This window comes from Allobosea psychrotolerans (assembly GCF_002917105.1).
Lineage (GTDB): Bacteria > Pseudomonadota > Alphaproteobacteria > Rhizobiales > Beijerinckiaceae > Allobosea > Allobosea psychrotolerans.
The window spans coordinates 1-174,749 of sequence record NZ_PQFZ01000013.1 but is presented as its reverse complement, the minus strand read 5'-3'; the positions used below and the strand labels follow the sequence as shown (position 1 = coordinate 174,749).

Annotated in this window: 151 protein-coding genes and 1 pseudogene; 73 read left to right on the top strand and 79 right to left on the bottom strand. The window is 66.7% G+C overall.

All coding sequences use genetic code 11. The features are described 5' to 3' along the window. Nucleotides 1–130: 130 nt before the first annotated feature. From ureC to CYD53_RS20535, 10 genes are all read right to left on the bottom strand, one after another. A complete protein-coding gene (gene ureC, locus CYD53_RS20580; RefSeq protein ID WP_103719948.1) occupies nt 131–1,867 on the bottom strand; it encodes an urease subunit alpha in 1,737 nt (578 codons plus the stop codon). 11 nt (nt 1,868–1,878) lie between these two features. Beyond that, complete coding sequence (locus CYD53_RS20575; protein ID WP_103719947.1) at nt 1,879–2,274, bottom strand: PIN domain-containing protein; 396 nt, start codon at nt 2,272–2,274, stop codon at nt 1,879–1,881. Beyond that, nucleotides 2,271–2,558: an AbrB/MazE/SpoVT family DNA-binding domain-containing protein gene (locus CYD53_RS20570; RefSeq protein WP_103719946.1), complete on the bottom strand. Its 288-nt coding sequence runs from the start codon at nt 2,556–2,558 to the stop codon at nt 2,271–2,273. Before CYD53_RS20570 ends, CYD53_RS20575 begins: the two co-directional genes overlap by 4 nt. 62 nt (nt 2,559–2,620) lie before the next feature. Next, nucleotides 2,621–3,481: a DUF1003 domain-containing protein gene (locus CYD53_RS20565; protein ID WP_425428327.1), complete on the bottom strand. Its 861-nt coding sequence runs from the start codon at nt 3,479–3,481 to the stop codon at nt 2,621–2,623. Nucleotides 3,482–3,490: 9 nt separating this feature from the next. Continuing rightward, entirely contained in the window at nt 3,491–4,111 is a 621-nt protein-coding gene (locus CYD53_RS20560; RefSeq protein ID WP_083269318.1) for an urease subunit gamma, read from the bottom strand. After that, nucleotides 4,108–4,443, bottom strand: coding sequence for a hypothetical protein (locus tag CYD53_RS20555; protein ID WP_103719944.1), 336 nt, complete (start codon nt 4,441–4,443; stop codon nt 4,108–4,110). The genes CYD53_RS20560 and CYD53_RS20555 overlap by 4 nt, the downstream gene beginning before the upstream one ends. Before the next feature lie 10 nt (nt 4,444–4,453). Then, nucleotides 4,454–5,305 (bottom strand): urease accessory protein UreD, encoded by an 852-nt coding sequence (locus CYD53_RS20550; RefSeq protein ID WP_103719943.1) that lies wholly within the window; start codon nt 5,303–5,305, stop codon nt 4,454–4,456. A 119-nt stretch (nt 5,306–5,424) separates the two neighbouring features. Next, on the bottom strand, nt 5,425–6,096 hold the full coding sequence (locus tag CYD53_RS20545) for a dienelactone hydrolase family protein (protein ID WP_210202390.1): 672 nt from the start codon (nt 6,094–6,096) through the stop codon (nt 5,425–5,427). Between the two features lie 310 nt (nt 6,097–6,406). Beyond that, nucleotides 6,407–7,300: a PfkB family carbohydrate kinase gene (locus tag CYD53_RS20540; protein ID WP_103719941.1), complete on the bottom strand. Its 894-nt coding sequence runs from the start codon at nt 7,298–7,300 to the stop codon at nt 6,407–6,409. A 13-nt stretch (nt 7,301–7,313) separates the two neighbouring features. Beyond that, on the bottom strand, nt 7,314–7,763 hold the full coding sequence (locus tag CYD53_RS20535; protein ID WP_103719940.1) for a VOC family protein: 450 nt from the start codon (nt 7,761–7,763) through the stop codon (nt 7,314–7,316). 220 nt (nt 7,764–7,983) lie between these two features. On the opposite strand from CYD53_RS20535, the gene CYD53_RS20530 reads away from it, so the two are divergent. The 7 genes from CYD53_RS20530 (at nt 7,984) to CYD53_RS20500 (ending at nt 19,477) form a co-directional block, all read left to right on the top strand. Continuing rightward, on the top strand, nt 7,984–9,441 hold the full coding sequence (locus CYD53_RS20530; RefSeq protein WP_103719939.1) for a cation-efflux pump: 1,458 nt from the start codon (nt 7,984–7,986) through the stop codon (nt 9,439–9,441). Nucleotides 9,442–9,545: 104 nt separating this feature from the next. Further along, complete coding sequence (locus CYD53_RS20525) at nt 9,546–9,830, top strand: hypothetical protein (protein WP_103719938.1); 285 nt, start codon at nt 9,546–9,548, stop codon at nt 9,828–9,830. 424 nt (nt 9,831–10,254) lie between these two features. Continuing rightward, nucleotides 10,255–11,037, top strand: a complete 783-nt coding sequence (gene mddA, locus CYD53_RS20520) for a methanethiol S-methyltransferase (RefSeq protein WP_103719937.1) — start codon at nt 10,255–10,257, stop codon at nt 11,035–11,037. Between the two features lie 62 nt (nt 11,038–11,099). Continuing rightward, nucleotides 11,100–11,714 (top strand): TetR/AcrR family transcriptional regulator, encoded by a 615-nt coding sequence (locus tag CYD53_RS20515; protein WP_210202389.1) that lies wholly within the window; start codon nt 11,100–11,102, stop codon nt 11,712–11,714. A gap of 4 nt (nt 11,715–11,718) precedes the next feature. Continuing rightward, nucleotides 11,719–13,824: an alpha/beta hydrolase gene (locus tag CYD53_RS20510; RefSeq protein ID WP_103719936.1), complete on the top strand. Its 2,106-nt coding sequence runs from the start codon at nt 11,719–11,721 to the stop codon at nt 13,822–13,824. Nucleotides 13,825–14,018: 194 nt separating this feature from the next. Beyond that, nucleotides 14,019–16,664 carry an aminopeptidase N gene (pepN, locus tag CYD53_RS20505; RefSeq protein ID WP_103719935.1) on the top strand — a complete coding sequence of 882 codons (2,646 nt, stop codon included), beginning with the start codon at nt 14,019–14,021 and terminating at the stop codon, nt 16,662–16,664. Between the two features lie 659 nt (nt 16,665–17,323). After that, nucleotides 17,324–19,477, top strand: coding sequence for a PAS domain-containing sensor histidine kinase (locus tag CYD53_RS20500; protein WP_245928356.1), 2,154 nt, complete (start codon nt 17,324–17,326; stop codon nt 19,475–19,477). Nucleotides 19,478–19,641: 164 nt separating this feature from the next. Here CYD53_RS20500 and CYD53_RS20495 read toward each other — a convergent pair whose 3' ends face one another. From CYD53_RS20495 to CYD53_RS20480, 4 genes are all read right to left on the bottom strand, one after another. After that, nucleotides 19,642–22,596 (bottom strand): bifunctional [glutamine synthetase] adenylyltransferase/[glutamine synthetase]-adenylyl-L-tyrosine phosphorylase, encoded by a 2,955-nt coding sequence (locus CYD53_RS20495; RefSeq protein ID WP_103719933.1) that lies wholly within the window; start codon nt 22,594–22,596, stop codon nt 19,642–19,644. A 181-nt stretch (nt 22,597–22,777) separates the two neighbouring features. Next, nucleotides 22,778–24,259, bottom strand: a complete 1,482-nt coding sequence (locus CYD53_RS20490; RefSeq protein WP_103719961.1) for a sensor histidine kinase — start codon at nt 24,257–24,259, stop codon at nt 22,778–22,780. Between the two features lie 46 nt (nt 24,260–24,305). Continuing rightward, entirely contained in the window at nt 24,306–24,989 is a 684-nt protein-coding gene (locus CYD53_RS20485; RefSeq protein WP_069690458.1) for a response regulator transcription factor, read from the bottom strand. 125 nt (nt 24,990–25,114) lie between these two features. After that, nucleotides 25,115–26,296, bottom strand: a complete 1,182-nt coding sequence (locus CYD53_RS20480; protein ID WP_103719932.1) for a trypsin-like peptidase domain-containing protein — start codon at nt 26,294–26,296, stop codon at nt 25,115–25,117. A 195-nt stretch (nt 26,297–26,491) separates the two neighbouring features. On the opposite strand from CYD53_RS20480, the gene CYD53_RS20475 reads away from it, so the two are divergent. Continuing rightward, nucleotides 26,492–27,013, top strand: a complete 522-nt coding sequence (locus CYD53_RS20475) for a hypothetical protein (protein ID WP_103719931.1) — start codon at nt 26,492–26,494, stop codon at nt 27,011–27,013. A 153-nt stretch (nt 27,014–27,166) separates the two neighbouring features. On the opposite strand, the gene CYD53_RS20470 is transcribed toward CYD53_RS20475, so the two are convergent. From CYD53_RS20470 to CYD53_RS20440, 7 genes are all read right to left on the bottom strand, one after another. Continuing rightward, on the bottom strand, nt 27,167–27,634 hold the full coding sequence (locus CYD53_RS20470; RefSeq protein ID WP_103719930.1) for a cytochrome c-type biogenesis protein: 468 nt from the start codon (nt 27,632–27,634) through the stop codon (nt 27,167–27,169). 5 nt (nt 27,635–27,639) lie between these two features. Beyond that, a complete protein-coding gene (locus tag CYD53_RS20465) occupies nt 27,640–29,637 on the bottom strand; it encodes a heme lyase CcmF/NrfE family subunit (RefSeq protein ID WP_103719929.1) in 1,998 nt (665 codons plus the stop codon). Nucleotides 29,638–29,644: 7 nt separating this feature from the next. Further along, nucleotides 29,645–30,172 (bottom strand): cytochrome c maturation protein CcmE, encoded by a 528-nt coding sequence (gene ccmE, locus CYD53_RS20460; protein WP_103719928.1) that lies wholly within the window; start codon nt 30,170–30,172, stop codon nt 29,645–29,647. Continuing rightward, nucleotides 30,169–31,272: a c-type cytochrome biogenesis protein CcmI gene (gene ccmI / locus CYD53_RS20455; RefSeq protein ID WP_103719927.1), complete on the bottom strand. Its 1,104-nt coding sequence runs from the start codon at nt 31,270–31,272 to the stop codon at nt 30,169–30,171. The genes ccmE and ccmI overlap by 4 nt, the downstream gene beginning before the upstream one ends. Nucleotides 31,273–31,364: 92 nt before the next feature. After that, nucleotides 31,365–32,741, bottom strand: coding sequence for a sensor histidine kinase (locus tag CYD53_RS20450; protein WP_103719926.1), 1,377 nt, complete (start codon nt 32,739–32,741; stop codon nt 31,365–31,367). 9 nt (nt 32,742–32,750) lie between these two features. Beyond that, on the bottom strand, nt 32,751–33,419 hold the full coding sequence (locus tag CYD53_RS20445; RefSeq protein ID WP_103719925.1) for a response regulator transcription factor: 669 nt from the start codon (nt 33,417–33,419) through the stop codon (nt 32,751–32,753). A gap of 86 nt (nt 33,420–33,505) precedes the next feature. After that, complete coding sequence (locus CYD53_RS20440) at nt 33,506–33,826, bottom strand: PepSY domain-containing protein (protein ID WP_103719924.1); 321 nt, start codon at nt 33,824–33,826, stop codon at nt 33,506–33,508. 240 nt (nt 33,827–34,066) lie between these two features. On the opposite strand from CYD53_RS20440, the gene CYD53_RS20435 reads away from it, so the two are divergent. After that, nucleotides 34,067–34,849, top strand: coding sequence for a S1 family peptidase (locus CYD53_RS20435; protein WP_103719923.1), 783 nt, complete (start codon nt 34,067–34,069; stop codon nt 34,847–34,849). Nucleotides 34,850–35,085: 236 nt separating this feature from the next. After that, nucleotides 35,086–35,922 carry a S1 family peptidase gene (locus CYD53_RS20430; RefSeq protein WP_245928352.1) on the top strand — a complete coding sequence of 279 codons (837 nt, stop codon included), beginning with the start codon at nt 35,086–35,088 and terminating at the stop codon, nt 35,920–35,922. Between the two features lie 474 nt (nt 35,923–36,396). Here the strand turns inward: CYD53_RS20430 and CYD53_RS20425 are convergent, their stop codons facing one another. The 3 genes from CYD53_RS20425 to CYD53_RS20415 form a co-directional block, all read right to left on the bottom strand. Continuing rightward, nucleotides 36,397–36,978 carry an LOG family protein gene (locus tag CYD53_RS20425; protein WP_103719922.1) on the bottom strand — a complete coding sequence of 194 codons (582 nt, stop codon included), beginning with the start codon at nt 36,976–36,978 and terminating at the stop codon, nt 36,397–36,399. Further along, nucleotides 36,975–38,357, bottom strand: coding sequence for a dipeptidase (locus tag CYD53_RS20420; protein ID WP_103719921.1), 1,383 nt, complete (start codon nt 38,355–38,357; stop codon nt 36,975–36,977). Before CYD53_RS20420 ends, CYD53_RS20425 begins: the two co-directional genes overlap by 4 nt. A 382-nt stretch (nt 38,358–38,739) precedes the next feature. After that, on the bottom strand, nt 38,740–40,299 hold the full coding sequence (locus CYD53_RS20415) for a helicase HerA-like domain-containing protein (protein WP_103719920.1): 1,560 nt from the start codon (nt 40,297–40,299) through the stop codon (nt 38,740–38,742). A 348-nt stretch (nt 40,300–40,647) separates the two neighbouring features. On the opposite strand from CYD53_RS20415, the gene CYD53_RS20410 reads away from it, so the two are divergent. After that, a complete protein-coding gene (locus CYD53_RS20410) occupies nt 40,648–41,034 on the top strand; it encodes a hypothetical protein (RefSeq protein WP_103719919.1) in 387 nt (128 codons plus the stop codon). A 180-nt stretch (nt 41,035–41,214) separates the two neighbouring features. Here the strand turns inward: CYD53_RS20410 and CYD53_RS29985 are convergent, their stop codons facing one another. The 4 genes from CYD53_RS29985 to CYD53_RS20395 form a co-directional block, all read right to left on the bottom strand. Further along, nucleotides 41,215–41,922 carry a hypothetical protein gene (locus tag CYD53_RS29985; protein ID WP_146055958.1) on the bottom strand — a complete coding sequence of 236 codons (708 nt, stop codon included), beginning with the start codon at nt 41,920–41,922 and terminating at the stop codon, nt 41,215–41,217. A 688-nt stretch (nt 41,923–42,610) separates the two neighbouring features. Then, nucleotides 42,611–43,822 (bottom strand): beta-ketoacyl-[acyl-carrier-protein] synthase family protein, encoded by a 1,212-nt coding sequence (locus CYD53_RS20405; protein WP_103719959.1) that lies wholly within the window; start codon nt 43,820–43,822, stop codon nt 42,611–42,613. Between the two features lie 14 nt (nt 43,823–43,836). Continuing rightward, the gene (locus CYD53_RS20400; RefSeq protein ID WP_181011954.1) at nt 43,837–44,136 is read right to left on the bottom strand and encodes an acyl carrier protein; all 300 of its coding nucleotides are present in this window, start codon (nt 44,134–44,136) and stop codon (nt 43,837–43,839) included. A gap of 404 nt (nt 44,137–44,540) precedes the next feature. After that, entirely contained in the window at nt 44,541–45,389 is an 849-nt protein-coding gene (locus CYD53_RS20395; protein WP_103719917.1) for a lysophospholipid acyltransferase family protein, read from the bottom strand. Between the two features lie 392 nt (nt 45,390–45,781). Between CYD53_RS20395 and CYD53_RS20390 the strand changes: the two genes are divergently transcribed. After that, nucleotides 45,782–47,941: a COG3904 family protein gene (locus CYD53_RS20390; protein ID WP_103719916.1), complete on the top strand. Its 2,160-nt coding sequence runs from the start codon at nt 45,782–45,784 to the stop codon at nt 47,939–47,941. A 308-nt stretch (nt 47,942–48,249) separates the two neighbouring features. On the opposite strand, the gene CYD53_RS20385 is transcribed toward CYD53_RS20390, so the two are convergent. Together CYD53_RS20385 and CYD53_RS20380 are read right to left on the bottom strand one after the other, a co-directional pair. Next, the gene (locus tag CYD53_RS20385) at nt 48,250–49,344 is read right to left on the bottom strand and encodes a formylglycine-generating enzyme family protein (RefSeq protein ID WP_103719915.1); all 1,095 of its coding nucleotides are present in this window, start codon (nt 49,342–49,344) and stop codon (nt 48,250–48,252) included. 127 nt (nt 49,345–49,471) lie between these two features. After that, complete coding sequence (locus CYD53_RS20380; protein ID WP_245928351.1) at nt 49,472–50,563, bottom strand: DUF4399 domain-containing protein; 1,092 nt, start codon at nt 50,561–50,563, stop codon at nt 49,472–49,474. A gap of 121 nt (nt 50,564–50,684) precedes the next feature. On the opposite strand from CYD53_RS20380, the gene CYD53_RS20375 reads away from it, so the two are divergent. From CYD53_RS20375 to scpA, 4 genes are all read left to right on the top strand, one after another. Continuing rightward, a complete protein-coding gene (locus CYD53_RS20375; RefSeq protein ID WP_245928350.1) occupies nt 50,685–52,670 on the top strand; it encodes a methylmalonyl-CoA mutase subunit beta in 1,986 nt (661 codons plus the stop codon). Nucleotides 52,671–53,024: 354 nt separating this feature from the next. After that, entirely contained in the window at nt 53,025–53,321 is a 297-nt protein-coding gene (locus CYD53_RS20370; RefSeq protein ID WP_103719913.1) for a helix-turn-helix domain-containing protein, read from the top strand. Then, complete coding sequence (gene thiD, locus CYD53_RS20365) at nt 53,318–54,151, top strand: bifunctional hydroxymethylpyrimidine kinase/phosphomethylpyrimidine kinase (RefSeq protein ID WP_103719912.1); 834 nt, start codon at nt 53,318–53,320, stop codon at nt 54,149–54,151. The genes CYD53_RS20370 and thiD overlap by 4 nt, the downstream gene beginning before the upstream one ends. Further along, on the top strand, nt 54,148–56,313 hold the full coding sequence (gene scpA / locus CYD53_RS20360) for a methylmalonyl-CoA mutase (RefSeq protein ID WP_103719911.1): 2,166 nt from the start codon (nt 54,148–54,150) through the stop codon (nt 56,311–56,313). Before thiD ends, scpA begins: the two co-directional genes overlap by 4 nt. A 40-nt stretch (nt 56,314–56,353) precedes the next feature. Here the strand turns inward: scpA and CYD53_RS20355 are convergent, their stop codons facing one another. From CYD53_RS20355 to CYD53_RS20330, 6 genes are all read right to left on the bottom strand, one after another. After that, nucleotides 56,354–56,728 (bottom strand): hypothetical protein, encoded by a 375-nt coding sequence (locus CYD53_RS20355; RefSeq protein WP_103719910.1) that lies wholly within the window; start codon nt 56,726–56,728, stop codon nt 56,354–56,356. A gap of 102 nt (nt 56,729–56,830) precedes the next feature. Continuing rightward, a complete protein-coding gene (locus tag CYD53_RS20350) occupies nt 56,831–57,085 on the bottom strand; it encodes a hypothetical protein (protein WP_103719909.1) in 255 nt (84 codons plus the stop codon). Nucleotides 57,086–57,181: 96 nt separating this feature from the next. Beyond that, entirely contained in the window at nt 57,182–57,976 is a 795-nt protein-coding gene (locus CYD53_RS20345; protein ID WP_103719908.1) for an ABC transporter permease, read from the bottom strand. Continuing rightward, nucleotides 57,973–58,872, bottom strand: a complete 900-nt coding sequence (locus CYD53_RS20340; RefSeq protein WP_103719907.1) for an ABC transporter permease — start codon at nt 58,870–58,872, stop codon at nt 57,973–57,975. The genes CYD53_RS20345 and CYD53_RS20340 overlap by 4 nt, the downstream gene beginning before the upstream one ends. Nucleotides 58,873–59,115: 243 nt before the next feature. Continuing rightward, nucleotides 59,116–60,291, bottom strand: a complete 1,176-nt coding sequence (locus CYD53_RS20335) for an ABC transporter ATP-binding protein (RefSeq protein ID WP_103719906.1) — start codon at nt 60,289–60,291, stop codon at nt 59,116–59,118. A 52-nt stretch (nt 60,292–60,343) separates the two neighbouring features. Further along, nucleotides 60,344–61,411 carry a polyamine ABC transporter substrate-binding protein gene (locus CYD53_RS20330; RefSeq protein ID WP_245928349.1) on the bottom strand — a complete coding sequence of 356 codons (1,068 nt, stop codon included), beginning with the start codon at nt 61,409–61,411 and terminating at the stop codon, nt 60,344–60,346. 283 nt (nt 61,412–61,694) lie between these two features. Here CYD53_RS20330 and CYD53_RS20325 point away from each other — a divergent pair, with 283 nt between their 5' ends. The 3 genes from CYD53_RS20325 to CYD53_RS20315 all read left to right on the top strand — a co-directional run bounded on the left by CYD53_RS20325 (nt 61,695) and on the right by CYD53_RS20315 (nt 64,674). Next, on the top strand, nt 61,695–62,462 hold the full coding sequence (locus CYD53_RS20325) for a DUF3750 domain-containing protein (protein WP_425428326.1): 768 nt from the start codon (nt 61,695–61,697) through the stop codon (nt 62,460–62,462). A 270-nt stretch (nt 62,463–62,732) separates the two neighbouring features. Further along, nucleotides 62,733–63,815 (top strand): hypothetical protein, encoded by a 1,083-nt coding sequence (locus tag CYD53_RS20320; protein WP_103719903.1) that lies wholly within the window; start codon nt 62,733–62,735, stop codon nt 63,813–63,815. 145 nt (nt 63,816–63,960) lie between these two features. Further along, a complete protein-coding gene (locus CYD53_RS20315; RefSeq protein ID WP_103719902.1) occupies nt 63,961–64,674 on the top strand; it encodes an SH3 domain-containing protein in 714 nt (237 codons plus the stop codon). A 225-nt stretch (nt 64,675–64,899) separates the two neighbouring features. Here CYD53_RS20315 and CYD53_RS20310 read toward each other — a convergent pair whose 3' ends face one another. Continuing rightward, a complete protein-coding gene (locus tag CYD53_RS20310; RefSeq protein ID WP_103719901.1) occupies nt 64,900–66,183 on the bottom strand; it encodes a cystathionine gamma-synthase family protein in 1,284 nt (427 codons plus the stop codon). A gap of 149 nt (nt 66,184–66,332) precedes the next feature. Here CYD53_RS20310 and CYD53_RS20305 point away from each other — a divergent pair, with 149 nt between their 5' ends. Then, a complete protein-coding gene (locus CYD53_RS20305) occupies nt 66,333–66,791 on the top strand; it encodes an Lrp/AsnC family transcriptional regulator (RefSeq protein WP_103719900.1) in 459 nt (152 codons plus the stop codon). A 149-nt stretch (nt 66,792–66,940) separates the two neighbouring features. Here CYD53_RS20305 and CYD53_RS20300 read toward each other — a convergent pair whose 3' ends face one another. The 3 genes from CYD53_RS20300 to CYD53_RS20290 form a co-directional block, all read right to left on the bottom strand. Then, entirely contained in the window at nt 66,941–67,870 is a 930-nt protein-coding gene (locus CYD53_RS20300) for an alpha/beta hydrolase family protein (protein WP_103719899.1), read from the bottom strand. A 296-nt stretch (nt 67,871–68,166) separates the two neighbouring features. Further along, nucleotides 68,167–69,165: an alpha/beta hydrolase gene (locus CYD53_RS20295; protein WP_425428328.1), complete on the bottom strand. Its 999-nt coding sequence runs from the start codon at nt 69,163–69,165 to the stop codon at nt 68,167–68,169. Between the two features lie 174 nt (nt 69,166–69,339). Further along, nucleotides 69,340–70,491: an alpha/beta hydrolase gene (locus tag CYD53_RS20290; protein ID WP_181011953.1), complete on the bottom strand. Its 1,152-nt coding sequence runs from the start codon at nt 70,489–70,491 to the stop codon at nt 69,340–69,342. Nucleotides 70,492–70,627: 136 nt separating this feature from the next. Between CYD53_RS20290 and meaB the strand changes: the two genes are divergently transcribed. Both meaB and CYD53_RS20280 read left to right on the top strand, forming a co-directional pair. Next, nucleotides 70,628–71,635 (top strand): methylmalonyl Co-A mutase-associated GTPase MeaB, encoded by a 1,008-nt coding sequence (gene meaB / locus CYD53_RS20285; protein ID WP_103719896.1) that lies wholly within the window; start codon nt 70,628–70,630, stop codon nt 71,633–71,635. A 284-nt stretch (nt 71,636–71,919) separates the two neighbouring features. Further along, a complete protein-coding gene (locus CYD53_RS20280) occupies nt 71,920–73,299 on the top strand; it encodes a TIGR03808 family TAT-translocated repetitive protein (RefSeq protein WP_181011952.1) in 1,380 nt (459 codons plus the stop codon). A gap of 196 nt (nt 73,300–73,495) precedes the next feature. Here the strand turns inward: CYD53_RS20280 and CYD53_RS20275 are convergent, their stop codons facing one another. Continuing rightward, nucleotides 73,496–75,196, bottom strand: coding sequence for a SulP family inorganic anion transporter (locus CYD53_RS20275; protein WP_103719957.1), 1,701 nt, complete (start codon nt 75,194–75,196; stop codon nt 73,496–73,498). A 67-nt stretch (nt 75,197–75,263) separates the two neighbouring features. Beyond that, on the bottom strand, nt 75,264–76,262 hold the full coding sequence (locus tag CYD53_RS20270; RefSeq protein ID WP_103719894.1) for an asparaginase: 999 nt from the start codon (nt 76,260–76,262) through the stop codon (nt 75,264–75,266). A 185-nt stretch (nt 76,263–76,447) separates the two neighbouring features. Here CYD53_RS20270 and CYD53_RS20265 point away from each other — a divergent pair, with 185 nt between their 5' ends. Together CYD53_RS20265 and CYD53_RS20260 are read left to right on the top strand one after the other, a co-directional pair. Then, entirely contained in the window at nt 76,448–77,287 is an 840-nt protein-coding gene (locus CYD53_RS20265; RefSeq protein WP_103719956.1) for an alpha/beta hydrolase, read from the top strand. 221 nt (nt 77,288–77,508) lie between these two features. Further along, on the top strand, nt 77,509–77,745 hold the full coding sequence (locus CYD53_RS20260; protein WP_069690405.1) for an Lrp/AsnC ligand binding domain-containing protein: 237 nt from the start codon (nt 77,509–77,511) through the stop codon (nt 77,743–77,745). Between the two features lie 300 nt (nt 77,746–78,045). Here CYD53_RS20260 and CYD53_RS20255 read toward each other — a convergent pair whose 3' ends face one another. Genes CYD53_RS20255 through CYD53_RS20245 form a run of 3 tightly spaced genes read right to left on the bottom strand, consistent with a single transcriptional unit; the run spans nt 78,046 to nt 80,736 of the window. Next, nucleotides 78,046–78,432, bottom strand: a complete 387-nt coding sequence (locus CYD53_RS20255) for an LCCL domain-containing protein (RefSeq protein ID WP_181011951.1) — start codon at nt 78,430–78,432, stop codon at nt 78,046–78,048. Between the two features lie 13 nt (nt 78,433–78,445). Further along, entirely contained in the window at nt 78,446–79,705 is a 1,260-nt protein-coding gene (locus CYD53_RS20250) for a vWA domain-containing protein (protein WP_181011950.1), read from the bottom strand. Beyond that, nucleotides 79,702–80,736, bottom strand: a complete 1,035-nt coding sequence (locus CYD53_RS20245; protein ID WP_210202388.1) for an AAA family ATPase — start codon at nt 80,734–80,736, stop codon at nt 79,702–79,704. Before CYD53_RS20245 ends, CYD53_RS20250 begins: the two co-directional genes overlap by 4 nt. 309 nt (nt 80,737–81,045) lie before the next feature. Here CYD53_RS20245 and CYD53_RS20240 point away from each other — a divergent pair, with 309 nt between their 5' ends. From CYD53_RS20240 to CYD53_RS20220, 5 genes are all read left to right on the top strand, one after another. Then, nucleotides 81,046–83,349, top strand: coding sequence for an NADP-dependent malic enzyme (locus CYD53_RS20240; protein ID WP_103719890.1), 2,304 nt, complete (start codon nt 81,046–81,048; stop codon nt 83,347–83,349). Nucleotides 83,350–83,671: 322 nt separating this feature from the next. Further along, entirely contained in the window at nt 83,672–85,273 is a 1,602-nt protein-coding gene (locus CYD53_RS20235; RefSeq protein ID WP_103719889.1) for a peptide ABC transporter substrate-binding protein, read from the top strand. Nucleotides 85,274–85,427: 154 nt separating this feature from the next. Then, nucleotides 85,428–86,348: an ABC transporter permease subunit gene (locus tag CYD53_RS20230; protein WP_103719888.1), complete on the top strand. Its 921-nt coding sequence runs from the start codon at nt 85,428–85,430 to the stop codon at nt 86,346–86,348. A 10-nt stretch (nt 86,349–86,358) separates the two neighbouring features. Next, on the top strand, nt 86,359–87,480 hold the full coding sequence (locus tag CYD53_RS20225) for an ABC transporter permease subunit (protein ID WP_103719887.1): 1,122 nt from the start codon (nt 86,359–86,361) through the stop codon (nt 87,478–87,480). A 1-nt stretch (nt 87,481) separates the two neighbouring features. Further along, a complete protein-coding gene (locus CYD53_RS20220) occupies nt 87,482–89,080 on the top strand; it encodes an ABC transporter ATP-binding protein (RefSeq protein WP_103719886.1) in 1,599 nt (532 codons plus the stop codon). Between the two features lie 197 nt (nt 89,081–89,277). On the opposite strand, the gene CYD53_RS20215 is transcribed toward CYD53_RS20220, so the two are convergent. After that, nucleotides 89,278–90,264 (bottom strand): D-2-hydroxyacid dehydrogenase family protein, encoded by a 987-nt coding sequence (locus CYD53_RS20215; RefSeq protein ID WP_103719885.1) that lies wholly within the window; start codon nt 90,262–90,264, stop codon nt 89,278–89,280. A gap of 178 nt (nt 90,265–90,442) precedes the next feature. On the opposite strand from CYD53_RS20215, the gene CYD53_RS20210 reads away from it, so the two are divergent. Continuing rightward, nucleotides 90,443–91,300 carry a D-amino-acid transaminase gene (locus tag CYD53_RS20210; protein WP_103719884.1) on the top strand — a complete coding sequence of 286 codons (858 nt, stop codon included), beginning with the start codon at nt 90,443–90,445 and terminating at the stop codon, nt 91,298–91,300. Nucleotides 91,301–91,685: 385 nt separating this feature from the next. Here CYD53_RS20210 and guaD read toward each other — a convergent pair whose 3' ends face one another. Next, complete coding sequence (guaD, locus tag CYD53_RS20205; protein WP_281261267.1) at nt 91,686–92,993, bottom strand: guanine deaminase; 1,308 nt, start codon at nt 92,991–92,993, stop codon at nt 91,686–91,688. A 118-nt stretch (nt 92,994–93,111) separates the two neighbouring features. Between guaD and CYD53_RS20200 the strand changes: the two genes are divergently transcribed. The 15 genes from CYD53_RS20200 (at nt 93,112) to CYD53_RS20130 (ending at nt 110,014) form a co-directional block, all read left to right on the top strand. Continuing rightward, on the top strand, nt 93,112–94,689 hold the full coding sequence (locus CYD53_RS20200) for a xanthine dehydrogenase small subunit (RefSeq protein ID WP_103719882.1): 1,578 nt from the start codon (nt 93,112–93,114) through the stop codon (nt 94,687–94,689). Next, nucleotides 94,682–97,042, top strand: a complete 2,361-nt coding sequence (gene xdhB / locus CYD53_RS20195) for a xanthine dehydrogenase molybdopterin binding subunit (protein WP_103719881.1) — start codon at nt 94,682–94,684, stop codon at nt 97,040–97,042. Before CYD53_RS20200 ends, xdhB begins: the two co-directional genes overlap by 8 nt. Before the next feature lie 295 nt (nt 97,043–97,337). Further along, the gene (gene xdhC, locus CYD53_RS20190; protein ID WP_103719880.1) at nt 97,338–98,180 is read left to right on the top strand and encodes a xanthine dehydrogenase accessory protein XdhC; all 843 of its coding nucleotides are present in this window, start codon (nt 97,338–97,340) and stop codon (nt 98,178–98,180) included. Continuing rightward, on the top strand, nt 98,164–99,720 hold the full coding sequence (locus CYD53_RS20185) for an ABC transporter ATP-binding protein (protein ID WP_103719879.1): 1,557 nt from the start codon (nt 98,164–98,166) through the stop codon (nt 99,718–99,720). Before xdhC ends, CYD53_RS20185 begins: the two co-directional genes overlap by 17 nt. Continuing rightward, on the top strand, nt 99,713–100,777 hold the full coding sequence (locus CYD53_RS20180) for an ABC transporter permease (protein WP_103719878.1): 1,065 nt from the start codon (nt 99,713–99,715) through the stop codon (nt 100,775–100,777). The genes CYD53_RS20185 and CYD53_RS20180 overlap by 8 nt, the downstream gene beginning before the upstream one ends. Before the next feature lie 276 nt (nt 100,778–101,053). Continuing rightward, nucleotides 101,054–101,977 carry an ABC transporter permease gene (locus CYD53_RS20175; protein ID WP_103719877.1) on the top strand — a complete coding sequence of 308 codons (924 nt, stop codon included), beginning with the start codon at nt 101,054–101,056 and terminating at the stop codon, nt 101,975–101,977. Nucleotides 101,978–102,008: 31 nt separating this feature from the next. Next, the gene (locus CYD53_RS20170; RefSeq protein WP_103719876.1) at nt 102,009–103,091 is read left to right on the top strand and encodes a BMP family ABC transporter substrate-binding protein; all 1,083 of its coding nucleotides are present in this window, start codon (nt 102,009–102,011) and stop codon (nt 103,089–103,091) included. Between the two features lie 281 nt (nt 103,092–103,372). After that, entirely contained in the window at nt 103,373–104,542 is a 1,170-nt protein-coding gene (locus tag CYD53_RS20165) for an ABC transporter substrate-binding protein (protein WP_425428325.1), read from the top strand. Nucleotides 104,543–104,797: 255 nt separating this feature from the next. Continuing rightward, nucleotides 104,798–105,724 (top strand): branched-chain amino acid ABC transporter permease, encoded by a 927-nt coding sequence (locus tag CYD53_RS20160; RefSeq protein ID WP_103719874.1) that lies wholly within the window; start codon nt 104,798–104,800, stop codon nt 105,722–105,724. Next, complete coding sequence (locus CYD53_RS20155) at nt 105,721–106,740, top strand: branched-chain amino acid ABC transporter permease (RefSeq protein ID WP_103719873.1); 1,020 nt, start codon at nt 105,721–105,723, stop codon at nt 106,738–106,740. Before CYD53_RS20160 ends, CYD53_RS20155 begins: the two co-directional genes overlap by 4 nt. Then, a complete protein-coding gene (locus CYD53_RS20150) occupies nt 106,733–107,482 on the top strand; it encodes an ABC transporter ATP-binding protein (protein WP_103719872.1) in 750 nt (249 codons plus the stop codon). Before CYD53_RS20155 ends, CYD53_RS20150 begins: the two co-directional genes overlap by 8 nt. Before the next feature lie 166 nt (nt 107,483–107,648). Next, complete coding sequence (locus CYD53_RS20145; RefSeq protein WP_103719871.1) at nt 107,649–108,347, top strand: ABC transporter ATP-binding protein; 699 nt, start codon at nt 107,649–107,651, stop codon at nt 108,345–108,347. 18 nt (nt 108,348–108,365) lie between these two features. Continuing rightward, nucleotides 108,366–108,824, top strand: a complete 459-nt coding sequence (locus tag CYD53_RS20140) for a cupin domain-containing protein (RefSeq protein WP_103719870.1) — start codon at nt 108,366–108,368, stop codon at nt 108,822–108,824. Nucleotides 108,825–109,036: 212 nt separating this feature from the next. Next, on the top strand, nt 109,037–109,402 hold the full coding sequence (locus tag CYD53_RS20135; protein WP_181011949.1) for a PilZ domain-containing protein: 366 nt from the start codon (nt 109,037–109,039) through the stop codon (nt 109,400–109,402). A gap of 294 nt (nt 109,403–109,696) precedes the next feature. Further along, the gene (locus tag CYD53_RS20130) at nt 109,697–110,014 is read left to right on the top strand and encodes a PilZ domain-containing protein (protein WP_181011948.1); all 318 of its coding nucleotides are present in this window, start codon (nt 109,697–109,699) and stop codon (nt 110,012–110,014) included. Here CYD53_RS20130 and CYD53_RS20125 read toward each other — a convergent pair whose 3' ends face one another. Continuing rightward, the gene (locus tag CYD53_RS20125; protein ID WP_103719867.1) at nt 110,015–111,259 is read right to left on the bottom strand and encodes a flavin-dependent oxidoreductase; all 1,245 of its coding nucleotides are present in this window, start codon (nt 111,257–111,259) and stop codon (nt 110,015–110,017) included. 169 nt (nt 111,260–111,428) lie between these two features. On the opposite strand from CYD53_RS20125, the gene CYD53_RS20120 reads away from it, so the two are divergent. The 4 genes from CYD53_RS20120 (at nt 111,429) to CYD53_RS20105 (ending at nt 113,890) form a co-directional block, all read left to right on the top strand. Beyond that, a complete protein-coding gene (locus tag CYD53_RS20120) occupies nt 111,429–111,821 on the top strand; it encodes an HU family DNA-binding protein (RefSeq protein WP_342751723.1) in 393 nt (130 codons plus the stop codon). Between the two features lie 264 nt (nt 111,822–112,085). Further along, complete coding sequence (locus CYD53_RS20115) at nt 112,086–113,261, top strand: vWA domain-containing protein (RefSeq protein ID WP_103719865.1); 1,176 nt, start codon at nt 112,086–112,088, stop codon at nt 113,259–113,261. 70 nt (nt 113,262–113,331) lie between these two features. After that, on the top strand, nt 113,332–113,634 hold the full coding sequence (locus tag CYD53_RS20110) for a BrnT family toxin (protein ID WP_103719864.1): 303 nt from the start codon (nt 113,332–113,334) through the stop codon (nt 113,632–113,634). Beyond that, nucleotides 113,618–113,890, top strand: a complete 273-nt coding sequence (locus CYD53_RS20105) for a BrnA antitoxin family protein (protein ID WP_103719863.1) — start codon at nt 113,618–113,620, stop codon at nt 113,888–113,890. The genes CYD53_RS20110 and CYD53_RS20105 overlap by 17 nt, the downstream gene beginning before the upstream one ends. 75 nt (nt 113,891–113,965) lie before the next feature. Here CYD53_RS20105 and CYD53_RS20100 read toward each other — a convergent pair whose 3' ends face one another. Then, a complete protein-coding gene (locus CYD53_RS20100; protein ID WP_103719955.1) occupies nt 113,966–114,361 on the bottom strand; it encodes a nuclear transport factor 2 family protein in 396 nt (131 codons plus the stop codon). Nucleotides 114,362–114,454: 93 nt separating this feature from the next. Between CYD53_RS20100 and CYD53_RS20095 the strand changes: the two genes are divergently transcribed. Next, the gene (locus CYD53_RS20095) at nt 114,455–115,057 is read left to right on the top strand and encodes a hypothetical protein (protein ID WP_103719862.1); all 603 of its coding nucleotides are present in this window, start codon (nt 114,455–114,457) and stop codon (nt 115,055–115,057) included. 3 nt (nt 115,058–115,060) lie between these two features. Here the strand turns inward: CYD53_RS20095 and CYD53_RS20090 are convergent, their stop codons facing one another. Beyond that, nucleotides 115,061–115,483, bottom strand: coding sequence for a universal stress protein (locus tag CYD53_RS20090; protein WP_103719861.1), 423 nt, complete (start codon nt 115,481–115,483; stop codon nt 115,061–115,063). Nucleotides 115,484–115,709: 226 nt separating this feature from the next. Between CYD53_RS20090 and CYD53_RS20085 the strand changes: the two genes are divergently transcribed. Then, complete coding sequence (locus CYD53_RS20085) at nt 115,710–116,948, top strand: MFS transporter (RefSeq protein ID WP_210202387.1); 1,239 nt, start codon at nt 115,710–115,712, stop codon at nt 116,946–116,948. A gap of 12 nt (nt 116,949–116,960) precedes the next feature. Here CYD53_RS20085 and CYD53_RS20080 read toward each other — a convergent pair whose 3' ends face one another. Both CYD53_RS20080 and CYD53_RS20075 read right to left on the bottom strand, forming a co-directional pair. Beyond that, entirely contained in the window at nt 116,961–117,281 is a 321-nt protein-coding gene (locus tag CYD53_RS20080; protein ID WP_103719953.1) for a 2Fe-2S iron-sulfur cluster-binding protein, read from the bottom strand. Nucleotides 117,282–117,480: 199 nt separating this feature from the next. Then, complete coding sequence (locus CYD53_RS20075; RefSeq protein WP_103719860.1) at nt 117,481–117,819, bottom strand: Hpt domain-containing protein; 339 nt, start codon at nt 117,817–117,819, stop codon at nt 117,481–117,483. A gap of 267 nt (nt 117,820–118,086) precedes the next feature. Here CYD53_RS20075 and CYD53_RS20070 point away from each other — a divergent pair, with 267 nt between their 5' ends. Both CYD53_RS20070 and CYD53_RS20065 read left to right on the top strand, forming a co-directional pair. Further along, nucleotides 118,087–123,957, top strand: coding sequence for an apolipoprotein A-IV repeat region-like domain-containing protein (locus CYD53_RS20070; RefSeq protein ID WP_103719859.1), 5,871 nt, complete (start codon nt 118,087–118,089; stop codon nt 123,955–123,957). 103 nt (nt 123,958–124,060) lie between these two features. Beyond that, nucleotides 124,061–125,158: a serine hydrolase domain-containing protein gene (locus tag CYD53_RS20065; protein ID WP_210202386.1), complete on the top strand. Its 1,098-nt coding sequence runs from the start codon at nt 124,061–124,063 to the stop codon at nt 125,156–125,158. A gap of 18 nt (nt 125,159–125,176) precedes the next feature. Here CYD53_RS20065 and CYD53_RS20060 read toward each other — a convergent pair whose 3' ends face one another. The 5 genes from CYD53_RS20060 to CYD53_RS20040 form a co-directional block, all read right to left on the bottom strand. Further along, entirely contained in the window at nt 125,177–125,767 is a 591-nt protein-coding gene (locus CYD53_RS20060) for an ABC-type transport auxiliary lipoprotein family protein (protein WP_103719857.1), read from the bottom strand. A 4-nt stretch (nt 125,768–125,771) separates the two neighbouring features. Further along, a complete protein-coding gene (locus CYD53_RS20055; protein WP_103719856.1) occupies nt 125,772–126,914 on the bottom strand; it encodes an MlaD family protein in 1,143 nt (380 codons plus the stop codon). A gap of 11 nt (nt 126,915–126,925) precedes the next feature. Next, nucleotides 126,926–127,639 carry an ABC transporter ATP-binding protein gene (locus tag CYD53_RS20050; protein ID WP_245928354.1) on the bottom strand — a complete coding sequence of 238 codons (714 nt, stop codon included), beginning with the start codon at nt 127,637–127,639 and terminating at the stop codon, nt 126,926–126,928. Nucleotides 127,640–127,790: 151 nt separating this feature from the next. After that, nucleotides 127,791–128,936: an ABC transporter permease gene (locus tag CYD53_RS20045; RefSeq protein ID WP_103719854.1), complete on the bottom strand. Its 1,146-nt coding sequence runs from the start codon at nt 128,934–128,936 to the stop codon at nt 127,791–127,793. 4 nt (nt 128,937–128,940) lie between these two features. Next, nucleotides 128,941–130,179 (bottom strand): MFS transporter, encoded by a 1,239-nt coding sequence (locus CYD53_RS20040; protein WP_181011947.1) that lies wholly within the window; start codon nt 130,177–130,179, stop codon nt 128,941–128,943. A gap of 121 nt (nt 130,180–130,300) precedes the next feature. Here CYD53_RS20040 and CYD53_RS20035 point away from each other — a divergent pair, with 121 nt between their 5' ends. Beyond that, nucleotides 130,301–131,173, top strand: a complete 873-nt coding sequence (locus tag CYD53_RS20035) for a hypothetical protein (protein ID WP_103719852.1) — start codon at nt 130,301–130,303, stop codon at nt 131,171–131,173. A 129-nt stretch (nt 131,174–131,302) separates the two neighbouring features. Here the strand turns inward: CYD53_RS20035 and CYD53_RS20030 are convergent, their stop codons facing one another. The 4 genes from CYD53_RS20030 to CYD53_RS20015 form a co-directional block, all read right to left on the bottom strand. Continuing rightward, on the bottom strand, nt 131,303–132,679 hold the full coding sequence (locus CYD53_RS20030) for an FAD-binding oxidoreductase (protein ID WP_245928348.1): 1,377 nt from the start codon (nt 132,677–132,679) through the stop codon (nt 131,303–131,305). A gap of 115 nt (nt 132,680–132,794) precedes the next feature. Continuing rightward, on the bottom strand, nt 132,795–133,673 hold the full coding sequence (locus tag CYD53_RS20025; RefSeq protein WP_103719850.1) for an ABC transporter permease: 879 nt from the start codon (nt 133,671–133,673) through the stop codon (nt 132,795–132,797). A gap of 157 nt (nt 133,674–133,830) precedes the next feature. Further along, entirely contained in the window at nt 133,831–134,646 is an 816-nt protein-coding gene (locus CYD53_RS20020; protein ID WP_245928347.1) for an ABC transporter ATP-binding protein, read from the bottom strand. Between the two features lie 169 nt (nt 134,647–134,815). After that, complete coding sequence (locus CYD53_RS20015) at nt 134,816–135,844, bottom strand: ABC transporter substrate-binding protein (protein WP_103719849.1); 1,029 nt, start codon at nt 135,842–135,844, stop codon at nt 134,816–134,818. 316 nt (nt 135,845–136,160) lie between these two features. On the opposite strand from CYD53_RS20015, the gene CYD53_RS20010 reads away from it, so the two are divergent. The 5 genes from CYD53_RS20010 to CYD53_RS19990 all read left to right on the top strand — a co-directional run bounded on the left by CYD53_RS20010 (nt 136,161) and on the right by CYD53_RS19990 (nt 141,148). After that, a complete protein-coding gene (locus tag CYD53_RS20010; RefSeq protein ID WP_103719848.1) occupies nt 136,161–136,955 on the top strand; it encodes a GNAT family N-acetyltransferase in 795 nt (264 codons plus the stop codon). Then, on the top strand, nt 136,952–138,373 hold the full coding sequence (locus CYD53_RS20005; RefSeq protein WP_245928346.1) for an FAD-binding oxidoreductase: 1,422 nt from the start codon (nt 136,952–136,954) through the stop codon (nt 138,371–138,373). Before CYD53_RS20010 ends, CYD53_RS20005 begins: the two co-directional genes overlap by 4 nt. Nucleotides 138,374–138,375: 2 nt before the next feature. Continuing rightward, nucleotides 138,376–139,329, top strand: a complete 954-nt coding sequence (locus CYD53_RS20000; protein ID WP_245928345.1) for an oxidoreductase — start codon at nt 138,376–138,378, stop codon at nt 139,327–139,329. A gap of 65 nt (nt 139,330–139,394) precedes the next feature. Then, on the top strand, nt 139,395–140,054 hold the full coding sequence (locus tag CYD53_RS19995) for an NAD-dependent epimerase/dehydratase family protein (protein WP_103719846.1): 660 nt from the start codon (nt 139,395–139,397) through the stop codon (nt 140,052–140,054). Nucleotides 140,055–140,347: 293 nt separating this feature from the next. Then, nucleotides 140,348–141,148, top strand: coding sequence for a creatininase family protein (locus CYD53_RS19990; RefSeq protein ID WP_103719845.1), 801 nt, complete (start codon nt 140,348–140,350; stop codon nt 141,146–141,148). Nucleotides 141,149–141,240: 92 nt separating this feature from the next. Here CYD53_RS19990 and soxR read toward each other — a convergent pair whose 3' ends face one another. Beyond that, a complete protein-coding gene (gene soxR / locus CYD53_RS19985) occupies nt 141,241–141,699 on the bottom strand; it encodes a redox-sensitive transcriptional activator SoxR (protein WP_103719844.1) in 459 nt (152 codons plus the stop codon). Nucleotides 141,700–141,773: 74 nt separating this feature from the next. On the opposite strand from soxR, the gene CYD53_RS19980 reads away from it, so the two are divergent. Both CYD53_RS19980 and CYD53_RS19975 read left to right on the top strand, forming a co-directional pair. Further along, nucleotides 141,774–142,364, top strand: a complete 591-nt coding sequence (locus CYD53_RS19980; RefSeq protein ID WP_103719843.1) for an NADPH-dependent FMN reductase — start codon at nt 141,774–141,776, stop codon at nt 142,362–142,364. 213 nt (nt 142,365–142,577) lie between these two features. Next, a complete protein-coding gene (locus tag CYD53_RS19975) occupies nt 142,578–143,342 on the top strand; it encodes an MBL fold metallo-hydrolase (RefSeq protein ID WP_103719842.1) in 765 nt (254 codons plus the stop codon). A 223-nt stretch (nt 143,343–143,565) separates the two neighbouring features. Here CYD53_RS19975 and CYD53_RS19970 read toward each other — a convergent pair whose 3' ends face one another. The 3 genes from CYD53_RS19970 to otnK all read right to left on the bottom strand — a co-directional run bounded on the left by CYD53_RS19970 (nt 143,566) and on the right by otnK (nt 147,993). Then, entirely contained in the window at nt 143,566–145,113 is a 1,548-nt protein-coding gene (locus CYD53_RS19970; RefSeq protein ID WP_103719841.1) for a malonate--CoA ligase, read from the bottom strand. A gap of 185 nt (nt 145,114–145,298) precedes the next feature. After that, the gene (locus CYD53_RS19965) at nt 145,299–146,630 is read right to left on the bottom strand and encodes a malonyl-CoA decarboxylase (RefSeq protein WP_103719840.1); all 1,332 of its coding nucleotides are present in this window, start codon (nt 146,628–146,630) and stop codon (nt 145,299–145,301) included. A 97-nt stretch (nt 146,631–146,727) separates the two neighbouring features. After that, the gene (gene otnK / locus CYD53_RS19960) at nt 146,728–147,993 is read right to left on the bottom strand and encodes a 3-oxo-tetronate kinase (RefSeq protein ID WP_103719839.1); all 1,266 of its coding nucleotides are present in this window, start codon (nt 147,991–147,993) and stop codon (nt 146,728–146,730) included. 382 nt (nt 147,994–148,375) lie between these two features. On the opposite strand from otnK, the gene CYD53_RS19955 reads away from it, so the two are divergent. The 6 genes from CYD53_RS19955 to CYD53_RS19930 all read left to right on the top strand — a co-directional run bounded on the left by CYD53_RS19955 (nt 148,376) and on the right by CYD53_RS19930 (nt 155,196). Continuing rightward, the gene (locus CYD53_RS19955) at nt 148,376–149,881 is read left to right on the top strand and encodes an ABC transporter substrate-binding protein (protein WP_103719838.1); all 1,506 of its coding nucleotides are present in this window, start codon (nt 148,376–148,378) and stop codon (nt 149,879–149,881) included. A 181-nt stretch (nt 149,882–150,062) separates the two neighbouring features. Next, entirely contained in the window at nt 150,063–151,007 is a 945-nt protein-coding gene (locus CYD53_RS19950; protein ID WP_103719837.1) for an ABC transporter permease, read from the top strand. Beyond that, on the top strand, nt 151,007–151,897 hold the full coding sequence (locus CYD53_RS19945) for an ABC transporter permease (protein WP_103719836.1): 891 nt from the start codon (nt 151,007–151,009) through the stop codon (nt 151,895–151,897). The genes CYD53_RS19950 and CYD53_RS19945 overlap by 1 nt, the downstream gene beginning before the upstream one ends. A gap of 140 nt (nt 151,898–152,037) precedes the next feature. Further along, complete coding sequence (locus tag CYD53_RS19940) at nt 152,038–152,337, top strand: GIY-YIG nuclease family protein (protein ID WP_103719835.1); 300 nt, start codon at nt 152,038–152,040, stop codon at nt 152,335–152,337. Between the two features lie 317 nt (nt 152,338–152,654). Next, on the top strand, nt 152,655–154,454 hold the full coding sequence (locus tag CYD53_RS19935) for a gamma-glutamyltransferase family protein (RefSeq protein WP_103719834.1): 1,800 nt from the start codon (nt 152,655–152,657) through the stop codon (nt 154,452–154,454). 13 nt (nt 154,455–154,467) lie between these two features. Further along, a complete protein-coding gene (locus CYD53_RS19930; protein ID WP_103719833.1) occupies nt 154,468–155,196 on the top strand; it encodes a DUF1028 domain-containing protein in 729 nt (242 codons plus the stop codon). Between the two features lie 179 nt (nt 155,197–155,375). Here the strand turns inward: CYD53_RS19930 and CYD53_RS19925 are convergent, their stop codons facing one another. Next, nucleotides 155,376–156,308: a LysR family transcriptional regulator gene (locus tag CYD53_RS19925; protein ID WP_103719832.1), complete on the bottom strand. Its 933-nt coding sequence runs from the start codon at nt 156,306–156,308 to the stop codon at nt 155,376–155,378. Nucleotides 156,309–156,551: 243 nt separating this feature from the next. Between CYD53_RS19925 and CYD53_RS19920 the strand changes: the two genes are divergently transcribed. The 3 genes from CYD53_RS19920 (at nt 156,552) to CYD53_RS19910 (ending at nt 158,330) form a co-directional block, all read left to right on the top strand. Beyond that, on the top strand, nt 156,552–157,139 hold the full coding sequence (locus CYD53_RS19920) for a chromate transporter (protein WP_103719950.1): 588 nt from the start codon (nt 156,552–156,554) through the stop codon (nt 157,137–157,139). Beyond that, nucleotides 157,136–157,666, top strand: coding sequence for a chromate transporter (locus tag CYD53_RS19915; protein ID WP_103719831.1), 531 nt, complete (start codon nt 157,136–157,138; stop codon nt 157,664–157,666). Before CYD53_RS19920 ends, CYD53_RS19915 begins: the two co-directional genes overlap by 4 nt. Nucleotides 157,667–157,814: 148 nt before the next feature. After that, a complete protein-coding gene (locus CYD53_RS19910; protein WP_103719830.1) occupies nt 157,815–158,330 on the top strand; it encodes a DUF2345 domain-containing protein in 516 nt (171 codons plus the stop codon). Between the two features lie 33 nt (nt 158,331–158,363). Here CYD53_RS19910 and CYD53_RS19905 read toward each other — a convergent pair whose 3' ends face one another. From CYD53_RS19905 to CYD53_RS19880, 6 genes are all read right to left on the bottom strand, one after another. Further along, complete coding sequence (locus CYD53_RS19905) at nt 158,364–159,440, bottom strand: D-TA family PLP-dependent enzyme (protein ID WP_103719829.1); 1,077 nt, start codon at nt 159,438–159,440, stop codon at nt 158,364–158,366. Then, nucleotides 159,437–159,895 carry a RidA family protein gene (locus CYD53_RS19900; protein WP_103719949.1) on the bottom strand — a complete coding sequence of 153 codons (459 nt, stop codon included), beginning with the start codon at nt 159,893–159,895 and terminating at the stop codon, nt 159,437–159,439. The genes CYD53_RS19905 and CYD53_RS19900 overlap by 4 nt, the downstream gene beginning before the upstream one ends. Nucleotides 159,896–159,938: 43 nt before the next feature. Then, the gene (locus tag CYD53_RS19895; RefSeq protein WP_342751722.1) at nt 159,939–160,433 is read right to left on the bottom strand and encodes a GNAT family N-acetyltransferase; all 495 of its coding nucleotides are present in this window, start codon (nt 160,431–160,433) and stop codon (nt 159,939–159,941) included. Between the two features lie 171 nt (nt 160,434–160,604). Further along, a complete protein-coding gene (locus CYD53_RS19890) occupies nt 160,605–161,768 on the bottom strand; it encodes an amidohydrolase/deacetylase family metallohydrolase (protein ID WP_103719827.1) in 1,164 nt (387 codons plus the stop codon). Beyond that, complete coding sequence (locus CYD53_RS19885; RefSeq protein ID WP_103719826.1) at nt 161,758–162,189, bottom strand: WapI family immunity protein; 432 nt, start codon at nt 162,187–162,189, stop codon at nt 161,758–161,760. Before CYD53_RS19885 ends, CYD53_RS19890 begins: the two co-directional genes overlap by 11 nt. Before the next feature lie 4 nt (nt 162,190–162,193). Then, nucleotides 162,194–163,129: an N-carbamoyl-D-amino-acid hydrolase gene (locus CYD53_RS19880; RefSeq protein WP_103719825.1), complete on the bottom strand. Its 936-nt coding sequence runs from the start codon at nt 163,127–163,129 to the stop codon at nt 162,194–162,196. Nucleotides 163,130–163,293: 164 nt separating this feature from the next. On the opposite strand from CYD53_RS19880, the gene CYD53_RS19875 reads away from it, so the two are divergent. After that, nucleotides 163,294–163,593: an antibiotic biosynthesis monooxygenase gene (locus CYD53_RS19875; RefSeq protein ID WP_103719824.1), complete on the top strand. Its 300-nt coding sequence runs from the start codon at nt 163,294–163,296 to the stop codon at nt 163,591–163,593. Nucleotides 163,594–163,758: 165 nt separating this feature from the next. Here the strand turns inward: CYD53_RS19875 and CYD53_RS19870 are convergent, their stop codons facing one another. From CYD53_RS19870 to CYD53_RS19845, 6 genes are all read right to left on the bottom strand, one after another. Further along, the gene (locus CYD53_RS19870; RefSeq protein ID WP_245928353.1) at nt 163,759–164,613 is read right to left on the bottom strand and encodes an ABC transporter permease; all 855 of its coding nucleotides are present in this window, start codon (nt 164,611–164,613) and stop codon (nt 163,759–163,761) included. A gap of 77 nt (nt 164,614–164,690) precedes the next feature. Further along, nucleotides 164,691–165,632 (bottom strand): ABC transporter permease, encoded by a 942-nt coding sequence (locus CYD53_RS19865; protein ID WP_103719822.1) that lies wholly within the window; start codon nt 165,630–165,632, stop codon nt 164,691–164,693. A gap of 191 nt (nt 165,633–165,823) precedes the next feature. After that, a complete protein-coding gene (locus tag CYD53_RS19860) occupies nt 165,824–167,422 on the bottom strand; it encodes an ABC transporter substrate-binding protein (RefSeq protein WP_103719821.1) in 1,599 nt (532 codons plus the stop codon). Nucleotides 167,423–167,642: 220 nt separating this feature from the next. Further along, nucleotides 167,643–169,055 carry an amidase gene (locus CYD53_RS19855; RefSeq protein WP_245928344.1) on the bottom strand — a complete coding sequence of 471 codons (1,413 nt, stop codon included), beginning with the start codon at nt 169,053–169,055 and terminating at the stop codon, nt 167,643–167,645. A 143-nt stretch (nt 169,056–169,198) separates the two neighbouring features. Continuing rightward, nucleotides 169,199–170,428: a Zn-dependent hydrolase gene (locus CYD53_RS19850; protein WP_103719819.1), complete on the bottom strand. Its 1,230-nt coding sequence runs from the start codon at nt 170,426–170,428 to the stop codon at nt 169,199–169,201. A 63-nt stretch (nt 170,429–170,491) separates the two neighbouring features. Then, the gene (locus CYD53_RS19845; protein ID WP_103719818.1) at nt 170,492–171,955 is read right to left on the bottom strand and encodes an amidase; all 1,464 of its coding nucleotides are present in this window, start codon (nt 171,953–171,955) and stop codon (nt 170,492–170,494) included. A 408-nt stretch (nt 171,956–172,363) separates the two neighbouring features. Here CYD53_RS19845 and CYD53_RS19840 point away from each other — a divergent pair, with 408 nt between their 5' ends. Next, nucleotides 172,364–173,758, top strand: a complete 1,395-nt coding sequence (locus CYD53_RS19840) for an MATE family efflux transporter (RefSeq protein WP_245928343.1) — start codon at nt 172,364–172,366, stop codon at nt 173,756–173,758. Nucleotides 173,759–173,824: 66 nt separating this feature from the next. Beyond that, entirely contained in the window at nt 173,825–174,238 is a 414-nt protein-coding gene (locus tag CYD53_RS19835) for a globin domain-containing protein (protein WP_103719816.1), read from the top strand. A 40-nt stretch (nt 174,239–174,278) separates the two neighbouring features. Here CYD53_RS19835 and CYD53_RS19830 read toward each other — a convergent pair. Continuing rightward, nucleotides 174,279–174,749: pseudogene (locus tag CYD53_RS19830) on the bottom strand (hypothetical protein); the annotation flags it as partial.

The following is a 174,749-nucleotide window of genomic DNA, read 5'->3' as shown; positions in this document are numbered from 1 at the left end:
CGCACCAACAGGCCGGACACATGACCGCAAGCGACCAGATCAACCAGACGCTTCCATCTTGCAAACAACGGGCCGTCCACACATGGATTGCTTCGTCGCTTCGCTCCTCGCAATGACCGAGCGGCGGCTCTCAGAACAGAAAGTACCGCTGCGCCAGCGGCAGTTCCTTGGCGGGCTCGCAGACCAGTAATTCGCCATCGGCCACCACGGCATAGGTCTCCGGATCGATCTGGATGTCGGGCGTGGCGTCGTTGTGGATCATGCTCTTCTTCGAGATGCCGCCGCGCGTGTTCTCGACCGCGACCATTTCCTTGTCGGTGCCCAGCCGCTGCTTCAGGCCGTTGGCGACCGCAGCCTGCGAGACGAAGACCAGCGAGGTCGAGGTCACGGCCTTGCCGAAGGCGCCGAACATCGGGCGGTAATGCACCGGCTGCGGCGTCGGGATCGAGGCGTTGGGGTCGCCCATCGGGGCTGCCGCGATCATGCCGCCCTTGATGATCAGGTCCGGCTTGGCGCCGAAGAAGGCGGGCGACCAGATCACGAGATCGGCGAGCTTGCCCACGGCGATGGAGCCGATATGGCGCGAGATGCCATGCGAGATCGCCGGGTTGATGGTGTATTTCGCGATATAGCGCTTGGCGCGGAAATTATCCGCCCCCGTGCCGGCATCCTCCGGCAGCGGCCCGCGCTGCAGCTTCATCTTATGAGCAGTCTGCCAGGTCCGGGTGATGACCTCGCCGACGCGGCCCATGGCCTGGCTGTCGGACGACATCATCGAGAGCGCACCGAGATCATGCAGGATGTCCTCGGCCGCGATCGTCTCCTTGCGGATGCGACTCTCGGCGAAGGCGAGATCCTCCGGGATCGAGGGCGAGAGGTGGTGGCAGACCATGAGCATGTCGAGATGCTCATCCAGCGTATTGACCGTGAAGGGCCGCGTCGGATTGGTCGAGGAGGGCAGCACATTGGCCAGCCCCGCCACCTTCATGATGTCGGGCGCATGACCGCCGCCCGCCCCTTCCGTATGGAAGGCGTGGATGGTGCGGCCCCTGAAGGCCTTGATCGTGTCCTCGACGAAGCCCGACTCGTTCAGCGTGTCGGTGTGGATCATCACCTGGACATCATAATCATCCGCGACCGAAAGGCAGTTGTCGATCGCGGCCGGCGTCGTGCCCCAATCCTCATGGAGCTTGAGCGCACAGGCGCCGGCCTCGACCATCTCGATCAACGCGCCGGGCAGCGCCGCATTGCCCTTGCCGGCGAAGGCGAGATTCATCGGGAAGGCGTCGGCCGCCTTGATCATCTGGCCGAGATGCCAGGGGCCGGGCGTGCAGGTGGTCGCGAGCGTGCCATGCGCCGGGCCGGTGCCGCCGCCCAGCATGGTAGTGAGGCCGCTCATCAGCGCGTCCTCGATCTGCTGCGGGCAGATATAGTGGATATGGCTGTCGAAGCCGCCGGCCGTGATGATCTTGCCCTCGCCGGCGATCACCTCGGTGCCGGGCCCGACAATGATGGTCTCGGACGGGTTGAAATTGCCGAAGCCGCTCTGGATGTCGGGATTGCCGGCCTTGCCGATGGCGCAGATGCGGCCCGCCCTGATGCCGATATCGGCTTTCACGATGCCCCAGTGGTCGAGGATCAGCGCGTTGGTGATGACGGTGTCGACCGCACCGTCGGCATTGCGGACCTGGCTCTGGCCCATGCCGTCGCGGATGACCTTGCCGCCGCCGAACTTCACCTCCTCGCCATAGGTGGTGAAATCGCTCTCGACCTTGATGACGAGATCGGTGTCGCCCAGGCGCACCGTATCGCCGGTGGTGGGGCCGAACATCGCGGCATAGGCGTTGCGCGGGAAGGGAAAGGGCATGGCTGCTCCGGCTAGGTCAAAGTCGTAAAACCGGCCTCCGATGGAGCGCCGCGATCGAATGTCATCGTCTCCATGCATCCGGCGTGCCGGTTGATGAGCCCGATCATGGCGTCGCTGAAACCGGATCGGCCCGACCGGGCGATCTCGACCGCCTCCGCCACGCTTTCATGCGCTTCGATGACCAGAACAGCGTTGTCCAGCAAGGCCTCTACGGCCAACAGAAGATCAGCGGGCTTGGCCTTGAACCTGCTCTTCAAGATCCAGGTCAGCTCCGCCAGGACGACGACATTCACAAAACCTGGGCGAGCCGGCGCGAGCTGGCTCAGATAGGCGCGCGCGGCAGGCGACTGGACGGGATCATCGTCCATGAGCGCCCGCAACAGAATATTCGTATCGATGCCAATCAAGCTGCACGGGAGCGCTTGCGCACCGTCATGGTGGCCTTGTCGTCCATGACGACTTGAGCCGCGATCGCCTCATCGTCGCTTGCATAAGCGGGGTCGGCCTTGAGATGGGACAAAAGGCCGAAGAGTGCCGCAACCGGCAGATTGCGAGGGCGCACCATCACGCGCCCATCCGCCAAGCGCGTGAATTCGACCAAGTCGCCTTCCTGCAGGTTCCAGTCACGCCGCAACTCGGCTGGAATCGTCAGCTGCCCCTTCGAACTGACCCGCGCCTCGAAACTCGCCATGGCACCATTCCAAAAATCGCCTACGCCTTACTTATCACGAAAAGTAAGGAACAACTAGAGATTCAGGAATTCTCCGGCCTGGTCGGCCCGGTGTCCGGCGCGTCGGCAAGAGCCGGCTTCGGCTTCGGTTTCTTCTTCGCCTTCCTGACCACCACCTTCGGCCGTTTCGGCTTCATCGCCTGCTGATCCTGCAGCAATTCGAGCTGAACCTGCTGGATTTCGGCGAGGCGCTGCCATTGCCGGGTGATGAGGTGGTCCATCTTCTCGTGGAGATGGCGGATTTCGAGCTCGGCCTTGAGATTGACCTGATAGTCGTTCGAGGAACGCAGCCGGTCTTTCTCCTCCTGCCGCTTCTGGCTCATCATGATGATCGGCGCCTGGATCGCGGCAATGCAGGACAGCACGAGATTGAGCAGGATGAAGGGATAGGGATCGAAGGCCTTGCCCTCGCCGATGATCGCATTGATCGCCATCCAGACGACCAGGACGAGGCCGAAGCTGATCAGGAAGGACCAGGAGCCGCCGAACTTGGCGAGACCATCGGAGAGGCGCTCGCCAAGCGTGCGATGCTCCTCGAAATCATCCTCGATGTTCTCGGCGATCGTCTCCTGCCGCGCGATGCTCTCGGCGACCTCGCGGTCGAGATCGGAATATTCGCCGTGCTCCTCGCGCAGGATCTCCTCGACATATCGTGTGCGATAACGCGCCAGCTCCTTGACGCTGATCAGGCTGTGGTCTTCGAGCTCGGGAAAATCGCGCCTGATATGCTCGACCAGCGTCGGCCGCAGGCTGTCGAGGACGACGAGGTTCTTGCGCGCCATCTCGACGCCGGTGAGCGCGCAGACGCCCTTTTTCTTGCTGAGCTGCGCCACCGCCGCGGCGGGCGGCAGCTCGGCTTCGTTCAGGGTATCACTCATTACCAATCGGTCCGTTCACAGCTTGCCCATCACATCCTGGCGGAAGCCATAGACCTCGCGCTTGCCGGCAAGCGCCACCAATCTCACCTCGCGGGTCTGGCCGGGCTCGAAGCGAACCGCCGTGCCGGCCGGGATGTCGAGCCGGAAGCCGCGCGCCTTGTCGCGCTCGAAGCGCAGCGCCGGGTTGGCCTCGTAGAAATGATAATGCGAGCCGATCTGGATCGGACGATCGCCTGAATTGGCGACGGTGAGCGTCAGGCTCTCGCGGCCCTCATTCATGATCAGGTCGCCCGGCAGCGTCGTGACCTCGCCGGGCTTGAGCCTGCCGGCCGAGCCGCGGATCGGCTCATGCACGGTGACGAGCTTGGTGCCGTCGGGAAAGGTCGCCTCGACCTGGACGTCGTGGATCAGCTCGGCGATGCCGTCCATGACCTGGTCGGCGGTGATGACATGGGCGCCGGCCTCCATCAGATCGGCGACCGATCTGCCGTCGCGCGCACCTTCGACGACGTAGTCGGTGATGAGCGCGACGGCTTCGGGATAGTTCAGCTTGACGCCGCGCTCGAGCCTTCGCCGCGCCACCATGGCAGCCATGGCGACGAGCAGCTTGTCCTTTTCGCGCGGCGTCAGATTCATGCCTTCACCTTTTCGTCTTCATCCTCGGAGGTCTCGCCCTCGGCGACCTCCTCCTCGTCGTCTTCGTCGCCGTCTTCCTCGGACTCGTCGTCCTCGTCCTCATCGCCGTCAAGCTCGGCGTACTCATAGGCGAAGATGATCTCGCCGGTGGCGGGGTCGAAGGTGCTGGAGGTCGATTCATCGAAGGCTTCGATCAGCATCTCCGCATCATCGGGGCCGTCGACATCGAAACGGCGCACCGCCTCCTCGCCCTCGCCGCTCAGAGCGAGCTCGACCGCCCACCCGCGCGCGCCGGTGTCATAGATGCATTTCAGACCGTGGATCGCCAGCATGGTGCTCTCCTCAAATTGACCAGGTGCGCGGCAGCGCACGACCGGTCACATGCCCGAGCAGCGTGACGAGGGCGCGACGGAGCGCCTGCGCATCGCGCGAGAGCAGACGGACCACCAGCAGATCGGAGACGATGCCGGCGCCCGCCTCGACATCAGGAAGGGCGTCAGCGAGCAGCCCGCGCAGATCGTCGAGCTTCGCCAGATGCTCAGGCCCCGCGGCGACCAGCGTGGCTGAGGCGCGCGCACCGGCCGCGATCGCAGGGCGCGCAAGACTCGCCGCCACAGCCCCTTCGAGCCGCAGATCATCGGCGAAGACCAGCCTGCCCTCGCGCCGGATGCGCCAGCGATCGCGCAGCGAGCCGCGCAGCATCGCCTCGCCCATGGCGCTGCGGCCGAAGAACACCGACTCGCAGGCGACCAGCCTGGCATCCGCGGCGAGATCGATCGTCAGGTTGCGCGCGAGCCTGGCGCCCGAGAACAGGATGCTTTCCTGCGGCAGCCAGGCCAGGCTCGCACCCGCCTTGAGCGTGAGGGTTGTCTCGATACGGGTCTCAGTGCCCTGGCTGCGATAGATCTTCTCCGCCGCCTGGCTGGTGATGACGGCGTCGCTTTCGGCCTCCAATACGGCTGCGACCCGCATCGTGTCGCCGCCGGCCATGCCGCCGCCGGTGTTGATCAGCACGGCCTCGCAGCTTGCATCGAAGGTCGTGGGAAAACGGGCGCGGTAGCCGCCCGATTCCGCCAGCTCGAGACGATGCGTCCGCGCCCCGACCCGGCCGAAGCGCAATCGCACGCCACCATCGGCCCGCACATAGGCCGGCAGGAGCGGGTCACTGGCTGCCGGCACGGGCGGCGCGAACATGGCAAACCTTGAAACGAGCGAACGCCGCCAATCTTCCGCGCGGCTCCCGTCCGGGCAAGGGCTTGCGCGAGCCCATCTGCCTAAATTTCAGGCAGAACATTGCCATCAACCGCCGCCAGTCAGGGGCGTTGCACCAGCTGTCGCTGCAGGAAATCCGCCGCGCTGCGATGCGCGGCCCTGGCCTGGCTGGTTCCCGGACGGAGAAAGAAATCATGCCCGGCGCCTTCATAGACATCGAGGCCTGCCGTTGCGCCCAGACCCCGCGCCATCCGCTCCAGATCATGCCCCAGTGACAGCGGGAAAACCCGGTCGCCGCTGCCCCAGATCAGCTGCAAGGGCGGAAGCGCGCGAACCTGCCCGGAGTGGCCCTCGGGAAATCCGCCATCGACCAGGACCAGGGCTGCGATATCGCCATTGTCGGCGGCGCCTGCGGCCGCCACATTCGCGCCCAGCGATATGCCGAGCAGCCCAACTTTCCCGGCATGGCGGGGCCGGGCTTTCAGGAAGGCGGCAGCGGCGCGCGCGGAGCCGATCCAATCGGGAAGACGCTGCGCGTAGTATCGCTTCCGCGCCGCAGCGCCACCGGCCCCGGCAATGACCCGCACATCCTCCCGCGACAGGACATGCAGAAGGAAAACGTCGAGGCCGGCCGCATTGAACGCCTGCGCCATCTCGCCATAAGCGGGCGAGCCGAAGCCCTTGCTGCCGCTCAGGACGACGATGGCGGGGCGCGGCCCCTGGCCTTGGCGTTCATAGGCTTCCATCGCCACGGGCCCGGACGGGGTGGGCACATTGATCTCTCGGCGGGAGATCTCCGTCGCCGGGGCCGCGGCGATCCCGAGCCAGAGCCATGCAAAGGCAGTCAACGCTTTCAGAGACTGTTTGGAAACTCCAGCCCTCATCCTGAGGAGCCGCGCAGCGGCGTCTCGAAGGATGCTCCAGATAGTTCCGGAGCCTCTGCGAGCATCCTTCGAGACGCCATTCCCAAGGGAATGGCTCCTCAGGATGAGGGCTCGCGGAGTTGCCAAACAGTCTTTTCGGACAATCGACAATCAAGGGCTCCGTGCCGGCGAAATGCGAACTGAAAACTAAAGCTCTTCGTCAGCCTGCCTGCACCAGAAAGCGCTCGACCTCCTCGCGCCGCGGCGCGCCGGCACGGCCGCCGAAGCGCGTGCATTTGATCGCGGCGGTCGCCGAGGCGAAACGGACCGCCCTGCGCTCGTCCTGCCCCTCCGCCAGCGCCAGCGCGAAGGCGCCGTGCCAGACATCGCCTGCGCCCAGCGTATCGACCGCCGCGACGGGGAAGGCGGGGATATGCGCGATCGCACCATTCTCGACGAAGAGCACGCCCTCCTTGCCGAGCGTCACGGCAAGCCAGGTCTCGGCACCGCGGGCGATCCTGGCAAGGCCGAGGCGCGGATCCTCCTCCTCCGACAGCTCCCGCAGCGCCTGCGCGCTGAAGGCGACATGGCTCGCGGTCGCGACGAGATCGGGTTGAGGCGGCTTGCGGTCGGCGTCGAGCACGCCCGGCAGGCCGGCCTTGCGCGCCAGCGCCAGGGCGGCGAGCGCGCCCTCGCCCCAGCGCGTATCGGCCAGCACCGCGCCCGCCCCCTCCGGCAGGCTCCCGGGCAGCCAATCCGTCGTCACCGGCATGGCGGGATCGGAATAGGATATCACCATGCGCTCGCCTTCGGCATCGACCAGGATGGCGGAGACCGGCGAGCGCAGGCCGGGCGCGCGGAGGGAGAAGCCGGTGTCGACGCCCTCGCCTTTGAGTTCCGCGACGATCTGGTCCCCGGTCAGGTCGTCGGCGAGCCGCGTCGCCAGCCATGAGCGGCCACCGAGCCGCGCGATCGCGACCGAGGCATTGCCGGCGCAGCCGCCTCCGACCACGGCGAGATCGCGCGAGCGATATTTTTCGCCGCGCGTCGGCATGGTCTCGACGCTGTAGACATAATCGAGCGTGGCGATGCCGAGGCAGAAAACGCCGCTCATGCCGCCGCTGCGCCTACCAAACGCCAGTGTTCGGCATGCTCAGCCAGGGCTCGGCCGGCGGCTTGGGATCGCCCTTCTGCAGGATCTCGATCGAGATGTTGTCGGGCGAGCGGACGAAGGCCATGTTGCCGTCGCGCGGCGGGCGGTTGATCGTGACGCCGGCCTTCATCAGCTTGTCGCAGGTGGCGTAGATATCGTCGACCTCATAGGCGAGGTGACCGAAATTGCGGCCGCCGGTATAGACCTCCGGATCCCAGTTATAGGTCAGTTCCAGCGTCGGGCGACCGCGGCTGCCCTGCTCCCTGACGGTCTCGACCTCGTCGGGCGCGGCCAGGAAGACCAGCGTGAAGCGGCCTTTTTCGTTCTCGATGCGGCGGGTCTCGACCAGCCCGAACTTGGTCACGTAGAAATCGAGCGCTGCGTCGAGATCGGTGACGCGGACCATGGTGTGGAGATAGCGCATCGTGGACTGCCTCTTGTTTCGATCATGGGCGGGTTGATCTCGATCCCGGATCGGGCCAAACCCTGCGCCTTCCTAGCGCATTGCGCGAAAAAGCGGGTACCGGTTTTTCGCTTGAGCAATGCTCCAGGCCTTTATGAAGCATGACTCCGACGAGTGGGAACTGGTTTTCGAACCACCTCCTGCTCTGCCCCATTGATGACAGCCCGATACGGGATTTGCCATGACGAGAACGGATGACGCAGACGAGCGGCCGGCGCCGACCGCGCTGCAGATCAGCGCGATCAAGCGCCGCGCGGCGATGCTGTCCGTGATGGCCACCATCCTGCTCACGGCCGCGAAGGTCGTGGCGGCGATAATCTCGGGCTCGCTGGCCCTGCTGACCGACGCCCTCCAGGGCCTGGTCGATATCGGCTCGACCCTGTTCACCTGGTTTGCCGTCCATGCCGCCGACAAGCCGGCGGATGAGGAGCACCATTACGGCCATGGCAAGCTCGAGGCGCTGGCCGCTTTGGTCGAAACCGCGATCCTGTTCACGCTCGCCGGCGCGATCCTCTGGGAGGCGGGCTCGCGGCTGTGGCAGGGCATTGCCGAATATGTCGCCGTCACGCCCGTGGTCATCGGCGTGATGCTGCTCTCGATGACGGTCGATGCGCTGCGCTGGCGCTCGCTGAGCCGCGTCGCCAAGGAGACCGGCAGCGAGGCGCTGGCCGGAGAAGCGACGCATTTCTCGGCAGATTTCGTCGGCTCCGCGCTGGTGCTGGCTGGCCTCATCGGCGTCTGGGCCGGGGCGCCACGCGCCGACACGATCGCCGCCTTCGCGATCGCGGCCTTCACCGCCTTTTCCGCCTTCAGGCTGGCCCGGCGAACCATCAACACCTTAATGGATGCCGCACCGGAGGGCGTCGGCGAACGCTTGAACAAGATCGCGGCCGCCGTGCCGGGCATCGTGGCGGTCGACTGGATCAGGGTCCGCCCGGCGGGCGGGCGAACCTATGGCGAGATCGGCATCCGCGTCTCGCGCACCTTGCCGCTCGACCGGGTCGTGGCGATCAAGCAGTCGCTGCTCGACGCCGTCGAGCAGGAGGAGCCCGGCGCCGAGATCACCATCACCGCCAACCCGATCCAGGTCGATGACGAGACGGCGCTGGAGAAGGTGCTGCTGATCGCGCTCAAGCTCAAGATCCCGGTGCATCACGTCACCGTCCACACCATTGGCGGGCGGCTCTCGGTGAGCCTCGACATGGAGGTCGACGCCAAACTGCCGCTGGGCGAAGCGCATGACATCGCCACCCGGCTGGAAGCGGCGATCCGGGATGAATTCGGCGGCGAGACGGAGGTCGAAACCCATATCGAACCGATGGAAACCGGCGCACCGGCGGGTCACAACGCCGCCTGGGAGACGGTCGAGGACATCGGCAAGGCCCTGGCGGGCGAAGCCTCAAAACTCGGCGGGCCGATCCACGACATTCACAGCGTCCGCGTGCGCCAGACCGAGAACGGGCTGGTGGTGAACTATCATTGCCGCGTCGACCCCGCGCTCGATGTCGCGGCCGTCCATGCCGCCGTCGATGCGATCGAGCGCGCAGTCCGGATCGCGCGGCCGCGCGTCTGCCGGCTCGTCAGCCATGCAGAGCCGGCGCGCATGGCGACAACGCCCGATCCGCTGCCCGGGTTGTGACCGCCGTTCACAGCCGATGCATTCCAGGTCCACGTCCCGGTGAGAGGTTGCGGCCGCCAAACGCTGTCGCTTCCGAACAGCCGGCATGACGAGGAACATCTCTGATGAAGACTGCCAATTTCGCGACCGCCGCCGTCGCATTCGCCCTGCTCGCCGGCCAGACCCTGTTTACCGGCCAAGCCGCCCTGGCGCAGAGCGCCGATGACGCCAAATGGGTCGGCCAATGCCTGATCGACAATGCCGGCGGCGCGGCCGAGCCGATCGTGCGCAAATACTGCGTCTGCATGAACAACAAGATGAGCGACAACGAGACCCGCTCGATCACGCAATGGGAAAAGAGCAACCCGGCGGCACGCGCCGCCTGCGACAAGGAAGCCGGCTGGCGCTGAGCGCTGGCGTTTTCTCTGCCGTCATTCCGGGCTCGAGCCTTCGGATCGCCCCGGAATGACGGCGGAGCTTCAGCCATGAGCCGGGTCGTAGGCCGATGCTCTTTGATCCTGCATCGACTGACCCGAAAACCGGTTCCCACTTTTCGGGCCGATGCTCTTTGATCCTGCATCGGCTCGCCCGAAAACCGGTCCTCACTTTTCGGGCCGATGCTCTTTGAACCTGCCTCGGCTGATCCGAGAACCGGTTCCCACTTTTCGGGCCGATGCTCCTGGAGCCGTTTGGAGTGATCCGTGGAAGGGCAGGACCGATCCGGCGATTGACTCGGTCGGTCGACCGATATTACATTCAGTTATATCGGTCGTTCGACCGAACGAAGGCGCGGCGCCGCGCTTTTCGGCAGCTCCACGTCAAGGAGGCATCGCCATGGGTGGCATCGCTTCAGTTCTGTACGGTGTGCTGGCCTATCTGCTGTTCCTCGGCACATTCCTTTACGCCGTCGCCTTCGTCGGCAACCTGCCGGTGCCCAAGACGATCGACAGCGGCGCAGCCGGGCCGCTTGCTCCGGCGTTGCTGATCAACATGGTGTTGCTGGGGCTCTTCGCCATTCAGCACAGCGTCATGGCTCGGCCCGGGTTCAAGCGCTGGTGGACGCGGTTCGTGCCGCAGTCGGTCGAGCGGACGACCTATGTGCTGCTCGCGAGCCTAGCGCTGGTGCTGCTCTACTGGCAGTGGCGGCCGATGCCCGAACTGGTCTGGTCGGTGACCGATCCTGCCGGCGCCAGGGCCTTGCAGGCCATTTTCTGGGTCGGCTGGGCCGTCGTGCTGATCAGCACGTTCCTGATCAATCATTTCGAGCTGTTCGGCCTGCGCCAGGTCTATGCCCGGCTACGTGGCCGAACATTGCCTGAGCCGGTGTTCAAGACGCCATTCTTCTACAGGAAGGTCCGGCATCCGATCTATCTCGGCTTCCTGCTGGCCTTCTGGGCAACGCCCGCCATGACGGCCGGGCATCTGCTGTTTGCGATCGCGACCACCGCCTACATCCTGATCGGGATCCATCTCGAGGAACGCGATCTGATCGGGTTGTTTGGCGATCAATATCGCCGCTATCGCGAGCAGGTATCGATGCTCATTCCGCTTCCCAGGCGGAAGGTTGTCGCAGATGGCTCCGCTGAAACGCCGTCGGCGAGGCCGAAGCGGCCATAACCGACGCGGGATGATCCTTGGCGCTTCTCGAATGAAGTGCCGCGGGAGGTGAAAGGATTGGCATGGCGGGCGCGTTGTCGAAGAAACCGGAGACCAGCGTCACGCTGCTCGAGGCGGCCAAGCAGGTGCTGCGCCAGAACGGCTATGCCGGATTGTCGACCCGTGAGGTGGCCGCGGCCGCAGGCGTGCCGCTGAGCCAGATTCACTATCACTTCGGCTCCAAGCAGGGGCTCGTGCTCGCGCTCTTCGAATATCTGAACGCACAGTTGCTCAGTCGCCAGAACGCCATGTTCGGCGACACGACGCTCAAGCTATCGGAGCGATGGGACCGCGCCTGCCAATATCTCGACGACGATATCGGCTCGGGCTATGTGCGCGTTCTACAGGAGCTCATCGCCGCCAGCTGGCATGACCAAGCTGTCGCCGAGGTCATTCGCACCGGGATCATGGGCTGGGTGGATCTCATCGTGGACGCCGTGCGCAGGAGCGAGCCTGAAATAGGCGGCCTGGGCCCGCTCTCGCCCGAGGAGGTCGCGGCCCTCGTCGCCAACGCTTTCATCGGGGCGGAAAGCCTTTATCTCCTCGGCCTGGAAAGGCAGGGCTCGCCCGTGCGCCAATCCTTGCGGCGCGTGGGCGATCTCATTCGCATGGCGGAAGGAGCTTCGTCGAAGAGGTGAGATCATGCGCGCAAAGCTGCCCGGCGAGGAGGGCTTCGTCGATCGCGACGGCGTGAAGCTGCACTACGAGATCTATGGCGACGGCCCGGAGACGATTGTTTTCCTGCCGCCTTGGAGCATCGTGCACTCCCGCGTCTACAAGGCGCAGTTGCCCTATTTCAGCGAGCGCTTCCGCTGCATTGCCTATGACGGCCGCGGCAACGGCAAGTCCGACAGGCCCGCCGCTGTGGCTGCGTACGCGCTGGACAACTACCTCGCCGACGCGCTTGCCGTCATGGACGCAGCCGAGGCCGGCGAGGCCATCCTCGTGGGTCTTTCCTTTGGCGGCATGCTGGCTTGCGCGCTCGCCGCGCATCACCCCGAACGGGCAAAAGCGGCAATTCTGGGCGGGACATCGGCAAGCATAGGCCCCGGACACCCTTATGCGACACCGCAGCATTTTCTCGCCAAGCATGAACGGTTCGAGGGATGGAACAAGTACAACCGCGAATACTGGCTTAGGAACTATCCCGATTTCGCGGATTATTTCGTCCGCAACATCTTCTCGGATCCTCACTCGACCAAGCAGATCGAGGATGCAATCGGCTGGGCCAGCGAGACCACGGGTTCCGTTCTGATCAAGACCGTGGAAGCGCGCTCACTTCCGCCAGCCTTCGATGTCAGCGAGGCGATGTATCGCAACATTCGCTGCCCAATGCTGATGATCCACGGCGAGAGCGATCAGATTCAGCCCCTTGCGCGCGCGCAAGCGGTGGCGGAGGTGACCGGCGCCGAACTCGTTGCGATTCCAGGTGGCGGCCACAATCCGTTCGGGCGCTATCCCGCGAAGTGCAACACGTTGATCGCCGATTTTCTCGACCGAAAGCTCGGCATTCCCGCCCGGAAGGGCGCTGTGCGGCGGAACACGAAGACAAGGAAAGCGCTCTACCTGTCCTCGCCCATCGGTCTTGGACATGGTCGCCGCGACATCGCCATTGCCCGCGAGCTGCGTAAACTGCACCCGGAGCTGCGGATCGACTGGCTGGCGCAGGATCCGGTGACGCGCCTGCTGGAAGCGCATCGCGAGCCCATCCATCCGCTGAGTTCTCGGCTTGCCAGCGAGACGCAGCACATCGAACTGGAGTCGGGCGAGCACGAGCTCAATGCCTTCCAGGCCATCCGCCGGATGGATGAGGTGCTGATCGCCAATTTCATGATCTTCCAGGATGCCGTCGATGAGGGCGGCTACGATCTCGTGATCGCCGATGAGGCCTGGGACATCGACCATTATTGGCACGAGCATCCGGAGCTGAAGAGGGCTAAGCTCGCCTGGCTCACCGATTTCGTCGGCTATGTGCCCATGCCATCGGGAGGAGATCACGAAGCCTTTCTGACCACCGACTACAATGCCGAGATGATCGGGCACATTGAACGCCACCCGGGTGTCCGGGATCGTGCCATCTTCGTCGGCGATCCCGAGGACATTGCTCCGTTGTCGTTCGGCCGGGACCTGCCGGCGATGCGCGACTGGGTGCCCAGGCACTTCGATTTCGCCGGCTACGTTATCGGCGCGCACCCTCAGAGCTTCGGCAGCCGGGCCGAGTTGCGCGAGAGGCTCGGCTACAATCGCGGCGAGCGCGTGTGCGTCGTGACGGTCGGCGGCTCGGGGATCGGCGGGCATATGATCAGGCGCATCCTGCAAAGCCATGCGATGGCCAGCGCACGGCTCCCGGGGCTGCGCATGATCGTCGTCGCCGGTCCGCGCATCGATCCTGCCTCGCTCATGGCGCCAGCCGGCGTCGAAGTGCATGCCTTCGTGCCGAACCTCGACCGTCATCTTGCGGCGTGCGATCTCGCGCTGGTGCAGGGCGGGCTGACCACCTGCATGGAGCTGACGGCGGCGGGCACGCCGTTTCTCTATTTCCCGCTCCGCAACCACTTCGAACAGAATTTCCACGTCGCCCATCGCCTCGACCGGTATAGTGCGGGGCAGCGTATGGACTACGCCACTGCGACGCCGGACATGATCGCCGAGGCCATGGTCGCGGCGCTGCACGCACCACCGCGATTCAGGCCAGTCGAGGCTGAGGGCGCCCAACGGGCAGCGCGGATGCTTGCCGATCTCCTCTGACCTGAAGCCGGGCCATGGCGAAGCCTATGGGAGAGACCCATGGGCCGGGAACCCAGAACCGCTAAAGCGCTTTCGCGCACAGCGGACACCGGTTCGCTCGCAAACGCTCCAGCCCTGCGGCGCGCGCGGACTTTCGAGCGGAGGAGGCTCGGGCTACACACGAGGCTCCAGAGTCGCTTCTGTCAGGTCAGTCCATGCGCGCCGAAGACACCCCCTTGATCCGCCTCGAGGACTATCGCCCGTCCGACTGGCTGATCGACACGGTCGATCTCGATATCAGCCTCGCCCCGCAGCAGACCCGCGTGCGCGCCTTGCTCGGCCTGCGGCCCAACCCGGCCGGACGGCCGGGCGCGCCCTTGATCCTCGACGGCGACGAGCTGGCGCTGAGCGCAATCAAGCTGGACGGCGCCGCGCTCGATGCGAGCGCCTTCACCGCCGGCCCGCAATCGCTGACTGTTCATGCGCCGCCCCAGCGCGGCTTCACCCTGACGATCGAGACCGTGCTCGACCCGTCAGCCAACACCAAGCTGATGGGCCTCTACCGCTCGTCCCGGGTCTATTGCACGCAATGCGAGGCGGACGGCTTCCGCCGCATCACCTATTTCCTCGACCGGCCCGACGTGATGTCGGTCTATACGGTCAGGCTGGAGGCGGCGAAGGCCGAGGCGCCGGTGCTGCTCTCCAACGGCAACCGCGTCGCGACGGGCGAAGTGCCCGGCAGTGACCGGCATTTCGCCGTCTGGCACGACCCCCACCCCAAGCCCGCCTATCTCTTCGCCCTGGTCGGCGGTGCGCTCGACCATGTCCGCGCGGACTATGTCACCGCCGACGGCCAGCAGGTCGAGCTTGCGGTCTATGTCGAGCCCGGCAAGGCCGGCCGCGCCGGCTGGGCGCTGGATTCGCTGGTGCGCTGCATGCGCTGGGACGAGCGCGTCTTCGGCCGCAATTACGATCTCGACGTGTTCAACGTCGTCGCCGTCTCGGACTTCAACATGGGCGCGATGGAGAACAAGGGTCTCAACATCTTCAACGACAAATATGTCCTGGCCGATCCGCAGACCGCCACCGATGGCGACTATGCCTCGATCGAGGCGATCATCGCGCATGAGTATTTCCACAACTGGACCGGCAACCGCATCACCTGCCGCGACTGGTTCCAGCTCTGCCTGAAGGAGGGCCTCACCGTCTTCCGCGACCAGGAGTTCTCCGCCGACGAGCGCTCGCGCCCGGTCAAGCGCATCAGTGATGTGCGCACGCTGCGCGCGACGCAGTTCTCCGAGGATGCGGGCCCCCTCGCCCATCCGGTCAGGCCGCGCGCCTACAAGGAAATCAACAACTTCTACACGCCGACGGTCTATGAGAAGGGCGCGGAGGTGATCCGCATGCTCAAGGTCCTGATCGGCGCGGACGCCTTCAAGCGCGGCATGGACCTCTATTTCGAGCGCTGCGACGGCACTGCGGCGACGATCGAGGAGTTCCTGGCCTGCTTCGCCGAGACCTCGGGCAAGGACCTTTCCGATTTCGCGCGCTGGTACGAGCAGGCGGGCACGCCCACCATCGTCGCCTCGGGCCGCTATGACGCGCGGGCGAAGCGCTACACGCTCGACCTTGCCCAGACGACGCCGCCGACGCCGGGCCAGACCACCAAGCAGCCGGTGGTGCTGCCGGTCGCGCTCGGGCTCGTCGGCAAGGGCGGCGACCTGCCCCTGACGACCGGATCGGCCGCCTATGCCGGCGACGGGCTGATCGTGCTCGACCAGCCCTCGCTTTCGGTGGTCTTCAGCAATGTCGCGGAAGCGCCGATCCCCTCGCTGCTGCGCGGGTTCTCGGCGCCGGTGCGGCTCGAACTCGATCTCTCCGATGCGGATCTGCTGCGCCTGTTCTCGGCCGACAGCGATTCCTTCAATCGCTGGCAGGCGCTGCAGAGCGTGGCGACGCGGGCGCTGGTCGCGGCCGGGCGCCCCGGCACCGACCCCGCCACCCTGCTGGCGAAGGCCAACGAGATCGCAGGCGCGCTCGACCGCTTCCTGCGCGAACAGGGGCTTGCCGACCCGGCCTTCGCCGCCCAGGTGCTGCGCCTGCCGGCCCCGGCCGACATCGCCCGCGAGATCGGCGGCGATGTCGATCCCGACGCGATCTATGGTGCTCATCGCAGCCTGTCGGGCGCGATCGGGCAGGTGCTCGAGGCGACGCTGGTCGGTCTGCGCGACACGCTCGCCACCAAGGCCGCCTACGCGCCCGATGCGGCCTCCGCCGGCCGCCGCGCCTTGCGCAACGAGGCGCTCGGGCTGATCGCCATCGCCACTCCCGAGATGGGGGCCCGGCTGGTGGAGCAGCAGTTTTCGAGCGCCGACAACCTGACCGACCGGCTGGCCGCACTCGCGGCCATGACGCTGATCCCCGGCGAGGCGCGCGAGCGCTTGATCGAGCGCTTCGCCGCGCTCTATGCCGACGAGCCGCTGGTGCTCGACAAATGGCTGATGGCGCAGGCTCTGATCGCCGAAACGGATACGCTCGACCGCGTCAAGCGGCTGATGCAGCACAAGGCCTTCTCGCTCGGCAACCCCAACCGCGTGCGCGCGCTGATCGGCGGCTTCGCGGCGAACCTGACCCAGTTCAACCGGGCCGACGGCGCGGGCTACGAATTCGTCGCCGACATGGTCATCGCGCTCGACCGGACCAACCCCCAGGTCGCCTCGCGCCTGCTCGGCTCGTTCAAGAGCTGGAAGATGCTGGAACCCGCCCGCAAGGACCTCGCCCGGGCCTCTCTGGCGCTGGTCGCGCGGACGCCTGGATTGTCGCGGGACGTCGCCGATATCGCCGAGCGCGCCCTCGCCTAAAGCGTTTTCGAGCGAAGTGGACGCCGGTTCGCGTGAAGAAAATGCGTCAAACCAAAAACCGAGAGCAGGACGCAAAAAGCGGGAACCGGCTTTTTGCATCCTGCTCCGAGCGGCACTGAGACGTCGCTTGAAAACCCCGCGAGCCCTCATCCTGAGGAGCACTCCGCAGGAGCGCGTCTCGAAGGATGCTCCAGGAGGCTCCCGAACCATCTGGAGCATCCTTCGAGACGCCGCTGCGCGGCTCCTCAGGATGAGGGCTCACATGTCCAAACGGGCACCGAGAGGCTGTCCAGACGGGCACCGAGGGGCTGCCTGCCCGAAACGTTAACGTTTCATTACCCGCACAGGATTCATTGATTCGGTCGGCACAACCTTAAGGCGAATTCTGACGCTCCGATTCAACTCAAGGCTAGACAAACCAGCCCGCGCGGATTCAACTCAAAGTGATTCGAGGGGATGCGGCACGTCTCCCGATCTTACTGACGGTACCGATTATCCGAAGGGGGACGGGCATGACGCGTGCCAACGCGAGCTGCGCATCTATGCGCGCAGGCACGATTCTGGGGGTTGCCAGATCGTTGACGCATCCGCTCTATCAACGCTTCGAGAGCCTCGAACCGATCTTTCGCAAAGTCTTGCCGGCGCTTGTCGCCGTGTTCATGCTCATCCTGGGCGCCGGGGCGCTGGTTCAAACCACGGCCATGCGAGATGACGCCCTGCTCGATGCTGCCGGCGACATTGATCTCGTCTCGGCGCTGATCGTGAGAGAACTTGAAGTCGCCGTCCAGACCGGCGCCTCCCCCGCCTCTCTTCTTGCAACGCTGGCCTCCAAGCACCTCGCCCCCCATGGCCGCATCGTCCATGTCAGCACGGCCGACGGACAGGTCATCGCCAGCGAACCCGTCATCGGCCAGACCCAGCGCACGCTGGTCGACCTCCTCGGCCAGACCCAGCCGCTGACCGTGTTCGGTGACCGCGCCGGCGTGATGCGCATCACCCTGCCCGGCGCGACCGAGGTGTTCGCGACCGTCCGCAATCTTCCCGCCCCGCTCGGCCAGGTCGCGGTGATGCAGCCCGTGTCCCGCGCACTTGCGACCTGGCAGCAGCGCCGCAGTGCGCTCCTGGCGCTGATCGGCTCGGCCGCGCTCGTGCTCATCGCCATCACCCTCGCCTTCATCCTGCAATCGCGGCGGGCCTCGGCCGCCGACGAGGACTGCGACCGCGTGCGCCAGCGCATCGACTCCGCCTTGAACCGCGGCCATTGCGGCCTGTGGGACTGGGATCTGGCGCGCGGTCGGATCTTTTGGTCGGATTCGATGTACGCCATGCTCGGCTATGACCGCTCCGGCGACTACATGTCCTTCGGCGAGGTCAGCGCCTTCATCCATCCCGACGATGTCGATCTCTATGCGCTCGCCGATGCGATCAGCCGCGGCGAGGCCGGATATCTCGACCAGGAGTTCCGCGTGCGCAGCGCCACCGGCGAATGGGTCTGGCTCAAGGCCCGCGCCGAGCTGGTGATCGACCGCCGGACCCATTCGCAGCATCTCGTCGGCATCGCCGTCGACATCTCCGAGCAGCGCAACATGGCCGAGCGCACGGCGACCGCCGATGCCCGCCTGCGCGACGCCGTCGAGGCGATCTCCGAGGCCTTCGTGCTCTGGGACGCCGATAACCGCCTCGTCCTGTGCAACGCCAAATACCAGCAGTTGCACCAGCTCCCCTCGGAACTGCTCCAGGTCGGCATCGGCCATGATCAATTGATGGCGCTGAGCGCCCAGCCCAATATCGACCGCGAGCCGGTGCGCACCATGCGCGGCACGGTCGGCGCCTCATCCTATGAGGCGCGCCTGTCTGACGGCCGCTGGCTGCAGATCAACGGCCGCCGCACCAAGGATGGCGGCTCGGTCTCGGTCGGCACCGACATCACCAAGCTGAAGCAGCAGGAGGAGCGCCTGACCCAGTCGGAGCACCAGCTCCTGATGCATGTCACCGACCTCAAGGCCTCGCGCCAGAAGCTGGAGGCGCAGGCACAGCAGCTCGCCGACATGGCCGAGCGCTATCTGGAGCAGAAGGCCGCGGCCGAGAGCGCCAACCGGGCCAAGTCGGAATTCCTGGCCAATATGAGCCATGAACTGCGCACGCCGCTCAACGCCATCATCGGCTTCTCCGAGATCATGGAGAACGGCCTGTTCGGCAGCCTCGGCTGCGACCGCTATCTCGACTATGTCCGCGATATCCGCTCCAGCGGCGGCTATCTGCTCGGCGTCATCAACGACATCCTCGACATGGCCCGCATCGAGGCCGGCCGGATGCGGCTCGAGAAATCCGACGTGGCGGTGGGCCTGGTCATCGACGAAGCCGTCCTCAAGGCGCGCGGCGAAATCGACCGCAAGCACCTTGCGCTGCGCATCGAGGGCCCGCGCGACCTGCGCCTGGAGGCCGATCCGCACGCGCTCTACCAGATCCTCGGCAATCTGCTCGACAACGCGGTCAAGTTCACGCCCGAAGGCGGGCAGGTCGCGGTGCGGCTGCGCCAGGTGCCGGGCGCGCTCAACATCTATATCGAGGACACCGGCATCGGCATTCCCAAGGAGAAGATCGACCGTATCGGGCGGCCTTTCGAGCAGGTCGAGGGCGACCTCACCCGCAGCTATCAGGGCTCGGGGCTCGGCCTCGCCATCGCCCGCTCGCTGACCGAACTGCATGGCGGCTCGCTGCGCCTGCGCTCATCGATCGGCGCCGGCACCATCGTGATGGTGCATCTGCCGCTGGATGGCGGCACCGGGCGCATCACCGCCCAGGCTGCCTGAAAAACCGTTTACGATATCCCCACAGCCCTCATCCTGAGGAGCGGGCGCAGCCCGCCTCTCGAAGGATGCTCCAGGAGGCTCCGGAACCATCTGGAGCATCCTTCGAGACTCCGCTTCGCGGCTCCTCAGGATGAGGGCTCAAGTCTCAAACACTCTCTGAGCTTTCACCCGGCGCGGGCGGCGCCGAGCAGCTTCTGGAACAGGGCGCGGACACCGGCGCGCATCTCGTCCAGCTCCGCCCGCAGCACCTTGGCGTCCGGCCGGCCCACAGCCGTCGCGATCCGCTTGAGCACACGCGGCGGCACGGCGGCGGGATTGAACGCCTCCTCGACGGTGAAGCGCTGCCAGAGCTGAACATCGCCGATCAGCCTGTGCGCCTCGATCAGGAAGGCAGCGTCAGCGGGCGACAGCAATCCAGCCTCCCGCGCCGCGGCAAAAACCGAAGCGGTATCGGGCGCGACCAGAGCAGGGTGGCGCGCGGCATGGGCCAGCACCAGGAACTGCGCCAGGAAATCCAGATCGGTCAGGCCCCCAGCCACGAGCTTCAGGTCCCAGGGATCGCTCTCGCCCTTCTCCTTGGCGATCAGGGTGCGCATTTCCAGCACCGCAGTTGCGACCTTCGCCGGTTTGCGTTCGCGCCGCAGGATCTGACTAATCGCTCCTTGCGCCCGGCGCGCCAGCCCGGCATCGCCGGCGACGACGCGGGCGCGCGTCAGCGCCATCTCCTCCCAGATCTCGGCCTCGCCGGTGTGATAGGCCTCGAAGCCGGAGAACTGGGTCGCCGCCGGGCTTTTGTTGCCGGTGGGCCGCAGGCGCATATCGACCTGGTAGAGCCCGCCGCGCCGCGTCGGCACCGTCAGCGCCGCCACGAGCCGCTGGGTGAAGCGGACATGCCAGGTGACGGGGTCGAGGCTCTTGGCGCCATCGCTCGGGCCGGCGTCCTCCGGCCGGTCATAGAGCAGGATCAGGTCGAGATCGGAGGATGGCGTGAGTTCGCCCGCGCCGAGCCGGCCCAGCCCCAGCACCACCGTCTCCGCGCCCGCAATGACGCCATGATCGGCGCCGAAGGCGGCCCGCGTATCGTCGAAGGCGACGCGCAGGCAGCCTTCGGCCACGGCGCAATAGGCCTGGCCGGCCTGCTGGGCGCGGTAGACGCCCGAAATCAGGCGCGCACCGACGAGGAAATTCTCCTGCCGCGCCGCATCGCGCAAGCGATCGAGCCCGTCCTCGACGCTGGGCGGCGGATTGCCGACGACGGCCCTGATGCGCCCGGTCAAGGCGTCGGTGTCGAGATTGGCCGAGGTGAAGGCCGGATCGATGATGCCGTCGAGGACATGGGGATAGAGCGCCGCGACCTTGGCGAGCCTGGGCGCGCTGCCGAGGATGTCGGCGAAGATCGTCAGCAGCGAAGCATGCGAGCGCAGCAGCGTCAGCAATTCGACCGCAGCCGGCATGCGCACGAAGGCGTTGTCGAGATGGGCGAGTGCGCCGTCAGGGTCGACGGTGCGGCCGAGTGCCACCAACAGCGCCGGCGTGAGCTCCGTCAGGACCTCGCGGGCGCGGGCGCTGGTGACGGCGGCGCGGCGGCCGAAATGCCAGCCGCGCACCGTCTCGGCGGCGGTGCCGGGGTCGCGGAAGCCGAGCTTGCGCAAGGTCGCCAATGTGTCCGGGTCGAGCCCGGTGCCGGTGAAGCTCAGCGTGCCCGCTTCGCTGGCCAGGCTCGGCCCCTCCTCGAAGAGCAGGGCGTAATGCCCCTCGACGCGCCTGGCATGAGCCGTCAGCGCCTTGCCGAAGGCCGCAGTCGAGGGATAGCCGCAGAAGCGTGCGAAGGCCTCCAGATCGCCCTTCGCCTTGGGCAGGGTCTGCGTCTGCTCGTCATGGCGCATCTGCAGGCGATGTTCGATCACGCGCAGATAGCGATAGGATTCGGCCAGCTCGTCGCGCGCCTTGGGCGTGATCCAGCCTTCATGCGTCAATTCGCCGAGCATCTCCAGCGTGCGCGGCCCGCGCAGGGCCGGGCGCCGGCCGCCGAAGACGAGCTGCTGCGTCTGCACGAAGAACTCGATCTCGCGGATGCCGCCCCGTCCGAGCTTCACATTATGGCCCTCGACGGCGATCGTCTCATGGCCCTTCACCGTCTGGATCTGGCGCTTCATCGCATGGATGTCGGCGATCGCGGCGAAGTCGAAATATTTGCGCCAGATGAAGGGGGCGAGATCGGCGAGGAAGCGCTTGCCCAGCGCGAGATCGCCCGCGACCGGCCGCGCCTTGATCATGGCGGCGCGTTCCCAGTTCTGGCCGACGGTCTCGTAATAGGAATAGGCACTGGGCAGCGCGACCGCGACATGGGTCGAGGCCGGATCCGGCCGCAGGCGCAGATCGACGCGGAAGACATAGCCGTCGGGCGTGCGCTCCTGGATGATGCGCGCGATGGCCTGCGTCAGCTTGACGAAGAAGCTCGACGGCTCGGCGACGCCTGCAGCCTCGGCCGCCTCGGGATCGAAGAAGACGACGATGTCGATGTCGGAGGAGTAGTTCAGCTCGCCCGCGCCATGCTTGCCGAGCGCGAGCACGACGAGGCCGCAGCCCGCGCCGGGATCGGCGGGGTCGCCCAAGCGGATGCGGCCGAGATCGGCCGCCTGCCGCAGGACATGCTCGGTCGCAAGCCGCACGGCGGCATCGGCCATCGCCGTCAGCGCCGCCGTCACCGTCTCGACATCCCAGACGCCGCCGATATCGGCGAGCGCGATCAGGAGCGCCATCGCCTGCCGGAAACGGCGCAGGGCACGCATGAGTTCGGCCGTCTCGACGCCCGACGCGGCGATGGCCGCGATCTCGGCCAGCAAGGCATCGCGCCGCGCCTCCGGCGCTGTCGTCAAGGCCAGGACAAGCCCAGCCGGATCGAGCCGCATGACCTGCGTCAGGAAGGGCGAATGCGCCAGGATGCCGGCGACGAGATCGGCTGATGCCGGATTGGCGGCGAAATGCTGCGTCAGGGCCTCAGCGGCGCCATCGTCGCGCAAGCGCTCGATCAGCTCGCGCGCCAGCAGCGCCTCGCGGCGGGCTTTGGCCGGCAGCACAGGCGCGGCCTTCAGTCGATCGCAAAGCCGCCCGTCCATCGTCTCAGTCCCGCTGTTCCCGGAGCCTCCTGGTCATTCCCTGAGCCCTCATCCTGAGGAGCCATTCCCTTGGGAATGGCGTCTCGAAGGATGCTCCAGGAGGCTCCGGAACCATCTGGAGCATCCTTCGAGACGCCGCTGCGCGGCTCCTCAGGATGAGGGCTGGAGGTTCCAAACGGACTCAAGCCGATTGCAAGCCAGCAGGGTTCGGCTGCGCTGTCGAGGCCGGGAGCGCGCCGCCCTCATGCATGTCCACAGGCTTCGGCTGCACTTGAGGCAGGGAGATCACCACGCGCAGGCCCGGCGCGTTGTCCTCCAGCCGGAGCTGGCCGCCATGCAGCCGGACGACGCCAGCCGCCAGCGCAAGGCCGAGCCCGAAGCCGGGCTTGCTGCGGCTCTGGTCGAGCCTGACGAAGCGCTCCAGCACGCGGCCGCGATCGGCCTCCGGGACGCCCGGCCCGTGATCGGCGACGACGAGCTCGATCTCGGAGCCGACAGGCGCCGCCGAGACCACCACGGTCGCCGCACCCGCCTCTACCGGCTGGCCGTATTTCAGGGCATTGTCGATCAGATTGGCGAGCGCCTGGCCGAGCAGTTCGCGATTGCCCGAGACATGCAATTCCGGCGCGACTTCGGTGACCAGCGAGAGGCCAGCCTCCTCGGCCAGCGGCTCATAGAGTTCCGCCATGCCGGAGACGATCTCGGAAAGGTCGAGCGTGTCCATGCTGTCCTGGATGCGGCCGGTCTCGAGCCGCGCGATCATCAGGAGCGCGTTGAAGACGCGGATCAGGTTGTCGGCCTCGTCGATCGAGCCGTCGAGCGCGGCGCGCAGTTCGTCGGGAGATTTCGCCGTGCGCAGCGCCTCCTCGGCGCGGTTGCGCAGCCGGGTCAGCGGCGTCTTCAGGTCATGGGCGATGTTGTCGGAGACCTGCTGCATGCCGGCCATCAGTTCACCGATACGGTCGAGCATGGCGTTGAGGTTCAGCGCCAGGCGGTCGAGCTCGTCGCCCGTGCCCGAGATCGACAGCCGGCCCTTCAGGTCTCCGGCCATGATCGACTGGGCCGTGTCGGTCATGCCGTCGACGCGCTTCAGCACACGGCGCGCCACGAACCAGCTCGCAAAGCAGCCGAGCACGAAGACCAGCAGCAGCGACCAGCCGGCCGCGCGCCTGATCACCACGCCGAGACGCTCGCGCTCCTCGACATCGCGCCCGACCAGCAGCCTGAACCCCGCCGGCAGCACGAAGACGCGCACGATCGCGCGGCTCGGCGTATCCACCGCATCGGCGGAGCGCGCATATTCGATCTCGCTTTCGCCCGGCCGATCGAGCGCACCCGGCGGCACGGCCTCGACATTGCCGGCGAGCCGATCGCCCACCGGCGTGGTGACGAGGTAGAGCGAGGCGCCGGGCCCGCGCGAGCGCCGCTCGATGATGTTGACGAGCCGCCTGATGCCACCCTGGCGCTGCTGCTCGGCGAGGCCCTGGATCTCGGCGTCGATGGTCGAGCGGATCTGGTCGTCGAGCAGGCGCTTGGCGTTCCAGGCGACATAGCCCAGCACGAAGCCGGCGAAGAGCGCGAAGATGACGAGATAGACCGCCGTCAGCTTGAAGGCGGTGGTGCGGAACAGGTTCGGCAGGAGATGCGTGGCCGCGGATTGCATCGTCTTGCGCGGAACGCTCTGCGCAGCCGCGCCCTGCTCGGCCGGATCAGCGCGCCGTGTCACGGACCATGTATCCCGCGCCGCGAATGGTGTGGATCATCGGGTGTTCGAAGCCCTTGTCGACCTTGGCGCGCAGGCGGCTGACATGCACGTCGATGACATTGGTCTGGGGGTCGAAATGATAGTCCCAGACATTCTCCAGCAGCATGGTGCGCGTCACCACCTGCCCGGCATGTTTCATCAGATATTCGAGCAGGCGGAACTCGCGCGGCTGCAGCGGAATCTCCTCCTCGCCACGCGCGACGCGATGGGCGAGCCGGTCGAGCGCGAGGTCCCCGACGCGATAGGTCGTGGGTTCCGAGGCCGGCGCGGCGCGGCGGCGCGACAGCACCTCGACCCGCGCGAGCAGTTCGGAAAAGGCATAGGGTTTCGGCAGATAGTCGTCGCCGCCGGCGCGCAGGCCCTTCACCCGGTCATCGACCTGCGCCAGCGCCGAGAGGATCAGCGCCGGGGTCACGTCGTTCTGCTCGCGCAGCGAGCGGATCAATGACAGCCCGTCGAGACGCGGCAGCATGCGGTCGACCACCAGCACGTCATAGCCGCCGCCCTCTGCCATGGCGTAGCCCTCGAGCCCGTCGGCGGCATGGTCGGCGACATGGCCGGCCTCGCGGAAAGCCTTGGTCAGATAGGCCGCTGCCTCGGCATCATCTTCAACGATCAAGAGTCGCATGCGATAAGCCTATCCTACAAAACGCAAAAACGGCAGGCCGGACGATACGCATCCGGCCTGCCGCAGGTGAAGGCTGGTCTCCCGGTGGGGGCGACAGGAACCGTGAGACTCGAGCCTGCCCCTGTTCAGGCCGCCGGCTGGCGGCCAACCTCGAAGCTGAGCTGGCGCTCATGCCCGTCGCGCCAGACCGTGAGATTGGTCTTGGTGCCCGGCGCGAATTTGGCGATCTTGCGCGAGAGGTCGCGCGCATCCTTCACCTGCTCGCCATTGACGGCGACGATGGTGTCTCCGCGCTTGACGCCGGCCTTGGCGGCCGGGCCGTCCTTTTCCGCGCTCGCGACCAGGGCGCCATGCGCGTCCTTGAGGCCGATCGCGTCGGCGACTTCGCTCGTCACCGGCTGGATCTGCACGCCGATGAAGCCGCGTGCGACCGAGCCGTCCTTCTTCAGCGCATCGACGACCTGCTCGACGGTCGAAGAGGGAATGGCGAAGGCGATGCCGACGCTGCCGCCAGAGGGCGAGAAGATCGCGGTATTGACCCCGACGACCTGGCCCTGCTGGTTGAAGGTCGGGCCACCGGAATTGCCCTTGTTCACCGGCGCATCGATCTGCAGGTAATCGTCATAGGGGCCCGAGCCGATATCGCGTCCCTGCGCCGAGACGATGCCGGCCGTCACCGTGCCGCCGAGCCCGAAGGGGTTGCCGACAGCCAGCACCCAGTCGCCGATGCGCGGCTTGGCCGAGGCGAGCTGGACGTACTGGAAATTGCCGCCATCCTTGACCTTCAGCAGCGCGAGATCGGTGCGCGGATCGGTGCCCACGACCTTGGCCGCCAGCGTCTTGCCGTCATCGGTGACGAGCTGGACGTCGACCGCGTTCTCGACGACATGGTTGTTGGTCACGACATAGCCGTCCTGGCTGACGAAGAAGCCGGAGCCCTGCGCCATGCCCTGGCGCGGCTGCGGCCGGCCCTGGCGGCCGCCCCGCTGCTCGTCGAAGTCCCGGAAGAAGCGGCGCAGCTGCGGCGGCAGGTCGTCCAGGCTGCCCTGGCCGTCCTCGTCGGCGGCGGCGACGGTCTGGGTCTTGACGCGGACGGAGACGACGGCGGGCTTCACCTTCTCGACGATGTCGGCGAAGGAGGGCAATTGCGTCTGGACGCCCGAGAGCTGAATCGGCTGGGCGAAGGCCCTGTGGTCGAGCTTCAGCGCGCCATCGGCGATGCCGGCGGCAAGGCCGATGCCGAGCGTGGCGGCACCGGCGATCAGGACGCCGCGCTTCAGAATGGATTTTGATGTGGTGGTCGTCATGGCGAAACCCTCGGTCAGATCGGCAGGGCCTTCCCTGTCTGTGCTAGGGACCATGACGGGCGCAGCCTTACCCGGATTTGGCGCGAAGATGACGATTTCGTAAGGTTGAGGCCGTCGCCACCCCCGCACGCTTGACGCGCATTGGCGCGGCGGAAACACTCCGTCCGCGAACCGATATTCGCGGGGGGATTGACGATGAGCGTTCTCAGACATGCGGTCGCCGCCATGCTGCTGCTGCTCGGCAGCAATGCGGCGCTGGCGCAGCGCGTGACGGCCTATCAATCCGGGCTGCGAATAGCCCAGGGCCGAGGTTACGCCAAAGCCGAATGCTATGCGCAGGTCTTTGCCAGGCACGCCGTCGTCGTGGAGAAGGCCGATGGGCGGCGCAACTGGCACGCGGCCTCGACCCCGGCCTACAACGCCGAGCAACGCAGCCGCTGCGGGATCGACCGGCTGGCTGACCGGGCCGCGCGCCGGCAGACGCAAGAGGCCGGCGCATATCTGGTGCCCAAATCCAGAGGCGCATACTCAGCCGGGCTGAGGGTCGCGGCCCAGCGTGGGCATAGCGGGGAAAAGGCGGCCTGCTTCGCGCGAACCTATGCGACCTTCGCATCCACCCGGCCCTCCGAGAACGGCAGGGTCGCGCGCGCCATCTCCGGCCGGCATGAATCGGCCTATGCGGCGGAGCTCTTCAGCCAATGCGGCATCAGCCGCTAAACTCTGATGATTTCGGCTGGGACCACGCCGTCATTGCGAGCGCAGCGAAGCAATCCAGAGGGTTGCGCGAGCCCTCCTGGATTGCTTCGTCGCTCACGCTCCTCGCAATGACGGTTCAAGCCAGATGGAACGGCCGTCGTTATGAGATGCGGCCTACTCGCCGTCCCGCTTCATCAGCGCCGCGATGCGCGCCTGTTCGTCCGGCGACAATGGCGCAACTGCCTCGCCCACCGGCTTCATCCGCCGTCCGCTGCGCCAGATGAAGGCGAGGCCCAATAGCAGGATCAGGAACGGTCCGGCCCAGAGCGCCACGGTCCGGATCGTGAAGGGCGGACGCAGCAGCACGAAATCGCCATAGCGCGCGACGACGAACTCCTGCACCGCCGCGTCGCTGTCGCCCGCGACCAGCCGCTCGCGCACCAGGATGCGCAGATCGCGCGCCAGGGGCGCATCGGAATCGTCGATCGACTGGTTCTGGCAGACGAGACAGCGCAAACCGCCGGAAATCGCCCGGGCGCGGTGTTCGAGCGCGGCGTTCGGCAAAACCTCGTCAGGCTGGACGGCGCGGCCGGGACCGGCCCAGCCCAGGCAGAGCGCAACGATGACAAGGGCGCGCAGCATCGGCCTCACTCCGCCGGTTGAGGCGCAGCGGGGACAGGCTTGGCGCGGGCAGCCTTGGCACGCTGCGGCGCCGCCAGCCGGAAGCGCCGGTCGGTCAGCGACAGCGCCCCACCGAAGGCCATCACGAGCGCGCCGATCCAGATCAACAGGATCAATGGCTTGTCATAGAGCCTGACGGCGATACCGCCATTGCCCTCCATCTCGCCGACATTGACATAGGCCTGGCTCAGGCCGTCAGTGCGGATGCCGGCCTCGCTCGTCGGCATGGCGCGAGCGGTGTAGACGCGCTTCATCGCCTCGACAGGCTTGAGCGGCCTCTCGCCCGACAGGATGCGGAACCGCACCACATCCTCGCGGAAATTCGGGCCGGGGCGCGGGGTGATGCTTTCCAGCACCACGGTGTAGCGGCCGCTGGTCAGGCTTTCGCCCGGCTTCAGGATGCCGATCGCCTCCGTGCTCCAGGCGGCGGCGGCGACGCCGATCACGCTCAGGCCGACGCCGGCATGGGCGAAGGCCGTGCCCCAGGCGGAGCGCGGCAAGCCCTTGGCTCGCGAGAGAACAGCCCGCAGGCCGCTGGCGCGCGCGACGATGCGCTCGCCGAGGTCGAAGATCGCGCCGGTGACCAGGAAAACGCCGAGCCCGATGCCGAGCGGCGCCAGCACCGGCCCGCCGCGCATATAGGCGAGCACGCCCACCGCGACGAGAATGCCGAGCCCGAAGGCGGCGGCGCTGCGCTGCGCCGCGCCGAGCAGATTGCCGCGCTTCCAGGCCAGCGACTGGCCGAGCGGCAGGATCAGCAGCAGCGGCACCAGCAGCGGCACGAAGGTCGCGTTGAAGAAGGGCGGGCCGACCGAGATCTTGTCCCCGGTCAGCATCTCCAGCACCAGCGGATAGAGCGTGCCGATGAAGACCGTGGCGCAGGAGGTCGCGATGAAGACGTTGTTGACGACCAGCGCCCCCTCGCGGGAGACCGGCGCGAACAGGCCGCCCTGCCTGAGCAAGGGCGCGCGCCAGGCGAAGAGCGCCAGCGAGCCGCCGACGAAGAAGATCAGGATCGCGAGAATAAAGAGCCCGCGCGCCGGGTCGCTGGCGAAGGAATGCACCGAGGTCAGCACGCCGGAGCGGACGATGAAGGTGCCGAGCAGCGAGAGCGAGAAGGTCAGGATCGCGAGCAGGATCGTCCAGACCTTGAGCGCGTCGCGCTTCTCCATCACCACGGTGGAATGGATCAGAGCCGTGCCGGCGAGCCAGGGCATCAGCGAGGCGTTCTCGACCGGATCCCAGAACCACCAGCCGCCCCAGCCGAGCTCGTAATAGGCCCAGTAGGAGCCCATCGCGATGCCCAGCGTCAGGAACACCCAGGCGAGCAGCGTCCAGGGCCGGACCGCGCGCGCCCAGACCGCGTCGATGCGCCCGTCGATCAGGGCCGCGACTGCGAAGGCATAGGTGATGGAGAAGCCGACATAGCCGACATAGAGCAGCGGCGGATGGATCGCGAGACCGAGGTCCTGGAGGATCGGGTTGAGATCCTGGCCCTCGCCCGGCGCCGGATCGAGCCGCCGGAAGGGGTTCGAGGTCAAGAGCGTGAAGGCGAGGAAGGCGACCGTGATCGTGCCTTGGGCGGCGAGCGTGCCAGCCCGCAGCCGCGCCGGCAGCGAATGGCGCGACAGCGCCACCAACGCCCCGAACAGCGTCAGGATCAAGACCCAGAGCAGCATCGAGCCTTCGTGATTGCCCCAGGCCGAGGTCAGTTTGTAGATCAGCGGCTGGGCTGAATGCGAGTTCGAAGCGACGTTCTCGACCGAGAAGTCGGACCGGACGTAAGACGCGACCAGGGCCGCGAAAGACAACGCGACCAGCAGGAAGCAGGTGATCGCCGCAGCGGTGCCGACCGAGGCCAGCGCCCGGTCATGGCGCGCCACGCCCCAGAGCGGCACCAGGGCCTGCACGACGGCGACGCCAAGCGCCAAGGCAAGCGCGAAATGGCCGATCTCGACGATCATGCGCGCCTCATTTGGTCACCGGGGACGGCGTGACGGGGGATGGGTTCGGGCTGGTCGCTCCGGGCTGCCAATGGCCCTGCTTCTTCAGCGTGTCGGCGACCTCGCGCGGCATATAGGTCTCGTCATGCTTGGCGAGGACCGAGTCGGCGCGGAAGCGGCCCGCGCCCTCGAAGACGCCTTCGGTGACGACGCCCTGCCCTTCGCGGAAGAGATCGGGCAGGAGCCCCTGATAGGTCACGTTGAGCGTGGTCTTGCTGTCGGTGATCGCAAAGACGACGCGCTGGCCTGGGCCACGCACGACCGAACCGGTCTCGACCAGCCCGCCGAGCCGCATGCGCGTGCCGGGCGCGAGCCCCTTCTCGACGATCTCGGTCGGTCCGTAGAAGAAGACGATGGTGTCGCGCATGGCGACGAGCACCAGCCCGGCAGCCAGGCAGAGCACGAAGCCGGCCGCGGCGATCAGGGCCAAACGGCGCTGCTTGCGGGTCCAGCGGCGCTTGGCGGCGATCGGAGGTAACGGCTCGGCAGCTGTCATGGCGCCTGCTCCTTCAGCCCGAGTTCGCCCGCCAGCCGGTCGAGCTGCACGAGTGCGGCGCTATCCTGCGACAGGCGCGAACGCGCCGTCGCGATTGCCTCGCGCGCGGCGGCCTTCTCGCCGAGCACGTTCTGCGAGCGGATCAATCTTTCCCATTCGGCCAGCGTGCCGCCGCCAGCCTTCAGGCGCTCGGCCAGCCCTTCGACCATGCCACGGATCGCGGCCTGCTGATCGGCCGCCGGCAGCCTGGCGATCGCGGCCCGCGCCGTGTCGCCATCGATCGCCTGCAGCCTCTGGCGGACGGCCGAGACCCAGGCCGCGCCGGGCGGCGCATCCTTGAGCAGGCTTTCGAACGCGGCAACCGCGCCCTGGCTGTCGCCGTCCTGCTCCCTGGCGATGGCGAGAAAGAAGCGCGCGCGCGGATTGCCGGGCTCGCGCTTGAGTGCCTCGGCGAGGGTTTCGCGTGCCTCGGCGGTTACCACGCCGCCGGCCGCAAGGATCTGAGCCTCACCGAGACCGGCGCGCATCTCCGCCCCGTCCTCGCCATTGCGGATCGCGGCGGCAAAGGCGCGCACCGCGTCTTCGGGCCGGCCCTGCCGCAGATAGACCGGCGCGAGCACCGCCCAGCCGCGGCCATCCGCCGGATTGGCCGCCAGATGCGCCTCGATGCGGGCCAGCGACACCGCGAAATCCTGCTGCGACGGATCGCTTCGCAACCGCGCCGAGAGCGGCTGGTCGGGGCGCGTGGGCGAGCCATAGGCGCCATAGACCAGCAATGCGAGCAGCGGCACGCAGGACAAGGCCAGCGCCGAGCTGGCACGGCGGCGGCGCAGCGACGATTCCGTCTCGCCGGCCGGATCGCCCTCCTTGTCGGCCGCGCGCAGGAGACGCCGCGCGGCCTCGACACGGGCGGCTTCAGCCTCGGCCGGGCCGATCAGCGTGCGACCGAGGTCACGGTCGATCTCATCGAGCTGGGCGCGATAAAGGCTCGCGGCATCCGAGCCGTCGGCGAAAGCCGCGCCCTGGCCACGGCCGAGCGGCCAGAGCAGCGCGAAAACCGCCGCCCCCGTCATGACCGCGAAGATGATCCAGATCAGCATCAGGAACTCTTAGACAATCGCGGGCCGCGCTTCACGCGCGAAGGTGGCGACAAAGGGTCACGCAGGCACCTCATCTCAGAGAGCCGCTCGTCTCAAACCGAAGGCAGGACGAGGCGGGCCCGCAAGCCGCCCAGCGGTGATTTCTGCAGCGAGAGGCCGCCGCCATAGAGCTTGGCCAGATCGGCGACGATCGACAGGCCCAGCCCCGAGCCCGGAATCGTCTCGTCGAGCCGCCGACCGCGCTTCAGCACATCCGCCATGGCCTCGTTGGGCAAGCCCGGCCCGTCATCGTCGATCAGGAGCGCGATGCGCTCAGGCCCGACATCGGATGGCGGCGCGAGGCTGACCTCGACGGTCGCGTCCGCCCATTTGAAGGCATTGTCGAGCAGATTGCCCAGCATCTCCTCGAAATCCTGCTTCTCGCCGCGAAACCGGATTCCGGCCGGCACGCTATGCGAGCCCGTGATGCCGCGCCCCTGCGAGATCTTCGAGAAGGTGCGGATCAGCGCATCGAGCGAGGGCGCGGTCTCCGTCACCCCGCCGAGCGCGCCCGACAGCGCAGCGGCCCGGGCGCGGTCGAGATAATACTGAACCTGGTCGCGCATGATCGCGGCCTGCGTCTTCACCATGTCGGGCAGCGCGCCCTGCCCGGCCTCCGCCTCGTTCAGCATGACGCTGAGCGGGGTCTTCAGCGCATGCGCCAGATTGCCGACCTGGGTGCGCGCCCGCTCCAGGATCTCGCGATTGGCGTCGATGAGCTGGTTCAGTTCCCCCGCCAGCGGAGCGAGATCGGGCGGATACTGCCCGGCAATGCGCGGCGCCTCGCCGGTCCGGACGGCCCCAACAGCGGCTCCCAGCCGCACCAGCGGCCGCAGGCCGAAGCGCACCTGGATGATCGTCGAGGCGACGAGCGCAAGCCCGAGCAGGACGAAGGTCAGCGTCAGGGCGAAGCGGAAATCGCGGATATCGCCGTCGATCTCGTCGGCGGGAGCCGCGACCGCCACGGTGAAGCGACCATCTTCACCGACATCGATCTCGCGTTCGAGGACGCGCAGGGAGCGGTCGTCCGGCCCTGAAATATAGGTTTCGCGCAGGCCTCGCGCATTGGGCGTCAATTGCTGGTCGAGCAATTTCGGCAACTGGCTGCCAACGAGCGAGCGCGAGGCGCGAATTGTCGGCTTCTCCCCGTCGAGCCGGATGATCTGCCAATACCACCCCGACAAGGGCAGATCGAAACGCGGCTCGCCGAGATCGCCGATCGCCTGCCGCTCCGCTTCGGGCGGCGCGGCGAGGTCGGCCACAAGCTCCTTGATGTAGACGCTGAGGCGCTCGTCGAAGCCGCGCTCGGCGGAGCGCCGGTAGAAGGTCGTGAGGCCGATGCCCGCCAGCATCAGCACCAGCGCGCAGCAGATCGCCGCCGAAAGGAAGAGCCGCGCGCCCAGCGAATAGCGGTGCGACTTCAACGGCATCGCGCGGGATCAGACCTTCTCGGGCGCAGCGGCGATGTAGCCGAGGCCCCGCACGGTCTCGATGACCTCGACGCCGAGCTTCTTGCGCAAGCGGCCGACGAAGACCTCGATCGTGTTCGAATCGCGGTCGAAATCCTGGTCGTAGAGATGTTCGACCAGTTCCGTACGCGAGACGACGCGGCCCTGATGATGCATCAGATAGGCGAGAAGGCGGTACTCATGCGAGGTCAGCTTGACCGGGTTGCCGTCGACGACGACGCGGCTGGCGCGCGTGTCGAGCCTCACCGGCCCGCAGATGAGTTCGGAGGTCGCATGTCCGGCGGCGCGGCGCAGCAAGGCGCGCACGCGCGCCAGGAGCTCCTCGACATGGAAGGGCTTGACCACATAATCGTCGGCGCCGGCATCGAAGCCCGCGACCTTGTCGCTCCAGCGGTCGCGCGCCGTCAGGATCAGCACCGGCATCGCCTTGCCGGCGCGGCGCCAGCCCTGCAGCACGGCGACGCCATCGACCTTCGGCAGGCCGAGATCGAGAATGACGGCGTCATAGGGCTCGGTCTCGCCGAGATAGAGCCCTTCCTCACCGTCGAAAGCCTTGTCGACCGCATAGCCGGCATTCTCCAGCGCGGTGACGATCTGGCGGTTGAGGTCCTTGTCGTCCTCGACGACGAGCAGTCTCACGGTCGCGTACTCCTGCTTAGTAAAGCTATCTGCCAGATTGGCGATGATATCTGGCCCGGCCGGGCCCGAATCGCGAGGCCTCGCACTCAGCGTATGGTCGCGACCTTGCCAGATTGGCCCTCGAGCGTCACGCGGGCGACGCGGCCGTCTCGCTTCAGCGTCGTGATCACATAGACATATTCATCGCCCTGGCGGCAGAGCCGGATGCGCAAGACCTCGCCCGGCGCCGCATTGCGGGCATGGCGCGAGGCCTGCGCAGGCTGGATGACGCGCCCATCCGCGATCGCCTCGCGCATCTCCTGCGCGGAGAGGCATGAGATCGGCGTCGGGTCGTCGATCTGGACGATCGGCAGCGGGGCCGCGAGCAGAGCGAGAGCGAAGATGGGTTCAACGGGCATCATCGACATGCGCTAATCCCGGCCGACTGAACACTCCATGAATACCATGGCGTGCATCGGCGCAAAGTATGTCACCGAATCATCCCCCGTCCACGTCCTTCATGGCCGCGCCCGATCACGGCGCCGACCCGGGCGATCACGAGCGCGACATCTGCCTGCGGCGAGACCTTCCATGGTCGCTTCCGATTGCGGGTTCAAATTGGCTGGCCGCCGCGCTATCCAGCCCTCCCGACGAGTAAGGAGCGCGCCATGGGCCTCGGACGAATGATCGCAGCCTTCGGGCTGACGCTGTCTGCGATGGCGGTGCCGCAGATGGCGGGAGCTGTGGTCGGCGGCCGCGATGGCGGCCCGGCCGCGGCATCGACCCTGATGGTGCTGAATGCGCGCGGCGGCGTCTGCTCGGGCATCGTCCTGTCGTCGCGTACCATCCTGACGGCGGCGCATTGCGCCGATGGCGGCACGGATCTGCGCATCCACTGGAAGGAGGGCGGCAGCGACGAGCCCGTGCTGATCGCCCCCGCCAGCGTCGCCATCCACCCCGAATTCAACGGCGGGGCCGTCGCCAATCGCCGGCGCTCGATCGATCTCGTGCTGCTGCGCGTCCAGGTCGCGCTGCCGGCCCGCTTCGTCCCGGCGACGCTGGTCGATGGCGACCTGCCGCGCGCCGGCTCCGCGGTGACGCTCGCCGGCTATGGCGTGACCCGCGAAGGCGAGGCCCGCACCACCGGAACCTATCGCTCGGCCGGGCTCGTTACTGTGGAGCCTTATGGTCCCGGCCGTATCCTGATCTGGGCGGCCGATGCGGCCGGGCTCGGCAAGAAGGCGGGCGCCGGCGCCTGCCTGGGCGATTCCGGCGGGCCAATAACCTCAGCCGATGGCGGCGTCATCGCCGTCGCCAGCTGGTCGACCGGCCCCTCGGGCAAGAGTTGCGGCCTGTTGAGCCAGGGCGTTCTCGTCGCCCCCCAGCGCGGCTGGATCGACAAGACATTGTCGAACTGGGGCGAGAGCGCCAGCTGGACAACACGCCGCTGACGGGAGGGCCAGAGGTTCTGTCAGGGCTGATGTGGCGAGGTCAAAACGCCGGAGATGGCAGGAGCATCGCGCAGGCGATGCGACGTTGCAGCTCCGTCGCGTTCACCTCACCCGCAGGGCGCGCCGGCATTCGCGCAAGATCGCCAGCGTCAAATCGTCTCCATAGTCCCTAACCGCCTCTAGACTGGCAAGCAGCAACCCATACATTGAAGCCAGTTCGAAGCTTGGTCGCCATCATGACATTGCGCGCAATTGCACTCGCCACTGCACTCGTGGCCGCCGCCTCCCCTGCGCTCGCCGTCGTGGGCGGCACGACATCGCGGGACGCCGGCGGCATGCGGGCCTCGACCTTGCGGGTCGAGACCAGCCGCGGCGAACTCTGCTCCGGCGCGGCGATCGCGCCCGAGCTGGTCCTGACCGCCGCTCACTGCCTGATGGGCGGCGGCTCGATCCGCGTCGTCAGCCTCGATCCGCGGTTTCGCGCGCGCCGCCACGCCGTGATCGCCGTACTGCCGCATCCGAGCTTTGTCCCGGGAACGACGCCGCGCACGCAGCCCGGCACCGATCTCGCCCTCCTGCGGCTCGCATCGCCGCTGCCGCCCGATATCGAGCCGCTTTCGCTCGGCGGCGGCCTCTGGCAGGGCGAGGCCGTGACCATGGCGGGCTACGGGCTCGCGCTCGAGGACAACAAGAGCACGGCGCGGCGCCTGCGCGAGACACCCCTGGTCAATGCCGGCAACTACACCACGGCCAACACCGTGAAGGTCGCGGTCGACACGCAGACCAAGGGCGAGAGCCCCGGCGCCGGGGCCTGCCGCGGCGATTCCGGCGGCCCCGTGCTGCGCGGTTCGCCTGCCTCGCGCGATCTCGTCGGCATCGTCAGCTGGTCGAGCGGCCCGCTCAACTCGCGGACCAGGCGCATCTGCGGCGGCTTCACCGCGATCACGCCGATCAACGAGCATCGCCCCTGGATCACGGAAGCCAGCGCGCGCCTGCTCGCGCTCGGCACTGGCGGCCGGCAGGAGGAAGCGCCCCAGCCGCCCGCCAGCTATAGCTGGTGGTTCTCGCGCTGATCCCGCTCGGGCCGAGAACGTCAGCCGCTTGATCGCGGCTAAATCCTGGAGGCCGGGACCCATCGGAGAGCGTCATGGTCGGGCTTGACCCGACCATCTCTGGGAAGCCGGCCTCTTGCCGGTGCTTTTTCCGGCATGAGATTCTCGGGTCTCCTTCGCTACGCCCGAGAATGACGCCGCTACCCTTCTCCCCTCGCGGGAGAAGGGTTCCCCGAGCCCAGGCGTCAATGCGGAACGCCTAATTCGGATTCCGCAGATAGCTCAGGCTCTCCTCGGGCAGGGCGTAGTCGATCTCGCGGCGAAGGCTCCAGAACTCCGAGCGCGGCCGGTCCGCTATTTGAACAGGCAGGCTTGCGCGCATCGTCCGGTGCGGCAGGAAGGCCACTCAGAGACTATTCGTCCTTTAACCCCTCTTCCCTCGAGACGCCGCTGCGCGGCACCTCGGGGTGAGGGCTGGCGTTTCCAAACGGCCGCTCAAGCCTGCTCCTTCTCCACCCATTTGATCGTCGCGGCCGGGACATATTGCTCCATCCGGTCGAGCAGGGTCGCGGGCTCCGTATCCGTGATCGCCATGGCGCGATGGGTCGGCTTCAGGAAGCCGGCATCGACGGTGTTGTCGAGGAAGGCCGCGAGCGGGTCGTAGAAGCCCGCGACATTGAGGAAGGCGAGCGGCTTGGAGTGGATGCCGAGCTGGCCCCAGGTCCAGATCTCGAACAGCTCCTCAAACGTGCCGATGCCGCCGGGCATGGCGATGAAGCCGTCCGAAAGCTCGGCCATCCGCGCCTTGCGGATATGCATGGTCTCGACGATTTCGAGCCGCGTCAGGCCGTGATGGCCGACCTCCTTCTCGCGCAAGGCGCGCGGAATGACGCCATGGACCTCCCCGCCGGCCTCGAGCGCGGCATTGGCGACGATGCCCATCAATCCGACCGCGCCGCCGCCATAGACCAGGACGAGGCCGCGCCGGGCGATCTCGGCGCCCATGGCGCGGGCGCCCGCCGCATAGACGGGCTCATTGCCGGGATTGGACCCGCAGAAGACGCAAACCGATTTCATGAACCCAATGCCTGCAAGATGCGCGCCCAGGAGCGCTGTCCCTTATGGAAGGAGGAGAGGTCGTATTTCTCGTTGGGCGAATGCACCCGGTCGTCGTCGAGGCCGAAGCCTACGAGCAGCGTGTCCATGCCGAGCAGGCGCTTGAAATCGCCGACCACCGGCACCGAGCCGCCCGAGCCGATCGTCACCGCCTTGCGGCCCCATTCCTCGGTCAGGGCCGCCCGCGCCTTGGTCAGCGCCGGTGAATCGGCGGGCACCGCGATTGCCGGCGAGGCGCTGTAGACGATGAACTCGGCGGAGATGTCGTCGGGCAATTGCGCGCGGACATAGGCCTGGAAGGCGGCGGCGATCTTGTCGGGGTCCTGCTTGCCGACGAGGCGGAAGGAGACCTTGGCCGAGGCCTTGGCGGCGATTACCGTCTTGGTGCCCTCACCCGTATAGCCGCCCCAGATGCCGTTGACGTCGCAGGTCGGGCGCGACTGGATCTGCTCGATCAGCATGCGCCCCTTCTCGCCGATCGAATGCTTCAGGCCGATCTGGCCGAGGAATTCCTCTTCCGTCAGCCCCAGATCGGCCCAATCGGCCTTCTGCGAATTCGACGGTTCCTCGACGCCTTCATAGAAGCCGGGAACCGTGATGCGGCCGGTCTCGTCATGCAGGCTCGCGATGATGCGCGAGAGCACATGCACCGGATTGGCGGCCGCGCCACCGAACAGGCCCGAATGCAGGTCGCGATCGGCGCATTTGATCGTGACCTCCTGATAGACCATGCCGCGCAGCGAGGCGGTGATTGCCGGCGTGTCGCGGTCCCACATGCCGGTGTCGCAGACCAGCGCGATATCGGCCTTCAACGCCTCGGCATTTTCGCGGACGAAGGCCGGCAGGTTGACCGAGCCGGATTCCTCCTCGCCCTCGACCAGGATGGTGACGCCAACAGGCAGATCGCCCGTCTCGGCAATGGTGGCGCGCATCGCCTCGACGAAGGTCATGACCTGGCCCTTGTCGTCGCAGGCGCCGCGCGCGACGATGACCTTGCGGCCGGGCGCGATCTCCTTGACCACCGGCTTGAACGGCTCGGTGTCCCAGAGATTCAGCGGGTCGACCGGCTGCACGTCGTAATGGCCGTAGAACAGCACATGCGGCGCGCCGGGCTTGGGCCGGTGCGCCAGCACGACGGGCTGGCCGGGCGTCTCGCCGAGCGAGGCCTTGAAGCCGAGCGATTCCAGATCCGCCCGCAGCCACTCCGCGGCGCGGCGGCTATCGGGCCAATAGGCGGAATCCGTCGAGATCGAGGGGATTTCGAGCCAGGACGACAGCCGCGCGAGCGAGGCGTCGAGATCGGCATCGAGACGGGAGAGAACGGCAGGAAGCTTGGACATGGCGCTCAACGGGTCAGGGGCCCTCGTCATCCGAGAGCCGATTCAGGTTGCGCCATCATGACAAGGCTTGAGGGCTGCGTCAGCCCGCCTTGCCGCATGGCGCGGTTGCTTGGTCGCGCGCGCTTTCCCTTCTCCCCTCGCGGGAGAAGGTGGATCGGCGAAGCCGAGACGGATGAGGGGGCGCCGTGAGCTCACAGTATGACCTGAACACGACGCCAGCCGGACAGGGCACGGCGCCCCCTCATCCGGCGCTGCGCGCCACCTTCTCCCGCCAGGGGAGAAGGGAAGTGGGCGCGTCATTCTCGGCCGGAGCGAAGCGGAGAGCCGAGAAGCTCTGGCAAGAGATGCTCGGGTCTTCGCCCGAGCATGACGCACCCTCCCCTTACCGCTTCCCGCCCAGCATGCTGCCGAGCACCCCGCGCAAAATCGCGGTGCCGACCTGGCGGCCGATCGAGGTCGCGGCCGAGCGTGCGGCCGAGGTGATGATCTTCTCGGTCATGCTCTGCGGCAGGGCCCCGCCGCGGCTGCCGGGGCCGGTCTTGGGGCGTGGCGCGTTCGAACCGCCGCCGAGCCAGCCGCCGATCGTGTCCATGATGCCGCCGCCGCCCGTGGTCGAGGCTTCGATCGGCGATCCGTCGGGCTTCAGGTTCTTGCGCCGCATCAGCTCCTCGTAAGCCGAGTCGGCGTCGATCATGGTGTCGTATTTGCCCTTGAAGCCGGAGGCGTTCATCGCCTGCTGGCGCTCCTGCACGCTGCAGGGGCCGACCTGCGCCATGGGCGGCGCGATCAGCGTGCGCTCGACCATGGTCGGCGTGCCCTTGCCCTCCAGCGTCGAGGTCAGCGCCTCGCCGACGGCAAGCTGGGTGATCGCCTCCTCGGTCTTGAATTTCGGGTTCTGGCGGAAGGTTTCGGCCGCTGCCCGCACCGCCTTCTGGTCGCGCGGCGTGAAGGCGCGCAAGGCGTGCTGGACGCGGTTGCCGAGCTGGGCCAGCACCGTATCGGGGATATCGAGCGGGTTCTGCGTGACGAAATAGACGCCGACGCCCTTCGAACGGATCAGCCTGACCACCTGCTCGACCGCCGTCAGCAGGGCTTTCGGCGCGCCGTTGAACAGGAGATGCGCCTCGTCGAAGAAGAAGACGAGTTTTGGCTTGTCGAGATCGCCGACCTCGGGAAGCTGCTCGAACAATTCCGAGAGCAGCCAGAGCAGGAAGGTGGCGTAGAGCCTGGGATTGGCCATCAGCTTGTCGGCCGCCATGATGTTGACGATGCCTCGGCCGTCGCGGTCGGTCTTCATCAGGTCGTTGATGTCGAGCGCCGGCTCGCCGAAGAACAGATCGCCCTTCTGGTTTTCGAGCACCAGCAATTGCCGCTGGATCGTGCCGACCGACTGGGCGGTGACATTGCCGTATTTCGTCGTCAGATCCGAGGCGTTCTCGGCGATGAAGGAGAGGATCGCGCGCAGATCCTTCAGATCGAGCAATAAGAGCTTCTGCTCGTCGGCGATGCGGAAGGCGATGTTGAGCACGCCCTCCTGGGTGTCGTTGAGGTCGAGCAGCCGGGCGAGCAAGAGCGGGCCCATCTCGGAAATGGTGGCGCGGACGGGGTGGCCCTGCTCGCCGAAGACGTCCCAGAACACGGTGGTGAACTGGTCGGGCTCGTATGTCACGCCGATGTCCGCGGCGCGCTTGACGAAGGCCGGCTTCGAATCGCCGGGCGCGGCTATCCCCGACAGATCGCCCTTGATGTCGGCGGCGAAGACCGGCACGCCGTTGCGGGCAAAGCCTTCCGCCATCACCTGCAAGGTCACGGTCTTGCCCGTGCCGGTCGCGCCCGTCACCAGCCCGTGGCGATTGGCGAGCTTGAGCAGGAGGTTCTCAGCCTTCCAGCTCTTGCCGATCAGGATCGCGCCATCCTCCACCACGAGATCTGCTTTCGCCATGCCGTCCGCCTGTTGTGTTATCGAAAAGTCAGGGCAAGGGTGTAGCGAAAGGCGCCAGCCGGCGGAAGCCTCAGGGGAATCGCATTTGGATTTTTGAGCCCTCATCCTGAGGAGCCGCGGCACGCGGCGTCTCGAAGGATGCTCCAGTTTGCTCCAGAAACGCCTTCTGGAGCATCCTTCGAGACGCACTTCCTGCGGAAGCGCTCCTCAGGATGAGGGCTGTGGGGTCACACGCGATCGCTCTGACGGATGCCCCTGGCCGCTTGATTAGATCGTTAATATGTGAACTATCGCGCGACCGCACCGTGCCGCCAGAATTTCGTACCGCCAAGGACAGGGACAAGACCCATGGACGAACTGATCTCCCGCATCATCGCGGCCTCCGGCCTCGATGAGAGCCTCGCCCGCAAGGCGATCGGCATCATTCTCGCCTTCCTGCAGAAGGAAGGCCCGCCGGCCGAGATCGGCCAGCTGATGACCTCCCTGCCCGGCGCGCAGGAGCTTGCCGATGCCGAGAGCGGCGCCAAGGGCGGGCTGATGGGCATGGTCGGCGGCCTGATGGGCGGTGGCGGCGGCGTCATGGCGCTCGGCGGCCAGTTGATGGGCGCCGGCCTCTCGATGGGCCAGATCCAGTCGGTCTCGAAGGAGATGTTCGCGGTCGGCCGCGAGAAGGCGGGCGAGGACACGATGGGCGCAATCGTCGGCGCCATTCCGGGGCTCGGTCAGTTCGTCTAAGCGAGACCTGAGAGACCAGCAAGCGAAGCCGCCCGGAATGGGCGGCTTTTTTGTTGAGTGGTGGGAGTTAGGGGTGGCTGGCGCGGCGAGTGTCGCGCCTGGGTGGGAAGCGATCGCGGCTGATAAGTAGCCGGTCAGAAGCTGTGCCATCTATTCTGGATCGGATCGTGCGCGCACATCTTAGCAATCTGTACCCTTGGGACTGTTGACAGAGCCCGGTCGTCGGAGACGACACATCGCTTCCTGGAGCGCTGGAAAGTTCTCGCTCGTTCCGAGCGCATGTTGAACCAAAGCGACAATGGCCCGCCCCTCTCGATGAGCCATTGCTTCCGCGCTTTCGCCATTCTGACCATAGCCCCATACCATCCAGACAGCCCCTAGATGCTCGCCAACCCGCACCACCGCTTGATGAAAATCGTTGCCTGGCATCGGGTGAACGACGGCTCGGCAGACGATGGTGACCTCGCCCAGTGTTTTGGGTAACAAACGGAGCGGCTCGCTTTCCTTGGTACAATTGAATGGTCCATCGGTGCCCACGTCCTGAAGTCGGCGGAGATCCACAAACTTGAAGCGATTGATAGGAAGGGCTTGCTGTGTTGCAGCCCATGGATTGTCGCATACCGATCGCGCCCACTCTCTGGTGAGTTGAGGACATACGAAGCGCTGGCGCATGTCGGCGTCGTTCCATCCGTATGTTCTAACCGCCACGGAAAGCTCGTTCATTTCCGAGGGGTGTCGTGGGTCAGCGGTATCTCGCAGGAGCTTACTCACCGCCTCATTTACACGTTTGCCATCACCTGCCCGATCAAGAGCAAAGGATGCCCCCCTATAGGCATAGTTCTCCAAGGCGACGAAGGGCAGGACGAGTGCGTGCTCTCCGATCGCCACGTGAATATCTGTAGCTAGACGCTTCAGAGATGCCTCTAGCGCATCGTCTGCGCCACAAGACGCTGCAACGAGACACAAGCCCGCCGTAAGCAACGAGCGCAGCATCAGCGAGTGTATGGAGAGCGGCCTTCTCATATCCCAAGATAGCATAGACGGGTAAATGGCCGATTGAGGTCTTGCTGGAAAGTGAACGAACTTGTGCAGCACGTCGTGAGCTGACCGTTCCAGGTCTCTGGATTCTTTCGAGCCTCCGTTGGAGATCTGTCGATACCGCCTATGGCGTTTCGCATTGAGGTTGAAACGGCCTGGTCATCCCGGGCGACCGGAGGGAGAACCGGGATCCAATCCTGAGCCTTGCCGATAACTGCTCCGGCATGGATCCCGGATCGGCGCCGCTGACGCGGCTTGTCCGAGATGACATGCCCTCTGATGCGATCCGATCGCAGCCTGACCTAATACGGACGGCCTTCAGCGCCGAGCAATGACGTTATTCTCCGCCGTCATTCCGGGACATGGCGCAGCCATGGGCCCGGAACCCAGAACCGATGCCTGCCCTCGTGACGCGAGCCGGCCCCCCCCTGCCCTTCTCAAGCAGCGGCATCGGTTCTGGGTTCCGGGCTCGATCCTTCGGATCGCCCCGGAATGACGGCGGAGCCTTGGCCATAAACCGGCTCAAAGGCCGTCGGCATCACGCCCCAAGCGCCCTGAAAATCAGCGCGGCGTTGATCCCGCCGAAGGCGAAGGAGTTCGACATCGCGACCGGAACCGGCATCGCCCGGCCCTGATTGGGCAGGCAGTCGAAGTCGCATTCGGGGTCGGGAGCGTCGAAATTGGCGGTCGGCGGGGCCATGCCATTCTCGATCGCCATGATCGTCGCGATCGCCTCGAAAGCGCCGGCAGCGCCCAGCGCGTGGCCGGTCACGCCCTTGGTCGAGGAGACCGGCGGCAGCGGCTGATCGCCGAAGAGGCGCTTCAAGGCCAGCGTCTCCGTGCGGTCATTGGCGCGGGTGCCGGTGCCATGGGCGTTGATATAAGCGAGATCGCCAGCGCCCAGCCCGGCGTCAGCCAGGGCCAGGCTCATGGCGCGCACCATGCCCTCGGCATTGGGGGCGACGATGTCACCCGCATCGGCGCTGAAGCCGAAGCCTGCCGCCTCGATCGCGGGCTCGAGGCCGCGGCTGCGCGCATGCGCCTCGGTCTCCAGCACGACGACGCCCGCGCCCTCCGACAGCATGAGGCCGTCGCGCCCCGCGGCAAAAGGCCGGCAGAGGCTGCGCGACATGATCTTCATGGCGTCCCAGGCGATCAGGGTTCCAGCCGAGAGCGGGGCCTCCGTACCCCCGGCGATGACGATGTCGGCGAGGCCTGAGCGCAGGAACTGCATGGCGATGCCGATGGCGTGGCTCGCGGAAGCGCAGGCGCTCGAGGTCACGAAGCAGGGGCCGGTCGCGCCCGAGGTGATCGAAACCCAGCTTGCCGAGGAGCTGACCATGACCTTGGGCACGGTCATCGGATGCGGGCGCTTGTTCAGCTGGTAGAGCCTCGAATACTGGTCGTCGACGCTGCATTGCCCACCGGCGGAGTTGCCGAGGATGACGCCGACGCGCTCGGGGCGCGGCAGGCCGCTTCCCAGCCCGGCAGCGACCAGCGCCTGGCGCGCCGCCGCGACGGCAAACAGGGCGTTGCGGTCGCAGGCCGAGCGGGGGAGCTCCAGCCCCGCCATGAAGCCTTCGCCCTGGACTTCCGCGACGCGGATGCCCTTGCCCGGCAAGGCGGAGGCTTCGCCCACGCTCCCGCGCCCCGCCAGCAGAGCCTGCCAGTAGCTGTCCGTGTCGCAACCGACGGGGGAGACGATGCCGAGGCCGGAGACGACGATCCGCGTCGTCCCGCCTGCTTTCATGCCGCCGCCTGCCTTCATGCTGCCCGCTTTTTGGCCACGAGCTTGCCGACTTCGTCGCAGAGCTCGCCGATCGTCTTCACATCGTTGATGTTGTTGTTGGCGTTGTAGTCGATCTCGATGTTGAAATGGTCTTCGAGCTTGAAGATGATCTCGACGAAATCATAGGAGTTGAAGCCGGTATCCTCGAGCAGGGTCTCAGGTCCCCAGGCAACGGGCGCAAGCTTTCCCCGGCCGCGCGATGCGTTTTCCGCAATGACCTGCTTGAGCATCTCGATGAGGACATCGATCGTGACCACTGGCGCCTCACTCGTCATGGTCTTGGTGCTTTCCTCATTCGACTTCGCCCACCCGCACATTGGCTTGAGTCCGCCAGGGCCGTAAACCGCTTATCGGTTCAGCGCGCAACCGGTGCGGAGCATGCAAGCGGGACGCCGGGACACTCCGGCCCTCATCCTGAGAGGCTGACCCGCAATGAAGCCAATGATGTCAATGGCTCTGTCCTGACTATCTACCCGCCGTCATTCCGGGGCGATCCGAAGGATCGAGCCCGGAACCCAGAACCGATACCGCTGCTTGAGACGGCGCGGGGCAGCCGGCTCGCTTCACGAGGACACGCATCGGTTCTGGGTTCCGGGCTCAGGCCTGCGGCCTGCCCCGGAATGACGGCAGAGAACAACGCCATCGCCCAGCGCTGAAGGCCGTCAGGATCAAACAGTCGCTACGCGATGGGCCCGATCGAATCGTCCAAATAATACCATTGCGCGAGGTGGCGCAGGATGATCGGCTCGATCCGGCTGTTGATGAGGGCGACGTCGGCGAGCGCGTCGTCACTGTCGGGATCCATGAAGAACGGCTCCTCGAAATGCAGCTTGAAGCGGACGCCTTCGAGACGCTCGCAATAGACCACGACCAGCTGCGCGCCGGTGCGCCGGGCGAGCTTGGCCACCAGGGCAAGATTGCCCTTGATGTGAGGCGGGCGCCCGAACAGCGGCGCCATCATCGTGCCGCCGCGCTTTTCGTCGGGGAAGACGGCAAGGACGCCGTTACCCTTCAGGATGGACAGCGCCTGCAGCGCGCCGATCCGGTCGGGGGAGAGCACCTTGACGTCGAGGCCGCTGCGCGTCGCATCGGCGATGTCGCGATGGGCCGCATTCTCCGGAACCTCGGAGATCGAGGCGATCGAAACGCCGATCTTCTGCATCGCTGCAGCCACCACCTCCCAATTGCCGAGATGCAGGCACAGCGCGATGGTCGGGAGCTTGCCGAGATTGGCGCGGGGGGCCTCGATGCCGACGAGTTCCATCCGCCTGGCGGAGGTCAGGCGATGGACGATGGAGAACTCAGCCATCAAGCGCCCGACATTGTCGACGAAGCGCCAGACCAGCGCCTCGACCTGCGCCTCGGGCATGGCCGGGAAATGCCGACGGATATTGGCGCGGGCCTTGCGGGCGACATCCGGGTCGATGAAGCGGATCTTGAGCCAGGCCAGGCGGGCGCCGAGATTCGAGACGAACCCGATCGGCATGTGCCGCATGGCGTGATGCAGCACGCGCTCCAGGGTCTGCATGGGTCACGATCCATACCAGAGGGTCTGTCGGGCAGAACGCTCGACGATGCGGGCGGGCAAGCCACCCTGCGGACGCAGTGTCGGGCGGCAGGCCGGCTCGAGCCTATAGCCTCATCGGGGCGACGCTTCAAAGCGGCGCTTTGTTCAGGCAGGGACCCATGGCTTGAGTGTCGCGCGCGAGATCGCCAGGGCCAGCCGCCGGGAAGCCGATATTGATGGTCATCACCTTGTGCGGGGCCAATTCATATGGCGGACTTCCAGCTGTCGAGCCGCCCTTTCCACCCTTCTGCCAGCGATGACGATTTTTGCGTGGAAGACCACTTGAAGCTTGCGATAGCTCACCCTGCTCAGGCTATGGTGCTTGCACAACCAACGCTTGCAATGGCGGAGTAATGATAGCCCCTGACCAACGGCATCTCGCTCCGCTGTCGCATGCCCAGAGCTGGTTGCAGCACCTGCCGCTGAGATGGGGCCGCAATGTCGGCATCATCGGCCTGGCAATCTCCACGGCATCCTTGCTTCTCACGCTGCTGTCTTCAGGTACGGTGTCGCCGAGCCTCGTCACGTCTCATCTCGCGACTTCGGCTGCATTCGCCTTCCTCTCAGGTCTCGTCGGGCTTCTGGCCTGTTTCGGCCTGCGCAAGCCCTTCCGGCGCAGCCCGACGGAAGCGGTCGGACGGATCACGCCCAGATTCGTCACGGGCGCAGCGGTTCTCACCGGCGCGCTGCTGCTCATAGAGTTCCTGTTCCAGTGGCGGGAAGGCCATCGTCTCGCCCTGTCCGGCAACGCGGCCGAGGACGCCGGATATTGCGTTGGCTTTGTGGGATCAGCGGCCCTCCTCGGGTTCCTCGTCTCGCTCGTATCGAAATGGGGGTTGAGACGGGCGATCAAGCGCGACGGGACATCTCCTGGGCTGGAACACAGGGAGTCTCTGATCTCGCCGGTCGCCGGCGAGCTTGCGACCACCCCTGGCCCCGGCCCGATCAGTGTCCTCCCCGCGCGCCGATCCATAAACTTCATCGCCCAGCACTGGCGCGGCGAAAACTCGCTGGCATGGTCGTATTGGGGCGTTGCCGTCGTCGGCTACGCGCTCGCACTGGGCGCGATCACCGGCGTCGGGCTGCTCTTCTCCACGGATAAAGGTTTCGATCCAGGACCGATCTTCTGGCTTCGGCTCGCCACCTGGTCGATCGTTTTCGTCGTTCTGTTCTGGCAGGTCGTCGGCACCTGGCGGTCCGCTACCCATCATGCTGCGTGCAGGACCGCTGCCAATCTCGGCACGGGCTGGGCGACGGCTGCGAAGATCATGCTGGTGCTCGGCGTGGTCCGCACCCTTGCGGATTTCGCGCAGGGCGGCGCGCTGCAACTGGCCGAGACCTACGATATGGCTTTCCGGGGCGATCCGCGGATGCCGGCCTACTCGCTTCGCGTCATGAGGAACGGCACCGAGATAGAGGTCTCCGGCGGCTTCAAATTCGGCTTGACCGCCGATTTCGAGCGCGTCGTCAGCGCCTCCCCGCAGATCAGGGTGGTGCATCTCACCAGCGGGGGCGGCCGCCTCGGCGAAGCTGCTAAGCTGGGCAAGGCGATAAGCCGCAGAGGCCTGCTCACCTATGTGCCGACGCATTGCGAATCCGCCTGCACACTGGCCTTCGCCGCGGGCCGAGAGCGATGGCTCCACAGGAGCGGCAAGCTCGGCTTCCACGGGCCGGCATTCCCGGGCACGACGACCGCCGATCTGGAGGCCGCCGCGAGCGCATGGAAGACGCAGTACAGAACTGCGGGCTTTGCCCAGAGCTTCGTCGATCGGGCCCTCGCCGTGCCCAGCGCCGAGATCTGGTACCCCACAATGCCGGAATTGACCGCCGCCCGGGCCGTCACGAGCATTGCCGACGGCTCCGAATTTGCGGCGTCCGGCTATGAGACGCGCGCGGCTGTAGAGCTGTTCGCCAAGAACCTGGCGAAAAATATTCCGGCATTCGGCGCCATGCAGGCCCGTCTTCCCCAGGATTTCCAGCGGATCGCCGGGACTTATTACGATGGCTATATGAACGGCCTGTCGGAAACCGAACTCATAGCCGCGCTCCGCGAGCAGCTGATACAGGTCATCCAAGTCAACAAGGCCAGGGCGGACGACGCCGTGCTCATCGGGTTCGCCAAGGTGGCCCTGGACCGTTATGTCGCGCTGGGGCAGCGAAACCCGAGCCTTTGCTATCGCTATGTCACGGGTGTCGGCGGCCCGGTGAACATCTCGAACGAGGTGCCGCAGGCTTCGATCCAGCGTGAACTGGCGCTCGGCGAGCAAGCGATCGCCACCTCCGCGCCACGTCCGCCGATCGACCCGCAGATCCTGGAAACGTTGATGAACCGGGTGCAGGCGATACTCGCCAAACGCTTTACCGCGGAGAAGCTGGGCATCTTCCAGCTGCCTTCCGTTCCGCCAGTGCTGCATGCGGATTACTGCAACATCACGGCGGCGATGTATCAGGAGATCCTGGCGCTGCCCCCGGCCGAAGCCGCGCTCATCCTGCGCAGCTTCGAGACACAGTAATGGGCGAAGCTTGAAAGCGATGACCGCCGGCATGGCCAAGGACATGCTATCGGTATTGCCGCTGGCCTTGCGGGCAACGGCTGGGTCGGCCTCATCGCCTTGTCGGGGGCTGGACGCATATCGGCGGGCACAATGGCGCTTTGTTCAGCCTGGAACTCAGGGCTGAGCGTCCCATCGCTGCGGCCAAGGCCGATCGGCCCCCACGGCGCAGCGCGAATCCAGTTTGCTGCGGGTATAGCGTGGCCAAATTTTCTGAAGACCGGCTTCCTCGTCATCTGAGTAAAGCCAGCCACAACCTTCCAAACAGCCTACCGCTCCCGCGCAACGCGAAAGCCGTTGGTCTGGAAGCGCACATCAAAATCATATTTGAAGCGCGAGGCCGAACGGACATATTGCGGCTCGCTGCTGAACGACCCGCCGCGCAATACGCGTTCCTTGCAGCCCGGCTTCACCCAGGCCGAGCCATTGGCGGGGGCGGATCTGTAGCTGTCGTTCCAGCAGTCCTCCACCCATTCCGCCACGTTTCCCGACATGTCATGGAGGCCGAAACCATTGGGCGGATAGCTTGCGACGGCAACCGCGCCGGTCGAGCGCGCGCCATCGCAGCCCGAACAGTTGGCGCGCCCCTTTTCCATCGTCTTGCCCCAGAAATAGCTGGTGGCCCGGCCTGCGCGCGCGGCGTATTCCCACTCGGCCTCGGTCGGCAGCCGATAGCTCTGGCCGGTCTTTTTCGACAGCCAGGCGACGTATTGCTGCGTGTCCTCCCAGCTCAGATTGCCGACCGGCCGCTTGCCTCGGCCGGCGCCGCGATCGTCCGGCGAGAACGCGCAGCCCTTGGCCGCGACGCAGGCATCCCATTCATCGTAGGTCACTTCGGTGCGGCCGATATAAAACGGCTTCCGGATGGTGACGGTGTGGACCGGCGCCTCGAAGCGGAACTGTTCGGTCGATCCCATGGCGAAAGCGCCCGCTGCGATGGGAATCATCGGCGGGCACTCGGCGCAATCCTGCAAGGGAGCATTGGCAGGCGCGACCGGCGCAGCGGGAGCGGGCGCAGAGGGGGGCGGCGCCTTGCCGCTCAAGCGCTCGATCCGGGCGCGCGCCTCGGCTGCATAGAGCCCGTTTGGCCAGGCATCGAGATAAATCCGAAAATCGCCGAGATCCGTCTTGTCCTTGATCGAATTCCAGTAGCGGGTTTCGAGGCTGCCTGCATCAGCGGCCGGCGCGGCCGGGGCCGCTTGAGCCAGAACAATAGCGCCGGGAGGGCGCGGCGTCGATGACCCGGCGCAAGCCGGATGCGGCAACAGCCAGACGATGAGGCCCAATGCGACAGCCACGAGCCTGGATGCAGGCGTCAGATAGGGAAAGCCGGAGCCCAGGATCACATTCAATTCAGCTGCCATGGACTACCATCGTCTGCGAAATACCGGGAGCGGGGCAAGATTCTAAAGATCTTACAATCATCGGATCAGAGTTACTCGCGCCGCGCCGACGTTTTTCGACATCCACTCCTGTCTCTCCCGCACCTGTCTACCAGCGCCGCTGCCTGTGCGGCCTCACCACCCTCACTTCGATCCGCCGTGACATGACCGGCGGATCATGCGGGATATGGTCTTGATCGCCCAGCACGAGCTGCAGCGTGTGCCGGCCGGGTGTCAGCGTGATCTTCTTCTCAGTCTCACCGCGGCCAAAATGGAGATGGTTCGGATCGCTGGCGATGGGCTCACCCAAAGCGGGTGTAGGCCGGTCGATGATGAGATGGTGATGCCCGGTGCCGGCCTTGACGACACCTGCCGGGGCGACCCCCATATTGCGCAGTCCAAACCGGACCGTCAGGTTTTGCGGGACGACCGAGCCGTTGGAAAGGCCGATGAAATAGACCTCCGAATCCGGCAGCGACGCCGTGCGCCCGGGCGCGGTGGCCTTGTCGGACACCGTCACGTGGATCACCGCGGACATGATCGGAGGATTATGCGGCACATGGTCATGGTCGCCGAGCAGCAATTGCAGCGTATGCGGACCCGGAGCGAGAACAAGCTCGGCTTCCGTCTGGCCGCGCCCGAAATGCAGATGGCCGGGATCGCTCGGAATCGGCTCGCCCAGCGGCGGCACCGGGCTGTCGATCAGAAGATGGTGATGGCCGGAATTGGCTTTCGCGACCGCCGCCGGAACAACTTCGAAATTGGATGCGCTGAACCTGAGGGTGAGCTTCGGCGGAATGACGGCGCCATCCTTGAGATCCGTGAAAGAAACCACGGCATCGGGCCGGATCGGCGTGCGCGCTGTCTGCGCCGGGGCGAGCGCGGGCGTCAGGAGCAGGATCGAACACACCGCCAAGGCCCGCAAGGCATAACGATCCAGCATGATCCAGCTCCTTCGCAACCAGCTCGTCACAGGAGTAGCGCAACAGGAGTAGCAAACCGGCCCTGGAAAGGCAAAAAACTGCGCTCCGGCGATGATCGCCGGCATGGCCGGGGACTTGGGGCTGCGCGTTCCCCTTCTCCCGCGAGGGGAGAAGGGACGAGCGCTCGTCATTTTCGGGGCTGCGCTGCCACTGTCGACAATGCCTTGAGACCCGCCAGCACCATCAACTTCACCGTCTGGCCTGCTAACTTCCTTCACCCCACCACACCACATTCACGCACGCCCCTTACGACGAACTAGGCATGGCGGTGCGCCCGCACCCATGGCAATCAGCGCTTCGCGATTGCACAATGGCAGGGCAGAGGGAGCACAAGCGCAGATGAACGCGGCCGCATTGTCAGACCTGCCTTTCATGAACGCCTTTCCCTCGCCCTCCCTGGAGCAATGGCGGGGCGCGGTCGACAAGGTCCTGAAGGGCGCCGATTTCGAGAAGCGGCTGGTCGGCCGCAGCGCCGACGGCATCCGCATCGAGCCGCTTTATGCCGCCGCCAGCCCGACGCAGAGGCCGCTGCGCGCCGAGGCCGGCCGCTGGCATGTCGCGGCACGCGTCGACCATCCCGAACCGGCGCAAGCCCAGGAACTCGCCTTGGCCGATCTCGAAGGCGGGGCGGATTCGCTGGCGCTGTCCTTCGTGGGGGCGCGTGCGGCGCGCGGCCACGGGCTCGTCGCGGGCGATGTCGCCGCGCTCGATGCAGCGCTTGACGGCGTCATGCTGGAGCTGATCCGGCTGCGGCTCGACCCAGCCCCGCAGGGCCGCGTCAATGCGCTCCTGCTGGCGGCCCTGTTCGAGAAGCGCGGCATCGCGCCCGATCGCGGCGCGGTCGATTTCGGACTCGACCCGATCGGGCTGCTGGCGAGCGAAGGCGTCTTCGCCGCATCCTGGCCCGAGATCGGCCGCCGGCTGGCGGAGACGGTCCGGGCGCTGAGGGAGCGCGGCTTCAAGGGCCCCTTCCTCAGCGCCGACGCCCGGCTTTATCACGAGGCCGGGGCGAGCGAGGCGCAGGAACTCGGCGCTGCGCTTGCCACGGCGGTCGCCTATCTGCGCGCGCTCGAAGCGCAAGGCATGGCGCTGGATGAGGCGCGCGACGCGATCTCCTTCGTCCTCGTCGCCGACACCGACGAGTTCATGACCATCGCCAAGTTCCGCGCCGCCCGGCTGCTTTGGGAGCGCGTGCAGACGGCCTGCGGGCTCGCGCCGAAGCCGATGCCCCTGCATGCCGAGACCGCCTGGCGCTCGCTGACCAGGCGCGACCCTTGGGTCAATATGCTGCGCGGCACGATCGCGACCTTCTCGGCCGGGATCGGTGGCGCTGACAGCCTCACCGTCCTGCCCTTCACGGCGGCGCTCGGCCTGCCCGACGCTTTCGCCCGCCGCATCGCGCGCAACACCCAGCTCGTGCTGCTCGAAGAGGCCAATCTCTGGCGCGTCGCCGACCCCGCCGCCGGGGCCGGCAGCTTCGAGAGCCTGACCCAAGCGCTCTGCGAGCAGGGCTGGAGCAAGTTCCAGGACCTCGAGCGCGAGGCCCAGGGCGGCCTGCCGGGCATCGTCTCGGCCTTGACGAACGGCCATGTCCAGGCAGGCCTCGCCCGCCAGAGGGAGGCGCGCGCCAAGGCGATCGCCACGCGCCGCGAGCCGATCACCGGGACGAGCGAATTCGCCAATCTGAAAGAGGCCCCCGTCAGCGTGCTCGATGTCGCGCCCGCCGCGCGCCGGGCAGCCCGCCCCTCCGCGACCAAGGCGAGCACCCAGGACCAGGGCGACCTCATCGCCCGGCTGGCTCAGGGCGCGACGCGCGAGCAGGCGTTGAGCGCGCCGGAAGAGGCGCTGCGAGCCGAGCCCCTGCCCTCGCATCGTCTGGCCGAGGCGTTCGAGGCCCTGCGCGACAAGGCCGACGCCTTCCCCGAGCGCCCGACCGTCTTCCTGGCGACGCTGGGGCCGATCGCCGATTTCACCGCGCGCGCCGGCTTCGCCCGCAACCTGTTCGAGACCGGGGGGCTGGCGGCGCGCAGCGATGACGGCTTCGCCAAGGACGGTGCGACCGATCTTGCGGCCCTCGTCGCAGCCTACAAGGCATCGGGCGCGCGCCTCGCCTGCCTCTGCGGCTCGGATGAGCGCTATGCGGCGGAGGCGGCCGCAGCCGCCACGGTGCTCCAGCAAGCCGGCGCGACGATCTGGCTTGCAGGGCGGCCAGGCGAGAGCGAGGCCGCGCTCAGGGCGGCCGGTGTCAGCGACTTCATCCATGCCGGCTGCGATGTCGTGGCCCTGCTCGAAAGCGCGCTTGCCATCTCGGCATTGCCCGATTAGCGCAAATTTGCTATGAACACGATATCAGGATGGTCGTTTTCATTTTTGAACGAACTCGTGCGCGAGGAAGCCGACGCGCTCCCCGCCGATATGAGTTCGAAGCTATTCCGTTACGGAGCCTTGGTCGTCAGAGAAGGTCTGAGCGTCCATGTGGAAACTCCGCGAGCCCTCATCCTGAGGAGCGCTCCGCAGGAGCGCGTCTCGAAGGATGCTCCAGGAGGCTCCAGTGCAAGCTGGAGCATCCTTCGAGACGCCGCTTCGCGGCTCCTCAGGATGAGGGCTCACATGTCCAGACGAAGGAACTTCGCCTCGCGCGGGAGCGTGCCAGAAGCGTGACATGACAAAGAGCGTGACATGACAAAGGACCAGACACTCAGCGTTCGGGAATGGGGTCTCGCACAGATGAGCGACCCCGAGTTCAAGCGCGAATATGACGCGCTCGAAGAGGAATTCGCCCTGCTGACCTCGTTGATCCGCGCCCGCACCAGGGCCGGCCTGACGCAGGAAGAGCTTGCCCAGCGCATGGGCACGACGCAGTCCGTGATCGCGCGGCTCGAAAGCGGCCGTGGCAAGCCCTCGACCCGCACGCTGGAGCGCTACGCCCAGGCCACGGGCACCAAACTCAGGATCACATTGGAAGCCGCCGAGTGAGCACGACGCCCCCCATCGCCCTGACCATCGCCGGCTCCGATTCCAGCGGCGGCGCCGGTATCCAGGCCGATCTCAAGACCTTTGCGGCGCATCAGGTCTATGGCGCCAGCGTCATCGTCGCGCTGACCGCGCAGAACACGACCGGCGTGCGCGCGATCCATGCCGTGCCGGCAGATTTCGTCGCCCAGCAGCTCGACGCGGTGTTCGAGGATCTCGATGTCGCTGCCGTCAAGATCGGCATGCTGGCGACGGCAGAGCTGATCGAGACCGTCGCTGCCGGGCTGATCCGCCACAAGGCCCGCAACATCGTGCTCGACCCGGTGATGGTCGCGGCGTCGGGCGCGAAATTGCTGCAGGACGACGCCGTCGACGCGATCCGCCGCCAGCTCTTCCCGCTGGCGACGCTGATCACGCCGAACCTGCCGGAGGCCGCTACGCTGCTGCACACCGGCATCGCCGAGACCGATGCGGCAATCGACGAGCAGGCCGGCAAGCTTGCCGCGCTTGGAGCCCACAACGTCCTGATCAAGGGCGGGCATGGTGCGGGCGAGGTCAGCAGCGACCTCCTGCTGCTCTCCGGCGGCGCGCGCCAGCGCTTCAACGCGCCGCGCCTGGCGACGCGCAACACCCATGGCACGGGCTGCACCTTGTCGTCGGCGATCGCGGCGGGCCTCGCCAAGGGGCTCGCTTTGCCCGAGGCCGTCGCCCGGGCGAAGAGCTATATTTCGGCGGCCATCGCCGCCGCAGACCAGGTTCAGGTTGGCCATGGCCACGGACCGGTGCATCATTTCCACCATTGGTGGGATCAATCCGACGGGAGAAAGCCATGACCGCGATCCCGGATTTCACGACGCTGGCCTTTGCCGACGGCGCTCCCTTTGCGACGACCGCGCCCGCAACCGGTGCGGACTGGCTGACGCCGGAGGGCATTCCGGTGAAGCCGGTCTACGGGCCGCAGGACCGCGACGGCCTGCCCTTCGTCGACGCGTTGCCGGGCATCGCGCCCTATCTGCGCGGGCCTTACCCGACGATGTATGTCAACCAGCCCTGGACGATCCGGCAATATGCCGGCTTCTCCACGGCCGAGGATTCCAACGCCTTCTACCGGCGCAATCTCGCCGCCGGGCAGAAGGGCCTCTCGGTCGCCTTCGATCTCGCCACCCATCGCGGCTATGATTCGGACCATCCCCGCGTCGGCGGCGATGTCGGCATGGCCGGCGTCGCGATCGACTCGATCTACGACATGCGCACGCTGTTCTCCGGCATCCCGCTCGACCAGATGAGCGTCTCGATGACGATGAACGGCGCGGTCCTGCCGGTGCTGGCGCTCTATATCGTCGCGGCCGAAGAACAGGGCGTGCCGGCGGCCAAGCTCTCAGGGACCATCCAGAACGACATCCTCAAGGAGTTCATGGTCCGCAACACCTATATCTATCCGCCGACGCCTTCGATGCGGATCATCGGCGACATCTTCTCCTACACTTCGCAGAACATGCCGAAGTTCAATTCGATCTCGATCTCCGGCTATCACATGCAGGAGGCGGGAGCGACGCAGGACCTGGAGCTCGCCTATACGCTGGCCGACGGCGTCGAATATATCCGCGCCGGCCAGCGTGCGGGGTTGAGCGTCGATGTCTTCGCGCCGCGCCTGTCCTTCTTCTGGGCCATCGGCATGAACTTCTTCATGGAGGTGGCGAAGCTGCGCGCCGGCCGCCTGATCTGGGCCAAGCTCGTCAAGGATTTCGGCGCGCAGAGCGAAAAATCCCTGCCGCTGCGCACGCATTGCCAAACCTCGGGCTGGTCGCTGACGGCGCAGGACGTCTTCAACAATGTGCCGCGCACCATGATCGAGGCGATGGCGGCGACCCAGGGCCACACCCAGTCGCTGCACACCAATGCGCTCGACGAGGCGCTGGCGCTGCCGACCGACTTCTCCGCCCGCATCGCCCGCAACACCCAGATCCTGCTGCAGCAGGAGAGCGGCACGAGCCGCATCATCGATCCCTGGGGCGGCTCCTATTATGTCGAGCGCCTCACCGCCGAGCTTGCGGCGAAAGCCTGGGCGCATATCCAGGAGGTCGAGGCGCTCGGCGGCATGGCCAAGGCGATCGAGGCCGGCATCCCGAAGCTGCGCATCGAGGAGGCCGCCGCCAAGACCCAGGCCCGCATCGATGGCGGCCAGCAGGCGATCATCGGCGTCAACATGTTCAAGCCTGAGAACGAGGCCATGATCGACGTGCTCAAGGTCGACAACGCCTCGGTGCGCAAGCAGCAGCTCGAGAAGCTCCGCCGGCTCAAGGCCGAGCGCGTCGAGGCCGACGTTCAGGCTGCGCTCGCCGCGCTGACCCATGGCGCGAAGGGCGACGCCAACCTGCTCGACCTCGCGGTCAAGGCGGCGCGCGCGAAAGCCACCGTCGGCGAGATCTCGATGGCGATGGAGCAGGTCTTCGGCCGCCACCGGGCCGAGATCAAGTCGATCTCGGGCGTCTACAAGCGGGAGGTCGGCACCATGAACCCAGCCGTGACACGCGTGCAGATGATGACTCAGGCCTTCGAGGAGGCCGATGGCCGCCGGCCGCGCATCCTCGTCGCCAAGATGGGACAGGACGGGCATGACCGCGGCCAGAAGGTCATCGCCTCCGCCTTCGCCGATCTCGGCTTCGACGTCGATATCGGGCCGCTCTTCGCCACCCCCGACGAGGCGGCGCGCCAGGCGGTCGAGAACGACGTCCATATCGTCGGCGTCTCCTCGCTCGCGGCGGGGCATCTCACTTTGGTGCCGGAGCTGAAAAGCGCGCTCGCCAAGGCCGGCCGGCCCGACATCATGATCGTCGTCGGCGGCGTGATCCCGTCGCAGGATTTCGAGGCGCTCTACGAGGCCGGCGCCAGCGCGATCTTCCCGCCCGGCACGGTCATCGCCGATGCGGCCGAGAAGCTGCTGGAGGAGCTGAACCAGCGGCTCGGCTACACGCAAAAATCAGCCGCCGAGTAATCCCGGCGGCTGGATATCGTTCGCGCAATCGGGCGAGCGATCAGTTATACCCGCCCGTTCCCTGCCCCCTGGGAGAGGTCTCGTAGGTCTGCCCGCCCGGCAATTCGCGGCCCGGCGGCGTGTAGAAGCGCCGCCCGTCCGGCAGAACCCCGGCGCGGCCGAGGCCGCCCGGGCCGGCAGGCACGTTATAGCTTCGCCCATAAGTTCGCCCATAAGCAGGCCGCTGCGGGCGATAGGCGCGCTCGCGGTAATGCCGGCGCTGGCCGTAATAGGGGCGATCATAGTCGCGCCACTGAGCCTGAGCCGAACTCGGCGCGGCCACGCCGCCCAGGCCGACGAAGCCTGCGCCGAGAACCAGCGTCGTCGCGGCAGCGATGAGGGTCTTGCGGATCATGATCGTGGTCCTCGTTTCCATCACAGAAACCTCCCGCTCAGCTGTTTTGTTCCATTTGGCGAAACATGCCGCAACGCCCGAGAAGCGGCAGGCGCAAGCGCGCCCGCCGCCTGATGCCTTAACTCAGCGCCAGCCATAGCCATAGGGCGGCGGCGGTGCGCGGAAGCCGCGGCCCTCATATTGATGGTGCCAATAGCGCCGGCCCCAATAGCCGTGGACGACGGGCGGCGCCGGGCGCCAACCATAGTCCGCACGCTCATAGCCGCGCCCATAGCGGCCGTCGAAGGCGCTCGCGGATGTGATCGGCGCGAAGCTCGCGACAGCCAGCGCCGCAGCGCCGATGGCGAGGGTGGAGAGGCCGGCGAATGTGCGGAACATGGTCCCTATCCTGTCTGACGGCGAAGGACACCCCCTCGCCTGACCTGGACATTCGCATGCCGGGGCTGAACGGGGCTTGAGGCCGCCATTCACCTGCTATTTATCCGCGCCGGCCATCCGCTCGCGCTTGAGCAGGAGCGAGGCTGCGATCACGGCGACAGCGACCGCGCCGATCATCAAGGTGCAGGCGGCGTTGATCTCGGGGGAGACGCCGAGCCGTACGGCTGAATAAAGCCGCATCGGCAGGGTCGTCGCGCCCGGCCCGGTGGTGAAGCTCGCGATTACGAGGTCGTCGAGCGAGAGCGTGAGGGCGAGCATCCAGGCCGCCGCGACCGCCGGCCAGATCAATGGCAAGGTCACGGTCCAGAAGGTCATAAGCGGTGTCGCGCCCAGATCCTGCGCCGCCTCCTCGAGCGAGCGGTCGAAACCGACGAGCCGCGCCTGGATGACGATGCAGGCGAAACCCAGGCTGAAGGTCGCGTGGGCGATCGTCACGGTCCAGAAGCCGCGCTCGATTTCAGCCGCGACGAAGAGCAGGAGCAGCGACAGGCCGGTGATGACCTCCGGCATGACGAGCGGCGCCAGCACCATGCCGGAGAACAGGGTCCGGCCGCGAAACCGGCCATGGCGCGCCAGCGCCAGGGCCGCAAGCGTGCCCAGCACCGTGGCCAGCGTCGCCGAGACGCAGGCCAGTCGCAGGCTCAGCCAGGCGGCGTCGAGCAGCGGCTCGTTGCGCATGAGCGCGCCATACCAATGCGTCGAGAACCCGCCCCAGACGGTGACGAGGCGCGAGGCGTTGAAGGAATAGGCGATGAGCGCCAGGATCGGCAAATAGAGGAAGGCGAAACCGGCGACGAGCGCCAGGATGAGGCCAGGTCCGAGCCGTTTCATGCCGCCCCTCCCCGCGCGAGGCGCGCGCGCTGGAGCAGCACCAGCGGCAGGACCAGCAGGACGAGGAGCACGACCGCCACCGCCGAGGCGAGCGGCCAGTCGCGGTTCGAGAAGAACTCCGTCCACAGCGCCTTGCCGATCATGATGGTGTCGGGGCCGCCGAGCAGATCGGGAATGACGAACTCGCCGACCGCCGGAATGAAGACGAGCGCGCAGCCGGCGAGCACGCCGGGGATGGAGAGCGGCAAGGTCACGGTCAGGAAGGCGGTCCACGGCCTGGCGCCGAGATCGGCGGCGGCCTCGAGCAGGGAGCGATCGAGCTTCTCGAGCTCAGCAAAGAGCGGCAGCACCATGAAGGGCAGATAGGAATAGACCATGCCGATCAGCACGGCGGCCTCGGTGTTCATCAGCCTGAGCGGCTCCCGCGTCAGGCCAAGGCCCATCAGCGCCGCGTCCAGCAAACCATCGGGCCGCAGGATGCCGATCCAGGCGTAGACGCGGATCAGGAAGGAGGTCCAGAACGGCAGGATGACGAGCACGAGCAAGGCGCCTCGCCAGCTTTTGGGAGCGGACGCCATCGCATAGGCAAGCGGATAGCCGATCGCGAGCGCAAGCAAGGTCGTCAGGCCGGCGATGCGCAAGGAATAGAGATAGCTCTGCCAGTAGAGCGCGTCGTCGGCGAGCAGGCGGAGATTATCGAGATCGAGCGCGGCCAGGAACTCTCCGATCGCAGCGAAACCTGCGAAATGCGGCGCATAGGGCGGCAGTGCCGTGTCGGCATGCGAGAACGCCATGCGCAGCACGATCGCGAAGGGCACGAGGAAAAAGGCGAGCAGCCAGAGATAGGGGATCAGTGGCACGAGCCAGCCGAGCCGCTGGCGGGAGGTGGCGCTCATGACACCAGCCCCTCTCTAAAGCTCCCATGCGCCGCTTGCCGCAGAACGCGCGGGGAATCCCTCTCCTGCAAGGAGAGGGGCAGGGGTGAGGTGTAGGCCCATTGACCAGTCAAGCGCGACCCTCACAGCGAAGCAGCGGTAAGGTCACGGCTAAAGCATCAAACGGCCTACCCCTCACCCTGCCCTCTCCCTTCGGGAGAGGGTTCTCCGCGCCCATTCCGGTCGAAGGGAGCGTGAAATTCTTCATGGCGCCAGAGCCAGCCCGGCTTCGACGTCCCAGGACAGCCAGACCGCATCGTCCCAGGCGAAGGGCCGCTCGATCCGCCTTGTGCGGTTGGCCAGCGCAACCTTCAAAAGCGTGCCGCCTTCGCCGCCGACCATGACCTGGATCATGGTGACGTCGCCGAGATAGCCGATGTCCCAGATCTCGCCCCTGACCTTGTTGAGGCCTTGCGCCGGCTCGTCATGGCTGAGCGCGATCTTCTCCGGCCGCAAGCCGACAAGCAGTGTGTCGCCCAGCGCGAAGCCGGGCGCATCCTCATCCAGCTCGAGCGGACCTGCGACAGCGCTCTCGACCCTGACGAGATCGCCCTCGACGGCCGAGACGCGCCCCTCCAGGACATTGATGTCGCCGACGAACTCGGCGACATAGCGACTGACCGGAGCCTCATAGATCACATCCGGCGGCCCGATCTGGACCAGCCGGCCATGGTCCATCACCGCCATGCGGTCGGCCATCGTCATCGCCTCGTCCTGATCATGGGTGACGACCATGAAAGCGGTGCCGAGCGTGCTCTGCAGATCCATCAGTTCGAACTGCGTCGCCTCGCGCAATTTGCGGTCGAGCGCTGCCATGGGCTCGTCGAGCAGCAGGAGCTTTGGCCGCTTGGCGAGCGAACGGGCAAGCGCGACGCGCTGGCGCTGCCCGCCGGAGAGCTGGTCGGGCCGGCGCGCGCCGAGCCCCTCGAGCTTCACCAGCGCCAGCATCTCCGCGACGCGGCGAGCGATCTCGGGCCTGGCTAAGCCCTCGCGCCTCAGCCCGTAGCCGATATTGTCGGCAACGCTGAGATGCGGAAACAGCGCATAGGACTGGAACATCATGTTGACCGGGCGCAGATGCGGCGGCACGGCAGTGATGTCGACGCCGTCGAGCAGGATCGCGCCGGAATCGGGCCGCTCGAACCCCGCCAGCATCCGCATCAGCGTGGTCTTGCCGCAGCCGGAAGGGCCGAGCAGGGCGAAGAATTCGCGCGGATAGAGCGAAAGCGACAGCCCATCGACCGCCGTCACGGGCCCGAAGCGCTTGGTGACATTGCGGAACTCCACCAGCGGGCGCGCCTGCGGGTCGTTCCAGGGCTGGAAGGCGCGGCGCACGCTGCCCGGCGAGGCCTTGCGCTTGGCGAACGTCCCCTGCCCCATTGCCGTGCTCACCTGGCCCCGTTCACGTGCCGCTCGCTCACTTGCCGCCCGGTCACTTGCCCGTCTTGACGCGGGTCCAGAGCCGGTTGACCAGCCTTTGCGACTTCTGGTCGTAGGGCGTGATCGTATAGAGCCGCGCCATTACGGCTTCCGGCGGGTAGATGCCGGGATTGCCGCGCACCGAGGCCGAGAGCAAGGGCTGCGAGGCGAGGTTGCCATTGGCATATTGGATGAAGTCGGAGTTCTTCGCCGCCATGGCCGGGCGGTTGACGAAATCGATGAAGGCCAGCGCCGCCTCGGGGTTGCCCGCATCCTTCGGGATGACGAAGGAATCGAACCACATCAAGGCGCCCTCCTTCGGGATGGCATAGGCGATCTCGACCTTGTTCTTGGCCTCCTCGGCCCGCTTCCTGGCCTGCAGCACATCACCGGAATAGCCGACGGCGAGGCAGATATCGCCGTTTGCCAGCGCGTTGATGTATTCCGAGGAATGGAATTTCTGGATGTGCGGCCGGATCTTGCGCAGCAATTCGCCGGCCTTGTTGAGGTCCGCCTCGGCCTTGGAATCCGGGTTCAGTCCGAGATAGCGCAGAGCGGCCGGGAACATCTCCTCGACGGCATCCAGCACATGCACCCCGCAATTTGAGAGCTTCTTGAGCTGCTCGGGCTCGAAGATGATCTTCCAGCTGTCGATCACGGCGTCTGGCCCGAGCCGCTCCTTGATCTTGGCGACGTTGTAGCCGATGCCGGTGGTGCCCCACATATAGTTGACGGCGTATTTGTTGCCGGGATCATATTTGGCGAGCCGCCCTTGAATCTCCGGCCAGGCGTTTTTCAGATTCGGAACCTTGCTGGCGTCGATCGGCGCATAGAGCCCGAGCGGGATATGGCGCGGCAGGAAGGAGGCCGTGACCACGATCAGGTCATAGCCGGTCTTGCCGGCGAGCAGCTTGGTCTCGACCGTCTCCATCTGGTCGAAGGTGTCGTAGACGACTGTGATCCCGGTCTCCTTCTTGAAGGCATCAAGCACTTCGGGATCGACATAATCGGACCAGTTATAGATCCGCAGCTCCTTGGTCTGCGCGTTTGCAGCGCCCCCAGCGAGAAGCGCGAACCCCATCGCCGCGCCCGCAAGAACTCCCTTCGCCCAACCACACTCAGTCATCGAAAGCCTGCTCCCCCTTGTCGCAATCGCCGCGCAAGCTAGAGCAGGATACGAAAAAGTGGAAACCGGTTTTTCGCATCAATCCTGCTCTAACTCTTTGATGAGAGACGGATTCAGATGTCAGATGGGATCACTTTGTGAGCCCATCTGACATCATCCGGCTCTTGCAGCTTGCTCGCGCGCCTCAAGTCATTGTGATCGCGGCACGACGCGCAGTCGTCGCGGCCGCGACCTTGCGATGCAACATGGCGGCCACATATCCTGGTGGATGCATCACCTGCGCCGCTTCCTCACGTTTTTTGCCATCCTGTTCCTGCTGCCGGTGGCGACCCACGCCGCCTGGTGGTCGTTGCAGGCCAATGCCAGCGACTGGCGCGGGGCCGACTGGTCAAGCGCCAGGCTCCTGCCGACAGCCGCGAGCGAACCGGAGGCGGTGGTACATGTCTTCGCCGCCCGCGTCGGGCGCTGGCGCGGCATCTTCGCGCATCATTCCTGGATCGTGGTGAAGGAGAAGGGCGCCGGCACCTACACCCGCTTCGACGTCGTCGGCTGGGGCACGCCGGTGCGCGTCAACCTGCGCGAGGCCGATGGCCGCTGGTTCGGCAACGCACCTGAACCCGTCGCCGAAATCCGGGGCGAGCAAGCCGAACGCATGATCCCGCGCATCCGCGCCGCCGTTACCGATTACGCCTATCCCGCGCCGGGCAGCTATCTCGCCTGGCCCGGCCCGAACTCGAACAGCTTCGTCCAGCATGTGCTGGCCGAGGTTCCCGAACTCTCCCAGGCCCTGCCGTCGACGGCGATCGGCAAGGATTGGCGCGATGAGGGGCTCTTCGCCGGGTTCACCCCGAGCCGCACCGGCGTGCAGGCCTCGCTCTTCGGCCTTGCCGGCGTGACGCTGGGCTGGGTCGAAGGCGTGGAGCTCAACCTTCTCGGCCTCGTCGCCGGCCTCGACCTGCGCCACCCCGCCCTCAAGCTGCCGGGCTGGGGGCGCGTGGGTTTCTAGAGCCCTTGCTCGGAAATACCGCGTCATCCCAGGCGAAGCGGAGCGCCGGGATCCCAAGCGCGTCACGGTCGGGCTTGACCCGGCCATCTCGTAAACCAGAGCGCTCTGGCCAGGAGATTCTCTGGTCATGAGATTCTCGGGGCGCAAGCCTGACAATGACGCTCTCCAGCTGCCGACACGCTTGCGCAGCCCTATGACGAATGGTTAGTTTCAGCCCGCTGCCAACCGAAGCTGCCTGGCTCCAAGGGCCTGCCATGACGGAGCGATTGCATGCCGTGGCCTGATCTGACGATCGGCGGGCGCGATCAGCCCTCCTGGATCATCAAGCCGCGCGCCGACGCGCGCGCAAATCTGGCAGTCGTCTCGGAGCAGCCCGCAGCCAAAGGCCAGCCCGTCGCCCAGGACCATCGCCCGCCTGCCTGGCTGAGGGAAAGACCGCTCGATTTCGCGGCCTTCGGCCGGCAATTGAACAAGGCCTTGTCCAGCCATGCGCGCCTCGATGTCGAGGCCTGGCTGGCGCTGGTCGAGACCGTGCCCTGGTCGCTGCAGGACTATGTCTGGCGCGCCGCCGAGATCCGCCTGGGCAAGGTGGCCAAGGCTGCGCTGCGCAGGCGCGACAACCGGGCGCTGTGGGAGCAGATCGAGGCGGTGCGGCTGTGCAGGCCCGATGGCGGCAAGCTCTACTTTCAGACGCCGAAGCAGCAATTCGATGCCTACGCCGCCGTGTTCCGGCGTTTTGCGAGCCCGATGGCGCGAGCCTATTTCAGGGGCGGCATGGTCTCGCTTTTGTCCCTGCGCAATGAAACGAGTACGCTCGCGCATCACGGCGAGGGCTCCTATGACGACAGGCTCGTCGTCCTGCGCAGGATCGGATCGACAGGGATGTCGACGATCTTTCCGATTTGCACCGAGCCCGGCGCCCAGTATTCGCAACGTGCCTCCAGCCGGCAGGACCGGCGCTATGGCGGCGTGCATTTCAACAAGATCGACGGCGAAGACATCAACAGCGACAAGATCAGGGATCTCGGCCGGCTGATCGAGGGCACCTATCACTATTACGAGAAACCAGGGGGGCATGTCGGCGCCCGCGCCTTCCAGACCAAGATCACACAGGTCGTCGAGCGCGACACCGACGGCGACGGGCGCTTCACCACGGCCGACCCCAGCCGGATCGACCCCAGGAAGGCCGGCACCTCGATGTTTATCCACCAGGGCGGCAAGGACAGCGTGCTCGAGCCCGACACCTGGTCCGCCGGCTGCCAGACCATCCCCTCGAACCGCTTCAAGGCGTTCCTGGCGACGGTCGGAAAGCCGTCTTCGCTGTTCTACGTGCTCGTCAACGCGGCGCGCTGACGCCATGCCCACGCCGCCGATCGGAAAGAGCCTGTTGGGAAACTCCAGCCCTCATCCTGAGGAGCCGCGAAGCGGCGTCTCGAAGGATGCTCCAGATAGTTCCGGAGCCTCCTGGAGCATCCTTCGAGACGCCATTCCCAAGGGAATGGCTCCTCAGGATGAGGGCTCGGGGGGCCAAACAGCCTCTAAAAGCCTTCCTGCGCTAGCCGCGGCCATCATCGCCTCGGCCTGGTCGGTCGCGACGGCCTGCGCCCAGGAGCGCCCGATCGAGGCCCCGCCCGGCGAAACCGCCTGCGCGATCGGCGCCTTCGTCACCGAGACCGATCCCGCCGGCCTCAATGTCCGCTCGGGGCCAGGGACGGGCTTCGGCATCGTCGGGCGGCTGCCGCCCGTGACGCTCAGCAAGGAGATCGAAGGGCTCTCCGTGATGGTCGAGGTCGAGATCACGGCCGGCGCCAAGGGCTGGTTCCGCATCCGCAACGCCCGCGACAACGCGCAGCTGACCGGCGCGCGCGAGCGGGCGATGTATGGCGGGCGAGGCTGGGTCAGCGGCCAGAAGCTGACCGTCAAGACGCAAAGCCAGGCCGGCCGGGCCCAGCCGAGCGAGAAGGCGGCCATCGTGCTCGGCACTGAGGCCGGGCTGACGCTCGACAATGACGGCTTGCGGGCTGTAGGACGGCTGATCGGCTGCCAGGGCAAATGGGCCCTGGTCGAGTTCGGGCCCCTGCCCGCCGGCGACGCCCTGGGGCAGCGGCTCGATATCGCGCCCACCGCGCAGAGCGGGCTGCCGCCGGGCCGCTTCCGGGCCTGGCTCAACCAGATCTGCGCGATTCAGGAAACCAGCTGCAGCGGGTTCTAGAGCGTCGTGAATTGCCCCGCCACCGTCATTCCGGGGCAGGCCGCAGGCCTGAGCCCGGAACCCAGAACCGACGGAACTGGGATTCAGGCCTCATCATCGGCAGCGCTTATCTCGTCACCACCTGTGGTTCTGGGTTCCGGGCTCGACCCTACGGGTCGCCCCGGAATGACGGCGTGGTTCAGACTGAAATCATCAGCCTCCAACGCCGCCGCCTAGCATCCCGCCTCAGACCGCCTCCAGCGCCTGCGCCAGATCCGAGATCAGGTCCTCGATATTCTCGATTCCCACCGAGATGCGGATCAGCGCATCGGTCAGGCCGATCTCCTCGCGCAGTTCCCTCGCCACGCCCGAATGCGTCATCGCGGCGGGGTGCGAGACCAGCGTCTCCGTGCCGCCGAGCGAGACCGCGAGCTTCATGATCTGCAGGTTGTCGAGCAGCGCGAAAGCCTCCTTCTCGCCGCCCTTGACGTCGAAGGCGAAGGTCGAGCCGGCGGCCGTGCATTGCCGGTCGAACACCGCCTTGCGCGGGTCGCCATCCCGGAGATCGCCGAGATAATGCACCTTGGCCACCTTGGGATGGCTGGAGAGATACTCCGCCACCAGCTTGGCGTTCTCATTGGCGCGGCTCATGCGGATATCGAGCGTCTCCAGCGAGCGCATCAGCATCCAGCAGGAGTTCGGATCGAGCTGCGTGCCGAGCGAGCCGCGCCAGCTCTTGACCTGCCGCACCAGCGCGTCCGAGCCGCTGATCGAGCCGCCGACGAGGTCGCTATGGCCGCCGACATATTTGGTCAGCGAGAGCAGCGAGAGATCGGCGCCCTGCTTCAGCGGCTTCTGGTATTTCGGGCCGAGCATGGTGTTGTCGACCACGACGGGCGGGCGGTGGCCCTGGGACTTCTCCAGCTCATCGGCGATCATGGCGCAGGCGGCGAGATCGACCAGCCCGTTGGTCGGGTTCGCCGGCGTCTCGACCAGAATCATGCCGACGCGCCCCTTGGCGGCCGCGGCCTTGGCGGTGTCGCGCATCTGCGCGATGTCGAGGCCGTCGGTGAAGCCGAAGGGCGTGACGCCGAAGGCGCCCATCTGGTTCTTCAGCAGCGTCTCGGTGCCGCCATAGAGCGGGCGCGAATGGATGACGGTGTCGCCCGGGCGCAGGAAGGCGAAGCAGGTTGTGGCGATCGCGGCCATGCCGCTGGCGAAGACCGCGCATTTCTCGGCCTCGTCCCAGATCGCCAGGCGATCCTCGAGGATCTCCATATTGGGGTGGTTGAAGCGCGAATAGACCAGGCCCGGCTTTTCGCCGGGCTTGGGCCGGCGCCGGCCGGAGGTGAAGTCGAAGAAATCCTTGCCCTGCTGGGCGTTCTGGAAGACGAAGGTCGAGGTCAGGAAGATCGGCGGCTTGAGCGAGCCTTCCGACATCGCCGGCGAATAGCCGAAGCCCATCATCAGCGTTTCCGGATGGAGCTTGCGGTTGGCGATCCGGTCCTTGTGGTAGCTGTCTTCGCTCATCGATTATGTCCTCCGCGGCGGCACGGTTCGCCCATGGCTCGTGAGCGTCAGGTTACGCCTTTCGCCACGGCATTGCATGACCGATCATCATTGCCGTAAAGGCGCTTGATGCAGCTTTCTGCCAATGATGAGCCGAACAGGAGCAGACCATGCTCGATTCCATCGATCGCCGTATCCTCGCCGTGCTGCAGGAGGATGGCCGCATCACCAATCAGGAGCTGTCCGAGAAGGTCGGGCTTTCGCCGACACCCTGCCTGCGCCGGCTGAAGCGGCTGGAGGAGACCGGCGTCATCAAGGGCTATGCCGCGATCGTCGATGCAAAAGCCTATGGCCTGCCCTTCAGCGTCTTCGTCTCGGTGCGCCTGTCGCAGCAGACGCAGGAGAACATCACCGAGTTCGAGAAGGCCGTCGAAAGCTGGAGCGAGGTCACCGAATGCTATCTGATGACCGGCAGCCAGGATTATCACCTGCGCGTCCTGACCGACGGCATCGAGGGCTATGAGCGCTTCCTGAAGCAGAAGGTGACGCGCCTGAAATGCATCCAGTCGGTCGAATCCAATTTCGCGCTGGCCGTGATCAAGAAGCGCAACGGCCTGCCGCCGCTTTAGACATCGGCGCCACCCACGCCGTCATTGCGAGGAGCGAAGCGACGAAGCAATCCAGAGCGGCAGAGCTCGACGTCCCCGTGGATTGCTTCGCTGCGCTCGCAATGACGGCGTGGGTGGTCTCGCGATGGCAGCGCGGATGGCCTTGCTCCCTATTGCCCGCCGAACAGCGCCGCCGCTGCCGCACTCGCCATCTTCTTCTGCTCATGGGCGACGCCGGGCACGGTGATCTCGCGCCAGCGGCTTTCGACGCCGAGCCGCTTCGCCTCGACTGCTGCGACCGCGACGAAGTTCTGGCCGCGCGCGAAGCGGTTGGGGCCCTGCGCCTCCGCGCCCTTGCTCGTGTTCAACTGGGGATGGTTGGGGTCGACATCCTGATCGCCCAGCATGATCAGCAGAGGCTTGGCGAAAGCGGCCTTGAGGCTGGCATCCGTCGCCGGCGTGCCGTCGAGCGAATAGGGAAAGCTGAACCCACCCGCCGCATCCTTGCCGACGGGCAAGGTGTAATAGCCGGCATTGGCCGAGATCGCGGTCGAGAAGCGCGCCTGCGGCATCAGCATCACCATGCGGTGGACGAACTGCGCCCCGGCGGAATGGCCGAAGAGCACATAGCTCGAGCCCGAGACGCGGCCGCTCTTCAGGCCTGCATCGAAGAAGCGCTCGATCACCGCATAGAGCCATTTCGCATGGTCGGGCTCGCCCTGGACGCCACCCTGCTGGAACAGACGGGTCGGGAAGCGGTCCTTGTCGAAATGCGGTGCCGCAATCAGCAGCCCGTGGCGATCGGCCGATCCGATCCAGTAGTCGCGTGTATTGGCGGCGTTGCGCCCCAGGCCGTGCACCGCGATGACGAGCGGGCACGGCTTGCTGGCGCAGGCCTGCGGGACATAGGTCTCGATATTGATCGTTTCGCTCCCCGCCGGCGAAACGTCTTCATGCAGCACATGGCCGCGCCCGACCTCCTGGAAAGGCGTCAGGTCATGCGCCGCGAGGGGCGTCGCAAAGGGTATGGCAAGAGGCGTGGCAACGGATACGGAGATACAGGCGGCCAGCATCGCCGCCATCGTCGAGAGCTTGATCATCGTCAGTACCTTGCATCATCGCCCAGCGCGATCCTGCGTCGCGAGGCGATGACGGGCAAGCGCGATGGCTCATCTTGACGGCCTTCAGCGCTGAGCGATGGCGTTGTTCTCGCCCGTCATTCCGGGGCAGGCCGCAGGCCTGAGCCCGGAACCCAGAACCGATGCGTGTTGTCATGAAGCGAACCCGCGCCCCATGCCTTCTCAAGCGGCGGCATCGGTTCTGGGTTCCGGGCTCGATCCTTCGGATCGCCCCGGAATGACGGGGGAGCCTCGGTCGCAGGCCGGTCTCAAAACCCTCAGGCGCCCACGCGCTCCATCGCCCGGCGCACCACCAGCGTGACCTCGTTGTCGGAGAGGAAGAGGTCGTGGCGCAGCATGCTCCAGCCCCGCCCCGAGGTATCGGCGACGCGCACGCCCAGCGCCTCCAGCCGCGCGCGCTCCGCCGCGCCGGCGCGGGCAACGCCGCCGGCAATGCGGGCGGATACGGCGAGAGCCCGGTCGCCCGGATCGATGATCAGCGTCATGCGCTGCGCCAGCGGGCCGAGCTTCGAGACCGTCTGCTCGAAGGCGTCGATATCGACATCGGGCGAGGCGAAGACGATCGCGCCGATGCGCGAGGAGACGTCGGTCTCCGCACGCAATTCGCGCAGCGCCTCCAGCGTCAGGAAGGTGCCCATCGAATGCGCGACGATATGGATGCGCCCGACGGTGGGGTTGTTGACCAGGGCCCGCAGCGCCTGGACGAAACCGTCGCGCGACCAGAGCGCGCTTTCGCGGTCATAGCCATAGTCGAGCAGCGCCCCGCCGGACGGCCAGCTGAACAGGGCCGTGCGGCCCTGGAATTCGAGCGCATGCGAAAGCTGGGCCGCGCTGCGTGCCGCGGATTCGAAGGTCTCGTTGTAGCCATGCACGTAAAGCAGCACGTCGCGGCCGTTGACGGCCTCGGCGAAGCTGCGGGCCGCCCCCGTCGAGGTCCGGCGATCGAGCCCGAGAACGGCCCAATCGCCATTGACGACGGAGGAGACCCGGCCGGCGATGCCGCGCCCGGGAGGAGAGAGCTGCGCCTCGGCGAAGGTCAGGGTCCCGCGCTCCGGACCGAAGAAGGGCTGGCCGCCGCCGGTCGGCTTGCGCGTGGTCACCACCAGGAGCGTCGGCTCCTTGCCCAGGGCGGATGCGTCCGCGCGCGTCGGCTCGGAAAAGGGCGAGACGGCGGCTTCGGTCTGCGCGCAGGCTGCCAGGGTCGTGGACAGCAGCGCGAGCAGCAGGGAGCGTCGGCAAAGGGATGCGTGCCGCAAATCTGGCATGGGTGGAGACTATCCAAAGCGTCAGGAGGTGGCCGAGTTGGCCAGCACGGCCTTAACGCCACGCTAACGCGGCCAGATTGCGGCGTGTTCGAGGCTGATCAGGATTGGAGCCTGATTGGGATGGGAGGCTGATTGAATTTTCGAGCCCTCATCCCAATGGCTCTCTCAGCGGCCGACGATCGCAGCCGGCGCCGTGACTACGAGATTGACCGTCGATCCGACCGTGCCGACGACGCCGCTGGCAACGTCGCCGAGCTTGTCGCCCAGGCCCGGTCCCGCCGTCGCGATGCCCTTGTCGGCCTCGAGGCGGCGGCCGATCAGTTGCACGACCTTGGGCGAGGCGGCGAATTTCGCGTGGTTCAGGCTGTCGCTTGTCGAGATGTCCGAGATGTCAATGATGCGCGCGCCGAGCTTTTCCAGCTCCGCCACGATCTCGGTGTCCTTGGACGAGATCGCGCCCAGGCGCGTCTTGTCGCCGGCGAAGCGCCTGGAGAAGGCGAGCGCCCGGTCATCGGCCGAGACGAAGACCGTCACCGGCCGCTTGATCTGGCGCATCTGCGTCTTGAACACGTCGAGATCGACATCGGGCGCGGCGAGGATGATGTCGCGCAGCTTGCCGCCGAAGCCGCCGTCGCCGCGAATCGCGGCCTGCCGCACCGCCTCCAGCGTCAGGAGGGTGCCCATCGAATGGGCCAGGATGTCGATGCGCGTCGTACCGATCTCACGCGAGATGGCGCGGAGGTTCGCCTCCAGGAAATCGCGCGAATAGAAGGCGCTCTCGCGATCATAGGGGTATTGCAGGAGCTGGCCCCGCGAGGGCCAGGTGAACAGCACCGGCACGCCCTTGAAGCCGGAATCATGGACGATCTGCGCGAAGCGATAGGCCGCATCGGCGAAATTCGTGTTGTAGCCGTGTACGAAGACCAGCACGTCGCGCTCGGAGGCCGGGCGACGCATGATCTCGCGCCTGACCTCGGCGACGACCGGCGACAGGTCGAGGCGGTCGACCTCGACGACAGCGAAATGCTTCGCCGGATCAGCTGCAGCGCCGGCATCGGGCAGTTCGAGCTCGCCGGACTTGTGGCTGCGCGGAACGGTGATGTTGAGCTTGGCGAAGCCGAGCGCCAGCCCGCGCTCGCCATTGAAATATTCCGGCAGGTCGGAGGATGCCCGCGTGGTCGCGACGAACATGCGGACCTTGCCGACGATGTCGCCCTGTTTCTCCGAGGCGGTCAGCAACAGGGTTCGCGACTGCCCGCCACAGGCGGAGAGCGCCAACGCAGCCAGCAGGAGCACCGGGGCCAAACGAAACTGCAACAGCACACGCCTCATCCCGCATAGCTCTCACCCAGGCCGCGCATGATCAAGATGTATCCATGACACAGTGACGACGGATCGACGCCTTGTCGGCCAAGCCTTGTCGCCCATGCCCAAGCCTTGTTAGCTCAGCGCCATGAGCGATGCTTCCTCCCCCGCTTCCGTCTCCTCCGCGTCCGTCCCGGCGCTTGGCGAGGCGATCCTCGCCGGCGAACGGGCGGCGCTGGCGCGCGCCATCACCTTGGTGGAATCGCGCCGGGCCGATCACCGGCGGCAGGCGCAGGCCTTGATCCAGCAGCTCCTGCCCAAAGCGGGCAAAGCGATCCGCGTCGGCATCACCGGCGTGCCGGGCGTCGGCAAATCGACCACGATCGACGCGCTCGGCAGCTATCTCACCGCCAAGGGCCACAAGGTCGCGGTGCTGGCGGTCGATCCGTCCTCGACCCGCAGCGGCGGCTCGATCCTCGGCGACAAGACCCGGATGGCGCGTCTCGCGGTCGACCCATGCGCCTATATCCGCCCCTCCCCGTCTTCCGGCACGCTCGGGGGCGTCGCGGCCAAGACGCGCGAGACCATGCTGCTCTGCGAGGCGGCCGGCTTCGACGTCATCCTGGTCGAGACCGTCGGCGTCGGGCAGTCGGAGACGGCGGTCGCCGATCTCACCGATTTCTTCCTGGTGCTGATGCTGCCCAATGCCGGCGACGAATTGCAGGGCATCAAGAAGGGCATCATCGAGCTCGCCGACATGATCGCGGTCAACAAGGCCGATGGCGCGGGCGCCGCCGCAGCGCGGGCGGCGGCCGCGCAATACCAGGCGGCGCTGCATATCCTCGCCCCCGCCTCGCCGCTCTGGTCGCCGCCCGTCATCACCATCTCCGGCCTGACCGGCGAGGGGCTCGAGGCGCTCTGGAGCAAGGTCGAGGCCCATCGCGCCCGGCACGAGGCGAAAGGGCTGATCGCGGAGAAGCGCCGCCGGCAGGATGTGAAGTGGATGTGGGCGATGGTGCAGGACCGGCTGCAGGCAAGACTGCGCCACGACCCGGCCCTGAAGGCGCGCACGCCAGAGCTGGAGGCGGCGGTGGCAGCGGGCAGGCTCGCGCCGACGCTCGCCGCCGAAGAGATCGCCCAGGCGCTCGGGCTGTGAGAGCCTGCCGGAAGCTTGATGATTTTCACCGGAACCACGCGTCATTCCGGGGCTTCGCGCAGCGAAGAGCCTGGAACCCAGAACCGCTGTCACTGCCGAACGAAGCGACCCGGTCGCGTACTCTTTCTTTTCCACCTGCGGTTCTGGGTTCCGGGCTCAGGCCTACGGCCTGCCCCGGAATGACGGTAGTGGTTCCAACGTGCTCTCAGGCCCGGACACCATCCCAAGGCGGGACAGCAGCCACGGCACGCCGCTTGAAGCACCCGGCGCTCACGGAGGCTTCGATGGCTCTATCCCGGCGTTCCCTGCTGGCTGCGGCGCTTTTTGGCACAGGCATGGCCCATGCACCCGGCGTATCGGCGCAAGCGCCCAAGCGCGCGGCGGGCTCCGCCGCGCTCGGGCAGTTCGGCCTGGAGGCGGCGCAGTTCGGCCTGCGCGCGGGCTCGCCGGACGACCAGTCGCGCATGCTGCAGAACGCCCTGATCGAGGCGGCCAGGCGCGATGCGCCCCTGATCGTCGCGCCCGGCCGATACCGCATCGCCAATGTGACCCTGCCCGAGGGCGCCCGGCTGATAGGCGTCCCTGGCGCAACGCAGTTCACGGCTGCGCAGGCCGGCCCCATCCTGCTGGCGCGCGGGATCAAGCGCGCCGCGCTCGTCGGCATCGGGCTCGATGGGTTGGATATCCGCATCGCCCAACGAAGCGGCCTGCTGAGCGCCGACGAGGTGCTGGATCTCAGCCTGCAGGATTGCGAGTTCACCAATGCCGGCTCGATCGGCCTGAGACTGGACCGCACGGGCGGCCGCATCCTGGGAAACCGCTTCCGCAGCATGCGCGAATCCGCCCTGTTCTCGCTGGATTCGCGCGGGCTCTCGATCGAGCAGAACCAAATCGAGGATTGCGGCAATAACGGCATCCAGCTCTGGCGCAGCCAGCCCGGCGACGAGCAGTCGATCATTCGTGGCAACCGCCTCAACCGCATCCGCTCGGATGCCGGCGGCGACGGCCCCAACGGCAACGGCATCAGCCTGTTCAAGGCCGGCGGCGTCATCATCGAGGGCAACAGCCTGCGCGATTGCGCGCTGACCTTCATCCGCAACAATTCCGGCTCCAGCGTGCAGATCATCGGCAATCAGGGCCGCCGCTGCGGCGAGACCGGGCTCTATGCCGAATTCGCCTTCGAGGGCGCGCTCATCACCGGCAACCTCGTCGAGGATTGCGCGCAAGGGATCAACGTCACCAATCTCGACCATGGCGGCAGGCTCAGCGTCGTCGCCAGCAACATCATCCGCAACGCCCGGAAGGGTTTTGCGCCGAAGGGCAAGGAGCTCATCGGCGGCGCCGGCGTACATGTCGAGGCGGAAGCGGCGGTGACCGGCAACGTCATCGAAGACGCCAGCGATATCGGCATCTCGCTCGGCTGGTCCTGGGGCATGCGCAACCTCGTCGCGACCGGCAATATGGTGCGCAAGACCGGCATCGGCATCTCGGTCTCGCTGGTGCCGAAGGAGCGCAACGCGCTGATCGCCAACAACACCATCGCGGAGGCGAGGAGCGGCGCGGTGGTGGGAACCGAATACGGCCGGGCCGTGACCGGCGATCTGACGAAGACGGCCGATGCCAGGGCCGCCGGCGTCAAGGTGGAGAACAACGCGGTCGGCTGAGGCGAAACCAGGGCGCAATGAAACACCGCCGTCATTCCGGGGCAGGCCGCAGGCCTGAGCCCGGAACCCAGAACCGATGCGCGCGACGTTTGAGGCTCGCCATGCGAGCGCGTTATGGAGAACCCGCATCGGCTCTGGGTTCCAGGCTCGATCCTTCGGATCGCCCCGGAATGACGGCAGTGTTTCCCGCAAATCGTTAGACGCTGGCGCCGGGTCGCAGCGCCCCGACGGCCTCGTCGACGCTGTGGAAGAGATGGTCCTGGCCGATCGCGGCGACGACGCCGAATTGCTGCAGGGCCTGGCGCGCCCGCACCGATTCGACGCGGGCGATCGCAAAGGCGATGCCCCGGTCGCGGCAGACACCGGCCAGGGCCAGGAGCGATTGGGCGGCGGTGTAGTCGATCGCGGCGATGCCACCCGCCTCGAGGACGAGGAGCGCCGGGCGCTGACGTTCGAGCAGGTCCAGCATGCCGTGCTGGAAGCTCTGCGCATTGGCGAAGAGCAGCGGCGCCTGGAAGGCGACGACGAGGACATCGGGCACCGGTTCGGTCTCGCCGCCCTCGCCCGGCGGCCACCAGATCGTCGTCCCCGCGATCTTGCTGAACTCGATCGGCTGGCTGCGCGTCGTCATCCAGACGCCGTGGATCAGCGACAGGCCGACGCCAATGGCGACGCCGGTCTCGATCGGCAGCAGGATGATTGCGAATGCGGTGCACAGGATCAGGGCGAATTCGGCCGGCGCCTGCCGCGCTATGGTCAGGATCGTGCTGAGCCGGAAGATCCGCTGCGCGACGCAGAGCAGGACGCCTGCCAGCGCGGCCTCCGGCACATGGGCGAGCAGCGCGCCGCCCGCCAGCGCCAAAGCGAGCACCAGGGCTGCCGCCGTCAGCGCGCCAAGCTGGCTGCCACCGCCGCTTTCGACCACCACCGCGGTGCGCGGCGGGCTCGCATTGACGGGAAAGGCGCCCGCCAGCCCGGCGAGCAGATTGGCGGCGCCCAGGCCGAGGAAGTCGCGGTCGACATTGGCCTCCCGCCCGTCGGGATCGCGGAAGGAGCGGCTGACGGTCGCCGTCTGCATCATGACGACCAGGCTGATGATCAGCGCCAGCGGCAGGAGCTGCCGGAAATCCTCCCAGCCCAGATCCGGGCTGAAGCGCGGCGGCAAGCCCTCGGGCAGGACGCCGAGGACCGCGACGCCGCGCGCCTCGAGCCGAAACAGCATCACCGCCATCGTCGCCAGCCCGAGCGCGATCAGCGCGCCCGGCAAGCGCGCGGTGATGCGCTCGCAGACCAGCATGATCGCCAGCACGGACAGGCCGATCGCCGTCGACACAGGGTTGATCGCGCCTCTTTGCGCATAGATCTCCTGAACCTGCGAGACGAGCTTGTGGCTGCCGCCGGGAAGGCCGAACAGGCCAGGCAATTGCGACACCAGGATATGGATCGACACGCCGGCCAGGAAGCCGGTGATGACGGGCGTCGACAGCAGAGCCGCGATCCAGCCGAGCCTCAGCACGCCGCTGAGCAGCAGCAGCACGCCGACCAGGAGCGCCAGCGTCGGCGCTGTGTGGCCCAGATTGCCGCCGCTGCCGGCAAGTGCGGCGAGCGCTCCGGCGAAGATCGGCGTGATCGTCGAATCGGCACCTACGGTGAGGAGGCGGCTGGCGCCGAAGACGGCGAAGCCCAAAGTGGCCGCAACGAAAGCGAAGAAGCCGATCTGCGGCTCGAAGCCGCCGAGACGCGCGGTCGCCATCTGCTCGGGAATGGTGATCGCCGCGAGCGTCAGCCCGGCGACGATGTCGCGGCCGAGCCCAGGGAAGCGCGATGCCCCTACCCCGGGCGCCGGCTCAGCCGCGATGCTTCGTTCAGAACCCGGCGAGATCGGGAGTTGCGGCATGGCCATGCACCGTCATCGGGCTGCGAGGATCGTCCCGATCAGGCGGGATGGCAATCCGTCGCGTCGCTCAGAAGCCGGCCGCCCTCACCCGCCCGACCTCGATGCCGTTCCAGTTCTTCAGCACGCTTTCGCGCAGCGGCGCGAAGGCTGTCGCCTCAGCCTCGTCCAAGGGCAGGAAGCGCGCGATCAGCGCCGCCATGACGACCTCGGCCGCCCGTCCTGCGCCATCGTCGCATTTCAGCGCGATGCCGTAGCCGAGCTCCGGCAGCGAACCGCAATAGACGCCCTCGGCGCCCGTCTTGATGAAGGCGCGCTCGCGCAGCTGCTCCATCGCGCGGGTGTCGAAGCGCCCGGTTCCGGCCACCATGAAGGGATGGGCCGCCACCGCCTTGCGGATGCGGGCCGCAGCCTTGGCGCGCTCCGGGCCGAGGCCATGGCCGGTGCCGAGGCGGGCGAAACCGAGCGCCAGCGCCTTCAGCGGCACGGCATAGGAGGGGATCGAGCAGCCATCCGTGCCCATCCGTTCACTTGTATGCGCTGCACCGGTGACGCCTTCCAGCGCCCCGCGCACCGCCTGCTGCACGGCATGGCCAGCCCCGACATAGCCGGCAGGATCCTCGTCCAGCCCGCAGGCGAGGCAGACGAAGCCGGCATGCTTGCCCGAGCAGTTGTTGTTCAAGGCGCTCGGCTCGGCGCCTGCCCTGGCGATGGCGCGGGCGGCGGCCTCGTTCATCGGCCAATGCGCGCCGCATTCCAGGCAGCCGGCATCGCGCCCGGCCTTCCTGAGCATGGCGAGCGAGGTCTCGGCATGGAGCGGCTCGCCGGAATGGGAGGCGACGGCGAGCGCGATTTCCGGCTCGCTCAGGCCGTAGCGATCGGCCGCGCCGCTCTCGAACAGGGGCAGCGCCTGGATCGCCTTGACGGCCGAGCGCGGGAACACCGGCCGCTCGACATCGCCGGCCGAGAAGACCACGCCGCCATCGGCATCGACGACGATCAGCGCGCCGCGATGGCGCGACTCGACGGTGTTTCCGCGGGTGACCTCGGCGAGAACGGGATTTTCCATGGCAGGCTCCGATATCCGGCGGGCCAATCTTCGACAGGGTCATGCGGCCGGCGCGTGGCCTTGTGGCGTTTGGCGCTCGACCTGTCAAAAGCGATGGCGCAAACTGGCGCGGCCTGCGATGGAAGCGGCGCGCGCCCGCGCCGATCCGGGCTGCAAACAGGAACCGGGAAGCCTTCGAGCCGCTGATGCCAGAGACTGCAACCTCGCCGGACTACGAGACCGAATACAACAACCGCGCCCGCGTGCCCGAGCATCCCGGCATCATCGCCGGCTGGGCCAGCGACGCGGCCGCCTATCGCGAGGGCGCCGTCTGCGAACTCGGCGTGTCCTATGGCGACAGCGCGCGCCAGTATTACGACCTGTTCAAGCCCCAGGCCGTCCGCGGCAACGCCATCGTCATGTTCATCCATGGCGGCTACTGGCAGGCGCTCGATCCGGGCTTCTTCTCGCATATGGCGCGCGGGCTGAACCAGCTCGGCGTGCCCGTCGCGGTCGCGGGCTATGATCTCTGCCCGCAGGTCGATCTCGGCCACATCGTCTGGGAGATGCAGCAGGCTGCCGCCGCGCTGTGGCGGCGTTTCAACCTGCCGGTCGTTGCGGCCGGCCATTCCGCCGGCGGACATCTCTCGGCCTGCCTGCTCGCGACCGACTGGAAGAACGTCGCTTCCGACCTGCCGGAAAAGCTCGTGCCGGCGGCTTATGGCATCTCCGGCCTCTACAATCTGAAGCCGCTGACCGAGACCAGCATCAACGGCGCCCTGAACCTCGACATGGAAGCCGCCGAGCGCGAAAGCCCGCTGTTCTGGCCGGCGCCTTCCGGCCTCGTCATGGATGCGGTCGTCGGCGGGGCCGAGAGCGAGGAGTATCTCAAGCAGAGCCGCCGCATCGTCGATGTCTGGGGCCTCGAAGGCGTGCGCACACGCTATGGCGAGATCGCCGGGGCCAACCATTTCACGGTGCTCGCCGACCTCACTGACCCCGCAAGCGCCATGAGCCGCAGGCTCGCCGAACTCGCCGGCGCTTGATCTGACCATGCCGGAGGCTCTATCCAGAAGTTGAGCGTCCGTTTCGACGCCTCCAGCCCTCATCCTGAGGAGCCGCGCAGCGGCCTCTCGAAGGATGCTCCAGATGGTTCGGGAGCCTCCTGGAACATCTTTCGAGACGCCATTCCAAAAGGAATGGCTCCTCAGGATGAGGGCTGAGGGTTGTTTCCACAAAAGCCTCTGATGAGTTGCGGAGCCCCACGATGCAGACCTTCTTCGTCGAGATCAAATGCAAGCTCGGCAAGACCTATGCGGTCGCCAGCGAACTCGCCGACCGCGAGATCGCCTCGGAAATCTACTCGACCGCCGGCAATTACGACATCCTGGCGAAGTTCCATGTCGCGGCCGATGTCGATATTGGCCATTTCATCGCCCAGAAGGTGCAGTCGATCCCGGAAATCTCCGACACGCACACGATCATTACGTTCAAGGCGTTCTGAGCGGAGACGTAGGCTCTCCGCCACGGCTTAATCTCACGACGCTCGGCGACCACGTTATTCTCTGCCGTCATTCCGGGACATGGCGCAGCCATGGGCCCGGAACCCAGAACCGATGCGTGTCGTCGTGAAGCGAGCCGGCCCCCCCTTGCCTTCTCAAGCAGCGGCATCGGTTCTGGGTTCCGGGCTCGATCCTTCGGATCGCCCCGGAATGACGGCAGAGAATAGCGCCATCGCTCAGCGCTCAAGGCCGTCAGAGCAAGCCACAACGAGCAATTCAGGGCATCGTCGCCAGCCCCGCGTTCAAATCGCCGAGAGCTGCCAGGCATATTGGTAGCTGCCATATTCGGTGCTGGTCACGCCGTTGCGTTCGGTGCCGGGGAATTTTTCCGGCGGCGTCACCACCGTGACCCGGAAAACGCCGGTCTTGCCGGGCTTCAGCAGCCCCATATGCACGGCGGCAGCCCCAAGCGCCGAATCGCCGCTATAGATATCCGTGCCCCAGAGCTGGCCTTCGACCACGCCCGTAATGCGGAAATAATAGACCGCACCAACTTTTTCGCAGAGTCCGTGCATGTTCGGCGGCGCCTCGGAGGCGACGGAGTTCTGATCGAGCAGCTTCTTGAGCTGCCGGCGCGACAGCTGTCCGCGCCGGTCGAAATAGGCGATCAGGTCCTGGACGACTTTCATGGCAAGCCTCCTTTCACGGCATGTCTCCCGGCTCCAGGGTGATGACCCGCCCATAGGGCGGCTGGAAGGTCGAGGAGGGTTTCGGCAGCACCCAGAGCACCGCATAGGGAACGGGCTCGGCCGGGTAGGTGATGTCGCCATCGGTGATGACGACCGCGGCGGTCACACGCCCATCCTCGGCCAGAGCGGCGAGCGCCGGCGTCAGGTCGCTGCCGCCATAGCCTGAGATCTCGTAAGTCGCGAGCCCGCCCGGCGAGAGGATTTCGTCGGAGGTCACGACGGTATCGCACTGCACGACGCGGATCTCGTCGACCCCGGCCACATCGCAGAAATCGGCGATGGCGCCGAGCACGAGCGGGATCTCGTCCCCCATCGAGGCGCTGGTGTCGAGGATGACGTTGAGCATCCAGGAATGGCGCTTGCGGCCCGGCATCACGAGATCGGTGCGGTCGTTGCCGCGCCGCGAGGCGCGGGTGAAGCTCCGCTCGCCCGGTGCTGCGCCTTCGAGCCAGATCTGGAGCGCGACATGCCAGGGCGTGCGGTAGAGGCCGCGCTGTGCCTGGACATGCTGCTGCGAACCACCCGGCCCGTCACCGCGTCCGCGCATCGCGCCCATCGCCTTGGCCAGCACCATGCCGCGCCCGGCCAGATCGCGGATCGCCCGGCTGCGCTCAGCCTGGTCGGCCGTGTCCTGCGGGAAAAGCTCGCGCTCGCGCCTGGCGTCGAGCGCGTCGCCCATCGTGCCGTCGGGCGCCTGCCGGGCAGCGCCGAGCACCTGCTCGACGGTCGCGACCTGTCCCTCCCAGACCTGCGTGCGGGAGGACATGAAGTGGCTGCTGCGGCGCATGTCGAGGACGATCTCCTCGGCCGATTTCTCGCGCGCGCCGGGCATGTCGAGCCCGCCCGCCGGGATCGTCACCGTGCCCAACGCCTGCCGCAGGATGTCGTTGAGGATGTAGTCATGGGCGTAGTTGAACTCGAGCGCGGCGCTGCCGCGCGCCCGGTCATGGGTGCGCAGCGCCAGATGCAGGAGCTCGTGGGCGAGCACGAAGACGAGATCGTCGGCCGAGAGCCGCGCTGTGAAGGACGGGTTCACCAGCATCCGGCCGGAGGCGAAGACGCCCATCGTCGGCACGCGCGCATCGATCTCGACGCGCACCGCCGCCGCCAGGCCCGAGAGATGCGGAAACGGGACTGTCACCAGCCGCAAGCCCTTCGCGATCCGCGCGCGGGTGGCGCGTTCATCGGCAGGCCTCTCCGGAGCGCCGTTCATGCCGCCGCGACCTTGCGCAGGAGCGCGTGCATGGCGCGGTCGGCCCCGAGCGCGCCCCATGTCTCGACCATGTCGTTGAGCAGGAGGAGCTGATGCTCGCTGGAGAGGGCGCGCAGGAAGCGGTTGACGACATGCGGCCTGATGCCGTCAGCCCGGCCGTCGCGGACGAATTGGCGGATGCAGTCGAGGATGAACCAGCGCGCCGAATCGCCCTTGGGCAGGAGCTCCGGCTTGCGCAGATATTCCTCCAGCGGCCGCACGGCGCCGATCGAATCCTCCGCCAGCGCGCAGAACACCACCGCATCCTCCGGCGAGAGCCGCCCGAAAGCCAGCGCCCGGCGCGTCTCGTTGCCGAGCAGCCCGGCCTTCTGGGCCATGTCGAGCGCGCGCGACAGCAGCGCCCAGGCGCGCGGCGTCGAGAACGGCGTCGGCTCGGCCGGCACCGGGCGCATCAGGGCGTCGGGAATCGTCGCGATGAAGCTGCGGATCTCGGCCCGGACGCCGGCGCGCTGCGCCCAGGCGAGCCATTCCGCGACATCCACCCGCAATTGCAGGATGGTGACGCGGTTGACGAGGGCCGAGCTCATCGCCCGCACCAGGGCGCGGTCCTGCAGGCGGTTGCCCGCTGCGACCACCCAGGTGCCCTTGGGCAGGGCATGCTCGCCGAGCCGGCGCTCGAGCAGGAGCGAGTAGAACGCCTTCTGGACGTCGGGCGAGCAGGCCGGCAATTCATCGAGGAACAGGCAGAAGGGTTCAGGCTTCTCCGGCAGCAGGACGCGCGGCGGGCAGAAGACCGAGCGCTCGCCGATGATGCGCGGAATACCGCTCACATCCTCAGGAGCGATCTGCGTGCCGAGCAGCGAGCGGCAGGGCAGGCCGGCCTCGCGCGCCGCCTCATAAACCAGCTCGGACTTGCCCAATCCCGGGGCCGAAAGCAGCAGAAAGCTCTGCTCATGAGCCATGCACTGGATCAGTTGCTTGGCCTGACGCAGCGTGACGACTTCGTCGAAGGCTGAGCGCATTGCGTCCATCATCCCCTCCCAGGAAGAACCGCCAGGAACAGCCGGCCAATGACCGAGCGGCGGGCATGTGGGAACGATAATTCAGCGCAACCATGGCGCTCCAAGCGCATTATTTTTTCGCGATGCCGGCCTTGTTAAGCCGCCATTCATGCTGGGCTGGCGGCGGGCTTCCACGCTGCCTTCGGCAGCTGGGCTCGGTGCGGGTTCGAAGAATTTGCCTCGGCGCGAGCCCTTCATCTCCCGCCCGCGCTTGACGCCGCCGCTTTTCCGCGCGACCCCGTTTGCTCGGATTGACGGCGATGCGAAGGAAGCGTGGGGATGGCCAAGAGTACCTTGTCGGCGGATATGCGCTCGGGCGCGCTCGTCTACCATCGCAGCCCACGCCCCGGTAAGATCGAAATCCAGGCGACCAAGCCGCTCGGCAACCAGCGCGATCTGGCGCTGGCCTATTCGCCCGGCGTGGCTGCCGCCTGCGAGGCGATCGTCGACGATCCCAGCCAGGCCGCCGAACTGACCTCGCGCCAGAACCTCGTCGCCGTCATCACCAACGGTACCGCCGTGCTCGGCCTCGGCGACATCGGACCGCTCGCCTCCAAGCCGGTGATGGAGGGCAAGGCGGTCCTGTTCAAGAAATTCGCCGGCATCGACTGCTTCGACATCGAGGTCGAGCAGAAGAACATCGAGAAATTCGTCGAGGTCGTCGCGGCGCTGGAGCCGACCTTCGGCGGCATCAATCTCGAGGACATCAAGGGTCCCGAATGCTTCGAGATCGAGGAGCAGCTCAAGGCCCGGATGCAGATCCCGGTCTTCCATGACGACCAGCACGGCACGGCGATCATCGTCAGCGCGGCGGTGCTGAACGGGCTCGATCTCTCCGGCAAGCATATCGGCGAAGTCAAGATCGTCGTCTCCGGCGCAGGCGCCGCCGCGCTCGCCTGCCTCAACCTGCTGGTCTCGCTCGGGGCCCAGCGCCGGAATATCTGGGTCACCGACCTCGAAGGCGTGGTCCATAAGGGCCGCAACACGCTGATGGACCGCTGGAAGGAGGTCTATGCGCAGGAGACCGACGCCCGCACGCTGGCCGAGGTCATCGGCGGCGCCGACATCTTCCTCGGCCTCTCCGCGGCGGGCGTGCTCAAGCCCGAGATGGCCAAGCAGATGGCAGCCAAGCCCTTGATCCTGGCGCTCGCCAACCCCAACCCCGAGATCACGCCGGAGGACGCGCTCGCCGTGCGCCCGGACGCGATGATCTGCACCGGGCGCTCGGACTATCCGAACCAGGTCAACAACGTCCTGTGCTTTCCCTATATCTTCCGCGGCGCGCTCGACGTGCAGGCGACGACGATCAACGAGGCGATGAAGCTCGCGGCCGTGCGCGCCATCGCGGCGCTTGCCCGTGAGGCGACCTCGGACATCGCGGCGCGCGCCTATGGCGGCGAGGCCTCGACTTTTGGTGCGACCTCGCTGATCCCCAACCCCTTCGACCCGCGCCTGATCCTGCGCATCGCACCCGCCGTCGCCGAGGCCGCGATGGCGACCGGCGTGGCGCGCAAACCGCTCGAGGATGTCGAGGCCTATCGCGAGGACCTGTCGCGCTTCGTCTTCCGCTCCGGCTTCATCATGAAGCCGCTCTTCGCCCAGGCGAAGGCCGACCCCAAGCGCGTGATCTATGCCGAGGGCGAGGATGAGCGCGTGCTGCGCGCCGCCCAGGTCGCGCTCGAGGAAGGGCTCGCGGTCCCGATCCTGATCGGCCGCCCGAGCGTGATCGAGACGCGCATCGAGCGCTTCGGCCTGTCGATCAAGCCCGGCCGGGATTTCGAACTGATCAATCCGGAGGACGATCCGCGCTATCGCGACTACGTCCAGACCTATCTCGACATCGCCGGCCGGCGCGGCATCACGCCCGACGCCGCCCGCTCGCTGGTGCGCACCAACAACACGGTCATCGCGGCGCTGGCCGTGGCGCGCGGCGAGGCCGACGCCATGATCGCCGGGCTGGAGGGGCGCTATCTCTCGCGGCTGCGGCACATCAAGGACATCATCGGCCTGCAGCCCGGCGTCTGCGACATCTCGGCGATGACCCTGATCATCACCAACAAGGGCGCCTTCTTCCTGGCCGACACCCATGTGAAGGCCGACCCGACCGCCGAGGAGATCGCCGACATGACGGTGCTCGCGGCGAGCCATGTCGCGCGCTTCGGCATCGAACCCAAGATCGCCTTGCTCTCGCATTCGGATTTCGGCGCCGCCGACACGCCCTCCTCGCTCAAGATGCGCAAGGCTCTCGGCCTGATCCGCGAGCGTGCGCCGGAGCTGGAATGCGACGGCGAGATGGAGGCCGATACCGCGCTCGTCGCCATGGTGCGCGAGCGCGTGCTGCCCTCGTCGCGCCTGAAGGGCGTCGCCAACGTCCTGATTTTCCCCAATCTCGACGCCGCCAACATCGCCTATCAATTCGCCAAGGTGCTGGCGGACGCGCTGCCCGTCGGGCCGATCCTGATCGGCGCGGCCAAGCCCGCCCATATCCTCACCGGCTCGGTGACGGCGCGCGGCGTCGTCAACATGACGGCGCTGGCGGTGGTCGAGGCGCAGGAGCGGGCGGCAATCGCAGTGGCTGGCTAGACGCGTCATTGCGAGCACCCGGGTCTTGCCTCGGCAAGCCCGAGTCCAGGCTCCGCGAAGCAATCCAGGGGCCGTCGAGCGAAACCTCCTGGATTGCTTCGTCGCTCACGCTCCTCGCAATGACGGATCTTCGCGGAGTTTATCCTTGGGCCGACCAAAGGTCGGACCCGGGGGCGCAGCCCCGGAATGACGCCGTGGTTCCAATTCAAACCACCGGTCTCCAAGACCTGTTTTTCCGCCTTGGCAGGCGCTGAAAGCCGGGCTCTACTTCCCTGACGATGCCTGTGCGCCGCAGAGTCGGCCACCGCCAGGGGAGGCTTCCATGTTCGACGTCACGCGCCGCGCCGTGCCCTTCCTGCTTGCCGCAGGCTTTGCCATCTCCGGCGTGGCGACGGCCGCCGCTCAGGTGGTCTTCCACCGCGGCAATGACGGCGACCCCGAGACGCTCGACGCCCACAAGACCTCGACGGTCACCGAAGCGCATCTGCTGCGGGACCTCTCCGAGGGGCTGGTCATCCACAGCATGAAGGGCGAGGTCGTGCCCGGCGTCGCCGAGAGCTGGACGATGTCGCCGGACGGCAAGACCTACCTCTTCAAGCTGCGCAGCACCGCGAAATGGTCGAATGGCGACCCGGTCACTGCGTCTGATTTCGTGTTCTCGCTGCGGCGGATGGTGAACCCTGAGACCGGGGCGAAATACGCCAATATCCTCTATCCCATCCTCAATGCCGAGAAGATCAACAAGGCCGCTGCCGACACCAGGCTCGACGATCTCGGCGTGAAGGCGCTCGACGAGCACACCCTCGAGCTCAAGCTGGAGCGGCCGACGCCCTATCTGCTTGAACTGCTGACGCATCAGAGCGGGCTGCCGGTCCACCCGGCCTCGGTCGCCAAGTTCGGCAAGGATTTCGTCAAGCCGGAGAACTGGGTCTCGAACGGCGCCTATGTGCTGAAGGAGTTCGTGCCCAACTCCCATATCCGGCTCGACAAGAACAAGGCCTTCCACGACGCCGCCAACGTCAAGATCGACACGGTGATCTATTACCCCTCCTCGGATCTGGCTGCCGCGGCGCGCCGCTTCCAGGCCGGCGAATTGCACCTGACGACCGACATCCCGGCCGACCAGATCAAGCAGTTGCGCGAGAAGCTCGGCGACCAGGTCAAGGTCGCGCCCTATCTGGGCACCTATTTCCTGATCATCAACAGCGCCAAGAAGCCCTTCGACGATGTCCGCGTGCGCCGGGCGCTGTCATTGGTGATCGACCGCGAATTCATCGCCGACGAGATCTGGGGCGGCACGATGCTGCCGGCCTATGGCGTGATCCCGCCCAATATCGGCAATTACGGCGAGCGCGCCGAGGCCGACTTCAAGAACGCCTCGCCGCTCGACCGCGAGGACGAGGCGAAGCGGCTGCTCGCCGCCGCGGGCTTCGGCCCCGGAGTGCCGCTGAAAGTCCAGCTGCGCTACAACACCACCGACAACAACCGCCGCACCATGATCGCCATCGCCGAGCAGTGGAAGGCGATCGGCGTCGAAACCTCCTTCATCAACACCGACGGCAAGACGCATTTCGCCTTCCTGCGCGACGGCGGCGATTTCGACGTCGCCCGCTATGGCTGGATCGGCGATTATTCCGACCCGCAGAACTTCCTCTTCCTGTTCCAGAGCGACAATACCGGCTTCAACTCGGGCAAATACGACAACCCGACCTTCGACAAGCTGATGAAGACCGCCGCCGACGAGGTCGACCTCGCCAAGCGCGCCGCGATCCTGCGCGAGGCCGACGCGATCCTGGCAGCCGACGTGCCCTGGATCCCGATCCTGTATTATTCCACCAAGAACCTGGTCTCGCCCAAGCTGGTCGGCTTCGAGCAGAACCTGCGCGGGGCGATCCCGACGCGGTTCCTGAGCTTGAAGCCTTGAATCTTGCTGTCATTCCGGGGCGCGCCAAAGGCGCGAACCCGGAACCCACGACTGGACGGGCGTTTGCGACTGGTTTCGGCGCAAGTCTCACCCGGTCGTGGGTTCCCGGCTCGGCCCTTGCGGGCCGCCCCGGAATGACGCGGCGCGTCCGCTGATGCTCCCCTTCATCCTGCGCCGCCTCGCAACCGCGATCCCGACGCTCTTCGTCGTGGTGACGCTGTCGTTCTTCCTGATGCGCGTCGCGCCCGGCGGGCCGTTCGATCTCGAACGGCCGCTGGAGGCCAAGGTGATGGAGAACCTGCGGCGCATCTACCAGCTCGACCAACCGCTCTATCAGCAATACCTGACCTATCTCGGCGCGCTGCTGCGCGGCGATTTCGGCCCGTCCTTCTATTTCCGCGATTTCTCGATCGCCGAACTGTTCGCGCAGGGCCTGCCGGTCTCGATGCGGCTCGGCGCCTGCGCGCTGGCGCTCGCCCTCCTGATCGGCGGGCCGCTGGGAGCGCTTGCCGCCTTCCGCCAGAACGGCAACGCCGACCACGCGGTGATGGGCTTCGCCGCGGCCGGCATCACCATCCCCAATTTCGTCGTCGCGCCGGTGCTGCAGATCGTCTTCGGGCTGACGCTCGCCTGGCTGCCGGTCGGCGGCTGGAATGGCGGGGCCTTGCGCAACGTCATCCTGCCGGTCGTCACGCTGGCGCTGCCGCAGATCGCGGTGATCGCGCGGATGACGCGGGCGGCCATGATCGAGACCCTGCGCGCCAACCATATCCGCACCTTGCGTGCCCAGGGGCTCGACGGTTCAACGGTCGCACTGCATGCGCTGCGAGCCTCGGCCCTGCCGGTGGTCTCCTATCTCGGCCCGGCGGCGGCAGCCCTTCTCACCGGTTCGGTCGTGGTCGAGACGATCTTCGGCATTCCCGGCATCGGCCGCTATTTCGTCGAGGGCGCGCTCAACCGCGACTACACGCTGGTGATGGGCACGGTCGTCGTCATCGCCGTCTTCGTGCTGGTCTTCAACCTCGCGGTCGACCTGCTCTACGCCCTGCTCGACCCCCGCGTCAGGTTGGATTGAGCATGGCGCGATGAGCGATTCGCCTCTCACGCCCCTGCCCATGATCGGCCGCTCGCTCTGGCAGGATGCGCGCAACCGCCTGATGCGCAACCGCGCGGCGGTCGCGAGCCTGATCGTGCTGGGGCTGATGGCGCTCTCCTGCATCGCCGGCCCTTGGCTCACCGGCCACCCTTACGACCGGGTCTATCCCGACTATGTCCGCGTGCCCGCCAGCCTGGAGAGCTATCCGAAAGCCGATGCGATCCCCGCCGCCGTCCAGCGCATCGCCGCCCGCATCCGCGCGACGCCGGGCGATGTCGCGGTCGTGGGCGAAAGCCTGCGCCTGACGCTGACCTCGCCACGCCCGATCGACCAGCGCCTGCTGGTCTATTTCGACCGCTCCGACCAGTTCGGCACACCCCGGATCACAGCGAATGAAGAGGAGGGCCGCAGGCTTGCCCTCGAGGTCCCGCTCAAGCGTCAGCGCTTCCTGTTCGGCACCGATGCGAATGGCCGCGACCTCCTGACCCGCACCCTGATCGCGGGGCGCGTCTCGCTGGCCATAGGCCTGCTCGCGACCGGCGTCGCGCTGATCATCGGCGTGCTCTATGGCGCGGCCGCCGGCTATCTCGGCGGGCGCATCGACATGCTGATGATGCGCGTGGTCGATGTGCTCTACGCCCTGCCCTTCATCTTCTTCGTCATCCTGCTGGTGGTATTCTTCGGCCGAAACTTCATCCTGATGTTCCTGGCAGTGGGCGCGATCGAATGGCTCGACATGGCCCGGATCGTCCGGGGCCAGACGCTCTCGCTCAAGCGGCAGGAATATGTGCTGGCGGCCGAGGCACTGGGCGTCACCACGGGCGGCATCATCTGGCGCCACATCATCCCCAACACACTCGGCCCCGTGATCGTCTATGTCACGCTGCTGGTGCCCAAGGTCATCTTGCTGGAGAGCTTCCTGTCCTTCCTCGGGCTCGGCGTGCAGGAGCCGATGACGAGCTGGGGCGCGCTGATCTCGGACGGCGCGCGCGCCATCCAGGGCGCCTGGTGGATGCTGGCCTTCCCCGCAGCCTCCCTTGTGACGACGCTGTTTGCGCTCAACTTCCTCGGCGACGGCCTGCGCGACGCGCTCGACCCCAGGGATCGCTAGGATGACGACGGGCGATCCCATCCTCTCGATCCGCAATCTCCATGTCCGCTTCCGCAGCAATGACGGCATGGTCGAGGCGGTGCGCGGCGTCGATCTCGATGTCGGGGCCGGCGAATTCGTCGCGATCGTCGGCGAATCCGGCTCCGGCAAGAGCCAGAGCGTCATGGCCGCCATGGGCCTGCTCGCCAGCAACGGCGAGGCGACGGGCTCGATCCGCTATCGCGGCGCGGAACTGCTCGGCCTCAAGGCCGCCGCGCTCAACGCCTATCGCGGCCGCAAGCTCGCGATGATCTTCCAGGAGCCGATGACCTCGCTCGATCCGCTGTTCAAGATCGGCGCGCAGATCGCCGCACCCTTGCGCAAGCATCAGGGCCTGTCGCGCAAGGCGGCGCGCGCCAGGGCGCTCGAACTGCTCGAACTGGTCAGGATGCCGCGGCCCGAAGCCAGGCTCTCATCCTACCCGCACGAGCTCTCCGGCGGCCAGCGCCAGCGCGTGATGATCGCGATGGCGCTCGCCAACGACCCCGACATCCTGATTGCCGACGAGCCGACCACGGCGCTCGACGTCACCATCGAGGCGGAGATCCTGGCGCTGATCGCGGAACTGCGCCAGCGTCTCGGCATGGCGGTGATCCTGATCACCCATGATCTCGGCCTCGTGCGCCAGCATGCCGAGCGCGTCTATGTGATGAGGCAAGGCGAGGTCGTCGAGAGCGGGACGAAGCGGCAGATCATCAGCGCGCCCGCGCATCCCTATACCCGGATGCTGCTCGCAGCCGAGCCGGAAGGCCGCAAGGCGCCGCCGCCCGACGACGCGCCCATCCTGCTTTCGGCGCGGGATCTGCGCGTCAGCTATGATCTGTCGCGCGGTTTCCTGCGCCGCGAGACCGCCCTGCTCCACGCCGTGGACGGCGTCGACCTGACGCTGCGGCGCGGCCAGACCATCGGCATCGTCGGCGAATCCGGCTCAGGCAAGTCGACGCTCGGCAAGGCGGTGCTGAAGCTCGTGCCGTCGGCTGGCACGATCCGCTTCGAGGACCGCGCCCTCGCGCCGCTCGACCGCGCCGCGATGCGGCCCTTGCGCAGCAGCCTTCAGGTCGTCTTCCAGGACCCGTTCGGCTCGCTCTCGCCACGCCTGACGGTCGGCGAGATCGTCAGCGAAGGCCTGCTCGTGCATGCGCCCCATCTCACGCGCGCCGAGCGCGACCTGCGCGCCGCGCAGGCCCTGGCCGAGGTCTCGCTCGAGCCTGCCTTGCGCAACCGCTACCCGCATGAATTCTCGGGCGGCCAGCGCCAGCGCATTGCGATCGCCCGCGCCATGATCCTGCACCCCAAGCTCGTCGTGCTGGACGAGCCGACCTCGGCGCTCGACCGCACCGTGCAGAAGAGCATCGTCGCGCTGCTCAAGGACATGCAGGCCCGGCATGCCCTCTCCTATCTCTTCATCAGCCACGACCTTGGCGTGGTCCGCGCCATGGCGGACTGGGTCATGGTGATGAAGGATGGCTGCGTCGTCGAAAGCGGGCCGACGGAGGCGATCTTCGAGGCGCCGCAAGCGGATTACACGCGCCGGCTGATCGCGGCTTCGATCAAGGCTTGAGCGGAGATGTCGACCGCAACAACCGCTCCGTCATTCCGGGGCGATCCGAAGGATCGAGCCCGGAACCCAGAACCGATGCGGCTGCCTGAGAAGGCACGGGTCGCCGGGTCGCTTCACGAGGACGCTTAGCGGTTCTGGGTTCCAGGCCCATGGCTTCGCCATGTCCCGGAATGACGGTGCGGTGCCGTCGAAAACGCTCAGGAACGCCCGAGCACCTCCGGATTCATCACCCGGGTCGGCTTGCCGTCGAGGAAGGCGAGCGCGTTCTCGATGCTCTCGCCATAGTACTCGGCCAGGACCGGCGCGGCGGAATAGCCCTGATGCGGCGTCAGCACGACATTGGGCAAGCTCCGCAGCGGGTGATCGCGCGGCAGCGGCTCCTGATCGTAGACGTCGAGCGCGGCACGGATCGCGCCCTTGCGCAGATGCTCCAGCAGGGCGCCCTCGTCGATGAGCGGGCCACGCGCCGTGTTCACCAGGCAGGCGCCGCGTTTCATCGCGGCAAGCTCGGCCGCGCCGACGATGCCGCGCGTGCGCTCGGACAGGACGAGATGCAGCGAGACCACGTCCGAGGTCGCGAACAGTTCATCCTTCCCGACATAGGCTACGCCTGCGGCTGCGGCGGCCTCGGCGGTCAGGTTCTGGCTCCAGGCGACGACCTCCATGTCGAAGGCCTTGGCGTAGCGCGCCACGCGCTGGCCGAGCTTGCCGAGGCCGACGATGCCGAGCCGCTTGCCGGCAACGACATCTCCCAGCGGCAGGCCCTCATGCCAGCCGCCGGCCCGCATCAGCGCATCGGCCTGCGGCAGGCTGCGAGCATTGGCGAGAATCAGCGCGAAGGCGAGCTCGGCTGTTGCCGCACCGACATGTTTTCCGCCGGTGTTGCTGACGATCACGCCGGCCGCCGTGCAGGCGGCGAGATCGAGCGTCTGGGCGCGTCCGCCGGTCAGCGCCAGGAGCCTGAGCTTCGGCAAGCGGCCGATCAGCGACGCGCCGAAGGCCGTGCGCTCGCGCGTCGGGATGATGATCTCGGCGTCGGCCAGCGCGGCCGCGACCGCCTCCTCGCTGGCGAACGCCTGGCTCAGGAAACGAACGTCCGCCCGGGCCTCCAGCCCGGACCAGTCGGCGGATTGCCGGGCGACATGCTGGCTGTCGTCGAGGACGATGACGAGAGGACGGTTCATGCAGACTTCCTTCACTTCAGCTCGGCCGCCTCAGCTGCAACGCATCCTACTCTCGCGGCGCGGGCACAGTGTTGCGCGCCGCGCTGATCCGCAAGCCGGCTTTGAGGCTCGCCTCGCCGGAAAGGCTCGGCTAGGAAAGAGGGCTATCCCCAAGCCCTCCGATCCAAGAGTCTGCCCCATGAGCCGCATCGTCTACGTCAATGGCGAATACCTCCCCGAGGAAGAGGCGAAGATCTCGGTCTTCGATCGTGGCTTCATCTTCGCCGACGGCATCTACGAGGTCTCGGCCGTGCTCGGCGGCAAGCTCGTCGATTGCGAGGCGCATCTGGCACGGCTCGAGCGCTCCTGCGGCGAGATCAACCTGCCACTGCCCTGGTCGCGCACTGAGCTGGTCGCGATCCATGAGGAGATGATCAAGCGCAACGCCCTCGACGAGGGCGGCGTCTATCTGCAGGTCACGCGCGGTGCGGCCGACCGCGACTTCGCCTTCCCCAAAGACATCAAGCCGACGCTGGTGCTGTTCACCCAGGCGCGCAACTATGTGAATGCGCCGACCGTGAAGACCGGGATCAAGGTCGTGACCTTCCCTGATCTGCGCTGGGAACGGCGCGACATCAAGAGCGTCGGCCTGCTCGGCCAGGTGCTCGCCAAGCAATATGCCGCCGAGCAGGGCGCCAATGACGCCTGGCTGGTCGAGGACGGCGTCGTCACCGAGGGCGCCTCGGCAACCGCCTGGATCGTCAAGGGCAAGACGCTGATCTCGCGCCCGCTCTCCAACAAGGTGCTGCCCGGCATCACGCGCAAGGCCGTGCTCGCCTTCCTGGCCGAGACCGACTTCACCTTCGAGGAGCGGACCTTCACCCTCGAGGAGGCGCTCGACGCCGAGGAGGCCTTCATCACCTCCGCCACGGCCTTCGTCATGCCGGTGACCTCGCTCGACGGCCACACCATCCATAACGGCGCGCCGGGACCGACGACGCTGCGCCTGCGCGAGATCTATGTCGATTTCGCTCGGAAGGGCGGCGTTCTGGGGTGAGAACGGCCCCGGCGCATCCCGTGTTCAACAGTCTCCGAGTTTGTTGAACACGGGCAGGGCTCTTGACCAGTGCGCGACAACTTGCCGTCTCCCTCCGGAAGAGGGTTCCCCCACGCCTGTCGGCGCGCGCTTTCCCTTCTCCCCTCGCGGGAGAAGGTGGCTCGGCGAAGCCGAGACGGATGAGGGGGCGCTCGACGATTACCGGTTTGCCTTGCGACGCTAATCGGAAAGGGCACGGCGCCCCCTCATCCGGCGCTCCGCGCCACCTTCTCCCGCGAGGGGAGAAGGGAAGAAGCGCTCTTCCTCGCCTGGTCGCGGCCTTGCCTGGGATTGGCATGGATCGTGATCCAAAGTCGGAAACATCCGATTTGGATTGGAGAGGGAGTCACGTCGGCGCCACCCGCTCCCCCATCACATAGGTCGCGGCGACATTGCGCTCGTCGCCGAGGGTGACGAGCACGAAGAGCTCCTCGGCCAGATCGCGCACCGTCTCCAGCCGGTGCGCCATCGCCCGCGTCGCAGCGGGGTCGAGCACGACGACATCCGCCTCATGGCCGGGTTCGAGCGAGCCGATGAGATGGTCGAGCTTGAGCGCGACCGCATTGCCGCGCGTGATCGCATGCAGCGCCGCGAAGGCCTGGAGCGACTGCCCCTGCAATTGCAGCACCTTGTAGGCCTCCGACATCGTCTTCAGCATCGAATAGGAGGTGCCGCCGCCGATATCGGTCGCGACCGCGACGGGGACGCCCTCGCGCCTGGCGCGCGCCCAGTCGAACAGCCCCGAGCCCAGGAAGAGGTTCGAGGTCGGGCAGAACACCGCGACCGCCCGGGCTTGCGCAAAGGCGCGCCATTCGCGCTTGGTCATGTGGATGCAGTGGCCCATCAGGCTCCTGGGGCCGAGCAGGCCGTATTGCTCGTAGACGCCGGCATAATCGGGCGCATCCGGGAACAATTCGCGGGTGAAGGCGATCTCGCCCTGGTTCTCGTTGATATGGGTCTGGACATGGCAGTCGGGATGCTCCGCCGCCAATCGCCCCGCCGCCGCCAATTGCTCGGGCGTCGAGGTGATCGCGAAGCGCGGCGTGATGGCGTAAAGTTGCCGGCCCCTGCCATGCCAGCGCGCGATCAGCGCCTTGGAATCGGCATAGCTGCTCCCGGCGGTATCGGTCAGGGCGTCGGGCGCATTGCGGTCCATCATCACCTTGCCGGCGACCATGCGGGTGTTGCGGCGCTCGGATTCCAGGAACAGCGCTTCAACCGATTGCGGGTGGACCGAGCAATAAACCACTGCCGTCGTCGTGCCGTTCGCCAGCAATTCATCGAGGAAGAAGCGGGCGAGCTTTTCGGGATGGCCCTGCTGCCCGCATTTCTGCTCCTCGACGAAGGTGTATGTGTTGAGCCACTCCATCAATTGCGCGCCATAGGAGGCGATCACCTGCGTCTGCGGCATGTGCAGATGGGCGTCGATGAAGCCAGGCATGATCAAATGCGGGCGATGATCGACAATCTCGGCCCCGGCCGGCAGCGTCGGCAACAGCGCGGCGGCCTCGCCCACGGCCGCGATCATGCCGTCGGCAATGACCAGCAACCCATCCTCGACGTAAGCGTGCGCGGCCTCGCCCATGGTCTCGGGATCGCCGACGAACCAGAGCAGGCGGCCGCGCAGCGCCCGGGTGGCTTTCGTTTCGGTCACGGGCTTGGGGCTCCGGCTTAAATTCAGGTCATATCTGCACCAAATCAAAGCTTTCGGCCAAGCATCGATCATGCCTAATCTGAGGGCATGATTTGGGTTTGCGAGGGATGCGGGCAGAATGCGTGAGACGCTGCGCTTCCTCCTCGGCGACAGGCTGGTCGAGATCGCATCCTGCGATCCGACGCTGACCGTGCTCGACTGGCTGCGCCTCGACCAGCGCCTGACCGGCAGCAAGGAAGGCTGCGCCGAGGGCGATTGCGGCGCCTGCACCGTCGTGGTCGGGCGGCTCGACCGCGGTGCACTGCGCTATGAGGCGATCAACGCCTGCATCCGCTTCCTGCCGACGCTGGACGGCTGCCAGTTGCTCACCGTGGAGCATCTGAAGGGCGCCGACGGCGCGCTGCACCCGGTCCAGCAGGCACTGGTCGACTGCCATGGCTCGCAATGCGGCTTCTGCACGCCGGGCTTCGTGATGTCGCTGTTTGCGCTCTGGCTGAACGAGGATGCGCCGGGCGTGACGCGCATCGAGGACGCGCTGGCAGGGAACCTGTGCCGCTGCACCGGCTATGAACCGATCATCGCCGCGGCGCAGCGCATGTACGGGCTCGGCCAGCGCTCGCAGGAGCGTTTCGCGACGGACCGGCCGCGGATCGCAAGCCGGCTTGCTGCGCTCCAGGACGATGCGACGCTGGCGCTGGGCAGCAGGGGCAGCCGCTTCTACGCGCCGGCATGCCTCGCAGCTCTCGCCGAACTCATGCTCGCCCACCCCGATGCGACGCTGGTCGCGGGCGCGACCGATGTCGGGCTCTGGGTGACCAAGGGCATGCGGCGGCTTTCTCCCGTGATCGCGCTCGGGCGGATCGAAGCGCTGCGCGACCTCGCCGACGAAGGTGACCATCTGCGCATCGGCGCGATGGTCAATCATGTCGATCTCCGCAAGGCGCTGGCGGGTTTGTCGCCGCAGCTCGACGAATTGATGCGGCGCTTCGGCGGCGAGCAGGTCCGCAATGCCGGCACGATCGGCGGCAACATCGCCAATGGCTCGCCGATCGGCGACCTGCCGCCGGCGCTGATCGCGCTCGGCGCGCGGCTGGTGCTGGCACGCCGTCATTGCGAGGAGCGCAGCGACGAAGCAATCCAGGGTGACGTCGAGCGAGCCCCCCTGGATCGCTTCGCTACGCTCGCGATGACGGGGGAGACAGACGCACTCCAGCGCCGCACCATCCCGCTCGAAGACTTCTTCCTCGACTACCGCAAGCAGGATCGCCAACCCGGCGAGTTCGTCGAAGCGGTCCTGGTGCCGAAGCTGCCGACAGACGCATTCTTCCACGTCTCCAAGATCTCGAAACGCTTCGACGAGGACATCTCGGCGGTCTGCGGCGCCTTCTTCCTGCAGCGCGACGCCGCAGGCCGGATCAGCGAAGCGCGGCTTGCCTATGGCGGCATGGCCGGCATCCCGAAGCGGGCGAAGGCCGCGGAGGCGGCGCTGACCGGGCGCATATGGGACGAGATGGCTGTCTCTGACGCCATCTCCGCCTTGGCGAGCGATTTCCAGCCGCTCACCGACATGCGCGCTTCGGCACATTATCGCCTGACGGTCGCGGGCAATCTGCTGCGGCGCTTCCTGATCGAGACCACGCAAACCGGGACGGCCACACGCGTCGCCGGGCTCCTGGCGGAGGCCGACCATGGCTGACGCGCGCAAGCGGCTCGATCCCGAGAGCACGATAGGACCTGCCGGCGCGGCACGCCCGCATGATTCCGCCAGCAAGCATGTCGCCGGCGAGGCTGTTTATATCGACGACATCCCCGAGCCCGCCGGCCTCGCCCATGCCTGCCTCGGCCTGAGCGGTATCGCCCATGGCCGCCTGATCGCGCTCGATCTGGAACCCGTTCGCGCCGCGCCGGGTGTGCTCTGCCTGCTGACGGCCAAGGATATTCCGGGCCAGAACGACATCTCCTCGACGCATCGCCATGACGAGCCGGTCTTCGCGACGGAGACGGTGCTGCATCACGGCCAGCCGCTTTTCGCAGTCGTCGCCGAGACACGAGACCAGGCGCGGCGCGCGGCCCTGCTCGCCCGAGCTGAGTATCAGGAGGCCGCGCCGCTCCTCGACGTTGCCGCCGCCCGCGCCGCAGGCGGGGAGCTCGTCACCGACCCGCTCAAGCTCGAACGCGGCGATGTCGCAGCCGCGCTTGCCGCGAGCCCGCGCCGCCTGAAGGGCTCGATGGCGATCGGCGGGCAGGATCATTTCTACCTGGAAAGCCAGATCGCGCTCGCCATTCCCGGCGAGGACGAGGACATGTTCGTCGCCTCCTCGACGCAGCACCCCTCGGAAGTCCAGCACATGGTCGCCCAGGTGCTCGGCGTCGGCTCACATGCGGTCACCGTCGAGATCCGGCGCATGGGCGGCGGCTTTGGCGGCAAGGAAACGCAGGCCAATCTCTTCGCCTGCGTCGCGGCGCTCGCCGCCCGCAAACTCCGCCGGCCGGTGAAGCTCCGGCCCGACCGCGACGACGACATGGTCATCACCGGCAAGCGCCATGACTTCGTCTGCGATTACGAGATCGGTTTCGACGATGACGGCCATATCCTGGCGGTCGACACGGTCTATGCCGCGCGCTGCGGCTGGAACGCCGATCTGTCGGGCCCCGTGACCGACCGGGCGCTGTTCCACATGGACAACTGCTATTTCTACCCGGCGGTGCGCGCCCGCTCCGAGCCCTTGCGCACCAACACCGTCTCGAACACCGCCTTTCGCGGCTTCGGCGGGCCACAAGGCATGGTCGGGGCCGAGCGCTTCATCGAGGAGATCGCCTTCGCGACCGGGCTCGACCCGCTGGAGGTGCGCCGACGCAACCTCTATGGCGGCAGTTCCTCCAGTGACGGACCTGGCCGCAACGTCACGCCCTATCACCAGACCGTCGAGGACATGATCGGCGGCGAGGTCATCGCGGAGCTCGAACGGCGCTGCGACTACAAGGCAAGGCAGGAGGCGGTCCGCGCCTTCAATGCGGCAAGCCCAATCATCAAGCGCGGCCTGGCGCTGACGCCGGTCAAATTCGGCATCTCCTTCACCGCGACCTGGTACAATCAGGCCGGCGCGCTGGTGCATGTCTATACCGACGGCACGGTGATGCTGAACCATGGCGGCACCGAAATGGGCCAGGGGCTGCATGTGAAGGTCGCCCAGGTCGTGGGCCAGGCCTTCGGCATCGGGCTGGACCAGATCAAGATCACCGCGACCACGACCGGGAAAGTGCCCAACACCTCCGCCACCGCCGCCTCCTCGGGCTCGGATCTCAACGGCATGGCGGCGCTCGACGCCTGCGAGACGATCAAGGCGCGGCTGACCGCCTTCGCCGCCAGGCACTGGCAGGAGGAGCCCGCGGCGATCGCCTTCCTGCCCGGCCGCGTGCAGATCGGTGCGCGCGAAATCACCTTCGCCGAACTCGTCCAGGCCGCCTATATGGCCCGCATCCAGCTCTCCGCCACCGGCTTCTATGCGACGCCGAAGATCCACTGGGACCGCAAGGCCGGACGCGGCCACCCATTCTATTACTTCGCCTATGGCGCGGCGGCCGCCGAGGTCGCGATCGACACGCTGACCGGCGAATACAAGGTCGAGCGCGTCGACATCCTGCATGATTGCGGGACATCGCTGAACCCGGCGATCGACAAGGGCCAGATCGAGGGCGGCTTCATCCAGGGCATGGGCTGGCTCACCACGGAGGAGCTGGTCTGGGACGAGAAGGGCCAGCTCAGGACCCATGCGCCCTCGACCTACAAGATCCCCGTGGCGTCGGACCGGCCACGCATCTTCAATGTCGACTTGCTGGAGAACGCACCCAATCGCGAGCCGACGATCCATCGCTCCAAGGCCGTGGGCGAGCCGCCGCTGATGCTGGCGATCTCGGTGCTGCACGCGCTCTCCGATGCGGTGGCGAGCGTCGGCGGGCACAGGGTCTGCCCGAGGCTCGACGCGCCTGCGACGCCGGAGCGGGTGCTGACGGCGGTGGAGCGGGTCAGGGCGGAGGTGGGGAGATGAGGCTGACCACTTGCCGATCCAAGCGCGGGGAACCCTCTCCCGTAGGGAGAGGGCAGGGTGAGGGGTCGGCCGTTGGACGCTTTGGCAGTGGCCTGACCGCCGCTCCATCGTCGTTGCGAGTACAGCGAAGCAATCCTGGAGGGCTCGCTCTACGTCCCCTGGATTGCTTCGCTGCGCTCGCAATGACGGCAAAATGTTACGCAACTGGTCCAGGGGCCGACACCTCACCCCTGCCCCTCTCCTTACTGGAGAGGGGTTCCCCGCGCCTCGGCGTCGATATGGCGGAGGGTGGGATATGAACCTCTCCGCCTTCATCACCCGCCACTTCCGAGACGGAACCATCCTCGTCACCATCACCCATGCCGAGGGCTCAACCCCACGCGAGGCCGGCGCCACCATGGCCGTCAGCGCGGCTGCGACCGCCAGTACCATCGGCGGCGGGCAGCTCGAATTCCACTGCATCGACATCGCCCGCGAAATGCTGACCCAGCGCGCAGCGCAGCGCGCACTCGACATCCCGCTCGGCCCGCAAATGGGCCAATGCTGCGGCGGACGGGTCCAGGTCGCGCTCAAACGCGCGACGGCGGCCGACATCGCCAGACACGCCGCGAGCGAGAAGGCCGACGCGGTTCTGCGGCCCTGCGTCCTCCTGTTCGGCGCCGGCCATACCGGCCGGGCGCTTGCCCTTGCGCTCGCTCCCCTGCCCTTCGCGACAACGCTGATCGACGACCGCGACGGCGTCATGGACGGCCTGCCCTCAGCGATCACCTGCATCAGAATGGCCGATCCCGTCACGGCGATCGAGGCGGCGAAGCCCGGCAGCGCCTTCGTGATCCTGACCCATAGCCACGCGCTGGATTATCGCCTGACGGAAGCGGCGCTGGCACGCAGCGACGGGTCCTATGTCGGCATGATCGGCTCGGCGACGAAGCGGGCGCGTTTCGAGTCCAGCTTCCTGCGGGCCGGCGGGAGAAACGAAGCGCTCTCCCGCCTCACCTGCCCGATCGGCGGCTGCGATGTGGACGACAAGCGCCCGGAGGTGATCGCGGCCTTGACGGCGGCCGAGCTGGTGCGTTGCTTGCTTGGCCACCGGCAGCCGGCGAATGGGAGACGGGCCAGACATGAACCAGCCGCGTGAGCAGGAGGTGCCGCCGCGGCTGGCGCTCGCCCATATCTCCAAGAGCTTTCCGGGCGTGAAGGCGAATGAGGATATCAGCCTGAGCGTCCGCCCCGGCGAGATCCACGCGCTGCTCGGCGAGAACGGGGCCGGCAAATCGACGCTGGTCAAGATCATCTACGGCGTCCAGCACGCCGATGAGGGCACGATCGCCTGGAATGGCGAGACCGTCTCGATCCCCTCCCCCAAGGCGGCGCGCCGGCTCGGCATCGGCATGGTGTTCCAGCATTTCTCGCTGTTCGACGCGATGACGGTGATCGAGAACATCGCGCTCGGCTTGGACGAGGCGGTCGATCGCGAGGCGCTGAAGGCCCGCGTCGCCGCGATCCTCGACAGCTATTCGCTGCCGCTCGACCCCGAGCGGGAGGTGCATACGCTCTCGGTCGGCGAGCGCCAGCGCATCGAGATCGTGCGCTGCCTGCTGCAGAAGCCGAAGCTGCTGATCATGGACGAGCCGACCTCGGTGCTGACGCCGCAGGAGGTCGAGCGCTTGTTCGAGACCTTGCGCCAGATCGCCTCCGAGGGCTGCGCGATCCTCTACATCTCGCACAAGCTGCATGAGATCAAAGCGCTCTGCGAGGCCGCCACGATCCTGCGGGGCGGCCGGGTCGTGGCGACCTGCGACCCCAGGGTCGAGAGCACCAAGCGCATGGCCGAGCTGATGATCGGCGCGGAGCTGCGCCAGATCGAGCACAAACCCGGCGCTGGCGCGGGCGCCGTCCGGCTCAGCGTCCAGGACCTGTCGCTGGCGGGCGAGCCGCCCTTCGGCACCGATCTCGAGGCGGTCTCGTTCGAGGCGCGCGCCGGCGAGATCCTCGGCATCGCCGGCGTCGCGGGGAACGGCCAGTCGGAGCTGCTGACAGCGCTTTCGGGCGAGCGATTGGCTGCCGCCCCGGACGCCGTTCGGCTCGATGGCAGGCCGATCGGCCTGGAGGGAGCAGGTGCGCGCCGGGCGGCCGGCCTCGCCTGCGTGCCCGAGGAACGCAACGGCCATGCCGCCGTGCCGGATTTTTCGCTTGCCGACAACAGCATCCTGACCGCGCGCCACCGCCTGCCGCTCGCCCCGCTCGGTTTCGTCGCGCGTGGCGATGTGCTGCGCTTCGCCCAGAGCGTGATCCAGCGCTTCGACGTGCGCACCACCGGCCCCGGCGCGCTGGCGCGCTCGCTTTCGGGCGGGAACCTGCAGAAATTCATCATGGGCCGCGAGATCGGCCAGCAGCCGGCCGTGCTCGTGGTCTCGCAGCCGACCTGGGGCGTCGATGCAGGTGCTGCCGCCGCGATCCGGCAGGAGCTGGTCGACCTCGCCGCCAAGGGCTCGGCCGTGGTGGTGATCTCGCAGGATCTCGACGAACTGCTCGAACTCGCCGACCGGCTCTGCGTCCTCAATGAGGGCAGGCTGTCCGCCCCGCGCGCGATTGCGAGCCTGCGCATCGACGAGATCGGCCTGATGATGGGCGGCGTGCATGGCGCCGGCGAAAGCACGGGAGCGACCCATGCTTGAATGGCGCCGCCGCCGCGAGCCAAGCTCGCTCATGCTCTATGCGAGCCCGCTGATCGCGGTCCTGCTCACCATGCTGATCGGCATGATCGTCTTCTCCGCCATGGGCTATGACGGCTTTCACGCCGTGCGCGACATCTTCCTGACGCCGTTCCTGGAGCCGCAGCGCTGGCCCGATCTCGGCGTCAAGGCGGCGCCGCTCGTCATGATCGCGCTCGGGCTTGCCATCGGCTTCCGCGCCAATGTCTGGAATATCGGGGCGGAGGGGCAATACATCATGGGCGCGATCGCCGGCACCGGCGTGGCGCTCGCGACCTACGACATGACGGGATGGTGGATCCTGCCCGCCATGGCGCTCGCCGGCATCCTTGGCGGCATGGCCTGGGCGGCGATCCCCGCCTTCCTGCGCGTGAAACTCGGGGTCAGCGAGATCCTGACCAGCCTGATGCTGACCTATGTCGCGGTGCAGGGCCTGTATTACCTCGTGCGCGGCCCCTGGAAGGACCCCGACGGCTTCAACTTCCCGCAGACTCGGATGTTCACGCCCGACCAGACACTGCCCGTGCTGGCGGAAGGCTCGCTCATCCATCTCGGCATCCCGCTCGCGCTCGTCATCGCCGTCATCGCCTGGCTGGTCATGGAAAAGACGACAGCGGGCTATGCGGTGAAGGTCGTAGGGCTGGCGCCAGCGGCGGCGCGCCATGGCGGCTTCAGCTCGGACAGGGTGACCTGGGCGACGCTGCTGGCGGGCGGCGGGCTTGCGGGCCTTGCCGGCCTGTTCGAGGCGGCCGGCCCCTTCGGCCAGCTCACCCCGCAATTCCCGACCGGCTACGGTTTCACCGCGATCATCGTCGCGTTTCTGGGCCGGCTGAACCCGCTCGGCATCGTCTTTGGCGGCATCGTGCTGGCGGCGACCTATGTCGGCGGCGAGATCGCGCAGACGACGGTCAAGCTGCCTCAGGCCGCGACCGGCATGTTCCAGGCGCTGCTGCTGTTCATGCTGCTGGCGACCGACGTGCTGGTGCGCTACCGGATCGGCTGGAAGGCACGGGCGGCATGACGAAGCGTGCTCCCGCCAACCTCTGTCATTCCGGGGCTTCGCGCAGCGAAGAACCCGGAACCCACGACTGGGCGAGACGGATGGGCGCGGGATCCCCTCTCCCGGATGGGAGAGGGGTAGGGGTGAGGGCCCGCCCTCATCGAATGAGGCCGGCGATATCCGCAGCACCGGCTGCGATCGTTGCGCTCAGGTGTTTTCGCGCACACCCTCACCCCTGCCCCTCTCCCATCCGGGAGAGGGTTCCCCGCGCCCATTCGTTAAGACCTGTAGTTCGCCATGACCTCCGCCATCCTCGTCTCAATCCTGATGACGCTCGTCGCCGCCTCGACGCCGATCCTGCTGGCGGCGCTGGGCGAGCTCGTCGTCGAGAAATCTGGCGTGCTCAATCTCGGCGTCGAGGGCATGATGCTCGCCGGCGCGGTGGCTGGCTTCGCCGTCGCCTATAGCAGCGGCAGCACGACGCTGGGTCTCGTCGCGGCACTCGCTGCCGGCGTCGCCACCGCGATGATCTTCGCCGTTCTGACGCTCTCCCTTACCGCCAACCAGGTCGCCACGGGCCTGGCGCTGACGATCTTCGGTATCGGCGCCTCCTCGCTGATCGGGGCGGGCTTCGTCGGGCGCACCATCACGCGGCTGGGGCCGGTCTTTCCCGAGGCGCTCGCGGGCCATCCGATCCTGCGCGCCGTCTTCGGCCACGACATCGTCGTCTATCTCTCGCTTACGCTGGTGCTGGCGGTCAGCCTGTTCCTGCGCAAGACGCGGCCCGGCCTGATCCTGCGCGCCGTCGGCGAGAACGACGCCTCGGCCCATGCCATCGGCTACCCCGTCATCGCCATCCGCTATGGCGCGATCGCCTTCGGCGGGGCGCTGGCCGGCCTGGGCGGGGCCTATTTCTCGCTGGCATTGACGCCGATGTGGGCCGACCGCCTGACCGCGGGCCGTGGCTGGATCGCGCTCGCGCTCGTCGTCTTCGCCGCCTGGCGGCCCGGGCGATTGCTGCTGGGGGCCTATCTGTTCGGAGCGGTGATGACGCTCGAATTGCAGGCCAAGGCGGCCGGCGTCACCTGGCTCGCGCCGGAGCTTCTGGCGATGGCCCCCTACCTTGCGACAATTGCCGTTCTGACCATGATGTCGCTAGGACGAAAGACCGGCCGGCTCGATGCGCCGGCCTGCCTCGGCAAGCCATTCTCGGCGTCGTGACGCTGCAAACCACAAACGGGGAGACCACATCATGACCTCCATCATCACGCGCCGCCGGTTCAATTTCGGCGCGGGCGCCGCTGCCGCGACCCTGCCGCTGATCGGCGGCCAAGCTTCGGCGCAGGCCCCGCTCGGCGTCGGCTTCATCTATGTCGGCCCCGTCGGCGACCATGGCTGGACCTGGACGCATGACCAGGGCCGCAAGGCGCTGGAGAAGGAGTTTGGCGACAAGATCAAGACCAGCTTCATCGAGAACGTTGCCGAGGGGCCCGATGCCGCACGCGCCATCCGCCAGCTCGCCCAGGCCGGCAACCGGATCATCTTCACCACCTCCTTCGGCTTCATGAATCCGACGATCCAGGTGGCCAAGCAGTTCCCGAAGATCCATTTCGAGCACGCGACCGGCTATCAGCGCGCCGAGAACGTCGCGACCTACAACGCCCGCTTCTATGAGGGCCGGGCCGTGATCGGCACCATCGCCGGGCATATGTCGAAGACCGGCCAGGCCGGCTACATCGCCTCCTTCCCGATTCCGGAGGTGGTGATGGGCATCAACGCCTTCACGCTCGCCGCCCGCAAGGTGAACCCGAACTTCAAGACAAAGGTGATCTGGGCCTCGACCTGGTACGACCCCGCCAAGGAGGCCGACGCCGCCAAGGCGCTGATCGACCAGGGCGCCGACATGATCACCCAGCACACCGACTCGGCAGCCGCCCTGCAGGCGGCCGAGCAGCGCGGCGTCTTCGCCTTCGGCCAGGCCTCGGACATGAAGGCTTTCGCGCCCAAGGCGCATCTCTCGGCGATCGTCGACGACTGGTCGGGCTACTACATCAAGCGCGTCAAGGAGGTCATGGACGGCAGCTGGAAGTCCGGCGACGTCTGGGGCGGCATCAAGGACGGCTTCGTCAAGCTCGCGCCCTATAACGACGCGGTGACGCCCGCCGCCCGCGCGGCGGCCGACGAGGTCCAGAAGGGCATCGTCGCGGGCACGCTGCACCCCTTCACCGGCGAATTGAAGGATCTCAAGGGCGAGGTCCGGGTCAAGGCCGGCGAGAAGGCCTCCGACGAGATGCTTTCCAAGATGGACTGGTATGTCGACGGCGTGCAGGCGTAACGCTTGTCTTTCCGGGGCTTCGCGTGAGCGAAGAACCCGGAACCCACGACCGGGTGCTCCTTCACGACCGGGTTGGCAAAGGGCGCGCCCAGTCGTGGGTTCCGGGTTCGGCCCTGCGGGCCGCCCCGGAATGACACTGAGGCGGGACCCCGACAAATCTTCGCCCTGAGCCCCTTGCAGATATTTTAAGCTTGAAACAATATGCCTTCGTCGCGTGGTGGAGAGGGTGAGGGTCCCCTGCCGCGCCGTCGCTTTCTCGTTCGTCCCGGGAGGACATGGACATGACACTCAAATTCGCGTTCTCGCTCAGCGTCGGCCTGCTCGCGCTCAGTGCGGCCGGCGCCCAGGCGCAGGAGCCGATCAAGATCGGCGTGGTCAGCGTGCTGACCGGCCCGGCGGCCGCACTCGGCCAGCAGGTCCGCGACGGCTTCCAGCTCGCGGTCGACCAGAAGGGCGGCAAGCTCGGCGGCGTGCCGGTGCAGATCACCGTCATCGACGACGAATTGAAGCCCGATGTCGCGGTCGGCAAGGTCAAGGCCTTCGTCGACAGCGGCAAGGTCGATTTCGTCGTCGGCCCGGTGTTCTCGAACATCCTCGGCGCCATCGCCAAGCCCGTGCTCGATTCCGGCGCCTTCCTGATCAGCCCCAATGCCGGCCCCTCGACCATGGCCGGCAAGGCCTGCAACCAGAACTTCTTCGTGACCTCCTACCAGAACGACCAGGTCCACGAGGTGCTCGGCAAATACGCGCAGGACCAAGGCTACAAGCGCGCCTATATCATCGCGCCGAACTACCAGGCCGGGAAGGACTCGCTCGCCGGCTTCAAGAACTACTTCAAGGGCGAGATCGTCGACGAGGTCTATGCGCCGCTGACCTCGATGGACTTCGCCTCCGACCTCGCCAAGATCGCCTCGACCAAGCCCGATGTCGTCTTCGCCTTCCTGCCGGGCGGCCTCGGCGTCAACTTCGTCAAGCAGTGGTCGCAGGCCGGCCTGCAGGGCAAGATCCCGTTCCTCTCGGCCTTCACCGTCGATGAATCGACGCTGCCGGCACAGCAGGACGCGGCGGTCGGCCTCTTCGGCGGCATGACCTGGGCGCCGAACATGGACAATCCGCAGACCAAGGCCTTCGTCAGCGCCTATGAGGCGGCCTACAAGATCGTGCCGGGCTCCTATGCCCAGCAGGCCTATGACGCCGCGCTGCTGATCGACTCCGCCGTCAAGGCGACCGGCGGCACCGCCGACAAGGACAAGCTGCGCGCCGCGATCAAGAAGGCCGACTTCACCTCGCTGCGCGGCAAGTTCAAGTTCAACACCAATGGCTACCCGATCCAGGACTTCTACCTGGTCAAGGTCGCCAAGCGCCCGGACGGCAAGTTCCAGACCGAGATCGCCCAGAAGGTGTTCACGGACTATGCCGACCCGCATGCCAAGGATTGCGCGCTCAAATAAGGCGACTGAACCGCGGGGAACCCCTCTCCTGCATCGAAGTCGGGTCTACCCGACTTCGACACTCTGAGTGCCAATCTCGGGCAAGCCCGAGATTGGTGAGAGGGACAGGGGTGAGGTGCTGGCCCGAACTCGTCAGCCTGAACCAAGGTGCGCGGTCAGCGCCAGCCCGACTGGTCAAGTGGCCTACCCCTCACCCTGCCCTCTCCCTCCGGGAGAGGGTTCCCCGCGCCCTTCCGGCATCGTCGCGGCTTACCCATGACCACCAGCCTCCTCATCGTCCAGATCCTCAACGGGCTCCAGTTCGGCATCCTGCTGTTCCTGGTCGCGGCGGGGCTGACGCTCGTCTTCGGGGTGATGGACTTCATCAACCTGGCGCATGGCGTGCAGTACATGCTCGGCGCCTATCTTGCCGTGACCTTCGTCGGGCTCACCGGCAATTTCCTGCTCGGGCTGGCGCTGGCGCTGGCGGCCGCGCTGCTGATCGGGCTCGCGCTCGAATTTCTGGTCTTCCGCCATCTCTATGAGCGCGACCATCTCGACCAGGTGCTCGCCACCTTCGGACTGATCCTGCTGCTCAACCAGGGCGTCAAGATCATCTGGGGCGCGGCCCCGCTTTCGGTTCCCGTTCCTGAATTCCTGACCGGCTCGGTCCGGCTGATGGATGGCATCCTCTATCCCGTCTATCGCTTCGCGCTGATCGGCTCGGGGCTCGCGGTCGGCGGGCTGCTCTGGTTCATCGTCGAGAAGACGCGCACCGGCATGCTGCTGCGCGCCGGCGCCTCCAACGCTTCGATGGTCTCGGCGCTCGGCGTCGACATTCGCAAGCTGTTCATGGTGGTCTTCGCCTTCGGCACCATGCTCGCGGGCTTTGCCGGCGCGATGGCGGCGCCCATCCTCTCGGTCGAGCCCGGCATGGGCGACACCGTGCTGATCCTCGCCTTCGTCGTCATCGTGGTCGGCGGCATCGGCTCGATCCGCGGGGCCTTCGTCGGCGCCCTGATCGTCGGCCTCGTCGACACGCTCGGCCGCTCCTTCATGAACGACCTCTTGCGACTGTTCATGAGCGCGCCTTCGGCCCGGGCGACGGGAGCGGCGCTGTCCTCGATGCTGATCTATCTCGTCATGGCGATCGTGCTGTTCGTCCGGCCCGAGGGCCTGCTGCCGGCCAAGGGCCGCTCATGAGCCTGGCGCCCGCCCCTGCCGATGTCGCCCTTGCCGAGGCCGCCCGACCGGCCGCGCCGCCGCGCCGGCGGCCGCTCATTGCCATCCTGTTGTTCCTGACGCTGGCCGCCATGCCGCTTGCGGTCTCGCTCGGCGTCCCTGCACATTGGCTGACGCTGGTGACGCGCGCGATGATCTTCGCCATCGCCGCGCTCTCGCTCGATCTCATCCTCGGCGTTGGCGGGCTCGTCTCCTTCGGCCATGCCGCCTTCATCGGCATCGGCGCCTATGCCACCGGGATCATGATCACCGAGGGGCGAAGCGAGGCGCTCCTGATCCTGCCGGTCATTCTTGCGGCCTGCGCGCTTTTTGCGGCGATCACCGGCGCCGTCTCGCTGCGGACGCGCGGCGTCGCCTTCATCATGATCACGCTGGCCTTCGGCCAGATGGCCTATTTCCTGGCGCAGGCGCTCTCGGCCTATGGCGGCGATGACGGGCTGACGCTCTATGAGCGCAGCACACTCGCCGGCTTCAAGCCCTTCGCCAACCGGACATCATTCTACTACGTCACGCTGGCGACGCTCGCCGGCTGCTACGCGCTGATCAGCACCATCGTCGCCTCGCGCTTCGGCCGGGCCCTGCGCGCCGCGCGCGAGAACGCGACGCGGGTCACCGTGACCGGCTACGATGTCGGCCGCATCCGCCTGGTCGCCTATGTCATCTCCGGCATGATCGCCGGCCTCTCCGGCTTCCTGCTCGCCAACCAGACCGATTTCGTCAGCCCCGCCTTCATCTCCTGGCAGCGCTCGGGCGAGCTCATCTTCATGGTCGTCCTCGGCGGCGTCGGCAGCTTGCACGGCGCGATTATCGGCGCGCTGGCCTATCTCTTCGCCGAGGACGTGCTGTCCGGCTGGACCGAGCATTGGCGGGTGATCTTCGGCCCCTTGATCGTGCTCTTCGTGCTGTTCACGCGCGGCGGCCTGGTCGGTATCATCGGCAAGCTTGCAAGCAGATTCGGGAGTAGGCGCGATGACTGAGCCGGTTCTTGCGCTCAGCGGCGTCAGGAAGGCCTTCGGCGCTCTCAGGGTCACCGACGGGGTCGATCTTGCGCTCGCGCCCGGCGAACTGCATGCGCTGATCGGCCCCAACGGCGCCGGCAAGACCACGCTGGTCCACCAGATTTCCGGCATGCTGCGACCCGATGCCGGCAGCATCCGCTTTCGCGGCGCCGAGATCACCGGCTTCACGCCGGAGAAGCGGGCGCGCGCCGGCCTGGCGCGGACCTTCCAGATCACCTCGACCATCGCCTCGCTCTCGGTGCTGGAGAATGTCGCGCTCAGCGTGCAGGCGCGCGCCAGCCATCCGCTCGCGCTGTTTCGCAATGCGGCGTACGACGAGGCGCTGAACCGCCCGGCCTGGGCGGCGATCGAGGCCGTCGGGCTCACCGAGCGCGCCCATGTTCTGGCGGGCCGCCTCTCCCATGGCGAAAAACGTGCGCTCGAGATCGCCATGGCGCTGACATTGGAGCCCGCCGCGATCCTGCTCGACGAGCCGCTCGCCGGCGTCGGCCGTGAGGAAGGCGAGCGCCTGATCTCGTTGCTCGCGAGCCTCAAGGGGCGCTACGCCATGCTCCTCGTCGAGCACGACATGGAAGCGGTGTTTGCGCTCGCCGACACGGTCAGCGTGCTGGTCTATGGCCGCGTCATCGCCTCGGGCGATCCGGCCATGGTGCGGGCCGACCCCGCCGTGCGCGAAGCCTATCTCGGCGAGGAGGGGTGATGGCGGTTCGCTCCACATCTGTCATTCCGGGGCTTCGCATCGCGAAGAACCCGGAACCCACGACCGGGCGCGGTGCTCATCATGTCGTTGGGCTATCTCACCCGGTCGTGGGTTCCGGGTTCGCGCCTGCGGCGCGCCCCGGAATGACAGAAGGGGCCGCCACGCCATGCTGACCGTCGAAAACCTCGATGCCGGCTATGGCGAGGCGCAGATCCTGTTCGGGATCGACCTCACCATCGGCGAAGGCGAGGTGGTGACGCTGCTCGGCCGCAACGGCATGGGCAAGACCACGACGATCCGCGCGATCATGGGCCTGATCCCGCCAAAGGCCGGGCGGGTCAGCGTCGCCGGTCGCGACCTCACCGGCGCCGCCCCGTTCAGGATCGCTCAGGCCGGCATCGGGCTGGTGCCGGAGGGACGGCAGATCTTCCCGACGCTGTCGGTCGAGGAGAACCTGATCGCCACCGCCGCCAGCCGCTTCGGTAGGGCGCGCTGGGACATCGGCCGGATCTATGATTTCTTCCCGCGCCTGAAGGAGCGCCGCGCCAATCGCGGCAACCAGCTTTCCGGCGGCGAGCAGCAGATGCTGGCGATCGGTCGGGCCTTGATGACCAACCCCAAGCTGATCATCTTGGACGAGGCGACCGAGGGCCTGGCCCCGATCATCCGGCAGGAGATCTGGTCATGCCTGACGGCGCTGAAGGCCGAGGGCGAATCCATTCTGGTGATCGACAAGAATGTCGACGCGCTGGCGAAATTCGCCGACCGGCATGTCGTGCTGGAAAAAGGCCGCATCGTCTGGCGCGGCACGAGCGATGATCTGCGCAGCGACAGCGCGGTCAAGGACCGCTTCCTGCATTTTTAACGGGCAAAGGAGAAGCCGATGAAACCGCTGACCGCCGGCGTGACCAAGGCCAATGAGGGCATCGACGCCATCTCGTGGAACATCCTGGGCCAGACCTATGTGCCCAAGTCGCTGAGCGAGGATTCGTTCTCCTGGCATGCCACCTTCCCGCCCGGCACCTTCGTGCCGCCCCATATCCACCCGACCCAGGACGAGTTCATCTATCTGCTCGAAGGCCGGCTCGACCTCGTGCTCGACGGGCAGGAGAGCTTCGCCACCGCCGGCGACCTGATCCGCCTGCCGCGCAACGTCCCGCACGGGCTGTTCAACAAGGGGGAGGCCACGGTGAAATGCCTGTTCTGGGTCGCGCCGACCGGACGGCTCTACGACCTGTTCTGGGCGATCCATTCGATGCCGCAGCAGAACCCGGCCGAGGTCGTGGCATTGTCGGCGAAATACGAGGTCGACTTCCTGCCCCCTCCTCCCGAAGGCGCCTGAAGCTCGCGGGAGGGAGGCTGGAAGGAGGCGAGCCGGCGGTGGTTCCGGCCGCTCGCCTCGACACCGGCTTCAATGGCCCGACGCCCAAGACGCCCGAAAAGGCGCCTTGTTAAGGTTAAGCAAAGCTTAAGGCTGTGCCCCACCGCGGCTTGCGCCATAATCGCGCTCAGGTTGCAATGCGCAACGACGACGCGACTGGATCAGGCCCTGCAATGACGACCACGGAACGCCGGAAGAACCCGCGCCTGCGCACCCTGCTGGGCGGCACGGTCTGCTTCAACCAGCGGCGCTCGACGCTGGATTGCCTTGTCCGCAACCTGTCCGACGACGGCGCGCTGCTCCTGCTCTCCGACGCCGTGGCGCTGCCCAGCGCCTTCGATCTCGACATCGCCCAGCGCCAGCGCTCCTACAACGCCCGGATACGCTGGCGTGATGGCGGGCGCATCGGTATTGCCTTCGAGGCGCAACACGAAAGCCAGGGCGTGGTGCCGCTCGACATGGCCCGCCGGCTGAAGATGTGCGAGCAGGACAATGTCCGCCTGAAAAGCCGCATCCGCCAGCTCACCGAAGCCGGCTGAATCGCGCCAGGCGCGCGTCAGCAGCTGTTCGAGCCTTGCGCGAAAAAATGAGCTCCGGCTTTTCGTTCGAGCCATGCTCTCAACTTCTGGAAGCGATGATGCCTTTTGCACTCGGACAGAACCGTCCGAATGCGACGTAAGCGAGCAGGCCCGCACGTCGGCAAGGGCCCAGAGCGGCCACTTCCGCGGTTAATCTTAAGCCGCGGAATGACATGCATCACGTCTGACGCTGCGTCATTATGGTGGCAACCAAGAGCCGATGAAGCTTGGCTTCGTCCGGGAAGGGAACGCGCCATGACAATTGAACGTCGTCAAACGCCGCGCAGCCGGGTCTATCAGGGCGCGAGCGTCGTCTTCAACGGCCGTCAGTCGGTGCTCGACTGCACCCTGCGCAACTGGTCGGACACCGGCGCGCTGGTGCGCATGAGCGACTGGATCGCGCTGCCGAAGACATTCGAAATCGACATCGCCGACCGGGACGAGAGCGTCCGCGTCCGGCAATGCTGGCGTCGCGGCGACGATGTCGGCGTCGCCTTCCTGACGCCGGGGGAAAGCCAGCCGGTCGCGCCGATTTCGCTCGACGCCATGCGAAAGCGGCGTCAGCCGAGCTGATCAGGCACGCTTCAGCAACTGTTCGGCGGAAAAACCTGCCTTGCCGGCATAGGATTTCACGATCGCCTCGCGCTTGGCGTAGCTCAGCACGCGCTCGACATCGTCGAAACCATTGGGCGCCAGCGCCTCGACGGCATCGATGACGCGCTCGGGACCGCCGACCCGGTTCATCGCGACGATCTCGGCAGTAGCGGGCAGGCGGACCGCCTCATAGGCGGCGAGCGCATGGCGCGGATGCTCGGCGCGAACCAGCAGATCGGCGAGGCAGCGCGCATCGAGGATCGCCTGCGAGGCGCCGTTCGAACCGACCGGATACATCGGATGGGCGGCGTCGCCGAGCAGCGTGACGCGGCCATGGGTCCAGCGCGGCAGCGGGTCGCGATCGCACATCGGATAATCCCAGAAGCCGGGCGAGGCCTGGATCAAAGCCATGATGTCGACGCCGGGCACGCTGAAGCGCCGGGCGAAGGGAAGCACGTCCTCGAGCCGGCCGGGCTTGGACCAGGCCTCCTTCGGCGGCGGCTTGTCCGGGTCGCCGGTGCGGATGTTGACGACCCAGTTGGTCAGCCGTGTCTGCGGCGTCGCACCCGCGGCGATCGGGTAGAGCACCAGCTTCCCGGCCATGCCGCCGGCGATGATCATGCTCTCGCCATCGAGAAAGAGCGGCCAGTCGCAGGCGCCACGCCACATCTGCACGCCGTTCCAGCGCGGCGGCCCCTGATCGGGAAAATAGTGGCCCCGCACGGTCGAATGAATGCCGTCGGCGGCGATCAGGAGATCGGCGCGGGCGGTCTCGCCGGCCTCGCCGCGCCGGGAATCGGCGAAATGGGCGGTGACGCCGCCCTCGTCCTGCAAGAAGCCCTGCAGGCGGCGGCCGGTGCGCAGCGCGTCCGGACCCAGCCGCGCCACCACCGCATCGCGGATCACGCCCTGCAGGCGGCCGCGATGGATCGAGAACTGCGGCACCGGCGCGCCCGCGTGCAGGCCGCGCAATTCGCGCCAGACGGTCTGGCCGAAGCGGTTCATGTAGACGAGTTCGCGCGTACGGATGGCGACCGCGTCAAGCGCCGGCAGCAGCCCGAGCTCGGCGAGCTCGCGAATGGCGTGCGGCAGCGTATTGATGCCGACGCCGACCTCGCGGATCTCCCCGGACTGCTCGTAGACGGTCGGTGCGAAGCCGCGCGCATGCAGCATGAGCGCCAGCGTCAAACCGCCGATCCCGCCCCCGACGATGATGACTTTCATGCCTGCCCGCCCCTGCCCGTCGAATTATTTTAAGCTTGAAATAACCGGCCCCGATTTGTCAATCGCGCCATTGCCGCGTCGGAATCATGCAACATTAGCCGCCTGGAGGGCGGAACGAAGCGGATTTCTGTGCGTATCTACCGCCGCAGCTGTCGTCTTTCGATTTTAGCTGTGCCAACTGGCGCCTTCGCGCGCCGCAAATTGCGGGAGCAACGATGCGTGGGAGCAACCCCGTACGGACGCTCGGCCTTGCGCGACGCTGTACAACCCCCTTCTCAAGGAGGAATTCATGACCAAGAATGAACTGATCGCCGCCATCGCCGAAGAGACCGGCAAGACCAAGACCGACGTCTCGGCCATCCTGGCCTCGCTGGGCGCGGTCGTCGCCAAGACCCTGAAGTCCGGCGACGACGTCACGCTGGGCGGAGTCGGCAAGCTCTCGGCCGCCAAGCGCGAGGCCCGCGAGGCCCGCAACCCCTCGACCGGCGCGATGATCAAGGTTCCGGCCAAGACGGTCGTCAAGTTCAAGGTGACCAAGGATCTCGCCGAGGCCGTGGCGTAATCTCAATCACGTCGCATTCGGACGGAGCCGTCCGAATGCGACGTGATCGATCCTAAGGTTGAGAGCATTGCTCCAGCGAAAAGCCGGTACGCGCTTTTTCGTGCAATGCTCTGACCGTTTCCCTCCCCGCCATCCCGGACAAGCGGTGCATCCGCCTGTGCACGGGATGACGGCAGAGGGGAGTTCCCGCCAGGCCATGGCAATCACAGCAGGATGTGCGCAAGAGCGGCTTGACCGCAGGCCCAGGCCCCGCACATTAGCCTGATGTTCCTCCGCCTGTTCACAGAGCTGCGCGCCAACAAGGTTCCCGTCACGCTGCGGGAGTATCTGGCGCTGCTGGAAGGCGTCGAGGCCGACCTCGCCGAGCACCGCGTCGAGGAGTTCTACTACCTCGCCCGTTGCTGCCTGGTGAAGGACGAGCGCCATCTCGACCGCTTCGATCAGGTCTTCGCCCAGGTCTTCAAGGGCATGGAGACGCTGGGCCAGGCCATCGAGCAGGCCGGCATCCCCGAGGAATGGCTACGCAAGCTCGCCGAGAAATACCTCACCGAAGAAGAGAAGGCGCAGCTCGAGGCGCTGGGCTGGGAGAAGCTCTGGGAGACGCTGAAGCAGCGGCTCGCCGAGCAGAAGGGTCGCCATCAGGGCGGCTCGAAATGGATCGGCACCGCCGGCACCTCGCCCTATGGCGCCTATGGCTATAACCCCGAAGGCGTCCGCATCGGCCAGGACAAGAACCGCAATTTCCGCGCGGTGAAGGTCTGGGACAAACGTGAGTTCAAGGATTTCGACGACACCCGCGAGCTCGGCGTGCGCAATCTGCGCATCGCGCTGCGCCGCCTGCGCAAGTTCGCCCGCACCGGCGCGGCCGAGGAGCTCGACCTCGACTCGACGATCTCCGAGACCGCGCGGCACGGCTATCTCGACGTGAAACTCAGGCCCGAGCGGCGTAATGCCGTCAAGGTGCTGCTCTTCCTCGATGTCGGCGGCTCGATGGACTGGCATGTCGAGCTGGCCGAGGAGCTGTTCTCGGCGGCTCGCGCCGAGTTCAAGCATTTCGAGCATTTCTACTTCCACAACTGCCCCTATGAGCGGGTCTGGCGCGAGAATCGCCGCCGCTACGACCAGGTCATTCCGACCTGGGACATCCTGCGGACCTATCCGGCCGATTACCGCGTCGTCTTCGTCGGCGACGCCTCGATGAGCCCCTATGAGATCGCGATGCCGGGCGGCTCGGTCGAGCACTGGAACGAGGAGGCGGGCCAGGTCTGGATGGAACGATTGACGGGACGGTTCCAGAAATCGGTCTGGCTCAACCCGGTGCAGCAGCATCTCTGGGGCTATACCCAGTCGATCCGCCAGATCGGTGGGCTGATGGCCGGCCGCATGTTCCCGCTGACGCTGGACGGGCTGGATGGGGCGATGAAGGTGCTGGCGCGATAGCCGAAATGGCCAGGTTCCGGCATTCGATCGCCGGTCGAGCTTGAAATGTATATTACCAGGATATACAATCGTGATTGATTTTGATCGCGTCGTCGGTTTCGACTGGGATCACGGCAATAATCGGAAGAGTGCCGAGAAGCATGACGTCAGTCAGGCTGAGGCCGAGCAGGTGTTCATGAATGAGCCGCTGCTGTTGTCTGAAGATGGGCGCCATAGCGTTGCCGAACGAAGGCTGCAGGCGTTAGGGCGAACCAGCGACGGTCGGCATCTCCATGTGACCTTCACGCTGCGGCACGAGAACAGCCTGATCCGCATTATTTCCGCTCGCGACATGAATCGTAAGGAGCGCAGGCATTATGGGCAAGACGCTTAAGCCGATCCCGACCTTTCAGAGCGAGGCCGAAGAGCGCGCCTTCTGGGAGACCCATGATTCCACCGATTATGTCGACTGGACCAAGGCTGTCTCCGTCCGGTTTCCGAATCTGAAGCCATCCTCCACGTCGATCTCGATCCGCCTTCCCAATGCGCTGCTTGAAAGCATCAAGATCGCCGCCAACAAGCGGGATGTCCCCTATCAGTCGCTGATCAAGATCTGGCTCTCGGAGAAAATGGACGCCTCCAAAGGGTGAGATGCGAAATCGCTCGTCATCTTCGTCAGCGTCGCACTCCTTCGGCCCGCGCGGTCAACCGTCGAAACCACCCGACTAGCGGATCGGCGTGCCCTGATGAAAGCGCATCCGCCAGCGCCCCTGAACCCGCACCCAGACCGAACTCCGCAACGAGTGCTGTTCGTCCAAATCGGAGCCCGATTGCCGTGTTGAGCGATAGGTCAGGAGGGCAATCCCCTCCCCAAGCAGGCTCACTCGAAAATCACGCGCTTTCCTGAGAGTGGCCCCGCGTTCGGCGGCAAGAGCGGCGATCGACTGATCGCGATCATAGATGCGTCCGGACCGAGCGAACTCGACGAAATCGTCGGCCAGCAGTTCAGCGACCTTCTCGGGTGACGCGCGTAGATCCGCAGCCAAGAGCTTTTCCTCCTGCGCTTTAAGCAGGGTCAGCAGGGCTCCGGTTTCCGCGCAACCCTCATTCGCGTCGCTCATCGTCGTCTCATCTCGACCGCTTTGGCTGAACAGATCAATCGCGGATTCCATGACCAGCGACAAGCGCCGGCTAAGCCGCTAAGGCTCGCCGCCATGCAGGCTCAATCCGACGACGACACCCCACCCCCGGTCTGGCGCCAGCGCCCGAAGCCGATCGGATTCGAGATCGCCTACAGGCTCGACGGCGATGCGCTGGAGATCGACACCACCCGCAAGGTCGATCGCGTCAGGCTGGCGGCAATCGAGCAGATCCGCTTCTTCTACGCGCCCGGCAATATCAGCTCGAAGGGCTACAAGACGCAGTTGCGCCTCAGCGACGGCAAGAACATCACCTTCGGCAACCTGTCCTGGCGCTCGCTGACCGATGTCGAGCGCGACGACGCCGGCTACCATGCCTTCGTCACGGCGCTCGCAGGCGAGGTCCAGCGCGCCAACCCCAAGGCCCGCTTCGTCGCCGGCAAGCCCTTCGCGCTCTGGCTGGCGCTTGCCCTCGTCGGCGGGCTGTCCCTGGTGATGCTGGCCTATTTCACCGCGCGCGCCTTCCAGCAGGGCGCGTATGCGGCCGGCTGGCTCGGCGCGCTGCTGGCGGCAGCCTCGTACTGGCAGGTCGGGCCGATGATCAGGCTGAACCGGCCGCGCGACCTGACGAGCGGCGAAGTGCCCGACGAGCTGGTGCCGGGTCGCATCCAGGCGTGAAGCCTACCGCACGACCAGGACCGAGCATTTCGCCCGCCTGACGATGGTCGAGGCGTTGGAGCCGATGACATAGGCCAGGATGCCGGGCTCATGCGAGCCGATGACGATCAGGTCGGCGCCGCTGGCGTCGGCCTCGGCCAGCACCTCGCCATGAACGGAGCCGACCAGCACCTTGGCCGAGACCCGCTCAGGCGGCAGCGGGATGGCGGCGGCAATGGCTGCAAGCTTCGCCTCGGCATCGCTCTGCTGTTCGGAATCGAAGTCGGCCGGCACGAATTCCATATAGGTGATCGGCACGAGCGAGCGGACATAGACCAGCCTGACGGTGCCGCCGGATGCTTCGGCGAAGGCAACGGCCGCAGCGATCGCGGGATCGGCCAGATCGGCCTCGGCGAGATCGACAGGAACCAGAATCGATTTGTACATCGCATCCTCCTGGCTGTTGGCGTCGTGACGTCCTGCTTTCGCGAGAGCATCATATCATGATCCGCTGCGAACCACGCATGTGCATGGACGCCATGACGGAGCGGAATTGACGCTCCCACGCCTGGCCTTAAGAGTACCGCGGCACGCCAGCTGCAGCTTGGGAAGCCGGCAATGGCACCTCCAGCCGTCGCTCTTGCCAGGCTGTTCCTCTTTGCCAGGCTCTCCGATGATCGACGCCCCTTCCGCCCCGCGCGGCTTCAGGACGCTCCTGCAGTCCCCGACCGCCTTCCTGATGGTGCTGGCCTTCGTGAACTGGCTCGGCTTCGCCAGCTGGAACGCCCTGATCAATAATTTCTCCAAGGAAGCCGCCGGCTTCACCGGCCAGGATATCGGCATCCTGCAGTCGGTGCGCGAGATTCCGGGCTTCCTCGCCTTCACCGCCATCATCCTGTTCTGGATCATGCGCGAGCAGATGCTGGCCTATCTCAGCCTCGTGACGCTCGGCATCGGCATCGCCATCACCGGCTTCTATCCGACGCTGGGCGGGCTGCTGCTGACCACGACGGTGATGTCGCTCGGCTTCCACTATTACGAGACCTCGCAGCAATCGCTGCAGCTCCAGCTCCTGCCGAAAACGGAGGCGCCGCGGCTGCTCGGAAAGGTCGCGGGCGCGTCCGCGCTGGCGCAGCTCCTCGCCTTCGGATCGATCGCCGTGATCTGGCGGGTTTTCCAGCCGGGCTATGTCGTCGTCTTCATGGTGGCGGGCCTCGCCACGGCAACATTGGCGCTCGCGGTCTGGCTGCTGTTCCCGCGCTTTCACGGCACCGTTCCGCAGAACAAGGGCTTCGTGCTGCGCAAGCGCTACTGGCTCTACTACGCGCTGACCTTCATGTCGGGCGCACGCCGCCAGATCTTCATGGCGTTCGGCGGTTTCCTGCTGGTCGAGCGCTTCGGCTATGACGTCTCGGCCACGGCAACCCTGCTGCTGGCGACCTATGGCATCAACACCTTCATGGGGCCGATGCTCGGCAGGCTCGTCGGGCGGGTCGGCGAGCGCGCCACGATCCAGATGGAGAATGTCTCGCTGGTCGCGGTCTTCGTCGGCTATGCAATGGCGAGCCGCGGGCATTTCGCCGAACTGGGCTATATCGTCGCCGGCTCGCTCTTCGTCATCGACGGCATCTTCACCACGCTGATGCTGGCCCAGCGCACCTATTTCCAGAAGATCGCCGATCCCGCCGACATTGCGCCGACCTCGGCGGTCGCCTTCACGATCAACCACGTCGCGGCGGTCTTCCTGCCGGTGACCTTCGGGCTGATCTGGATCTACGATCCGGCAATCGTCTTTATCATCGGCGCAGGCGTCGCGAGCGTGTCGCTCTCGCTCGCCTTCCTCGTGCCGCGCCATCCAGCGCCGGGCAACGAGACCACGCTGACGCAGGCCGTTGCCGTCGCAGCGGAATGAACCGGGACGACGTCAGCCCTGCCGAGCCGGCGTCCGGACGATCAATCCGTCGAGATCATCCTTGACCCGGATCTGGCAGGACAGCCGCGAAGTCGGGCGCACGTCGAAGGCGAAATCGAGCATGTCTTCCTCCATCGACTCCGGGTGGCCCGTCTTGGCGGCCCAGGCTTCATCGACATAGACATGGCAGGTGGCGCAGGCGCAGGCGCCGCCGCATTCGGCCTCGATGCCGGGAATGCCGTTGCGCACGGCGACTTCCATCACGGTGGATCCGGTTTCGCCCTCGACGGTCCGGCTTTCCCCTTGAGCGTCGATGAAGGTGATCTTGGGCATCATGAACTCCGGCGGGCGAATGACGCGCTCCGCTTAGAGCATTTCCAATCGTCGAGGAAAGGACTTTTCCAGCGGGAGCGGAAAGGAACCGGAGCGTTTCGAGCGAAATGGGCACCGGCTCGCGGGAAGACAACGCATTAAACCAAAAATCCCGAGCGATTGAACGATCCAATCGGATCGCAAACGGCTCTGGCGCCGTTCAGGCCGCGCAGTCGAGCCGCGAGATCGCGGCGCGCGCCTCGGCGGCGGCCAGGGCCAGCGCGTCCATCGCGGTTTCGGTCCGGCGCGAATCCGGCTCGGCCAGATGCTGCTCGATGGCATCGGCCGCATCGGCGACCTGCCAGGCTCCGATGGCGCGGGCAGCGCCCTTCAGGGTATGGGCTGCGTCCATCCGGGTCTGAGCGTCGGCGCCGGCATGGATGGTGCGCAGATGGCGGACGCATTGCTGCGCGAAGAGGGCGAGAAGCTCGCGCTCCAGCGCATGATCGCCACCGGTCTGGCGGGCGAGATGAGCAAGATCGATGGCGGTCTGGGGCATTTCAGGCTCGAGGTGGTGACGTTCGGAGAGCGGCAGATGCGGCGGTTCTAGCCCTTAACAAGCGCCATCATGGTGAACGAGGCGTTAACGACGTTTGTGAATCAGCCACTCAAATGGGTTTCCATCACCAGGTGCGTCCACTACCCTTCACAACTGGTAAATGATGGGCGCAGTGTCCTTCCGTAGCGAGAGAGCCAGAGGCGGCTCTCAATCGCGGCGAAGGCACGAGCGGGCGCCTGTCGGCAGTGGCGTAGCGAGGCGGCAAGCATGACCCGGCAAAAAAAGCTCCAAGACCCGACCGAGGCCGCGATGTCGGCGATCGAGGAGGCGCTGCGGCTGGACCAGCCGAAAGACGCCGCCGAGACCGGCACGGCAGCCGAGCCCAAGCTGCCCATGACCGCCGATACCGATCTGAAGATCGAGCTTCCCCGCGTCGAAGCCGCCGCGCCCGTCCAGCCGCAGCAGGCCGCGCCTCCGCCGCCATCGACGCAGCGCCCGCTGATCGCGCCCGATACGAGCCGCGTCGCCAATGACGACCGGCGCGATTCGAGCTCGCTGGTCCAGGCCTTCTCCGCCCGCCCCTCCTTGCGTCCCTACTGGTTTGCTGCGCTCGCCTCGCTCGGCTGGCTCGGCGGCGCCTTCTTCCTGCTGGTCAGCCGCTACGGCACCCTCTCCAACGGCCTCTCCGAGCGTCTCACTACCTTTGGAATCGGCGAGTGGACGCTGCTCGCGCTTTTCGCCGGCGCGCCCGTGATCTTCTTCTTCGTCCTGGCGGCGCTCTACCGGCGCACCCAGGAGATGCGCCTCGTCTCGCGCGCCATGACCGAAGTCGCCCTGCGGCTGGCCGAGCCCGAGATCGTCGGCGCCGATTCCATCCTCTTGCTCAGCCAGACCATCCGCCGCGAAGTCGCCGCGATGGGTGACGGCATCGAGCGCGCCGTCGCGCGCGCCGGCGAGCTGGAGACGATCGTGCGCGGCGAGATCGCGACGCTGGAACGCGCCTATGCCGATAACGAGATCCGGCTGCGCTCGCTGATCGACGAACTCGTGACGCAGCGCGAAGCGGTCGTCGGCAATGCCGAGCGTGTGAAATTCGCCATCAGCGGCGCCCATGAGAGCCTGTCCAAGGACCTCGACAACGCCAGCCGCGTCATCGCCGAGGCCGTCACCCAGGCCGGCGACAGGGTCACCGGCTCGCTCGGCGAAAAGGGCGACCAGATCACGCTGGCGCTGGGACGCGCCGGCGAACGCATGGTCGACGAGATCAGCGGCCGCGGCAACGACCTCGTCGAGCGCCTGCAGATCACTTCCGGCGAGGTCAGCGAGCGGCTGGCGGGAGCCAGCGACAATCTGTCGACTCTGCTCGATGGCCGCGCCCAGGAGATCGCGACCTCGCTGGAGCGTACCGGCGCCATCCTCACCGAGGGCCTGACCACGGGCGCCAGGGACGTGACCCGCGCCATCAGCGAGACCGGCACGCAGGTCGTCGATTCGCTGGCCCAGCGCGCCGAGACCGTCAACGAGACGCTGCGCCTCACCGGCGAAGGCCTCGCCAAGGAAATCTCCACGCGCGGCGCCGATGTCGCCGAGCGTTTCGAAACCTCCAGCCGCGGCATGATCGCGCTGATCGAGGGCCAAAGCGAGGCGCTGGGCGCCAAGCTCGCGGAAACCGGCGAAACCCTGCGCGCCTCGCTCTCCGAGGAAGGCGAAAGCGTCACGACGCGTCTTGCCGAGGTCGGGCGCGGCGTCCATGGCCTGCTCAGCCGCCAGAACGAACATATCGCCTCGCGCCTGATCGAGATCGGCGAGAGCGTGAACAGCCTGATCGGCACCCAGGGCGAGACCTTGGTGACGCGCCTGAACGAGACGGCGCGGACGGTCGACGACGTGTTGCGCGAGCGCAGCGACGCCATCATCCTGCGCGTCGACGAGGCCGGCAAGTCGATCGGCGAGACCGTCAGCCGCCATGGCCAGGACCTGACCTCGCGCATCACCGAGGTCGGCGCCTCCGTCCACGGGCTCTTCACCGAACAGGGCGGCAGCCTGGTGACGCGCCTGGCGGAAACCGGCGAGACCGTCCACGCATTGCTCGACGGCCAGGCCGACAAGCTGGTCTCGCGCGTTTCGGGCGCCGGCAACGAGGCCGTCAAGCTGCTCGATGGCCATAGCGAAACCCTGGTCTCACGCGTCACCGGCGCGGGCCAGGAGGTGCATGGGCTGCTCGCGGCTCAAAGCGAGACGCTGGTCTCGCGCGTCACCGGCGCGGGCCAGGAGGTGCAGGGACTGCTCGCGGCTCAAAGCGAAACCCTGGTCTCGCGCGTCACCGGCGCAGGCCAGGAGGTGCAGGGACTGCTCGCGGCTCAAGGCGAAACCCTGGTCTCGCGCGTCACCGGCGCGGGCCAGGAGGTGCATGGGCTGCTCGCGGCTCAAAGCGAAGCCCTGGTCTCGCTTGTGTCCGGCGCGGGCAAGGATGTCGTCGCGCTAATGAACGAGCAGAGCAACGCTCTCGCCACGCGCGTCGCCAATGCCGGCAGCGAGACCGTCAGGCTGCTCGACAGCCGCAGCGAGGCGCTCGTCTCGCGCGTTTCCGGCGCGGGACAGGATGTCGACAGCCTCCTCGAGGCGCGCACCCAGTTCCTCGTCTCGCGGCTCGGACAGGCCACGCAGGAGATCGACGTCCTCGTCGGCAAGCATGGCGACGCGCTGGTCGAGCGCCTCGGCCAGGCGGGCGAGCAGCTTCACGGCCTGATCGGCACGCAGAGCGCCGCCCTGATCTCGGGTCTGTCGGAGACGGGCTCGCGCGTCAGCGCGCTGCTCGACGAGCAGGCCGGCGCGATGACCGTCAAGGTTTCGCAGGCCGGGCTCGAGATCAAGGACCTGCTCGGCAATGAGAGCCAGGCCCTCGTGATGCGCATCACCGATGTCGGCCGCTCCGTGCACGGCGTGCTGGCCGAACGCAGCAGCGCCCTGATCACCAGGCTCGGTGAGACCGGCGATTCCGTGAACCGCCAGCTCGACGAGCAGGCTGCGGCGCTGACCGAGCGGGTCAGGCAGGCGACCGAGGGCGCCCGTGCCGCGCTCGACGAGCAGCAGAGCGGCTTCCTCACCCGGCTGGGCGAGACCGGCGACCAGGTCGGCGCGCTCCTGGGCGAGCAGCGCGAGGCGATGGTCCGAGATCTCGTCTCGACCGGCCGCGAGGTCCACGGCCTGCTCGGCGAGCAGAGCGAGGATCTGGCCCGCCGCATGACGGACGCCACCCGCGTCCTGACCGAGACCATCAATGTCGATGGCCGCCATGTCGCCGAGCGCGTCACCGAGGCCACGCAGGCCCTGCGCGACACCTTCACCATCCATGCCGAGGATGCCCGGACCCTGCTCGCCGGCACCGGCCGCGAGATCGTGCTGGCGCTCACGCAGCAGGGCGGACGCGTCAACGAGGCACTCGCCGCCAACGCCGAATCGATGCTGCGCTCGGTCGAGAGCCGCTCGCAGGCGCTCAACGAGGCGCTCGCCGGCAAGCATGACGCGCTGATCAAGCTCTTCGACGTGCAGGGCCGCGAGATCACGGACGGTCTGGGCGCACGGCTCGCCGCCTTCGAGGATATCGTGCTCCACCAGGGTGGCGCGCTCGCCTCCAGGCTCGCCGACGATGCTCGCGGCTTCACCGACACCGTGACCACGCGCCTCGCCCAGGTCGAGCGCCTGCTCACCCAGGAGGGCCAGGCGCTCGCCGACAAGGTCGGGGCGCGCTCCAGCGAGGCGGCCGAGATCCTGGCCTCGCGGACGAACGAGGCCGCCCAGGCGATGGAGCTCCAGATCCGGGTCTTCGAGGAGCGCTCCAGCGCCAAGAGCGCCGAGATCGGGCAGTCGCTCGACGGGCTGATCGCGCGGATCGACGGCAATCTCGGTTCGCGGGCGACCGCGCTCAACGAGGCGCTGGTCGAGCGCACCGTCGATATCGCGCGCGTGCTTGCCGAGGGCGGCCGCGAGGTCACCCGCGCGCTCGCGGCCAAGGCTGACGAGATCGGCGAGGTCGTGACCTCCAAGAGCGAGTCGCTGACGCGCACGCTCAGCGACAAGGCCGATGCGATCAATGCGACGCTGGGCGGCCGCGCCCTGCAGATCGCCGATACGCTCGATCAGAGCGTGGCGCGCTTCGAGGAGCGGGTGGTCAACCGGCTCGACACCGTCTCTGGCACGCTCGACGTCCGCAGCCGCGAATTCGCCGACACGCTGCAGAGCAAGTCGGACGCAATCTCGGCTGCGCTCGGCACCCGCGCCGACGAATTGCGCATCATGTTCGACGAGACCGGCGGCGGCATGCTCGGCGCGCTGAGCCAGCGCGGCGAGGCCATCGCCGGCGAAGTCGCCAATGTCGGCCAGACCGTGGTGCGCGCCATCGAGAGCCGCGGCACCTCGATCATCGAGGGGCTGCGCGATCGCGGCGCCGAGATCACGAGCGCGCTCGACGCCTCGTCCAGCGGCCTGCGCGAGACGCTGGAATCCGGCACGCGCCAGTCGGTCGACACGCTCGTCAGCACCAATGAGCAACTGCGCGACGAACTCGGCGGCATGCTGGGACGCCTCGGCGAGGCCAACAAGCTGATGCAGCAGATCGTAACCGGCGCGAACAAGAACCTCGGCGCGATCGAAGGCGGCCTCTCCGCCCGCGTCGGCGAATTGCAGAGCGTCGTCGCCACGGTGATGGAGGAAACCGGGCGCGCTTCCGAGCAGGTCGCGGCCCAGGTTGCCGAGCTGAAGACCTTCTCCGAGGGCACGCTGCGGCAGACCACCGCGCTCGTCGGCCAGCTCGACGACAAGGGCGCCTCGCTGACCGAGGCGACGCAGGCGAGCGCAGCCGCGCTTCATGCCGTCGCGACACGGCTGGAACAGGTCGAGGCCCGCGTCGGCAAGGCCCTTTCCGATCGCAAGGACACGCTGGAGGAGCTGCACGGGCTGATCGCCACCCGCACCGACGACGTGGAATCGATCACGCGCTCCTTCGCCGCCCTGATCGACGATTCGCTGAGCTCGGCCGAAGCCCGTGCGCGCCAGATCGGCGGCGTGCTGAGCGACTCGGCCGAAGCCACGGCCGCCGCGCTGACGCAGCAATTCGAGCTGATCCGCGCCACGACCGGCAAGGAGCGCGAACGCACCGCCCATGCGCTGCGCTCGGCCTATGAGCAGGTCACCAACGAGGTCGGCGGCGAGCTCGCCAAGGTGACCGAACGCTTCCAGGGCGCGGCCCAGGACATGCGCTCCGTCACGGCCGACATCAAGCGCGAGCTGGAAGCGACGCGCGCCGAGCTCTCGCGCGGCGTGCTGGACCTGCCCCGCGAGACGCAGGAATCGACCGCCGCCATGCGCCGCGTCGTCTCCGAGCAGATCAAGGCGCTGAACGAGCTGACCGAGATCGTCACGAAATCGGGCCGGCGCAACGACGTCACCCTCCCCACGGACGCTCCAGCCCGTCGCGCGCCCGTGCAGACCGTGACCGCGCCGGCCTATACGACCGTGACGCAGGCGCGCCTGCCCGCGGTCAGCGAGCCACCGCAATTGCGGCCCTCCTTCGACGCGGCGCCCCAGCAGCCCGCCCGCAGCGAGGTGCGGGTCGAGGCCCCCAAGCCGACACCGGTGCCCCGCCCCGCCCCTGCCGAGGAGGCGCCGCGACGCAGCGCCGCGCCGCAGCCGGAGGTCCAGCCGCCGGCGAAGGCGGGCTGGCTCTCCGACCTGCTCAACCGCGCCTCGCGCGAGGAGCAACCGAGCGAGGCCAGCAAGCCGACGGCGCATTCGATCGAGAAGCTCGATTCGCTCTCCGTCGACATCGCCCGGATGATCGACCATGAAGCGGCCGTCGAATTGTGGGACCGCTACAAGCGCGGCGAGCGCAACGTCTTCACGCGCCGGCTCTACACGCTGCAGGGCCAGCAGACCTTCGACGAGATCCGGCGCAAGTACCGCCGCGACACCGAGTTCAAGGAGACGGTCGACCGCTATATCGACGAGTTCGAGCGCCTGCTCGGCGAGGCAGCCAAGGACGACCGCGACTCGATGGTGGCCAAGACCTACCTGACCTCCGAGACGGGCAAGGTCTACACCATGCTGGCCCATGCCAGCGGGCGCTTCGAAGCGAATTGAAGGCTGTAGATCTGATAAAAAGACCGCCCATCAGGGCGGTCTTTTCGTTTGAGCGCTGCATCGCGTTCGCTGCCAAACCGGCAGATTTGCAGGAGAGCGCCCCGTGTCAGTCGACCGCCGCAGCCTTCTGGCCCTGCCCCTCGCCTGGCTGACATTACGAGGCTCGCCGCTTGGCGCCGTGCCGCTGCCCCCTATCGATGATTGGCCCGGGGGCGAGTGGGATCGGACCCCGCCCGAGCAGGCGGGGTGGGATACCGACATCCTGGCCCGGGCCCGGACCTACTCACAGTCCATCGGCACGGCGAGCTTCATCGTCGTCCAGCATGGCCGCATCGTCGAGAGCTGGGGCGATATCGGCCGCCGGCTGCAATTATACTCGGTGCGCAAGAGCCTTCTGAGCGCCCTGATCGGCATTGCCGTGACGGAGGGCAAGATCGAGCTCGACGCCACGCTGGGCTCGCTCGGCATCGATGATGTGCCGCCCGCCCTCACCGAGGCCGAGAAACGGGCGACGGTTCGACAGTTGCTGCAGTCCCGGTCGGGCATCTATCGACCCGCCCTCGTCGAGATGCCGAGCCAGGTCGCGCGCCGGCCCGTTCGGGGAAGCCATCCACCAGGCGCGTTCTGGTACTACAACAACTGGGATTTCAACGCCCTCGGAACGATCTACGAACGCGCTGTCGGCGCGTCGATCTTCGAGATGTTCCAGCAACGCATCGGCAATCCCGTCGGTATGCAGGACTATCGGCCGCGCGACGGTCGCTACATCAGGGGCGAGGTTTCGCTGCATCCCGCCTACCCGTTCCATATGAGCGCGCGGGATCTGGCCCGGTTCGGCCTGCTCTATCTGCGTTCCGGGCGCTGGCGCGACAGGGCCCTGGTCCCGCCATCATGGGTCACCGAGAGCACGACGGCCTCATCGGAAACCTATCTGCGGTCCGGCTACGGCTATATGTGGTGGACCGGTTTCCCTGACCGGCGCGTCGCGATCATGAACCTGTCTCCCGGCGGCTTCTGGGCCGATGGAAATTATGGACAGTTCATCATCATCGACCCCGTGAACGACCTCGTCGTCGTCCACCAGACCGATGCGGCCACGGCCAAGGTCAATGAGCGGCAGATGGGCCATTTGATGTGGCTGCTTCTGACAGCAGCGCGCGCCCGCGATCCGGGATGCGACCCCAGCGCAACGCGCAGGTGACTCCCTGGCGCGCGGGGATCACCGCGCCCAGCGCACGATCTCGATCAGGACCTGCGACAGCGCCCGGTCGAGCGCCTGCGCGGCCGCGCCGCCATCGCCCGCAGCGCCCAGCACGCGGGCCGAGAACAGGCGCGCGCGCTGGACCTTGCCGGAGCGGTCGCCCACCAGCTTGGCCGTGATCTCGACGACGGCAGCCCCGCTCGCCGTGTCGATGTTGAAGCTGCGGATATCGGTGTTGAGCTGGGCGTCGGGTACGATGCGCCCGCCGGGGCGCGCGACGGAACCGAGGCGATTGCCGTTCTCGAAGGTCTGGATGAGGCGCGCCTGCACCAGTTTCGGCACGCTGTCGGCCCATTGCGCGCCGCCGAGGAAGGAGAGCGCGCCCGATGCGTCCTTGACGATGAGGCGGTCGGAATCCAGCGCCTGCACCGTGGTCGGCTCGGCCACGACGAGGAAGATGCGCGAGCCACCGATGCTGCCGAAATCGCGCGGCGCCGAAAGATCATAGGTCGTCGGCGCGGGTCCGCCGCCGCAGCCGGCGAGCATCAGCACGGCGGCGAGCAGCGTGGTCGGGGCGACTAGGCGCGCAGGCGGGATCGACATCGTCATGAGGCTAGCGCGACCCACCATATTGAGGAAGCGGCGGCTTGCCGCCGAAGATGAATTGCTGCGGATTGCGCTCGATATTGCGCAGCGTCCGGTTGAGATCGGTCAGCGTGCGCTTGCCGTCACTGGCGAGTGACTCGATGTCGCGCAGGCCGGGGCCGGTGAAGCGGCTGATGCCGGCGGTGATCTCGGCGGTGCGCTTGTCGAGATTATCGGCCAGGACGCGGATCGACCGCGCCGCCTCGCCGATATCAGTGAAGGCGCTCTTGCCGTCCGGCCCGGCGGCCGAGTTCAGGAAAGACTGCGCGGCCTTGAGCACGCCCTCGACCTGATCGGCCGCCTTGTTGAGCTTTTCGGTGATCGAGGCAACTTCCTTGACCGCCTTGCCGACATCCTCGCTTGAGCCGCCAAGCGCCGCGGTGAATTTGTCGACATTGTCGACGATGCTGGTGACCTTCTTCTGGTCGACCGAGCGCACGATCTGGGTGAGCTCCTCGCTCAGCGTGCCGAGCTTCTGGGCGAGCGGCGTGATCGTCTCGGCGATCTGGCCAAAGCTCTTCATCAGCTTGTCGACGCCATCGGCATTGTCGCCGAGCGCGGCCGAGAAGCGCTCGACATTCCTGACGGTGTTGCTGATCGAGCCGGCATTGTCCTTGACCAGCCCCTCGACGCTGCCGAGCACCTCGTCGGCGCGCTTGGCGATGGTGCGGACGGTCTCGAGGATGTCCTGGAATTCCGAGCGCTCGGCGATGATGGTCGGCAATTGCTGGCCGGGCTGCGCCTTCAGGACCGGCGAGTTCGGCTCGCCGCCGAGCAACTGGACAGCGACGACGCCGGCAAGGCCCTGCGCCTCGATGCGCGCACGGGTGTCGACGCGCAGCGGCGTCGTATTGTCGACCTGGATCACCGCATAGATGCGGCGCGGATCATCCGGCAGCAATTCGATTCGCGTCACCTCGCCGACCCGCAGGCCGTTGAAGAGCACGCTGGAGCCGCGCCCGAGTCCGGTCACGGTGCCGCTGAAAATGACGCGCACATCCTGCCGCCGGCCGGCGCCGCCGCTGTTGAACCAGTAGATGAAGCCGAATGCCGCGGCGAGGACCGCAAGCGTGAACAGCCCGACCAGCGCGTAATTTGCCCGCGATTCCATTGTCTAGCGCTTCATCCCTGCACACCAGCCGGCAGACGCGCCCTCGCCCGCTCACCACCAAAATAGGCCTTCACCCAAGGGTGATCCGACGCCAGCATGGTCGCAAGCGTGCCAACCGCAACGACCCGTTTGTCCGCAAGCGCCGCGATTCTGTCGCAGGCGGAATAGAGGCTGTCGAGATCGTGGGTTACCATGAAGACGGTCAGCCCCAAAGTCTGCTTCAGCGTCACGATCAGTTCGTCGAACTCGGCGGCGCCGATCGGATCGAGACCCGATGTCGGCTCGTCCAGGAAGACGATCTCCGGATCGAGCGCCAGCGCCCGCGCCAGTGCGGCGCGCTTGATCATGCCGCCGGAGAGCTCGGACGGCGTCTTGTCGGCGGCGTCAGGCTTCAGGCCGACGAGATCGAGCTTCACCATCGCCAGCTCGTCGAGCAAAGCCGGCGACAGCTTGAGATATTCGCGCATCGGCACCTGAATGTTCTGCTTGACGCTCAAGGCCGAGAACAAGGCGCCATGCTGGAACATCACGCCGAAGCGGCGCTCCAGCGCGCGGCGCTGCACCGGGTCGAGCCCGTCGACATCATCCCCCAGCACCTCGATCGTGCCGCGGGACTTGCGCACCAGTCCCAGGATGGTGCGCGTCAGCACCGATTTGCCCTGGCCCGACCCGCCGACGAAGCCCAGGATCTCGCCGCGCATCACGTCGAGGTCGAGACCGTCCATGATCACCTTGTCGCCGAAGGCGACCTTGAGATCACGCACGCGGATGGCCGCCGGGGCCTCCACCTCCGTCCCGCCGTCAGGCGTCGCGTCCTTCCCGCGCGCCTGCTCGCCTGGCTCGGCCGATTGCTCGCTCATGGCCGGGTTACGATCCTCAAAACGCGATAGATGCAAAAAACATGGCGAAGAGGCCGTCGACGACGATGACCATGAAGATCGCCTTCACCACCGAGGCCGTGACCTGCCGGCCAAGCGACTCGGCCGAGCCCTGGACCGCCAAGCCTTCGATCGAAGCAATCAGCCCGATCACGAAGGCCATGAAAGGGGCTTTGATGAGGCCGACCGCGAAATGCTTCCAGGTGATGACCGATTGCAGCCGGGCCAGGAAGGTGTCGATGCCGATGCCGCCATAGAGCCAGGTGACGAGCGCCGCGCCGGTCAAACCCGACATCGACGAGAGGAAGGTCAGGATCGGCAGCGAGATGATCAGCGCCAGGATGCGCGGCACGACGAGGACTTCGATCGGATCGAGGCCCATCACGCGCAGCGCATCGATCTCCTCGCGCATCTTCATCGAGCCGATCTCGGCGGTGAAGGCCGAGCCCGAGCGGCCGGCGATCATGATCGAAGTCAGCAGCACCGAGAGCTCGCGCAGGATCAGGATGCCGGTCAGGTTGACGACGAAGACGGTCGCGCCGAATTGCTGGAGCTGGAAAATGCCCTGCTGGGCGACGATGCATCCGACCAGGAACGAGATCAGCATGATGATCGGCGCGCCGTTGAAGGCGATCAGCTCGATCTGGTTGACCAGCGAGGGTCCACGAAACTTGCGCGGACCGAGCACGACGCCGATCGAGCCGACCACGACCTCGCCGAGGAACATCGCACCACCGACCATGTCGCGCCCGAAGCTGACGACCGCCGCGCCGATGTCGACCAGCACGCTGACGACACCGAAATGGCCGGGTTGCGCCGGCATCTCGTGGTCCCTGACCGCGACCTCGGCGAGCAGGATTCCATGTTCGGGCCGGTCGCTGACGATGTCGACGGCCGCGCCCTTGGCCTCCTGCTGCAGCTTCAGCCGGTTGAGGACATAGGCGCCCATCGTGTCGAGCCGCGTCACCGCCGAGAGATCGAGCCGGGACGACGCGCCTTTGCCGATGCGTCCGGCTATCTCCGCGATCAGGGCCTCGACCCGCGGCGCGCGGTCGGCGCTCCACGAGCCCGCGAGCGCGACGGCAAGCGTGCCGGCATCGTCGCGGAAGACGGCTTGCGGTTCGGCGGTGTCGAGGCTCGCCATGTCTTTAAGTCAAACCCTTCGCCGGAGCGGTCTCGCGACCTGCCCGCAGCGCCCGTCCGGCCGATCTTGCTGTGCCCCCGCTGCCTGTATCGCCGGGCAGATTGCGCTTTGCAAGCACGAGCAGGACAAGACCGACCAGAGCCAGCGGAACCATGGCGAGAAATGCCAGAGAACCATGGCGCTGGTAGAGATAGCCCGACAGAATCGTCATCGCGGCGCTGGCGAGCGCAGTCAGCGCCACGAGACCGCCCTGGGCGGCGGCGCGCCGCCCATCAGGCGCCAATGCTGAGAGGACCGCCAGCGCGCCGAGATGGGCGCAACCGAAGGTCAGGCCGTGCAGCAATTGCAGCAGCAGCGTGACGCCGAGCCCTGGATCGAGCGCCATGACGCCGAATCGGATGATGGCGGCGACGGCGCCCGCAGCGATCCAGGCGAAGCCGGCCGTGCCGCGCGCGACGATGCCGCCGGCGAACAGGAACAACGCCACCTCGGCCACGACGCTCACGGCCCAGAGGCCGCCGATGACGGTGTCGCTGAAACCGAGGCTGCGCCAGTGCAGCGAGCCGAAGGCGTAGAGCGCGGCATGTGTCGCGTTCACGCAGGCGATGGCGACCAGCGCCAGCCTGAAGGCCGGGCTGAAGCCGGCCGGAGCGGGGCTCGTCTCCTGCGGCGGCCTGGCCCGCGGCGGCGGCGCAGGGGCCGCGAGCGCCGCAAGCGCCGCCAGGCCCGTGCTCGCCGCCAAGGCGAGCGGAATGATGCCGGCTCCGAGGTGGGCTATCAGGTAGCCGCCGAGCAGGTTCGCCGCAAAGAAGCTGACCGAACCCCATAACCTGACCCGGCCATAATCGATCGCGGCGCCGGCCTTGATCTGCGCCGTCGTCAGCACGTCGGCCAAAGGCACGACGCCGGAGATGGCGGCGGCGTTGAGCGCCATGGTCAGGCCGATCGGCCAGATGCCGTGCGCCGGCAGCAAGGCGAGATAAAGCAGCGCCGCCAGCCCGTTGAGCGCGGCCAGCAGCAGGACCGGCGGAAGGCGGTTGTCGGCGAGCCCCGTGACCCATGACGTAGCGACGACGCGCATCAGGATCGGAATCGTAAGGACGACGCTGATGGCGACGTCGCCAAGTCCCCTGGAGGCGAGCCAGATCGGAAAGAACGGCATGTAGATGCCGACGCCGAGGAAATTCAGCGCATGCAGCAGCGACAGTCGCGGCCCGACTCCACCCTGCGGAAGCAGCGCCATTTTCAAGCCCGATCGCATGGCGCCGGCAGCACTTCCTTAAGCAATACGGGGGCACGGTTGGAGATGGTGCATTTCGACTGACGAATGGCGATTCGGCCAGTCCTTCACGAGCAGGTTGGTCATGGGTGGGGCGCGTTCGCTGACGCCGCTGAGCGAAACCGACTACGAGGCCATCGCGGCCGCCGTCATGGAGACGGCGCGCGGACGCTGGTTCATGGCCGAATTCGCCAAACGCAACCGTCAGGCCGACACGGCCCAGCTGCTCACCGCCATCGGCCGGATCGAGCGCGTCGTCGGCGTCAGTGCCAAGCCCGCGCCGCCCGAACCCAGCCTGCGCGAGGCTGCAGCGCTGATCACCGATCTCCGGCTCGACCTCGAACGGATCAGCGGGCGCAGCCAGGAGCCGTCATCGGGCCTGGCGGCGCGCATCGAGGCCGCCTCCGGCAGCATCGCCGTCGCGGTCGAGAGCGTGCAGGAGGCGGCCTGGGGCCTGCGCGAAACCGGTGCGGACGAGGCCCTCTGCGACATGCTCGACCGGCGCGCCACCGAGATCAACGCCGCGACCGCCAGCATCGACGGCACGGCCCAGCAGATCGGCAAGATCGCCGATACGATCGCGATGCTCGACAGCAGCCTGCGGGCGTTCTGCGAGGGCGTGCAGGACGACGAGGACACAGGGCCGGCCCAGCCGGCGCGCGGGCTCAGCCTCCGGGACGCCGAACCGCTCGGCGCCTATGACGACATCGAGATCATCGAGATCGACGAGGCTCCGACCTCGGTCGTGGCCGCTCCGCGCACGGTCTCCGCGCGGCCGACGAGCGAGCTCAAGCACCAGACGAGCCCGCTCATCCACGACGATATCGATTTCGAGTATATCGACGTGCCCGGCGAGGCGCCGCCTCCCGCTCCCGCCGCCGCCCCGGCGACCTCGGAAGCCGATCTGCGCGAGATCGACGCGCTGCGCGCCGACAGGAAGCTCGCCTATTTCGCCTAGCCGGGCTTCAATACGGTCCTGGCCGTCATTGCGAGCACAGCGAAGCAGTCCAGGGGACGTCGAGCTCTGCCGCTCCTGGATTGCTTCGTCGCTTTGCTCCTCGCAATGACGGTGTGGTTCAAGCTAAAATTACCCCCTCGCGGCGACATAGCTTGCCATCTTGCCGGGGTTGAGCAGGCCGAGCGGATCGACCTCGCCCTTGAAGCCGAGCTGGTCGGCATCGGCGCGCTTGTGGCGGCTGCCGGACTCGAGCGAGACGACATGCGGATTGGCGATCATCACGCCCGCCTCCTCATGCAGGGCGATGATCTCGTTCAGGCGTTCGGGTGTCGAATAGCGCAGGATCGGCAGCGCGCTCGCGGTCATGCGCCCGCCGAAGCGGATGAATTCGTGATGCGCCAGCACCTCGTCGGGAAAACGCGCGATCATCTCGGCCGCGCTCTCGATCAGCCGGTCATGCGGGAACATGCATTGCAGATAGGTGATCGAGCGATCGCCCTTCAGCCATTGCAGCGTGGTGTGATTCCAGCTGTATTCGTAGAGCGGCACCGTGCCCGGCCCCTCCTCCGAGGGCGCCTCATAGGTCACCGCGCCGCGCCGGCCGATGATCGCCTTGAACGGCCCGAGCGAGGCCTCGGCGATCATGCAGATCAGGATGCTCTTGCCCTCCGGGCAATGCTGCTTCAGCGCGCCGAATGTCGCCGGGATCGGCCATGAGATCGGCGTCACCAGCTTCTTGACCACGCCGTCGGCGAGCGCGACGGCGTAGCCGGCCTGGAAGGCCTCCATGTAGTCGTCGAAGGCGACGATGACGTCGATCCAGGGCCAGGCCGGAGCGAGCGGCATTTCGAGCGCCGTGATGATGCCGGTCGTGCCATAGGCGCGGTTGACCTTCTGGGCCGCGTCGTCGCGCAGTTCGAGGATGCGCGGCTCCTCCTCCATCGTGACGATGCGCGCCGCCAGGATGTTGCCGGGCTCGCGCAGGCCGCCATAGGTGACCGAGCCGACGCCGCCCGAACCGCCGGCGACGAACCCGCCGATCGTGGCCGAGCGCTTGGTCGAGGGGTGCATGCGCAGCTCGAACCCCGCCTCGCGCGTCGCCATGTCGATATCGAGCAGGCGCGAGCCGGCCGCGACCCTGACCACGCCCGGCTTCTGCCAGGCGATGCCGCTCAGCGCCGTGATGTCGAGGAGAACGCCGCCTTCGAGCGGCACAGCCTGACCGTAATTGCCGGTGCCGGCGGCACGGACCGTCAGCGGGATGCGCCGCTTCACGCAGGCCGCAGCGACCCGCACCACCTCGTCCTCATCGCGCGGGCAGGCGATGATGTCGGCGGATTTGTCGGCCAGTTCCTGGTTCAGGATCGGCGAATACCAGAAGAAATCGCGCGAGCGCTTGCGCACCACCTGCGGCTCGTCGATCAACGGGATGCCGTCGAGATCGGCCTTCAACCCGGCGATGTCATAGCGCGAGGGCTGCGGCTTGTGCTTTCTTTCGCTGTCCAAGCTCATATCGTACCCATTGCAGCTTCGTCATTGCGAGCGCAGCGAAGCAATCCAGAACCGTAGCGCTCGACGTCCCCCTGGATTGCTTCGCTGCGCTCGCAATGACGACAGGGCTTCAATTCTCCCGCTTCAGCGCGCTCTCATGCCAGCGCCGCAGCAGGAGATGCGAGATCCAGCTCGTCGCGAGGAAAATCGCTATCCCCGACAGCGAGATCATGATCAGGGCGGCAAAAACGCGCGGGATCTTGAGCTGATAGCCCGCCTCCAGGATGCGGTAGGCAAGACCGGACGAACTGCCGCCCGTGCCCGCGACGAATTCGGCGACGACCGCGCCGATCAGCGCGAGCCCCCCCGAGATCTTCAGGCCCGCGAGGAAATAGGGCAGCGCGGCCGGCAATTTGAGATGGCGCAGCGTCTGCCAGCGCGTCGCGCCATAGAGCTGGAACAGGTTGATCAGGTTGTGATCGGCCGAATTCAGCCCGAGGATGGTGTTCGACAGGATCGGGAAGAAGGCGACGATCCAGGCGCAGATCAGCAGCGAGAGATTGATGTCTCCGGCCCAGATGATGATCAGCGGCGCGATCGCCACGATCGGCGTCACCTGCAGGATCACCGCATAGGGTAAAAGCGACATCTCCAGCCATTTCGACTGGGTGAACAGCACGGCCAGCGCCACGCCGACGATGACGGCCGCCGCAAGCGCCATGAAGGTGATGCGCAGCGTGATCCAGAGCGAGCCAGAGAGCGTGCCCCAATCGGCGATCAGCGTCTGGCCGATCAGGAGCGGCCCGGGCAGAACATAGGGCGGAATCTCCTTCCAGCGGACCAGGAACTCCCACAGGCCTAGCGCCAGCACGCCGATGACGATCGGCGCCAGGAGGCGCGGCCAGGCGCTGGCGGGCAGGCCGAGGATGCGCGGCTCCGTTGCGAAGACGGGGCGGGCTTCGGCGTCGGTGCCGTCATGGGCGGGGGCAGGCGTCGGCAACGCGCTCATGCCACCGCTCCCGACACACAGCCCTCATCCTGAGGAGCCGCGCAGCGGCGTCTCGAAGGATGCTCCAGATGGTTCCGGAGCCTCCTGGAGCATCCTTCGAGACGCGGGCTGCGCCCGCTCCTCAGGATGAGGGCTGCAGGGTGGTCCATGGCAGGGCTCATGAGCCGATCGCCTCCTTGAGCTTGCCGGAGACGACGCGGCAGAGATGGGCGTATTCCGGCGAGGTGCGGAAGAGGTCGTCGCGCGGATAGGGCGCGTCGACATCGAGATCGGCCATCACACGGCCGGGGCGCGCCGCCATCACCACGATGCGCTTGGAGAGATAGACCGACTCGAAGACCGAATGGGTGACGAAGACGGCGGTGAACCTCTCCTTCCACCAGAGTTCGAGCAGATCGTCATTGAGGCGGTGGCGGGTGATCTCGTCGAGCGCCGCGAAAGGCTCGTCCATCAGCAGGATCTTCGGCCGCAGCACGAGCCCGCGCGCGATCGAGACGCGCATCCTCATGCCGCCGGAGAGCTCGCGCGGATAGGATTTCTCAAAACCCTTGAGCCCGACCAGCGCCAGCATCTCGGCGGCGCGCTCTTGCGCCTGGCTCTTGCGGACGCCTTTCAGCGTCAGCGGCATCATGACGTTGCCGAGCGCGGTCGCCCAGGGCATCAAGGTCGGGTCCTGGAAGACGAAGCCGAGATCGCGATCAGGCTCGCCCGAGGCGTCATGGCTGGTCGTCGGCCACTCGATCGTGCCGGTCGAGGGCGCGCCCAGCCCGGCGATCATGCGCAGCAGGGTCGATTTCCCGCAGCCCGACGGGCCGAGCAGGCTGATGAACTCGCCGGCGCCCAGATGCAGGTTGACGTCGCGTACGGCGAGCGTGCCGTTGGCGAACTGTTTCGAGACGTGGCGCACGCAGACGAGCGGCTTGGCCTCGCTGCTGCGGACGGCATGGGGTGTGCTCAGATAGGCTGTGTCCAAAGCCTGATGATCCGTTGATTGGCGCCCCGCCTTGTCATTCCGGGGCAAGCCATAGGCTTGAACCCGGAACCCACGACTGGGCGAGTGTTGTTCATTGTGCCCGACCGGGGCCTCACCCGGTCGTGGGTTCCGGGTTCAGCGCCGCGCGCTTCCCCGGAATGACGAGCCACTACGCCTTGCCCACGCCCTTGTTGACGAACTCCAGGCTGTAGGCCTTCTTGATGTCGACGCCGGCCGGGAAGACGCCGGCCTCCGTCATGGTCTTGTAGAAGCTGGCCCAGCGCGCATCGGTCATGGCGCCGATGCCCAGCGTCAGCGCGTCGCCGGAGAGCACGATACCCTTCTCGTTCATGACCTTGACGGCGTAGTCGATCTTCTCCTGATCCATGTCGGGATTGTCCTTCAGGATCTGGGCGTTGGCTGCGGCCGCGCTCGGCCCGGCCTTCATGTACTCGGCCCAGCCCTCCAGCGACGCGGTGACGAAGCGCTGGACCAGGTCCTTCTTCTCCGCGACCATCTTCTGCGAGATGTTGATGGTGGTGTTGTAGTTCTCGAAGCCGGCATCGGCGATGAGATGCACCACCGGGTTCACCCCGCCCTTCTGGATGGCGAAGGGCTCCGACGACAGGAAGCCCTGCTGCGAGATGGTCTTGTCGGCCAGGAAGGGCGCCATGTTGAAGGTGTAGGGCCTGATCTGTTCGTCGGTGTAGCCGAACTTCGCCTTCAGGAAGGGCCAGTAGCTGGTGCGCCCGGCAGCGCCGACCAGGATCGGCTTGCCCTTCAATGCGGCCAGCGAATCATTGCCCTGGCCGGGATGCGAGATCAGGACCTGCGGGTCCTTCTGGAAGATCGAGGCGATGCAGAGGAAGGGGATGTTCTCCTGGGCGTAGCGGATCGCCTCGAAGGAGTTCGACATGATCATGTCGACGCGGCCGCCGAGCAGGAGCTGCGAGGGGTTCTGCTGCGGTCCGCCTGGACGGATATCGGCGTCGATGCCGTATTTCTTGTAGATGCCGTTGGTGAGCGCGAGGTAGAAGCCGCCATGCTCGGCCTGGGCGCGCCAATTGGTCTGGTAGGAGACCTTGTCGAGGGTCTGCGCGCTGACCTTGCTGCCGGGGACGGGCACCAGGACGGAGGCGGCAGAGCCGCCGATGAGGCCAAGCGCCGCGCGCCGGTTGATGCGATACTTCATCATCATGCTGGAGACCTCCTGGATAACGCCTTCGTGCAGCTGCGCCGTGGCCGCGGGCCAGCAACATACATGCCATGCGTGACGGCAAGCAGGAAATGTGGAGCAACAGGTTTGCGCACAGAGAACGTGCAATTGCCCAAATCGCAAGCAGAAACGCCACGCGATCCATGGATGCAGGCGACGGGCTTCCCTGGCAGGCCGTTCCCCCTGCAGCATCAGACCGAATACGATATTCGGTCTGATGCTGCAGGGCTTTGATTGTGCATCGGCTTGCCCCGAAAACCGGTTCCCACTTTTCGGGCCGATGCCCTAGGCTGGCGCAATGCGCTCCGAACACGCCATCTCGGATAAGGTGCTCGCGGTGCTCAGGCGGGCGCCCCTCGACAATGTCGTTCTCCTGAAGTTCCTGCTCGCCTCCCCGCAGGCCGCGAGCGTGCATCAGATCGTCCGGGGCGATGATGCGGCGACACTGCTGCTGCTCGACCACCGCTTCAGCGATTTCGATCGCGAGACCTATCCGGCAGCCAGCGCGTCGGCCCTCATCGCCAGTACCAACCCCGAACTCACCCAGGACCTGCTGGCTTTCGTGCCACGGCGAGAGACCCTGGTCTTCAAGCTGGCGAACGAAGCCGATCGATCGGTCGTCGCGGCAGAATTTCCCCTGGAGCGGCGCACCGCCTTCCTGTCCTACACCGCGACAATCATGCCCGCGCTCGATACGGGCGCAGACATCGAGACGACCACCGCTAAGACGCCGTTCGAGATACTGGCGGCGCAAGGCCACAGCGCGGAGTGGCTTGGCCCGCTCATCGCGAGCGGGCGCGCCTTCATCTGCGTGCTCAGGGCCGGCTCCAGGCCGCTATCGGCCTGCTTCGCCTTCCAGATCGACGGCCCGGTCTGGGAGGTCGGGGGCGTCTACACACAGCCCGCGGAGCGCGGCAAGGGCCTGGCCTACCGCATCGTCCACACGGCGCTGGCGGAATTGCAGCGTCGCGGCCATGTCGCGCGCTATCAGGTCTCCGAGGAGAACACGGCTTCCATCCGGCTGGCAGAGTCCCTAGGCATGAAGCGCTATCTCACCCTCACCCATTATCTCAGCGCGCCGGACATGCCATGACCAGCACTGCCATGATCAGCCCTGCCCTCGCCGCGCTTCGCGCCGAACTCGCCGATCTGACGATCTATCAGGATGCGCCGAGCTTGCGCATGCATAGTCGCGACTTCTTCTGGTTCTCGCCGGTGTTGAAGCCCGATCTCGAGGGCAAGCAGGCCGAGCTGATCATCCTGCCCAGCGACAAGGCGGAGGTCGCTCGCATCGCCTCGGCCTGCGCGCGCCATCGCGTGCCCTTGACGGTGCGTGGCGGCGGCACCGGCAATTACGGCCAGGCCGTGCCGCTGGAGGGCGGCGTGGTGATGAACCTGACCCGGCTCAACCGTGTCGTCTCGACCACGCTCGGCGCCGGCCGCTTCGAGGCCGGAGCCAATCTACTCGATATCGACAAGGCGCTCGCTCCTCTCGGCCAGGAGCTGCGCATGTATCCCTCGACGCGGGCGCAGGCGACGTTGGGCGGCTTCGTCGCGGGCGGCGCGGCCGGCGCCGGCTCCTGCACATGGGGCCAGATCGACAATCTCGGCGCGGTGATCGCGCTCGAGGTCATGACGGTCGAGCCCGAGCCGCGCCTGATCGAGTTGCGCGGCAAGGAGATTCTCAAGGTGATGCACGCCTATGGCGTCAACGGCATCATCACCGAGGTCGAGGTGCCGCTCGCGCCGGCCCATGCCTGGGCCGAGCGGATCGCGACCTTCGACAGCCTGAAGGCCGCCGCCGCCTTCGGCCAGGCCTTCACCGAATGCGACGGCATCGCCAAGAAGCTCGTCAGCATCCACGCCCCGGCAATCGCGCCCTATCTCAAACGCCTCGGGCCCTATCTCGGCGAGAACAAGGCCTTCGCCATCCTGATGGTGTCGGAGCCGCAGGGCGACGAGCTCGACCGGCTGATCGTGGAGATGGGCGGGACCGTGACCTTTGCGCGCGGGGCGCAGGCTGCAAGGGCTGCCGCCTTCGGCGAGCATCGGGAGAAGGGCGCGCCAGGCCCGCTCTACGAATACACCTGGAACCACACCACGCTGCACGCGCTCAAGCTCGATCCGACGATCACCTATCTGCAGCTTCGCTTTCCGCCCGGCCGCAATCTCAAACTGTTGGACTGGGCGGAAGCGCAGTTCCGCGACGACGTGATCTTCCACATCGAGTTTCAGCGCCGGCAGGGCAAGGTCTACCATTCCAGCCTGCCGCTGGTGCGCTTCAGCACGGCGGAGCGCCTGTACGAGATCATGCGCCAGGCCGAGGAGGCCGGCATCCAGGCCTCGAACCCGCATACATGGGTCTTGAACAATGCCGGCTGGAAGCGCACCGACGCGCCGCAGCCGGAGTTCAAGCGCCTCGCCGACCCCTATGGGCTGATGAACCCGGGCAAGCTGCTGGACTGGGAGGCCAAAACCACGGAAGCGAAGACCTCGGAAGCGGCGGAATAGCTGTGGCCGCCACGGACGGCCCGCCGCAGATCGGCAAGCTCGCCATTGTCACAGGCACAGGCGGGCTGGGCTTCGAGACGGCATTGGGACTGGCGCGCGCCGGAATCGCGGTCGTCCTCGCCGGTCGCGATCCCGTCAAGGGCGAGGATGCGCGCGCCCGCATCGCAGCAGCCGTGACAGGCGCGAGCGTCTCCTTCATGCGGCTCGATCTGGCAAGCCTGGCCTCGGTGGCCGCTTTCGCCAGCGCCTTCGCCGCGCGGCACGATCGACTCGACATCCTGGTCAACAATGCCGGCGTGATGGCCCTGCCCGCCCGCAAGACCACAGCCGACGGCTTCGAGATGCAGTTCGGCACGAATTTTCTCGGAGCCTTCGCCCTCACCGGCCATCTGCTGCCGTCTCTGCGCCGAAGCAGCGCCGCGCGCGTCGTCCAGCTCAGCAGCCTCGCCCATCGCCGCGGCCGGATCGATTTCGACGACCTGCAAGGCGAGCGTCGTTACCGGCCGTGGAAGGCCTACTGTCAGTCGAAGCTCGCCATGCTGATCTTCGCGCTGGAGCTGCAGCGTCGCAGCGACCGCCACGGCTGGGGCCTGACCAGCCTCGCCGCCCATCCCGGCTGGGCGACCAGCGACCTGATCGCGAATGGCCCGGCCAACGGGCGCGGCGGTGTTTCGGGGCTTCTCTGGCGGCTCGTCCCGCTTCTGGCGCCGCTGCTCAGCCAATCGACCGCCGCCGGCGCCCTGCCGACACTCTATGCTGCGACGGCCGCCGACGTCGCCAAAGCCGGCTATTACGGACCTGACGGCCTGCGCGAGGTCAAAGGCCTTCCCGCCCCCGCGGCAATCATCGGCGAAGCCAACGATCATGCCGTGGCCGCGCGGCTTTGGGACATCGCAGAACAATCGACCGGCTCGCCCTTTGCCAATGCGGCAGCCACACCCATCTCCAGGACCTGACGCGACCGGGCCGGCCAAGGTGCCGAGCGAGTGGCGGGACGAGTGGCCGCGGAAGGTGATCATCGATGCGAATCCTGATCTTCGGCGCGACCGGCATGGTCGGACAAGGCGTGCTGCGCGAATGCCTGCTCGATCCCGGCGTCAGCGAGGTCGTCACCATCGGGCGGAATGCGACCGGGCAGAGCAACCCGAAGCTGCGCGAGATCGTTCACGCCGATCTGACTGATTATGCCGCGATCGAATCACAGCTCACGCGCTTCGACGCCTGCTTCTTTTGCCTCGGCGTCGCATCAGCGGGGATGAGCGAGGCTGATTACCGGCGCATCACCTACGACATCGCGCTCGCCGCGGCCCGGACGCTGGTACGGCTCAATCCGGCGATGGTGTTCGTCTATGTCTCCGGCGCCAGCACCGACAGCAGCGAAAAAGGCCGCTGGATGTGGGCGCGGGTGAAAGGCGCGACCGAAAACGCCATCATGCGCCTGCCGTTCAAGGCCTCCTACATGTTCCGCCCGGGCGCGATCCAGCCGCTGCACGGCATCCGCTCGAAGACGAGGCTTTATCGCGTGATCTACGAGCTGGCTGCGCCGTTGCTGCCCCTGCTGCAGCGCTGGCTGCCCGATTCCATCACCACCACCGAGCAGATCGGCAAGGCGATGCTCAAAGTGGCAAGAGACGGCGCGCCCAAGCCCATCCTGGAGAATGCCGACATCAACCGGCTTTGACGCTCGATAGTTCGAGCCCTCATCCTGAGGAGCAGCCTTCAGGCTGCGTCTCGAAGGATGCTCCAGATGGTTCCAGAGCCGCCTGGAGCATCCTTCGAGACGCCGCTGCGCGGCTCCTCAGGATGAGGGCTGTGTTTCGGAAAGGGCGCCAAGCGGGAGCCATAGCCGTCTCGCTCCGCCGCGTTGAACGGAATGTCCCGGACTTTGATCTTGCATCGGCCCGAAAACCGGTTCCCACTTTTCGGGCCGATGCCCTAGAGTCGTGGCCTGACACCGACGGCAAGGATGAGAGCATGACCGCGCGCTTCTGGGGCGAGCTGAAGACCACCGAATTCGAGGGGTTGTCCGCCGACGACACCGTCGCGGTGCTGCCGCTGGCGGCGATCGAGCAGCATGGCCCGCATCTGCCTGTTTCGGTCGACACCACGATCATGAACGCGATGCTGACTGAAGCGATGCCGCTCGTTCCGGCCGGGCTCGACGTGCTGGTGCTGCCGACCATGGCGATCTGCAAATCGAACGAGCACCTGCATTCGCCGGGCACGCTGACCTTGTCCTGGGAGACCGCGACCAGGGCCTGGATCGAGATCGGCGAGAGCGTCAGGCGCGCGGGCTTGCGCAAGCTCGTGATCGTCACCTCGCATGGCGGCAATGTCGACCCGATGAAGGTGGTCGCCCGCGAATTGCGCGTGCGCCTGGGCATGCTCACCGTGACCACGGCCTGGCGCGCCTTCGGCCTGCCGCAGGGTCTTTTCGCCGATCTCGACGCCAATCACGGCATCCATGCCGGCGATATCGAGACCTCGCTGATGCTGCATTTCCGGCCGGACCTCGTCGATATGAGCAAGGCCGGGCGCTTCGAGCCCGTGACGATCGCGATGGCGACGGAGGGCTATAGCTGGCTGCGGCCGACCGGGCTGCACGCCTTCGCCTGGATGGCGCAGGACGTCCACGCCTCGGGCGCGGCGGGCGATGCCAGTCTTGCGACTGCCGAGAAAGGCAAGGCGACGGCGGCGTTCCAGGCGAAGGGCTTTGCCGAGCTTCTGGCCGATGTCGCGCGGTTTCCGCTGGCGAAGCTGCACAAGGCCCAATAGCCGGCGTCATGCTCGGGCCCGGCCCGAGCATCTCTTTCTGGAGGTTCTCGGGTCGCGCCGCAATGCGGTACCTGAGAATGACGAGCCCTTGCTCAATCCGGATCGAGCAGGCGCGGCCCTGCACCCTGCTCGGCCAGCCTGTCCCAGGGGTTGTGCAAGGGGCACCCTTTCACCGAGAGACAGCCGCAGCCGATGCAGTCGGTCAGATGGTCGCGCAATCGCGTCAATCGGTCGATGCGCCGCTCCAGCTCCGCCTTCCACAGCGAGGACAGCTTCGCCCAGTCGGCGACGGTCGGCGTGCGCTCGGCCGGTAGCGCCTTGAAGGCCTCGCGGATCGTCTTCAACGGCATGCCGGTGCGCTGCGCCACCTTGATGATCGAAACCCGCCGCAAGACCTCGCGCGGATAGCGCCGCTGGTTGCCGGCGCTGCGATGGCTGCGGATCAGGCCCTTCGCCTCATAGAAATGGATCGCGGAGACGGCGAGCCCGGTGCGGCGCGCGACCTCGCCGACGCTCAATTCGTCCAGGGGAGATGCGTGTTCGTTTGCCATCGATGCCCTTGACCTCAACTATGCTTGAGGTTTTATACAGCTGGCTCCCGACACGCAAACCGGAGCACATCCCCATGCATCGCAGGCTCGAACCCAGGATCAAGCTGGCGCTGATCTATGGCAGCACCCGCGAAGGCCGCCTCTGCGACAAGGTCGCGGGCTGGGCCGCAGCGCAGATCGAAGGCGACGGCCCCTTTGAGCTCGACATCATCGACCCGGCCGCGCTCGGCCTGCCGGCGCGGCATCCGCGCGGCGAGCACGACGCCGTGCGCGCGCTCAGGCAGCGCATCGGCCAGGCCGACGGCTTCGTCATCGCGACGCCGGAATATAATCGCGGCTACACCGCCGCGCTGAAGTTCCTGATCGATCTGGTCGGCGAGGAGTGGCGCGGCAAGCCGGTCGGATTCGTCTCCTATGGCGGCGTCTCGGGCGGCCTGCGCGCCGTCGAGCAGCTGCGCCTTGTCTTCGCCGAGCTCCACGCCATGACGATCCGCGACGGCGTCTGCTTCACCAATGCCTGGAGCCGCTTCGACGCGTCGGGCGAGCTCCTGGACGCCGACCCGTCGGAGAAGGCGATGGCAATGATGCTGGCGCAATTGCACTGGTGGGCGACAGCCCTGCGCAACGCCCGAAACAGCGTGCCTTACGGGCAATTCGCGGCATAAGCGTCTTCAGGCGGCGTGGGCACCGGTTCGCGCGAAGAGAGCGCGTCACAACAAGATTCTGGAGCAATTTCAGAGCCGATTGGATCGGAAATTGCGGCAAGGGCTTTCGGCCTCACTTCACGGATCTGTGGCGATAGCCGCACAAATTCGAACTGGTTGCCGGGAGGCGATGACGGGACAATGCCGTCATCACGACTGAAACCAGGAGCGACAATGCAGCTTCAGCTTCTCCGCAACGCCGCGCTCAAGCTCAGCTATGCCGGCAGGACGATCCTCGTCGATCCCGATCTCGGGGCGCGCCACAGCCGGCGCTCCCTCGCCGGCCGTTCGAAGAATCCCATGGTCGATCTGCCGCTGCCGATCGAGGACATTCTCGCCGGGGTCGACCTCGTCATCGTCTCGCATCTGCATGCCGACCATTTCGACGAGGTCGCCAAGGAGCGCCTGCCCAAGGACCTGCCGCTGATCTGCCGCGCCGGCGACGAGGAGACCATCGCCAAGGCCGGCTTCCGCGCGATCACGCCGCTGGACTGCTATCTGCGCCTCGGCCCGATCATCCTCAAATCGCATCCCGCCCAGCACGGCACCGGCTCAGTCGTGGAGACGATGGGCCCGGTGATGGGCTTCGGCCTGGAAGCGCCGGGCGAGCCCGCCTTCTACTGGTGCGGCGACAGCGTGCTCTACCCGCCCTTGCTCGACGCCGTGAAGGCGACCGACCCCGACATCATCGTGACGCATTCCTGCGGCGCGCTCTGGGACGGCACGTTGATCGTGATGGATGCCGGGCAGACGCTCGACCTCTGCGAGGCGGCACCGCGCGCGACCGTGATCGCGACCCATATGGAAGCGCTCGACCACGCCACGGTCAGCCGCGCCGCCCTGCGGCAGGCTGCGCAGGCGCGCGGCATCGGCAGCGAGCGCCTGCTGATCCCGCAGGACGGCGAAACGATCGAACTGCGGGCCAGCGTCGCGGTTTAGAGCTTAGAGTCTATCCTCGAAGACACCGCGTCATCCTGGGCTTCGCCCTCGGGTCCGATCTTCGATCGGCCCAAGGATAAACCAAGCGAAGTCCCGGGATCCATCGTAGAGCTCCGAAGCCCTCCGATGGATCCCGGAGCTGCGCCGCTGCGCGGCCTGTCCAGGATGACGGCGTGGTTCCGAGCGTTCCCGATACCGCGCGAACCGGGCGAACAAGCAGGGGCTACGCCCCCGCCTTCATCTGCCTGGCGTAGATGTCCTTATAGGTCTCGCGCAGCAGGTTCTTCTGGACCTTGCCCATGGTGTTGCGCGGCAATTCGTCGACGATGAAGACCTGCTTGGGCAATTTGAACTTGGCCAGGCGCTGCTCCAGCGTCTTGGCGATCGAGGCGGCGGTGATCGTCGCGCCGGGCTTCGCCACCACGACGGCGGTGACACCCTCGCCGAAATCGGGATGCGGGCAGCCGATGACGGCGCTTTCGACCACGCCCGGCATCTCGTCGATCTCGGTCTCGACCTCCTTGGGATAGACATTATAGCCGCCGGTGATGATCAGGTCCTTGCCGCGCCCGACGATGTGGACATAGCCGGCGCGGTCGATCTTGCCGAGGTCGCCGGTGATGAAGAAGCCGTCGGCGCGGAACTCGGCCGCCGTCTTCTCCGGGTTGCGCCAATAGCCCTTGAAGACGTTGGGGCCCTTGACCTCGATCATGCCGATCTCGTCGGCGCCCAGCACCTTGGCCGTCTCGGGGTCGGTGACGCGGGCGGTGACGCCCGGCAGCGGGAAGCCGACCGTGCCCGCCACCCGCTCACCCTCATAGGGGTTGGAGGTGTTCATATTGGTCTCGGTCATGCCGTAGCGCTCGAGGATGGCGTGGCCGGTGCGCTCGCGCCATTCGCGATGGGTCTCGGCAAGCAAGGGGGCCGAGCCGGAGACGAAGAGGCGCATATGCTGCGTCGCCGCCTTGGTCAGGCGCGCATCCTGCAGCAGCCGGACATAGAAGGTCGGCACGCCCATCATGCAGCTCGCCTGGGGCAGGTATTTGAAGACCTGGTCCGGATCGAATTTCGGCAGCAGGATCATCGCGCTGCCCGAGAACAGCACGACATTGGTCGCGACGAAGAGCCCATGCGTGTGGAAGATCGGCAGTGCGTGCAGCAGCACGTCGTCCTTGGTGAAGCGCCAGTAATCGACCAGCGCCAGCGCGTTCGAGGCCAGATTGTCATGGCTCAGCATGGCGCCCTTGGAGCGCCCGGTCGTGCCCGAGGTGTAGAGGATGGCAGCAAGATCGTCGGGCCCGCGCGCGACATCGGCGAAATCGGTCGCCGCAGCCAGGGCCTTGTCGGAGAGCGTGCCAGCTGAAACGTCAGGCGAACGCCAGACGCCGAGCGTCTCCAGCTTCGCACCGGCCTTGTCGGCATAAGGCTTCAGCGCCCCGGCCCTGGCGGGATCGCAGACGAAGACCGCAGGCTCGGCATCGCCGAGGAAATACTCGATCTCGGCGGGGGTATAGGCGGTGTTCAGCGGCAGGAAGATCGCGCCCGCGCGCACCGTGCCGAGATAGAGCATCAAGGCCTCGATGCTTTTCTCGACCTGCACCGCGACGCGGTCGCCGGGCTTCACGCCGAGTGCGACCAGCGCATTGGCGAAGCGGGCGGAGGCTGCGACCATGTCGGCATAGCTGTAGCTGCGGCCGTCATCGAGCGTCGCGAAAGGCGCAGCCGGCGCGGGGATACGCGACCTGACGAGGTCGAACAGGTGGTTGCCCATGATTTCGGGTCCTTTCAGACGTTTCCATGCAGTTCCTGAGCCCTCATCCTGAGGAGCGCCGCAGGCGCGTCTCGAAGGATGCTCCAGGAGGCTCCCGAACCATCTGGAGCATCCTTCGAGACGCCGCTTACGCGGCTCCTCAGGATGAGGGCTCGATATTCAATTGGCTTCGTGCGCTTCCTGGGTCAACTCGCAGCCGGCCGCAGCAGCTTGCGCACGCCCGATGAGGCGACGACCGTGTTGCGGGTGGCGAAGGCTTCGTGATTGGTCTCGATATCGTCGAGGTCATAGCGGTAATTGACCATCACGCCATGGGCTTCGCGCAAGCCCCGCGCCGAGAGATTGCCGCCGACATTGATGCGCTCCAGCCTGGCGCCATTGCCGAGATGGAAGCGCGCCACGGGATCGATGACGCGTCCCGAGGCCGTGCGGGCCCGCAGCAGATATTGCGCTGCCATCTGGCCGAGCAGCTTGTCGCGCCTTGCCTTGGCCGGATCGTCGAGCAGGCCCGTCTCGCTGGCCGGGCGCGCAAGCTCCGAGCGCTCCTCATTGCTCAGGTGGAAATCGCCGGGATCGGCGATGATGCCGTCGAGCCAGCGCGCGAAACCCGGCACCGGCGAGAGCGTGACGAAGGTGTCGAGCCCCGGCAATTCGCGCTTCAGGTCCTCGGCCACCTGCTTGATCAGGAAATTGCCGAAGGAGATGCCGCGCAGGCCCTCCTGGCAGTTCGAGATCGAATAGAACACGGCCGTCGTCGCCGCCTGGGCGGACAGCACCTCGCGCTCGCCGCTCAGGAGCTCGCCGATGCTGTGGGGAATCGCGCTGGTCAGGGCGACCTCGACGAAGATCAGGGGTTCGTCGACGAGCTGCGGGTGGAAGAAGGCGAAGCAGCGCCGGTCGGCCGGCTCCAGCCTGCGGCGCAGATCGTCCCAGCCCTGGATCTCGTGCACCGCCTCGTAGCGGATGATCTTTTCCAGGACATTGGCGGGGGAGCGCCAGTCGATCCGGCGCAGGACCAGGAAGCCGCGGTTGAACCAGGAGCCGAAGAGATGGCGGAAATCGCTATCGACGGCCTTGAGCTCAGGTTCGGCCTCCATCGCCTCGAACAGCGCCTCGCGCATCCGCACCAGCACATGCGTGCCGTCGGGCGCGAGGTTGAGCCGGCGCAACAATTCCTGCCGGCGCGGTTCGGAGGCGAAATGCAAGGCGGCGATCGCAGCCGTGCTGGGCTCCTTGCGATAGGCCTCGATCGCCTTGCCCAATCGCTCCCGATCCGGTCCGAAGCGCTCCTGGAGCATGCTGAAGAAGGCCCGCCGGCCATCCCGGTCGAGCCCTTCCCAGGCGTTCAGGACCGCCTGCGCCAGCGCCATGCCCGAGGCTTCGCCCCGCCCCGACAGCAGATCCTCGCAGAGCCGGTCGATCGGGCGGTTGCGCCCGGCAAAGCGCTCGAAGCCGATCAGCGCCCGGCCGCGATCCGCCACGCTGGTCAGAAGGTCTCCGAGAAACGCCATGTCCATGCGGACCTCCAGTTGAACGCCTGGTATCCTATACGAGTTTCGTGACGCGGGAACCGCGCGCCAGGACAGCGGCCGCTGCGAAATCGGAACGAAACCCTCAATCCAGCAAGGCCCAGGCCTTGAGGAAGAAGTCGGGCGTGCCGAAATTGCCGGATTTCAGCGCGATCACCAGATCGGGGCCGGCGACGACGCGCGTCCAGGGCACGCCCGGATCGATCTCGGGACCGATCTCCAGCGTCCTGATGCCGAGCCCCTGGACGACGGCTCCGGAGGTCTCGCCGCCGGCGACGAGCAACTTGGAGACGCCACCGTCGGCGAGGAGTCGCGCAGTCTCGGCGAAAGCGTGCTCCACCGTCTCGCCCGCCTTGTCGCGGCCGAGCTTGTCCTGGATCGCCGCGACCTCCGTCGGATCATCGCTTGAATAGAGCAGGAAGGGCTTGTCCTGCGGCTGCGCCAGCGCCCAGGCGGCAAGCATCGCTGCCGTCTGGGTGCCGGCGGTCAGCGTCAGCGGGTCGACCTTCAAGGCGGGGAAGCCCGCCGCAATCGCCGCCTTGATCTGTCCGCGCGTCGCCGTCGAGCAGCTGCCGGAGATGATGCCGGCGCGGCCCTTCGGCGCGCTCAGGCTCACCGGCGCAGCGCGCTGCCGCAGCAGCCCGGCCTCGCGGAAGTTCCGCGGCAGGCCCATCGCGATGCCGGAGCCGCCGGTCAGCAGGACATGACCGGCAACGGCCTCGCCCAGCACCATCAGGTCGTCATTGGTCAGCGCATCGGTGACGACATAGCGTGCGCCCTCCCCCGCCAGCGCGGCGAAACGCGCCTTCACCGCCTCGGCGCCGGCCAGCACCGTGGCATAGCCGACATGGCCGACAGGCGCCTTGGTCTGCGTCCCCATCAACCGCATCAGGTTCGAATCGCGCATCGGCGTCAGCGGATGGTCTTTCATCGAGCTTTCATGCAGCGGCACCGCTCCGACGAAGAGATAGCCTTGGTAGATCGAGCGGCCATTGGCGGGAAAGGCCGGGCAGATGATCGCCATCTCCGCACCGAGCCGCCGCATCAGCGCATCCGCGACCGGGCCGATATTGCCCTCAGCCGTCGAATCGAAGGTCGAGCAGTATTTGAACAGGATCTGCCTCGCGCCGGCGGCCAGCAGAGCCTCGCAGGCGGCAAGCGAGTCCGACACCGCTTCAGCGACCGGGTTGGTGCGCGATTTCAGCGCCACGACGACCGCATCGGCATCAGGAAGCGATGCGCCCGCGCTCGGCGCGCCGATGACCTGGACGGTGCGCATGCCGGCGCGGTTCAGCATCAGCGCGACATCGGTCGCGCCCGTCATGTCGTCGGCGATCACACCCAAAAGCATCGGCTTCGTTCCATTCCCTGATCACAACATGGTGCGCTTCGCGCCATCCTTGCCGTGTTGTTACCAGAGATCGCGGCTCGGACGACAGATGCGGGCGCATGGCATGTTCTCGACATGGCAGGTTCCTTGGCCATCAACTTGCATGCAAGGGCGCGCGGCAAAAGCATGCGCGGTTGCGGCGCGGGCGACAGGATAGCCATCGACGCCGCGACGAAATTGCGCCAGCCTAGTACCGAGTGGAACGAAATCAGGCGCGCGCTACCGTTCACCACAGACGCGATGCAACGGGTCATCAGAACCCGGCTCGCGACGAAACGGGAGCGAGACGCCATGAGACCGACCAAGACATCGACCGAACGAGAGATAGAGAGGGGACCACCGCATGAAGCTCCTGACCACCCTGGCCTCGGCCGGCCTGCTGGCGCTGGCGGCGCTCCCCGTCGCGGCCCAGACGCCCTCGACCCTGCGCGTCGGACTGCAGGAAGACCCCGACATGCTCGACCCGCACAAGGCGCGCACCTTCGTCGGACGCATCGTCTTCAAGGGGCTCTGCGACAAGCTGCTCGACATCACGCCCGAGCTGAAGCTGGTGCCGAGGCTCGCGACCGAATGGAGCTTCTCGGCGGACGGGCTGACGCTGACGATGAAGCTCCGGACCGACGCGAAATTCCATGACGGCGACGTCTTCAACGCGGAGGCAGCCAAGGCCAATCTCGAACGCGCCCGGACCCTGCCCGACTCACTGCGCAAATCCGAGCTCGCCTCGGTCGACAGCATCGAGACGCCTGACGCCTCGACCATCGTGCTGAAGCTGAAGCGCCCTGATGCGACGCTGCTGGCCCAGCTTACAGACCGCGCCGGCATGATGCTGGCGCCCAAGAGCCTGAGCGGCGACGTCGCCGCCAAGCCGGTCTGCTCAGGCCCCTATAAATTCGTAGAGCGCGTCCAGAACGACCGCATCGTGCTGGAGAAGTTCAAGGAGCATTGGGAGGCGGCGAATTATCACTTCGACCGCATCATCTATCGCTCGATCCCCGACACCACGGTGCGGCTGGCGAATCTGCGCGCCGGCGAACTCGACATTCTGGAGCGGCTCGCGCCGACCGATGTGAAATCGGCGCAAGCCGACAAGGCGCTGAAGGTCGCAAGCACCGCCAATCTCGGCTACCAGGGCATCACCATCAACACCAATAACGGCGAGGCCGCCAACCAGCCGATGGGCAAGGACAAGCGCGTGCGCCAGGCGCTCTCGCTCTCGATCGACCGCAAGGTGCTGAGCCAGGTCGTGTTCGAGGGGCTCTATGAGCCGATGGTCCAGCCCTTCAACCCCGGCAACCCCTATCTCAGCGCCGAATTCCCGGTGCCGGCCCGCGACGTCGCCAAGGCCAAGGCGCTGCTCAAGGAGGCCGGGTTGTCGAAGGTCTCGGTCGAGCTCTTCGTCACAAACAATCCGGTCGACGCCCAGCTCGGCCAGGTCATCCAGGCGATGGCGCAGGAGGCCGGCATCGACGTGCAGATCCGCTCGACCGAATTCGCCAGCCAGTTGCGCGACCAGCAGCAGGGCAAGTTCCAGATGAGCCGCATCGGCTGGTCGGGCCGCATCGACCCCGACGGCAACATCCACCAGTTCGTGACCACGAAGGGCAACCAGAACGACGGGAAGTATTCCAACGCCGAGGTCGACCGGCTGCTCGACGAGGCCCGCACCGTCTACGACGTCGCCGAGCGCAAGAAGCGCTACGACGCCGCCCAGAAGATCCTCCAGGACGAATTGCCGATCATCTATCTCTACAACCAGACGGTCTTCTTCGCGATGCGCGCGAACCTCCAGGGCTTCGTGATCAACCCCGACGGGATGATCCGGTTGTCGGGGCTGAAGCGGCAGTGAGTGGGGTGAAGTCGCCATGTGTGACCTCGCCGTCATCCTGGGCGAGCGAAGGTCGTCCCGGGATCCGTGAGGCTCTGCGCCCTCCGATGGATCCCGGCGCCCCGCGGAACCTGTCCTTGGGCCGGCCAAAGGCCGGACCCGAGGGCTTCGGCCAGGGCGACACTGCATCTTTGGGGTCGTCATGCTCGCGCTGATCGGCCGCCGGGTCCTGATCGCGCTGCCGACGCTGTTCCTGGTCTCGCTCTTCGTGTTCGCGCTGCAGCGGGCGCTGCCGGGCGATCCGTTCCTCGTCATCGCCGGCGAGGAGCGCGACCCGGAGGTGATCGCGCGCCTGCGCCATCTCTACCGGCTCGACGATCCCGTCGTGGTGCAGTTCTTCGCCTGGCTCGGCCAAGTCGTGCAGGGCGATTTAGGCCGCTCGCTGCGCACTGGCGAGCCGGTGCTCGGGCTGATCTGGCAAAAGCTCGGCGTCACCGTGCAGCTCGCCGTCGCCTCGATGATCGTCGCGGTCGGCATCGGCCTGCCGGCGGGCATCATCGCGGCGCGGCGCAAGGACACGCTGGCTGACTATACGGCGAGCGCGGTCGCGCTGTTTGGCCTGTCGATCCCGCATTTCTGGCTCGGAATCATGTTGATCCTGGTGGTCTCGGTCGAATTGAAATGGCTACCGGCCTCGGGCTTCGAATCGATCTTCGTCGATCCGAAAGCCTCGATCGAGCGCCTGATCATGCCGGCCTTCGTGCTCGGCGGCGGGCTTGCCGCCTTCATCATGCGCCATACCCGCTCGGCGATGCTGGAGGTGCTGCGCTCCGACTATGTCCGCACCGCCCGCGCCAAGGGGCTCGACGAGGACACGGTGGTGAACCGGCATGCACTGCGCAATGCGCTGGTGCCGATCATCACGCTCTCGACGCTGCTCTTCGGCGAGTTGCTCGCCGGTGCGGTTTTGACGGAACAGGTCTTCACCATTCCAGGCTTCGGCAAGCTGATCATCGACGCCGTGTTCAACCGCGACTATGGCGTGGTCCAGGGCGTCGTGCTCTGCACCGCGATCGGCTTCATCCTGATGAACCTCCTGGCCGATGTGCTCTATGTCCTCGTCAACCCGCGCCTGAGGAGCGGCTGATGGCGGATGTGATTCTCGAAACGTCTTCGCCCACAGGCGCCGTCGAGCCTGCTCCGCGCCCGCGCCGCAGCGCGCTCGCCAAGCTCCTGCGCAACCGCTCGGCGCTGATCGGCGGTACGATCGTGCTCGTCTTCGTGCTGATGGCTGTGCTCGCCCCGCTGCTGCCGCTCGCCGACCCGCTGAAGTCGAACTTCCTCGCCATCCGCAAGCCGCCCTCCGAGCTCCACTGGTTCGGCACGGACGAGCTCGGCCGCGACCAGGTCTCGCGCCTGTTCTACGGAGCGCAGACCTCGCTGCTTGCCGGCATCGTCTCCGTCCTGATCGCGCTGGCGGTCGGCATCCCCTTCGGCCTGCTCTCGGGCTGGTATGGCGGCTGGATCGACATCGCGATCTCGCGCGTGACCGAAGCGATGCTCGCCTGCCCCTTCCTGATCCTTGCGATCGCCTTTGCCGCGATCCTGGGCCCCTCGCTGACCAATGCGATGATCGCGATCGGCCTCTCGGCCGTGCCTATCTTCATCCGGCTGGTGCGCGGACAGGTGATGAGCGTGAAGGCGGAGGATTTCGTCGAGGGAGCGCGGGCCGTGGGCGCGCGCGACCTGCGCATCATGTTCGTGCATGTGCTGCCCAACACGATGTCGCCCATCGTGGTGCAGTCGACATTGTTCATGGCGCAGGCGATCATCCTGGAAGCTTCGCTCTCCTTCCTCGGCCTCGGCCAGCAGCCGCCCTCGCCCTCCTGGGGCCAGATGCTGAACGTCGCCAAGAACTTCATGGAGCAGGCGCCCTGGATGTCGGTCGCGCCCGGCATCGCCATCTTCCTGGCCGTACTCGGCTTCAACCTGCTCGGCGACGGCCTGCGCGACGCGCTCGATCCGAAGGAGGGGTGATATGGCTCAACCAACTCACCCATCCTCCCCCTCAGCCCTCATCCTGAGGAGCCGCGCAGCGGCGTCTCGAAGGATGCTCCAGAAGGCTCGGTCAGCGGTATCATCGCAGGACCGCCGAGTGGTCGAACCCGCGTGAGCCAATGCGACAGCACGACGGATGTTGGCTCTACATCGCGAAATGCAGCGACGGCAGCTTTTACACGGGCACGACTCGCATGGATGTTGAAACCCGCATCGGCCAGAACAATGCGGGCATGTTCCCGGAGAGCTACACATTCAAGCGCCGTCCGGTCACCCTCGCTCTTGCCGAACACTTTCCCAGCATCACCGACGCGATCGCGATGGAACGCCGTGTCAAGGGTTGGTCTCGCAGAAAGAAACAAGCCATGATCGACGGCCAGTGGGAGAACCTGCCCGAGCTTGCCAGGCGCAAGACATGACCGCTCAGAGCATGTTTGGAACCTCCAGCCCTCATCCTGAGGAGCCGCGGCACGCGGCGTCTCGAAGGATGCTCCAGATGGTTCCAGAGCCTCCTGGAGCATCCTTCGAGACGCCATTCCCAGGGGAATGGCTCCTCAGGATGAGGGCTCGCGGGGGTTCCAAACCGGCCCTCAGGCCTTCAGCAGCGTGGGCGCTATCCACACCTGCTGGAACATCCTTCGACACGCCGCGTGCCGCGGCTCCTCAGGATGTGGGCTGAGAGATTGATATCCCAAGTTACCCGACCATCCTCATAACCGACATAGTGGATACCCCCATGTTCACCACCCGCCCCGAAATTCTCGGCACCTTCGGTGTCGTCACCTCGACGCACTGGCTTGCCACCGCCTCGGGCATGGCGATGCTGGAAAAGGGCGGCAACGCCTTCGACGCCTGCGCGGCCGCCGCCTTCGTGCTGCAGGTGGTGGAGCCACACCTCGTCGGCCCCGCAGGCGACATGCCGGCGGTGTTCTATTCGGCTGAAAAGAAGAAGGTCGAGGTTCTCTGCGCACAGGGGCCGGCTCCCGAGGCCGCGACGATCGAGGCCTTCAAGGCGCTTGGGCTCGACCTCATCCCGGGGTCCGGCCTGCTCGCCACCGTGGTGCCCGGCGCCTTCGGCGGCTGGATGACGCTGTTGCGCGACCATGGCCGCCTGACACTGCGCGAGGTGCTCGAACCCGCGATCGGCTATTTCGAGAACGGCCACCCGATGCTGCCGCGCGTCTCGGCTTCGATCGCGGAACTGACCGAGCTCTTCACCGGGGAATGGCCGACATCGGGCGCAGTCTATCTGCCCGGCGGCAATGTGCCCAAGGCCAAGGAGCTCTTCCGCAACCAGGCCGCCGCCGACACCTACAAGCGCCTCCTGAGCGAGGCGGAAGCCGCCGGCTCCGACCGGCAGGAGCAGATCCAGGCAGCCTTCGACGCCTGGTACAAGGGCTTCGTCGCCGAGGCGATGGACACGTTCTGCCGCACGACGGAGGCGATGGATTCGTCTGGCCGGCGCCATAAGGGCCTGCTCACCGCCGACGACATGGCGCGCTGGCAGCCGAGCTACGAGACGCCGGCGAGCGCGACCTATCATGGCTGGGAGGTCTTCAAGATCGGCCCCTGGGGCCAGGGCCCGGTCTTCCTGCAGACGCTGAAGATCCTGGAGGGCATCGACATCGCCGGGATGGGGCCGGCGAGCCCGGAATTCGTCCACCATGTCACGGAGGCGATGAAGCTCGGCTTCGCCGACCGCGAGGCTTATTACGGCGACCCGGATTTTGTGAAGGTGCCGCTCGCGACGCTGCTCTCCGAGGATTATGCGAGCGGCCGGCGCAGGCTGATCGGCGAGCAGGCCTCGCATGAATTGCGGCCCGGCACGGTGCCCGGATATGAGGAGCAGGTCGGGCGCATGCTGGCCGGCGTCCGCATCGCCGGCCAATCCGGCGGGGGCAGCGCCAGCGTCGGCGAGCCGACCATGGCCTCGATGGTCGCGGCCGGGCGGCGCGGCGACACCGTCCATATCGACGTCATCGACAAATGGGGCAACATGATCGCAGCGACGCCTTCGGGCGGCTGGCTGCAATCCTCGCCGGTGATCCCTTCGCTCGGCTTCCCGCTGAATTCGCGGGCGCAGGCGTTCTGGCTCGAGGCCGGGCTGCCGGCCTCGCTCGCCCCGTTCAAGCGCCCGCGCACGACGCTGACGCCGACGCTCGCCTTCGAGAATGGCGAGCCGCGCCTCGTCTTCGGCACACCGGGCGGCGACCAGCAGGAGCAATGGCAGCTCGGCATGTTCCTGCGCCGGGTGCATCACGGCCTCAACCTGCAGGAGGCGATCGACCTGCCGCTGTTCCACACCCAGCACTTCCCCTCCTCCTTCTATCCGCGCGAGGCGCGGCCGGGACATCTGATGGTCGAGGAGAGCATCGGCGAGGCGGCGCTTGCCGATCTCGTCCGGCGCGGCCACGCCTTGGAGCGCGCCCCGGCCTGGACGGTCGGGCGCCTGACCGCCGCCGAGAAGAGCCGCAACGGCCTCTTGCGCGCAGCGGCCACCCCGCGTCTGATGCAAGCCTACGCTGCCGGACGCTGAAGGGGTTGCACGCATGACATGGTCCATCGTCGCCCGCGACGCCGCCACCGGCGCCTATGGCGTCGCCGTCTCGACCTGCGCCTTCGCCGTCGGCTCGCGCGTGCCCTATGGCGGCGGGCGCATCGGGGCAATCGCGACCCAGGCCTTCGTCAACCCGCTCTATGGCGTCGACGGCCTCAGGCTGCTGCAGGAAGGCCGCTCCGCCGTCGAGATCATCGCGACGCTCACGGCCGCCGATGAGGGCCGCGCGCATCGCCAGCTCCATGTGATCGACCGCGAGGGCAAGATCGCCGCCCATACCGGCTCGGCCTGCATCGACTGGTGCGGAGCGGTGCATGGGCCGCAGATCTCCGTCGCCGGCAACATGCTGGCCGGGCCGCAAGTGATCGAGGAGACACTGAAGGCCTATATCGCTGCGTCGGCGCTCGATTTCGACGAGCGCCTGCTGGTCGCGCTCGAGGCCGGCGAGAAGGCCGGCGGCGACAAGCGCGGGCGGCAATCCTGCGCCATCCGCATCTGGGCCGGCGAACCGATGCCGAGCTTCGACATCCGCGTCGACGACCATGCCGGTCCGCTCGCCGAGTTGCGCCGGCTCTGGCGGATCGCGCATCAGCGCTATGTGCCCTTCCAGCAGGCCTCGCCTTCGCGCGCAAGGCCGGCCGGCGTCACCGACCGCGCCGAGCTCGACCGACTCTGCACCGATTATGCGGCAGCCTGGAATGCGCGGCATCCGGAAGGGTGAGGCGGGCTCTGCCGGCGCTTGATCACGTTTTTCGCGCAAGGCTCCAGGGCCTGATTTAAGCCTGACCCGCACCGTCATTGCGAGGAGCGAAGCGACGAAGCAATCCAGGGGCGGCAGAGCTCGACGTTCCCCTGGATTGCTTCGCTGTGCTCGCAATGACGGCTTGGAAGGTACTGAACCTAGATCACATCGCCGCTGCGCCTGACGCAGTCGATGAAGCGTTCCAGCGCGCCGGACGGCTTTTCCTCGCGATAGGCCAGATGCAGCGGCGCGGTCAGCCGGGGCAGGTCATCGAGGCGGGCATAGGCGATGCCGTTCGTCTCGAGGCGGGCCATCGAGGCAGGGATGATCGAGACGCCCAGGCCAGCCGCGACGAGGCTCAGCGTCGACACCATTTGCGGGGCTTCCTGGCCGATCCGGGGACTGAACCCGGCGGCGCGGCAGGCGGCGATGATGCTGTCATAGAGGCCCGGCCCCGAGGGGCGGCGATAGAGGATGAAGGTCTCCTGCGCCAATTCGGCCAGAGCGATACGCCCCTCCAGCATTCCTTGGCCCGAACGCTTGGCCAGGCGTTCCGCGATCGCGTGCTGGTCGGGCAGCGCGACCAGCATCTCCTCGGCCAGCAGCGGCTCGACCACTAGCCCGACCGGTCGCTCGACCGGCGAGCGGACGAAGGCCGCATCGAGCCGCTCGGAGCGCAGCTCGCCGATCAGGTCGCTGGTATTGCCCTCGCGGAGCGCCAGGGTGACGCCCGGCACGGTCTGGCGCAGCAAGCGCACCACCGACGCCACCAACGGATGAAACGCAGCCGAGCTGGTGAAGCCGATGACGAGCCCACCCTGCTCGCCCCGCGCCGTGCGCCGCGCGGCATCGAGCGCCAGATCGACATCGGCGAGGACGAGCCTGACCTTCTCCAGCAGCGTGCGGCCGGCATCGGTGAGTTCGACGCCGCGCGGCAGGCGGCGGAACAGCTGCGCGCCGACCTCCCGCTCCAGCACGCGGATCTGCTGGCTAAGCGGCGGCTGCTGGATCCCCAGGCGCTCGGCGGCCCGGGTGACATGGCCCTCTTCGGCAACCGCCACGAAATAGCGGAAATGACGCAGTTCGATCATAATCATATTCTTAAAGTATGGATCGAGCCTATTCCATATATTAGACGCACGGTTCTCGAAAGCATATGGATGCCCCCGGCCGTCCCGTTCCGCCTAAGAGCAGGATGCGAAAAAGTGGGAACCGGTTTTTCGCATTGATCCTGCTCTCACTCTCAGTTGAGAGACGGATTCAGATTTCAGATGGGATCACTTTGTGAACCCATCTGAAATCATCCGGCTCTCGTGGACGGCCTGGAACCGACGATGAGCACGCCAGCCAGCCTCGCAGATCCCGAAATCTCCCGCACGGAACCGACCGTCGCCCAGCTCTTCACCGGCTTTCTCCTCCTCGGCCTGATCGGTTTCGGCGGGGTTCTGCCGCTGGCCCGGACCATGGTCGTCGAGCAGCGCCGCTGGATGAGCGGCAAGGAGTTCACCGAGCTGCTCGGCCTCTGCCAATTCCTGCCGGGCGGGAACATCAACAACATGTCGGTGGCGATCGGCCTGAAATTTCGCGGCCCGGCAGGGGCGCTCGCAGCGCTGCTGGGCCTGATCGCGGCGCCCACGGCAATCGTGATCGGGCTCGGCATCCTCTACGACCACTACCAGGACGATCCGCATATCCGCCATCTCTTCGCGGGGCTGGCGGCGGCCGCTGCGGGCCTGCTCGTCGCCATGGCCGTGAAGATCGCCCTGCCCTTGCGCCGCAAGCCCGTCGCCATCGCGATCGCCCTGCTCTGCTTCCTCGCCATCGCGATCCTGCGCCTGCCGCTGCTTGCGACGATGCTGGTGCTGGCGCCGATCAGCGTGCTCGCCAGCTGGACGCTCGACAAGGGGGAGAACACCCCATGACCTCGGTCCTGATCGCGCTGGCGCTGATCTTCACGCAGCTTTCGCTGCTTGCCTTCGGCGGCGGCAACACCATCCTGCCGGAGATGCAGAGGCAGGTTGTCGAGATCCATCACTGGATGTCGGCGCAGCAATTCGGGGCGATGTTCGCCCTCGCCCAGGCGGCGCCCGGGCCCAATATGATGATCGTGCCGCTGGTCGGCTGGCATGTCGCGAGTTGGCCCGGCGTCCTCGTCACCACGCTGGCGAAGTTCGGCCCCTCATCCCTGCTGACGGGCATCGCCATGCAGCTGTGGGAGCGCTTCAAGGACCGGCCCTGGCGCCGCACCGTACAGGCGGGGCTGGTTCCGATGACCGTCGGCCTCGTCACGGCAAGCGCAGCGGTCATTACCCAGGCTTCGGCCCATGAATGGATCCTGGCCGCGATCGTTGCTGCCTGCGCCATTGCCGCATCGACGACGCGCCTGCACCCGCTGCTGCTGCTCGGCTTCGGCGCCCTGGTCGGGCTCAGCGGCATCGGACAGATCTGACCGGCCCAGCACCGGCTATGCGGCGGCCTGGAACGCGCGGCATCCGGACGATTGACAAGCAGCCGCCACTCTGGCGCGATTGAGCCGGCGGTCTCGGCCGGCGTCTTCACCCCCCGCGCCGGGCATCGCATGGGGAAGGAACAGAGCAATGGCACCTGGCGAAAGCGACATGCTCGCCCGCAGGATCGCGAGCCTCGAAGCCCAGCTGCAGGCACTGCGGCAGGTGATAGAGGTCAGCCCGTCCGGTCTGAAGATCCGGACAGACGGCTCACTCAGCATCACGGCGGGAGGCGCGGTGCAGGTCACCTCGGGCGGCGCAACCGCGATCAGCGCCGGCTCCTCTCTTTCGCTCAAGACCTCGGGCTCCCTCGATGTCAGGGTCGCCGCGGCGCTCACCATCGCAGGCTCTCACGCCATCTCGCTGGCGGGCTACACGCTGAGCGCGTCGCTGATGAAGGATGTCGATGTCAGCATCGGAAAGAAGGTCTCCGTCACCGCCGGCGAGCGCGTGGCGCTGAAGGCCGGCGACGCCGAGATCGACATGAAGAAGGACGGCTCGATCAGGGTCCAAGGCAGGGACATCGACATCAAGGGCAGCGGCAAGATCGACGTCAAGGGCAGCGGCGATGTCGTGATCAAAGGCGCAAAGGTCCTGCAGAACTGAGGTTCAACAGGACCAGATGCGCAACTGCCGCGATCAAGTCAGCTTGCCGCGCGCCGCCACCGGGATTTCGCCGATGAGCTTGTCGCCGCGCACGGTGATCAAGCGGTCGACCATGTTCACCACCACGCAGACATGGTTGGGGATGATGCGCACGACCTCGCCGACATTGGGCCGCTCATTGCTCGCGGCGAGGTCGAGGAAGCCATGCTCCTCGGCGAATTTCGCGATCCTGGCCGCCGGATATTCCAGGATATAGCCGTGACCGTCGAGGCCGCCCGTGTCGCTGGTCAGCGTCTTGGAGCCGGAATCGAGAATGCCGCGCTCAGGCCCGGCCCGGCTGACCACCGTGGCGTAGACCGAAAGCGCGCAATCCTCCAGCGTCGCAACACCGGCCGCGACCTGCATGCGGTCGTTGAAGATCGAGGTGCCGGCGCGGTGCTCGGTCGCGCCTTTGAGCTTGCCGATATTGGGGATGTTGGGCGAGCCGCCGGTCGAGACGATGCCGGCCTCCAGCCCCGCCTCGCGCAGGCCGGCATTGGCCGTGTCGAGGAAGATCTGCGTGCGCTCCCAGCCATCCTCGGGCGGGTACATCAGGAAACCCGCAAAGGTCAGGCCCTTGGAGCCCGCGATCAGCTTGGCAAGCTCCACCGCCTCGCCAGGCGTCTCGACGCCGGCGCGCTTGCGGCCGGTGTCGCATTCGACGACGACCTCGAGATTGCGGCCGGCGATCTCGGCCGCCTTGGGCAGGCCGGCGATGGTGACCGGATTGTCGGCCGCGACGATCATGCGCACGCGCCGCTGCAGCGCACCCAACCGGCCGAGCTTCTCCTCGCCGAGGATGTTGTAGCTGATCATGATGTCGTCGATGCCGCCATCGGCCATGATCTCGGCCTCGCCGAGCTTCTGGCAGGTGATACCGCGCGCGCCGGCCTCGACCTGGAGGCGGGCGAGCTCGGGCGATTTATGCGTCTTGATATGGGGGCGGTTGGCGACGCCCTTCGCATCGCAGACGGCTTGGAGCCGGGCGATATTGGCCTCGACCTTGTCGAGGTCGATGACGACGGCCGGCGTGCTGTAGACGCGGGCGATTTCCTCAGCCAGCGCGGTCATGGCAGCACCTTGATGATCACTTCGATCTCGACCGTCATGTTGTTGGGCAGCGAACCCATGCCGACTGCCGAGCGGGCATGCCGGCCGCGCTCGCCCAGCACCGCAACGAACAGGTCCGAGCAGCCATTGATGACCTTGGGCTGATCCGCGAAATCCGGCGCGCCGTTGACCATGCCGAGCAGCTTGATGACCTCGACCTTGTCGAGCGAGCCGGCCGCCTTCTTCATCGCCGCGAGCAGGCCGAGACCGGTCTGCCTGGCGTGCTCATAGGCTTCCTCGATCGTGACGTCCTTGCCGACCTTGCCGGTGGGATAGGTGCCGTCCGCCCGCTTCGGGCCCTGGCCGGAGAGGTAGACGATGTCGCCGACCTGCTTGAAGCTGACATAGGTGGCAACTGGCGTCGGTACGTCGGGCAGCGTCAGTCCGAGATCCTTCAGTTTTTGTTCGGCGCTCATCGGCGTCTCCTCATGCATGTCTTCTTCGGCGACGCGCGCGGCGTCAGGATGTCAGGTCGCGCACCATGTAGCGCGCGGCATCGTCATAGCTGCCGAGCTTCTCGGCAAGGGCGGGGTCATGCGCCACGCGAAAGCCGTGGCGCTCCCAGAAGCCCCGCGAGGCATTGACCGCGACCAGCGCGAGGCCGGCGAGGCCTTCGCTGCGGGCAAGCACGACCAGCCGGTCGACGATCCGCCCGGCGGCTCCCGCCCCTCGCACGTCCGGCAGGAGCGCGAGGTCGTGGATGTAGTAGCTCGCCGCGTCCATGGGAATCCCGCCGAGCAGGCTGTTCAGGGCCGGCGGCTGGCCAGGCCGCCAGGGATGGCTGACGACGTAACCGCGCAGGCCGCCCGGGCCGGCGAGAACGAGGCAGCCGGCCGGAAACAGCCGCAGGCGCTCGGCGAAGACGGCCTCGTCCTCGGGATAGGCGGGATGCACGACGCCCGCGACCGCAAGCACCGCCGGCAGGTCGGCGTCCGTCATCGGGCGCCAGAGCACAGTTCGCAACTGGCACTCCCTTTGTCATTCCGGGGCGAGCCGAAGGCTCGAATCCGGAACCCACGACCAGGTGCGGCACTTCGAAGCGGCCATATCCATAAGCTTCACCCGGTCGTGGGTTCCGGGTTCTTCGCTGGCGCGAAGCCCCGGAATGACACGGTAGGCGCCGGATTACGCCGCGACCTTCTTGAACTTGTTCGTGCGCTTGGGGTGCCACCAGGCGCCCTTCAGCACCACGCCCTCGGAGACGATCTTCCTGTCGCCGGTCATGTGCTCGCCGGTGACGTCGGCATAGTCGAACTTGCCTTCCTTGACGGTCAGGATCGTCGCGTCGCCGAGCGAGCCGACCTTGAGCGAGCCGTATTCGGGCCGCTTCAGCGCCATCGCCGCATTCACGGTCGAGGCCGCGATGACGTTGTTCAGGCTCATGCCCATCAGCAGGAATTTCGACATGGTGGTGACCTGGTCATAGGCCGGGCCGTCGATGCAGAGCTTGTGCACGTCCGAGGAGATCACGTCCGGCTCGAAACCATTGGCCAGCATGGCGCGCGTCGTCTTGAAGGAGAACGAACCCTTGCCATGGCCGATATCGAAGATGACGCCGCGCTTGCGGGCGGCCAGCACCTCGGGCTTGACCGTGCCCTGCGCGGTGCAGGGCGCATTCGGGAAGGGACGGAAGGCGTGGGTGAGCACATCGCCCGGCCGCAGCATGTTCACCACCTCCTCATAGGACGGAGGCGGATGGTCGATATGGCACATCAGCGGCATGCCGACCTCGTTGGCGACCTGCAAGGCGATGTTGAGCGGCACCGTGCCCTGATCGCCCGAAGCGTGCAGGCCGACGCGGACCTTGATGCCGACGATGAGGTCGCGATTGGCGTCGGCGACCGCGACGGCGTCGATCGGGTTCATCAGGCGCAGATCGCCGCTCTCGCCGACCATGACGCGGTGGTCGAAGCCGTAGATGCCGGCATGCGAGACGTGGAGATAGGCGAGGATGCGGGCCTGGCTCCTCTCGATGACATGCTTGCGGAAGCCCGGCCAGTTGCCCGGCCCGGCACTGCCGGTGTCGACCGAGGTGGTGACGCCCGACGCCCGGCAGAACTCGTCGGCGTCGATGCCGAGCGAGGTGCCGCCCCAATAGACATGGGTATGCAGGTCGATCAGGCCCGGCGTGACGATGTAGCCGGAGACGTCGCGGATTTCCTTGGCGCCCTTCAGATCCTTGCCGAAGCCGGAGACCTTGCCGTCGGTGAAGGCGACGTCGAGCACGCCGTCATGCTTCTGCGAGGGGTCGATGACGCGACCGCCCTTGAGGATGAGATCATGGGTCATGGGATGCGGTCTCCGGCGCTTTGGCGATCATCTTCGTCAATTGTTCGATCGCGTTCGAGAGGTAGCTCTGATCGAGATCAAGGCTAAATGTGAGGCTTCGCTCGTGGCTCCCGATGTCAGCAACCTTGGCTGCAATACGGACTCCCCCACGAACATCGCCCCTGAAATCAAGGCCGACTTCCACGTCGCCCGACGCCCAACTCTGACACAGGGCGGGGTTTGCGCGTTGCGCAATGAGCGCTTCTTTCAGCGCAGACAAATCATGGCGCGACGTCTGGCAAATCAAAGTTGCCGAGAATCGTCCGCTCTGCGCGACGACCCTCATCTGCCCGTAGCCGTAGGCGTCCATCCCGGTGATTGGACCAAGTTTCAGGTGATCCCCAGATGCTACCCCGAGCAACAGGATCTCATCGTCCGACATCGGATCACACTGGCCCCACAGCACCCTTGCGCTCGACGATGAGCCCATAGGCCTGCGGTTCGCGATGCCTGGCGAAGTTGAAGGTGGAGTTCTTGTAGCTCTTGCCGAGATCCATATCGCAGCGGGCGATCACGAGCTCGTCGCCCTCGGTCACGGCCTGCGCCACGACCTCGCCGGTCGGCGCGATGATGCAGGAGCCGCCGATCTGGTCGACGCCCGCCTCCAGCCCCGCCTTGGCGGCGCCGACGACCCAGGTGGCGTTCTGGTAGGCGCCGGCCTGCATCACGAGCTGGTTGTGGAAGTTGCCGAGCCGGTCATGGTCGGGGGCCGGCGGGTTGTGCTTGGGCGTGTTGTAGCCGAGCACGATCATCTCGACATCCTGCAAGCCCATCGACCGATAGCTCTCGGGCCAGCGCCGGTCGTTGCAGATCATCATGCCGAGATTGGCATCCATCGCGCGCCAGACCGGCCAGCCGAGATTACCGGTCTCGAAATAGCGCTTCTCCAGATTCTGGAACGGCGCGTCGGGACGATGCTCGGGATGGCCGGGCAGATGGATCTTGCGGTATTTACCAATGATCGCGCCGGTCTTGTCGACCAGGATCGCGGTGTTGAAGCGACGCTTGCGGCCCTCCTCGAAGGCAAGCTCGCAATAACCGAGATGGAAGCCGATGCCGAGGCGCTGGGCTTCGGCGAAGAGCGGCGCGGTCTCGTTGCCGGGCATCGCGCTCTCGAAATAGCTGTCGATCTCGTCTTCGTCCTCCATCCACCAATGCGGGAAGAAGGCGGTCAGCGCGGCCTCGGGATAAACCACGAGATCGGCGCCATGGCCCTTGGCCTGGCGCATCAGCTCGATCAAACGGGCAACGGCGGAGGCGCGGCTTTCGTCACGCTGGATCGGCCCGAGCTGGGCCGCGGCGACAGTCAGGATGCGGGTCATGGCAGTAGAGTTTTCCGTCGATCCGTTTCAGTGGATCTCAATGATCGGGACGCCGCGAGAGCGCATATTGCACCGAGCGTGACGTAACGGTAGCCTCCGCCTGCTGCCGGCCCGCGCGGCTCCAAACCGCCGCCTGGCGCTCGCGCGGCGGGAGGACCAGAGCCATGACTACGTTCAACGTCGTCAGATTCCGCGTCAAGCCGGGCCAGGACGAGGGGTTTCTCGCAGCTCACCGCGCCGGCAAGGCGCAGTGGCCCGGGCTCATCAACGGGCGCATCATCAAGACCGGCGACCGCTCCTATTGCCTGATCGGCGAATGGGCTGATGCCGCGGCGATCAAGGCCGCGCGCCCCGAGATGATCGCGACGCTCAACAGCTTTCGCGACACATTGGAGGATCTCGGCGGCGGCCTTGGCGTCACCGATGCGGTCTCCGGGGACGAGGTGGTCGACCTCAAGGGCTGACAGCGGCGCGCACGGTACTCGGGCCCGAGCTCCATGGGGCGCGCGCAGCAGCGTCGCCGCGCGCCCTCGCCGTACCGGGATCGTCGGCCACGCCATCGGCGCATGTATCGTGACCGTCACGCCAACGTCGGTCACAGGCTCTCCTTGGTCACAGGCTCTCCTTGGTCACAGGCTCTTGGCCAGGCGTGGATCGAGCGAGTCGCGCAAGCCGTCGCCGAGCAGGTTGACCGCGAGAACGGTGATCGAGAGGAACAGCGCCGGGAAGAAGATGATATGCGGCCTGACCTGCCAGAGCGCCCTGCCCTCGGCCATGATGTTGCCCCAGGACGGGGTGGAGGGCGGCACGCCGGCGCCGATGAAGGACAGGATCGCCTCGACGATCATGGCGCTGGCGCAGATATAGGTCGCTTGCACCATCATCGGCGCGATCGTGTTGGGCAGGATGTGGCGGAAGATGATGCGCGGCACCCGCGCGCCCTGCGAGAGCGCCGCCTCGACATAGGGCTGCTCGCGCAAGGAGAGCACGACGCTGCGCACGAGGCGGGCGACGCGCGGGATCTCGGCGATGGTGATGGCGATGATGACGTTCTGGACCGAGCCGCGCGTCAGCGCCATCAGCGCGATGGCGAGCAGGATCGGCGGGATCGACATCATGCCGTCGATGATGCGCATGACGATGCCGTCAGCCCAGCGCACGAAGCCGGCAAAGAGACCGACCGCCAGCCCGATGACGGAGGCCAGGAACGCCACGCTGAAGCCGACCAGCAGCGAGACCCGCGCGCCGTAAGTGACACGCGAATAGATGTCGCGCCCGAGCATGTCGGTGCCGAACCAGTAGAGTTCGGAGGGCACGCGCGTCCGGCGCGCCGTCGAGATCGCCGTCGGATCGACGGTCCACAGGAACGGCGCGAAGACCGCGATCAGGATCATCAGCAGCAGGAGAATGCCGCCGACCGTGACCGCAGGATGCTTGCGCAGATAGGAGCGCTTCTTGGGCGACAAGACAGACCCGGGCGACAAGACGGACTCGGGCGGCGAAACGGGTTCACTGCCGGCGGGAGCCGCGAGCGGTGCGGCGATGGTGTTGGATTGAACTGTCAATACCGTATCCTCGGATCGACCAGGGTATAGACCAGGTCCACGAGCAGGTTCACCAGGACGTAGACGAAGCTGAAGATCAGCACGACGCCCTGGATCACGGGGTAGTCGCGACGCAGGATCGCATCCAGCGTCAGCCGCCCCAGCCCCGGAATGGCGAAGACGCTCTCGGTGACGACGGCGCCGCCGATCAGGAGCGCCACGCCGATGCCGATGATCGTGATCACCGGAACCGCCGCATTCTTGAGCGCATGCACGAAGAGCACGTTGCGCTGTTCGACGCCCTTGGCGCTCGCGGTGCGGACATAGTCCTGCTGCAGCACTTCGAGCATGGTGGCCCGCGTGATGCGCGCGATCAGCGCGATATAGACGAAGCCGAGCGTGATCGAGGGCAGGATCAGGTTCTTGAACCAGGGCCAGATGCCCTGCGAGATCGGCGTATAGCCCTGCACCGGCACCCAATCCAGCTTCAGCGCGAAGACATAGGCGAGCATGTAGCCGACGACGAAGACCGGAACCGAGAAGCCGAAGACGGCAAAGCCGACGACGCAGCGGTCGATCCAGCTGCCGGCCTTCCAGGCCGCGATCACACCCATCGGCACGGCGACGACCACCGCGAAGATCAGGGTCAGCAGCATCAATGAAACCGTCGGCTCGATACGCTGGGCGATGAGCTGCGTCACCGGCAGAGAGGTGAAGATCGAGGTGCCGAGATCGCCCTGGAGCACATGGTAGAACCATTCGCCGAAGCGGATGAGATAGGGCCGGTCGAGACCCAGACTAGCCCGGATCTTCTCGACATCGGCCGGCGAGGCCTGGTCGCCGGCGATCACGGCGGCGGGATCGCCGGGCGCGATGTAAAGCAGCGAGAAGACGAACAGGGCGACGAAAGCCATCACGGGTATGGTCGTGATGATCCGTCTGACGATGAAAGCGAGCATTCTGGCGCTTAGCCTTGGTTATGGTCGATCAGAACTGTTCAACGCGAGCCGCCATTCCGGCCGCTTACGTTCAGGGGAATGCCGGGTTCCCTCGGGGAGTCCCGGCACTCTGCGATAAATCCATCCGGCTCCGGCACGGCTTCGCCGCTCGTCCGGGGTGGACGGGGCAGCCACGAGTGCTGCCCCCGCCGTCAGGCCTTCGACACGCCCCAGAAGAAGGGCAGCGGCCCGCTGGTGACGCCGGAGAGATTCGACCGCCAGGCCTGGTAGCCGAGATAGAAGCCGGTCGGCGCGTAGACGACTTCTTCCATCGCCGCCTTGTTCAGCCTGGCGATCGCAGCCTTCTCCTCGGCCATGTCCTTGGCGTCAAACCAGTTGGTCACCTCGGTCTCGACAGCCGGAATATTGGGCCAGCCGAACCAGGCCTTGTCGCCATTGGCGCGGATGGCGGTGTAGGCGGCGGGATTGATGCAGTCGGCGCCGGCATGCCAGGTGTGGAACATGCTCCAGCCGCCCTGGCCGGGAGGCGTCTTCTGGGCGCGGCGTGCGCCGACGGTACCCCAGTCGGTGGCGACGAAGTCGACCTTCATGCCGATGCTCTTGAGCAGTTCGGCGGTGACATCGCCCATCGACTTGGTGGCGGCCATGTCCTGCGCGACGACGCAGACCACGGGCTCGCCGTTATATCCGGATTCGGCCAGCAGCTTCTTGGCCTCGGCGACGTTGCGCTTCTTCAGGATGTCGCCGCCCTCCTCGGTGTAGAGCGGCGTGCCGGGGGTGAAATAGCTCGGCAGGTTCTTCCACAGCTTGTCGTCGTCGCCGACGATCGAGCGCATGTAATCTTCCTGGTTCAGCGCGGTCATGACCGCGCGACGCACCTTCACATTGTTGAAGGGCGGGAAGAGATGGTTCATGCGGAAGGCGCCGATATTGCCGAGCGGATCGCCGATGTCGACCTTGACGTTCTTGTTGGCCTTGAGCACCGGAACAAGGTCCGACAGCGGGGTCTCCCACCAATCGACCTCGCCGTTCTGCAGCGCCGCCGACGCAGTCGCCGGATCGGGAATGATCACCCATTCGATCCGGTCGACCAGTATCTTCTTGCCGCCGGCGAGCCAGTCGGCCGGCTCCGAGCGCGGTACGTAGTCGGTGAACTTCTCGAACACAGCCTTGGCGCCGGGCACCCATTCATTGCGAACGAACTTCATCGGGCCCGAACCGATATATTCGGTGATCTGCTGGAACGGATCGGTCTTTGCGATGCGCTCGGGCATGATGAAGGTGCAGGGCGCGTTGTTCTTGCCCAGCGCCAGCAGCATCTTGGGGTAAGGCTTGCTGAGCGTCCATTTCCAGCTCATGTCGTCGATCGGAGCGAGCTCGACCTCGATCGCCTTGATCATCAGGCCCATCGGGTCGCGGGCCTGCCAGCGCTTCAGGCTCTGGACGACGTCCTTGGAGGTGACCGGCGCGCCGTCATGGAATTTGAGGCCCGGACGCAGCTTGAAGGTCCAGACCAGCCCGTCGGCGGAGACCGTCTCCGACTCGACCATCTGGCGCTGCGGCTGAAACTTCGAATCGATGCCGTAGACCGTGTCCCAGACCAGGGCAGCCGCGTTGCGCACGACATATTGCGTGCCCCAGATGGGATCGAAATTGGCGAGGTTGGCCTGCGGCACGAAGCGCAGGGTCTTGGCCGCCGCGCCTTGCGCCAGGGCCGGCATGGCCAGCCCACCGGAAGCGGCCAGGGCGCCCGTCCCCACGGCGGTTTTCAGAAATGTCCTGCGGTCCATCACTCACTCTCCCCTGAAACGGCAACCTCTGCGCGGGCGACCTTGGCGCGAGTTTGGGCAGAAAACTTCTGCGCTGACAACACGCTTGACCGGCCCTTCTTGGCCGGCAGGCAGCTTGCAGACTTCGTGCCAAACGGGACTGAACTGCCGGAAGCGGGCGGAATTCGGCAATCTCTGCCCGCCGCGCAGCATTGCGAGCAGAAAATTGCAAAATATCCGACTAAACCGATTTGATCGGCGCATCGACCCGCGCGAAAGGCCTTGCAAATTCGAAGGCCGCCGCCGCGCGTAAAACCAGTGCATCCCTTCCGAAAGCTCCGATGACCTGCAGGCCCGCCGGCAAGCCGGCTTTCGTCAGGCCGCAAGGCAGCGAAATCGCCGGCGCCTGCGTGATGTTGAAGGGGTAGGTGAACGGGGTCCAGCGTGTCCAATCCTCGCCATAGCCGCCATGGGCGGGGGTGTCCCGCCCGACCTCGAAGGCCGGCAAAGGCAGCGTCGGCGTCAGCAGCAGATCGAAGCGTGCATGAAATTGCGCCATGCGGTGCGCAAGCGCATTGCGCTGGTTGAGCAGCGCATCGACATAGGCCGTGCCCGACACCTTCTCACCGGCTTCCGCCACCGCGACCAGACCGGGATCCATGCGCTTGCGGTCGTCGGGACCGGCATTGCGCAAGGCGAGCGCTGCTCCCGCCCCCCACAGCGTCATCAAGGTCTCGATCGGGTCGGCAAAGCCCGGATCGACCTCCTCGACCGTCGCGCCGAGTTCCTGGAACGCCATTGCTGCCGCTTTCGTAAGCGCCGCGATCTCAGGGTCGACCGCAACGTCGCCGCCGAGCTTCGGCGACCAGGCGAGGCGCAAGCCCTTCACGCCGCCGGGCAGGCCGGCGACATAGTCCAGCGGCTCGTCGAGCACCGCCGTCATGTCGCGGGCATCGGGCCGGGCGATCGCGTTCATGGCGAGCGCGGTGTCGGTCACGGTGCGCGTCAGCGGGCCGAGATGGGCGAGGAACCCCATGGTCGAGACCGGGAAGGCCGGCACGCGGCCATAGGTCGGTTTCAGGCCGACCACGCCGGTGAAGGCGGCGGGGATGCGCACGGAGCCCGCGCCATCCGTACCGATATGGATGCAGCCGAGATTGAGCGCGGCACAGACGGCAGCGCCCGAGGACGAGCCGCCGGGACCGGTCCCGGTGCCCCAGGGGTTGCGCGTGATGCCCGATTGCGGGGAATCACCGACGCCCTTCCAGCCATATTCCGGCATCGTCGTCTTGCCGAGGAAGACCGCGCCGGCCTCGCGCAGCCGGGCGGTGGCCGGCGCATCCTCGGGCCAGGGCGCGTCCGAGCCCACGGCCGAGCCGCGCCGCATCGGCCAGCCGGCGACACCGATATTGTCCTTGATGGTGACGGGCACCCCGTCGAGCGGGCCAAGCGGCTCTTTCCTGAGGTAGCGCGCCTCGGCAGCCTCCGCCATGGCGAGCGTGACCTTGTCGTCGCGCACGGTGAAGGCGTTGACCTCAGGCTCGAAGCGCTCGATGCGCGCGAGCGCGTCGTTGGCGACCGCGACGGGAGAGAGCTCGCCGCTGGCATAGAGGGGCTGGAGTTCGGCGGCGGACAAAGAGGAGATGCTGGTCACGGTCGTTTCCCTTGTGTCTTCGTCATTCAGCGTCGAAACGCCGTCATTGCGAGCGTGAGCCGAAGCAATCCCGGGGTCGTCGAGCATTATGGCCCTGGATTGCGTCGCCGCTCATGCTCCTCGCAAAGGCGGGAAGGTCGACATCACGCATTCGCGGCGCGCCAGGCGGCGCTGAGCAGGACATTGGCGCCGGCGACCATGTCGTCATCGGTGCTGAATTCGGCCGGGTTGTGCGAGAGACCGCCGATCGAGGGGATGAACACCATGGCCGTCGGGCACAGGCGCGACATCATCTGCGCGTCATGCCCGGCGCCCGAGATCATGCGGCGGATCGGCAGGCCGAACTCGGCCGCGCTCTGCTCGACGCTGGCGATCAATTCCTCAGTGAAGGGCGTCGCCGGGAAACGGGCGAGATCGCGGATCGAGATCTGAATGTCGTCGCGCTCCGACAGCTCGGTGCAGAACGCGCGGACCGCCGCCTCGGCTTCAGCCAGCGGCGCATCGAGCGGGTTGCGCAGATCGAGCGACATCACCACGGTTTCGGGCACGACATTGACGTTGCCGGGCTGGACGCGGATGACGCCGCAATTGGCGAGCTGCCCGGGGATCGTCCTGGTCAACTCATTGGCGAAGATGTTGATCCGCGCCGCCGCCAGGCCTGGATCCTTGCGATAGGCCATCGGTGTCGTGCCGGCATGGCTCGGCCGGCCCTTCAGCGTCAATTCGAGCCAGCAGATCCCCTGGATGCCGGTGACCGCGCCAAGTCCGCCACCTTCGCTCTCGAGGACCGGCCCCTGCTCGATATGCATTTCGAGATAGGCATGCGCCTTGAGGAAGCCCGGCCTTTCCGGCCCCTCATAGCCGATGCGCCTGAGCTCGGCGCCGAGGCCGACGCCCTCGGAATCGGTTTCCGCATGAGCGGCGGCAACGCTCATGCCGCCGGCCCAGACATAGGAGCCGAGCATGTCCGGGTGGAAGCGCGCACCCTCCTCATTGGTGAAGGCGATCACGGCCATGTCGCGCTTGGGCGTGAGGCCGGCGTCGCGCAGCGCCGCCAGCACCTCGACGCCGGCGATGACGCCGAGCGCGCCGTCGAAGCGCCCGCCGGTGCCGACCGTGTCGATATGCGAGCCCATGATGACGGCCGGCCCCTCCTGCTGCCCCTTCAGGATGCCGACGATGTTGCCGATCGCATCGATCTTCACCGCGAGCCCGAGCGCTTGCATCTGCCCGACCAGCCAATCGCGGCCCTGCTTGTCCTCATCGGTCAAGGCGAGGCGCCGGCAGCCGCCCTCGGGCGTCGCGCCGATCATCGAGAGCGCCGTCAGGCGCGACACCAGCCGCGCGCCGTCGATCCGCAGATTGCTGCTCATTCGTCTCAAGTCTCCGTGAAGGCCAAGCGCCACTGCTCGCGATGCAGGAAAGATGCAACCCGCTCACCCGTCGAGCAAGCCGGGCCGACGCCTGTCGACCCAGCCGGTCGCGTCCTCATAGGCCTGCGCGACCTGGAGCAGCAGCAATTCGGACTGGTTCGGACCCCAGAGCTGCATTCCCATCGGCAGGCCCGCCGCGTTGAAGCCGACGGGCACGCTCAGCGCCGGACAGCCCGACATCGTCACCGGGATCACCACCTGCATCCAGCGGTGATAGGTGTCCATGGCGCGGCCGGCGACCTCCCTGGGCCACGGCGTCTCGACCGCGAAGGGGAAGACCTGGGCGCTGGGCAGGACCAGGATGTCGTAGCGGCCGAAGAGCCCATGGAGATGCTGGTACCAGCGCGAGCGGAGACCCGAGGCCTGCATCACCTCGAAGGCGGAGACCTTGAGCCCCTGCTCGACCTCCCAGCGCGCCTCGGGCTTGAGCAGGTCGCGCCGGGCCGGATCGGCATAGACGGGGGCAAGGCCCGAGCCCGCCTGCCAGGCGCGCAGCGTGAGCCAGGCCTGCCAGACGGATTCCGGATCGAAGCCGAGCGCGACGTCCTCGACGATCGCGCCCATGTCCTCGAACGCCGCCAGGCCTTGCCGGCACAGGGAGAGAACGCCCTCCTCCATCGGCAGATGGCCGCCGAGATCGCCGAGCCAGCCGATCTTCAACCCCGCAACGTCGCGCTCCAGCGGCCCGAGAAAGACCGCCGGATCCTCCCGCAAGGACATCGGCACGCGCGGATCATAGCCGGACTGAACTGCGAGCAGCGCCGCGAGATCGCGGGTCTTGCGCGCCATCGGCCCGGCGACACCCAGTTGCGGGATGAAGACCTCATCCGTGCCCGACAGCACCCGGCCATAGCTCGGGCGCAGGCCCAGCACATTGTTGAAGGCGGCGGGATTGCGCAGCGAACCGGCATGGTCGCTGCCATCGGCCACCGGCAGCATGCGCAGCGCCAGCGCCACCGCGGCCCCGCCGCTGGAGCCGCCAGAGGTCTTGCTCTGGTCATAGGCGTTGCGCGTCGCCCCGAAGACCGGATTGAAGGTCTGCGAGCCGAGCCCGAATTCGGGCGTATTGGTCTTGCCGATGATGATGGAGCCTGCGGCCTTCATCCGCTCGACGAAGATCGCATCGGTCTGCGCGATGACGTCCTTGAACAAAGGCGAGCCTTGCGTCGTCGCGAACCCTTTGGCGGCGGAGAGATCCTTGATCGCCTGGGGGAAGCCATGCATCCAGCCGCGCGAATGGCCGGCCGCGAGTTCGGCATCGAGCACCGCCGCCTCCTTCAGCAGATCGCCGCGCTCGCGCTGCGCCACGATCGCGTTGACGCGCGGGTTCAATCGCTCGATCTGGTCGAGGAAAGCCGCCATCACCTCCACGCAGGAGAGCTTTCGCGCATGGATCGCCTGCGAAAGCGCGACCGCATCCAGCGCCACGATGTCGCCGGTCGCTGCACTGCTGACTGTATCTGGCATGCCTGGCCTGTCCCCTGCCCGGAAGAATCGGGCCGATGATGGCCGCAGCCCGCGCGCCCCGCTAGAGCCGGATGATTTCAGATGAGATCACACTGTGATCCCATCTGAAATCTGAATCCGTCTCTCATCAAGAAGTTAGAGCAGGATCAATGCGAAAAACCGGTTCCCACTTTTTCGCATCCTGCTCTAGCGACGTTTCCGGGCGGGGCCTGTGCGGAGGGCGCATCACGCGGGGCAGCCCGGCGTGCAGGCGGCTGCCCCCTATACTCCAAGGCAGATACTAGCATCGGCTCGTCCCGAAAACCGGTTCCCACTTTTCGGGCCGATGCTCTAGATCCCGTTGAGAGCATCGCTCACGCGAAAAACCGGTACCCACTTTTTCGCGCAATGCTCTAGAAGCGACGCCCCATGTCAGACCTCGCCCTCCCGCTTCGCCAGACGGCCCCTTGGCTCACCGAGGCCAGGGCCATGCTCGCGCTGAGCTGGCCGCTGGTGCTGACCAATGTCGCGCAGACGGCGATGACGGCGACGGATGTGATGATGATGGGCCATCTCGGCCCCGACGCATTGGCCGCGGGCGCGCTCGGCTCCAATCTCTATATGGCCGTGCTGATCTTCGGCATCGGCGTCATGGCGGCCGTGTCGCCGATGATCTTGATCGAGCTCGGCCGCAATCGCCACGCCGTGCGCGAATTGCGCCGCACGGTGCGGCAGGGCTTCTGGGCTGCCGTGACGCTGGTCGGCCCGATGTGGCTGTTTCTCTGGCAGGCCGAGCCGATTCTGCGCGCGATGGGCCAGGACGCCACGCTGGCAAAGGCCGCGGCATCCTATGTGCGGACGTTGCAATGGGGCCTGCTGCCGTTCTTTCTGTTTCTCGTGCTGCGCGGCTTCGTCGCCTCGCTGCAACGCCCCTTCGCGGCCTTCGTCGTCGTCCTGCTGGCGGTCGGTTTCAACGCGCTGGCGAATTGGTGCCTGATGTTCGGCCGGCTCGGCTTCCCGGCGCTCGGCCTGCCGGGCTCGGGGCTGGCGACGACCTTGTCCTCGGTGTCGATGATGCTCGGGCTCAGCCTGGTCGTCAGCTTCGACCGGCGCTTCCGCCGCTACCGCCTGTTCGGCCGCTTCTGGGTGGCGGACTGGCCGCGGTTCTGGGCCTTCTGGCGGATGGGCCTGCCGATCGGCACGACGCTCGCTTTCGAGGTGGTGATCTTCAACGGCGCGGCCTTCCTGATGGGGCTGATCGGCCCGGCCTCGCTCGCGGCCCATGCGATCGCGATCCAGATCGCCTCGCTGACCTTCATGGTGCCGATGGGCATCGGCCAGGCTGCTACGGTCAGGGTCGGCCGGGCTTTCGGCGCCGGCGACAAGGATGGCGTCGCGCGGGCCGGCGCGACGGCGCTCGTGCTCGGCATCGGCTTCATGGCACTGACCGCGCTCGTCATGCTGTTTGCGCCGCAATGGCTCGTCGTTCCCTTCCTCGATGTCGAGAAGCCTGGCGCGGCCGAGGTCGCGGCGCTGGCGGCGACCTTCCTGCTCTATGCCGCGATCTTCCAGATTGCAGACGGGGCGCAGGTCGTCGGCTCCTGTCTCCTCAGGGGGCTCGGCGATACGCGGGTGCCTATGCTCTTCGCCGGGCTCGGCTACTGGGTGATCGGGCTGCCGCTTTCGGTCGCGCTCGGCTTCTTCACGCCGCTCGCCGGGATCGGCATCTGGATCGGGCTTGCGATCGCGCTCGCCATCGTCGCGGCCTTGATGCTCGGCCGCTGGCGGGCCCGCGACAGACTTGGCCTCGTTACCGCCCTCTGATTGCATTGGCGCGGTTCGTGCTATCTTTGCTGCGTCGCGGGTTTCGCCTTTGGGGGGAGGCAGATCATGTTCAAGGACGACGACGTTCAACGCATCCGGGACAGCTTCGCCCATCTCCACCGCCGCAAGGCCGAGACCGGCGCGATCTTCTACAACCGGCTCTTCGAGATCGCGCCCGAGGTCAGGCCTTTGTTCAAGGGCGACATCAAGGCGCAGGGCATCAAGCTGATGGAGATGCTGACGGTCGCCATCGCCACGCTCAACGACCGGGAGGGGCTCGCCATCCTGCTGCGCAAGCTCGGCCGTCAGCACAAGGGCTACGGCGTCAAGGACAGCCACTACGACAGTGTCCGGGAGGCGTTGATCTGGACGCTCCGGACCTCATTGGGCGACGCGTTCACGCCGCGTCTCGAGCGCGTCTGGACACAGCTCTACAACGATATCGCCAGCGTCATGATCGCCGCGAGCCACGCGGAGTGAACGAGAAGGCGTCAGCCGTCACAGGCCCGCCTTCCGCGTGTCAGAACTCTTCCCAACCCGCGTCGCTGGCGCGGCTGTTGACGACTTTCTTCGCCGGGGCGGATCTGGCTGGCGCGTCCGCCCTGGTCTGCGCGAAGGCGGCTTCGGCGAGCTTGCGCAGGCGCGCAGGCTCCGAGCCATGACCGGCCGGGGCCGCCCGGACCGGCGCGGGGGCGTAGCTGGCCGATGAGGCGGTCGCGCCCTCAGGGCCCGTCCTGAAGGCGGCGACAAGGTCGTTGAGCTGGACGATGCGGCCAGACAGCGAACCGGCCGAGGCCGCGCTCTGTTCGGCCAGCGCCGCATTGGCCTGCGTCATCTCGTCGAGATGGGCGACGGCCTGGCTCATCTCGTCGATGCCGTTGGCCTGCTCGCCCGAGGCCGCCGAGATCTCGGCGATGGTGGCCGCGACCTTTTGCGAGGCGGCGAGGATCTGGGTCAGGGCGTCGCCGGCCTGGCGCACCAGCGTGACGCC

Bases quoted from the DNA above. Each gene is read 5' to 3' on its own strand.
- ureC (WP_103719948.1), bottom strand. From the start codon at position 1,867: ATGCCCTTTCCCTTCCCGCGCAACGCCTATGCCGCGATGTTCGGCCCC.
- CYD53_RS20570 (WP_103719946.1), bottom strand. From the start codon at position 2,558: ATGGCGAGTTTCGAGGCGCGGGTCAGTTCGAAGGGGCAGCTGACGATT.
- CYD53_RS20560 (WP_083269318.1), bottom strand. From the start codon at position 4,111: ATGAATCTGACGCCGCGCGAAAAGGACAAGCTGCTCGTCGCCATGGCT.
- CYD53_RS20555 (WP_103719944.1), bottom strand. From the start codon at position 4,443: ATGCTGGCGATCCACGGTCTGAAATGCATCTATGACACCGGCGCGCGC.
- CYD53_RS20550 (WP_103719943.1), bottom strand. From the start codon at position 5,305: ATGTTCGCGCCGCCCGTGCCGGCAGCCAGTGACCCGCTCCTGCCGGCC.
- CYD53_RS20540 (WP_103719941.1), bottom strand. From the start codon at position 7,300: ATGAGCGGCGTTTTCTGCCTCGGCATCGCCACGCTCGATTATGTCTAC.
- CYD53_RS20535 (WP_103719940.1), bottom strand. From the start codon at position 7,763: ATGCGCTATCTCCACACCATGGTCCGCGTCACCGATCTCGACGCAGCG.
- CYD53_RS20530 (WP_103719939.1), top strand. From the start codon at position 7,984: ATGACGAGAACGGATGACGCAGACGAGCGGCCGGCGCCGACCGCGCTG.
- CYD53_RS20525 (WP_103719938.1), top strand. From the start codon at position 9,546: ATGAAGACTGCCAATTTCGCGACCGCCGCCGTCGCATTCGCCCTGCTC.
- mddA (WP_103719937.1), top strand. From the start codon at position 10,255: ATGGGTGGCATCGCTTCAGTTCTGTACGGTGTGCTGGCCTATCTGCTG.
- CYD53_RS20515 (WP_210202389.1), top strand. From the start codon at position 11,100: ATGGCGGGCGCGTTGTCGAAGAAACCGGAGACCAGCGTCACGCTGCTC.
- CYD53_RS20510 (WP_103719936.1), top strand. From the start codon at position 11,719: ATGCGCGCAAAGCTGCCCGGCGAGGAGGGCTTCGTCGATCGCGACGGC.
- pepN (WP_103719935.1), top strand. From the start codon at position 14,019: ATGCGCGCCGAAGACACCCCCTTGATCCGCCTCGAGGACTATCGCCCG.
- CYD53_RS20500 (WP_245928356.1), top strand. From the start codon at position 17,324: ATGCTCATCCTGGGCGCCGGGGCGCTGGTTCAAACCACGGCCATGCGA.
- CYD53_RS20495 (WP_103719933.1), bottom strand. From the start codon at position 22,596: ATGGACGGGCGGCTTTGCGATCGACTGAAGGCCGCGCCTGTGCTGCCG.
- CYD53_RS20490 (WP_103719961.1), bottom strand. From the start codon at position 24,259: ATGCAATCCGCGGCCACGCATCTCCTGCCGAACCTGTTCCGCACCACC.
- CYD53_RS20485 (WP_069690458.1), bottom strand. From the start codon at position 24,989: ATGCGACTCTTGATCGTTGAAGATGATGCCGAGGCAGCGGCCTATCTG.
- CYD53_RS20480 (WP_103719932.1), bottom strand. From the start codon at position 26,296: ATGACGACCACCACATCAAAATCCATTCTGAAGCGCGGCGTCCTGATC.
- CYD53_RS20475 (WP_103719931.1), top strand. From the start codon at position 26,492: ATGAGCGTTCTCAGACATGCGGTCGCCGCCATGCTGCTGCTGCTCGGC.
- CYD53_RS20470 (WP_103719930.1), bottom strand. From the start codon at position 27,634: ATGCTGCGCGCCCTTGTCATCGTTGCGCTCTGCCTGGGCTGGGCCGGT.
- CYD53_RS20465 (WP_103719929.1), bottom strand. From the start codon at position 29,637: ATGATCGTCGAGATCGGCCATTTCGCGCTTGCCTTGGCGCTTGGCGTC.
- ccmE (WP_103719928.1), bottom strand. From the start codon at position 30,172: ATGACAGCTGCCGAGCCGTTACCTCCGATCGCCGCCAAGCGCCGCTGG.
- ccmI (WP_103719927.1), bottom strand. From the start codon at position 31,272: ATGCTGATCTGGATCATCTTCGCGGTCATGACGGGGGCGGCGGTTTTC.
- CYD53_RS20450 (WP_103719926.1), bottom strand. From the start codon at position 32,741: ATGCCGTTGAAGTCGCACCGCTATTCGCTGGGCGCGCGGCTCTTCCTT.
- CYD53_RS20440 (WP_103719924.1), bottom strand. From the start codon at position 33,826: ATGTCGATGATGCCCGTTGAACCCATCTTCGCTCTCGCTCTGCTCGCG.
- CYD53_RS20435 (WP_103719923.1), top strand. From the start codon at position 34,067: ATGGGCCTCGGACGAATGATCGCAGCCTTCGGGCTGACGCTGTCTGCG.
- CYD53_RS20430 (WP_245928352.1), top strand. From the start codon at position 35,086: ATGACATTGCGCGCAATTGCACTCGCCACTGCACTCGTGGCCGCCGCC.
- CYD53_RS20425 (WP_103719922.1), bottom strand. From the start codon at position 36,978: ATGAAATCGGTTTGCGTCTTCTGCGGGTCCAATCCCGGCAATGAGCCC.
- CYD53_RS20420 (WP_103719921.1), bottom strand. From the start codon at position 38,357: ATGTCCAAGCTTCCTGCCGTTCTCTCCCGTCTCGATGCCGATCTCGAC.
- CYD53_RS20415 (WP_103719920.1), bottom strand. From the start codon at position 40,299: ATGGCGAAAGCAGATCTCGTGGTGGAGGATGGCGCGATCCTGATCGGC.
- CYD53_RS20410 (WP_103719919.1), top strand. From the start codon at position 40,648: ATGGACGAACTGATCTCCCGCATCATCGCGGCCTCCGGCCTCGATGAG.
- CYD53_RS20405 (WP_103719959.1), bottom strand. From the start codon at position 43,822: ATGAAAGCAGGCGGGACGACGCGGATCGTCGTCTCCGGCCTCGGCATC.
- CYD53_RS20400 (WP_181011954.1), bottom strand. From the start codon at position 44,136: ATGACGAGTGAGGCGCCAGTGGTCACGATCGATGTCCTCATCGAGATG.
- CYD53_RS20395 (WP_103719917.1), bottom strand. From the start codon at position 45,389: ATGCAGACCCTGGAGCGCGTGCTGCATCACGCCATGCGGCACATGCCG.
- CYD53_RS20390 (WP_103719916.1), top strand. From the start codon at position 45,782: ATGATAGCCCCTGACCAACGGCATCTCGCTCCGCTGTCGCATGCCCAG.
- CYD53_RS20385 (WP_103719915.1), bottom strand. From the start codon at position 49,344: ATGGCAGCTGAATTGAATGTGATCCTGGGCTCCGGCTTTCCCTATCTG.
- CYD53_RS20375 (WP_245928350.1), top strand. From the start codon at position 50,685: ATGAACGCGGCCGCATTGTCAGACCTGCCTTTCATGAACGCCTTTCCC.
- CYD53_RS20370 (WP_103719913.1), top strand. From the start codon at position 53,025: ATGACAAAGGACCAGACACTCAGCGTTCGGGAATGGGGTCTCGCACAG.
- scpA (WP_103719911.1), top strand. From the start codon at position 54,148: ATGACCGCGATCCCGGATTTCACGACGCTGGCCTTTGCCGACGGCGCT.
- CYD53_RS20355 (WP_103719910.1), bottom strand. From the start codon at position 56,728: ATGGAAACGAGGACCACGATCATGATCCGCAAGACCCTCATCGCTGCC.
- CYD53_RS20350 (WP_103719909.1), bottom strand. From the start codon at position 57,085: ATGTTCCGCACATTCGCCGGCCTCTCCACCCTCGCCATCGGCGCTGCG.
- CYD53_RS20345 (WP_103719908.1), bottom strand. From the start codon at position 57,976: ATGAAACGGCTCGGACCTGGCCTCATCCTGGCGCTCGTCGCCGGTTTC.
- CYD53_RS20340 (WP_103719907.1), bottom strand. From the start codon at position 58,872: ATGAGCGCCACCTCCCGCCAGCGGCTCGGCTGGCTCGTGCCACTGATC.
- CYD53_RS20335 (WP_103719906.1), bottom strand. From the start codon at position 60,291: ATGGGGCAGGGGACGTTCGCCAAGCGCAAGGCCTCGCCGGGCAGCGTG.
- CYD53_RS20330 (WP_245928349.1), bottom strand. From the start codon at position 61,411: ATGGGGTTCGCGCTTCTCGCTGGGGGCGCTGCAAACGCGCAGACCAAG.
- CYD53_RS20325 (WP_425428326.1), top strand. From the start codon at position 61,695: ATGCAACATGGCGGCCACATATCCTGGTGGATGCATCACCTGCGCCGC.
- CYD53_RS20320 (WP_103719903.1), top strand. From the start codon at position 62,733: ATGCCGTGGCCTGATCTGACGATCGGCGGGCGCGATCAGCCCTCCTGG.
- CYD53_RS20315 (WP_103719902.1), top strand. From the start codon at position 63,961: ATGGCTCCTCAGGATGAGGGCTCGGGGGGCCAAACAGCCTCTAAAAGC.
- CYD53_RS20310 (WP_103719901.1), bottom strand. From the start codon at position 66,183: ATGAGCGAAGACAGCTACCACAAGGACCGGATCGCCAACCGCAAGCTC.
- CYD53_RS20305 (WP_103719900.1), top strand. From the start codon at position 66,333: ATGCTCGATTCCATCGATCGCCGTATCCTCGCCGTGCTGCAGGAGGAT.
- CYD53_RS20300 (WP_103719899.1), bottom strand. From the start codon at position 67,870: ATGATCAAGCTCTCGACGATGGCGGCGATGCTGGCCGCCTGTATCTCC.
- meaB (WP_103719896.1), top strand. From the start codon at position 70,628: ATGAGCGATGCTTCCTCCCCCGCTTCCGTCTCCTCCGCGTCCGTCCCG.
- CYD53_RS20280 (WP_181011952.1), top strand. From the start codon at position 71,920: ATGGCTCTATCCCGGCGTTCCCTGCTGGCTGCGGCGCTTTTTGGCACA.
- CYD53_RS20275 (WP_103719957.1), bottom strand. From the start codon at position 75,196: ATGCCGCAACTCCCGATCTCGCCGGGTTCTGAACGAAGCATCGCGGCT.
- CYD53_RS20270 (WP_103719894.1), bottom strand. From the start codon at position 76,262: ATGGAAAATCCCGTTCTCGCCGAGGTCACCCGCGGAAACACCGTCGAG.
- CYD53_RS20265 (WP_103719956.1), top strand. From the start codon at position 76,448: ATGCCAGAGACTGCAACCTCGCCGGACTACGAGACCGAATACAACAAC.
- CYD53_RS20260 (WP_069690405.1), top strand. From the start codon at position 77,509: ATGCAGACCTTCTTCGTCGAGATCAAATGCAAGCTCGGCAAGACCTAT.
- CYD53_RS20255 (WP_181011951.1), bottom strand. From the start codon at position 78,432: ATGAAAGTCGTCCAGGACCTGATCGCCTATTTCGACCGGCGCGGACAG.
- CYD53_RS20250 (WP_181011950.1), bottom strand. From the start codon at position 79,705: ATGAACGGCGCTCCGGAGAGGCCTGCCGATGAACGCGCCACCCGCGCG.
- CYD53_RS20245 (WP_210202388.1), bottom strand. From the start codon at position 80,736: ATGGACGCAATGCGCTCAGCCTTCGACGAAGTCGTCACGCTGCGTCAG.
- CYD53_RS20240 (WP_103719890.1), top strand. From the start codon at position 81,046: ATGGCCAAGAGTACCTTGTCGGCGGATATGCGCTCGGGCGCGCTCGTC.
- CYD53_RS20235 (WP_103719889.1), top strand. From the start codon at position 83,672: ATGTTCGACGTCACGCGCCGCGCCGTGCCCTTCCTGCTTGCCGCAGGC.
- CYD53_RS20230 (WP_103719888.1), top strand. From the start codon at position 85,428: ATGCTCCCCTTCATCCTGCGCCGCCTCGCAACCGCGATCCCGACGCTC.
- CYD53_RS20225 (WP_103719887.1), top strand. From the start codon at position 86,359: ATGAGCGATTCGCCTCTCACGCCCCTGCCCATGATCGGCCGCTCGCTC.
- CYD53_RS20220 (WP_103719886.1), top strand. From the start codon at position 87,482: ATGACGACGGGCGATCCCATCCTCTCGATCCGCAATCTCCATGTCCGC.
- CYD53_RS20215 (WP_103719885.1), bottom strand. From the start codon at position 90,264: ATGAACCGTCCTCTCGTCATCGTCCTCGACGACAGCCAGCATGTCGCC.
- CYD53_RS20210 (WP_103719884.1), top strand. From the start codon at position 90,443: ATGAGCCGCATCGTCTACGTCAATGGCGAATACCTCCCCGAGGAAGAG.
- CYD53_RS20200 (WP_103719882.1), top strand. From the start codon at position 93,112: ATGCGTGAGACGCTGCGCTTCCTCCTCGGCGACAGGCTGGTCGAGATC.
- xdhB (WP_103719881.1), top strand. From the start codon at position 94,682: ATGGCTGACGCGCGCAAGCGGCTCGATCCCGAGAGCACGATAGGACCT.
- xdhC (WP_103719880.1), top strand. From the start codon at position 97,338: ATGAACCTCTCCGCCTTCATCACCCGCCACTTCCGAGACGGAACCATC.
- CYD53_RS20185 (WP_103719879.1), top strand. From the start codon at position 98,164: ATGAACCAGCCGCGTGAGCAGGAGGTGCCGCCGCGGCTGGCGCTCGCC.
- CYD53_RS20180 (WP_103719878.1), top strand. From the start codon at position 99,713: ATGCTTGAATGGCGCCGCCGCCGCGAGCCAAGCTCGCTCATGCTCTAT.
- CYD53_RS20175 (WP_103719877.1), top strand. From the start codon at position 101,054: ATGACCTCCGCCATCCTCGTCTCAATCCTGATGACGCTCGTCGCCGCC.
- CYD53_RS20170 (WP_103719876.1), top strand. From the start codon at position 102,009: ATGACCTCCATCATCACGCGCCGCCGGTTCAATTTCGGCGCGGGCGCC.
- CYD53_RS20165 (WP_425428325.1), top strand. From the start codon at position 103,373: ATGACACTCAAATTCGCGTTCTCGCTCAGCGTCGGCCTGCTCGCGCTC.
- CYD53_RS20160 (WP_103719874.1), top strand. From the start codon at position 104,798: ATGACCACCAGCCTCCTCATCGTCCAGATCCTCAACGGGCTCCAGTTC.
- CYD53_RS20155 (WP_103719873.1), top strand. From the start codon at position 105,721: ATGAGCCTGGCGCCCGCCCCTGCCGATGTCGCCCTTGCCGAGGCCGCC.
- CYD53_RS20150 (WP_103719872.1), top strand. From the start codon at position 106,733: ATGACTGAGCCGGTTCTTGCGCTCAGCGGCGTCAGGAAGGCCTTCGGC.
- CYD53_RS20145 (WP_103719871.1), top strand. From the start codon at position 107,649: ATGCTGACCGTCGAAAACCTCGATGCCGGCTATGGCGAGGCGCAGATC.
- CYD53_RS20140 (WP_103719870.1), top strand. From the start codon at position 108,366: ATGAAACCGCTGACCGCCGGCGTGACCAAGGCCAATGAGGGCATCGAC.
- CYD53_RS20135 (WP_181011949.1), top strand. From the start codon at position 109,037: ATGACGACCACGGAACGCCGGAAGAACCCGCGCCTGCGCACCCTGCTG.
- CYD53_RS20130 (WP_181011948.1), top strand. From the start codon at position 109,697: ATGACAATTGAACGTCGTCAAACGCCGCGCAGCCGGGTCTATCAGGGC.
- CYD53_RS20125 (WP_103719867.1), bottom strand. From the start codon at position 111,259: ATGAAAGTCATCATCGTCGGGGGCGGGATCGGCGGTTTGACGCTGGCG.
- CYD53_RS20115 (WP_103719865.1), top strand. From the start codon at position 112,086: ATGTTCCTCCGCCTGTTCACAGAGCTGCGCGCCAACAAGGTTCCCGTC.
- CYD53_RS20105 (WP_103719863.1), top strand. From the start codon at position 113,618: ATGGGCAAGACGCTTAAGCCGATCCCGACCTTTCAGAGCGAGGCCGAA.
- CYD53_RS20100 (WP_103719955.1), bottom strand. From the start codon at position 114,361: ATGAGCGACGCGAATGAGGGTTGCGCGGAAACCGGAGCCCTGCTGACC.
- CYD53_RS20095 (WP_103719862.1), top strand. From the start codon at position 114,455: ATGCAGGCTCAATCCGACGACGACACCCCACCCCCGGTCTGGCGCCAG.
- CYD53_RS20090 (WP_103719861.1), bottom strand. From the start codon at position 115,483: ATGTACAAATCGATTCTGGTTCCTGTCGATCTCGCCGAGGCCGATCTG.
- CYD53_RS20085 (WP_210202387.1), top strand. From the start codon at position 115,710: ATGATCGACGCCCCTTCCGCCCCGCGCGGCTTCAGGACGCTCCTGCAG.
- CYD53_RS20080 (WP_103719953.1), bottom strand. From the start codon at position 117,281: ATGCCCAAGATCACCTTCATCGACGCTCAAGGGGAAAGCCGGACCGTC.
- CYD53_RS20075 (WP_103719860.1), bottom strand. From the start codon at position 117,819: ATGCCCCAGACCGCCATCGATCTTGCTCATCTCGCCCGCCAGACCGGT.
- CYD53_RS20070 (WP_103719859.1), top strand. From the start codon at position 118,087: ATGACCCGGCAAAAAAAGCTCCAAGACCCGACCGAGGCCGCGATGTCG.
- CYD53_RS20060 (WP_103719857.1), bottom strand. From the start codon at position 125,767: ATGACGATGTCGATCCCGCCTGCGCGCCTAGTCGCCCCGACCACGCTG.
- CYD53_RS20055 (WP_103719856.1), bottom strand. From the start codon at position 126,914: ATGGAATCGCGGGCAAATTACGCGCTGGTCGGGCTGTTCACGCTTGCG.
- CYD53_RS20050 (WP_245928354.1), bottom strand. From the start codon at position 127,639: ATGGACGGTCTCGACCTCGACGTGATGCGCGGCGAGATCCTGGGCTTC.
- CYD53_RS20045 (WP_103719854.1), bottom strand. From the start codon at position 128,936: ATGGCGAGCCTCGACACCGCCGAACCGCAAGCCGTCTTCCGCGACGAT.
- CYD53_RS20040 (WP_181011947.1), bottom strand. From the start codon at position 130,179: ATGGCGCTGCTTCCGCAGGGTGGAGTCGGGCCGCGACTGTCGCTGCTG.
- CYD53_RS20035 (WP_103719852.1), top strand. From the start codon at position 130,301: ATGGGTGGGGCGCGTTCGCTGACGCCGCTGAGCGAAACCGACTACGAG.
- CYD53_RS20025 (WP_103719850.1), bottom strand. From the start codon at position 133,673: ATGAGCGCGTTGCCGACGCCTGCCCCCGCCCATGACGGCACCGACGCC.
- CYD53_RS20015 (WP_103719849.1), bottom strand. From the start codon at position 135,844: ATGATGATGAAGTATCGCATCAACCGGCGCGCGGCGCTTGGCCTCATC.
- CYD53_RS20010 (WP_103719848.1), top strand. From the start codon at position 136,161: ATGCGCTCCGAACACGCCATCTCGGATAAGGTGCTCGCGGTGCTCAGG.
- CYD53_RS20005 (WP_245928346.1), top strand. From the start codon at position 136,952: ATGACCAGCACTGCCATGATCAGCCCTGCCCTCGCCGCGCTTCGCGCC.
- CYD53_RS19995 (WP_103719846.1), top strand. From the start codon at position 139,395: ATGCGAATCCTGATCTTCGGCGCGACCGGCATGGTCGGACAAGGCGTG.
- CYD53_RS19990 (WP_103719845.1), top strand. From the start codon at position 140,348: ATGACCGCGCGCTTCTGGGGCGAGCTGAAGACCACCGAATTCGAGGGG.
- soxR (WP_103719844.1), bottom strand. From the start codon at position 141,699: ATGGCAAACGAACACGCATCTCCCCTGGACGAATTGAGCGTCGGCGAG.
- CYD53_RS19980 (WP_103719843.1), top strand. From the start codon at position 141,774: ATGCATCGCAGGCTCGAACCCAGGATCAAGCTGGCGCTGATCTATGGC.
- CYD53_RS19975 (WP_103719842.1), top strand. From the start codon at position 142,578: ATGCAGCTTCAGCTTCTCCGCAACGCCGCGCTCAAGCTCAGCTATGCC.
- CYD53_RS19970 (WP_103719841.1), bottom strand. From the start codon at position 145,113: ATGGGCAACCACCTGTTCGACCTCGTCAGGTCGCGTATCCCCGCGCCG.
- CYD53_RS19965 (WP_103719840.1), bottom strand. From the start codon at position 146,630: ATGGACATGGCGTTTCTCGGAGACCTTCTGACCAGCGTGGCGGATCGC.
- otnK (WP_103719839.1), bottom strand. From the start codon at position 147,993: ATGCTTTTGGGTGTGATCGCCGACGACATGACGGGCGCGACCGATGTC.
- CYD53_RS19955 (WP_103719838.1), top strand. From the start codon at position 148,376: ATGAAGCTCCTGACCACCCTGGCCTCGGCCGGCCTGCTGGCGCTGGCG.
- CYD53_RS19950 (WP_103719837.1), top strand. From the start codon at position 150,063: ATGCTCGCGCTGATCGGCCGCCGGGTCCTGATCGCGCTGCCGACGCTG.
- CYD53_RS19945 (WP_103719836.1), top strand. From the start codon at position 151,007: ATGGCGGATGTGATTCTCGAAACGTCTTCGCCCACAGGCGCCGTCGAG.
- CYD53_RS19940 (WP_103719835.1), top strand. From the start codon at position 152,038: ATGCGACAGCACGACGGATGTTGGCTCTACATCGCGAAATGCAGCGAC.
- CYD53_RS19935 (WP_103719834.1), top strand. From the start codon at position 152,655: ATGTTCACCACCCGCCCCGAAATTCTCGGCACCTTCGGTGTCGTCACC.
- CYD53_RS19930 (WP_103719833.1), top strand. From the start codon at position 154,468: ATGACATGGTCCATCGTCGCCCGCGACGCCGCCACCGGCGCCTATGGC.
- CYD53_RS19925 (WP_103719832.1), bottom strand. From the start codon at position 156,308: ATGATCGAACTGCGTCATTTCCGCTATTTCGTGGCGGTTGCCGAAGAG.
- CYD53_RS19920 (WP_103719950.1), top strand. From the start codon at position 156,552: ATGAGCACGCCAGCCAGCCTCGCAGATCCCGAAATCTCCCGCACGGAA.
- CYD53_RS19915 (WP_103719831.1), top strand. From the start codon at position 157,136: ATGACCTCGGTCCTGATCGCGCTGGCGCTGATCTTCACGCAGCTTTCG.
- CYD53_RS19910 (WP_103719830.1), top strand. From the start codon at position 157,815: ATGGCACCTGGCGAAAGCGACATGCTCGCCCGCAGGATCGCGAGCCTC.
- CYD53_RS19905 (WP_103719829.1), bottom strand. From the start codon at position 159,440: ATGACCGCGCTGGCTGAGGAAATCGCCCGCGTCTACAGCACGCCGGCC.
- CYD53_RS19900 (WP_103719949.1), bottom strand. From the start codon at position 159,895: ATGAGCGCCGAACAAAAACTGAAGGATCTCGGACTGACGCTGCCCGAC.
- CYD53_RS19890 (WP_103719827.1), bottom strand. From the start codon at position 161,768: ATGACCCATGATCTCATCCTCAAGGGCGGTCGCGTCATCGACCCCTCG.
- CYD53_RS19885 (WP_103719826.1), bottom strand. From the start codon at position 162,189: ATGTCGGACGATGAGATCCTGTTGCTCGGGGTAGCATCTGGGGATCAC.
- CYD53_RS19880 (WP_103719825.1), bottom strand. From the start codon at position 163,129: ATGACCCGCATCCTGACTGTCGCCGCGGCCCAGCTCGGGCCGATCCAG.
- CYD53_RS19875 (WP_103719824.1), top strand. From the start codon at position 163,294: ATGACTACGTTCAACGTCGTCAGATTCCGCGTCAAGCCGGGCCAGGAC.
- CYD53_RS19865 (WP_103719822.1), bottom strand. From the start codon at position 165,632: ATGCTCGCTTTCATCGTCAGACGGATCATCACGACCATACCCGTGATG.
- CYD53_RS19860 (WP_103719821.1), bottom strand. From the start codon at position 167,422: ATGGACCGCAGGACATTTCTGAAAACCGCCGTGGGGACGGGCGCCCTG.
- CYD53_RS19850 (WP_103719819.1), bottom strand. From the start codon at position 170,428: ATGAGCAGCAATCTGCGGATCGACGGCGCGCGGCTGGTGTCGCGCCTG.
- CYD53_RS19845 (WP_103719818.1), bottom strand. From the start codon at position 171,955: ATGCCAGATACAGTCAGCAGTGCAGCGACCGGCGACATCGTGGCGCTG.
- CYD53_RS19840 (WP_245928343.1), top strand. From the start codon at position 172,364: ATGTCAGACCTCGCCCTCCCGCTTCGCCAGACGGCCCCTTGGCTCACC.
- CYD53_RS19835 (WP_103719816.1), top strand. From the start codon at position 173,825: ATGTTCAAGGACGACGACGTTCAACGCATCCGGGACAGCTTCGCCCAT.